At 69.1% G+C, this 230,686-nt stretch carries 201 protein-coding genes, 10 tRNA genes and 1 pseudogene (2 of these 212 running past the window's edge); 83 read left to right on the forward strand and 129 right to left on the reverse strand.

What is annotated here, in order from left to right:
* Positions 1–411, reverse strand: partial view of a ribonuclease D gene (rnd, locus tag COA07_RS02515; RefSeq protein ID WP_066707749.1) — the 5' portion only. It extends 768 nt beyond the left edge of the window; the window shows 411 of its 1,179 coding nt (coding positions 1–411); its start codon is at positions 409–411; its stop codon lies beyond the left edge, outside the window.
* 178 nt (positions 412–589) lie between these two features.
* On the opposite strand from rnd, the gene aspS reads away from it, so the two are divergent.
* Positions 590–2,389, forward strand: a complete 1,800-nt coding sequence (aspS, locus tag COA07_RS02520) for an aspartate--tRNA ligase (protein WP_066707738.1) — start codon at positions 590–592, stop codon at positions 2,387–2,389.
* A gap of 84 nt (positions 2,390–2,473) precedes the next feature.
* Here aspS and COA07_RS02525 read toward each other — a convergent pair whose 3' ends face one another.
* Positions 2,474–3,103, reverse strand: a complete 630-nt coding sequence (locus COA07_RS02525; RefSeq protein WP_066707735.1) for a carbonic anhydrase — start codon at positions 3,101–3,103, stop codon at positions 2,474–2,476.
* 53 nt (positions 3,104–3,156) lie between these two features.
* Between COA07_RS02525 and lipA the strand changes: the two genes are divergently transcribed.
* Together lipA and COA07_RS02535 are read left to right on the forward strand one after the other, a co-directional pair.
* Entirely contained in the window at positions 3,157–4,080 is a 924-nt protein-coding gene (gene lipA / locus COA07_RS02530) for a lipoyl synthase (RefSeq protein WP_066707733.1), read from the forward strand.
* Positions 4,064–4,507 carry a type II toxin-antitoxin system RatA family toxin gene (locus COA07_RS02535; RefSeq protein WP_066707731.1) on the forward strand — a complete coding sequence of 148 codons (444 nt, stop codon included), beginning with the start codon at positions 4,064–4,066 and terminating at the stop codon, positions 4,505–4,507. Before lipA ends, COA07_RS02535 begins: the two co-directional genes overlap by 17 nt.
* Positions 4,508–4,561: 54 nt before the next feature.
* On the opposite strand, the gene COA07_RS02540 is transcribed toward COA07_RS02535, so the two are convergent.
* From COA07_RS02540 to COA07_RS02555, 4 genes are all read right to left on the reverse strand, one after another.
* Positions 4,562–6,412 carry a methyl-accepting chemotaxis protein gene (locus COA07_RS02540; RefSeq protein ID WP_096640402.1) on the reverse strand — a complete coding sequence of 617 codons (1,851 nt, stop codon included), beginning with the start codon at positions 6,410–6,412 and terminating at the stop codon, positions 4,562–4,564.
* A 72-nt stretch (positions 6,413–6,484) separates the two neighbouring features.
* Positions 6,485–7,030, reverse strand: coding sequence for a CinA family protein (locus tag COA07_RS02545; protein WP_066707540.1), 546 nt, complete (start codon positions 7,028–7,030; stop codon positions 6,485–6,487).
* The gene (locus COA07_RS02550) at positions 7,006–7,533 is read right to left on the reverse strand and encodes a hypothetical protein (RefSeq protein WP_066707537.1); all 528 of its coding nucleotides are present in this window, start codon (positions 7,531–7,533) and stop codon (positions 7,006–7,008) included. Before COA07_RS02550 ends, COA07_RS02545 begins: the two co-directional genes overlap by 25 nt.
* The gene (locus tag COA07_RS02555) at positions 7,530–8,657 is read right to left on the reverse strand and encodes a bifunctional 2-C-methyl-D-erythritol 4-phosphate cytidylyltransferase/2-C-methyl-D-erythritol 2,4-cyclodiphosphate synthase (RefSeq protein WP_066707534.1); all 1,128 of its coding nucleotides are present in this window, start codon (positions 8,655–8,657) and stop codon (positions 7,530–7,532) included. The genes COA07_RS02550 and COA07_RS02555 overlap by 4 nt, the downstream gene beginning before the upstream one ends.
* Positions 8,658–8,742: 85 nt before the next feature.
* Between COA07_RS02555 and dusB the strand changes: the two genes are divergently transcribed.
* From dusB to hflX, 7 genes and pseudogenes are all read left to right on the forward strand, one after another.
* Entirely contained in the window at positions 8,743–9,741 is a 999-nt protein-coding gene (gene dusB, locus COA07_RS02560) for a tRNA dihydrouridine synthase DusB (protein ID WP_066707522.1), read from the forward strand.
* Complete coding sequence (locus COA07_RS02565) at positions 9,738–10,802, forward strand: two-component system sensor histidine kinase NtrB (protein ID WP_066707520.1); 1,065 nt, start codon at positions 9,738–9,740, stop codon at positions 10,800–10,802. The genes dusB and COA07_RS02565 overlap by 4 nt, the downstream gene beginning before the upstream one ends.
* Positions 10,799–12,244 carry a nitrogen regulation protein NR(I) gene (gene ntrC, locus COA07_RS02570; protein ID WP_066707518.1) on the forward strand — a complete coding sequence of 482 codons (1,446 nt, stop codon included), beginning with the start codon at positions 10,799–10,801 and terminating at the stop codon, positions 12,242–12,244. The genes COA07_RS02565 and ntrC overlap by 4 nt, the downstream gene beginning before the upstream one ends.
* Before the next feature lie 52 nt (positions 12,245–12,296).
* The gene (locus COA07_RS02575) at positions 12,297–14,546 is read left to right on the forward strand and encodes a sensor histidine kinase (RefSeq protein WP_083956711.1); all 2,250 of its coding nucleotides are present in this window, start codon (positions 12,297–12,299) and stop codon (positions 14,544–14,546) included.
* A gap of 4 nt (positions 14,547–14,550) precedes the next feature.
* Positions 14,551–15,921, forward strand: a complete 1,371-nt coding sequence (gene ntrX / locus COA07_RS02580; RefSeq protein ID WP_066707516.1) for a nitrogen assimilation response regulator NtrX — start codon at positions 14,551–14,553, stop codon at positions 15,919–15,921.
* A gap of 114 nt (positions 15,922–16,035) precedes the next feature.
* Positions 16,036–16,542, forward strand: a pseudogene (gene hfq, locus COA07_RS02585) (RNA chaperone Hfq); the annotation flags it as partial.
* A gap of 17 nt (positions 16,543–16,559) precedes the next feature.
* Positions 16,560–17,846: a GTPase HflX gene (gene hflX / locus COA07_RS02590; protein ID WP_066707549.1), complete on the forward strand. Its 1,287-nt coding sequence runs from the start codon at positions 16,560–16,562 to the stop codon at positions 17,844–17,846.
* 12 nt (positions 17,847–17,858) lie between these two features.
* Here hflX and mazG read toward each other — a convergent pair whose 3' ends face one another.
* The 10 genes from mazG to COA07_RS02635 form a co-directional block, all read right to left on the reverse strand.
* Entirely contained in the window at positions 17,859–18,602 is a 744-nt protein-coding gene (gene mazG / locus COA07_RS02595; protein WP_066707511.1) for a nucleoside triphosphate pyrophosphohydrolase, read from the reverse strand.
* 130 nt (positions 18,603–18,732) lie between these two features.
* Positions 18,733–18,897 carry a hypothetical protein gene (locus COA07_RS18165; RefSeq protein WP_157085168.1) on the reverse strand — a complete coding sequence of 55 codons (165 nt, stop codon included), beginning with the start codon at positions 18,895–18,897 and terminating at the stop codon, positions 18,733–18,735.
* Positions 18,894–19,658 (reverse strand): MBL fold metallo-hydrolase, encoded by a 765-nt coding sequence (locus COA07_RS02600; protein WP_066707509.1) that lies wholly within the window; start codon positions 19,656–19,658, stop codon positions 18,894–18,896. The genes COA07_RS18165 and COA07_RS02600 overlap by 4 nt, the downstream gene beginning before the upstream one ends.
* Positions 19,655–20,434, reverse strand: coding sequence for a TatD family hydrolase (locus COA07_RS02605; RefSeq protein WP_066707506.1), 780 nt, complete (start codon positions 20,432–20,434; stop codon positions 19,655–19,657). Before COA07_RS02605 ends, COA07_RS02600 begins: the two co-directional genes overlap by 4 nt.
* Positions 20,434–21,987, reverse strand: coding sequence for a methionine--tRNA ligase (gene metG, locus COA07_RS02610; RefSeq protein WP_066707503.1), 1,554 nt, complete (start codon positions 21,985–21,987; stop codon positions 20,434–20,436). The genes COA07_RS02605 and metG overlap by 1 nt, the downstream gene beginning before the upstream one ends.
* A 21-nt stretch (positions 21,988–22,008) precedes the next feature.
* Positions 22,009–23,004 carry a DNA polymerase III subunit delta' gene (locus COA07_RS02615; protein ID WP_066707500.1) on the reverse strand — a complete coding sequence of 332 codons (996 nt, stop codon included), beginning with the start codon at positions 23,002–23,004 and terminating at the stop codon, positions 22,009–22,011.
* Positions 23,001–23,630, reverse strand: coding sequence for a dTMP kinase (gene tmk / locus COA07_RS02620; protein WP_066707492.1), 630 nt, complete (start codon positions 23,628–23,630; stop codon positions 23,001–23,003). Before tmk ends, COA07_RS02615 begins: the two co-directional genes overlap by 4 nt.
* Positions 23,627–24,802 (reverse strand): D-alanyl-D-alanine carboxypeptidase family protein, encoded by a 1,176-nt coding sequence (locus COA07_RS02625; protein WP_066707489.1) that lies wholly within the window; start codon positions 24,800–24,802, stop codon positions 23,627–23,629. The genes tmk and COA07_RS02625 overlap by 4 nt, the downstream gene beginning before the upstream one ends.
* Before the next feature lie 35 nt (positions 24,803–24,837).
* The gene (locus COA07_RS02630; protein ID WP_083956710.1) at positions 24,838–25,722 is read right to left on the reverse strand and encodes a septal ring lytic transglycosylase RlpA family protein; all 885 of its coding nucleotides are present in this window, start codon (positions 25,720–25,722) and stop codon (positions 24,838–24,840) included.
* A complete protein-coding gene (locus COA07_RS02635; RefSeq protein WP_245841956.1) occupies positions 25,706–26,728 on the reverse strand; it encodes a lytic murein transglycosylase in 1,023 nt (340 codons plus the stop codon). The genes COA07_RS02630 and COA07_RS02635 overlap by 17 nt, the downstream gene beginning before the upstream one ends.
* Positions 26,729–26,901: 173 nt before the next feature.
* On the opposite strand from COA07_RS02635, the gene COA07_RS02640 reads away from it, so the two are divergent.
* Positions 26,902–26,991, forward strand: a tRNA-Ser gene (locus tag COA07_RS02640).
* Between the two features lie 30 nt (positions 26,992–27,021).
* Here the strand turns inward: COA07_RS02640 and COA07_RS02645 are convergent.
* The 3 genes from COA07_RS02645 to COA07_RS02655 are packed head-to-tail and all read right to left on the reverse strand — an operon-like array spanning position 27,022 to position 28,530.
* Complete coding sequence (locus COA07_RS02645; RefSeq protein ID WP_066707479.1) at positions 27,022–27,456, reverse strand: DUF1178 family protein; 435 nt, start codon at positions 27,454–27,456, stop codon at positions 27,022–27,024.
* A 3-nt stretch (positions 27,457–27,459) separates the two neighbouring features.
* Complete coding sequence (grxC, locus tag COA07_RS02650; protein ID WP_066707476.1) at positions 27,460–27,717, reverse strand: glutaredoxin 3; 258 nt, start codon at positions 27,715–27,717, stop codon at positions 27,460–27,462.
* Positions 27,718–27,759: 42 nt separating this feature from the next.
* Positions 27,760–28,530, reverse strand: coding sequence for a ComF family protein (locus tag COA07_RS02655; protein ID WP_066707473.1), 771 nt, complete (start codon positions 28,528–28,530; stop codon positions 27,760–27,762).
* On the opposite strand from COA07_RS02655, the gene COA07_RS02660 reads away from it, so the two are divergent.
* The gene (locus tag COA07_RS02660; RefSeq protein WP_066707471.1) at positions 28,529–29,368 is read left to right on the forward strand and encodes a class I SAM-dependent methyltransferase; all 840 of its coding nucleotides are present in this window, start codon (positions 28,529–28,531) and stop codon (positions 29,366–29,368) included. The genes COA07_RS02655 and COA07_RS02660 overlap by 2 nt on opposite strands.
* A 7-nt stretch (positions 29,369–29,375) precedes the next feature.
* On the opposite strand, the gene COA07_RS02665 is transcribed toward COA07_RS02660, so the two are convergent.
* From COA07_RS02665 to COA07_RS02690, 6 genes are all read right to left on the reverse strand, one after another.
* Positions 29,376–29,762 carry a response regulator gene (locus COA07_RS02665; protein WP_066707546.1) on the reverse strand — a complete coding sequence of 129 codons (387 nt, stop codon included), beginning with the start codon at positions 29,760–29,762 and terminating at the stop codon, positions 29,376–29,378.
* A gap of 66 nt (positions 29,763–29,828) precedes the next feature.
* Positions 29,829–32,102, reverse strand: coding sequence for an ATP-binding protein (locus tag COA07_RS02670; protein ID WP_169924218.1), 2,274 nt, complete (start codon positions 32,100–32,102; stop codon positions 29,829–29,831).
* Between the two features lie 113 nt (positions 32,103–32,215).
* On the reverse strand, positions 32,216–33,508 hold the full coding sequence (locus COA07_RS02675) for a GGDEF domain-containing phosphodiesterase (RefSeq protein WP_245841958.1): 1,293 nt from the start codon (positions 33,506–33,508) through the stop codon (positions 32,216–32,218).
* 301 nt (positions 33,509–33,809) lie between these two features.
* Positions 33,810–35,282, reverse strand: a complete 1,473-nt coding sequence (locus COA07_RS02680; RefSeq protein WP_083956883.1) for a flavin-containing monooxygenase — start codon at positions 35,280–35,282, stop codon at positions 33,810–33,812.
* A gap of 76 nt (positions 35,283–35,358) precedes the next feature.
* A complete protein-coding gene (locus tag COA07_RS02685; protein WP_066711319.1) occupies positions 35,359–39,579 on the reverse strand; it encodes a translocation/assembly module TamB domain-containing protein in 4,221 nt (1,406 codons plus the stop codon).
* Positions 39,579–41,735: an autotransporter assembly complex protein TamA gene (locus COA07_RS02690; protein WP_245841959.1), complete on the reverse strand. Its 2,157-nt coding sequence runs from the start codon at positions 41,733–41,735 to the stop codon at positions 39,579–39,581. The genes COA07_RS02685 and COA07_RS02690 overlap by 1 nt, the downstream gene beginning before the upstream one ends.
* Positions 41,736–41,963: 228 nt before the next feature.
* Between COA07_RS02690 and COA07_RS02695 the strand changes: the two genes are divergently transcribed.
* From COA07_RS02695 to COA07_RS02720, 6 genes are all read left to right on the forward strand, one after another.
* Positions 41,964–43,130 carry an acyl-CoA dehydrogenase family protein gene (locus COA07_RS02695; RefSeq protein WP_066709891.1) on the forward strand — a complete coding sequence of 389 codons (1,167 nt, stop codon included), beginning with the start codon at positions 41,964–41,966 and terminating at the stop codon, positions 43,128–43,130.
* Positions 43,127–43,909: an enoyl-CoA hydratase/isomerase family protein gene (locus COA07_RS02700; protein WP_245841960.1), complete on the forward strand. Its 783-nt coding sequence runs from the start codon at positions 43,127–43,129 to the stop codon at positions 43,907–43,909. The genes COA07_RS02695 and COA07_RS02700 overlap by 4 nt, the downstream gene beginning before the upstream one ends.
* 121 nt (positions 43,910–44,030) lie before the next feature.
* Positions 44,031–45,275, forward strand: a complete 1,245-nt coding sequence (locus COA07_RS02705; protein WP_083956813.1) for an efflux RND transporter periplasmic adaptor subunit — start codon at positions 44,031–44,033, stop codon at positions 45,273–45,275.
* 7 nt (positions 45,276–45,282) lie between these two features.
* Positions 45,283–48,603 (forward strand): multidrug efflux RND transporter permease subunit, encoded by a 3,321-nt coding sequence (locus tag COA07_RS02710; RefSeq protein ID WP_066709887.1) that lies wholly within the window; start codon positions 45,283–45,285, stop codon positions 48,601–48,603.
* Positions 48,600–50,156 carry an efflux transporter outer membrane subunit gene (locus COA07_RS02715; RefSeq protein ID WP_066709884.1) on the forward strand — a complete coding sequence of 519 codons (1,557 nt, stop codon included), beginning with the start codon at positions 48,600–48,602 and terminating at the stop codon, positions 50,154–50,156. Before COA07_RS02710 ends, COA07_RS02715 begins: the two co-directional genes overlap by 4 nt.
* 58 nt (positions 50,157–50,214) lie before the next feature.
* Positions 50,215–50,715 carry a GNAT family N-acetyltransferase gene (locus tag COA07_RS02720; RefSeq protein WP_245841961.1) on the forward strand — a complete coding sequence of 167 codons (501 nt, stop codon included), beginning with the start codon at positions 50,215–50,217 and terminating at the stop codon, positions 50,713–50,715.
* A gap of 7 nt (positions 50,716–50,722) precedes the next feature.
* Here the strand turns inward: COA07_RS02720 and COA07_RS02725 are convergent, their stop codons facing one another.
* Positions 50,723–51,031, reverse strand: coding sequence for a phasin family protein (locus COA07_RS02725; RefSeq protein WP_066709882.1), 309 nt, complete (start codon positions 51,029–51,031; stop codon positions 50,723–50,725).
* A gap of 125 nt (positions 51,032–51,156) precedes the next feature.
* Between COA07_RS02725 and COA07_RS02730 the strand changes: the two genes are divergently transcribed.
* The 3 genes from COA07_RS02730 to COA07_RS02740 all read left to right on the forward strand — a co-directional run bounded on the left by COA07_RS02730 (position 51,157) and on the right by COA07_RS02740 (position 53,586).
* Positions 51,157–51,690 (forward strand): hypothetical protein, encoded by a 534-nt coding sequence (locus tag COA07_RS02730; RefSeq protein ID WP_066709879.1) that lies wholly within the window; start codon positions 51,157–51,159, stop codon positions 51,688–51,690.
* On the forward strand, positions 51,687–52,286 hold the full coding sequence (locus COA07_RS02735; protein WP_066709877.1) for a peptidylprolyl isomerase: 600 nt from the start codon (positions 51,687–51,689) through the stop codon (positions 52,284–52,286). Before COA07_RS02730 ends, COA07_RS02735 begins: the two co-directional genes overlap by 4 nt.
* Positions 52,287–52,353: 67 nt before the next feature.
* Positions 52,354–53,586, forward strand: a complete 1,233-nt coding sequence (locus tag COA07_RS02740) for a M20 metallopeptidase family protein (RefSeq protein WP_066709875.1) — start codon at positions 52,354–52,356, stop codon at positions 53,584–53,586.
* A gap of 396 nt (positions 53,587–53,982) precedes the next feature.
* Here COA07_RS02740 and COA07_RS02745 read toward each other — a convergent pair.
* The 3 genes from COA07_RS02745 to dksA all read right to left on the reverse strand — a co-directional run bounded on the left by COA07_RS02745 (position 53,983) and on the right by dksA (position 55,000).
* A tRNA-Leu gene (locus COA07_RS02745) sits at positions 53,983–54,066 on the reverse strand.
* A gap of 71 nt (positions 54,067–54,137) precedes the next feature.
* On the reverse strand, positions 54,138–54,443 hold the full coding sequence (locus COA07_RS02750) for a PilZ domain-containing protein (RefSeq protein ID WP_245841962.1): 306 nt from the start codon (positions 54,441–54,443) through the stop codon (positions 54,138–54,140).
* 89 nt (positions 54,444–54,532) lie between these two features.
* Entirely contained in the window at positions 54,533–55,000 is a 468-nt protein-coding gene (gene dksA, locus COA07_RS02755) for an RNA polymerase-binding protein DksA (RefSeq protein ID WP_066709870.1), read from the reverse strand.
* A gap of 329 nt (positions 55,001–55,329) precedes the next feature.
* Between dksA and COA07_RS02760 the strand changes: the two genes are divergently transcribed.
* On the forward strand, positions 55,330–56,214 hold the full coding sequence (locus COA07_RS02760; RefSeq protein WP_245841963.1) for a hypothetical protein: 885 nt from the start codon (positions 55,330–55,332) through the stop codon (positions 56,212–56,214).
* Between the two features lie 71 nt (positions 56,215–56,285).
* Here the strand turns inward: COA07_RS02760 and COA07_RS02765 are convergent, their stop codons facing one another.
* Positions 56,286–56,717, reverse strand: a complete 432-nt coding sequence (locus tag COA07_RS02765) for a host attachment family protein (protein ID WP_066712855.1) — start codon at positions 56,715–56,717, stop codon at positions 56,286–56,288.
* A 96-nt stretch (positions 56,718–56,813) separates the two neighbouring features.
* Between COA07_RS02765 and serS the strand changes: the two genes are divergently transcribed.
* The 5 genes from serS (at position 56,814) to COA07_RS02790 (ending at position 61,649) form a co-directional block, all read left to right on the forward strand.
* Positions 56,814–58,091 carry a serine--tRNA ligase gene (serS, locus tag COA07_RS02770; protein ID WP_066712857.1) on the forward strand — a complete coding sequence of 426 codons (1,278 nt, stop codon included), beginning with the start codon at positions 56,814–56,816 and terminating at the stop codon, positions 58,089–58,091.
* Positions 58,091–58,861, forward strand: coding sequence for a 5'/3'-nucleotidase SurE (gene surE / locus COA07_RS02775; RefSeq protein WP_066712859.1), 771 nt, complete (start codon positions 58,091–58,093; stop codon positions 58,859–58,861). The genes serS and surE overlap by 1 nt, the downstream gene beginning before the upstream one ends.
* A 12-nt stretch (positions 58,862–58,873) precedes the next feature.
* Entirely contained in the window at positions 58,874–59,995 is a 1,122-nt protein-coding gene (locus tag COA07_RS02780; RefSeq protein WP_096640408.1) for a M23 family metallopeptidase, read from the forward strand.
* A gap of 25 nt (positions 59,996–60,020) precedes the next feature.
* Positions 60,021–61,247, forward strand: a complete 1,227-nt coding sequence (tyrS, locus tag COA07_RS02785) for a tyrosine--tRNA ligase (RefSeq protein ID WP_066708369.1) — start codon at positions 60,021–60,023, stop codon at positions 61,245–61,247.
* Between the two features lie 96 nt (positions 61,248–61,343).
* The gene (locus tag COA07_RS02790) at positions 61,344–61,649 is read left to right on the forward strand and encodes a PilZ domain-containing protein (RefSeq protein WP_083956758.1); all 306 of its coding nucleotides are present in this window, start codon (positions 61,344–61,346) and stop codon (positions 61,647–61,649) included.
* Positions 61,650–61,651: 2 nt separating this feature from the next.
* Here the strand turns inward: COA07_RS02790 and recG are convergent, their stop codons facing one another.
* The gene (recG, locus tag COA07_RS02795; protein ID WP_066708364.1) at positions 61,652–63,706 is read right to left on the reverse strand and encodes an ATP-dependent DNA helicase RecG; all 2,055 of its coding nucleotides are present in this window, start codon (positions 63,704–63,706) and stop codon (positions 61,652–61,654) included.
* A gap of 122 nt (positions 63,707–63,828) precedes the next feature.
* Here recG and COA07_RS02800 point away from each other — a divergent pair, with 122 nt between their 5' ends.
* Both COA07_RS02800 and mfd read left to right on the forward strand, forming a co-directional pair.
* A complete protein-coding gene (locus tag COA07_RS02800; RefSeq protein ID WP_066708361.1) occupies positions 63,829–64,104 on the forward strand; it encodes an FAD assembly factor SdhE in 276 nt (91 codons plus the stop codon).
* Between the two features lie 135 nt (positions 64,105–64,239).
* Positions 64,240–67,695 carry a transcription-repair coupling factor gene (mfd, locus tag COA07_RS02805; protein ID WP_066708357.1) on the forward strand — a complete coding sequence of 1,152 codons (3,456 nt, stop codon included), beginning with the start codon at positions 64,240–64,242 and terminating at the stop codon, positions 67,693–67,695.
* Positions 67,696–67,901: 206 nt separating this feature from the next.
* Here mfd and COA07_RS02810 read toward each other — a convergent pair whose 3' ends face one another.
* Both COA07_RS02810 and COA07_RS02815 read right to left on the reverse strand, forming a co-directional pair.
* On the reverse strand, positions 67,902–68,339 hold the full coding sequence (locus COA07_RS02810) for a YybH family protein (protein WP_245841965.1): 438 nt from the start codon (positions 68,337–68,339) through the stop codon (positions 67,902–67,904).
* Positions 68,336–69,631 (reverse strand): GGDEF domain-containing phosphodiesterase, encoded by a 1,296-nt coding sequence (locus COA07_RS02815; protein WP_141396459.1) that lies wholly within the window; start codon positions 69,629–69,631, stop codon positions 68,336–68,338. Before COA07_RS02815 ends, COA07_RS02810 begins: the two co-directional genes overlap by 4 nt.
* Before the next feature lie 87 nt (positions 69,632–69,718).
* Here COA07_RS02815 and moaA point away from each other — a divergent pair, with 87 nt between their 5' ends.
* Positions 69,719–70,726, forward strand: a complete 1,008-nt coding sequence (gene moaA / locus COA07_RS02820; RefSeq protein WP_066708351.1) for a GTP 3',8-cyclase MoaA — start codon at positions 69,719–69,721, stop codon at positions 70,724–70,726.
* A complete protein-coding gene (locus COA07_RS02825; RefSeq protein ID WP_066708348.1) occupies positions 70,723–71,502 on the forward strand; it encodes an NAD kinase in 780 nt (259 codons plus the stop codon). The genes moaA and COA07_RS02825 overlap by 4 nt, the downstream gene beginning before the upstream one ends.
* 21 nt (positions 71,503–71,523) lie before the next feature.
* Here the strand turns inward: COA07_RS02825 and COA07_RS02830 are convergent, their stop codons facing one another.
* Together COA07_RS02830 and COA07_RS02835 are read right to left on the reverse strand one after the other, a co-directional pair.
* Positions 71,524–72,306 (reverse strand): SDR family oxidoreductase, encoded by a 783-nt coding sequence (locus COA07_RS02830; protein ID WP_245841966.1) that lies wholly within the window; start codon positions 72,304–72,306, stop codon positions 71,524–71,526.
* A gap of 152 nt (positions 72,307–72,458) precedes the next feature.
* A tRNA-Asn gene (locus COA07_RS02835) sits at positions 72,459–72,533 on the reverse strand.
* 203 nt (positions 72,534–72,736) lie between these two features.
* Here COA07_RS02835 and COA07_RS02840 point away from each other — a divergent pair.
* Entirely contained in the window at positions 72,737–73,330 is a 594-nt protein-coding gene (locus COA07_RS02840; RefSeq protein WP_245841967.1) for a CC0125/CC1285 family lipoprotein, read from the forward strand.
* Positions 73,331–73,463: 133 nt separating this feature from the next.
* Here the strand turns inward: COA07_RS02840 and secA are convergent, their stop codons facing one another.
* The 4 genes from secA to COA07_RS02860 all read right to left on the reverse strand — a co-directional run bounded on the left by secA (position 73,464) and on the right by COA07_RS02860 (position 78,036).
* Positions 73,464–76,205, reverse strand: a complete 2,742-nt coding sequence (gene secA, locus COA07_RS02845; RefSeq protein WP_066708334.1) for a preprotein translocase subunit SecA — start codon at positions 76,203–76,205, stop codon at positions 73,464–73,466.
* A gap of 111 nt (positions 76,206–76,316) precedes the next feature.
* Positions 76,317–76,574 (reverse strand): hypothetical protein, encoded by a 258-nt coding sequence (locus COA07_RS02850; RefSeq protein WP_066708331.1) that lies wholly within the window; start codon positions 76,572–76,574, stop codon positions 76,317–76,319.
* A 53-nt stretch (positions 76,575–76,627) separates the two neighbouring features.
* Positions 76,628–77,191, reverse strand: a complete 564-nt coding sequence (locus COA07_RS02855; protein ID WP_083956757.1) for an energy transducer TonB — start codon at positions 77,189–77,191, stop codon at positions 76,628–76,630.
* Positions 77,143–78,036 (reverse strand): hypothetical protein, encoded by an 894-nt coding sequence (locus COA07_RS02860; RefSeq protein WP_141396460.1) that lies wholly within the window; start codon positions 78,034–78,036, stop codon positions 77,143–77,145. The genes COA07_RS02855 and COA07_RS02860 overlap by 49 nt, the downstream gene beginning before the upstream one ends.
* Before the next feature lie 143 nt (positions 78,037–78,179).
* On the opposite strand from COA07_RS02860, the gene argJ reads away from it, so the two are divergent.
* Entirely contained in the window at positions 78,180–79,406 is a 1,227-nt protein-coding gene (argJ, locus tag COA07_RS02865; protein ID WP_066708322.1) for a bifunctional glutamate N-acetyltransferase/amino-acid acetyltransferase ArgJ, read from the forward strand.
* On the opposite strand, the gene COA07_RS02870 is transcribed toward argJ, so the two are convergent.
* Entirely contained in the window at positions 79,403–80,509 is a 1,107-nt protein-coding gene (locus COA07_RS02870; protein ID WP_066708321.1) for a helix-turn-helix transcriptional regulator, read from the reverse strand. The two genes, argJ and COA07_RS02870, sit on opposite strands and share 4 nt — an antisense overlap.
* A gap of 128 nt (positions 80,510–80,637) precedes the next feature.
* On the reverse strand, positions 80,638–80,769 hold the full coding sequence (locus tag COA07_RS18675) for a hypothetical protein (RefSeq protein WP_255266743.1): 132 nt from the start codon (positions 80,767–80,769) through the stop codon (positions 80,638–80,640).
* 81 nt (positions 80,770–80,850) lie between these two features.
* Here COA07_RS18675 and COA07_RS02875 point away from each other — a divergent pair, with 81 nt between their 5' ends.
* Complete coding sequence (locus COA07_RS02875; RefSeq protein WP_066708319.1) at positions 80,851–81,114, forward strand: helix-turn-helix domain-containing protein; 264 nt, start codon at positions 80,851–80,853, stop codon at positions 81,112–81,114.
* A gap of 272 nt (positions 81,115–81,386) precedes the next feature.
* Here COA07_RS02875 and trxA read toward each other — a convergent pair whose 3' ends face one another.
* The 10 genes from trxA to COA07_RS02925 all read right to left on the reverse strand — a co-directional run bounded on the left by trxA (position 81,387) and on the right by COA07_RS02925 (position 98,180).
* Complete coding sequence (gene trxA / locus COA07_RS02880) at positions 81,387–81,707, reverse strand: thioredoxin (protein WP_066708317.1); 321 nt, start codon at positions 81,705–81,707, stop codon at positions 81,387–81,389.
* Positions 81,708–81,755: 48 nt separating this feature from the next.
* A complete protein-coding gene (addA, locus tag COA07_RS02885) occupies positions 81,756–85,211 on the reverse strand; it encodes a double-strand break repair helicase AddA (RefSeq protein ID WP_096640411.1) in 3,456 nt (1,151 codons plus the stop codon).
* Positions 85,208–88,174, reverse strand: a complete 2,967-nt coding sequence (addB, locus tag COA07_RS02890; RefSeq protein WP_096640412.1) for a double-strand break repair protein AddB — start codon at positions 88,172–88,174, stop codon at positions 85,208–85,210. Before addB ends, addA begins: the two co-directional genes overlap by 4 nt.
* Positions 88,175–88,196: 22 nt before the next feature.
* The gene (locus tag COA07_RS02895) at positions 88,197–88,952 is read right to left on the reverse strand and encodes a nucleotidyltransferase family protein (RefSeq protein ID WP_066712670.1); all 756 of its coding nucleotides are present in this window, start codon (positions 88,950–88,952) and stop codon (positions 88,197–88,199) included.
* The gene (locus COA07_RS02900; protein ID WP_174525851.1) at positions 88,949–89,932 is read right to left on the reverse strand and encodes an aminoglycoside phosphotransferase family protein; all 984 of its coding nucleotides are present in this window, start codon (positions 89,930–89,932) and stop codon (positions 88,949–88,951) included. Before COA07_RS02900 ends, COA07_RS02895 begins: the two co-directional genes overlap by 4 nt.
* On the reverse strand, positions 89,929–90,387 hold the full coding sequence (gene tsaE, locus COA07_RS02905; protein WP_066712673.1) for a tRNA (adenosine(37)-N6)-threonylcarbamoyltransferase complex ATPase subunit type 1 TsaE: 459 nt from the start codon (positions 90,385–90,387) through the stop codon (positions 89,929–89,931). Before tsaE ends, COA07_RS02900 begins: the two co-directional genes overlap by 4 nt.
* Positions 90,384–92,720 carry a sensor histidine kinase gene (locus tag COA07_RS02910; protein ID WP_096640413.1) on the reverse strand — a complete coding sequence of 779 codons (2,337 nt, stop codon included), beginning with the start codon at positions 92,718–92,720 and terminating at the stop codon, positions 90,384–90,386. Before COA07_RS02910 ends, tsaE begins: the two co-directional genes overlap by 4 nt.
* A gap of 164 nt (positions 92,721–92,884) precedes the next feature.
* On the reverse strand, positions 92,885–95,911 hold the full coding sequence (locus COA07_RS02915; protein WP_083956870.1) for a TonB-dependent receptor plug domain-containing protein: 3,027 nt from the start codon (positions 95,909–95,911) through the stop codon (positions 92,885–92,887).
* A 163-nt stretch (positions 95,912–96,074) separates the two neighbouring features.
* Complete coding sequence (gene ahcY, locus COA07_RS02920; RefSeq protein WP_066711109.1) at positions 96,075–97,496, reverse strand: adenosylhomocysteinase; 1,422 nt, start codon at positions 97,494–97,496, stop codon at positions 96,075–96,077.
* A 120-nt stretch (positions 97,497–97,616) separates the two neighbouring features.
* Positions 97,617–98,180, reverse strand: coding sequence for a YqgE/AlgH family protein (locus COA07_RS02925; RefSeq protein ID WP_066711107.1), 564 nt, complete (start codon positions 98,178–98,180; stop codon positions 97,617–97,619).
* A 108-nt stretch (positions 98,181–98,288) separates the two neighbouring features.
* Here COA07_RS02925 and COA07_RS02930 point away from each other — a divergent pair, with 108 nt between their 5' ends.
* From COA07_RS02930 to COA07_RS02940, 3 genes are all read left to right on the forward strand, one after another.
* Positions 98,289–98,768 (forward strand): peroxiredoxin, encoded by a 480-nt coding sequence (locus COA07_RS02930; protein WP_066711106.1) that lies wholly within the window; start codon positions 98,289–98,291, stop codon positions 98,766–98,768.
* A 112-nt stretch (positions 98,769–98,880) separates the two neighbouring features.
* Positions 98,881–100,311 (forward strand): AMP nucleosidase, encoded by a 1,431-nt coding sequence (locus tag COA07_RS02935; RefSeq protein ID WP_066484545.1) that lies wholly within the window; start codon positions 98,881–98,883, stop codon positions 100,309–100,311.
* An 86-nt stretch (positions 100,312–100,397) separates the two neighbouring features.
* Positions 100,398–100,952: a hypothetical protein gene (locus tag COA07_RS02940; protein WP_066711104.1), complete on the forward strand. Its 555-nt coding sequence runs from the start codon at positions 100,398–100,400 to the stop codon at positions 100,950–100,952.
* Between the two features lie 42 nt (positions 100,953–100,994).
* On the opposite strand, the gene COA07_RS02945 is transcribed toward COA07_RS02940, so the two are convergent.
* The gene (locus COA07_RS02945) at positions 100,995–101,756 is read right to left on the reverse strand and encodes an alpha/beta fold hydrolase (RefSeq protein ID WP_245841968.1); all 762 of its coding nucleotides are present in this window, start codon (positions 101,754–101,756) and stop codon (positions 100,995–100,997) included.
* A gap of 132 nt (positions 101,757–101,888) precedes the next feature.
* Here COA07_RS02945 and COA07_RS02950 point away from each other — a divergent pair, with 132 nt between their 5' ends.
* From COA07_RS02950 to COA07_RS02960, 3 genes are read left to right on the forward strand one after another with little or no spacing between them, the layout of a single operon-like run.
* A complete protein-coding gene (locus COA07_RS02950; protein ID WP_066711101.1) occupies positions 101,889–102,332 on the forward strand; it encodes a MarR family winged helix-turn-helix transcriptional regulator in 444 nt (147 codons plus the stop codon).
* On the forward strand, positions 102,325–103,422 hold the full coding sequence (locus COA07_RS02955) for an HlyD family secretion protein (protein WP_096640414.1): 1,098 nt from the start codon (positions 102,325–102,327) through the stop codon (positions 103,420–103,422). Before COA07_RS02950 ends, COA07_RS02955 begins: the two co-directional genes overlap by 8 nt.
* Positions 103,422–104,972 carry a DHA2 family efflux MFS transporter permease subunit gene (locus tag COA07_RS02960; RefSeq protein ID WP_066708875.1) on the forward strand — a complete coding sequence of 517 codons (1,551 nt, stop codon included), beginning with the start codon at positions 103,422–103,424 and terminating at the stop codon, positions 104,970–104,972. Before COA07_RS02955 ends, COA07_RS02960 begins: the two co-directional genes overlap by 1 nt.
* 46 nt (positions 104,973–105,018) lie before the next feature.
* On the opposite strand, the gene COA07_RS02965 is transcribed toward COA07_RS02960, so the two are convergent.
* The 6 genes from COA07_RS02965 to COA07_RS02990 all read right to left on the reverse strand — a co-directional run bounded on the left by COA07_RS02965 (position 105,019) and on the right by COA07_RS02990 (position 110,300).
* Entirely contained in the window at positions 105,019–106,047 is a 1,029-nt protein-coding gene (locus COA07_RS02965; RefSeq protein ID WP_066708872.1) for an aspartate-semialdehyde dehydrogenase, read from the reverse strand.
* An 89-nt stretch (positions 106,048–106,136) separates the two neighbouring features.
* Positions 106,137–108,377, reverse strand: coding sequence for a DPP IV N-terminal domain-containing protein (locus COA07_RS02970; RefSeq protein ID WP_066708869.1), 2,241 nt, complete (start codon positions 108,375–108,377; stop codon positions 106,137–106,139).
* A gap of 148 nt (positions 108,378–108,525) precedes the next feature.
* Positions 108,526–108,912, reverse strand: a complete 387-nt coding sequence (rplS, locus tag COA07_RS02975; protein ID WP_066708866.1) for a 50S ribosomal protein L19 — start codon at positions 108,910–108,912, stop codon at positions 108,526–108,528.
* Position 108,913: 1 nt separating this feature from the next.
* Positions 108,914–109,645, reverse strand: coding sequence for a tRNA (guanosine(37)-N1)-methyltransferase TrmD (gene trmD / locus COA07_RS02980; protein ID WP_066708864.1), 732 nt, complete (start codon positions 109,643–109,645; stop codon positions 108,914–108,916).
* The gene (locus tag COA07_RS02985) at positions 109,642–110,034 is read right to left on the reverse strand and encodes a type II toxin-antitoxin system VapC family toxin (RefSeq protein WP_066708862.1); all 393 of its coding nucleotides are present in this window, start codon (positions 110,032–110,034) and stop codon (positions 109,642–109,644) included. The genes trmD and COA07_RS02985 overlap by 4 nt, the downstream gene beginning before the upstream one ends.
* Positions 110,031–110,300, reverse strand: coding sequence for an antitoxin (locus COA07_RS02990; RefSeq protein ID WP_066708860.1), 270 nt, complete (start codon positions 110,298–110,300; stop codon positions 110,031–110,033). The genes COA07_RS02985 and COA07_RS02990 overlap by 4 nt, the downstream gene beginning before the upstream one ends.
* A gap of 55 nt (positions 110,301–110,355) precedes the next feature.
* Here COA07_RS02990 and COA07_RS02995 point away from each other — a divergent pair, with 55 nt between their 5' ends.
* Complete coding sequence (locus COA07_RS02995) at positions 110,356–111,264, forward strand: NAD(P)/FAD-dependent oxidoreductase (RefSeq protein WP_066708880.1); 909 nt, start codon at positions 110,356–110,358, stop codon at positions 111,262–111,264.
* An 11-nt stretch (positions 111,265–111,275) separates the two neighbouring features.
* On the opposite strand, the gene COA07_RS03000 is transcribed toward COA07_RS02995, so the two are convergent.
* The 4 genes from COA07_RS03000 to purU all read right to left on the reverse strand — a co-directional run bounded on the left by COA07_RS03000 (position 111,276) and on the right by purU (position 115,843).
* On the reverse strand, positions 111,276–111,629 hold the full coding sequence (locus COA07_RS03000; RefSeq protein ID WP_141396461.1) for a response regulator: 354 nt from the start codon (positions 111,627–111,629) through the stop codon (positions 111,276–111,278).
* 82 nt (positions 111,630–111,711) lie between these two features.
* Positions 111,712–113,145, reverse strand: a complete 1,434-nt coding sequence (locus COA07_RS03005; protein ID WP_245841969.1) for an HWE histidine kinase domain-containing protein — start codon at positions 113,143–113,145, stop codon at positions 111,712–111,714.
* A gap of 129 nt (positions 113,146–113,274) precedes the next feature.
* Positions 113,275–114,903 carry a histidine kinase famiy protein gene (locus COA07_RS03010; RefSeq protein ID WP_083956780.1) on the reverse strand — a complete coding sequence of 543 codons (1,629 nt, stop codon included), beginning with the start codon at positions 114,901–114,903 and terminating at the stop codon, positions 113,275–113,277.
* 82 nt (positions 114,904–114,985) lie between these two features.
* Positions 114,986–115,843, reverse strand: a complete 858-nt coding sequence (gene purU, locus COA07_RS03015; RefSeq protein WP_066708848.1) for a formyltetrahydrofolate deformylase — start codon at positions 115,841–115,843, stop codon at positions 114,986–114,988.
* Positions 115,844–116,486: 643 nt separating this feature from the next.
* Between purU and COA07_RS03020 the strand changes: the two genes are divergently transcribed.
* From COA07_RS03020 to COA07_RS03070, 11 genes are all read left to right on the forward strand, one after another.
* Entirely contained in the window at positions 116,487–116,801 is a 315-nt protein-coding gene (locus tag COA07_RS03020; protein WP_083956782.1) for an STAS domain-containing protein, read from the forward strand.
* Positions 116,798–117,166 (forward strand): response regulator, encoded by a 369-nt coding sequence (locus COA07_RS03025; protein WP_066708845.1) that lies wholly within the window; start codon positions 116,798–116,800, stop codon positions 117,164–117,166. Before COA07_RS03020 ends, COA07_RS03025 begins: the two co-directional genes overlap by 4 nt.
* A complete protein-coding gene (locus COA07_RS03030) occupies positions 117,163–119,133 on the forward strand; it encodes a chemotaxis protein CheA (protein ID WP_066708842.1) in 1,971 nt (656 codons plus the stop codon). Before COA07_RS03025 ends, COA07_RS03030 begins: the two co-directional genes overlap by 4 nt.
* A gap of 4 nt (positions 119,134–119,137) precedes the next feature.
* On the forward strand, positions 119,138–119,641 hold the full coding sequence (locus tag COA07_RS03035; RefSeq protein WP_066708839.1) for a chemotaxis protein CheW: 504 nt from the start codon (positions 119,138–119,140) through the stop codon (positions 119,639–119,641).
* 28 nt (positions 119,642–119,669) lie between these two features.
* On the forward strand, positions 119,670–121,598 hold the full coding sequence (locus tag COA07_RS03040; RefSeq protein ID WP_096640415.1) for a methyl-accepting chemotaxis protein: 1,929 nt from the start codon (positions 119,670–119,672) through the stop codon (positions 121,596–121,598).
* Positions 121,599–121,683: 85 nt separating this feature from the next.
* Positions 121,684–123,375, forward strand: coding sequence for a methyl-accepting chemotaxis protein (locus COA07_RS03045; protein ID WP_096640416.1), 1,692 nt, complete (start codon positions 121,684–121,686; stop codon positions 123,373–123,375).
* A gap of 79 nt (positions 123,376–123,454) precedes the next feature.
* Complete coding sequence (locus tag COA07_RS03050) at positions 123,455–125,254, forward strand: methyl-accepting chemotaxis protein (protein ID WP_096640417.1); 1,800 nt, start codon at positions 123,455–123,457, stop codon at positions 125,252–125,254.
* Positions 125,251–125,739 (forward strand): chemotaxis protein CheW, encoded by a 489-nt coding sequence (locus COA07_RS03055; RefSeq protein WP_066707416.1) that lies wholly within the window; start codon positions 125,251–125,253, stop codon positions 125,737–125,739. Before COA07_RS03050 ends, COA07_RS03055 begins: the two co-directional genes overlap by 4 nt.
* Positions 125,740–125,816: 77 nt before the next feature.
* Positions 125,817–126,668, forward strand: a complete 852-nt coding sequence (locus COA07_RS03060; RefSeq protein ID WP_245841970.1) for a CheR family methyltransferase — start codon at positions 125,817–125,819, stop codon at positions 126,666–126,668.
* Positions 126,665–127,744 carry a protein-glutamate methylesterase/protein-glutamine glutaminase gene (locus COA07_RS03065; protein WP_066707419.1) on the forward strand — a complete coding sequence of 360 codons (1,080 nt, stop codon included), beginning with the start codon at positions 126,665–126,667 and terminating at the stop codon, positions 127,742–127,744. The genes COA07_RS03060 and COA07_RS03065 overlap by 4 nt, the downstream gene beginning before the upstream one ends.
* A 13-nt stretch (positions 127,745–127,757) precedes the next feature.
* Positions 127,758–129,458, forward strand: a complete 1,701-nt coding sequence (locus COA07_RS03070) for a hypothetical protein (protein WP_141396462.1) — start codon at positions 127,758–127,760, stop codon at positions 129,456–129,458.
* Positions 129,459–129,481: 23 nt separating this feature from the next.
* Here COA07_RS03070 and COA07_RS03075 read toward each other — a convergent pair whose 3' ends face one another.
* The 5 genes from COA07_RS03075 to COA07_RS03095 all read right to left on the reverse strand — a co-directional run bounded on the left by COA07_RS03075 (position 129,482) and on the right by COA07_RS03095 (position 134,689).
* Positions 129,482–130,099: a response regulator transcription factor gene (locus tag COA07_RS03075; RefSeq protein WP_066707425.1), complete on the reverse strand. Its 618-nt coding sequence runs from the start codon at positions 130,097–130,099 to the stop codon at positions 129,482–129,484.
* A gap of 164 nt (positions 130,100–130,263) precedes the next feature.
* Entirely contained in the window at positions 130,264–131,172 is a 909-nt protein-coding gene (locus COA07_RS03080; RefSeq protein ID WP_066707436.1) for an MBL fold metallo-hydrolase, read from the reverse strand.
* Positions 131,173–131,194: 22 nt separating this feature from the next.
* The gene (locus COA07_RS03085) at positions 131,195–132,826 is read right to left on the reverse strand and encodes an AMP-binding protein (RefSeq protein ID WP_066707437.1); all 1,632 of its coding nucleotides are present in this window, start codon (positions 132,824–132,826) and stop codon (positions 131,195–131,197) included.
* A 4-nt stretch (positions 132,827–132,830) separates the two neighbouring features.
* Positions 132,831–133,451, reverse strand: coding sequence for a TetR/AcrR family transcriptional regulator (locus tag COA07_RS03090; RefSeq protein WP_245841971.1), 621 nt, complete (start codon positions 133,449–133,451; stop codon positions 132,831–132,833).
* 59 nt (positions 133,452–133,510) lie between these two features.
* Positions 133,511–134,689 (reverse strand): iron-containing alcohol dehydrogenase, encoded by a 1,179-nt coding sequence (locus COA07_RS03095; protein WP_083956708.1) that lies wholly within the window; start codon positions 134,687–134,689, stop codon positions 133,511–133,513.
* Positions 134,690–134,812: 123 nt separating this feature from the next.
* Between COA07_RS03095 and COA07_RS03100 the strand changes: the two genes are divergently transcribed.
* Together COA07_RS03100 and COA07_RS03105 are read left to right on the forward strand one after the other, a co-directional pair.
* Entirely contained in the window at positions 134,813–135,991 is a 1,179-nt protein-coding gene (locus COA07_RS03100; RefSeq protein WP_066707443.1) for a CaiB/BaiF CoA transferase family protein, read from the forward strand.
* Between the two features lie 23 nt (positions 135,992–136,014).
* Positions 136,015–137,952 carry a flavin-containing monooxygenase gene (locus tag COA07_RS03105; protein WP_066707445.1) on the forward strand — a complete coding sequence of 646 codons (1,938 nt, stop codon included), beginning with the start codon at positions 136,015–136,017 and terminating at the stop codon, positions 137,950–137,952.
* A gap of 92 nt (positions 137,953–138,044) precedes the next feature.
* On the opposite strand, the gene COA07_RS03110 is transcribed toward COA07_RS03105, so the two are convergent.
* The 10 genes from COA07_RS03110 to COA07_RS03155 form a co-directional block, all read right to left on the reverse strand.
* Positions 138,045–140,372, reverse strand: a complete 2,328-nt coding sequence (locus COA07_RS03110) for a TonB-dependent receptor (RefSeq protein ID WP_245841973.1) — start codon at positions 140,370–140,372, stop codon at positions 138,045–138,047.
* A 203-nt stretch (positions 140,373–140,575) separates the two neighbouring features.
* Positions 140,576–141,487, reverse strand: a complete 912-nt coding sequence (locus COA07_RS03115) for a glycosyltransferase family 2 protein (RefSeq protein WP_096640418.1) — start codon at positions 141,485–141,487, stop codon at positions 140,576–140,578.
* A complete protein-coding gene (locus COA07_RS03120) occupies positions 141,484–142,380 on the reverse strand; it encodes a polysaccharide pyruvyl transferase family protein (protein WP_066707447.1) in 897 nt (298 codons plus the stop codon). The genes COA07_RS03115 and COA07_RS03120 overlap by 4 nt, the downstream gene beginning before the upstream one ends.
* A complete protein-coding gene (locus COA07_RS03125; protein ID WP_066707449.1) occupies positions 142,377–143,453 on the reverse strand; it encodes a glycosyltransferase in 1,077 nt (358 codons plus the stop codon). The genes COA07_RS03120 and COA07_RS03125 overlap by 4 nt, the downstream gene beginning before the upstream one ends.
* Positions 143,450–144,391 carry a galactosyltransferase-related protein gene (locus COA07_RS03130; protein ID WP_066707451.1) on the reverse strand — a complete coding sequence of 314 codons (942 nt, stop codon included), beginning with the start codon at positions 144,389–144,391 and terminating at the stop codon, positions 143,450–143,452. The genes COA07_RS03125 and COA07_RS03130 overlap by 4 nt, the downstream gene beginning before the upstream one ends.
* A complete protein-coding gene (locus COA07_RS03135; RefSeq protein WP_066707453.1) occupies positions 144,388–145,533 on the reverse strand; it encodes a glycosyltransferase in 1,146 nt (381 codons plus the stop codon). The genes COA07_RS03130 and COA07_RS03135 overlap by 4 nt, the downstream gene beginning before the upstream one ends.
* Complete coding sequence (locus COA07_RS03140) at positions 145,530–147,542, reverse strand: HAD-IIB family hydrolase (RefSeq protein WP_245841974.1); 2,013 nt, start codon at positions 147,540–147,542, stop codon at positions 145,530–145,532. The genes COA07_RS03135 and COA07_RS03140 overlap by 4 nt, the downstream gene beginning before the upstream one ends.
* A gap of 224 nt (positions 147,543–147,766) precedes the next feature.
* Complete coding sequence (locus COA07_RS03145; RefSeq protein ID WP_066707458.1) at positions 147,767–149,827, reverse strand: putative bifunctional diguanylate cyclase/phosphodiesterase; 2,061 nt, start codon at positions 149,825–149,827, stop codon at positions 147,767–147,769.
* Entirely contained in the window at positions 149,824–150,321 is a 498-nt protein-coding gene (locus tag COA07_RS03150; protein WP_169803495.1) for a GAF domain-containing protein, read from the reverse strand. Before COA07_RS03150 ends, COA07_RS03145 begins: the two co-directional genes overlap by 4 nt.
* 751 nt (positions 150,322–151,072) lie before the next feature.
* Positions 151,073–151,162 (reverse strand) — tRNA-Ser (locus COA07_RS03155).
* 162 nt (positions 151,163–151,324) lie between these two features.
* Between COA07_RS03155 and COA07_RS03160 the strand changes: the two genes are divergently transcribed.
* The 6 genes from COA07_RS03160 (at position 151,325) to COA07_RS03180 (ending at position 156,563) form a co-directional block, all read left to right on the forward strand.
* Positions 151,325–152,149: a DUF1134 domain-containing protein gene (locus tag COA07_RS03160; RefSeq protein ID WP_096640419.1), complete on the forward strand. Its 825-nt coding sequence runs from the start codon at positions 151,325–151,327 to the stop codon at positions 152,147–152,149.
* A gap of 83 nt (positions 152,150–152,232) precedes the next feature.
* Positions 152,233–152,397 (forward strand): hypothetical protein, encoded by a 165-nt coding sequence (locus COA07_RS18170; RefSeq protein WP_157085295.1) that lies wholly within the window; start codon positions 152,233–152,235, stop codon positions 152,395–152,397.
* Positions 152,398–152,714: 317 nt separating this feature from the next.
* A complete protein-coding gene (locus tag COA07_RS03165) occupies positions 152,715–153,347 on the forward strand; it encodes an SIS domain-containing protein (RefSeq protein ID WP_083956939.1) in 633 nt (210 codons plus the stop codon).
* Positions 153,344–154,294 carry an SDR family NAD(P)-dependent oxidoreductase gene (locus tag COA07_RS03170; RefSeq protein WP_066711814.1) on the forward strand — a complete coding sequence of 317 codons (951 nt, stop codon included), beginning with the start codon at positions 153,344–153,346 and terminating at the stop codon, positions 154,292–154,294. The genes COA07_RS03165 and COA07_RS03170 overlap by 4 nt, the downstream gene beginning before the upstream one ends.
* A complete protein-coding gene (locus COA07_RS03175; protein ID WP_066711815.1) occupies positions 154,291–155,592 on the forward strand; it encodes an HAD-IIIA family hydrolase in 1,302 nt (433 codons plus the stop codon). The genes COA07_RS03170 and COA07_RS03175 overlap by 4 nt, the downstream gene beginning before the upstream one ends.
* Entirely contained in the window at positions 155,589–156,563 is a 975-nt protein-coding gene (locus COA07_RS03180; protein ID WP_066711816.1) for a GHMP family kinase ATP-binding protein, read from the forward strand. Before COA07_RS03175 ends, COA07_RS03180 begins: the two co-directional genes overlap by 4 nt.
* Here COA07_RS03180 and COA07_RS03185 read toward each other — a convergent pair.
* Together COA07_RS03185 and COA07_RS03190 are read right to left on the reverse strand one after the other, a co-directional pair.
* Positions 156,547–157,794 carry a hypothetical protein gene (locus COA07_RS03185; RefSeq protein ID WP_066711817.1) on the reverse strand — a complete coding sequence of 416 codons (1,248 nt, stop codon included), beginning with the start codon at positions 157,792–157,794 and terminating at the stop codon, positions 156,547–156,549. The two genes, COA07_RS03180 and COA07_RS03185, sit on opposite strands and share 17 nt — an antisense overlap.
* Before the next feature lie 155 nt (positions 157,795–157,949).
* Complete coding sequence (locus COA07_RS03190; RefSeq protein ID WP_096640420.1) at positions 157,950–158,768, reverse strand: transglutaminase-like cysteine peptidase; 819 nt, start codon at positions 158,766–158,768, stop codon at positions 157,950–157,952.
* Between the two features lie 183 nt (positions 158,769–158,951).
* Here COA07_RS03190 and COA07_RS03195 point away from each other — a divergent pair, with 183 nt between their 5' ends.
* Complete coding sequence (locus COA07_RS03195) at positions 158,952–160,301, forward strand: O-antigen ligase family protein (protein WP_066713712.1); 1,350 nt, start codon at positions 158,952–158,954, stop codon at positions 160,299–160,301.
* Here COA07_RS03195 and COA07_RS03200 read toward each other — a convergent pair.
* From COA07_RS03200 to COA07_RS03220, 5 genes are all read right to left on the reverse strand, one after another.
* The gene (locus COA07_RS03200) at positions 160,248–160,913 is read right to left on the reverse strand and encodes a hypothetical protein (RefSeq protein ID WP_096640421.1); all 666 of its coding nucleotides are present in this window, start codon (positions 160,911–160,913) and stop codon (positions 160,248–160,250) included. The genes COA07_RS03195 and COA07_RS03200 overlap by 54 nt on opposite strands.
* Before the next feature lie 16 nt (positions 160,914–160,929).
* Complete coding sequence (locus COA07_RS03205) at positions 160,930–163,065, reverse strand: GumC family protein (protein WP_066711560.1); 2,136 nt, start codon at positions 163,063–163,065, stop codon at positions 160,930–160,932.
* Positions 163,066–163,125: 60 nt separating this feature from the next.
* Positions 163,126–164,424: an outer membrane beta-barrel protein gene (locus COA07_RS03210; protein WP_066711559.1), complete on the reverse strand. Its 1,299-nt coding sequence runs from the start codon at positions 164,422–164,424 to the stop codon at positions 163,126–163,128.
* A gap of 92 nt (positions 164,425–164,516) precedes the next feature.
* Positions 164,517–165,008, reverse strand: coding sequence for a hypothetical protein (locus COA07_RS03215; protein ID WP_141396463.1), 492 nt, complete (start codon positions 165,006–165,008; stop codon positions 164,517–164,519).
* A gap of 68 nt (positions 165,009–165,076) precedes the next feature.
* On the reverse strand, positions 165,077–165,634 hold the full coding sequence (locus COA07_RS03220; RefSeq protein ID WP_245841975.1) for a polysaccharide biosynthesis/export family protein: 558 nt from the start codon (positions 165,632–165,634) through the stop codon (positions 165,077–165,079).
* Between the two features lie 244 nt (positions 165,635–165,878).
* Here COA07_RS03220 and COA07_RS03225 point away from each other — a divergent pair, with 244 nt between their 5' ends.
* Complete coding sequence (locus tag COA07_RS03225; RefSeq protein ID WP_066711556.1) at positions 165,879–166,628, forward strand: metallophosphoesterase family protein; 750 nt, start codon at positions 165,879–165,881, stop codon at positions 166,626–166,628.
* Positions 166,629–166,631: 3 nt separating this feature from the next.
* On the opposite strand, the gene COA07_RS03230 is transcribed toward COA07_RS03225, so the two are convergent.
* From COA07_RS03230 to COA07_RS03240, 3 genes are all read right to left on the reverse strand, one after another.
* Complete coding sequence (locus COA07_RS03230; RefSeq protein WP_066711555.1) at positions 166,632–168,698, reverse strand: S8 family serine peptidase; 2,067 nt, start codon at positions 168,696–168,698, stop codon at positions 166,632–166,634.
* A 31-nt stretch (positions 168,699–168,729) separates the two neighbouring features.
* On the reverse strand, positions 168,730–169,206 hold the full coding sequence (locus COA07_RS18395) for a hypothetical protein (RefSeq protein ID WP_211280937.1): 477 nt from the start codon (positions 169,204–169,206) through the stop codon (positions 168,730–168,732).
* A gap of 173 nt (positions 169,207–169,379) precedes the next feature.
* Entirely contained in the window at positions 169,380–169,787 is a 408-nt protein-coding gene (locus tag COA07_RS03240) for a hypothetical protein (protein WP_066713359.1), read from the reverse strand.
* A gap of 116 nt (positions 169,788–169,903) precedes the next feature.
* On the opposite strand from COA07_RS03240, the gene COA07_RS03245 reads away from it, so the two are divergent.
* Positions 169,904–170,743: a hypothetical protein gene (locus COA07_RS03245; protein WP_141396464.1), complete on the forward strand. Its 840-nt coding sequence runs from the start codon at positions 169,904–169,906 to the stop codon at positions 170,741–170,743.
* 25 nt (positions 170,744–170,768) lie between these two features.
* On the opposite strand, the gene COA07_RS18175 is transcribed toward COA07_RS03245, so the two are convergent.
* Positions 170,769–170,906 (reverse strand): hypothetical protein, encoded by a 138-nt coding sequence (locus tag COA07_RS18175; RefSeq protein WP_157085422.1) that lies wholly within the window; start codon positions 170,904–170,906, stop codon positions 170,769–170,771.
* Positions 170,907–171,147: 241 nt separating this feature from the next.
* Between COA07_RS18175 and COA07_RS03250 the strand changes: the two genes are divergently transcribed.
* A complete protein-coding gene (locus COA07_RS03250; protein WP_096640422.1) occupies positions 171,148–172,062 on the forward strand; it encodes a hypothetical protein in 915 nt (304 codons plus the stop codon).
* Here the strand turns inward: COA07_RS03250 and COA07_RS03255 are convergent.
* Positions 172,034–174,580 carry a TonB-dependent receptor gene (locus tag COA07_RS03255; RefSeq protein WP_096640423.1) on the reverse strand — a complete coding sequence of 849 codons (2,547 nt, stop codon included), beginning with the start codon at positions 174,578–174,580 and terminating at the stop codon, positions 172,034–172,036. The genes COA07_RS03250 and COA07_RS03255 overlap by 29 nt on opposite strands.
* A gap of 213 nt (positions 174,581–174,793) precedes the next feature.
* Between COA07_RS03255 and COA07_RS03260 the strand changes: the two genes are divergently transcribed.
* Together COA07_RS03260 and COA07_RS03265 are read left to right on the forward strand one after the other, a co-directional pair.
* A complete protein-coding gene (locus COA07_RS03260) occupies positions 174,794–175,315 on the forward strand; it encodes an RNA polymerase sigma factor (RefSeq protein WP_245841976.1) in 522 nt (173 codons plus the stop codon).
* A gap of 1 nt (position 175,316) precedes the next feature.
* Complete coding sequence (locus COA07_RS03265; RefSeq protein ID WP_066713399.1) at positions 175,317–176,282, forward strand: FecR family protein; 966 nt, start codon at positions 175,317–175,319, stop codon at positions 176,280–176,282.
* Positions 176,283–176,358: 76 nt separating this feature from the next.
* Here COA07_RS03265 and COA07_RS03270 read toward each other — a convergent pair whose 3' ends face one another.
* The gene (locus COA07_RS03270; protein WP_169924219.1) at positions 176,359–178,584 is read right to left on the reverse strand and encodes a FecR domain-containing protein; all 2,226 of its coding nucleotides are present in this window, start codon (positions 178,582–178,584) and stop codon (positions 176,359–176,361) included.
* A 188-nt stretch (positions 178,585–178,772) separates the two neighbouring features.
* Between COA07_RS03270 and COA07_RS03275 the strand changes: the two genes are divergently transcribed.
* Complete coding sequence (locus COA07_RS03275) at positions 178,773–180,413, forward strand: ShlB/FhaC/HecB family hemolysin secretion/activation protein (protein WP_096640513.1); 1,641 nt, start codon at positions 178,773–178,775, stop codon at positions 180,411–180,413.
* Positions 180,413–182,689 carry an EAL domain-containing protein gene (locus COA07_RS03280; protein ID WP_096640427.1) on the forward strand — a complete coding sequence of 759 codons (2,277 nt, stop codon included), beginning with the start codon at positions 180,413–180,415 and terminating at the stop codon, positions 182,687–182,689. Before COA07_RS03275 ends, COA07_RS03280 begins: the two co-directional genes overlap by 1 nt.
* 86 nt (positions 182,690–182,775) lie before the next feature.
* Here COA07_RS03280 and COA07_RS03285 read toward each other — a convergent pair.
* Positions 182,776–182,851, reverse strand: a tRNA-Ala gene (locus COA07_RS03285).
* 81 nt (positions 182,852–182,932) lie between these two features.
* Positions 182,933–183,253: a TIGR02300 family protein gene (locus COA07_RS03290; protein WP_066486680.1), complete on the reverse strand. Its 321-nt coding sequence runs from the start codon at positions 183,251–183,253 to the stop codon at positions 182,933–182,935.
* A gap of 132 nt (positions 183,254–183,385) precedes the next feature.
* Between COA07_RS03290 and aroA the strand changes: the two genes are divergently transcribed.
* The 7 genes from aroA to COA07_RS03325 all read left to right on the forward strand — a co-directional run bounded on the left by aroA (position 183,386) and on the right by COA07_RS03325 (position 189,877).
* A complete protein-coding gene (gene aroA / locus COA07_RS03295; RefSeq protein WP_066711661.1) occupies positions 183,386–184,741 on the forward strand; it encodes a 3-phosphoshikimate 1-carboxyvinyltransferase in 1,356 nt (451 codons plus the stop codon).
* Positions 184,738–185,361 carry a (d)CMP kinase gene (locus tag COA07_RS03300; RefSeq protein ID WP_066711663.1) on the forward strand — a complete coding sequence of 208 codons (624 nt, stop codon included), beginning with the start codon at positions 184,738–184,740 and terminating at the stop codon, positions 185,359–185,361. The genes aroA and COA07_RS03300 overlap by 4 nt, the downstream gene beginning before the upstream one ends.
* A 274-nt stretch (positions 185,362–185,635) precedes the next feature.
* On the forward strand, positions 185,636–187,342 hold the full coding sequence (rpsA, locus tag COA07_RS03305) for a 30S ribosomal protein S1 (protein ID WP_066711660.1): 1,707 nt from the start codon (positions 185,636–185,638) through the stop codon (positions 187,340–187,342).
* A gap of 192 nt (positions 187,343–187,534) precedes the next feature.
* Positions 187,535–187,813, forward strand: a complete 279-nt coding sequence (locus COA07_RS03310; RefSeq protein WP_066711659.1) for an integration host factor subunit beta — start codon at positions 187,535–187,537, stop codon at positions 187,811–187,813.
* Positions 187,814–187,881: 68 nt separating this feature from the next.
* Positions 187,882–187,965, forward strand: a tRNA-Leu gene (locus COA07_RS03315).
* 101 nt (positions 187,966–188,066) lie between these two features.
* On the forward strand, positions 188,067–189,443 hold the full coding sequence (locus COA07_RS03320) for an ABC transporter substrate-binding protein (RefSeq protein WP_245841977.1): 1,377 nt from the start codon (positions 188,067–188,069) through the stop codon (positions 189,441–189,443).
* A gap of 5 nt (positions 189,444–189,448) precedes the next feature.
* The gene (locus COA07_RS03325; protein WP_066710013.1) at positions 189,449–189,877 is read left to right on the forward strand and encodes a DUF4112 domain-containing protein; all 429 of its coding nucleotides are present in this window, start codon (positions 189,449–189,451) and stop codon (positions 189,875–189,877) included.
* Here COA07_RS03325 and COA07_RS03330 read toward each other — a convergent pair.
* Positions 189,861–190,952 (reverse strand): anhydro-N-acetylmuramic acid kinase, encoded by a 1,092-nt coding sequence (locus tag COA07_RS03330; protein WP_066710010.1) that lies wholly within the window; start codon positions 190,950–190,952, stop codon positions 189,861–189,863. The two genes, COA07_RS03325 and COA07_RS03330, sit on opposite strands and share 17 nt — an antisense overlap.
* A 94-nt stretch (positions 190,953–191,046) precedes the next feature.
* On the opposite strand from COA07_RS03330, the gene rimO reads away from it, so the two are divergent.
* Positions 191,047–192,378, forward strand: coding sequence for a 30S ribosomal protein S12 methylthiotransferase RimO (gene rimO, locus COA07_RS03335; RefSeq protein ID WP_066710007.1), 1,332 nt, complete (start codon positions 191,047–191,049; stop codon positions 192,376–192,378).
* A gap of 150 nt (positions 192,379–192,528) precedes the next feature.
* The gene (locus tag COA07_RS17685; RefSeq protein WP_141396465.1) at positions 192,529–193,428 is read left to right on the forward strand and encodes a hypothetical protein; all 900 of its coding nucleotides are present in this window, start codon (positions 192,529–192,531) and stop codon (positions 193,426–193,428) included.
* On the opposite strand, the gene COA07_RS03340 is transcribed toward COA07_RS17685, so the two are convergent.
* Positions 193,425–193,916, reverse strand: coding sequence for an HIT family protein (locus COA07_RS03340; protein ID WP_066710004.1), 492 nt, complete (start codon positions 193,914–193,916; stop codon positions 193,425–193,427). The genes COA07_RS17685 and COA07_RS03340 overlap by 4 nt on opposite strands.
* A gap of 61 nt (positions 193,917–193,977) precedes the next feature.
* Positions 193,978–194,054 (reverse strand) — tRNA-Met (locus COA07_RS03345).
* Between the two features lie 177 nt (positions 194,055–194,231).
* Here COA07_RS03345 and COA07_RS17690 point away from each other — a divergent pair.
* Entirely contained in the window at positions 194,232–194,435 is a 204-nt protein-coding gene (locus tag COA07_RS17690) for a hypothetical protein (protein ID WP_141396466.1), read from the forward strand.
* Here COA07_RS17690 and COA07_RS03350 read toward each other — a convergent pair.
* Positions 194,425–194,952: a 2'-5' RNA ligase family protein gene (locus COA07_RS03350; protein WP_245841978.1), complete on the reverse strand. Its 528-nt coding sequence runs from the start codon at positions 194,950–194,952 to the stop codon at positions 194,425–194,427. The genes COA07_RS17690 and COA07_RS03350 overlap by 11 nt on opposite strands.
* The gene (locus COA07_RS03355) at positions 194,949–196,880 is read right to left on the reverse strand and encodes a potassium transporter Kup (protein WP_066710001.1); all 1,932 of its coding nucleotides are present in this window, start codon (positions 196,878–196,880) and stop codon (positions 194,949–194,951) included. Before COA07_RS03355 ends, COA07_RS03350 begins: the two co-directional genes overlap by 4 nt.
* Before the next feature lie 156 nt (positions 196,881–197,036).
* Between COA07_RS03355 and COA07_RS03360 the strand changes: the two genes are divergently transcribed.
* Positions 197,037–197,255 carry a DUF3072 domain-containing protein gene (locus COA07_RS03360; protein WP_066486657.1) on the forward strand — a complete coding sequence of 73 codons (219 nt, stop codon included), beginning with the start codon at positions 197,037–197,039 and terminating at the stop codon, positions 197,253–197,255.
* Between the two features lie 10 nt (positions 197,256–197,265).
* Here the strand turns inward: COA07_RS03360 and COA07_RS03365 are convergent, their stop codons facing one another.
* The 17 genes from COA07_RS03365 to COA07_RS03445 form a co-directional block, all read right to left on the reverse strand.
* Positions 197,266–197,898: a tetratricopeptide repeat protein gene (locus COA07_RS03365; RefSeq protein ID WP_066709998.1), complete on the reverse strand. Its 633-nt coding sequence runs from the start codon at positions 197,896–197,898 to the stop codon at positions 197,266–197,268.
* Positions 197,898–198,338: a cytochrome c maturation protein CcmE gene (gene ccmE / locus COA07_RS03370; protein ID WP_066709996.1), complete on the reverse strand. Its 441-nt coding sequence runs from the start codon at positions 198,336–198,338 to the stop codon at positions 197,898–197,900. The genes COA07_RS03365 and ccmE overlap by 1 nt, the downstream gene beginning before the upstream one ends.
* A 97-nt stretch (positions 198,339–198,435) precedes the next feature.
* Entirely contained in the window at positions 198,436–199,161 is a 726-nt protein-coding gene (ccmC, locus tag COA07_RS03375) for a heme ABC transporter permease CcmC (RefSeq protein WP_066709994.1), read from the reverse strand.
* A gap of 58 nt (positions 199,162–199,219) precedes the next feature.
* Positions 199,220–200,269, reverse strand: a complete 1,050-nt coding sequence (locus COA07_RS03380; protein WP_066709991.1) for a Leu/Phe/Val dehydrogenase — start codon at positions 200,267–200,269, stop codon at positions 199,220–199,222.
* 104 nt (positions 200,270–200,373) lie between these two features.
* Positions 200,374–200,450: transfer RNA gene (locus COA07_RS03385), tRNA-His, on the reverse strand.
* Positions 200,451–200,580: 130 nt separating this feature from the next.
* Entirely contained in the window at positions 200,581–201,300 is a 720-nt protein-coding gene (gene gspN / locus COA07_RS03390) for a type II secretion system protein N (RefSeq protein ID WP_066709987.1), read from the reverse strand.
* Between the two features lie 4 nt (positions 201,301–201,304).
* The gene (gene gspM, locus COA07_RS03395) at positions 201,305–201,784 is read right to left on the reverse strand and encodes a type II secretion system protein GspM (protein ID WP_066709984.1); all 480 of its coding nucleotides are present in this window, start codon (positions 201,782–201,784) and stop codon (positions 201,305–201,307) included.
* Positions 201,781–202,890 carry a type II secretion system protein GspL gene (gene gspL, locus COA07_RS03400; protein WP_096640517.1) on the reverse strand — a complete coding sequence of 370 codons (1,110 nt, stop codon included), beginning with the start codon at positions 202,888–202,890 and terminating at the stop codon, positions 201,781–201,783. The genes gspM and gspL overlap by 4 nt, the downstream gene beginning before the upstream one ends.
* On the reverse strand, positions 202,887–203,861 hold the full coding sequence (gene gspK / locus COA07_RS03405; protein ID WP_169924220.1) for a type II secretion system minor pseudopilin GspK: 975 nt from the start codon (positions 203,859–203,861) through the stop codon (positions 202,887–202,889). The genes gspL and gspK overlap by 4 nt, the downstream gene beginning before the upstream one ends.
* Positions 203,848–204,540 (reverse strand): type II secretion system minor pseudopilin GspJ, encoded by a 693-nt coding sequence (gene gspJ, locus COA07_RS03410; protein ID WP_083956948.1) that lies wholly within the window; start codon positions 204,538–204,540, stop codon positions 203,848–203,850. The genes gspK and gspJ overlap by 14 nt, the downstream gene beginning before the upstream one ends.
* The gene (gspI, locus tag COA07_RS03415; RefSeq protein WP_066711872.1) at positions 204,537–204,950 is read right to left on the reverse strand and encodes a type II secretion system minor pseudopilin GspI; all 414 of its coding nucleotides are present in this window, start codon (positions 204,948–204,950) and stop codon (positions 204,537–204,539) included. Before gspI ends, gspJ begins: the two co-directional genes overlap by 4 nt.
* Entirely contained in the window at positions 204,937–205,440 is a 504-nt protein-coding gene (locus COA07_RS03420) for a GspH/FimT family pseudopilin (RefSeq protein WP_083956947.1), read from the reverse strand. Before COA07_RS03420 ends, gspI begins: the two co-directional genes overlap by 14 nt.
* Entirely contained in the window at positions 205,415–205,852 is a 438-nt protein-coding gene (gene gspG / locus COA07_RS03425; protein WP_066711868.1) for a type II secretion system major pseudopilin GspG, read from the reverse strand. Before gspG ends, COA07_RS03420 begins: the two co-directional genes overlap by 26 nt.
* A 22-nt stretch (positions 205,853–205,874) precedes the next feature.
* On the reverse strand, positions 205,875–207,098 hold the full coding sequence (gene gspF, locus COA07_RS03430) for a type II secretion system inner membrane protein GspF (RefSeq protein ID WP_066711867.1): 1,224 nt from the start codon (positions 207,096–207,098) through the stop codon (positions 205,875–205,877).
* A gap of 290 nt (positions 207,099–207,388) precedes the next feature.
* Entirely contained in the window at positions 207,389–208,945 is a 1,557-nt protein-coding gene (locus tag COA07_RS03435) for a GspE/PulE family protein (protein ID WP_083956946.1), read from the reverse strand.
* The gene (gene gspD / locus COA07_RS03440) at positions 208,942–211,146 is read right to left on the reverse strand and encodes a type II secretion system secretin GspD (RefSeq protein ID WP_096640429.1); all 2,205 of its coding nucleotides are present in this window, start codon (positions 211,144–211,146) and stop codon (positions 208,942–208,944) included. Before gspD ends, COA07_RS03435 begins: the two co-directional genes overlap by 4 nt.
* The gene (locus COA07_RS03445) at positions 211,146–211,961 is read right to left on the reverse strand and encodes a type II secretion system protein N (protein WP_096640431.1); all 816 of its coding nucleotides are present in this window, start codon (positions 211,959–211,961) and stop codon (positions 211,146–211,148) included. Before COA07_RS03445 ends, gspD begins: the two co-directional genes overlap by 1 nt.
* Before the next feature lie 118 nt (positions 211,962–212,079).
* Between COA07_RS03445 and COA07_RS03450 the strand changes: the two genes are divergently transcribed.
* Positions 212,080–212,709 carry a prolyl hydroxylase family protein gene (locus COA07_RS03450; RefSeq protein ID WP_066709829.1) on the forward strand — a complete coding sequence of 210 codons (630 nt, stop codon included), beginning with the start codon at positions 212,080–212,082 and terminating at the stop codon, positions 212,707–212,709.
* A gap of 61 nt (positions 212,710–212,770) precedes the next feature.
* Here the strand turns inward: COA07_RS03450 and COA07_RS03455 are convergent, their stop codons facing one another.
* From COA07_RS03455 to lon, 5 genes are all read right to left on the reverse strand, one after another.
* The gene (locus tag COA07_RS03455) at positions 212,771–215,566 is read right to left on the reverse strand and encodes a TonB-dependent receptor domain-containing protein (RefSeq protein ID WP_066709807.1); all 2,796 of its coding nucleotides are present in this window, start codon (positions 215,564–215,566) and stop codon (positions 212,771–212,773) included.
* Positions 215,567–215,657: 91 nt separating this feature from the next.
* Positions 215,658–217,307, reverse strand: coding sequence for a hypothetical protein (locus tag COA07_RS03460; protein WP_066709811.1), 1,650 nt, complete (start codon positions 217,305–217,307; stop codon positions 215,658–215,660).
* A gap of 249 nt (positions 217,308–217,556) precedes the next feature.
* Positions 217,557–217,631, reverse strand: a tRNA-Val gene (locus COA07_RS03465).
* A gap of 68 nt (positions 217,632–217,699) precedes the next feature.
* Positions 217,700–217,972, reverse strand: a complete 273-nt coding sequence (locus COA07_RS03470) for an HU family DNA-binding protein (RefSeq protein WP_066487866.1) — start codon at positions 217,970–217,972, stop codon at positions 217,700–217,702.
* A 165-nt stretch (positions 217,973–218,137) separates the two neighbouring features.
* Complete coding sequence (lon, locus tag COA07_RS03475; RefSeq protein WP_066709813.1) at positions 218,138–220,534, reverse strand: endopeptidase La; 2,397 nt, start codon at positions 220,532–220,534, stop codon at positions 218,138–218,140.
* A 147-nt stretch (positions 220,535–220,681) separates the two neighbouring features.
* On the opposite strand from lon, the gene COA07_RS03480 reads away from it, so the two are divergent.
* The gene (locus tag COA07_RS03480; RefSeq protein WP_066709816.1) at positions 220,682–220,939 is read left to right on the forward strand and encodes a hypothetical protein; all 258 of its coding nucleotides are present in this window, start codon (positions 220,682–220,684) and stop codon (positions 220,937–220,939) included.
* On the opposite strand, the gene COA07_RS03485 is transcribed toward COA07_RS03480, so the two are convergent.
* From COA07_RS03485 to COA07_RS03520, 8 genes are all read right to left on the reverse strand, one after another.
* Positions 220,912–222,036: a calcium:cation antiporter gene (locus tag COA07_RS03485; RefSeq protein ID WP_066709819.1), complete on the reverse strand. Its 1,125-nt coding sequence runs from the start codon at positions 222,034–222,036 to the stop codon at positions 220,912–220,914. The two genes, COA07_RS03480 and COA07_RS03485, sit on opposite strands and share 28 nt — an antisense overlap.
* Before the next feature lie 73 nt (positions 222,037–222,109).
* Complete coding sequence (locus COA07_RS03490) at positions 222,110–222,706, reverse strand: GNAT family N-acetyltransferase (protein ID WP_066709832.1); 597 nt, start codon at positions 222,704–222,706, stop codon at positions 222,110–222,112.
* Positions 222,707–222,791: 85 nt separating this feature from the next.
* Positions 222,792–224,057, reverse strand: a complete 1,266-nt coding sequence (gene clpX, locus COA07_RS03495; protein WP_066487877.1) for an ATP-dependent Clp protease ATP-binding subunit ClpX — start codon at positions 224,055–224,057, stop codon at positions 222,792–222,794.
* Positions 224,058–224,163: 106 nt separating this feature from the next.
* A complete protein-coding gene (locus tag COA07_RS03500; protein ID WP_066709822.1) occupies positions 224,164–224,853 on the reverse strand; it encodes an ATP-dependent Clp protease proteolytic subunit in 690 nt (229 codons plus the stop codon).
* 72 nt (positions 224,854–224,925) lie between these two features.
* Positions 224,926–225,870, reverse strand: a complete 945-nt coding sequence (locus COA07_RS03505; RefSeq protein WP_066709825.1) for a glycosyltransferase family 2 protein — start codon at positions 225,868–225,870, stop codon at positions 224,926–224,928.
* Between the two features lie 19 nt (positions 225,871–225,889).
* On the reverse strand, positions 225,890–227,413 hold the full coding sequence (locus COA07_RS03510) for a hypothetical protein (RefSeq protein ID WP_141396467.1): 1,524 nt from the start codon (positions 227,411–227,413) through the stop codon (positions 225,890–225,892).
* A gap of 113 nt (positions 227,414–227,526) precedes the next feature.
* Complete coding sequence (gene tig, locus COA07_RS03515) at positions 227,527–229,182, reverse strand: trigger factor (protein WP_066713071.1); 1,656 nt, start codon at positions 229,180–229,182, stop codon at positions 227,527–227,529.
* Between the two features lie 58 nt (positions 229,183–229,240).
* A tRNA-Leu gene (locus COA07_RS03520) sits at positions 229,241–229,325 on the reverse strand.
* Positions 229,326–229,432: 107 nt separating this feature from the next.
* Here COA07_RS03520 and COA07_RS18180 point away from each other — a divergent pair.
* Entirely contained in the window at positions 229,433–229,594 is a 162-nt protein-coding gene (locus COA07_RS18180) for a hypothetical protein (protein WP_169803590.1), read from the forward strand.
* A 13-nt stretch (positions 229,595–229,607) separates the two neighbouring features.
* Entirely contained in the window at positions 229,608–229,811 is a 204-nt protein-coding gene (locus COA07_RS03525) for a hypothetical protein (protein WP_066713063.1), read from the forward strand.
* Positions 229,812–229,843: 32 nt separating this feature from the next.
* On the opposite strand, the gene COA07_RS03530 is transcribed toward COA07_RS03525, so the two are convergent.
* Positions 229,844–230,476 (reverse strand): hypothetical protein, encoded by a 633-nt coding sequence (locus COA07_RS03530; protein ID WP_066710835.1) that lies wholly within the window; start codon positions 230,474–230,476, stop codon positions 229,844–229,846.
* Positions 230,473–230,686 carry the end of a M48 family metallopeptidase gene (locus COA07_RS03535; RefSeq protein WP_066710841.1) on the reverse strand. It continues 953 nt past the right edge of the window, so only the last 214 of its 1,167 coding nucleotides appear in the window; its start codon lies off the right edge, out of view; its stop codon occupies positions 230,473–230,475. Before COA07_RS03535 ends, COA07_RS03530 begins: the two co-directional genes overlap by 4 nt.

Raw genomic sequence — 230,686 nt, forward strand, 5'->3', positions numbered from 1 at the left:
CGCGCCCTTGTCCACCTGGATGCCCAGCCAGCTGTCGACAAGGTTGGAATAGCCGATCTGCTCGCCCTGACCCAGCGCCATCGCCGCTACCTGCGTATCGAACAGCGGGTGCGGGGTCTTGCCGGTCAGGTTGTAGATGATCTCGATGTCCTGCCCGCCGGCGTGGAACACCTTCAGCACGTCCTCATTGTCGGTCAGCAGCGCCAGCAGCGGCGACAGGTCCAGCCCCGGCGCCATCGGGTCGATCGCCGCCGCCTCCTCGGTATCTGCGATCTGGATCAGGCACAGCTCCGGATAATAGGTGCTCTCGCGCATGAACTCGGTGTCGACCGTCACGAACGGGGCGTCGGAAAGGCGGGCGCAAAGGTTGGCGAGCGTCGCGCTGTCGGTGATGAGGGGATGAACGTGCATAAGGACGACGCCCATATACCCGTGCGCGCGGGTTGACAAAGAGGGTTCGGACAGGGGAGGGGCGCGCAATTGCCCCCGGGGCCGTCACCCCAGCGAAAGCTGGGGTCTCTCGGCAGCGGGCGCACCCTTGCCGCACAAGGCTCCAGCCTGCGCTGGAGCGACGAGACAGAGAAAACCCATGCACGCCTACCGCACCCATCATTGCGCCGCGCTCACCGCCTCCGACGCGGGCGCCAGCGTCCGCCTGTCGGGCTGGGTCCATCGCAAGCGCGATCACGGCGGCGTGCTGTTCGTCGACCTGCGCGACCATTACGGGATTACCCAGATCGTCGCGGACAGCGATTCGCCCGCGCTGGCGCTGCTCGACGGGCTGCGCGTCGAATCGGTCGTGACGATCGACGGCACGGTGAAGCTGCGCTCGGAAGCGACCGTGAACCCCAACCTGCCGACCGGCGCGATCGAGGTCTATGCCCGCGCCGCGACGGTGCAGAGCGCCGCGGCGGAACTGCCGATGCCGGTGTTCGGCGATGCCGAATATCCCGAGGAGATCCGCCTGCGGAACCGCTTCCTCGACCTGCGCCGCGAAAAGCTGCACGCCAACATCATGCTGCGCTCCGCCGTCATCGCCTCGCTGCGTCGCCGGATGATCGACCAGGGCTTCACCGAATTCCAGACCCCGATCCTTACCGCGTCCTCGCCGGAGGGCGCGCGCGACTATCTGGTGCCCAGCCGCGTCCATCCGGGCAAGTTCTACGCGCTGCCGCAGGCGCCGCAGATGTTCAAGCAGCTGCTGATGGTCGCCGGCTTCGACCGCTATTTCCAGATCGCGCCCTGTTTCCGTGACGAGGACGCGCGCGCTGATCGCTCGCCGGGCGAATTCTACCAGCTCGATTTCGAGATGAGCTTCGTCACGCAGGACGACGTGTTCGCCGCGATCGAGCCGGTGCTGCATGGCGTGTTCGAGGAATTCGCCGACTGGCAGGGCAAGGGCCGCACCGTCTCTCCGCTGCCGTTCAAGCGTATCCCGTACCGCGAATCGATGCTGAAATACGGCAACGACAAGCCCGACCTGCGCAACCCGATCCTGATCAGCGACGTCAGCGAGCAGTTCGCCGGCTCCGGCTTCGGCCGCTTCGCCTCGATCGTGGAGGCCGGCGACGTCGTGCGCGCCATCCCCGCGCCGGGTACCGCGGACAAGAGCCGCAAGTTCTTCGACGACATGAACGCCTGGGCGCAGTCCGAAGGGTTCGCGGGGCTGGGCTACGCCACGCGCAAGCAGGGCGAATGGGGCGGCCCGATCGCCAAGAACCATGGCGAGGACAAGATGACCGCGATGGCCGACGCGCTCGGCCTCGGCCCCGATGACGGGCTGTTCTTCGCGGCTGGCCCCGTCGCACAAGCGACGAAACTCGCCGGCCTCGCACGCACCCGCGTCGCCGAACAGCTCGGGCTGATCGACCAGTCGCGCTTCGAATTCTGCTGGATCGTCGACTTCCCGATGTTCGAATATGACGAGGAAGCGAAGAAGGTCGACTTCAGCCACAATCCCTTCTCGATGCCGCAGGGCGAGCTGGAGGCGCTGGAGAGCAAGGACCCGCTCGATATTCTGGCGTATCAGTACGATATCGTCTGCAACGGCGTGGAGCTGTCGTCGGGCGCGATCCGGAACCACCGGCCCGAGATCATGTACAAGGCGTTCGAGATCGCCGGCTATTCGCAGGCCGATGTCGACACCAATTTCGCGGGCATGATCAACGCGTTCAAGTTCGGCGCGCCCCCGCACGGCGGCTCGGCACCGGGCGTCGACCGGATCGTCATGCTCCTCGCCGACCAGCCGAACATCCGCGAGGTGATCGTCTTCCCGATGACGCAGAAGGCGGAGGACCTGATGATGGGTGCACCCAGCTTCGTCAGCGCCAGGCAGCTGCGCGAACTGAACCTGCGCTCCACCGCGGAACTGCCGAAGGGGGACGCCTGAACCAATAAGGTCGCCCTGCGCAGGGCGACCTTATTGGTAACGGCGATGGGCGGACCGGTCATCGCACCGGCCCGCCAACGCGCCTTACGCCGGCTCGAACGCGCCGCTGTCCTGCAACACGCGCAGCTTGCCGTCGGCGATCGCGAAGACCGCGCCGTGCAGCTCCAGCGTGCCGGCCTCGACCCGCTCTTTCACGAACGGGAAGGTCATCAGGTTCTTAAGCGAGGTGCGCACGCCCTCCTGCTCCAGCGCGGTCTGGCCCTCGGGGGTCTTGCCGTGCTCCGCGATCACCTTCGCGCGCGCATCGTCCAGCAGCTTGATCCACGAGGCGACGAACCCGCCTTCGCCCGGCGCCGCATCCTTCAGGTCGCCCGACAGCGCCGCCTTCACGCCGCCGCACGCACCATGGCCCAGCACCAGGATCTCGTCGACCTTCAGCACGGTCACCGCAAATTCCAGCGCCGCCGACACGCCGTGCAGCCCGCCGCCGGTTTCGAACGGCGGAACCAGGTTGGCGACGTTGCGAACGACGAAGATTTCGCCCGGGCGGCTGCCGAAGATCGTCGCCGGTTCCACCCGGCTGTCGGAACAGGCGATCACCATCACGCGCGGCGACTGGCCCTCGGCCAGTTCCTTCCACCGCTCGCGCTCCTCCAGCCATTCGGTGCCGCGGAACTTGTAATAGCCGTCGATCAGATCGTGGAAGTTGCTCATCCGTCAAAAACCCTTTCGTTGTCTGTTGGCGTCGAAATCGCTATCTGCGCCGCATGAACGACCTGACACCGATCAAGGCTCCCCAGCGCACCCGCAAGCCCGACTGGATCCGCGTGAAGGCGCCGACCAGCGAGGGGTTCGCCGCGACCCGCGCGCTGATGCGCTCCAAAAGCCTGACGACGGTGTGCGAGGAAGCGGCCTGCCCGAACATCGGCGAATGCTGGACCAAGAAGCATGCCACGGTGATGATCCTGGGCGACACGTGCACGCGCGCCTGCGCCTTCTGCAACGTAAAGACCGGGATGCCGCGCGCCGTCGATCCGATGGAGCCGCAGAACGTCGCCGATGCGGCGGCGCAGATGGGGCTTGAGCATATCGTCGTGACCTCCGTTGACCGCGATGACCTGCCCGATGGCGGGGCGAAGCAGTTCGTGAAGGTGATCGAGGCGATCCGCCGGACCAATCCGACGACCACGATCGAAATCCTCACGCCCGATTTCCGGAATAAGCACGAAGCCGCGGTGGAGGCCATCGTCGCGGCCCGCCCGGACGTATATAATCACAATCTGGAAACGGTGCCGCGGCTGTACCCGACGATTCGACCCGGCGCGCGCTACTATGCGTCGATCCGCCTGCTGGAGAGCGTCAAGAAGCTCGACCCGTCGATCTTCACCAAGTCCGGCATCATGCTGGGCCTGGGGGAGGAACGGCTGGAGGTGCATCAGGTGATGGACGACATGCGGTCGGCCGACATCGATTTCCTGACGATGGGCCAGTATCTGCAGCCCACCCCGCGCCACGCGAAGGTCGCCGATTTCGTCACCCCGGCCGCGTTCGACGCCTATGCCGCGATCGCGCGCGCCAAGGGTTTCCTGCTGGTCGCCTCCTCGCCGCTGACGCGGTCGAGCTATCACGCCGGGGACGATTTCGCGAAGATGAAGGCCGCGCGCGAGGCGAAGCTTGCCCAAGCACGCTGAGACCCGCCGCCTGCCGTACACCCCGGAACAGATGTTCGATCTGGTCGCGGACGTGCGCCGCTACCCCGAATTCCTGCCGTGGGTCAGCGCGATGCGCGTGCGCCAGGATGACGATACCGCCACGGTCGCCGACATGATCGTCGGGTTCAAGGGGCTGCGCGAAACCTTCACGTCGAAGGTGGGCAAGCAGCGACCGGAGACGATCCACGTCGAATATGTCGACGGGCCACTGAAGTATCTGCACAACGACTGGCGTTTCCGTCCCGATGGGGAAGGGGGCTGCCTGGTCGACTTCTCGGTCGATTTCGCGTTCAAGAACCGCATGTTCGAAATGCTCGCCGGCCAGGTGTTCGGCGCCGCGCTGCGCCGCATGATCGGCGCGTTCGAGGAACGTGCCGCTGCCCTGTACGGCAACGACCGGCGGTAGCGTTCGCAACGCCGCCGCCGGTCGCCGGTCATCTCAAGGGAACCGGCCGCCCGGTCAGAAGGATTCCCAGTCGTCCTGCGCCGCGACGGCGGCCGCGGCGCCGCCACGCGGGCGTGCCGCCGCGGCGATCCGCGGGCCGGCCTGCGCCACGCGCGCCTGCAACTGGTGGACGGGCGCTGACGACACCGCCCCGCCGCGCTGATCCAGTCGGAACCGCGCGATCTGCTGCGCCATGTTCTGCGTTTCCGACGCCAGGCTGCGCGCGGCGGCGGTCGCTTCCTCGACCATCGCGGCGTTCTGCTGCGTCACGCCGTCCATCTCGGACACGGCGGTGTTGATCTGCTGCAACCCGACCGACTGCTGCTCCGCCGCAGCGGCGATGTCGGACACCAGCGTGTTGATCTCGACGATCCGCGCGTTGATGCTGGTCAGCGCCTCGCCCGCCTGACCGACCAGCGCCACCCCGGCATTGACCTGCTCGCCGGACGCGGTGATCTTCACCTTCACGTCCTTGGCCGCATCCGCCGACCGCTGCGCCAGCGCGCGCACCTCGCTGGCGACCACCGCGAAGCCCTTGCCCGCGTCGCCGGCGCGCGCGGCCTCGACCCCGGCATTGAGCGCCAACAGGTTGGTCTGGAACGCGATGCCGTCGATCACCGCGATGATCTCGCTGATCTCGGCCGAGGAACGCTCGATGCCGTTCATCGCCTCGACCGCGCGCTTGACGACCTCGCCGGAACGCTCGGCATCGTTGTGGGTCGTCGCCACCACGTCATTGGCGCGATGCGCGTTCTGGGCGGTTTCGCGCACGGTCGTCGAAATCTCGTGCATGGCCGCTGCGGTCTCTTCCAGGCTCGCAGCCTGCTGCTCGGTACGGCGCGACAGATCGTCGGATGCCTGGCGAATATCGCTGGCGCCGTTGGTGATCCCCTGCGCGCTTTCCGTCACCGCGCCGAGCGCGGACGACACCGCGTCCATCGCGGCGTTGAAATCGGACTTCAGCTTGGCGAACGGGCCGACCAGTTCGGCATCGATCCGCGCCGTCAGGTCGCCCTGCGCCAGCGCGGACAGGCCGGTGCCGACGCTGTCGACGATCAGCGTCGTCTGTTCCTCCTTGGAACGCTCGGCTGCGGCCAGCTGATCGCGGAACGCCGCGATCGACCCGGCCAGCTGCCCCACTTCGTCGCGACGCACGTCGACCGGCACCTGCGCGGTCAGGTCGCCCGCGGCCAGCCGCCCCATCGTATCGGTCATCGCGCGCAGCGGATGCGCGATCCCGCGCACCAGCGCCGTCAGGATTACGCCGGTCAGGATCAGGACGGCGATCGCGATCGCGATGCTGATGTTGCGCGACCAGTTGTAGGCGGTTGCCGCCTCATCCAGCGCCTCGTCGCTCAGCTTGACCTGCGTTTCCTGCATCTGCACCGCCAGTTCGGTGGCGCGATCGAACACCTTCTTGGTGGCCCGGAAACTGTCAAGCGCCGCTTGGTCGTTGTTCTGCTTGCCCAACGCCACCGTCCGTTGCGACAAGGCGAGGAATGTTTCCCAGGTATCGCGGAAGTTCCGCAGCAGTCCGATGGCCACCGGGTTACGCAGGCTGCGTTCCAGAAAGCGGCTGCTGCTCTCGACGCGCCCCCCAGCTGCCTTGGCGGCGCGCTCCGCCGCTGCGATATTGGCGGGAACGGTCGACAGAATGACGTTCGCCTCGGCGATTCGGTAGTCGGAGGTAGCGGTATTGATCGTCGCGATCGCCACCAGGTTGTCGCGGCGAAACCGGCCGAGCTCGTCTGCCGTCTCGTTCAGTTTGCGCAGCGTTGTCATGGACATCGCCATCATCGCGATCAACGCCAGCAACAGGATGCCGAACGACGCGATCAGCTTTCTCGATACCGTCAAATTCTTCATGATGTTCCCCACTCCCCCCGGGGCAACACCATCCGTAACGGCAATAAGTTTACCACCGATTAGTGATGTAAATTACAGTCCATCGGCCGAAGTCGCCGGCATCAACAGGTCCAGCGCGCACTGCGCGGCCTGCAACCGCACGCCGCCGCGGCCGAGATCGCCGAACAGCCGCTTGTCCGCGATCACGTCCGACGGATCGGCGTCGCGCTCCGCGCGCGCGAACACCACCGTCCCGACCGGCTTCTTCTCGCTGCCGCCGCCCGGACCTGCGACGCCGGTGATCGCGACGGCGACATCGGCGTCGCTTTTCGCCAGCGCGCCCTGTGCCATGCTCCACGCCACCGCGATGGATACCGCGCCGAACGTGTCCAGCACGTCGCCGCTGACCCCCAGCAGATGCCGCTTGGCATCGTTGGAATAGGTGACGAAACCGGCCTCGAACACGTCGGAGGAGCCGGGGATCTCGGTCAGCGCCGCCGATACCAGCCCGCCGGTGCAGCTTTCCGCCACCGCGATGCGGCGCCCCGCCGCACGGTTCGCCTCGATGACGCGGCGCGCGGCATCGACCAGTTCGGGGGGAAGGGTGGTGTCGGTCACTTCGCCTCCGGGGCCGGGCATACCGGCAGGTCGGGGATGCGGTTCTGCCGCCCCTTGGCCTTTTCGGCCTTCAGATACTGCAACGTCGCCACGACGATCCCCGCCGTATTGCGCGCCGGCAGCGGCTCCAGCAAGGTCACCAGCCGGTCCAGCGTCCCGCAATCGGACGGCTGGATGCGCCCGGTGATCTGCGGCGCGAAGATGGAGGTCAGCGTCGTGCGCGCATAATCGCTCATCAGCAGCAGCTCGACCGCCGGATCGCTCAGCTTCGCGATCGCGGCGCGCGCGGCGGGCCAGGCGCGGTCCGCCTCGGCATCGTATTTCGCCAGGAACGCGCCGCTGGACCGGCGCAACAGGCTCGATGCCGGCAGGGCGGAGCACACGCGACCGGCGTCGCGGATGATCTCCGGCAGCGCGACCAGCGCGATCGACTCGGCATCGGTGGCGCTCAGGCAGCGGGTCTGCGCGGCGGCGGGGCTGGCGACCAGCGACAGCGCGGCCGCGATGGCGAACAACGGCCTCATGCCGCCAGTCCCGTCGGCAGATTGATCGTCGCCACCGCCTGCGCGGCGATCCCCTCGCCACGGCCGGTGAACCCCAGTCGCTCGGTCGTCGTCGCCTTCACGCTGACCCGATCGGTCGACAGGCCCAGAAGTTCCGCGATCCGCGCCTGCATCGCCGCGCGGTGCGGTCCGATCTTGGGCGCCTCGCACATCAGCGTCAGGTCAACGAAGGTGATCCGCCCGCCCTTCGCCTCGACCAGCCCGCGCGCGTGGCGCAGGAACTGGCCGGATTCGGCGCCGCGCCATTGCGGATCGCTGGGCGGGAAATGCGTGCCGATGTCGCCCGCCGCGATCGTGCCCAGCACCGCATCGGTGATCGCATGCAGCGCGACGTCCGCGTCGCTGTGCCCCGACAGCCCCTGGTGGTGCGGAATGCGCACCCCGCCCAGCCACAACTCCTCGCCATCCTCCAGCCGGTGGACGTCGAAGCCGCTGGCGCTGCGCGTCTCGGAGCCAACACGTGCCGCCGCGATGGCGAAATCGGCGGGGTAGGTGATCTTCTCCAGCATCGCATCGCCCTCCACCAGCGTCACGTCATGGCCCAGCGCGCGGACCATCTGCGCATCATCGGTCGCCTCGCCCCCGGTCCACTCCGCATGGGCACGCGCCAGCGTCGCGAACCGGAACGCCTGCGGGGTCTGGACGCGGTGCAGGCCGTCGCGGGGCACCACTGCGCCGCGCGCGTCGACCAGCGTATCCGCGACCGGCAGCACCGGAACAGCCGCCTCGGCGGTATCCAGCGCCCCCAGAACCCGGTCGATGACCGCGTGCGACAGGAACGGGCGCGCCGCATCGTGGATCACGACTCGCTCCGCACCGTGTAGTTTTGCCAGTCCCGCGGCCACCGACTCGCGCCGCACCGCACCGCCTGCCACCCATTCGGCGCCCGGAACGGCGCTTTTCAGCAGCATTTCGTGCTCCGGCGCGATCACGACCAGCACCTTTTCGATCGCCGGATGCGTCGCCAGCGCCTCGTAACTCCACGCGATCATCGCGCGGCCCGCCACGTCGGCGAACTGTTTGGGCACGGAACTGCCGCTGCGCGTGCCCGTCCCGGCGGCGACGATAAGGGCGACTTGGGTCATCGTGGCGCCGCCTAGCGGTTCCGCACGCGCCTTGCCAGACCCGCTCGCTTCCCCTACCTGCCCGTTTTTAAGGCAGCTCCCCTCGATGACCGCGCTTTCTCCCATCCAGATCGGCCCCGTGACGATCGACCAGCCGGTCGTGCTGGCGCCCATGACCGGCGTCACCGACCAGCCGTTCCGCACCCTCGTGCGCCGCTACGGCTCCGGCCTCAACGTCACCGAAATGATCGCCAGCCAGGCCGCGATCCGCGAAACCCGCCAGTCTATTCAAAAGGCTGCGTGGCATCTTTCGGAAGAGCCGGTATCCATGCAGCTGGTCGGCTGCACCCCGCATGAGATGGGGGAGGCGGCGAAGCTTGCGCGCGACAAGGGCGCCGCGATCATCGACATCAACATGGGCTGCCCGGTGCGCAAGGTGACCAACGGCGACGCCGGCTCCGCGCTGATGCGCGACCTGACGCTTGCCACCCCGATCATCCGCGCCGTCGTCGCCGCCGTCGATGCCCCCGTGACGCTCAAGATGCGCATGGGCTGGTGCCACGACAGCCTGAACGCCCCCGAACTCGCCCGGATCGCGCAGGATCTAGGCGTGCAGATGGTCACCGTCCACGGCCGCACCCGCAACCAGATGTACAAGGGCTCGGCCGACTGGGGTTTCATCCGCCGGGTCAAGGATGCGGTGTCGATCCCGGTGATCGCCAATGGCGACATTTGCGGGATCGAGGATGCCGAGGCGGCGCTGGCGCAGTCGGGCGCGGACGGCATCATGATCGGGCGCGGCGCCTATGGCCGTCCGTGGCTGCTGGCGCAGGTGATGCACTGGCTGGCCACCGGGGAGCGTATGGCGGATCCGTCGTTCGACGAACAATATCGCCTGATCGCAGAGCATTACGACATGATGCTCAGCCATTATGGAACGTTTACCGGCGTCAACATGGCGCGCAAGCACATCGGCTGGTACACCAAGGGCATCCCCGGCTCCGCCGAGTTCCGCAACAAGGTCAACCAGGAACCCGATGCCGATCGCGTGAAGGCGATGCTCGCCGAATTCTACGCGCCCCACCGGATGCGGGACGCGGCATGATGCTGGCCGCGCGCGGCCCGGACGAGGCGGAGTTGCTCGCCGCGCTGCCCGTTGCCGTCCTCGTGGTCGACCCGGACGATCGGATCGCGCGCGCCAATGCCGAGTGCGAGACGCTGCTCAACCTGTCAGAGCGCGCGATGATGGGGCATCCGGTCGATACGATCCTAAAACTGCCCGAGGCCGCGACCCGGCGCGAAGGCCATGCCTTCGCCGCGTTCGATGCCGAGCTGGAGACGATGCGCGGCGTGCGCATGCGCGTGGACGTGATCGAAACCGCCGTCGTCGAGCATCCGGGCTGGAGAACGATCACGCTCCACAACGCCGCCGCGTCGCGCCGCCTGGGCATCTCCTCCGAACGTGCCGCGGCGGCGCGCTCGGCGGTCGGGGCGGCGGCGATGCTGGCGCATGAGATCAAGAATCCATTGTCCAGCATTCGCGGCGCGGCGCAGCTGATCGCCGACGGGGCGGCTGCGGACGACCTGACGCGGCTGATGATATCGGAGGTCGATCGCATCGCCGCGCTGATCGACCATATGGAGGATTTTACCGACACCCGCCCGCGCGAGACCGCGCCGCTTAACATCTACCCGCTGCTGGCGCATGCCCGCGACGTGGCGCTCGCCGGCTTCGCGCGGGGGATCACGATCGAGGAACGCTTCGACCCATCGCTGCCGCAGGTGCTGGGCAATCGCGACGCGCTGCTCCAGATCATCCTCAACCTGCTCAAGAATGCGGCAGCCGCGCTCGGCGATCGCGGCGAACGGCGGATCACGCTGGCCACCGCCTATCGCCACGGCATCACGGTTCCGACCGGGAAGGGCGGGGCGCGGGTGGCGCTGCCGATCGAGATCTGCATCATCGACACCGGACCGGGCGCCCCCGACGATATCGCCGAACATCTGTTCGACCCCTTCGTGTCGAGCCGGCCGGAGGGCAAGGGACTGGGCCTCGCACTGGTCGACAAGTTGATCCGCGACATGGGTGGAATCGTTCAATATTCCCGCGAAGGGCAGCCGCATCAGACGGTGTTCCGTTTGCTGCTGCGCCGGGCAAGCGCGTGACCGGCGGCCGCATCCTGCTGGTCGATGACGACGACGCCATCCGCACCGTCGTCGCCCATGCGCTGAAGCGCGCCGGGCATCAGGTGCGCACCGCCGCCAGCCTGGGCGAGCTGGCGCGCGAAATGCGCTCGCACCCGCCGGACGTCCTGCTGACCGATGTCGTCCTGCCGGATGGCGACGGCATCGAACAGGCGACGCGGATCGTCGCGGAACACCCGGAGATGCCGGTCATCGTCCTGTCGGCGCGCAACACGCTGACCACCGCGGTGCGCGCGAACGAGGCGGGCGCCTATGACTATCTGCCCAAGCCGTTCGACCTCGACACACTGACCCGTACCGTCGCGGCGGCGCTGGCGCGGCGCGCGGCCAACGCCGGCGAACAGGCACCGTCGGAGGACGCCTCGCTGCCGCTGATCGGCCGGTCGCCGGCGATGCAGGACGTCTATCGCGTGATCGCCCGCGTGGTGTCGAACGACCTGACCGTGCTGGTGTCAGGCGAATCGGGAACGGGCAAGGAACTGGTCGCACGCGCGATCCACGATCTGGGCGCGCGCCGTGCCGCACCGTTCGTGCCGATCAACATGGCCGCAATCCCCCGCGATCTGATTGAGGCCGAGTTGTTCGGGCATGAACGCGGCGCCTTCACCGGCGCGGCGCAGCGCAGCGCCGGCCGCTTCGAACAGGCAGCCGGCGGCACGCTGTTCCTCGACGAGATCGGCGACATGCCCGTGGAGGCGCAGACGCGGCTGCTGCGCGTGCTGCAATCGGGGGAGTTCACCACGGTCGGCGGTGCGCGGACGATCCGTGCCGATGTGCGCATCGTCGCGGCGACCAACCGCGATCTGCAACAGGCGGTCGTGACCGGGCAGTTCCGCGAAGACCTGTATTACCGCCTGAACGTCGTTCCTATCGCACTGCCGGCGCTGCGCGAGCGGCGCGGTGACATCGCCGAACTGGCGCGCCATTTCCTGGATCGCGCCGCGGAGGCCGGGCTGCCGCGCAAGACGCTGGACGGCGCGGCCGTGGCGGCGCTGGAGGCCCATGACTGGCCCGGCAACGTGCGGGAGCTGGAAAACCTCATGCGCCGGCTCGCCGCGCTGTCGCGGGACGACCATATGGGCGCGGCCGAAGTGCGCGCAACGATCGGTACCGCGGCGCCCGTGGCGGATGCGGTGCCCGACGCGGGGATCGACGCGGCGGTCCATGCGATGATCGAGCGGCTGGCCCGGCAGGAGCCGCGCGCGCTCGACGACGGCTCGCTCTACACCCGCGTCATCGCCGAGGTCGAACGCCCGCTGATCGAGGCGATGCTGGCACGCCATGGCGGCAACCAGCTGCGCGCAGCCCGCGCGATGGGACTGAACCGCAATACGCTGCGCAAGCGGTTGGACATGCTCGGGATCGAGGTCGCAACGGGATCATTTGCCGCTTCCGACGGGTGAAGTGCGCAAATATGTGTTCTCGATGCAACAGGGATGTTGTAGCGATGACATGATGACCGCGGGAGCCGCGCCCCCTTCCTCGTCGCGTCTGACGCTGCGCCCCGGCGGCTGGCCGGCCGTCACGCCTGTCGTGGAATGGGGTGTGGTCGGCGTCGCGATGGCGGTCGCCACCGGCAGCTATTTCGTGGTGAAGGGGGAAGGCGGGGCCGATGGCCTGCTCGCCCCGCCGGTCATCGCGCTGCTGCTGGTCGCCAATCTGGTCGCGGGGATCGCGCTGCTGATGCTGCTCGGCCGCCGGATCGCGCGCAGCCGCGCGGCACGATCGCCGGTCGGCGGGGAGGGGGTGCTCCACGTCCGCCTCGTCCTGCTGTTCTCGATCGTCGCGGCGGTGCCCGCGCTGCTGGTCACGATCTTCGCCTCGCTGCTGTTCCAATATGGCGTGCAATTCTGGTATTCCGACCGCTCGCGCGGGATGTTCGAAAACGCCGCCTCGCTGACGCGCGCGTCCTACGATCAAATCCTCCAGCGGTGGGAGGAGGCGACCATCACGATGGCGGACGATCTGTCCGCCTTCCTGCGCGAGGAGCCGATCGACGGCGCGGCTTTTCCCAATTTCTTCGGACGGCAGGTCTATTACCGCAGCCTGTCCGAAGGGGCGCTGTTCGCGCTGAACCCGCGCGGCGGGCTTCAGACGCTGGCGGTCGTCAACCCCTACGAAATCGACATCGCGCGGCAGATCACGCCGCAGGCGATCGCCCGGCTGCGCAAGGACCAGCGCCGCAGCGACGTTGTCATCACCGGGGATCGGATCCAGGTGTTCACGCGCCTGCCCGGCACGGCCGACGTCTATCTGTACGCCGCACGCGTCACCGATCCGAAGGAGATGACGACGCAGACGACCCGTGCGGAGGCGGCGTTGCGCAACTATCGCCAGCTTCTGGCAAAGGCGCGCTCGCTCCAGCTGCAGTTTAACGCCGCGCTGCTGATCGTCTCGCTGCTGATCGTCGCCTTTGCAGTATGGATCGCGCTGGCGGTGGCCGACCGGCTGGTGCGGCCGGTGGGCGAGCTGGTCGACGCGGCGCGGCGCGTGGAGGACGGCGACCTGTCGGCGCGTGCGCCCGACACGCTTGATCGCGACGAACTGGGCACGCTTACCACCGCGTTTAACAGTATGACCGCGCGGCTGGAAACGCAGAACAACGCGCTGGTCACCGCCTATGCGCAGCTCGACAACCGCCGCGCACTGATCGAGGCGGTGATGTCGGGGATTTCGGCGGGGGTCATTTCGGTCGACGGCAACGACCGGACCATCCGCCTCATCAACAGCTCGGCTCAGCTGCTGCTGGGTCTGGAGGCGTCGCCCGTCGGGCGTCCGCTGGTGGAGGTCGCGCCGGATCTCGCGCCGCTGCTCGACAAGGGTGCGCGCGAGGCGACCGTCCAGCTCAACGTGCAGGGCGAACCGCGCACCTTCGCGCTGCGCATCGCGCGCGACGGCGGCGGGCCGATCATCACTTTCGACGATATCACGCAGCAGCTGACCGACCAGCGCCGCGCCGCCTGGGCGGACGTGGCGCGCCGGATCGCGCATGAGATCAAGAACCCGCTGACCCCGATCCAGCTCGCCGCCGAGCGGCTGCAGCGCCGGTACGGCAGCAAGATCGAGGCGGGCGACACAACCTTCGCCCGACTGACCGACACGATCGTGCGGCAGGTCGGCGATCTCAGGCGGATGGTCGACGAATTCTCGTCCTTCGCGCGGATGCCCAAGCCGGTGTTCCGCGAGGAATCGCTGGTCGATGTCGCGCGCCAGACGATGTTCCTGCACGAGGTGGCGCACCCCGGCATCCGTTTCACGCTGGCCCACGACGATCCCGGTCCGACACTGGTGTGCGATCGCCGCCAGATCGGCCAGGCGCTGACCAATATCGTCAAGAATGCGGTAGAGGCGGTCGAGGCCGCCGACCGCGGCGAAAGCATCGTGACGATGACGCTGGCCGAAACCGGCGAGCGCACCGTCATCACCGTCGCCGACAGCGGCGTCGGCCTTCCGGTCGAGCGGGACCGGATCGTCGAACCCTATATGACCACCCGCGCCCGTGGCACCGGGCTGGGGCTGGCCATCGTCAAGAAAATCGTCGAGGAGCATTTCGGCACGATGACCTTCACCGACCGTCCGCAGGGCGGCACCATCGTCACGCTGTCGTTCGACACGGCGCAGCTTCACGCGCTGGCCACGAACGACGCATCGCCTTCCCAAGACGACGATCGCACGATCGCCGCCCTCACCAGAAACCGGATCTGACGCCATGCCGATCGACATCCTGGTCGTCGACGACGAACTCGACATTCGCGAACTGGTCGCGGGCGTGCTGGAAGACGAAGGGTACGATACGCGCACCGCGGGCGACAGCGATTCCGCGCTGGAGGCAATCGCCGCGCGCCGCCCCAGCCTGGTGCTGCTCGACGTCTGGTTGCAGGGATCGCGGCTCGACGGGCTGGATCTTCTGGAGGAGATCAAGCGCCGCGATCCGTCAATCCCGGTGCTGGTCATTTCCGGCCACGGGACGCTCGACACCGCGGTCGCCGCGATCCGCAAGGGCGCGGCCGACTTCATCGAAAAGCCGTTCCAGGCCGAACGGCTGCTGCTGATGGTCGAACGCGCGACCGAAACCGAGCGGCTGCGCGCCGAGGTGGCATCGCTGCGTGCGGCGGCCGGGCGGGGCACCGACCTGACCGGCAGTTCGACCGCGATCAACGCCGTCCGCGCCACGCTGAAGCGTGTGGCAGGCACAGGCAGCCGCGTGCTCATCATGGGGCCGGCGGGCGTGGGCAAGGAAGTGGCGGCGCGACTGCTCCATGGCTGGAGCCAGCGCGCGCACGCCAATTTCGTCATCGCCAGCACCGCCGGGATGAGCCCCGAGCGCGTCGAGGAAGACCTGTTCGGGATGGAAGAGGGCGGCGACCTCGTCCGCACCGGCCTGCTGGAACAGGCGCATGGCGGCACGCTGTTCCTGGACGAGATCGCCGACATGCCCGCCGCGACGCAGGCGCGCATCCTGCGCGTCCTGACCGACCAGAGCTTCACCCGCGTCGGCGGCACGCGCGTGGTAAAGGTCGACGTGCGCGTCGTCTCGGCGACCGCGCGCGACCTGTCGATCGAGATCGCCGAGGGGCGCTTTCGCGAAGACCTCTACTACCGGCTCAACGTCGTCCCCGTCTCGATCCCGCCGCTGGCGGAGCGGCGCGAGGACATTCCGCCACTGGTCGAGCATTTCGTGGCGCATTACGCCGCCGAACGCCGCGTGCCGGTACCGGAAATCGCCACCGACGCCCTGGTCGCGCTGCAATCCTACGACTGGCCAGGCAACGTGCGCGAACTACGCAACGTGGTGGAGCGGACGATCATCCTGGCGCCCGGCGACCGGATCGGGCGGATCGACTTGGACCTGCTCCCCGGCGAGGTGCTGGGCGGACAGGATGGCGGCGCCGGAACCAGTGCGATCATGGGCGCGCCGCTGCGCGAGGCGCGCGAAACGTTCGAGCGGGAGTATCTGCGCGTCCAGATCCGCCGCTTCTCCGGCAACATCAGCCGCACGGCTAGTTTCATCGGGATGGAACGCTCCGCCTTGCACCGCAAGCTGAAGCTGCTGGGCATCACCGATACGCGCGACGAATAACGCCTGCGCGACATCTGGACGCACGGGGCGGGCGCTCCTATTTTCGGCCCGTCGCAACGATGACGCAACCGACGCCGGCAACGGCGCGCCACGCGGGGAACCTCCCGCCAAAAACAAGGACAGCATTCCATGGCCGACAAGCAGACCTCGCTCCAGGATTTGTTCCTGAACGCCCTGCGCAAGTCCAAGACGCCGGTGACCATGTTCCTGGTCAAGGGGGTCAAGCTCCAGGGCATCGTCACCTGGTTCGACAATTTCTCGGTCTTGCTGCGGCGCGACGGCCAGTCGCAGCTGATCTACAAGCATGCGATCTCCACGATCATGCCGGCCGGCTCGGTCGACGTGGCCGGCATCGTCGGCCAGCTGACCGAGCAGCCGAGGAAGCAGCCGCAGCTGCAGGACATTTTCCTGTCGGCCGTGCGCAAGTCGGAAGATCCGGTGACGATGTTCCTGGTCAACGGCGTGATGCTGCAGGGCGCGATCGCCGGTTTCGACCTGTTCTGCATGCTGCTCCAGCGCGACGGCATGGCCCAGCTGGTCTACAAGCATGCGGTTTCCACCATCCAGCCGTCGCGTCCGTTGAACCTGGCCGAGGAAGCCGGCGTCGCGGACGAGGATTGAGCGGCGGGAATGACATCTTGAGCACTGGTTTCGAGCGAGACCGCGACGAATTCAGCCGCGGCGCGCGCGCGATCGTGGTTTATCCCGATCTGGGCGGATCGTCGCGCGACGCCGATGCCCGGCTGGAGGAAACCGCCGGCCTGGCCGAGGCGATCGGCGTCGTCGTGGTCGACCGCATGGCATTCCGCATCCGCACCCCGCGTGCGGCCACCCTGATGGGCTCAGGCCAGATCGAGGAACTGGCGGCACGCGCCCGGATGGAGGATGCCGGACTGATCGTCGTCGACGGCAGCCTGTCGCCGATCCAGCAGCGCAATCTCGAAACCGCGCTCGAGGCGAAGGTGATCGACCGCACCGGCCTGATCCTCGAAATCTTCGGCGAACGCGCGGCGACCGCCGAGGGCCGGTTGCAGGTCGAACTGGCGCACCTCGACTATCAATCGGGCCGGCTGGTGCGCAGCTGGACCCATCTGGAGCGCCAGCGCGGCGGCTTCGGCTTCCTTGGCGGTCCGGGCGAGACGCAGATCGAGGCCGACCGCCGGCTGATCCGCGACCGGATGGCGCGGCTGCGGCGTGAGCTGGAACAGGTGACGCGCACCCGCGGTCTGCATCGCGAGCGGCGGCAGCGCGCGCCTTGGCCGGTGATCGCGCTGGTCGGCTACACCAATGCCGGCAAGTCGACACTGTTCAACCGCCTGACCGGCAGCCATGTGATGGCGGAAGACCTGCTGTTCGCGACGCTCGACCCGACGTTGCGCCAGATCGCGCTGCCCGGCATCGACAAGGCGATCCTGTCCGACACGGTGGGGTTCGTTTCCGAACTGCCGACGCAGCTGGTCGCCGCCTTCAAGGCGACGCTGGAGGAGGTGGTGTCCGCGGATCTGCTGATCCACGTCCGTGACGTCGCGCATCCCGACACCGCCGCGCAGAAGGCGGATGTGGAGGGGGTGCTGACTGACGTGGGCGTCGCGGAGACCACCCCGAGGATCGAGGCGTGGAACAAGCTCGACCTGCTGAGCGGCGACGCGCGCGAGGAACTGCTGGTCGAGGCCGCGCGCCGCGACGATGTCATTCCGCTGTCCGCGCTGACGGGGGAGGGCGTCGATGCGCTGATCCGCCATATCGCCGAACGGCTGACCGCCGGACATCAGCGTTATTCGGTAACGCTCGATGCCGGCGACGGGGCGGGGGCGGCATGGCTTCACGCGCATGGCGAGGTGCTGGCGCAGGATGTCGACGGCGCCAGCATCACCTATGAAGTGCGGATGGCGCCCAGCGACTACGAACGGTTCGCCACCCGCTGAGCGCGCCGGCGGTCAGCCGCGTTCCGCGACCTTGACCGCGCGCCACAGCTGCTCCTTCGCGTCAAGATCCATGCCCGCGAACGCAGCGCCGCCCATGTCCTCCATCTGGCGAAAGCGGCGTTCGAACTTGCCGTTCGCCGCGCGCAATGCCGCCTCGGCGTCGACGCCCAGATGCCGTGCCCAGTTGACGACGGCGAACAGCAGGTCGCCGATCTCCTCCGCGCGCGCCGCGTCGTCCGGCGCGTCGGCGACCTCGGCCAGTTCCTCGTCGATCTTGGCGCGCGATCCTTCGGCGTCCGGCCAGTCGAACCCGACGCGGCCGGCCCGCTTCTGGAGCTTTTCCGCGCGCGCCAGTGCCGGCAAACCCAGCGCGACGCCGTCCAGTACGCGCTCGGCCCCGCGTGCCGATCGCTCGGCGGCCTTGACCTCTTCCCAGCGGTGGTGACCACCCTCGGCCTCGTCGCCGAAGATGTGTGGATGGCGCCGCTCCATCTTGTCGCTGATCGCGTCCACCACGTCGGGCAGGGCGAAGGCATCGGCTTCCTCGGCGATCCGGCTATGGAACACAACCTGAAGCAACAGATCGCCCAGTTCGTCCTTCAGGTCGTCTAGATCGCCGCGCTCGACCGCGTCGGTGACTTCGTACGCTTCCTCGATCGTATAGGGCGCGATCGTCGCGAACGTCTGCGCGCGGTCCCACTCGCATCCGTCCGGACCGCGCAGCCGCGCCATGATCGTCACCAGCCGCTCGATCATCGCATTCCCTCGCTTATCGTCTCACGTCACGCGCAGTATCGCGCGCCGAACGGCGGTATCAAAACGGTCGATGTCGGGCGAGGGTCACCTGGCCCACCCAAAGCGTGGCACAGTAAGTCGATAATAGATATTATGTAAAGATCGCGACCACGGCGTACCCGATTCCGAAGATTGCGATCCAGACCAGCGCCAGCAGCATCGTCCGCGTTACTGGCACCCGCCGCGCGACCAGCGCCGACAACGGTAGGACCAACATGAGCGCGAGGATCATCGCGTGCATCGCGGTGTCGCTCACGACGACCACTCCCAGCCATCGTATCCCGGCTCGACCGCGTCCGGCAGCTCCGCGGCCAGCGTCGCATAGTCCAACGACTGGTCCATGTGCACCAGCACCGCCGCCGCCGGCGTCAGTTCCTCGATCCAGCCCAGCGCCATCGCGAGGTCGGGATGGCTTGGGTGCGGCTTGCGGCGCAGCGCATCCAGCACCCACAGGTCCAACCCGGCATATAGCGCGCGCGACGCCTCGGTCAGCGCGTGCAGATCGGTCGCGTAGCCGATTGCGCACCCGTCCGCCTCGAATCGCAACCCGGCCGATGTGATGGAGCCATGCGGCTGGTCCGCAGCGCTGACCGTGATCCCGCCAATCGTCAGCCGATCGGGCAAACTCGCCAGTTCGACGGTCGGCGGATAGCCGTGCGCGCCGTGGAACACATATCCGAACTGCGCGCGTAACCGCGCCTCGGTCGTCGGCCTCGCATAGCCCGTCACCGGCCGCCCCATCGCGTGATAGACCTGTCGCAGGTCGTCGATGCCGAAAATATGATCGGCATGGGCATGCGTCCAGATCACCGCATCGACCCGGTCGACGCCGGCGGCCAGCAATTGCTCGCGCATATCCGGGCTGGTGTCGATCAGGATGCGCGTGCCGTCATGTTCGACGATCGCCGACGACCGCGTACGCCGGTTGCGGGGGTCCGCCGGATCGCACGCGCCCCAGTCGTTGCCGATCCGCGGCACGCCCGACGAGGTTCCCGATCCCAGCAGGCGGATCTTCACGCAGTTCGCGTCCTGTCGAACAGGCGGTGGAAGTTTTCGGCGGTATACGCCTGTAATTGCTCGACATCCTCACCGCGCAGCTTTGCCAGGAACGCCGCCGTGTCGGCCACGAACGCCGGCTCACCGGTCTTCCCGCGATGCGGCACCGGCGCCAGGAATGGCGCGTCGGTCTCGATCAGTAGCCGTTCGCGCGGCAAACGCGCCGCGGTCGCCTGTAGCGCCGTCGCATTCTTGAACGTCACGATCCCGGAGATTGAGATGTACAGCCCCAGATCAAGCGCGATATCGGCGAAGGCGTCGCTGGCGGTGAAGCAGTGGATGACGCCGGTATAGGCCCCCTGCTCCATCGCCTCGCGCATCAGCGCGGCGGTATCGTCCTCCGCGTCGCGGGTGTGGACGACGATCGGCAGCCCGCTTTCACGCGCCGCGTCGATATGCGCGCGGAAACTCGCCTGCTGGCGCGCGCGATCGGAATGGTCGTAGAAATAGTCCAGCCCGCTTTCGCCGATGCCGACGACCCGCGGGTGGCGCGCCCGCTCGACCAGCTTGGCGGTGTCGACGTGCGGATGCTGATCCGCCTCGTGCGGGTGGATGCCCACCGTCGCCCACACGTCCGGCTCGCGCTCGGCGGTGGCCAGCACCGCATCCCACTCACTCTCCCGCGTCGCGATGTTCAGCATCGCGGTCACGCCACGCGCCCGTGCCCGCGCCAGCACGTCGGCCTGCTCCTCGGCCAGCCCCTTGTAGTTCAGGTGGCAGTGGCTGTCGGCGAGCATCACGCCGGCTCCGGTTCGGCGGCCGGCAGCTCCAGCCTGGGAAAGGCCGCGGTCGGTGCGGCCAGCACGAAGCCAGCGTCGACATGCCGCTGGTACCAGCCGTCGTCATCGATCGCCGCATGATCGCGCGCTTCGACGCCCAGCAGGTCCAGGATCCGCCCCGCCCCCTCGGGCACGACCGGCAGGATCGCGATCGCCAGCATGCGGATCGCGCGTACCAGCGTGCGCAGAACGGCGTGCATCCGCTCCGGATCGGTCTTGCGCAGCGACCACGGCGCCTGCGCGTCGATATATTGGTTGCAGGCGTAGACCCCGCGCAGCCACGCCTCGATCCCCTGGCTCAGCATCAGATCGCCGAACGCGGTCTTCAGCCCGGCACAGGCGACGACGACCTCCTCGATCAACTGCCCGTCGGCGTCCTCCACACGGCCCGCCTCGGGCAGCGTGCCGCCCAGATTCTTGGCGATGAACGACAAGGTCCGCTGCGCCAGATTGCCGAACGCATTGGCCAGCTCGGCGTTGACGCGCGTGACGATCGCCTCCGCCGAATAGCTGCCGTCCTGCCCGAAGCTTACCTCACGCAACAGGAAATAGCGCAGGCCATCCACGCCGAACGCGCGGGCCAGGTCGCCCGGATCGACGACATTGCCCAGGCTCTTCGACATCTTCTCACCACGATGCAGCAGAAAGCCGTGCCCGAACACCGTCCCGGGCAACGCGATCTTCGCGGACATCAGGAACGCCGGCCAATAGACCGCGTGAAATCGCACGATATCCTTGCCGATCAGGTGCAGGTCGGCGGGCCAATAGGGCATATCGCCATCGGGATAGCCGGCGCCGGTCAGGTAATTGGTCAGCGCATCGACCCACACGTACATCACATGGCCCGGGCTGCCCGGTACGGGTACCCCCCAGTCGAAGCTGGTGCGCGACACCGACAGGTCGGACAGCCCGCCCTCTACGAAGCGCATTACTTCGTTGCGGCGCGATTCCGGGCGGATGAAATCGGGGTTGGCGGCATACAGGTCCAGCAACGGCTGCTGATATTTGGACAGGCGGAAGAACCACGTCTCCTCCGCCGTCCAGGTCACCGGCGTTCCCTGCGGCGAAAGCTTGACGCCCCCTTCCCCGTCGACCAGCTCCTTCTCGTCGTAAAAGGCTTCGTCGCGGACCGAATACCAGCCTTCGTAGCGGTCGAGGTACAGGTCGCCCGCGTCCGCCATCGCCTGCCAGATCGCCTGGCTGGCGCGGTGGTGATCGGCATCGGTGGTGCGGATGAAACGATCGTAGCTGATACGCAAATCGTCGCACATCGCCTGGAAATACGACGACATTTCATCCGCGAGCGCACGCACCTCCATGCCCTTGTCGCGCGCCGTCTGGACCATTTTCAGGCCGTGTTCGTCGGTACCGGTCTGGAACCGCACGTCGCGCCCGGCCTGCCGCTGGAAGCGCGCGATCGCATCGGCGGCGATCGCCTCGTACGCGTGGCCGATATGCGGACGGCCGTTGGGATAGCTGATCGCGGTGGTGATGTAGAAGGGTTCGCCCATAGCGACGCCCTCCTAGCGTCGTCAGGGTCGCGGCGCCAGCCGTGCGACTACCCCTGCCAGTTCATAGACCGTGCCCTGCGCATCCAGCGACAGCCCGCGCGCCGCGGCGGCGATGCCGCGCGCCTCGTCATAGGCGTCGAGCGCGCGACGCAGATCTTCGCCATGCCGCATCGCCGCCATCTGCGCGATGACGGTCGGCACACGGTCCAGAAACGCCTCGTACCGCGCCTGCGCCGCTTTGGGCGATAGCACCTTGGCTAGGCCCGCACGACGCGCATTCGCCGGATCGCCATCGCGCCCGATCGCGGTCAGCGCGGTGTCGATCCCCGCCAGGTCCAGCCCGGCATAGCCCATCGCCCGCCCCGGTGACCCGCCGCCCGCCCGCACCAGCGCGGCAATCTCAACCTCGTCGGCGTCGGGCATGACGTCGCGCAGCACCGCCGCCATATCGGCATCGCCCAGCGGGTCGAACCGCAGCACGCGGCATCGCGAGCGGATCGTCGGCAACAGGCGTCCCGGCGCGTGGCTGACCAGCAGGAACACCGTGCCCGCGGGCGGCTCTTCCAAATTCTTCAGCAGCGCATTTGAGGCTCCAGGACGCTCCAGGTCGTCGGCCGCGTCCATCACGATCACGCGGCGCGGCGACATCGACGGCGCGGTGCCCAGGAAGGGGCCGAGGCCGCGCACCTGGTCGATCGTGATGCTGCGCGCCAGTTCCTCGTCAGAACCGCCCTTCCCGCTGTCCTTCTTGGGCAGCCGGCGCAGCTCGCGATAATCGGGGTGCGTGCCCGCGGCGAACAGATGCGCGGCCTGATGCGTGTCCGGCACCGACAGCCCCGGCGGCAGCGCTCCCGGCGTCATCCCCTCCGCCAGCAGGCGCAGCGCGACCGTGCGCGCGAAACTGGCCTTGCCGATCCCCTGCGGCCCGGCCAGCAGCCAGGCATGGTGGATCGTTCCGCCCGCGCTGGCGGACAGGAACGCCTCGATCGCGGCATCCTGCCCGCGCAACCGCGTCACGGCAGCCAGTCCGCCAGTTCGGACAGGATCGCCGCCGTCACGTCCTCGGGCGGGCGGGTCGCATCGACGCGCCGGAATCGCGCCGGTTCGTGCGCCGCGAAACGATCGAAAGCGTTCGTCACCGCGACGTGGAAATCCTCCCCCCGCGCCGCAAACCGGTCCGCCGCCGCCCCGTCGCGCGTCGCGGCCCGCGCCGCGCCGACCTCGGGCGGCAGTGCCAGCAGGAAGGTCCGGTCGGGCAGCAGCCCGCGCGACCCGAAGGCGTGCAACGCCAGGATCGCCGCATCGTCCAGCCCGCCGGCCACGCCCTGATAGGCGCGCGTCGAATCGATGAACCGGTCGCAAATCACCCAATGCCCGGCGCCGATCGCGGGACGGATGACCTTTTCGACATGGTCGGCACGCGCGGCGGCGAACAGCAGCGCCTCGCTATGCGCGCTCCACCGCGTCGCCTCGCCTTCCATCAACAGCGTGCGGATCGCCTCGGCGCCCGCGCTGCCGCCCGGCTCGCGCGTGATGACCGCATGGACGCCGCGCGCCGCCAGCGCCTCGGCCAGGGCGCGCGCCTGGGTCGATTTGCCGGCCCCTTCCCCGCCCTCCAGGCTGAGGAAGCGTCCCTCGGTCATCCGAACAGACCCGTCAGCCCGGCCCAGGCGCGACCGAAGAAGCCCGCCTCGCCCACGTCCTCACCCGCGACCAGCGGCACCTTCTGCTCGGGCAGGCCCGGTGCCGACACCACCAGGTCTGCGACATGCGCGCCCTGCTTGATCGGCGCCTTGATCGGCCCGTCATAGACGATCTTGCCCGACAGTTGCGGGCGCGTGCCGCTCGGCACCGTGACATTCAGGTCTTTGGGCGCGACCAACTTCACTTCGCTGGCGCTGCCCATCTGGACGTCCGCGGTGCCGACGGTGCGCCCCGCCTTGACGACCGGGCGCGCCTGCCACGCGCGAAAGCCCCATTCCATGAACCGCACCGATTCGGCGGCGCGCTGGTTGAAGCTGGTCAGCCCCGCCACCACCATCACCAGCCGGCGGCCGTTCTGCTCGGCCGACCCGGTGAAGCCGTAACCGGCCTCCTCGGTATGCCCGGTCTTCAGCCCGTCGGCACCCGCCACGCGGCCCAGCAGCGGATCGCGATTGGCCTGGGTGATCGCCTGGCCGCCGCCCAGCGTCTTGCCCCAGGTGAAATCGCGCCGCGAATAGAATTGCTTGTACAGCTTGGGGTGCTGTTCGATCGTCCCCGCCGCCAGCTTCGCCAGATCGCGTGCGGTGACATAGGTGACGCCGCCGTCAGGCCAGCCGTTCGACGTGCCGAAATGGCTGTTGGTCAGCCCCAGCTTCTTGGCATTTTCGTTCATCCGCTCGACGAAGGCCTGTTCGGTGCCCGAAATCCCCTCGGCCAGCACGACGCAGGCGTCGTTACCGGACAGGGTGACGATGCCGTAGAGCAGGTTCGCGACCGAAACCCGCTCCCCCGACGACAGGAACATCGTCGATCCGGCGGACGGGCCATGCCACTTCTGCCACGTCTCCGGCCGGACCTCGAATTCGGTATCCAGCTTCAGGTCGCCGGCCTTGATCATCTCGAACGCGGTATACACCGTCATCATCTTTGCCATCGACGCCGGCGGCATCCGCCGGTCGGCATCCTTGGCGTACAGCACCGCCCCGGACGACAGGTCTTCCATGAACGCGACCGGCGCGGGCGTGTCGAACTGCGGCGCGGCAGCGGCCACGGGGTAGGCCACTGCCAGGACGGCGGCGGGAAGCGCGAGGGCGGTCAGCAACTTGGTCATGTATGGTTCCCTGTCGGGCGTCGTCGGAACGGATGTCATCGATCACGAAGGATCGAAGCGTCGCCATAGCCGCGCGAAACCGCCGCGTCACGCACGCGCTGCGCCTCCGCGGCCGTCGACAGTGGGCCGACGCGTACCCGCCACAGGCCATCGGCGCGTTCCACGCGCCCGCGGAAGCTGGCGGCGACCTGCGTCGCCCGCGCTTCGTTGGAAAAGGCAGCGATCTGCACGATCAACGGCACCCCCGGGGGAACGGCAACCGACGCGACCGGCGTCGGCCGCGGGCGGCCCAATGCCGGCAATTGCCGCCGCAGCGGCCGCAATACCGCCTCCGGCGTGTCTAGCCGCGGCGAGGCCGCCTGCCCCTGCGCGATCGCCGCCGCATCTGCGGGCGACGCGGCGACGCTGCGCACCCGCACCGGCGCCAGCGGCCTGGCCGCGGTACCCAGCAGTCGCGCGGCGGCGGTCGACAGATCGATCTCGCGATCGGGCGGGGTGGGGCCGCGGTCGGTGATCCGCACCAGGATCGTGCGCCCGGTGTCCAGCGCCGTCACCTCGGCATAGGAACCCAGCGGCAGCGTGCGATGCGCCGCGGTCATTCCGGCATTGGCGAAGGGCGCACCGGAGGCGGTCGTCGCCCCCTCCAGCCCGTCGCCATACCAGGAGGCATAGCCCACCGCGTCATATCCGGCCGCAGTGCCGCCGTTCCCCGCCGTGCCGACCGGTCCGGTCGCGGCGCCTACCTCGGGGGGCGGGGTGCCGGACAGCGTTGCCGATGGTGTCGCGGCGGGCGGACGCAGTGTCACTGCCGGTACGTCGTCGTTGCCGTTCTGCGCCGTCGGCAAGGGGGCCGCATCGCTGCTGCACCCCGCCACCATCACCGCCAGCGCGGCGAGCACCGTTTCAGCGCGCAATCGCATCGGCCAGCAGCCCCACCGACAGCGCGTAGAAATTGGAGCAATTGTAATCGAGGATGACGCGGTAATTGCTGGTCAGCAGATAGGCGGTGCGGCCCGGCCCGTCCGGCTCGATCAGCGTCGCCTGCACGCGATCGGCGGGCCAGCTGCCGCTTTCGGGCACCATGCCCAGCGCGCGCCATTCCGCCATCGTCCGCCACCCGCTGTGGCGTTCGAACACCCGCGGGCAGCGCGGCGAGACCAGCCGGTTACGCACCTCGGCACGGTCGAACGTCGCCGGTACGCCGACCGCCACGCCCCACGGCTCGCCCGCGCGCCACCCGGCCATCGCGAAATAATTGCCGATCGACGCCAGCGTATCGGCCGCGCTGTTCCAGATATCCGCGCGCCCGTCGCCATCGCCATCGCGCGCCAGCCGCAGATAAACCGACGGCAGGAATTGCGGATTGCCGGTCGCCCCCGCCCAACTGCCGAGCAACTGCGCCCGCGGCACCCCGCGATCGATCATCTTCATCGCGGCGATGAACTCGCCCTCGAACAACGGCCGGCGACGCCCTTCATAGGCAAGGCTCGCCAGGCTGCGCAGCAGGTCGAAATTGCCCGTATAGCTGCCGTAATTGGTTTCATGGCCCCAGATCGCCACCATGATCTGCTCGGGCACGCCGGTCTGCGCCTCGACGCTCGCCAGCCCGCTGCGCTGCGCGGCATAGGTGGTGCGCCCGCGCTCGATCCGCGCCGCATCGACATGCGCCGCGCGATAGGGCGCGAACATCGAGATCGGGGCATTGGGCGCCGTCTCCGGCTGCTGCCGGTCGAGCGCGACGACGCGCGGATTGAACGTCAGTGTCGGCAACACCGCATCGACCGTCGCCGGCTTCACCCCGGCGGCGATCGCACGGCCGCGCACCTGCTGCAGATAGGCCTGGAAACCGGCCTGCTCGTCGCCCACCGCATCCTGCGCCGCGACCGGCGCGGTCCCGGTCAGGGCGCCTCCCGTCAATACGGCCATGGCAAGCAACACAGCGCGCAGGCGCCGGGCGAACGGTGCAACCCCCTTCATTCGCGCCGTTCTGGCATAGTGGGGCGCCGCGCGGAACCGCAAATCACCGCCGCACTTGCACGACCGGGCGCACCCGTCCTAAGCGCGGCGCTCGCGATGGCACCATGCCGCCCGCGAACCGCGGAAGAGTGGCCGAGTGGTTTAAGGCACTGGTCTTGAAAACCAGCGACGGGGCAACCCGTCCGTGGGTTCGAATCCCACCTCTTCCGCCAACCGCCAAAGCAGTGAGAAAGCGATTCCCGTCAGTTGAGCTGCTTCGGCGGCGTCACGGGCAGCGGCAGCGGGGCGACCGGGACGCCGTCCTCGATCAGTGCGGTGACCTCCGCGGCGCTGGCCTGGCCGTGGATCGCGGCATGTTCGCTGTCGCCATCGTGCATCGCACGTGCCTCGCGCGCGAAATCGCTGCCGACCCAGCGCGATCGACTGAGCAACTGGGCCTGCGCCTCCGCAAGGCGGGCCAGCATCGCGCGACGATCTTCGTCGGTTGCGGCGGGCGACGTCGCGCGATTGCCCTTCGGCCCGACATGGGGCGCCATCACGGCCTTGCCGATCTGGACGTCCCCGCATAGCGGGCACGCCACCAGCTTCCGGTCACGTTGTTCGTCGAATGCGGCGCTGGAGGCGAACCACGCCTCGAACACATGCCCCCCGCCACAGCGAAGGTCGAAGACGATCACGTCTCAGCCTGCCAGCATCGCGTCCAGCTTGCCGTCGCGTTCCAGCGCGGCCAGATCGTCCGATCCGCCGACATGCGCGCCGTCGATGAAGATCTGCGGCACGGTGGTGCGACCATTGGCGCGCTGGATCATCTCCTCGCGCTTGCCGCGATCCATGGTGATGTCGGTCTCCTCCGGCGCGACGCCCTTGGAGGACAGGAGGTTCATCGCCCGTGCGCAATAGGGGCAGAACGCCTTGGTGTAGATTTCGACCTGTGCCATCCGCTGTAGGTGTGATCGCAGGCGCGCGCTGTCAATCCGCCGTCACGCGTCCTGGGCTTCGGCGATCACCCGCGCCCACGCCAGCACCGTGACACGCGCGGCGCCCGCGCGGCGCAGCACCGCGATGCAGGCATCGGTGGTGGCACCGCTGGTATAGACGTCGTCGACCAGGACGACATGCCGGCCACGCAACCGCTCCGCCGCGCCCGGCGCGACCGCGAACGCCCCGGCCACCGCCTGGCGGCGCTCACGCGGGTTGCGGCCGCGCAGGACGGGGGTGGCGCGCCGGCGTCGCAACAGGTCCATCGCGCTCCCCACCCCGCTGCCCCGCGACAAGGCCGCCGCGATCAGCCCCGCCTGGTTGTAGCCGCGCGTCCACAACCGCCAGCGATGCAGCGGCACGGGCAGCAACAGGTCGGCATCCGCGGGCAGGTGGCGCTGCATCAACCGCGCCATCGTCACCGCATAGGCGGTGCGCCGCTGGTATTTCAGCCGCAGTGCCACCGTGCGAGCGACCTCGCCATAGGCCACCGCGGCGCTGACCCCGGCGTGCTGCGGCGGGATGGAAAGGCAGGCACCACATTGCGCCCCCTCCCCCCGGTCGATGTCGAAAGGCGCGTGGCACGTCGCGCACCACGGCGGCCCCAGGAACCGCAACCCGCCCCAGCATCCGGCACAGAAGCGATCGGGCGCCTCCACGATGGCCCCGCATCCGGGGCAGCGCGGCGGCAGGGCCAGGTTCAGCAGACGGGCGAGCGGCACGTTTCCCTTGTGGCCGCCGGCCCGAACGCGCACAAGCCGCAGCCGGATCATGCAGCCCGTCGACATCTTCGATCGTTCCGCGCGCCGTCGCCACCGCGATCGCGCCGCCCCGCGCTATGCCGCGCACGATTTCCTGCGCGCCGCGATGCTGGACGGCATCGCCGACCGGCTGGCGGCGGTGACGCGCACCTTTGCCGATGTGCTGGATGTCGGCACGTTCGATGCCGCTTTCGCGCCGCCCCCCGGCGCGCGTATCGCGCGGCTGGACCCCGGCTTCGCCTTCGCACGCGCGGCCGGCGGGGTGCACGGGGATGAGGACCGACTGCCGTTTGCCGATCACAGCTTCGACCTGGTCGTCGCCGCCGGGACGCTCGACAGCGTCAGCGACCTGCCGGGCGCGTTGGCGCTGATCCGGCGGACCCTGCGCGCGGATGGACTGTTCCTGGGCGCGTTCGTCGGGAGCAACAGCCTGCCGCAGCTGCGCGGTGCGTTGCGAGCGGCAGAAAGCGAGCGCCCGGTCGCCCGCTGCCACCCGCTGGTCGATGTGCGCTCGGCCGGCGACCTGTTGCTGCGCGCCGGGTTCGCCCTGCCGGTCGCGGACGTGGAGACGCTGTCGGTCGGCTATCCGGGCATCGGGCGGCTGCTGGAGGATTTGCGCGGGATGGCCGCGGGCAACGTGCTGGTCGAGCGGCACCCGCTGCGGCGCGACGCACTGGCGCGGGCGGCGGCCGCTTTCGCGGCGGCGGCGGACGATGACGGACGGACGCGCGAGCGCTTCGACATCGTTTTCCTGACGGGCTGGTCCCCGGCCCCCGATCAACCGCGCCCCGCGCGCCGCGGCAGCGCCACCGCCTCGCTGGCGGATGCGCTGCGCGCCGCCCGCGACTGAGCGCCCGTCAGATCAGATCGTCTTCCTCATTCTCCGCCAGCAGGCGGCCCATCGCCTCGAACAGCTGATCCATTGCCACCGGCTTGAAGATCACGTCGTTCGCCCCTGCCGCGATGCACCGGTCGCGCAGGTCCGGGGCGGTATCGGCGGTCACGACGATCACCGGCAGCTGTGCCTTCGCATCGGTCCGCGCACGGATGTGCCCGATCGCGGTGATACCGTCCATGCCGGGCATCCGCAGGTCGACCAGGATCATATCGAAATCGTTGCCGTCGATCAGGTCCAGCCCGATCTCGGCGCTTTCGGCCTCGACCATCGTGGCGCCCGCGACGTCCAGCATGTCGCGAACGACCCGCCGGTTCATCCGATCGTCTTCGATGAACAGGACGTTCAGTGCCGACATGCGCGAACGTTCCTCCCGGGGCCGTTGGTCCATGGACCTGTCATCTGTCTTATGTCCCTAAGCCGCCTGCCGCGCAAGCGCGGTTTCCAGCGCGTTGACGGCCGCCACCAGTGCACGCTTTCCTGCCGCCCGTTCAATAACATGGGTGGCACCATGCGAATGCCATATAAGGTGTGCCGGACCCCCGCTGGCAGGGGCGATCACCGCGACCGGCGCGGCCGCGGCCGCCGCGGCGATCGGCGCCAGATCGCCCGCCGCGGTCAGCGCGCCGGCCTCCACCAGCACGCGATCGGGGCGCAGCCGGGCGATCTCGGCCGCCGCATATTCCGGGTCGGCAAAGGACACCTGGCCCATATCGCGGAACAGCGCGGCGTACATCGCGCGGGTGATCGGGCTGCGTTCCACCACCAGCAGCGCCGGCGGTACCGTAGGCAGGTCGGGGGGGGGCGCGACGACCAGCGGCAGGTCCAGCGTGAAGCGCGCGCCCTGCCCCGCACGACTTTCCACCGTCACATCGCCGCCCATCGCGCGCGCCAGGTTTCGACAGATCGCGAGCCCCAGCCCCGTGCCGCCGAACTGCCGCGTGGTGCCGGCATCGGCCTGGCGGAAGGATTCGAAGATCGCGTCCTGCACGTCGCTCGGGATGCCGATGCCGCTATCCTGCACCGTCAGGCGCAATCGCGCATCCTGCGTCGTCAGCGCCAGATGCACATGCCCGCTGGCGGTGAACTTGACCGCGTTCGACAAGAGGTTGAACACGATCTGGCGCAACCGCGTGACGTCGCCGACGATCCATTGCGGCACGTCTTCCCATGTCGCCTCGAACACCAGTCCCTTGGCCACCGCGGGCGCGCGCCACAGGCGAACGGCCTCCTCCAGCGCCGCATGGACGTCGAGCGGCGCGCTCTCGATCGTCATCCGCCCGGTTTCGATCTTCGCCACGTCCAGGATGTCGTCGACCAGCGCCCGCATCGTCGTGCCCGCGCCATGGATCACGCCCAGCCGTTCCCGGACCGCCGCCTCCAGCCGCGTGTCTGCGATCATCACCTGCGTCATCCCGAGAATGCCGTTCAAGGGCGTGCGGATCTCGTGGCTGGTCGTCGCCAGGAACTCGGTCTTCGCGCGCAACGCCTTGCCCAGTTCGGCATTGGTCGCCGCCAGCGCGTCGTTGGCGGCGCGGACGCGGTCGCGGCTGCGGCGGATCGCCAGCAACGCCATCGCCAGCGCGATGATGACCGCCGCGGTCGTGACGCCGGCCGCGGCGAAGATCCACCGCTGCGTCGCCGCCGAGGCCCGCTCGTAACGGATCGATCGCGCCAGATCGGCGGCGCGCAGCTTGGCGATGCGCAGTTCCTGATTGGCGTAATCGAACCGCGCGGTCGCCAGCGCCGCGCTGTTCGACCGCGCGATCTCGGTCGCCTGGTCGTCGATCCGCTTCAGCGCCGACAGATGGACCAGCGCCCGCGCCGCATCGCCGCGCGCGACGTAGACGCGATAGGCGATCTCATGCATCCCGCGATCGGCCAGCGTGGTGCTGGACAGGTCCGCGCCATGGAAGCCCCGTTCGACCAAGGCCGCGGCTTCGCTCAGGTCGCCCCTGCGCTGCGCCACCGCTGCGGCGAGCAGCAGAAGCTGCGGCCGCACCGGCGCGAGACGCACGTTGTCCGCCAGCGCCAGCGCCCGCTGGACGGCCCGGCTTGCCGCATCGACCTGCCCGAGACGGAGGCGCACATCGGCAAGGTTGCTCAGCGCCTGGGCCACCACCATGTCGTTGCCGGTGGCCTCCGCCATCGGCAGCGCACGATCGAAGTCCCGAAGCGCCTCGACGTAGCGATGCAGCGACGTCAGCGACACACCGCGGCCCAGATAGACCGGAAAGAAGATGCCCGGGTCCGGGCTGGTCGCATCCAGCGCCTGCTGGAAATACCGCAGTGCTGCATGATGATCGCGTGCGCCGTCATACAGCAGGGCAATGAGCGTCAGTGCCTTGGCCTGATCCCTTGCCCGTCCCAAGGCGGCAAAAAGCCCGTGCGCATGCTGCAAGGCCGGCAGGGCCTCCGCGATGCGTCCCGCATCCGTCAGCGTCGCACCGCGCGACAGGAGGATTTCGGCCAGAAGCGCGCGATCGATCCCCTGCTTACCGGCATTCGCCTCGGCCAGCGCAAGAATCCGCAGCGCCCGGCCCGTCTCTCCGACCCTGCCGAGCGCCTCCCCCGCCAGCCACAGCGCGATGGCGTTCTTGCGCGAGGCCTCGATCGGGTCACGCTCGGCCCGTGCCAACGCGAGCGCGCGATAGGCTTCCACGACCGCGGAGCGAGGATCGGAGGGCATGGCGGCTTTCGCCCGCTCGATCCGATGGTCGAACGACGGGTCCCGCGCAGGGGCTGCCGCCATCAACATAAACCCCATCGCCATCGCGGCGACGCAGGCACACAGGCGTCGGATCAGTGACGTTTCCATGAGTTCGCCAGCCGCATCACCGACACGCGCGACTCGCGGGTCGCGCGCTGCGTATCGTCGTGCCGCAGGAAGTCGATCAGCGCGTCGAGCGCGATCGGGCGACTGATGAAGAACCCCTGCACCGTGTCGCACCCCATGACCGTCAGCAACGCCAGCGTCGCCCCCGTCTCGACGCCTTCAGCCACAACCTCCATGTCGAGGGCATGGGCAAGGTCGATCGTCGAGCGCACGATCAGCGGATCGCGGTTGGAACTGGTGAGGTGGGTGATGAACAGCTTGTCGATCTTCAGCTCGCGCGCCGGCAGTTGCTTCAGATACGCCAGGCTCGACAGACCGGCGCCGTAATCGTCGATGGAGATGCGCACGCCGATCGCATCGAACCGATTGAGGTTGGTGATCGCGCACTCCGGGTCGCGGATGACCGAGGTCTCGGTCACCTCGAACCCCAGCTTGGCGTCGGGTGTGTCCTCGACGATCGCGCAGACCGTCTCAACGAAATGAACGTTGGACAGCAACTGGCCGGAAATGTTGATGAAGATGCGCAGATCCCATCCCGCGGCGCGCAGTGTCATCTGGTCACGCAACGCGCGCCGGATCGTCCACAGGGTTAGCCCGTCGATCCGCTGCGCTTCCTCCGCCGCGGCGATGAACTCGCCGGGCAGGACCATGCCACGCTCGGGATGCTGCCAGCGCACCAGCGCCTCGACACTTGAAATTTCGTGACGTCGCGCATGGACCTTGGGCTGGTACATCAGCAGCAATTCGTCGCGTTCCAGCGCCCGGTCCAGTTCCCGTGCCAGCGCCGCGACGGGAGTCGGCTCGGCATCGGCGCGGTCCTGTTCCGATCGGCGACGCTTCGCCTGCGCCAGCGATCGTTCGGCACGCTCGATCAGGGCCAGTTCGTCGTCATTGCCGTCCGCGACGACCGCCACGCCAAGCGACAGATCGACTCGGTGCCAGTCGCCGTCGATCAGGAACGGGATCGCCATCGCGCGCGTGATCGCCGCGGTCACGTCCGCGTCCGTCCCCTGGGCGTCGATCTCGATCATCGCCGGCCCGACCGCGCGAGCGATGGCGCCGGGCAGCAGCGCAGGAAACCGGTCGGCGATATCGGTCGGCAGCGACCGCGTCCGGTCGAGCCCGAGACGGCGGCGGAGCGCCGGAAAATTCGCGATCTCGGCCAGCACCTTGACGTGCGGCACCATCCCGGCGCCGGCGACGCCGACGGTCGTCCCGACCGGCGGCACGGGCGGGGTAGGGCTGTGAGGACTGGCCATGGCAAGTTCCGGCGTAACCGGCACTTTTGAAGATTGGCTTAATGTGTGACGAAGGAAGCCGCAGACAAGGTTAACGATGTTGAGCGAAGGTAAATTGCTTGTTAATGTTTGCCCGCCTCCTTCGCCGGGGGTGAGCATAACAGGGAGAAAGCCATGCTCGCGTTCATTATCTCCGTCGTGTACGGAATGACCGTTCGTCCCTGGTAAGACGAACCGGTTCGGTCCGGTGACGGCTTCGCGCTGTCACCGGACTGAATTGCCGTCCCTCACGGCACGGCGATGATGAACGGCGGATGCCCGGTCAGGCGGCGCGGCGCGCCGATGGTGCCGGGTTGCTGAATTCCATGCTGTCGTCGACCGATCCGAAGCGTAGCGCCAGCACGTCCAGCGCGTAATTCTGGTTGAGCCGCCACGGCTTGCGGTCACCCTGCCGGGGCAACCGATCGAGCGCGCGCTGGATGTAACCGGAGGTGAAATCCACGAACGGCTCGGGCGCGACGGGGTCGGCGCCGATCCGCGGCGTCGCCTGTCGCAGACCGCGCTTCTTCATCGTATTGAGCAGGCGGCACAGGTACATCGCGACCAGATCGGCCTTCAGCGTCCACGATGCATTGGTGTAGCCGAATACGAAGCTGATGTTCGGCACGTCCGAGAACATCATCCCCTTGTACTGCAACGACTGGGTCAGATCGATCGGCACGCCGTCGCGTTCGAACTGCGTGCCGCCCATCAGCGCCACTTCCAGCCCGGTCGCGGTCACGATGATGTCCGCGGTGATCTCGCGCCCGTCCGACAGCATGATGCCACCCGGCGTGAACCGGTCGATCGTGCCCGTTTCGACGCTGGCGTCGCCGGCGCTGATCGCATCGAACAGGTCCGAGTCAGGCACGAGGCACAGCCGCTGATCCCAGGGATTGTACCGCGGGGTGAAATGCGTGGCGACGTCGTAGTCGGGGCCGAGTTTCTCGCGCACCATCCCGATCAGCCGCTCCTTCGTCTGCTCCGGCCGGGTGCGCGTCATGCGATAGAAGAACATGCCCATCAGCACGTTCTTCCACCGCGTCACCCCATAAGCGGCCTTCGACGGCAGGTGGCGGCGCAGCCAGTTGGCGAACCCGTCCTCCGCCGGTCTCGATACGACATAGGTGGGGGAGCGTTGCAGCATCGTGACGTGCGCCGCCTGTCGCGCCATCGACGGCACCAGCGTCACCGCGGTCGCACCGCTGCCGATGACCACCACCTTCTTGCCCGCATAATCGAGGTCCTGCGGCCAGAATTGCGGGTGGACGATCCGCCCGGCGAAGCTCTCCTGCCCCTCGAACGCCGGGGCATGGCCGCGATCATAGTCGTAATAGCCAGAGCACATGTGCAGCCAGTTGCACGTGAAGGTCGCGGTCGTGCCGTCCGCGCGTCGCGCTTCCACGGTCCAGCGCGCCTCCTTGGTCGACCAGCTCGCGCGCGTCACCTTGTGGTGGAAACGGATATGCCGGTCGATCCCGCCGTCGCGTGCGGTCTCCTCGATATAGGCGCGGATTGACGGGCCGTCGGCGATGGATTTCGCCGCGGTCCACGGCCGGAAACTGTAGCCCAGCGTATGCATGTCGGAATCGGAACGGATGCCCGGATAGCGGAACAGGTCCCACGTCCCCCCCATCGCGGCGCGCGCCTCAAGGATCACGTAGCTGCGTCCCGGGCAGCGGTCCTGAAGGTGCCACGCCGCGCCGATCCCCGACAGGCCGGCGCCCACGATCATCACCTCGACATGCTCGCTCATAGCGTTTTCCTCTCCGCTCCGGCGTCGATGCTAACCCGGATGTCAGTAGCGGAAAAGAACGGATCGTGCCGCCGCGTCAGAAATCCCGCGAATAGCGCAGCTGGACGTTCGATCCGCCGAACGACCCGGCCTGCGACAGGATGCTGATCGACCGCGTCAAGGCGATGGTCAGCTGCGTCGCGGTGAAGCCGCGGGCGTCAGTGACGATCTCGATATAGATATCGTTCGTCAGATACTTGCCCGCCGCCAGCGCCGTCCCGCGCCCGCTCGCCTCATCCGCGCCAAGCACCCGCAGCCGGTCGAAGCCGGTCGCCGAACGCAGCTTGCCCAGCGGGTTCAGCCCGCCACCCGACCCGCGCAGCGAATTGAGCGCCGCTGCCAGCTGGATCGCCTCGGTCGCAGACAGATTCTCCGGGTTGGTCCCGAACAGCAGTCGGCTGACCACCTCGTCCTGCGGCAGCGCGGGGCTCGACGTGAAGGCGATCTGCGGACGCTGCCCGGTGCCGGTGATGGCGATGTTGAACGTCACCCCGTCGCTGCTGGTCGTCGCCAGGATGTTGATGTCCGGATCGGTCATCGCGCCGCCGCGGAACCGCACCTGCCCGCGCTGTACCTCGAACCTCTTGCCCGCGAACGAATACGTCCCGCGCACCAGGTCCAGCCCGCCAGTGATGACCGGCGCCGCCGAGGTGCCGCCGACGCGCAGGTCCATCTCCCATTCGCTCTCCAGCCCCATGCCGGACACGAACAGCTGGTTGTCCGCCCGCACACGCAGGTCGAGCTTGAACAGGCCGACTGGTGCCGCGGCGGGACGGTCGGTCGGCCGCGCGACGCGAATGTCGCTCTTGCGCCGGACGCCGGTCAGTTCGGGGACTTCCGCCGATCCCTGGCGGATGATCTGATAGCGGGCGTTGGGCACGCTGATCGTCCCGCTGATCAATCCGCCATCGGCGTTCTTCTGGATGCGCACGTCGCCGCTGGCGGTCGCGCCCAGCGCGTCGGATCGCGCCAGCTGCGCGTTGCGCATCGCCACGCGCACGTCCATCGGGAAGCCCTGCGCCGCGGCAAGCCCGACCACGCCCTGCGCCTGCACCGTTCCCTGCCCGGCACGCGCCTGCACCTGGGTCAGCTCCAGCCGGTCGTTGTTGAACCGCCCGGCGATGCGCATGTTCGACAGCCGCGTGCCATAGGTTTCATTGTCATATGTCAGGTTGTCGGCGCGGATCAGGCCGTTGATCCGCGGTGCCGATGCGGTGCCGCCCAGATCGGCGGCGATCGCGATCGGACCGGACAATTGCTGCTCCGCCAGCCCCGCGAAGCTGAACAGCACGCCCGACGGACCATTATAGCGCACGCCGCCCGACAAGGCGCCCTGCGCCAGCCGCGTCGTCCAGCTGCCGCTGCCCACCGGGGTCAGCGTCGCGACCATCCGCCCGACGGCGTTGCCGCCACGACGGATCAGCGCCCGCCCGTCGCCACCAGCATCTGAAAGCCGCCCCTGGAACAGGATATCGACCGGCTCGGAAACCGACGACAGGCTGGAACGGGTGAAGTTCGTCACCGACAATCGCGCATCCGCCTGCGGGAAGGCCGCGCCGCTGCGCTGGACGTAGTCGACGCTGCCGGTCGCTTGGCCACCGACGCCCAGATTCGGTACCAGCGCGCTGACCAGTGACAGGTCCATCCTGTCCAGCCGCATCTGCGCCTGCGTCATCCCGCCGCCGAAGCGGCCCGCCACCCGCATCGACCCGCGATCGAAATCGAGCCGCGTCGGGTCAAGCCGATAGCCGCCGTCCGCCGGAACGATCCGCGCCGCGCTGGGGGTTCGGAACGACACGCCGTTCGCCTGCCCCTGCAACGCGACCAGATACTGGCTGGGCGACAGCCGCGCATTGGCGGCGAGGCGGAACGGCACCCCGTTCGATCCGGTCAACAGCGCCTGCGCCGTGCCCGATCCGCCGGCATAGTTCACCTTGACGCGGCCCGCCTGGATCACCGTCGCCCCGTAACGAAGATCGGCGACCTGCGCGTCCGCCGTGATCTGCGGCTTGTTGTACAGGACCGCATCCGCCTTGATGAGCGCGCGGCCGATCGTGAAGTCGATCGCGCCCGGAATCGTCGCGGCATAGGCGCGGGCGTCGATCGCGGCGCGCTGATACCGGCCCTGCGCGCTCAACGCCGCGGTGCCGTTCAGCCCCGACCCGGCGAAACGCAGCTGGCCGGCGAACGGCCCTGCCGCGGTCTGCACCATCCGCCCGGCGAACTGTACCCCCGCGAACAGCACTCGGCGCACGTCGATCGCCAGTTGCGCGCCGGGGGTCACCAGCACGTCGGCAGTGAACGGGCCATAGGTCGTCCCGCCCGTCGCATTCACCTGATAGGCGCCACCGCGCCCGACGATCCGCGCATCCAGATCGGCCAGCCCCACGCCCACGCCCGGCCGTGGCGCGCGCAACCGCACGACCGGCGCGGTCGCGCTGCCCGTCACCCGCGCGAACAGCGGGCCATATTGCGTCGAAAAGGCATCGGCATCGACCAGCAGCCCGCCATTGCGCGGATCGAACCGCCCCTGCCCGCGCGTGATGCGGAACTGTGGCGCGTTCATCGTCAGGCTCTGGAAGGTAACGATCCCCTCGGGCGAATAGCCGAAGCGCGTGCTCAGCACCGCATTGCCGCCCAGGAAATTGCGCACGCCGGCATTGAACAGCTGCTTGGTCTGCACCGCGACGCGGCCCGTGATGCCGAAGCCGCCGCGCGCGCCGGGTACCAGATCGGCCTTGGTCTGGATGTTCAGAATGCCGACGCTGTCGACGCGGAAATTGTTGACACGCCCCTGCAGTGCGCCGGTGTAGCGCCCGGTCTGCACGTTGGCGGCGATGATCGCGGTCGCGTCGATCGTGTCGGAACGAATGCGCAGATTGTCCGACAGGATGTTCGGCATGGCGATCGCCAGATCGCCGTCGATCCGCGCGTTGGTGGTCAACCCGCCCAGTGCCGGGTTCAACCCCGCGACTCGTGCCGCCCGTGCATGGACCGGCACCAGGATGCGATCGGCATTCACGGTCGCGCGCCCCTCGGCATACAGCCGCTCGACGCTGGTATCGGCGAAGCCCAGCGCAGCGGCCCGCAGCTTGTAATCGACGGTCGGCGTCGCGAACGCGCCGTTCAGGACGACGCGCGCCAGCACGTCGCGTCCGCGCACGTTCGGTGCGATCGCCCCCGGCGTCTTCAGCATCGCATCGACCGCGAAATTGCCGAAGCGGCTGTTGGCGAGATCGACGATGCCGCCAGCGTCCACCGCCAGCGCGTCCGACGTCAGCTTGATCCGCGTATCCGCGCGCCGTTCCGCCAGCGTCGCGTCCAGCGCGACCTGCATCGCCGGCGCGGTCAGCCGTTCGACCGGCCCTTCCAGATACAGCCCCGGCCGGGTCGGCCCACGCACTTCGAAATGCCCGTTGCGCGCCAGCAGCGACAGATCCGCAAGCTGCCCGCCGCCCAGCGTCGCGACAGCGCGGCCGCGCCACGACGCCCAGCTGCCGGCACCGTCCACGGTCGCGGTCAGCGGCGCCTTCAGCCCCGCCATCTGCGCCACCAGGCCACCCGCTGGCGCGGCAAGGCGCAGGTTCAGGTCGAGCTTGTTGTCGTCGGGCACCGCATCCAGCCGCAACCGCGCGCGATCACCACCGGCGACGCCGGCACCGCGCAGCGCGTCGACGTTGGCCACCAGCTGCGCGCGCCGGTCGGCGATATGCGCCTGCCCGTCGATGCGCACGATATGACGCGCGCCCGATACCGGCGGCTTCATGACGAAGCGCGCGACCTGCAAGCGGCCGATATCGATGTCCAGATCGGGAAGGATCGGCGCATTGGGGTCGGTCGGCTCGGGCGACGGGCGCAGTTCGGGATTGCGCCGCATCGTGATGAGCTGGCTCGACGCGCTGCGCACGTCGACGTGATTGTTGACAAACGCGAACGGACGCCAGTCGACGTCGATCCGCGGTGACGTGAGGAACACGCCCTTGGGATCGCTGACGCGCACGTCGGACAAGCGCATCCGCCCGTAGAGCGAGCCATCGATCCGCCCGACCTTGATGTTCAGCCCCGACGCGGTCGAATAGCCGCCGATCTGGTCCGCAACGAAGCGGCGGCCCGGATCGGTGTTGATCCCGGCCACGATCGCCAGCACCAGCACGGCGAGCGCCAGCAGCGCGATGCCGAGCCATTTCAAGATACGCTGCCACAGCGGGCGGCGCGTCACGACGACGGTCTCAGCGGCGGGAGCGGTGTTCTCGGTCATCAGAACGCCTGCCCGATCGAAAGGTACAGCGCGATACGCGGGTCGCCGGGCCGCCGGTTCAGCGGCGTGGCGACGTCGACACGCATTGGGCCGAAATTGGTGTAAAAACGCCCGCCGATCCCGGCACCGAAGCGCAGGTCGCCGCCCTTGGGCAAAACGCTTTCATACGCATTGCCCGCGTCGATGAACGGCACAATCCCGAAATCGCCGAAGCGATAGCGCGCCTCCAGCGAGAATTCGTTGAGGCTTCGACCGCCGACCGGGCGCAGGTTGGCGAGGTCGATATTGCCCTTGTCGTCCGGCACCAGCGAGCTGACCGGCTCGAGCGGCCCCAGCCGCTGGAAGCCATAGCCGCGCACCGATCCGCCGCCGCCGCCGTAATAGCGCCGCGACGGCGCGATATCGTCGCGCGCCACGCCGAAGATGCTGCCGGCCCGCGCACGCCCGGCGATTACCAGGCTGTCGCTCACGGGATAATATCCGGTCGCCTCGATCAGCGCGCGGCCATAGGGGCGCACCGATCCCTGCACCGACGTCTCCGGGCTGAGGTTCAGCTTCAATCGATAGCCCTTGGTCGGGTTCAGCAGATCGTTCGACCGGTCGAACAGCGCCTGTCCCGGCAGCGCGAGTACGCCGTAGGTGCGCCGCACGCGCCTGTTCTCGCCGAAATCGAACACGCTTTCGTTGGTGCCGACCAGTTCGAAGCCATAGGCATAGGTGAATTTCTTCTGCCAGATCGGCGTCGAATCGTAGCTGATCCGGCCGGACAGCGTGCCCGTGAATGCCTCGAACGCATCGTAATTGGCGCGCAGCGCGCTGGCGATCACCGTAACCGTGCGGTCGCGCCGCCCGGCGTTCTGGCGCCGGAACGTCGCCGACAACCCCTGCTGCTGCGTCCCCGCGATCGCCCCCAGGATCAGCGCGCCTTCGGGCGGGAAGCGGTTGCGGTTGGTGAACGTGCCTTCCGCGGTCACGCCCTGACCGGTCTGGAACCCCACGCTGCCCGCCAGGCTGCGTGCCGGCCCCTTGTTCTGCCGGATCATCAGGTCGACCTGCTCGGTCCCGTCCGGCCCCGGCTGTCCGGTGCGCACCGGTTCGACGCCGACCGAGTTGAACAGCCCGGTGCCGACCACCGCCTGACGCAGGTCGTCGGTCAGCCGCGCATCGTACAACTGGCCCTGCTTGAACCGCGGGAAGACGTTGAGGTGCTCTAGCCCGAACACCGCATCGCCCTCGGTCCGCAGTGCGCCGAACGACGATCGCGGCCCGGTGTCGACCGGCAGCGTATAGTCGCCGCGATGAGTCTGTTCGTCGAGCAGAATGTCGCGTTCACCGACCTTGACGAACGGATAGCCCTGCTGCGGCAGCTTCAGGCTGACGTTCGCTTCCGCGCCCTGCACCCGCGCGGCCTGGATCGGATCGCCGGTCTTCAGCGGCAGTTCGCGGCGCACCAGCCCCTCCGGCACCGTCGGCCCGGCCTGCACCGTGATCGTGCCCAGTGTGTAGAGCACGCCCGGCGTCGCCGAAACGATCGCGCGGATCCGTGAGGCGGCCGCGGTGCCGTTCTCACCTGGGACGTTCTCGATCGTGGAGATCGCGGTGCCGTCGTAATAGCCCAGCGACTTCATCAGCCGCACCGCCAGCCCCTCGTCCTCGCGCGCGCGGGCGGCGATCTGGGTCGCGTTATCGGCCTTGCCCTTGCCCTCGCGCAACGCGGACAGCGAATTGAACTCGTCAGTCAGCCCCAGCGGGTCCAGCCCGCGCACCTCGGTGACATAGGCGATGTCGGGTGTCTCAGTCCCGCCGCTGTCGGCGACGGCATTGAGCGGCGTGCTGTCGAACGCCGCCAGCGGCTCCAGCGGCGCGGCCAGCGCAGCGTCCGGCGTGGCCGCCGCCGGCGGCTGCCCCGGTGTCAGCGGCGCAGCGGCGGCCTGCTCTGCGCTACCGGTGGGCGTCGCAGGCTGGACCGTGACCGGCTCCAGCGGCGCGTTGATGTCATTGGTGATCGGCGGCAGCGCGGCGTCGAACTCCGCATCGGGGACGATCGGTGCGTTCGCCTGCGGGTCGGATGCGGGCACCGGCGCCGGCGTGTCGGGGCCGCGGGCCGGCGCCGTGCCGGGCATCCCCATCTGCGCCGCCGCCGGCGGCGGCAGCATTACACTCGCGATGGCCCAGGCGATCGCACTGCGGGCGGTGGCGGCCAGAACGCGGGGACGACGAACAAGAAAAGACAAGAATAACGCCCCTTTAACCCCCGGGCGCCGGTATACCGTTTCACCCCCGTAGTCCTGCAACGCCCAAAGGCCGCTTCGGTTTCACCGGCACTGGCGCGACGCGGACATGCCGCCTAGTGTCCGCGCAAACATTAGTGCCGGGAGAGGGCCGTGAATTTCGATCTGGACGACGATCACCGCATGATCGCGGACCTCGTCCGCCGCTTTGTCGACGATGAACTGGTTCCGCTGGAAGGCGCGGTGCTGCAACGCGACGTGGCCGGCGACGGCCTCCACCTGTCGACTGCGGAGCGCGAGCGGATCGACCGTGTCTCGCGCGAAATGGGGCTGTGGGGACTGGATGCGCCCGCCGACGTCGGCGGACATGATCTGCCCGCCGTCGCGATGGTGGCGGTCAACGAGGCGCTGGGCCGCACGATCGTCCCCTACACCCTGCCCCCCGATTCCCCCAACCTGCGGATGCTCGCCGCGACCGTCGACGACCGCCAGCGCGAGGCGTATCTGGCGCCCTATGTGCGCGGCGAGACGATATCGGCGATCGGCATTTCGGAACCGGGCGCCGGCTCCGACCCTGCCGGGATGCGCACCACCGCGACGCGCGACGGCGACGACTGGCTGCTGAACGGGCGCAAGATCTGGATCACCCGCGCGGCCGAGGCCGATTTCACCATCGTCATGGCGGTGACTGACCGGGAAAAGGGCGCGCGCGGCGGCATGTCGGCGTTCCTGGTCGATCACGATGCGCCGGGCTTCAACGTCGTCCGCCCGATCCCGATGATCGGCGGCGAGACGACCTATGAGGTCGCGCTGGACGACTGCCGCGTGCCGGGATGGAAGCTGCTGGGCCAGGAGGGCCAGGGGTTCGCCCCGATGCAGCTGCGGCTGGGCACGCGCCGCGCGGAAATGGCCGCCAATGCAATCGGCATGGCGCAGCGCGCGCTCGACATGATGATCGACTATGCCCCGCAGCGCACCACCTTCGGCAAGCCGTTGAGCGAGCGGCAGACGGTGCAGAACTGGATCGCCGACGCCGCCATCCGTATCCACGCCGCGCGGCTGATGACCTACGACTGCGCGTGGAAGCTCGATCAGGGGCGCGACATCCGCACCGACATTTCGATGATCAAGAGCTTCGCGCTCGAAATGGCGTGGGACGTCCTCGACCATGCGATGCAGAGCTTCGGGGCGATTGGCGTGACGCGCGAGATGCCGCTGGCGCAGATGGCGGCGCGTATCCGCCTGATGCGTATCTACGACGGGCCGACCGAGATCCACAATTGGGTGGTCGCCCGCAACCTGCTGGGAACCCGTGCATGAACGACATGACCCGCCACATCGCCGTCTCCATCGCCGATCACGTCGCCACCGTGGTGATCGACCGCGCGCCCCACAATCACGTCAACGCGCGGCTGGTCGAGGCGCTGGCCGACACGTTCGAAGCGCTGGACCGCGACGACGCGGTGCGCGCGATCGTGCTGGCGACCGAGGGGAAGGTCTTCTGCGGCGGTGCCGACCTGACCGGGGACAAGCCGCTCGCCGACGACAGCGGGGAAAGCGAGACGCCTGCGCTCTACAGCGCCGCCGTCCGCCTGTTCGCGGCGAACAAGCCGGTCGTCGTCGCGGTGCAGGGCGCGGCGGTCGGCGCCGGCCTGGGCCTCGCGCTCGTCGGCGATTTCCGCGTCGCCGCGCCGGAGGCGCGCTTTTCGGCCAATTTCGTGACGCTGGGTTTCCATGCCGGCTTCGGCATCACCCACACGTTGCCGCGCGTCGTGGGGCAGCAACATGCCGCGATGATGCTGCTGACCGGACGGCGCGTGAAGGCCGAGGACGCGCTACGCTACGGCCTGGTCGACGAGGTCGCGCCGCTGGTCGAGGTGCGCGCCGCCGCCGTCCGGCTTGCCGCGGAGATCGCCGCCAACGCGCCGCTGGCGGTCGAGGCCACGCGCGCCACGCTGCGCGCCGATCTGGCGCAGGCGGTGCGTCAGCGCACCGATCACGAACGCGCCGAACAGGACCGGTTGATGCAGACCGCCGATTTCCGCGAGGGGATCAGCGCCGTCGGGGAACGCCGGCCGGGGCGCTTCGTTCGCGGCTAGACAGGATCGTCCGGCAAAATTTGTTGCCGCCTGCGACACATTTGCGACAAAGAGCCTGTAGGGCCGCGTCCCGGCGGGGCGGTACGTGGCTGGTTATGGAAGGGTGACAAGGCGGATGCGGATGCTGTCGAGCCGGGCGTCGTTGTGCGTCGCGGCTGCCTCCGGTTTGTTGGCGCTGTCCGCGTGCGGTGCCGGTGCCGGTGACGGCGCGCAGGGCAAGGGCAAGGGCGCGCAGGGCCAGGGCCAGGGTCGACCGACACAGGTCGGCTTCGTCGTCGTCCAGCCGACTGCTGTCGCGCAGACCACCGAACTTCCCGGCCGGACCGTGGCCTTCCAGAGTTCGGAAGTGCGACCGCAGGTGTCGGGCGTGATCCAGCGCCGCTTCTTCGAGGAAGGATCGATCGTCCGCCGCGGCCAGCCGCTGTACCAGATCGACCCCTCGCTCTACCGCGCCGCCGCCAATCAGGCGCGCGCCGGCGTCGCCAATGCGCAGGCGCAGTTCGAAGCCGCCCGGGTCCGCGCCGACCGCTACCGCCCGCTTGCCGAGATCGAGGCGGTCAGCAAGCAGGATTACACCGACGCCGTCGCCTCGCAGCGGCAGGCCGCGGCCAGCATCGCGCTTAACCGCGCGCAGCTGGAGACGGCGAGCGTCAACCTACGCTTCACCACCGTTCCTGCGCCGATCACCGGGCGGATTGGGCGCTCCCTGTTCACCGTCGGCGCGCTGGTCAGCGCGACGCAGGCCGATCCGCTGGCGACGATCCAGCAACTCGACCCGATGTTCGTCGACATCCAGCAATCCGCCGCCGACCTGCTCGCGCTGCGCCGCGCTCTGGCGTCGGGTGGAGTCACCCTGGCGCGGGCGACCGTCCGGCTCAAGCTGGAGGACGGCAGCGATTACGGCCGCACCGGCACGGTCGAATTCGCGGAGGTGGTCGTCGATCCGTCGACCGGCGCAGTGACGCTGCGCGCGCGCTTCCCCAATCCCGACGGACTGCTGCTGCCCGGCATGTTCGTGCGCGCCACCTTCTCGCAGGCGATCCAGCAGAACGTTTTCCTGGTCCCGCAACAGGCGATCACCCGCGATCCGCAGGGCCATGCGACGCTGTTCGTCGTCGGGGCGGACAACAAGGCGCAGCAGCGCACCGTCACCGCCCCGCGCACGCAGGGCGCCTATTGGGTGGTCACCGACGGGCTGAAGCCGGGCGACAGGATTATCACCCAGGGGCTGCGCGACCTGAAACCCGGCGCGGCGATCACCGCGGTTCCCGCGAACACGCCGCAGCGGATCGAGCCACCCTCGCCCGAACAGATGAAGAAGATGCAGCAGCAAAAGGGCGCGGCGGGCGCAGGCAAGGGCGGCTGACGCACCCATGTCGCGTATCTTCATCGATCGCCCCATCTTCGCATGGGTGCTGGCCATCATCGTGATGCTGGCGGGGGTCGGCGCGATCCTGTCGCTGCCGATCGCGCAATATCCCGACGTCGCGCCGCCGCAGGTGTCGGTGCGCGCCACCTTCCCCGGTGCCAATGCGCAGACGCTGCAGAACAGCGTGACCCAGGTGATCGAACAGCAGCTGTCGGGCCTCGACGGGCTGCTGTATTTCCAGTCGTCCTCCTCCAGCCGCGGCTCGGTGACGATCACCGCCACCTTCGCCAAGGGCACCGACCCCGATATCGCGCAGGTGCAGGTGCAGAACCAGGTGCAGCAGGCGGTCGCGCGCCTGCCGCAGCAGGTGCAGCAACAGGGGCTGGTGGTCCGCAAGTCGAACCCGGACTTCCTGCTGATCGTCGGCGTCTATGACGAAACCGACAAGCTGACCAACCGTGACGTGTCGGACTATCTGACGTCGAACCTGCAGGATCCGCTCAGCCGCATCCAGGGCGTCGGCGACACCAACGTGTTCGGTTCGCAATATGCGATGCGCATCTGGCTGGACCCGACGAAGCTCGCGTCGTTCCAGCTGATGCCCGGCGATGTCGTCACCGCGATCCAGAACCAGAATGCCGAGGTCGCGGCCGGCGAGGTCGGCGGGCAGCCGCAGCCCGATACGCAGATGCTCAACGCGGTCGTCACCGCGCAGTCGCGGCTGACCTCGCCGGAGGAATTCGCGAACATCATCCTCAAGACGCAGACCAGCGGCGCGACCGTTCGCATGCATGACGTCGCGCGGATCGAGCTGGGGTCGGAGAACTACAATGCGCGCAGCCGCGTCAATCGCCACCCCGGCGCGGGCCTCGCCGTGTTGCTGGCCCCCGGCGCCGACGCGCTCAAGACCGCCGAGCTGGTCAAGGCGCAGGTCGAGCAGGCATCGAAATCCTTCCCCGCCGGCCTGAAATACGCCTTCGCCAACGACACCACCGCCTTCATCAAGCTGTCGATCGAGGAAGTGGTCAAGACGCTGATCGAGGCGATCATCCTCGTCGTCATCGTCATGTTCGTGTTCCTGCAAAGCTGGCGCGCGACGCTGGTCCCCGCCATCGCGGTGCCGGTGGTGCTGCTGGGCACGTTCGCGGTCTTCTACGTCGCCGGCTTCTCGATCAACACGCTGACCTTGTTCGGGCTGGTGCTGGCGATCGGCCTGCTGGTCGACGACGCGATCGTCGTGGTGGAGAATGTCGAGCGGCTGCTGGAGGAGAACCCCGGCATGACCCCGCGCGAGGCGACGATCGAATCGATGAACGAGATCACCGTCGCGCTCGTCGCGATCGCGCTGGTCCTGTCGGCGGTGTTCCTGCCGATGGCATTCTTCGGCGGGTCGACCGGCGTGATCTACCGCCAGTTCTCGCTCACCATCGTCTCGGCAATGGTGCTGTCCGTGCTGGTCGCGCTGATCCTGTCGCCCGCGCTGACCGCGACCCTGCTGAAGCAGAAGCACGACGAACAGGGCGACCCGCTGGAACAGGGGTGGATCGCACGCAAGGCGCCGCGCGTCGCGCACCTGCTGGAACGCGCGCGCGACGGCTTCAACGACCGGTTCGATCGCGGCGTGCAGCGGTACGAAGCGGGCGTGCGCAGCGTCATCGACCACAAGGCGATCTGGCTGATCGTCTATGCGGCGACGGTCGCGCTGTTGGCCGTGCTGTTCCTTCGCCTGCCCACCGGCTTCCTGCCGACCGAGGATCAGGGCAGCGCCAGCATCCAGATCCAGCTGCCCGCCGGCGCCACGCAGGGCCGCACCTTCGATATCCAGAAGCAGGTCGAGCAATATTTCGCCCGGCACGAGGCGCAGAACGTGACGACCATGTTCACCGTCAGCGGCGGCGGTGGCGGCGGTGCGAGCGGCCAGAATACCGGTCAGGGCTTCCTCAACTTCGCCGACTGGGCCGACCGCCACGGCAAGGAGAATACCGCCGACGCGATCGTCGCGCGCGCCTCGGCGGCGTTCCGCGGCTTTCGCGACGCGCGCGTCTTCGCGCTGGTCCCGCCCGCGATCCGTGGCCTCGGCCAGTCGAACGGCTTCACGATGGAATTGCTCAACAGTGGCGGGCTGAGCGAACAGGCGTTCGCCGATGCCAAGGACCGCCTGCTGGCGGCCGCCAATGCCGATCCGGTGCTCGCCTCCGTTCGCCTGTCGGAGCTGCCCGACGTCGGCACGCTGAAGATCGATATCGACCAGCAGAAGATGTCCGCGCTCGGTCTCAACCAGTCGGACGTCAACGCCACGCTGTCGACCGCCTGGGGCGGGCGCTACGTCAACGACTTCATCGACCGCGGCCGCGTGAAGCGCGTGTTCGTGCAGGGCGATGCGCCCTATCGCGCCGAACCGGAGGACCTGAACAAATGGTTCGTCCGCGGATCGGCGGGGCAGATGGTGCCCTTCTCCGCCTTCGCGCGGATCGGCTGGACGCAGGCACCGGTGACGCTGTCGCGCTTCAACGGCATCTCCTCCTACGAATTGCAGGGACAGGGCGCGGCCGGCCGCAGTTCGGGCGACGCGATGGCGCGGATCGAGGAACTGGCCGCGCAGGTCCCCGGCACCAGCATCGCCTGGGCGGGTCTGTCCTATCAGGAACGGTTGTCGTCGGGTCAGGCACCGCTGCTCTACGCACTGTCGATCCTGGTCGTGTTCCTGTGCCTGGCGGCACTGTACGAAAGCTGGTCGATCCCGCTTGCCGTACTGCTCATCATCCCGCTGGGGCTGATCGGCGCGGTGCTGTTCACGACGCTGCGCGGGCTGGTCAACGACGTCTATCTGCAGATCGGCCTGCTGACCACGATGGGGCTGGCGGCGAAGAATGCGATCCTGATGATCGAGTTCGCCGAACAGGCCGAACGCCAGGGCAAGCGCGTGATCGACGCCGCACTGGAGGCCGCGCGGATCCGCCTGCGCCCGATCCTGATGACCAGCCTGGCGTTCATCTTCGGTGTGCTGCCGCTCGCCATCTCCACCGGCGCGGGCGCGAACAGCCGTATCGCGATCGGGACGTCGGTGATCGGCGGGATGCTGACCGCGACGGTGCTGGCGGTCTTCTACATCCCGCTGTTCTTCGTCCTGGTGCGTCGCGGCTTCCGCGATGGTCTGAAGGGCTTGCGCGGCGGCACCGGCCCGCGCGGACAGGACGGCGATGGCGGCAGCGACGGCGACAACGGTCCCGGCGGCGGTAGTGGCGGTGGCGATACGCCGCCGCAGCTGCCCGCGCCGCTCGAGCGCCCCGCGCTGCCCGCCCCGCAACCGGAGCCTTCGCGATGATCCGCCGCCTGTCCCCGCTACTCCTCGCGGTTGCGCTGCCCGCCTGCTCGATGGCGCCCACCTACGTCCGCCCCGCCGCGCCGGTGCCGCCGTCATGGCCGACCGGCGATGCCTATCTGCGGCAGAGCGAGGCGGCGCTGCCGACGGTCACCTATCGCGACATCTTCCGCGATGCGCGGCTGCAACGCCTGATCGACACTGCTTTGGCCAACAACCGCGACCTGCGCATCGCGGTCGCCAATATCGAGGCGGCGCGCGCGCAATATCGCATCCAGCGTGCCGATCTGCTGCCGCAGGTGAACGCCAATGCCGGCTACAGCTATCGCGACGGCGGCAGCGGGGGGGCGACCGTCGTGCCGGGTGTCGGCACCGGCACCGGCGGGACCGGTACCGGCGGCACAGGCACGGGTAACGGCACCGGCGGGACGACCGTTGTCGGCGGCGGGCGCAGCACGTTCCAGGCGCAGCTCGGCCTCACCGCGTTCGAGATCGACCTGTTCGGCCGGGTCCGCTCGCTGACGCAGGCGGCGCAGTCGCGCTATTTCGCGCAGGAAGCCGCCGCACGCGCAACCCGGCTGACGCTTGTCGGCGACATCGCCACCGCGTGGCTGAACTATGCCGCCGACCAGAGCCTGTTCGACGTGGCGCAGCAGACCGCGCAGAACGCGCGAGACAACGTCCGGCTGACCGACGCGCGCCGTCGCGGCGGTATCGCGCCGCGCACCGACCTGCGTCAGGCCGAACAGGTGCTTGCCACCGCGGAAGCCGATCTGGCACAGCAGCGCACCGCGCTGGCGCAGGACGTCAACGCGCTGCAACTGCTGACCGGCGCGCCGGTCGATCCCGCCCTGTTGCCGCGCGGGATCGAGGAAGCGGCCGCCACCGTCGGCGAACTGCCCGCCGGTCTCGATTCCGGCGTCCTGCTGCGCCGGCCGGACGTGGTGCAGGCCGAATATACGCTACGCGCCGCCAATGCGGAGATCGGTGCGGCGCGGGCCGCGCTGTTCCCCCGCATCTCGCTGACCGGGCTGCTGGGCTTCGCCAGCACCGCCCTCTCCAACCTGTTCACCGGCGGGGCGTTCACCTATTCGGTCGCGCCCAGCGCCAGCTATCCGATCTTCGCGGGCGGCGCCGCGCGCGCCAATGTCGCGCTCAGCCAGGCGCAGCGCGACGCCGCGCTCGCCAGCTACGAAGGAACGATCCAGACCGCGTTCCGCGAAGTCGCCGACGCCCTCGCCCGGCGCGGGACGATCGCGGACCAGCTGTCCGCCAACCAGCGCTTCTACCGCGCGGCGCAGGATACCGCGACGCTCAACACCGCGCGCTATCGCGGGGGGATCGACACCTTCCTGTCCGCGCTCGACGCGCAGCGTCAGCTGTACAGCGCGCAGCGCACGTTGGTGTCGACGCAACTGGTGCGCGCGACCAATCTGGTCACGCTGTATCGCGTGCTGGGCGGCGATTCGCTGCTCGACGCGTCAGCCGGCGGCCCGACCCTGCGCAATGCTGCACCACCGGGCGCAGCATCGCCGCAGCAAACCCAGCAGCCGTAGCGACTTGACGGCAGCGCCCGGGTCGCGGACGCTTCGGCCGCAACCGGGAGCGGCGCCAGTGGGACATTATCGGATTCGCCGTTTTCGCGCCGACGACCGGCTGGCGATGCAGACCTTCGCCAACGCACTGCCCGAACACGACCTGCTGTTCCTCGGCCGCGACCTGCGCCAGCCGCGCGTCATCGCGGCATGGCTGACCGCGATCGAGGACGGCTGGATCGACGGGCTGGTCGCGCTGGAGGATGACGTGCTGGTCGGTACCGCCGCGTTGGTCCGCGATCCGCTGGGGTGGAGCGCGCATGTCGGTGAGATTCGCCTGCTGGTCGCGGCCGACCGCCGCGGTGCGGGGCTGGGGCGCGATCTGCTGGAGGGCGTGATGCGCGTCGCCACCAACCGGGGCCTGGCGAAGCTTACTGCCGCGATGACGGCGGATCAGTCGGGGGCGATCGCGCTGTTCGCGGCACTCGGCTTCGAGACCGAAGCGCAATTGCGCGCGCACGTCCGCGACGGATCGGGACGTGCACACGATCTGGTCCTTTTGGCCCGCACGCTATCCTGAAGCGGCGTTACTCTCCGCGTTGCGGTGGCGTGACCGCCGCACGACCGAACGACATGATCAGCTCGCCGATCTGGCGCGCCTGGTCCATCGATCTCTTTCCCTGCGCGCGCAGGTAGTCGCCTTGGATCTGCATCACCTCCGACAGATCCTTGGCCTGCGCGGCGGCGCGCATCGCAGCGAACGCCTCCTGCGCATTGGCCTGTGCCTGGTCGATCATCGTCACGCCCAGTGCGGACGATTGCTCGGCGATCCGTTCGCCGCCCGCCTTCATCGCGGCCGCCGCGTCGGCGCCCATGCCCGTGGTCTGGTGATCCATTCGTCCTCTCCCCATGTCGTGCTGTCCTGCCCGATCAACCGGCAGCGCGATCCTTTGTTGCATCGCCCCGTCTTCGCCACAGATGGCTGGCAAGAGCCACGCTGCGCCCGTAGAAGGAGATCGTGATGCGCCCCATTTCGCTGCTGTGCCTGCCCGCGCTGCTCGCCGCCCTTCCCGCCGCCGCGCAGGATCCGGCCACCGATCCGCGCTGCGCCACGGTGCGCGTGGCGATGCCCGCGGAACTCGCGCGGTGGAGCAATCGCGCGCCGCTGGTCGCGGGCGCCACGACGCGCTCCGCCCCGGTGATGGTGATCGGCCAGGCGGCGGATGTGCGGCTGGGCACGATCGACGCGGCGACGCTGCCGGCAGCGCCCGGCCGCGCCGTGCCGGACAATGCCCCCTATGCGGGGCTGGCGCTGTTCCAGGTCGCACGCGCGGGCACCTATCGCGTCGCGCTGGGCGCGCCGGCCTGGATCGACGTCGTGCGCGCCGGCCGCGCACTCGCGTCCAGCGCGCATGGCCATGGCCCGATGTGCACCGGTATCCGCAAGATGGTCGACTTCCGCCTGACGCCGGGGCGCTACGTCCTGCAGATCAGCGGGCACGACGGCGCGAACATCCCGGTGATGATCGTGCGCGCACCGCGGACCGCGGCATGATCGCCGCGCTGCTCGCCGCCGCGCTGCAGGCAGCGGCTGCGACCCCCGCGCCGGTCGCGCCGGTGACGGCCCCCACCCCCGTCACCCTGACGCGCGTGCAATTGACCACCGCCGCCGGGCCGATCGTGATCGGCGTCGACACCAAGGCCGCCCCCGCGACCGCCGCGAATTTCCTGAAGTACGTCGATCAGAGGAAGCTCGACGGCGTCGCCTTCTATCGCGCGGTGAAGGTGGGTGACGGCTACGGCCTTGTCCAGTTCGGCACCCGCAACGATCCGAAGCGGACGCTGCCGCCGGTGCGCCACGAACCCACGACGCAGACCGGGCTGAGCCATGTCGACGGCGCGGTCTCGATGGCGATGGCCACGCCGGGAACCGCGGCGGGCGATTTCTTCGTCGTGGTCGGCGACATCACCTCAATGGACGCCAAGGGCACCGACCCCGGCTTCGCGGTGTTCGGCCGCGTGCTGGAGGGGATGGACGTGATCCGCCGCATCCTCGTCGCGCCGACGTCGCCGACGCTGGGCGATGGCGTGATGAAGGGGCAGATGCTCGCCCCGACGATCCGCATCGAAAGCGCCCGCCGCCTGCCCTGACGACGGGCGGGCGCTTGCGGGCGCCATGACGGAACGGTTACAACGGGCACCATAAGGAGCCTGTCCGATGACCACCACCCTCGCCACCCGCACCGACTGGACCGCGATCGGCGCCGATCTGCTCCCCGATGTCGTCGCGCTGCGCCGCGCGATCCATGCCGAGCCTGAGGTCGGGCTGCACTGCCCGCTGACGACGCAGAAGGCGAAGGCGGCGCTCGCCGGGCTGCCGCTGGAGATCCACGACAGCACCAGCACCACCGGCTTCGTCGCGATCCTGCGCGGCGGGCGCAGCGGCGCGGCGGGTTCGAACGGACGCACCGTGCTGCTGCGCGGCGACATGGACGCGCTGCCCATGACCGAGGAAACCGGGCTGCCGTTCGCCTCGATCATTCCCGGCGCGATGCACGCCTGCGGCCATGACGCGCATACCGCGATGCTGTTCGGCGCGGCCAAGGCGCTGTGCGCGCGGCGCGAGGAACTGGCGGGCACGATCGTCTTCATGTTCCAGCCGGGCGAGGAAGGCCATCACGGCGCGCGCCACATGATCGCCGACGGGCTGCTCGACATCGCACGGCCCGAAGCGGCGTTCGCGCTGCACATCTCCCCCAACGCCCCAGCCGGCGTGTTCGTCGGGCGAGAAGGCGCGCTGCTCGCCTCCACCGACACCGTGCTCGCGACGATCCGCGGCAAGGGCGGCCATGCCGCGATGCCGCACGAGGCGATCGACCCGATCCCGGTCGCCTGCGCGATCGTCACCGCGCTGCAACAGCATGTCGCCCGCCGCGTCCCCGTCGCCGACCCCGCGGTGCTGACGATCACGCAGATCCACGCCGGCTCCTCGCACAATATCATCCCGGGCGAGGTCAAGCTGATGGGCACGCTGCGCACGCTGTCCGAAACGACGCGAGAGGCGATGCGCGCCGCCTTCCACCAGATCGCGCAGGGGATTGCGGCCGCGCACGGCTGCACCGCGGACACGTCGATCGAGGAAGGCTATCCGGTCACGATGAACGATCCGCGCGCCACCGCGCTGATGCGCGATCTTGCCGGCACGATCAGCGGCGAGCGCGGCTGGTCCACGATGCCCGCCCCGATGATGGGCGGTGAGGATTTCAGCTACGTCCTGCGCGACGTGCCCGGCGCGATGGCCTTCATCGGCGTCGCCGCGGAGGGCAGCGACCCGCGCACCAACCCGCCGCTCCACAACACCCGCATGACCATCGACGAAGCGGTGATGGCCAAGGGCGTGGCCATGCACTGCGCGCTGGCGGAACGCTTCCTGGAACACGGCCTGGACTGAACGGCGCGGACGCTGCGCGACCCGCTTCCGTCATGCCGGACCTGTTCCGGCATCCACGTTTCCGCGAACGCACAAGCCCTTGCTCGTGCGGAAACATGGCCCAGGGTGCGCGCGAAACCTTTGAAAAGTCGGTGCTCCCGCCGCTCCCCTCCGTCACCCCGGACCCTTCGGCTTCGCTCAGGAGAGCCTTGTTCCGGGGTCCACTGTTCCGCGAAAGCAGATGCTTGCCAGTGTGCGGAAACATGGATGCCGGAACAAGTCCCGCATGACGGCGTGGGTTTTGCAAAGGTCCTGCGAGAGCCGGCATCCATGGTGCCGCAAAAGCAACGACCGTGAGGCGCGCCGACCACTTCCAGCGATCGCCTGGGAACATCTAAACGCTACGGCGCGCTCTGCTGGTACGGGCGGTCGGACTCGAACCGACAAGGATTGCTCCGGCGGATTTTGAGTCCGCTGCGTCTACCATTCCGCCACGCCCGCGTGCGAAGGTCGCGCGGCTTTGGCACGGTTGCCCGCGCCGGTCCAGTGGTGTCGGTCGATCCGTCGGTTCTTCAGTCGCGAAGCGACGGGCCGGACAGGGCCACCGCATCGGTATCGATCGCACTGTCGAAGGCGACGCCCGCGCGGCCCTCGGTTTGCCAGACGATATGGCCAGCGACCCAGCCGACGCCCGGCACGTCGATCTCCACCGCGCTGCCGGGGGACAAGGGATCGGGCAGTTCCGCCATCAGGCCGCCGGCGGACAGGTTGCGCACGCGCACCATCGCCGAGCCGGCCACCCCCGCCACACGCAGCGCGACCGTCGCGGATATCGCACGCCGGCCGCCGGTCGGCTCACCCTGGGGAATGTCGCTCACCATCTGCGTCCGCGCCGCCCTGCCCTGTCGTTGGCTACGGCATGGCCGTACCGCCGCGAACGTAAAGCGAAGGTTACCGCCCCGCGCGATCAGTCGTCGCGCGACACCTTTTCGTTACGCTCGTGCCGCTCCTGCGCCTCGACCGTCATCGTCGCGATCGGGCGCGCTTCCAGCCGGCCCAGGCTGATCGGCTCGCCGGTTACTTCGCAATAGCCGTACTCGCCCTCGTCGATGCGGCGCAGCGCGGCGTCAATCTTGGAGATCAGCTTGCGCTGGCGATCGCGCGTGCGCAGTTCCAGCGACCAGTCGGTCTCACTCGACGCGCGATCGGTCAGATCGGATTCGCGCAACGAATCGACCTGCAACTGCGACAGCGTCCCCTGCGATTCGCGGCGGATCGCATCCTTCCATTCCAGCAACTTGCGACGGAAATAAGCCTGCTGGCGCGGGTTCATGAACGGCTCGTCCGCGCTGGGGCGATAGCCGTCGTCGGCCACCACATCGGGCACCGCAATCTCGCCGGGTTCGTCCTTGATTCGATCCACTGCCGTCGCCATCGATCTGCTCCCGCCCGCGCCCCGGGGATGTTCGTCCTCCCCTCGGCGCCCCCGCTTGGCCGCGCCTATAGAGAGCCGCGACGCCGGGGACAAGCGAGCAGCCCGACTGTCGCACGAAGCCGCTGTCGGGGCGCTGAACGGGGCCGGCTGGACGACATGCCCGTTTCGAAGAAAATGCCCCGCCATGGGACAGTCGCGGGGGCGCCCAAGGTAAACGCCCTTGCCCTTAAGGGATTATTCCGCGTTTGTCGGCATGACGAAATCTCTTTGCATCGACCCAGCGGCGGGCAGCGCGCCGTCAACGAAAGAAGAAACCTATGTCCGTGCGGATGGCCCTGGCGAAACTTTGTGCCTGCACATGCGGTGGGGCGCTGATCGGCGGCGGGGCGGTGCATGTGGCGGAAACCAAGGGGCGGACGGTCTTCGCCAAGAAGGCGACGACGCGCGTCGTGCGCCGCTCGGTCGCCGGCCCGGCGACGAAGCTGCGCCGCGTCGTGCGCGCCGGGGCGGCCTGCCCCCCCGCCACCGTGACGATCGCGACGCAGGCCGCACCGGTCCCGTTGCCCCCCGCCCCGGCCTATTCCGGTGGCGGCGGCTATAGCGATCCGGGCGGGTTCGGCGGCGGCGGTTTCGGCGGCGGCGGGTTCTTCGCCGGTGGCTTCTTCGGCGGTTCGGGTGGCGGCAGCAGCGGGAGCATCGTCGTGTCCTCGACGTCCAGCACCAGCGGGTCGTCCTCGACGTCCTCCGGCGCGGTCGCCAGTTCGACGTCGTCGGGCAACGTGTCCTCCACGGGCAACGTCTCGTCGTCGGGCATCATCTCGTCGTCGGGGAACGTTTCCTCCTCGGGTAACGTGTCCAGCTCGTCCTCTGGCAACGTGTCCAGCTCGACCTCGTCGTCCTCCTCGGGCAACGTATCCAGCTCCACGTCGTCGTCGGGCAACGTGTCGTCCTCGACCTCGTCGTCCAGTTCGACCAGCGGATCGTCGTCGACCTCCTCCTCGACGTCCAGCTCGTCCTCGTCGTCCTCCTACGGCTCCAGTTCCAAGGGGTGGAGTTCCAGCCATGGCTGGCATCCGCATCCCAAGCCGCCCAGCAGCAGCGGGACGAGCAGCGGCGATCCCGCACCCGTTCCGGCTCCGCCGATGATCCTGCTGTTCGGCGCGGCCGCCGCCGCACTGGTCGCGCGCCGCCGCCTGTCGGCGAAGGCTTCCTGATCGCCCACCCTCGATAGGTCGGGCAGAAGGGCCGGCGCTTCCCAGCGAAACGCCGGCCCTTTTTCCTTGCGTCAGGCCGACAGCAGGGCCTTCTCGATGTCCGGGATCGGGTGCCCGGTCAGGTCTTTGGCCAGTTCGCCGGCCAGGCGGTCGCTGACCTCCTTGTGATAATGTTTGCGCAGCTCGCCCAGCGTTCGCGGCGCGGCGACGATGATGAGCGATTCGAACTCGTTCGCCAGCGCCCGCCGCTTCAACAGGTCGGCGGCGTCGGCGGCGAAGCGATCTTCCTCCTGCTGGTGGAAATCGGTTTCGCCCATCGTGCCGGACACCGTGGATGATGCCGCACCCGCGGCGTCGGTTTTCTGCTCGCGATCGGCGGGGTTCACGCGTTCCTCGGCATGTTCGACCTGCAGATTCGGATAGGCCTCGTCGCCTTCGTTGCGCAGGAACAGCAACTTGCGGCCATCGACCACCAGCACGACCGATTGATGGGGGACTTGCATGGCGCTTTCTCCTTGTTGTTCTTGTCTGTGCCGGAAGAACGCCGCCGCCGCGGGCCGGGTTGCCTCGCCCCCGTGACGCCGCCATAGCGCGTGGCCATGCATGACATCCGCCTGATCCGTGACGATCCCGCCGCTTTCGATGCCGCCATGGCGCGGCGCGGCGCCCCGGCCGTGGCCGATACGCTCGTCGCGCTCGACCGCCGCCGCCGCGAGGTGACGACCGAGGCGCAGACCGCGCAGGCGCGCCGCAATGAAGCGTCGAAGGCGATCGGCGCGGCCAAGGCGCAGAAGGACGAGGCGACCGCCGCCGCGCTGATGGCCGAGGTGGCGACGCTGAAGCAACGCCTGCCCGAACTGGAGGCGGAGGAGGCGCGGCTGGGCGCCGATCTCGACGCGCAGCTTGCCGCGCTGCCGAACGTCCCCGCCGCCGACGTACCCGATGGCGCGGACGAGGACGACAATCTGTTGGTCCACGAACGCGGCACCCGGCCCGATTTCGCCTTTACCCCCCGCGAGCATGACGCGATCGGCCCCGCGCTGGGCCTCGATTTCGAAACCGGCGTGGCGATCGCCGGCGCGCGCTTCACGCTGGTGCGCGGCCACGCCGCACGGCTCCAGCGCGCGCTGGGCCAGTTCATGCTCGATCGCCTGACGCGCGAACATGGCTATGAGGAAGTCGCCCCGCCGCTGCTGGTCCGTGACGAGGCGGTGTTCGGCACCGGGCAGCTGCCCAAGTTCGCCGAGGACCTGTTCCGCACCACCGATGGCCGCTGGCTGATCCCCACCGCGGAAGTATCGCTGACCAATATCGTGCGCGAACAGATCCTGTCGCATGACGTCCTGCCGCTGCGCTTCGCCGCGCTGACGCCGTGCTTCCGCTCGGAAGCCGGCGCGGCGGGCCGCGACACGCGCGGCTACATCCGCCAGCACCAGTTCGAAAAGGTCGAGATGGTGTCGATCGTCCCGCCCGAGGCGAGCGAGGAGGAGCATGAGCGGATGACCGCCTGTGCGGAGGGCGTGCTGGACGCGCTGGGCCTTGCCTATCGCCGCATGAAATTGTGCACCGGCGACATGGGCTTCACCGCCGCGCGCACCTACGATCTGGAGGTGTGGCTCCCCGGGCAGGCGCGCTATCGCGAGATTTCCAGCTGCTCGACCTGCACCGATTTCCAGGCGCGCCGCATGAACGCCCGCTACCGGCCGGAGGGGGAGAAGGCGACGCGCTTCGTCCATACCCTCAACGGCTCCGGGCTGGCGGTCGGGCGCACGCTGGTCGCGGTGCTGGAAAACTATCAGCAGGCCGAGGGTTCGGTCGCGGTGCCCGATGTGCTGCAACCCTATCTGGGCGGCCTGAACCGGCTGGAGCCGCGCTGATGCGAATCCTGCTGGCAAACGACGACGGCTATCACGCGCCCGGCCTTGCGGTGCTGGAGAAGATCGCGCGGCAATTGTCCGACGACGTGTGGATCGTCGCCCCCGCCGAGGAACAGTCCGGCACCGGCCGCTCGCTGACGCTCGGCCGTCCGCTGCGCGTTCACCGCTTCGCCGAAAAGCGCTTCGCGGTGACCGGCACGCCCACCGACGCGGTGATGTTCGCGCTGGCGCAGATCATGCGCGACACGCCCCCCGACCTGATCCTGTCGGGTGTCAACCGAGGCGCCAACCTGGGCGAGGACGTGATGTATTCCGGCACCGCCTCGGCGGCGATGGAGGGCGCGCTGGCGGGTATCCGCTCGGTCGCGCTCAGCCAGGTCTATGGCGCGGTGGAGCCGGGCGACGACGTGTCGTTCGCCGTCGCGGAGGAATGGGGCGCGCGCGTCCTGCGCCCGCTGATCGACGCCGAATGGGCACCACGCTCGATGGTCAACATCAACTTCCCCGTGGGTGATCCGGCCGACGTGAAGGGCGTGCGCGTCGTGCCGCAGGGGCTGCGCGACTATGGCCGCGTGCGCTTCGACGCGCGCAAGGATCCGCGCGGCTTCGACTATTTCTGGCTGGCGCTCGCCGGGGTCGCCACGCCCGCCGCGCGCGACACCGATCTGACCACCGTTTCTGACGGATGGGTAACCGTGACCCCGCTGCATCTGGACCTGACGCTGCATTCATCGTTAACGTCGTTGAGGGACGTGTACGCACGGTCGTAGCGGGGGCGACGAATGACAAGGTGGAGGACGCCGGGGCGGTTGCTGCCCGGCGGTCTGGCGGCTGTGCTGACGGGATGCATCCCGCCGGGCGTGCCGGATGGCGGAACCGTCCGCTACCCCGCCCCGACCGCCACCTATCCCGCTGCCGCGCGCCCGCGCACAACGTCTCAGGCCATGGCCGCCCCCGTGACCCAGCTTCCGGCGCCGCGCCCGGCATGGGAAGCGCGTCCGGTCACCCCCGACGCGGCGATCGTCACCGCCCAGACCTACACCGTGCGCAGCGGCGATACGCTGGCGGCGATCGCCGATCGCACCGGCGCCTCGGCCGACGCGATCGCGCGCGCCAACGCGCTGCTGCCGCCCTATGTCGTCGTCGCCGGACAGACGCTGTCGATCCCGGGCGGGCGCTATCACCGCGTCCATCCCGGCGAAACCGGGATCGCGATCGCGCGCGCCTATGGCGTGCCCTGGTCGCAGGTGGTCGCCGCGAACGATCTGGTCGAACCGTTCATCCTTCGCGCCGGTCAGCGCATCCTGATCCCCGGCGTGCCCGACCGGACGAGCAGCGCCGCCGAACGCGCCGCCGCCTTCCGCCTCGACGTCGATTCGATCCTGACCGGCGGCGAACCCGCGGTCGCGGCGAACCAGCCAGCCGTCACTCCGACGCCCGCTCCGCGCCCGACGCCGGGCGCGCCCAAGCCGCCGCCGCGCGCGTTGCCCGCCACCACCCCGGTGATCGCGCCCGCCGCCGCGCCCGGGCGCTTCATCTGGCCGGTGTCGGGCCAGGTCGTCCGTCGCTTCGGCGCGGGCGCCAGCGGGGAACGCAGCGACGGCATCAAGATCGCCGTCCCGCTCAACACCCCCGTCAAGTCGATCGCCGACGGCACCGTCGCCTATGCCGGCGACGGGATCGCCGCACTGGGCGGGCTGGTCATCATCCGCCACGGCGGCGGCTGGACCTCGGTCTATGGCCACGCCGCCAAGCTCCTGGTGCGGCGCGGCGATCCGGTCACCCGCGGCCAGACGATCGCGCTCAGCGGCGCGACCGGCTATGCCGACCGGCCGGAGCTGCATTTCGAGCTGCGGCGCGGGCGCACCCCCGTCGATCCCACCGCGCAATTGCCGCGACGCTGACGCGCGTGTAACGCCCCGTCCCGTCATGAGCGAATTTTCGTCCGATCTCCTCCGCCTCCTGTCGGAACGCGGCTACATCCACCAGACGACCGATGCGGCCGCGCTCGATGCGCTGGCCGCCAAACAGGTGGTGCCCGGCTATATCGGCTTCGATCCGACCGCGCCGTCGCTCCACGTCGGCAGCCTGGTGCAGATCATGCTGCTGCGCCGCCTGCAACAGGCGGGACACAAGCCGTACGTGCTGATGGGCGGCGGCACCGGCAAGATCGGCGACCCCAGCTTCAAGGACGAGGCGCGCAAGCTGTCGTCCGACGACGTGATCGCCGCCAACATCGCCGGCATCCAGCGCATTTTCGACCGGTTCCTGACCTTCGGCGATGGCCCCACCGATGCGGTGATGGTCAACAACGCCGACTGGCTCGACAAGCTGGAATACATCCCCTTCCTGCGCGAGGTCGGGCAGCATTTCAGCGTCAACCGCATGCTGTCGTTCGATTCGGTGAAGCTGCGGCTGGACCGCGAACAGTCGCTCAGCTTCCTCGAATTCAATTACATGATCCTGCAGGGCTACGACTTCCGCGAACTGGCGCGGCGCCACGGCGTGCGCGTCCAGATGGGCGGCAGCGACCAATGGGGCAATATCGTCAACGGCATCGAACTGGCGCGCCGGATGGACGGGGCCGAGGTGTTCGGCATCACCACCCCGCTCCTGACCACCGCCGACGGGCACAAGATGGGCAAGACCGTGTCGGGTGCGGTGTGGCTGCACGAGGATCAGCTGTCGCACTTCGATTACTGGCAGTTCTGGCGCAACACCGACGATCGCGACGTCGGCCGCTTCCTGCGACTGTTCACCGACGTGTCGCTGGACGAGATCGCCCGGCTGGAGGCGCTGGAGGGCGCCGAGATCAACGAGGCGAAGAAGGTGCTCGCCAACGAAGCGACCGCCATGTGCCGCGGCCGCGCGGCGGCGGACGGGGCCGCGGATACCGCGCGCCGCACCTTCGAGGAAGGCGCCAGCGGCGGATCGCTGCCGTCGATCACCGCCGACGGCACGATCACGCTGGTCGATGCGCTGGTCGAGCTCGGCTTCGCTGCGTCCAAGGGGGAGGCACGCCGCCTCATCAAGGGCGGCGGCGCGCGTATCGACGGGGAGAAGGTGTCGGACGAGGGCGCGGTGGTGACGCTCGCCGGCCAGCCGGTGCGCGTGTCGGCCGGAAAGAAGCATCACGGCATCGTCCACCCCGCCTGAGACAAACGGGGTAAAGACGATCGCCACCCGTAACGTTTCATCCTTCCTTAAACCGGATGTCGTGTTGTCGGCAGCGGGCTTGGGAAAGGTATCCGCGTGGGACGTCCGGCGATCGCCATCTTCGAGGAACGCGCCGAGGCGCGCGACGAAACCATGTTCCGCGCGCGCGGCCGCAGCGACGACACATCCTTTCCGATGACGATCGTCAACGTATCCCCGCACGGTTTCATGGCGCGCTGCGATACCGGCCTGCCGGTCGGGGCGCTGGTATCCGTGACCCTGCCGGTGGTCGGCGACTTCACCGGCGAGGTGCGCTGGACGCTCGGCGGGCGGATCGGCTGCCGGCTGACCCGCGAGATCCCGCCCGCGCTCTACCAGTTCGCGCTCGCGGCGATGCGCTGACGTCACCCCGATCGCAGCAACGCCACTCCCGCGTCACGTTCGAACAGATACAGCGCCACCCGCGCCGCCTGGCCGCGCTCGCCCTCCAGCCCGCCGTCGCGGTCGATCAGCAGCCGCGCATCGTCGGTCGCCGCGGGCAGCAGCTCGCCCAGCAGCTCCGGCGTCGCCAGCCGGAACATCGCCTCCCCCGACTGCCGCGTCCCCAGCAATTCGCCCGCCCCGCGCAGCCGCAGGTCTTCCTCCGCGATGCGGAACCCGTCGTTGGTCTCGCGCATCAGCGCCAGTCGTGCGCGCGCCGTCTCGCTCAGCGCGCTGCCGCGCAGCAATAGGCACACCGACCGCCCCCCGCCGCGTCCCACCCGCCCGCGCAGCTGGTGCAGCTGCGCCAGCCCGAAACGGTCGGCATGTTCGATGACGATCAGCGTCGCATTGGGCACGTCCACGCCGACCTCGATCACCGTCGTCGCCACCAGCACGCCGGTGTCGCCGGCGGAAAAGCGCGCCATCACGGCGTCCTTCTCCGCCCCGCGCATCCGCCCGTGGACCAGCCCGACACGGTCGCCGAACCGGCTCGCCAGCGCCGCCGCCCGCGCCTCCGCTGCCTGAAGGTCGCTGGTCTCGCTCTCCTCGACCAGCGGGCACACCCAATAGGCCTGCTTTCCCTCCGACAGGTGGCGGCCCAGCGCGTTCACCACCTCGTCGACGCGCTCCTCGGACACCACGCGCGTCTCGATCGGCTCGCGTCCCGGCGGCATCTCGTCCAGCCGGCTCTGGTCCATCTCGCCATGCAGCGCCAGCGTCAGCGTGCGCGGGATCGGCGTCGCGGTCATCGCCAGCACATGCGGCGGCTGACGGCCCTTGTCCTGCAACAGCATCCGCTCCGCCACGCCGAACCGGTGCTGCTCGTCCACCACCACCAGCCCCAGGTCGCGATAGCCGACCGCCTCCTGGAAGATGGCGTGCGTGCCGACCAGGATGTGGATCGAACCGTCCGCCAGCCCCATCAGCGTCGCCTCACGTGCGCGGCCCTTGTCGCGCCCGGTCAGCACCGCGATCTCCACCGGCAGTCCCGCCAGCGTCCGCCGCAGCGTCTCGAAATGCTGGCGCGCCAGGATCTCGGTCGGCGCCAGCATCGCGCCCTGCGCCCCCGCCTCCACCGCGATCAGCAGCGCCATCGCCGCCACCAGCGTCTTGCCCGACCCGACATCGCCCTGCAGCAGCCGCAGCATCGGGGAGGATTGCGCCATGTCCCCCTCGATCTCGCGCACGCTGCGCGCCTGTGCGCCCGTCAGCTGGTACGGCAGCCGCAGCATGTCGCGCAGCCGCCCATCGCCGGCCAACGCGCGCCCGCGCCGTCGCCGCGTGTCGGCGCGCACGATCGACAGCGCCAGCTGATTGGCGAACACCTCGTCATAGGCCAGCCGCGCACGCGCGGTCGCATCCGCCGGGTCGGCATGGATGCGCGCCGCCGCCTCGCGCCAGTCGGGCCAGCCATGCCGCGCCTTCAGGCTCGGCTCGATCCATTCGGCCAGAGCCGGGGCGCGCCCCAGCGCCTGCTCGACCAGCCCCGCCAGCCGGCGTGAGGTCATCCCCTCGCTCAGCGGATAGATCGCCTCGCGCTCGCGGAAGGCGTCGTCCTCGCCGACGATCTCCGGATGGATGATCTGCAATTCCTGGCCATATTGCTCCAGCTTGCCCGAAATGCGCTTCGCCTCGCCCAGCGGCAGCTGCTTCTTCGCCCAGCCCGACGATCCGCCGAAATAGACCAGGCTCACGTGATTGCCGTGCGCATCGACCGCCTGCACCCGCGTCGGCCCGCGCGGCGAGGAGGAGGTGCGGTATTCGCGCGGGGTCACGGTGATCGTGATCGTCCGGCCGACGTCGCCCTCCATCAGTTCGTCGCGCGCCACGCGGTCGACCCAGCCCGACGGCAGGTGGAACAGCAGGTCGACGACCCGCGCGATGCCCAGCCGGTCCAGCGGCTTGGCCAGCGTCGGGCCGACGCCCTTCAGCGCCTGTACCTCGGCGAACAACGGATTGAGGATATCGGGTCGCATGACTATGTCCGTCGGACTATTCCGCCCCTGCCCGTCATGCCAGCGAAAGCTGGCATCTTTTCGTGATCGGGCGCACCTGTCGCAGACGATGCCAGCCCGGCTGGCGTGACGAAAGAGAACGCTTGGACCACGACATCCGCCTGAAACGCCTGCGCTTCCGCGCCTGGCACCGCGGTACCCGCGAGGCCGATCTGATGATCGGCGGCTTCTTCGACGCGCACGGCGCCAGCTGGACGCCCGACCAGCTCGACTGGTTCGAGGCGCTGCTGGAGGAGCAGGACGTCGACATCATGGGCTGGGCGATCGGCTCCATCCCCTGCCCGCCCGAATGGGAGGGGGAGATGATGGACACGATGCGCCGCGTCGATTTCGTCACGGTACTTAATCCGGGGATGTAAGTTCTAACTCCCTCTCCCCGCCGGGGAGAGGGCCGGGGTGAGGGGCCGGGGTCTCGCAGAGGCGAGCCTCTCGGCGAGACACCCGCCCCTCCCCCAACCCTCTCCCCGGTGGGGAGAGGGCTATGAAGGTTTCTGATGCCCGACCTTTCCACGATCCTGAAGGCCGCCGCGCCGCTCACCCTGTCCGGCGTCCCCGCGGGCTTTCTGCCGGTGCTGCTCGCCGATCTGGCGCGCGCCGCGCCCACCCGCGCGGTGTTCGTCGCCCCCGACGAGGCGCAGATGCGCGCCATCGCCGCCGCCGCGACCTTCTTCGCGCCGGAGCTGGAGGTGGTGCAGCTGCCCGCCTGGGACTGTCTGCCGTTCGATCGCGCCAGCCCGACGCTCAGGATCATGGCCGAACGGATCGGCGCGCTCCACCGGCTCCAGCACAAGCCCGGCGCGGCGCAGCTGGTGCTGACCACCGTCAACGCGATGACGCAGCGAACGCTGACGCCGTTCCGCATCCGCCAGCTGGTCGCCGAGCTGAAACCGGGTGCGCGGCTGGGGATCGAGAAGCTGGGCGCGCTGCTCCAGGCGAACGGCTACGTCCGGACCGATACCGTCCACGATCAGGGCGAATATGCGGTGCGCGGCGGGCTGGTCGATCTGTTCCCCAGCGGCGAGGAACAAGCGCTGCGGCTCGACTTCTTCGGCGACGAGATTGAAAGCGTCCGCACCTTCGATCCCGCCGACCAGCGCACCACCGGGCGCATCGACCGCTTCGTGCTGCTCCCCGCGTCCGAGGCGCTGCTGGACGAGGATAGCGTGAAGCGCTTCCGCACCCGCTATCGCGAAACCTTTGGCGCCACTGCGACCGGCGACCCGCTGTACCAGGCGGTCAGCGAAGGGCGACGGCTGGCGGGGATGGAACATTGGCTGCCGCTGTTCGAGGACAAGCTGGCGACGCTGTGGGATCATCTGGGCGACGATGCGATCGTCGTGCGCGATGCCGGCACCCCCGCCGCGGTCGAGGCGCGGCTGGAATCAATCGCCGATTATTACGACAACCGGAAGCGCGCCGAGGCGGCCGAACCGGGCAGCTATCGCGCGCTGCCCGCAAAAACGCTGTATCTCGACCCCAAGGAATGGGCCGCGTGCGTCGCGGACGCACCCGCGCACCTCGTCACGCCGTTCCACGAACCAGAATCGGCAACGGTGCTCGACTTCAACGTCGACGGCCCGCGCGATTTCGCGCCGGAGCGCGCGAACCAGAGCAACGTCTACGAAGCGGTCGTCGCGCATGTCGCGCGGCTGCGCAAGGACGGGCGCAAGCCGGTGCTCGCCAGCTATTCGATCGGCGCGCGCGACCGGCTGCGCAACCTCCTTCAGGACCACGGGCTGACCGGCGCGGCGCTGGCCGATACCTGGCAGGAGGCGCTGGGCGTCGCCGATCGCGGCGTCGCGCTGACAGTGGTGCCGCTCGATCACGGCTTCACCGCGCCGGACGTCGCGGTGCTGACCGAGCAGGACATGCTGGGCGACCGGCTGGTCCGCCGCAACAAGCGCCGCAAGTCCGCCGACGCCTTCCTGGCGGAACTCGCCACGCTGTCGCCGGGCGATCTGGTGGTGCACACCGATCACGGCATCGGCCGCTATGTCGGGCTGACGCAGGTGCCGGTCGCCAAGGCGCCGCACGATTGCGTCGCGCTGGAATATGCCGGCGGCGACAAGCTCTACATCCCGGTCGAGAATCTCGAGGTCCTCTCGCGCTACGGCTCGTCGGAGGAAGGCGGCACGCTCGACCGGCTGGGCGGCGAGGCATGGCAGCGCCGCAAGTCGAAGATGAAGGAGCGCATCCGCGAGATCGCGGGTGAGCTGATCGCGGTCGCCGCCGAGCGCGCACTGCGCCCCGGCGAGGTCGCCGAGCCGGACGCCAGCGGCTACCCCAGCTTCGTCGATCGCTTCCCGTACGAGGAAACCGACGATCAGGATCGCGCGATCGCCGACGTGCTGGGCGATCTGTCGGCGGGCAAGCCGATGGACCGGCTGATCGTCGGCGACGTCGGCTTCGGCAAGACCGAGGTCGCGCTGCGCGCCGCCTTCGTCGCGGCGATGGCGGGAATGCAGGTGGCGGTCGTCTGCCCCACCACGCTGCTGGCGCGCCAGCACCACCAGAATTTCCTGCAACGCTTCGAAGGCTTCCCGCTGGAGATCGGCCGCCTGTCGCGCCTCGTCCCCGCGGCGGAGGCGAAGAGGGTCAAGGAAGGGCTGTCCGCGGGTACGATCGACATCGTCATCGGCACCCATGCGCTGCTCGCCAAGGGCGTCGATTTCAAGCGCCTCGGCCTCGTCATCGTCGATGAGGAACAGCGGTTCGGCGTCACGCACAAGGAACGGCTGAAGACGCTGCGTGCCGACGTCCACATGCTGACGCTGACGGCCACGCCGATCCCGCGCACGCTCCAGATGGCGATGTCGGGCCTGCGCGAACTGTCGGTGATCCAGACCCCGCCGGTCGATCGCCTGGCGGTGCGCACCTATGTCATGCCGTGGGATCCGGTCGTCCTGCGCGAGGCGCTGCTGCGCGAACATTATCGCGGCGGGCAAAGCTTCGTGGTGACCCCGCGCGTCGCCGACCTGCCCGACCTCGAGGACTATCTGCGCAAGGAAGTGCCCGAGATCCGCTACGTCGTCGCGCACGGCCAGATGGCCCCGACCGAGGTCGAGGAGCGGATGAGCGCCTTCTACGACAAGAAGTTCGAGGTGCTGGTGTCGACCACGATCATCGAAAGCGGCATCGACATTCCGTCCGCCAACACGATGATCGTCAATCGCGCCGACCGCTTCGGGCTGGCGCAGCTCTACCAGCTGCGCGGCCGCGTCGGCCGGTCGAAGACGCGCGCCTACGCCTATATGGTCGCCCCCCCCGAACGACAGATGACCGAGGCGGCGGAGAAGCGGCTGAAGGTGCTGTCCGACCTCGATTCGCTCGGTGCCGGGTTCCAACTGGCCAGCCACGATCTCGACATCCGCGGCGCGGGCAATTTGCTGGGCGACGAACAGTCCGGGCATATCAAGGAAGTCGGCTACGAACTCTACCAGTCGATGCTGGAAGAGGCGATCATGGAGGCCAAGGCCGGCGGCCTGCGCGAACGCCAGCGCGATTTCTCGCCGCAGATCACCGTCGATGCGCCGATCCTGATCCCGGAGGACTATGTCCCCGACCTCGACCTGCGGATGGGCCTCTACCGTCGCCTCAACGATGTCGACGACGTGCGCGGGCTGGAGGAATTCGCCGCGGAGATGATCGACCGCTTCGGCGCGCTGCCGGAGGCGACCGACAATCTGGTCAAGATCATGGAGATCAAGCTCAACGCGCGGACCGCGTGCGTCGCCAAGCTGGACGTCGGGCCGAAGGGCGCGCTCGTCACCTTCCACGACGATACGCCGCCCAACGTCCCGGCCCTGCTCGCCTATGTCGACAAGCTGGGCGGCATCGCGAAGCTGCGCCCGGATTCGAAACTGGCGCTGACCCGCGCGTGGAACGATCCGAAGGCGCGGCTGCACGGCGCGCTGCAATTGTCGAAGGGACTGGCTAAGGCGGCGGGGTGACGCGGCGACGGGGTGAACATCGGTGCCCCGCCCCCACCGTCATCCCAGCGAAGGCTGGGATCTCCGGATTGGCGCGCGCCGTTCCTCACCACCCCGAGACCCCAGCCTTCGCTGGGGTGACGCTATGATGCAAGGCGCCCCGCCCAACACGTCATCCCAGCGCAGGCTGGGACCGTTGGCCTGCTCGCGACGCCCTGCGCTTCGCCTCAGCTGCTGTGATCCGAGATGATCCGCCAGCCCGCCTTGCGCCGCTCGAACAGCAGCGTCGTCAGCCCGGTCTGCGGCTTTGCCTCGCCCTCCGGGGTCAGCGTCCAGCGCGCCACCAGCAGCACGTGGACGGCGCTCAGCGTGCGCCACGCCTGCGGCTGGAAGCGCAGCCGCCCGCGCGCATTGCCGCCGGCGGTAAAGCTCCTGGCGTAACGCGCCGCGATCGCCGCCTTGCCGCCGACCACCTTGTCGCCCGCGACATAGACCGCATCGTCGGCATAGATCGCCATGAACCGCGGCAGGTCGCCCGCGTCCCATCCCGCTGCGCTGTCGGCCATTGCCGCCTCGATCGCCGCCTGCGGGGTTGACGCGGCCTGCGCGCCCGCAGCCGCCGGCGCCATCATCGCCGCCGCGACGATCGCCACGCCATATCTCATCGCCGACCCTCCACCAGCCGCGCCAGCGCCGCATCGTCGACCGCCCCGGCACAGAGGAACCCCTGATAATAGGTACAGCCGCGCGCCGCCAGCAACGCGCGCTGTGCCTCGGTCTCGACGCCTTCGGCGATCGTCTCCAGCCCCAGCCCGGCGGCGATCGTGATGACCCCGTCGACCACCGTGCGCCCGCGCGCGTCGCCGTCGATCGCCTGCGTCAGCGCGCGGTCGATCTTGAGGTAGTCGAGCGGCAGCTGCGACAGATAGGCAAGGCTGGAATAGCCTGTGCCGAAATCGTCCAGCGCCACCCGGCACCCGCCCGTGCGCAGCGCCGCCAGCGCGCGGTTCGCCGCCGCCAGATCGTGGATCACCCCGCTTTCGGTCACTTCCGCGGTGACCTGCTCCGGCGCGATCCCCGCCGCCGCGACGCGATCGAGGAATTGCGCGGCGAAGCCGTCGCGCGAAATGTCCGCCGCGGTGACGTTCAACGACACGCGCAGCCCGCGCAGCGATGCGGGCCATTGCGCCATCCGCGCCATCGCCAGCGTCTGGACATGATCGGACAGCGCGACGCCCAGGTCGGCACGCTCCGCCGCGGCCAGCAGTCGTTCCGCGCCCAGCGGCCCAAGCCGCGGATGCGCCCAGCGCACCAGCGCCTCCGCACCGATGATGCGGCCGTCGGCCATCGCCACCTGCGGCTGGAACAGGACGTCGATCTCGCCACGCTCGATCGCGCGGTGCAGGTCCGCCGCCAGCGCCGCCAGCGCCGCGCCCTCGCCCTCGCTGGCCACGCGCGTCGTCGCCCCGTCGCTGGCACGCGCACGTTCCAGCGCCCCGGCCGCGCGGAACAGCAGGTCGCCGACCGACTCGCCGCCGCTCATCCGCGCCAGACCGATGCGCGCGCCGACGTGGATCGTCTCGCCATCCACCGCGAACGGCGCGCCCAGCGCGCGTTCGACTGCCGCCGCCGCCCGGTCGCCTTCGACCGGCGGCCCCGCGACCAGCATCGAAAAGGTCGCGCCCGCGCGCGTCGCGACGCTGCGGTAATCGGCCAGCACCTCGTCCAGCCGCGCCGCCATCGCCTGTACCAGCCGGTCGCCCAGCGCGCGGCCGAACGCGGCGTTGACGATCTCGAAACTAGTCGGCGCGGCGACGATCGCGGTCATCCCGGCCGCGCTTGCCTCCGCCTCGGCGACGAACCGGATCTGCTCGGCCGTCGCCGCCCGGCCCACGGCACGGCGATCGTCGCGCCGGTCGTCGTGGGGGGCGTCTGTCTGCTCTTGCTCGCTGCTCACCCCTGTCTCGTAAGGGGGTGGAACAGGCGGGGCAATCGACACTTGCTCCCGGATGAACACATGCCTAGCTCTTTCGTTGTGACGCAGATGACCGAAAACAGGACGCACGCACCGCTGGTCGACGGCTTTGGCCGGACGATCCGCTATCTGCGCATCTCCGTCACCGATCGCTGCGACCTGCGCTGCCGCTATTGCATGGCGGAGGAGATGACGTTTCTGCCGCGGGCGAAGATCGCCACGCTGGAGGAGCTGGCGGTGATCGCCGAACGCTTCATCGCGCGCGGCGTGCGCAAGGTGCGGCTGTCCGGCGGGGAACCCCTGGTGCGGCGCGACGTGCAGCAACTGGTGCAGCGGCTCGGCCGTCATGTCGGCACGGCGCTGGACGAACTGACGATGACCACCAACGGCACGCGGCTGCGCGAACATGCCGCGGCCCTGTACGACGCCGGCATCCGCCGCCTGAACGTCAGCGTCGATACGCTCGACGCCGATCGCTTCCGCTTCATCACCCGCCACGGCGATATCGCGCAGGTGCTGGACGGCATCGCCGCCGCGCGCGATGCGGGGCTGGCGGTGAAGATCAACATGGTCGCGCTGAAGGGCCTGAACGAGGACGACATCCCCGCGATGCTCGACTGGTGCATCGCGCAGGAGCACGACCTGACGCTGATCGAAACCATGCCGCTGGGCGCCATCGATGAAGATCGCACCGACCGCTTCCTACCGCTGACCGCGGTGAAGGATCGCCTAGACACCCTGTTCCCGCTGGTGCGCGACGCGGACGGCACCGGCGGCCCGGCGCGCTACTGGCGCGTTGACGGCACCGGCACCCGGCTCGGCCTCATCTCCCCGCTGACCGCCAATTTCTGCGATGGTTGCAACCGCGTGCGGCTGACGACCGAGGGGCGGCTCTACACCTGCCTCGGCCACGACGATCAGCGTGACCTTCGCGGCGCGCTACGCGACGGCGGCGTGGCCGCGCTCGACGCCGCGATCGAGGATGCGCTGACCACCAAGCCGCGCCGCCACGACTTCCGCATCGCGCGCGATGCCGCACCCGCGGTCGCCCGCCACATGAGCGTGACCGGGGGATGAGCCGTTATCCGCGGCGGGCGCTGGTCGCCTCGCCCACCCCGCCCGCGCAGGCGGCGCGCGCCGAGCTGGCCGATGCCTGGGACTGGTGCTCGCTGGACGATGCCGATCTGGTCGTCGCGCTGGGGGGCGACGGGTTCATGCTCCAGACGCTGCATATCCTGCTGGAACGGCGGCGGCCGATCGTGCCGGTGTTCGGGATGAACCTTGGCACCGTGGGCTTCATGATGAACGAATGGCGCCGCCATGATCTGGACGGCCGGATCGAGCGTGCGCGCGCGTTCCAGGTGACGCCGCTGACCGCGACCGCAGTCGGGGTGGACGGGCGCGTCCATACGCTGCCCGCGATCAACGAGGTGTCGCTGCTGCGCGAAACGCGCCAGACCGCGAAGATCGAGGTGAAGGTCAACGACCGTATCGTGCTGGACGAACTGTCGTGCGACGGCATCCTGGTCGCGACGCCCGCCGGGTCGACCGCCTACAACCTGTCAGCGCACGGCCCGATCCTGCCGCTGGGCTCGCAGATGCTGGCGCTCACCGCGATCAGCGCGTTTCGCCCGCGGCGCTGGCGCGGCGCGATCCTTCCGGACCGCGCACGCGTCTCGCTTCGAGTGATCGACGCCGGCAAGCGCCCGGTATCCGCCGTCGCCGATCAGCGCGAGATCCGCGACGTCGCGCAGGTCGATATCGCGATGGACCGCGCGCGCGAGCTGACGCTGCTGTTCGATCCCGAACATGCGCTCGACGATCGCATCACGATGGAACAGTTCATCGCCTGACGACGCCGAGCGACATGGGCCTTACCCCCCGAGTCCGAGCGCATCGGCGCTGGCATCGCCCAGGTCGTTGCCGCCATCGACGTTCAGGATCGTGCCGGTGATGTATTTGGCCGCCGGGCTGGACAGGAACATCGCCGCCTCCGCGATATCCGCCTTGGTCCCGTAATCGCGCAGCGCCAGCGATTTCTTGATCTTCGCCTCGCGCACCGGATCGGCCAGCCGGCGCATCCCCTCGGTATCGGCGATCGGGCCGGGGGAGATGGCGTTGACCCGCACCCCCGCTGGCCCCCATTCCAGCGCCAGGCACTTGGTGACCATGTTGACCCCGGCCTTCGCCGCGCAGGCGTGGATCTGGAACGCCATCGGGTGAACCGCCTGCCCCGCGGTGATCGCGATCAGCGACGCGCCCGGCTTGGTCAGATGGTCCCAGCTAGCGCGGAACACGTTGTAGGTGCCCAGCAGGTCGATATCGATCACGGTCTTGAAGGCATTGGCGCTGGTCTTCAGCGCGGGCGCCAGGAAATTGCCCGCCGCGCCCGATACCAGCACGTCGACCGGCCCATGCGCCGCCACAGCATTGGCGAACGCCGCTTCCAGCCCGGCATAGTCGCGCACGTCGCATGCGATCCCCAGCGCGGTCGCCCCCGCATCGCGCAGCCCCTGCGCCGCTGCCGCGATCTTCTCCTCGCTCCGGCTCAGCACCGTCACCTTCGCGCCGGCCGCGCCAAAGGCGTGCGCGATCTCCAGGTTGATACCGCTCGACGCCCCGGCGACGAACACATGCTTGCCCGCGAACTCACCCATCATCCTCTCCCTTGTCCTCGGTAACGGCATGGCCGTCGGAGCGGAGCGATGCAAGTCGATCGTTTTAGACGCCGGACATGAGAAACGCGCCGCATGACCTGCAAGGCAGGCCGCGCCGCGCGCGTTTTACCGACAATGTCGAGAAAAAGAGGTGGCTCCCTGAGTAGGATTCGAACCTACGGCCGCTCGATTAACAGTCGAGAGCTCTACCGCTGAGCTATCAGGGAACAGCGTGAGGCAGCGTCTATATACGCGGATTCCGGCGGCGCAACCCCCTTGTTCGGTTCTTTTTGCGGTGATGCCGGCGGGACGCGGCGGGGTCGCGGCTGGTCGTCGGAGCGAAACCGTTCATCGCACGTTCCACTCCCATCGGCTATGCGATATCCATCGCACTGCCCGGATCAAGGCCCGTGCGTTGGAGGGTTAGTAGATGCTGAAGAACTGGGGCCGAAGGGCCATGGTGGTGGCGCTGGCGGCCAGTACGACGCTGGTCGCCGCGTGCGCGACCGAAACGACCTATCGTCCGGCGACCGGATCGGGTTTCTATCGCACCGGCTACAGCGATACGCAGATCGAGCCGAACCGTTTCCGCGTCACCTTCGCTGGCAATACCGTCACCGACCGAGATGTGGTGGAACGCTATCTGCTGTTCCGCGCAGCGGAACTGACGCTGCAGAACGGCTATGATTATTTCGTCATGGCCGATCGCGACACCGATCGTCAGGCGCGCACCTATTCGACGCCGGGCGCCTGGGGTCCGGGCTTCGGCGGCTGGGGCGGCGGCCTGTGGGGTCCGCGCTGGGGCTTCTACGGCCGTGGCTGGGGCTATCGTGCGTGGGATCCGTTCTGGGGCGATCCCTGGGCCTGGGGCGGCGGTGCGGACATCCGCACGATCGACCGGTACGAGGCATCGGCCGAGATCGTGATGTTCAAGGGCACGCCGGAACGCGGCAACGTCCGCGCCTTCAATGCCCGCGCGGTGGTCGATTCGATTGGCCCGACGGTAAAGCTGCCTCGCTCCTGAGCCGGAAAGGCACGACGAAAAACGGGGCTGGCGTCTCAACGACGCCAGCCCCTTTTTCATGCGCGAGGCAAAGGCTCGCGGCCCACCGCCGACCCCGGCCTCTGCCGGGGCGACGACAGGGGCGACGCCCCGCTTACGCCGCCCCGTGGCAGTGCTTGTACTTGCGACCCGACCCGCACGGGCACGGCGCGTTGCGGCTGACCACCCCGTCCCAGCTCGCCGGATCGTCGCCCAGCTCCGCGGGTGCGGCCGGCTGGATGATCTGCAACGGCGGCAGTTGCGTGGTGATGAGGCCCAGCGTGCCCGCGTCGATATCGTTCGAATTGTCCTCGCCGGTGAACGGGTCAAAGTGCGTCGTGATGAAATCGGGCAGGTCGGGCAGCGGCGGCGGCTCCTGCATCCGGAACTGCGCATGCGCGATCGTCTTCGTCACATCCTCGCGGATCGCGTCGAGCATCCGCTGGAACAGGTTGAAGGCTTCCTGCTTGTATTCGTTGATCGGCGTCTTCTGCGCATAGGCCCGCAGGTGGACGACCTGCCGCAGCGCGTCGAGCGTCGACAGATGCTCCTTCCAGTGATGGTCCAGGTTTTGGAGCAGGATCGACTTTTCCACCTGCGTCCAAGTGTCCGGTTCCAGCTCGCCCGATTTGGCGGCGACCGCGGCATCGGCCTCGGCCTGGATACGCTCGGTCACCAGCTCGACGTCGATCGCGTCCTCCTGCAGCCAGTCGTCGACCGGCGGCTCGATGTTCAGGATCTCCGCCAGCCGCGCCTTCATCCCCGGCACGTCCCATTGCTCGGGATAGGAATTGGGCGGGCAGGCATCGCCGACGATCGCATTCACCGTCTCGGCGCGCATGTCGCTGACGACCTCGCCGACCGTATCGGCGTCCATGATGTCGGCGCGCTGTTCGTAGATGACCTTGCGCTGGTCGTTCATCACGTCGTCATATTCGACCACTTGCTTGCGAATGTCGTAGTTGCGCGCCTCGACCTTCTTCTGCGCGGTCTCGATGGCCTTGGTCATCCACTTCGACGGCGGCATCGCCTCGCCATCCTCGATCGAGGACCGCATCATCTTGGCGAACAGCGTGTCCGGGCCGAAGATGCGCAGCAGATCGTCGTCCAGCGACAGATAGAAGCGCGACAGCCCCGGATCGCCCTGGCGCCCCGAACGCCCGCGCAGCTGGTTGTCGATACGGCGGCTTTCGTGACGCTCGGTCGCCAGCACGAACAGGCCGCCGGCCTCCAGCACCTTCTGCTTCTCGACCGCGATCTCGGCGCGGATCTGCTCGATCGCGGCGTCGCGTTCCGGCCCTTCGGGCATCCCGGCCAGCTCGTCCTCGACGCGCATCTCCAGGTTGCCGCCCAGCTGGATGTCGGTGCCGCGGCCCGCCATGTTGGTGGCGATCGTCACCGCGCCCAGCCGCCCGGCCTGCGCCACGATATGCGCCTCGCGCTCGTGATAGCGCGCGTTCAGCACCGAATGGTCGACGCCTTCCTGGCGCAGGAATTCGCTGAGCAGCTCGGATTTCTCGATCGACACGGTGCCGACCAGCACCGGCTGACCCTTTTGCGCATGTTCGCGGATCGTGCGCGCGATGCCGCGGAACTTGTCCTCGGTCGACTTGTAGAACGTGTCCTCCTCATCGACGCGGTGCACCGGCCGGTTGGTCGGGATGGTGACGACGTTCATCTTGTAGATGTCGTAGAACTCCGCCGCCTCGGTCGCCGCGGTGCCGGTCATGCCCGCCAGCTTGGGGTACATGCGGAAATAGTTCTGGAAGGTGATCGACGCCATCGTCTGGTTTTCCGGCTCGATCGTCACGCCTTCCTTGGCCTCCACCGCCTGGTGCAGGCCGTCGGACCAGCGGCGCCCGTCCATCATGCGCCCGGTGAATTCGTCGATGATGACGACCTTGCCGTCCTTCACGATGTAATCGGTGTCGCGCTTGAACATCACGTTCGCGCGCAGCGCCTGGTTCAGGTGGTGGACCACCTGCGTATTCTCGAAATCGTACAGGTTCGCGCCCTGCAGCAGCCCGGCGGCCTCCAGCATCCGCTCGGCCTTCTCGGTACCGTCCTCGGTCAGGACGATCGTCTTCTGCTTCTCGTCCTTCTCGTAATCCTCTTCGGACAACTGCTTCACGATCGCATCGACGCCGATATACAGCTCGCTCTTGTCGTCGGTCGGGCCGGAGATGATCAGCGGCGTGCGCGCCTCGTCGATCAGCACCGAATCGACCTCGTCGACGATCGCCATCGCGAACGGGCGCTGCACCATCTGCTGGCGCTCGTACTTCATGTTGTCGCGCAGGTAATCGAAGCCGAACTCGTTGTTCGTGCCATAGGTGATGTCCGCGGCATAGGCGGCGCGGCGTTCCTCGTCGGTCAGGTTGGGGACGATCACGCCCGTGGTCAGCCCCAGGAAGCGATAGACGCGCCCCATCCAGTCGGCATCGCGGCTGGCCAGGTAATCGTTGACGGTGATGACGTGCACGCCATCGCCCGGCAATGCGTTCAGGTACGTCGCCAGCGTCGCCACCAGCGTCTTGCCCTCACCCGTGCGCATCTCGGCGATCTCGCCGCGGTGCAGGACGATGCCGCCGATCATCTGCACGTCGTAATGCCGCTGCCCCAGCACGCGCCGCGCCGCCTCGCGCACGGTCGCGAACGCCTCTGGCAGCAGGTCGTCCAACGTCTCGCCGGCGGCCAGCCGCTCGCGGAAGCGTACCGTCTGCTGCGCCAGCGTGTCGTCGTCCATCGCCTGCAACCCGTCCTCGAACGAGGCGATCTTGGCGAGAATGGGGTTGAGCGACTTGACGTATCGGTCGTTGGACGAACCGAACAAAGACTTGGCGATGCCGCCGAACATGGGCCTGATCCTGTATCTGAAGACGGCGCGGCGCCGGATCGGTCCGGCCCGCGCGCGAAAAGGGAAAACGTCGCAAACGCCGGTCGGTGCCGCCGGCGCGTGGGCGCGATGCTATTCGCGCCGACGCCGCGCGAAGATCGGCTCGACCGCCACCAGGCGAAGCACGGTGAACACCGGCGCCGAAACGAAACCTACTGGCGCGAACGCCGGCTGCGCGGGGCGCAACGCCACCCGTGCCGCCGCGGTCGACACGGCGACCGCGCGCACCTGCTGCGCCACCGCCTGCTGCGCCACCGGCGCCTGCCGCACGCCGCCACCCAGCCCCGACAGGGCGGACAGCAGCGCGGAAAGAAGCAGCAGCAGGTTCATTGCGGGGACGGACATAGGACGCGCACGAGGCGCCGTCCACCTTTGCGGCAGCGTCATCCTTCTGGAAGGCGCCAGGTGATGCGCCGCTCCCTGGTGCTCACCATGGGCCGCCCCTGCGCGTCGCGCGCGGGATAATAGCGTGCGCGCTTCACCAGCACCCCGCAGGACACCGCATCCAAACGCGGAAAACCGCTCGATTGCGCGGCGTGGCATTCGCTGACCCTGCCGTCCACGCCGATCGTCCAGCGAACGGTCACCGTGCCCTGCTCGTCACGCCGCATAGATTCCTTCGGATAATCGTCGGCACTGAACCAGCTCAGTTCGTCCCCCGCCTTGCTGATGGAGGGCGACGGGCCACGGGGCGCACGTCCGGTGGCAGCGACGTCCTGCGCTGCGCGCAGATCACGGCGCCGTTCGATCCAGTCGTGCGTGGCGATGGCGGCCAGAACCATGATCGCCCCGAGCAGCGCGACGGCCGCGGTCAGCAACGCTGCCGGTACGGCGGTCTGCCCCAGCCGCGACGTCGGTCCTTCGAGCACCGTCGCCCGACGATCCGGGCCGCCCGCCTTTACTGCGGCGACATCATCTCCAGGCTGGTCCGGTTCTGCGTCACCCATTGCTGATCCCCTCCCCTCACCGACGACACCACCCGTCGATGAAGGTTACACGGATTCTTGCCACGCGACATTCCCGGCTCGCCGACCGGATAGTCGTTGCGACACGCACGCGCGACACCGGCTTCATCCACCCGCATCCGCATCCCTTCCTCGTAGAGAATCCGGACGGTCCCCGCCGCTGTCGGCAGCTCCGGTGCGGCTGCACCGAAACGAACCGCGGTGTGCTGTCGATCGGTGATGCGGAAATTGCCCGATACGCCGGTTTCAGAACGGATCGACGCCACGCGATCGGCCTCCCGCGCGCAGCGCTGAGCCGACACCGTGGCCGGCTCTCCGTCGAAACGTTCGGCACACCGCAGCGCGTTCCCCTGCGCAGGCACGTCGATGGTGAAGCTCCAGTCATGCGGCTCGATGCGGTACGGACGCTGCGCCCAGTCGATCCTCTGGCGGATTTCTGTCGCCGCGGCCCGACCGCTCGCATCATAGGCCGGAACGAATCGCCCGCGCTTCACGATGAGTTCGCACGCCCGGTCGTTCAGTTCGACATTGCCGCTCGTTCGCTCCGTCCAGCAATCCGTCACTTGTCCCGCGGCGGATATCTGCAGACCGACAACGCTGGGCCTGATCTCCTCCCACCATGGACCCTCATCGGCATAGTCGGCGAACGTCAGCCACGTCGCCCGATCAAGCGGAACGGGCGCGCGCGGGCCGGGAAACATCCAGCGATCGACCACCGGCGGCAACGGCTGGCGCAGGCTCCACGCCCAGCCGGCGTCCAGCAGCCAGACGACCGTCACCAGCCGCGCCACCGTCAGGATCGCGACGAGCGCCAGCACGCCCAGCATCACGCCGCGCCCGTTGCCGACGAAACGGCTGCGGCGCGACGCCGCCGCACCCACGGTGCCCGATCCGCTGCGCCGGCTCAGATCCTCCAGCGCATCCATCGCAGCACTCTTGCCCCCACCGTTGCCGAGACTATGGCGGGGACATGTCGCTGTCCATCTCCCCGCTCGCCACGCCCTTCCCCGCCATGCCGCCGGTCGCGGGGGTCACGCTGCGCGTCGCGCGGGCGCGGTACAAGGAATGGGATCGCTGCGACCTGACCTTCGTCGAGCTGGCGCCGGGCACTACCGTCGCGGGCGTGACGACGCAGTCCCGATGCCCCTCGCCCGAGGTGGAATGGTGCCGCCAGGCGCTGGTGCTGGGCGAGGCGCGCGCGCTGGTGGTCAATGCCGGCAACTCGAACGCCTTCACCGGGCATCGCGGGCGTGCCGCAGTGGAGGCGATCGCAGCGCAGACGGCGGCGCATCTCGGCTGCCGGCCGTCGGACGTGTTCGTCGCCTCCACCGGGGTCATCGGCGTGCCGCTGCCGATCGACAAGGCGCAGGCCGGGCTGACCGCCGCCTATGCTGCGCCCGCCGCCGACTGGCGTGCCGCGGCCGAGACGATCGGCACGACCGACACCTATGCCAAGGGCGCGACCGCCACCGCGATCGTCGACGGGCGCTCCGTCACGATCGCGGCGATCATCAAGGGATCGGGCATGATCGCGCCGGACATGGCGACGATGCTCGGCTTCATCTTCACCGACGCCGCCGTCGAGGCGCCGTTCCTGCAGGCCGCGCTGTCGGCCGCCAACACGCGCACCTTCTCGTGCATCACCGTCGACAGCGACACCTCCACCAGCGACACCGTGCTGGCCTTCGCGACCGGCGCGGCGGGCAATGTGCCGCTGTCGGGCGACGACAGCGACGGCGCCGACGCCTTCCGCGCCGCGCTGGCCGATGTCTGCCGCCAGCTTGCGCTGCTGGTGGTCCGCGACGGCGAAGGCGCGTCCAAGCTGATTGAGATCGCGGTGGAGGGCGCCGAAAGCGATGCGTCCGCGCACCGCATCGCCATGTCGATCGCCAATTCCCCGCTGGTGAAGACCGCGATCGCGGGCGAGGACGCCAATTGGGGCCGCATCGTCATGGCGGTGGGCAAGGCGGGCGAGCCGGCCGAGCGCGACCGGCTGTCGATCCGCTTCGGCGCGACGCAGGTGGCCAGGGGCGGGCTGGCGGTGGAAGATTACGACGAGGCACCCGTCGCCGCGCACCTGAAGGGGCAGGAAATCGCGATCGGCGTTGACCTGGGGCTGGGCGAGGGGCGCGCAACCGTGTGGACGTGCGACCTGACGCACGGCTACATCTCGATCAACGCCGACTATCGCAGCTAGCGGAACAGCGCGGAAACCAGCGCGACCAGTTCCGACTGGCGGCTGGTCGCGGTCTTCGCCATCGCCGCGCGCAGCTGGGCGCGGATCGTCTCGTACGACACGCCGCGGTCGCGCGCGATCGTCTGCAGGTCCAGCCCCGCCGCCAGTCCCATCACCACCGCGGTTTCGGCGCGCGTCATGTCGAAACCGTCGCGCAGCGCCGCGGCATGATCGTCCCCCAGCGGCCGCCCCTGGATCGTCATCAGCACGCTTGCGGCGGACAGCACGCCGCCGCCGCGCGCCGGCACGGGCGACAACACCGCCACCAGCGGCGGCCCGTCCTCATCCGCCGGGCGCAGCACCACGCGGCGCACCCCGCGATGCAGCGCGCAGCCGGTCAGCACGTCGTCCAGCGCGCGCGCTAGCACCATGTCGCTGTGGCGGGACGCGGCATGGATGCGGTGGTGGCGGCGGACCAGATGGCGGCCGCGCGCCAGCATCTCCTCCGCCGCCGCGGACAGTGCGACCGGCCGACGGCTCAGCCCCAGAGCAAGGGTGGCGGTATCGTCGCGCGCCATCGCGGCCACCAGCGCATCGGTTTCCATCGTCCCGAACCGCGCCGCCATTTCGACCGCGCCGCCGATCCCCGGCAGGAGCGCCGCCAGTGCCGCGCGCTCGTCCCGGCTGGCCGCCCCGCGCGATTGCGGGCGCGACACCGTAAAGACTGCGAAGCCCGATGGTAACCGCGCCGGCAGCTTGGCGATCATCACCTCCGACGCGCCGGTCGGGATCAGGAATTTCCGGTACAGCTCGATGGTCGCCGGGTCGCGGCCCATCAGGAAATCGGCGTCGGCCACGACGCCGCCGACCGGGGCGGTCACCGCGGCACCGATCCGCGGGTTCGTCACCGGCGAATAGACGCCGTGGCTCAGCACGTCGGCCAGACCGATCTGCGAGACGTTATGAATCCGGATATGGTCGATCTCGCCACGCGGCCCGGCGACGGCGACTTCGCCGAACCTCCCGTCGAAACGCCGCGACAGGTCGCGCACCGCATCGTCCCAGGATTGCTGGCCATGCAGCGCCCGCCAGAACCCTTCCGCCAGCGGCGCCTCATCCAGCATCGCCGCGCCCCCGCCGATCCGCCCCTGCCCGCACCATCCCGCCCCCCGACGTCTGATCTCCGGGGAAACGATGAAGGCAGAATGACATACGTGCAACAGGCGGTGGACCCCGCCTGTCTCGCGCCGGATCAGATCAGCCGGAAAATCAGCTCGAACGCCTCCCGCCACATCACGCCGCCGAGCCATCCGATCATCATCCACGCCACGACGTGCAGCACGCGCGCCGGCCGGTGGGTCGATTCCTCGTCTAAGTCATTCATATCCCGGCGCCCACCGCATTATACGAAAATCGTATATCCGATCGGCGACCGTAAGGGAATAGGAGGATCGGATGCACGCCATTGGCAAAGTCGCTTTTCACGCCCGACGCGCGCCAGCTTGCCCGGCTGCTTGCGCAGGCGCGTCGGGATGCCGGCATCACCCAGGTGGAACTGGCGCGGACGCTGGGAAAGCCGCAGCCGTTCGTGTCGCTGATCGAACGCGGCGAACGGCGCGTCGACGTGGTGGAATTCTGTGAAATAGCGCGCGCGATCGGATGGCGGCCGCTCGACCTGTTCGATCGCTTCCTGGAATGTCGGGAACAGCCGGAGCCGGCGGAGGGCTAACCTTCGCCTTACGCCCTGCTGACCGCGCTAACGCGCCATGGCCACCGCCCCCCGCCGACCCGCTTCGCATCGGGTCATACGGTATCGCTGCCATCGAAAGGGGCGCGTCACCTCCACAAACAGGTTAGATTATCCGATATGGGTAATCCATTTTGCCGTCGACAGCATCGGACGCCGTCAGCCCGCCTCCGCCAGACCTTCATCGGCCGGTCGATAAAACGGGCGGTGGCATCGCCTGCCGCCGCCCGTCATGACGTTTGTCTGGTGTGCGCTTACAGCTCGCCTTCAAGCCAGGCCTTGATCCGCCCCTTCGGTTCCGCGCCCACCTTGGTCGCTGCAGGCGCGCCGCCCTTGAACAGGATCATCGTCGGAATGCCGCGCACGCCGTAACGGCCGGGCGCATCGGGATTCTCGTCGATGTTCAGCTTGGCGATCGTCACCTGCTCGCCCAGTTCGTCGCTGATCTCCTCCAGCGACGGGCCGATCATCTTGCACGGGCCGCACCATTCCGCCCAGAAATCGACCAGCACCGGCTTGTCGGCGCTGATGACATCGTCGTGGAAGCTGGCGTCGGTGATCGTCTTGGTGCCCATGTCTGTCTCCTTCGATTGTTCGCAAGCTAGGGTGCGCGTGCCGCCCGCTCAACCACCATGAACCAAGCTTTGCTCCGGCCCCGCAAAGCGCGCCTTCGCCGCCGCCAGCATATCGGGGGGCAACGTCACCAGCCGCGGCCCGGCGGTGTAGAGCAACGCCGCCTCGATCACATGCCCCGGAAAGATCACCTCCAGCGCCGCGTGATAGGCCGCCATCTGCCGCACGTGAAAATCCGGCACGCCCGCCGCATCGGCGGGGACGCGCCGCCCGGTCTTGTAGTCGATCACGCGCACCCGCCCGTCCGCCACCAGCAGCCGGTCGATCGTCCCCGCGATCACCCGGCCGGACGGCAGCATCGCGCTGATCGGTGCCTCCACCAGCACGTCGGGCGCGAACAGGTCGGCGAAAGCGGCATCCTCCATCACCGCCAGCACGGGCGCGACGATCGCCGCACGGTCCACGACCCCGCGCGCCGCCAGCCACGCGTCCGCCGCCGCCGCGCGCTGCCCCGCCGGCAAGGCGGGAAGCCGTTCGAACAGTGCGTGCATCAACCGCCCGCGTTCGGCGGCGGCGCGCATCGCCGGGGTGGGCGGCGGATCGGCCACCTCGTCATCGCCCACCGCGGACGGCGACAGCGGGCGCGGCGGCAGTTGCTCGCGCGGGGCCATGCGGCGCGTCCATTCGGGCAGGTCACCACCGGCCGGCACCGCCGCCTCTCGCGCCGCGCGCACCGGCACGGCCGCCGCCGGCACCGCGCCGCGGAACACCCGTGGCGGCGCATCCGCCCCTTCCTCTGCCGGAGCGACGCCCAGCGCATCCAGCGTCCGCGCCGCGGCGGCATACCAGCTCGCCTCCGGCGGCGTCCCGTTCCACTTCGCGCTCAGCGACCCGGCGATCGCCAGTTTCTCCTCCGCGCGCGTCGCCGCGACATAGAACAGGCGCCAATGCTCCTCGCGTTCGCGACGCTCCACGTCGGACAGCGCGGCGTCGATCGCGCCCGCCCGCTCGGCCTTGCGCGGGCGGAACACCGGCAGCGCGCGGTTCATGCCGTCGGGCGTCCATGACAGCGTAGATCGCGGTGCCGCATCCGGATCGGACGTCGCATCCGCCAGGATCACCACCGGTGCCTGCAACCCCTTCGATCCGTGCGCGGTCATCACCCGCACCGCGTCCAGCGGCGCGGCGGCATCGCGCACGATCTCCACCTCGTCACGCTCGAACCAGTCGAGGAACCGCTGGAGCGACGGCGTCGCATTGGTCTCGAAATCCAGCGCGGCGTTCAGCAATTCCTCGATGGGGTCGCGCGCCTCCTCGCCCAGCCGCGCCAGCAGCCGGCGGCGCCCGTCCATCGGGCCGGACAGGATCATCTCCAGGAACCGGTACGGCGTGTCGAAATCCGCCTGCGCCAGCAATGCCTCGATCGGCGCCAGCAGCTCCGCCGCGCAGGTCCGTCGCAGGTGCGGCCACAGCGCGCTCTTGCGCGGCGCGGCGCGCGTCATCAACTCTTCCTGCGTCCACCCGATCAGCGGCGATACCAGCAGGCTGGCCAGCGACAGGTCGTCCTCGGGCTGCAACACGAACCGTACCGCCGCCAGCAGATCCTGCACCGCCAGCGGCGCCGACAGCCGCAGCCGGTCGACACCCGCCACCGGCACGCCCTCGGCATACAGCCGCGCGACCAGCAGCTGCGCCAGCTCGCCGCGCCGCTTGACCAGGATCATCACGTCCTCGGGACGCAGCGCGCGGCCCTTGCTTTCCAGCATCAGCCCGTCGTCCAGCCAGCGGCGGACGGTCTTGGCGATCCGCGCAGCATTGTCGCGCACGGCATCGTCGATCCAGCCTTCCTCGCCGGCGTCCTCCGCCTCGCTCGCGCCCGCCGCGATCACCGGCCACAGCGCCACCTCGCCCGGCCCCGCGACGCGGCTGGCGTGCGGCGGGATCGCGTCGGCCGCGCCCAGCCCTGCCGCGCCGACCGTCTCGATCGCGGCATCGACGAATTCCAGCACCGGCGCGGTGGACCGGAACGAATCGGTCAGCGACAGGCGGTCGAACGGCAGCCCGCGCTCGTCCTCGGGCATCAGGTCGTCGCCCGCGACTTCCTCCGCCTTTTCCGCGAAATAGCGTTCGGCCGCCTGGAAGAACAACGGGTCGGTGCCCTGGAAGCCGAAGATCGCCTGTTTCAGGTCGCCGACCGTGAACAGCGTGCGCACCGACGGGGCATAGACGCCGCGCCCGACGAAATATTCGTCCACCAGTGCGCGGATGATCGTCCATTGCGCGACATTGGTGTCCTGCGCCTCATCGACCAGCACGTGCTCGGTGATCTGGTCCAGCTTGTAGCGGATCCATTCGCCGATCCCCTCCTGCTGCAACAGCGCCACCGCCGCGCCGATCAGATCGTCGAAATCGACCGCCCCGGCGCGCCGCTTCGCCGCTTCGTAGCCGCGCGCATAATCGCGCCCCACCTCCAGCGCCGCACCCAGCAGATCGGCATAGGCAGCCCGCACGCGCAGCGACAGCAGCTCGGCGCAGTCCTCGCCCAGCTGCGCGGCCATCGCCTCGTAATCCGGGTCGGCGGCGATCAGCTTGGCGGATGCCTTGCGCGGATCGCCCTTGCCGGTGCGCACCACGTTCATCAGGTCCGCCAGCATCGCGACGCGCCCCGCGCCGTCCGCCGCCACCCAGCGCGCGATCGTGTCGGCAAAGCCGCTGCCGGTCGCGGTACCCCATGCGCGGTTCGCGGCGCCGATCCGCTTGATCGCGTCATGGTCCAGTGCCGCGCACCCCGCCGCGACCGCTTCCTCGATATCCCCCGCCGGCACGTCGAGCGCGCGGCGGATGAACGGTGCGATCCCGGCCGGCAGTGCCTCCAGCGCAGCGCCCGCGCGCGAACATTCCGCCAGGAACTGCTCGGCGCCCTGCTCCCCCAGCCGCAGGCTCAGCCGCCCGATCGTCTCGACCGGCGCGCGGCGCCCCTCGCGCTCCGCGTCGACCAGCAGGTCGGACAGCGCCTGCCGCCGCAGCAATGCCTCCTCGCGCGGTTCGATCGGGCGGAAACCGGGGACCAGCCCTGCCTCGATCGGAAAGGCCGCCAGCAGGCTCTGGCAGAAACCGTGGATCGTCTGGATGCGCAGGCCGCCGCCCGGCGCGTCCAGCACCTTGGCGAACAGCGTGCGCGCCCGTGCCACCAGCGCCGGGGTCGGCCGCTCGCCCAACGCGATCAGGTCTGCGCCCAGATCGGTGTCGGCCATCCGCACCCACGCCGCCAGCTGGCGGTTGACGCGCGCCGCCATCTCCGCCGCGCCCGCCTTGGTGAAGGTCAGGCACAGGATCGCCGCCGGCTCCACCCCGCGCAGCAGCAGGCGGAAGACGCGCGCCGCCAGCACCTGCGTCTTGCCCGTGCCGGCGGATGCGGACAGCCATACATGCGCCTCCGGCCGGCTGGCGCGCAGCTGCTCGCCCTTCAGCACCGGCAGCGGGCGGATCGTGTTGCCCGCGCTCATCGGTCGCGCCCGTACCATTCGTCGCGGCGCATCAGCTGGTCGTATTCGGCATAAGGCGCGAATTCCGGGTGCAGCTTGGCGACGAACGGCTCCTCGCCGGTCAGCCAGCGTGCAGCCGCCTCGGCGAAGCTGTCGCGTGCGGCGCGGACGAAATCGTCGGTGACGATCCGCCCGCCCTTGCCCGACGGATCGGCGGGGCTGGATACCGACCCGAAGGTATCGCCCTTCTTCGCCAGCGACCAATATTCGAACGCCGTCGCGGTCCCCTTCACCCCCTCGAACCCGCCCGCCTCGGCGATCGCGCCCAGCAGCCCCAGTTGCAGATTGAACCCGCCCCTGACCGCCGCGACCGACGGCGCCTTGCCGGTCTTGTAGTCGACGATGCCCAGTCCGCCGTCGGGCATCCGGTCGATCCGGTCGAACCGCCCGTTCAGCCGGATGCCGGCCACCACCGCCTCGCCGCGCCCCTCGACCGCCAGGACCTGCCGCCCGCCTGCGCGATCCTCCAGCGTGCGCGCGGCGATCCATTCGAACGCCGCGATCAGCCGCGGCTGCCACAGCGCGCGCAGCAGCGGGTGCGCCGCCGGATCGTCGAGCAGCGCGACCGCGCGCGGCAGCAGCCGGTCGGGATCGCACGCATCGTCGCGCGCCCATGCCTCCAGCACCGCATGCACGGCGGTGCCGCGCCACGCCGCGCTGGGATCGGCATCCACCGCATCGAGCGGCATCAGCTTCAGGATGCGCCGCGCATAGAAAGCGAACGGATCGGCCTTCAGCCGGTCCACTTCGGTCACGGAGATGACGTTGGGGCGCAGCGCCACAGGCGGCAGCGGCGCCGGGCGCGCCGCCGGCACCGGCGTCCCCGCCCGATCGAGCGCGCGCGTCCAGCCCTCCAGCGCGGTCGCGCGCGGGAACCGGTCGCCCGCCATCGCCTCCAGCCGCAACCAGAAGCGCGAGGCGAGCGCTGGCGAGCGAGCATCGCGGCGGCTGCGCGTCAGCACGACGCGCGGCGCGCCCAGCCCCTGCGCAAAATCATGCGCGGCGATGCCGATCCCGCGTTCCAGCCCCGGCAGCCCCAGTTCGGCGCGGATGCGCGGCGCCAACCACGGATCGGGCGCGGGGTGGCCCGGCCACACGCCCTCGTTCAGACCCGCCAGCACCATCACGTCCGCCGATTGCAGCCGCGCCTCGATCAGGCCGTAGATAGCGAGCCGCGGATGCCCCTCGTGCGCGCGGGCGCGGATCGCCACCTCATCCATCAACAATCGCAGCAGCGGGACGAACCCGGCGGCGGTCACCCGGCGCGGCCCGTGCTCCGCCTGTTCCTCCAGCGCGGCCAGCAGGTCGGCGGCCGCGCGCCCGGCCGGGCCGCTCCACGCCGCCTCCCCCGCCAGCCGGTCCGCCGCCTCGCGCAGGCACGCGACCAGCCGCGGCAGCGTCGCCGCCCCGTCGCCGAAGGTCGCGCCGATCGGCTCCAGCAGCGCGCGCATCGCCTCCCACCCCGGCAGCGCGGCGGCGCGGATCGCGCGCTCGCGTTCCGGCGCGTCGCGCAGGTGGCGGTCGATGCCGTCCAGCCCCGGCGCCGGGCGCGGCCCGCGCAGCGCGCGATCCAGCCGCCGCACCGCGTCCAGCCACGCACCCCGATCCGCCCCGCTGCGCACCAGCGGATGCTTCAGCAGCGTCAGCAGCGCCATCGGCGCGAAATCCTGCGCCGCGGCCTCGACGATCGCGGTCAGCAACGTGCCCGGCGGCAGGATCGCCAGCGGTCGCCCCGCGCTGTCGTCCACATTGATGTCCCACCGCCGGCAATGCGCCGCCACGCGCCGCGCCAGCGCGCGATCGGGGGTGACCAGCGCCGCGGTCCGCCCCGGCTGCTCCAGCGCCTCGCGCAGGATCAGCGCCACCGCCTGCGCCTCTTCCGCCGGATTGGCCAGCTCCGCCGCCTCCACCCCGGTCAGGCGGCGCCCCGCCGCATCCAGCCGCGTCCATTTCGCGGTGAAGGCGGCCGGGGTCAGCGCATTGGCGATCGCCCGCCCGCGCGCCGCCGTCGCGTCATGCTCGCTCGCATCGCTCCAGCGCGCCACCTCGCCGCGCGCCACGCCCATCCGTTCCAGCAGCAGTTTCAGGTGGAATTGCGGATGCACCTCGATCGAGCGGCGGCGCAGCCCCGTCGCGGGATCGGGTGCGTGCGGCCCCAGCGCCTCCCATTCCTCCTCGGGCAATGACAGGTCCAGGTCGGCGAACACCACCATCCCCTGCGGCAGGTCGGCGACCGTGCGCAGCAGCCGCGCCACCGCGGGTGCCGGATCGGTCACCCCCGCCGCGCACACGAAGCCCGCGGGCGGCGCCTGCCGCCAGCGATCCGCCTGCCGGTCCAGCAGCGTCACCCGCCGCTCCGCCGCGTCGATCCGCCCCAGCGCCGCGCGCTCGGCGGGCCAGCGGTCCAGCACGATGCGGAACAGCCGCAGCGCGGTCTCCCAATGCGCCGACAGCCCCTCGCCCGGGTCGATCTCCGCCAGCCGCCGCGGGTCGATGCCCTCGACGATCAGCTGGTCCATCGTGCGCGCCAGTTCGCCCGCCAGCCGCACCGCCTCCGCTGCATCGACCGGGCGGCCCGCGCCGGCACGCTCCTCCTCCACCAGCCGCGCCAGGATCATGCGACGTTGCAGCGGGTCGATCGCGGGGGGCAGCGGCGGCACCGCATCGGCGGGGTCCAGCGCCGCGCCGACCGCCGCCTCCAGATCGTCGCCGCCCACCGCGACGATCCGCGGCAGCAGCAGCGCGCCGCCGCTCGCGCGCACGAACGCCTCGTTCACCGCCAGCGCGCCGCGATTGTTGGGGACCAGCACGATGCCGCGCGCCAGCGCCATGCGGTCGCCGCCGAACCGGCGGCTCAGCCCGGCGGCCAGCGCGTCGGCAAAGGCGCGGTGCGCCGGTATGGTGTAGAGGCGCGGGCCGCTCATTCAGCGCCGCCCGCCCCGCGCGTCAGCCATCGGCCAGCATCGCCTCGGTCCGCGCGATCGCGCCCGGCACGTTGACCTCCGACCACAATCCCTGATGCACCAGTCCATAGGCGCGCCCCGCCGCGATCGCGCGGTCCCAGAACAGGTTGGTGGAAAACGGCCCCTCCGGCCAGTCGCGGATCAGCCGCGGCGACACGATCTGCACCCCGGTATAGACGAACGGCGCGACCCGCCCCGGCTTGCGCCGCCCGGTGATCCGCCCGGCGGCATCCAGGTGGAAATCACCCTGCCCGCCATGATTGTGCGCGCGGGCATAGGGCACCAGCAACAACAGTGCGTCCATCGCCTCGTCGTTCCACCGCGCCGCCAGTTGGCGGATCGCGTCGGTCGGGCCGTCCAGCCAGAAATTGTCGCTGTTGACGACCAGGAACGGCTCGTCCCCCAGCAGGCCGCGTGCCTGGACCAGCCCGCCGCCGGTTTCCATCAACGCCGCGCGCTCGTCGGATACGATCACCTCGATATCCTTGACGCGGTGGCGCAGGTGAGCCTCCAGCGCATCCGCCAGATAATGGACGTTGACCACCGCGCGCGCGACGCCCGCGGCGCGCAGCCGGTCGAACACATGGTCCAGCAACGTGCGCCCCGCCACCTCGACCAGTGGCTTGGGCCGCGTCGCGGTCAGCGGGCGCATCCTTTTGCCGATGCCCGCCGCCATCACCATCGCGGTCGTCGGCACGCGCGCGCCCGGATCGGGGCGGATGTAGCGCGGGCGGCTCATGCTAGCCCCCGCGCGGTCGCGATCGCCATCGGGTCGCCGCGCCATTCGGGCGGCAGGTTGTCGTCGAACCAGCGCGCCACCGGCGCCAGCACCGGATGCGTCAGGTCGCGTTCCAGATAGCCCCACACGCGCGGGCACAATGTGGGATAACGCGGCTTGCCGTCGCGCTTCCACAGCCGGGTGAAGATGCCGATGATCTTCGCGTTCCGCTGTGCGCCCAGCACGTGATACGCATCCATGAACGAATCCCCTTCGCCGGTCGCGGCGCGATACCGCGCCAGCATCCGATCCTCCAGCGCGGGATCGACGTCGCGCCGCGCATCCTGCAACAGGCTGACCAGATCATAGGCCGGGTGCCCGGCCAGCGCGTCCTGGAAATCCAGCAGCCCCATGCGCCGTTCCGGCCCGACCAGCATCAGATTCTCGGCATGGTAGTCGCGCAGCACCGCCACCGGCACCAGCGGCTCGGCCCGGTCCAGCACCGCATCCCATGCCGCGCGATATCCCGCGACATCGGCCGCCGCGCCCACCGCCGGGCAATACCATTCGGTCAGCAGCCCCGCCTCGCGCTGTAACTCGGCGCGGTCGTACGGGCGCAGCTCGCCCGCCGGATGCGCGCGCAGCGCCACCAGCAGGTCGACCGCCGCCTCGTACAGCGGCACGGTGGCGACCGCGTCGGCATCCGCCGCCTCGCGCAGGCGATCGTCGCCGAAATCCTCCAGCAGCACCAGTCCGCGTTCCAGGTCCAGCGCCAGGATCGCGGGCGCCGCGAACGATCGCTCCGCCAGCCAGCGCGCCATGGTGACGAACGGGCGCGGGTCTTCGTGCGGCGGGGGCGCATCCATCAGGATCGCACGCCGCGCGCCGTCATGGACGCGGAAATAGCGCCGGAACGAGGCATCGCCGGCCAGCGGGTCGATCCGCGCGCCGGTCCAGCCGTGAAGGGTCAGAAATTCCGCCGCGCCGCCGGGCGGGGTCATCGGGATGGCCATCGCGCTTCCCATGCCGCCGGCGCCGTCCAAGTCAAGCGACGCGCGCCATCCGGCGTCGCATGAAAGGTCAGCGCCAGCGCGTCGGGCCAGTGGCCCGCGCCGGCCCGTTCGGGCCATTCGACCAGCAGCGCGGAATCGGCCAGCGCCTCGTCGATGCCCAGTTCGTCCATCTCGCGCGGGTCGTCGATCCGGTACAGGTCGATGTGCAGCACCGGCAGGCGCACCTCGGGCGGGGCATAGGGCTGGACGATCGCGAAGGTCGGGCTGGGCGCTTCCTCCTCCAGCCCCAGCGCCGCCAGCACGCCGCGCGCGAAGCTGGTCTTGCCCGCGCCCAGCCCGCCCGACAGCGTCACGACGTCACCCGCGCGCAGCATCGGGGCAAGCCGCGCGCCCAGCGCCTCGGTCGCCGCGACGTCCGCCAGCGCCAGTTCGCCGGTGGTCATCGCCGCGGCAGCTCCACCGTCACCAGCGATCCCTGCCCCGGCTCGCTGACCAGCTGGATGGTGCCGCCATGCGCCTCGACGAACTGCTTGGCCAGCGGCAGGCCAAGGCCCAGCGCGCGTTCGCCCGCCGCGGCGACGCCTTCCTGCGCAAAACGGTCGAATGCGCGTGCGACGGCTTCCGGGGACATGCCCGCACCGTCGTCGGAAACGACGATCCGGGCCGCTTTGGCGTTTCCGTCCACGTGCAACAGCACGCGTCCCCGCGCCCGCGACGCGCTCAATGCATGGCGCAACAGGTGCTCCACCACCTCGCGAATCCGCCGCGCATCGCCGGTAAGCCGTCCCGCAGAGCGTTGAATCTCCACCGCCAGTTCGACGTGATGGCGCTTGGCCGAGCCGCGCACCGCGTCCGCGGCGGCGCGTGCCACTGCCCCGACGTCGATATCGCCCTTCTCCAGCGGCCGTGCGCCCGTCCCCGTCGACGTCAGATCCAGCACATCGTCGATCAGCAGGCCCAGCCGCTCGACCGAATCGAGGATCGCGTCGAGGTAACCGATCGCATCGGTGGACATCTCCCCGGCGTAGCCACCGTGCAGCATTTCCGCAAAACCGCTGATCGACGTCAGCGGGGTGCGCAATTCGTAGCTCATGTTGGCGACGAACTGCGTCTTCACCCGGTCCGCCGCCTCCAGCGCGTCGTTGCGATCGCGCAGCGCCTGCTCCATCGCGCGGCTGTCGGTGATGTCCAGCATCGTGAACAGCGCGTTGCCATCGGGCAGCGGCACCGCCGCAAACTCGAAATGCCGCCCGTCGGACAGGGAGATATGCCCCGCCCGCTGCTGCCGCTCGGCGGTGGCGACGCGCACCAGCTCGGCGATCTGCCGCGCGCGGCGCGGGTTGGCGAGCTTGGGCGCGACCTTCTCGGCGATCGCATCGACGCGCGGGTGCGCGCTCAGGAACTCCTCCTCGACATCCCACAGCGCGCGGAACCGGTTGTTCCACAACTGCAATCTGCCGTCGGCGGAAAACACGCCCAGCGCCTCGAACAGATTGTCGAACGTCGCCGTGCGCACCCGCAGCAACGTGTCGCGCGCGCTCGCCAATTGGACCTGTTCGGTGCGATCCTCGAAGATCAGCATCAGCCCGCCGTCGGGCAATTGCTGCGCCACGACGCGCAGATGCGTGCCGCCCGGCAGGTGCCAATTCTCCTCGATCGCGCCTTCCGCCTGGACGAACCAGCCGCGCCGCTCCGCCTTCCACCCCGGAAAGTCGCGCACCTCGGGCACGCGATTGGCCTCGCGCATCCGCTCCATCACGCGGTCGAATTCCGGCCGGTCGGCCAGCCACTCGCGCCGCATCGCGAACATCCGCCGGAACGGCTGGTTGCAGAACACCAGGCTGCGATCGCGCGCGAACTGCGCCACGCCCGCCGACAACCGGTCCAGCATCGCGCGCTGCGCATCCGCAAACCGCCGCTCGCGCGCATGCGACTGCTCCAGTTCCTCGATGTCGATCGCATAGCCCGCCACGCCGCCGATCGGCAGCGGCACGTCGTGGATCATCAGCGACCGGCGCGCGCCGCCGATCGTCGCGGGCAGCACCCGGCTTTGCGGCCGCCCCGCACCCTGCGCCGCCGCCGCGCCGGCCGCCGGCCCGCCCTGTCCGGACCCCTCGACCAGCTCCACGCCGCGCCCGACCACATCGGCGGCATCGCCGCCCTCCACCGCGGTCACATAGGCGCTGTTGACCATCGCCAGCCGCAGGTCGGGGTCGCGATACCACATCGGCAGCGGCGCGGCCTCGACCAGCCCGGTCAGCGCCTCGAACGCATCCGACAGCCCGTTGAACTCACCGCGGAGCCGCCGCATCTCGCCCTCGGTCGCGGTCGAATCATAGAACCAGATGATCACCGCATCGCCGCGCCGCTCACCCTGCGCGGTCAGCGTGCGTCCGCCGCCGCGCGCATGGACCGTCCGCACGAAGCCGCGCGCCGACCGCTGGCAAGCGGTCAGATCATGGACCAGCCCCTGCGCCTCCGCGCTTTCGATCCCCCAGCCGGCCGCGTCCAGTTCCTGAAGATAGGTCGGCGTCGCCGACAGCCCCAGCCAGTCCGCGACGCGCGGCGCCATCTCCACCGCGCCATCGGGCCGCACCACCACGGGCTGCATCGGCGCCGCCGACAGCAGCCCCTCCAGCGCGTCGCGCCCCGCCACCGCCGCGCCCGCCTCCGTCCGCGCACGCCACCCGGCCACCAGCAACGCAACCCCGCCGACGATCAGCGCCAGAATGACGGCACCGGCAAGGACGGCCACGGTCGGATGGAGGACGATCATCGGGGAAAGTGTCGGATTCTAGGCGCGGGCATCGAACATCCCTACGCTACGGAACGCGCATCGCAAACACGCGACGCCACTCATCATGCGCCATGACGACGACAACGGGCGCCCGTCATGCCGACGGACGCCCGATGCGTCATTTCTCATTGCGCTTCGGACGCTTAGATCCGCGGCAGTTTCACGCGGGCGCCGGCATAGATGTAACGTCCGACGGACGACACCGGATAGGTATCCGTCGCAAGTTCGGGCTTCTGGCCGAACACGTTATTGACGCCGCCAAAGAACTGGAAGCGATCCGTCACGTCGACGCTGGCGAAGATATCGTGCTGCCACAGTTCCTTGACGTAAAGGTACTCGGGCGCGACGATATCGGGGTTGTTGTCCGTCACCTGGTTCGAGAAGCGACGGGTCTTGTCGAACCACGACAGGCCGTAGTTCAGCGTCACCGCGCCCAACTGCCAGGTGAGATCGGCGTTGACCGTATATTTCGGCGACCGGAAGCCAGACTCACCACGGCGATTGGTGACATCGGCCCCGGGCGTCCCGATGAACTCCAGCCGATGCAGGTAGTTGCCGATGACGCGCAGGTTGAACCGCCCCACCGACGCCGTTTCGACCTGATAGTTGAGATTCAGGTCGAGGCCCGCGGTGGAGAAGCGCGCGACGTTCTGTGGCGCCACCGTGAAGCTCACGATATTGCCAACCGCCGCCGTCGCGCTGGGCGTGCGAGTGCGGGTCAGCTGCGGGCAGAACTGGTTGTTCAGCGTAGGCTGATCGACGCAGAGTTGCGCCAGTTGGGTCGCCGTCACCGTGTTTATCGCGTTGCTTAGTTCGATGTCGTACCAGTCGGCACGCACCGTCAAACCGGGGACGAACCGCGGCTGGAAGACCACGCCGGCCGTCCACGTCCGGGCCTCCTCCTCGCGAAGGTTGCGGTTGCCGCCCGAGAAGCCGGGGATGTTGGTTGAACGACCATCCTCATAGGCGGCCGGATTGGCGACGCCCAGCTGCGAGAGCAGCGCCTGGCAGTTGGCGACGCGATACTGCGTTCCGTTCTGCAATTCGGCCCGATCGCATGGATCGGTGATGAATGCGAAGGTCTGCGAGAGAGCGCCGAACAGCTCGCCGATGTTGGGCGCCCGGACCGCCTTGGAATAGGTACCGTTGAACGTGATGTCGCGCACCGGGGACCAGGTACCGTCAACCTTCCACGTGGTGGTGTTACCGATCGTGGAATAATCGGAAAGGCGCGCCGCCGCACCGAATTCCAGGCGATGGAAGAACGGCACGTCGCGCAACAGGGGGACGTTCAATTCGCCGAACGCCTCCTTGACGTCGAAAGACCCTTCGTCGCGGCCCAACGCATTGGTAAAGGTCAGGCCCTGCGCTGCGATAGCGTCGGGAATGAATCGGCTTTCCTCCTTGCGATATTCGGCACCGACAGCGAACCCGACTGGGCCGCCGGGCAGCTTGAAGAGCTGACCGAAGTCGCCGGACAGCGCCGCGGTGGCAACATGCTGACGCAGGCGCGAGCGATCCAGCGTATTCGCGCGCACGAAATTGAATGCCGCCGGGCTAGCGACATTCTCGCCGAAGAGGTTGAGCGGTACGCACTCGCCGGGTTTAAACGTCACCGGCGCGCCCGTGTACCGGCCAGAAGCGTAAGGCTGATCCGGGGTCCAGTTCGGCACCAGATTGGCGCGGCAGGTGATCTGCCCGGTCGCCGGATCGCGCACCGCGTCAAGCGCCGCCAGAAAACGATCGTCATAGACGTCGTTGATGTACTGGCTCCGGATATTGGACTGACCGAACGTGTACGAGATTTCGTACGTCGCGTTCGACGACACGTTACCGCGCGCACCCACCACTGACCGGAACGTCTCACGCTCGATCGACTCGCCCCGCTGGCCGATATCGAAATTGTCGCGCGTCAGAAGGACACCACCGTTGCCGCGAAGCGCGGCGGGGAGGTAAGGGTTGTCGTCCTGGATCAGGAGATAGTAATCGAAGGACGGCTGCCCAAGGCTAAACGCCTTGTTGTTCGCGTACTTGACGTCGGCGAACAGCGTCAGCGCCGGCGACACGTCGAAATGGCCGATGAAATTGACGACGTGGCGCTTGATCTCCGGCAGCAGATCGTTGGCGTAATCCGAAACACGCGTCGCGTTTCCGCCCGTCGAGTAACCGGGCTGAACGACGGTGCCGATGTCAAACGGCACCAATTGACCGGCGGAATTGACGATATAGTCGGGAGCCCCGTCGAAATCGACGTCGATCCCGCCCTCGCGCGCCGTGTCGTTATAGCGGACGTCGCGGGTCGGAATCCGATCCGGGATGCCGTTGCTGGCCCCGCCGGTATAGCCCGGCTTGAACTCCGGATCGTTCGGGTTGCGATAGAAACCGACCGCGTTCGAACCCGTCAGCCACGGGCGGTCCCGCGATTCCAGGCGGCTTTCCTCGCCATATTCATAAGCGATCGCCACGTTGCCGCGGCCGTCGGCAAAGTTCTTGCCGACCGTCACGCCGAACAGGCGCTTCCCCGCGTCGCCATATTCGGAAATGCCGGCCTGCGCCCGCGCCGTGACGCCCTCGAAGTTCTTCTTGAGCACGAAATTGACCACGCCGGTCACCGCGTCGGCGCCATAAACCGCCGACGCGCCGCCGGTCAGGACGTCCACACGCTCCACCAGATCGACGGGGATGCTGTTGATGTCGATCGCCTGCGATCCGGGAACCGACGCGACGTGGCGACGCCCGTCGATCAGCACCAGCGTCCGCTCGGTACCGAGATTGCGCAGATCGAGCAGGTTCAAACCGGTCCCGCCGATGCCGGCGCCGCTGCCCGAATTGTCCGCCGAGGTCTGCGATCCTTGCAGCGCGGGAAAGCCGCTGAGGAAATCGGTGAGGTTCGTTGTGCCCGACTGTTGAATCGTCGCGGCGCCCAGCGAGATGATCGGACTGGGGGAATCAAAATCGGGACGGCGGATACGCGAACCGGTAACGACGATTTCTTCGCCAGCCTCTACGGAGGGCGCCTGCGCCTGCGCAGACGGCTCCGACGGAACCGGAAGATTATCGGTGTTCTGGCCTGGCGCAGCGTTCTGCGCCTGGCTTGCCCCCGCGCAGGTCAGGCCAAGGACGATCGCGCCATATGCCACACCGCGCCGAAAACGGCTCTGCGAACCCATAGATTGCCCCTCTTATGAAAAGTCTTTCACGATTAAGACTTCGGGGCGGGTGGCGATGCAAGCAGACGCAGCCGATTACGACACTTTTGTGGCGTTATGTTGCCGGTTGGCAACAACCGGGACCGGAAGGTCGCTTCTCCCGGTCCCGTCATCTATCGAACCATCAATAGCGATAGTGATCCGGCTTGAACGGCCCTTCGACCGGCACGCCGATGTAGCTGGCCTGCTTCTCGCTCAGCTTCGACAGCTGGACGCCCAGCTTTTCGAGGTGCAGCGCCGCGACCTTTTCGTCGAGGTGCTTGGGCAGGACGTACACTTCGTTCTTGTAGCTGTCGGACTTGGTCCACAGCTCGATCTGCGCCAGCGTCTGGTTGGTGAACGACGCCGACATCACGAACGACGGGTGGCCGGTCGCGCAGCCCAGGTTCACCAGCCGGCCCTTGGCCAGGATGATGATCTGCTTGCCGTCCGGGAACTTCACCAGGTCGGTTCCCGGCTTCACTTCGCTCCACTCGTAGTTGCTGAGCGCCGCGATCTGGATCTCGCTGTCGAAGTGGCCGATGTTGCACACGATCGACATCGGCTTCATCGCCTTCATGTGATCGGCGGTGATGACGTCGGCGTTGCCGGTCGCGGTGACGAAGATGTCGGCGCGCTTGACCGCCTCGTCCATCGTCACGACCTCGAAGCCTTCCATCGCCGCCTGCAGCGCGCAGATCGGGTCGATCTCGGTCACCAGCACGCGCGCACCGCCGTTGCGCAGCGACTGTGCCGAACCCTTGCCCACGTCACCGAAGCCCGCGACGCACGCGACCTTGCCGGCCAGCATCACGTCGGTGGCGCGACGGATCGCGTCGACCAGCGATTCCTTGCAGCCGTACAGATTGTCGAACTTCGACTTGGTCACCGAGTCGTTGACGTTGATCGCCGGGAACGGCAGCTCGCCCTTCTTCGCGATCTCGTACAGGCGGTGGACGCCGGTGGTCGTCTCTTCCGACACGCCCTTCAGGTTCTTGACCGTCTGCGTCAGATAGCCGGGATACTTGGCGACGAACGCCTTGACCGAACGCTGGAACTCGACCTCTTCCTCGTTCTCCGGCTCGCCGAAGGTCGCCCCCGCTTCCAGCTTCGCGCCCCATAGCGCGAACATGGTGGCATCGCCGCCGTCGTCCAGGATGATGTTGGCGGTCGTCCCGTCAGTGTCGGCACCCCAGTTGAAGATGTCGCCGACATAGTCCCAATATTCGGCCAGCGTCTCGCCCTTCACCGCGAACACCGGGATACCGGCGGCGGCGATCGCGGCGGCGGCATGGTCCTGCGTCGAGAAGATGTTGCAGGTCGCCCAGCGGACGTCGGCGCCCAGCGCGACCAGCGTCTCGATCAGCACCGCGGTCTGGATCGTCATGTGCAGCGATCCGGTGATGCGCGCGCCCTTCAGCGGCTGCGACGCACCGAATTCCTCACGCAGCGCCATCAGGCCGGGCATTTCCGTTTCGGCGATCGCGATCTCGGCGCGGCCGAAATCGGCCAGGCCGATGTCCTTGATGACGTAGTCCTTGGTGTCGAGCACGGGGGCGGTTGCCACGGCGTTGTCTCCAGTCAGATGAGGCCGACCAAGGCATGCGGGCACACCGATCGACGTGCCCGCGCCTTAGCCGCCTTGGGCTTGCGGATCAAATATAAAGATATCTTTATATCGCGACCGTCAGGAGTGCCCCGCCTCCACGGACAGTAAGCGCGGATCGACCCCGGCGGCGGCGAAACCGCGCGACCAGCGGTCGGCGGCGGGCACGCCGAACAGCATCTCCTCCGCGTCGCCCTCGACATTCAGCCAGCCGTGGCGCGTCATTTCGGCGTCCAGCTGCCCCGCGCCCCAGCCGGCATAGCCCAGCGCCACCAGCCAGCGCGACGGCCCCGTTCCCACCGCGATCGCGCGCAGCACGTCGAGCGTCCCCGACAGGCACCATTGGCCCGCGACATTCAGCGTATCCTGCCCGCCCCAGTCGGCCGAATGAAGCACGAACCCGCGTCGCGTCTCCACCGGTCCGCCGAAATGCACCGGCGCATCGGGCACGACGCCCGGCGCGATCTCCAGCTGTTGCAGCACGTCGTGCAGCCCCAGGCCGTTGATCGTCGCCCCGATCCCGATGCCCAGCGCGCCGCGTTCGTCATGGCTGCACATCGCGATGACCGACCGGTCGAAGCGCGGGTCGCCGATCCCGGGCATCGCCAGCAGGAACTGGCCGGTCAGATAGATGCTCTGCGTCATGACAGGACGAACGTAGTCGGCACCGCCCGGGTTTCCAAAGCTTGAAATCGTCCCACCGCGCTGCGACACGGACGCAACGCATCTTCCTTCGCGAACAGGAGACGGACCATGACGATCAACGTCGGCGACACGCTGCCTTCCACCACGCTGACCAAGCTGACGCCCGACGGGTTCGAGCCGGTCGATACCGCCAGCTATTTCAAGGGGCGCAAGGTCGCGCTGTTCGCGGTGCCGGGCGCCTTCACTCCGACCTGCTCCGCCAAGCACCTGCCCGGCTATGTCGAAAAGGCGGCAGAGCTGAAGGCGAAGGGCGTCGACGAAATCGTCTGCACCTCCGTCAACGACCCGTTCGTGCTCGGCGCCTGGGCGAAGCAGGGCGATGCGTCGGGCGTCACCATGCTGGCCGATGGCAACGGCGATTTCGCGACCGCGCTGGGCCTCGACATGGACGGATCGAAGTTCGGCATGGGCAAGCGCAGCCAGCGCTACGCGATGGTCGTCAACGACGGCGTCGTGGAGCAGTTGCATGTCGAAGCGCCGGGCGAATTCAAGGTCAGCTCCGCCGACCATCTGCTCGGCACGCTCTGAACCCGCGGCGGGAAGGGCGCGGCGACGCGCCCTTCCGTCCACCTTCCCCTCCGCCATCGACCGGCGGTGTGCGCGTCTTGCCACCGTCACATGGCGCATGTAGCCCCTTGCGATGACCGCACACGAAATCGTCGCCGAACTCGACCGGCTCTATTCCGCATCCGTCGACCGGCTGAAGGCGGCCATCTCCGCCTATATCGCCGACGGCACCACCCCGCCGGCCGACGCGCGGCGCGACGGATCGTTCGCCTATCCCGAAATCCGCGTGCGCTTCGCCGGTGGTGACGGGCGCCCCACCCCGCTGCGCTCGTTCGGCCGTTTGGTGACGCCGGGCGACTATCGCATCAGCGTGACGAAGCCGGCGTTCTTCGCCGACTATCTGGTCGAACAGCTGACGCTGCTGATCGAGGATTACGACGTCACGGTGGAGGCGGTGCCGGGGAAGCAGGAAATCCCCTACCCCTATGTCATCGATCCGGGCCACGCGCTCAGCCTGGACAGCGTCTCCGTCGCCGAACTGGCGCGCTGGTTCCCGACAACGGAACTGGCGCATATCGGTGACGAGATCGCCGACGGCCTGTGGATGTCGATCGACGGCACCCGTCCGCTGGCGCTGTTCGACGGGCTGCGCACCGATTTCAGCCTCGCGCGGCTGCGCCACTATACCGGCACGCCGCCCGAACATGTGCAGCGCTACGTGCTGTTCACGAACTACCATCGCTACGTCGACGAATTCGTCCGCTGGGCGACGACGCAGGTCGGCAACGGCAGCCGCTTCGTCGCGCTGTCGGGGCCGGGCGGAGTCATGTTCCGCGAAGGCGACGATCCCGCGATCCTCGACGACAGTTCGTGGCGCCGGCTGCAGATGCCGGCCTATCATCTGATCGCCGAGGACAATACCGGGATCACGCTGGTCAACATCGGCGTCGGCCCGTCGAACGCGAAGACGATCTGCGACCACCTGGCGGTGATGCGCCCCGAAGCGTGGTTGATGATCGGCCACTGCGGCGGCCTGCGCCCGTCGCAGCGGATCGGCGACTATGTCCTCGCGCACGCCTATCTGCGCGACGACCATGTGCTGGACGACATGCTGCCCCCCGAAATCCCGGTTCCCGCGATCGCCGAGGTGCAGCAGGCGCTGGCGCGCGCGGCCGAAACCGTGTCGGGCCAGTCGGGCGAGGAACTGAAGCGGCGGCTGCGCACCGGGACGATCGTCACCACCGACGATCGCAACTGGGAATTGCGCTATTCGCGCTCGGCGCTGCGCTTCTCGCTCAGCCGCGCAGTCGGGATCGACATGGAATCGGCGACGATCGCGGCGCAGGGTTATCGCTTCCGCGTTCCCTACGGCACGTTGCTGTGCGTGTCGGACAAGCCGCTGCACGGCGAGCTGAAGCTGCCCGGCCAGGCCAACCGCTTCTACGAACGCGCGATCAGCGAGCATATGCGGATCGGCATCGAGACGTGCGAGGAATTGCGGCGCGAGGGCGAGAAGCTGCACAGCCGCAAGCTGCGCGCCTTCAACGAGCCGCCGTTCCGCTGATCCACATCAGCGCGGCGGCACGTGTCGGAAACCTGACGGGAGCCGTGCGTTACGGGGGCGATCCATTCATCAGGGAGTATGTCCTCATGGCCGACGACACGAACGACACCAACGGCGCGGCCCCCGCTACCCCCAAGCCCGCGCCGCGCCGCCGCACCACGCGCAAGACTGCCACGTCGGCCCCCACCAAGGGCGCGGCCACCGATGGTCGCCGGGCCAAGACGGCCGCCGCCCCCAAGCGCGCCACGCCCCAGCGCGCCGCCGCGGCCGCTACGGCCGATAGCGGTGCGAAGGATGCGGCCCGCCCGGCCAAGGCGTCGACCACCCGTTCGACCGGCGCGACCCGCAAGAAGGCGACCCGCACCACGCCCGCGAAGCGCACGACCAAGCGGGGCGCGAAGCGTGCCGGCGGCGCGACAAGCGCGGTGGGCGGCAAGTGGGGCGTCGCCGCGATCGCCGGCGGTGTCGCCGCGATCGGTGCGGCGGCGACCGCCGCCCTGCTGTCGTTGCGCAGTTCGACGCCCAAGGCGCCCGCCCTGCCCGCGCCCGACGGTGGCGCGCATCAACCGGACGGCACCGACTCATCCAAGTCGTTCGCGGCCGGCATCGCCGACGAGAACACGGTGCCCGACGCCGACTGATCCGCGAGGACGCTGCGCCGCCCGATCGACGGGCGGCGCGGTTCAGTGCGCCAGGAACGCCGCGATCGCCGCGCCCAGTTCCGGCTTGGTCACCGCGCTCATATGGTTGCCCGGCACCTCGACATAGGTCGCGTCGGGCAACAGCGCCGCCAGCTCCGCAGCCGATCCGTTGTCGTCATCGTCCACGCCGTTGACCACCAGCGTCGGCGGGTCGAACCCGGCGACCCGTTCGCGCGGCGTGCTGACGAACGTGTCGATCACGCCCAGCAGCGCGACGGGATCGCCCCCCGTGGTCTTCAGGAACGCCTCCGCCATCCATTCCGGCGAACCGCGCGGATGGTCGCCAAGGTGCGTCAGGATGTTGCGGAAATGGCCGGCACGGCGCTCCGCATTGATCAGGCCGTCCAGCCCCATGCCGGAAAACACCACGCGGCGCGGCGTCGCGCCGCTGGCCAGCATCCGCGACGTCGTGCGCGCACCCAGCGAATAGCCGCCAAGATCGTAGTCGGTCAGCCCCAGATGCGCGATCAGCGCCAGATTGTCGCGCGCCAGCGCGTCGGGCGGATAGGCCGACCGATCGTGCGGCCGCGCGCTGTCGCCGTGCGCGCGCAGGTCCGGCATGATGACCCGGAACCCCTCCGCCGCGATCGCCGCCGCATGGCCGTAACGGATCCAGTTGGTCTGCGCGTCGGAGAAATAGCCGTGGATCAGCACCACCGGGCGCCCCTCCCCCAGCTCGCGCCACGCGATACGTTCGCCGTCAAAACTGTTGAAGAAACGCGGTTCTATCGCAGCCTTGGTCACGATCATCCTTCCTGCCGCGACCATCGCGACCACATGACGCCAGACCTATCGCGCAGCGGCGCCGCTGTCATCCTCACCCGATCGTTACGGTAGCCCTTCCATTCTATAAGTGTGCTTATTATATGCGCCGCCATGAGTGATCCCATCGGCTTCCTGATCGGCGATGTCGCGCGCCTCGTGCGGCGGCGATTCGACGAAAGCGCGCGCGCGATCGGCGTGACGCGCCCGCAATGGCGCGTGCTGACCGCGCTCAACCGGGTGGAGGGCATCCATCAGGGCGCGCTCGCCGACCGGCTGGAGGTGGAACCGATCACCCTGTGCCGTATGATCGACCGGCTGGAGGAGGCCGAACTGGTCGAGCGCCGCCGCGCGCCGTCCGACCGGCGTGCCTGGCACCTGTATCTGACCCCCAAGTCGCGTCAGGTGATCGACCAGTTGATGGTGCTGGGTGACGAACTGTCGCTGCGCCTGCTCGAGGGGATTCCCTCCGCCGACCAGGAACGGGCCACCGCCGTGCTCGAACGGATGCGCCTCAACATGCAACAAGGCCCGACGCAGGAAACCGCCCATGGCTGATGCCGATCCGCGCCGCGACACGTCCGATGGCGTGACCGCGTCCCCCACCGCCACGCCCGCCGACGTGGCCGCCGCGCTGCCGCCGGAAGCTGGCCCGCGCCGCCGCTGGGGCCGTTTGGCGCTGATGCTCAGCGTGCCGTTGCTGCTGGTATTGGTCGGCGGATGGATGTGGATGACGTCGGGCCGCTACGTCAGCACCGACAACGCCTATGTACAGCAGGACATGACCTCGATCAGCCCGGACGTCAGCGGGCGGATCGTGGCGGTGAACGTGCGCGAGAACCAGCGCGTGCGCGCAGGCGACGTGCTGTTCCGCATCGACCCCGAACCCTATCGCATCGCGCTGCTCCAGGCGGATGCCGCGCTGGCGGAGGCGCGCGTTGACGTGTCGACCAAGGCGACCGACAGCGGCGGCGCCGCCGCATCGCTGGCCGGCGCGCGCGCCGACCTGACGCTGGCGCAGGCGACCTATCAGCGCCAGCGCGCGCTGATGGACCGCGGCTTCACCACCCGCGCGTCGGTCGACGCCGCGACGCAGCAGGTCGCCGCCGCACAGGCGCGCATCGCCGCGGCGCAGGCCGATGCCGCCCGCGCGCGTCAGCAGGTGTCGAGCGGGATGGACGGCAGCAGCCTGCCCGCCGCGATCCAGGCGGCGCGCGCCCGGCGCGAAAAGGCGGCGCTGGATCTGGCACGCACGGTCGTGCGCGCGCCGCATGACGGCATCGTCAGCCAGACCTCGCGGCTGCAGGTCGGCAACATCACCCCCACCGGGGTCCCCGCGCTCACGCTGGTCGCGGCGGCGCAACCCTATGTCGAGGCGAACTTCAAGGAAACCGACCTCGATCACCTGCGCGTCGGCCAGCCGGCGACGATCGGCTTCGATGCCTATCGCGGGTTGGAGGTGAAGGGGCATGTCCAGTCGATCGGCGCGGGCACCGGTTCCGAATTCTCGGTCCTGCCGGCGCAGAACGCGAACGGCAACTGGGTCAAGGTGACGCAGCGCGTGCCGGTGCGGATCGCGATCGACGGCACGCCCCCGCGCGCGATGATCGCGGGCCTGTCCGCCGACGTGCGCGTCGACGTGCGCTGATGGCCACCGCCGCGGCGTCCGCTGCTGCCCCGGCCCCCGGCAAGCCGCTGCTGCCGACCGCCAACCGCGGACTGCTGACCATGGGCGTGATGGGCGCGATGGTCATGCAGATCCTCGACACCACGATCGCCAACGTCGCGCTGCCGCATATGCAGACGTCGCTGGGCGCGACGGTCGACACCGTCACATGGGTGCTGACCAGTTACATCGTCGCCACCGCGATCGCGCTGCCGGCGACCGGCTGGCTGTCCGACCGGCTTGGCAGCCGCAACCTGTTCCTGATCGCGGTCGGCGGGTTCGTCATCGCCTCGATGCTGTGCGGCATCGCCACCAGCCTGCCGGAAATGGTGCTGTTCCGCGTGATCCAGGGGATCGCGGCGGCGTTCATCAACCCGCTGTCGCAGACCGCGATGCTCGACATCAACCCGCGCGAAAGCGCCGCCAAGGCGATGAGCGTGTGGGGCATGGGGGTGATGATCGGGCCGATCATGGGGCCGGTGATCGGTGGCTTCCTGACCGAAAACTACAATTGGCGCTGGGTCTTCTACGTCAACGTGCCGGTCGGCGCGCTGACCTTCGCGATCCTGTGGTTCCTGCTGCCGTCGCGGCCGAAGGCGCGGCGATCGTTCGATTTCATGGGCTTCGCCTATGTCGGCATCGCGGTCGCCGCCTTCCAGCTGATGCTCGACCGCGGCCAGACGGAGGATTGGTTCGACAGCTGGGAAATCATCGCCGAGGCGTTGATCGCGGCGGCGTTCGCTTGGCTGGCAATAATTCATCTGGCGACCGCGAAGAAGCCGCTGTTCGACCGCGAGCTGTTCCGCAACCGCAATCTGGTGATGGGGATGCTGTTCATGGTCGTGATCGGCATCTCCACCATGGCGCCGATGGCGCTGCTGCCCCCGATGCTTCAGCAGCTGTTCGGCTATCCGGTGGTCGATACCGGCATGATGATGGCCCCGCGCGGCGTCGGCGTGCTGGTGACGATGTGGCTGGGCGCGCAGGTGATGGCGCGCATCGACGCGCGCATCCTCATCATCACCGGCCTCATCATCTTCGCTGCGTCGCTGCGGATGATGGCGGGCTATTCTCTGGAGATGGATTACTGGCCGGTGGTCGTCTCCGGCTTCGTCCAGGGGCTGGGCATGGGGCTGGTGTTCATGCCGCTAAACGCGCTCGCCTTCGCGACGCTCGACGGGCGCTATCGCACCGACGGGGCCAGCATCCTCAACCTGACGCGCTCGATCGGCCAGTCCGCCGGTATCTCGATGGTGACGGTGCTGCTCGCGCGCAACATCCAGACCAGCCATGCCGATCTCGCCGCGCACATCACCGACGCGACCCTGCCCGCCGCCTCGCTGATCGGCCGGTTCCAGCCGCTGGGCACCGCCGCCATGTCGTTCGCGGATGCGATGGTGAACCAGCAGGCGGCAATGATCGCCTATATCGACGATTTCTATCTGATGGCGTGGATATCGATCGCGGTCGTGCCGCTGGTCTTCCTGCTCACCCGGCCCAAGGGCAAGATGGAAGTCATCCACGCCGAGTAGGCGTTCGTCGCCGGCCACCCCGGCCGGCGACGAACCTCGACGCGCCTCAGCCGTCCTTCTTGAGGTGCCGGCGACCCAGCAGCTCGGCGATCTGCACCGCGTTCAGCGCCGCGCCCTTGCGCAGATTGTCGCTGACGCACCACAGCGACAGGCCATTGTCGACGGTGGGGTCGTCGCGCACGCGGCTGACATAGGTCGCATCGTCGCCCGCGCTTTCGATCGGGGTGACGTATCCGCCGTCCTCATGCTTGTCGATCAGCATCACGCCGGGCGCCTCGCGCAGGATTTTCTTGGCGGTCTCGGCGTCGATCTCGTTCTCGAACTCGATGTTCAGCGCCTCGGAATGGCCGACGAATACGGGCACGCGCACGCACGTCGCGGTCACCTTGATCTTCGGATCGAGAATCTTCTTGGTTTCGACCACCATCTTCCATTCTTCCTTGGTGGACCCGTCCTCCAGGAAGCTGTCGATGTGCGGGATCACGTTGAACGCGATCTGCTTGGTGAATTTCTTCGGCTCGGCAGGATCGCCGACGAAGATGTTGCGGCTCTGCTCGAACAGCTCGTCCATGCCGGCCTTGCCCGCGCCCGACACCGACTGATACGTCGCCACCACCACGCGCTTGATCGTCGCCGCATCGTGCAGCGGCTTCAGCGCGACGACCATCTGGGCGGTCGAGCAATTGGGGTTCGCGATTATGTTCTTCGCAGTGTAGCCGTCGATCGCATCGGCGTTCACCTCCGGCACGATCAGCGGCACGTCCGGGTCCATCCGGTACAGCGACGAATTGTCGATCACAGTGCAGCCGGCTGCCGCGAACTTGGGCGCATAGACCTTGGTCGCCTCGCTGCCGATCGCGAACAGCGCAATGTCCCAGCCGGCGGGATCGAAATGCTCGATGTTCTTCACCGTCAGCATCCGGCCGGTATCGCCATATTCGATCTGGTCACCGGTCGAGCGGGAGGAGGCCAGCACCGCGATATCGTCCGCCGGGAACTGCCGTTCCGCGAGGATATTGACCATCTCGCGGCCGACATTGCCCGTGGCCCCTGCCACCACCACCCTGTAACCCATGATACGTCCTTCCACGCGCCGCCCGCGGCGCCATTCACATGTTTCGCGCGGGCGCCCTAACCCCGCAATTTCCGAAAAGCCAGCGCGGTCTACTTCGGTCCGGCGCCGACATGGCGATCAAGGAACTTCTCGATCGTCGTCCACACATGGATGTCGCGCGACGCGCCATGCGTCTTGCCGGGATAGAACATCATCTCGAACGGCACGTTCGCGGCCTGCAACCGCGCCGCCACCTCGGTCGAATTCTGCAGGAAGACGTTGTCGTCGGCCATGCCGTGCATCAGCAGCAGCGGCGTGGTGATGCGCAGCGGGTCGATCACCGCGCGCGATGCGTCATAGGCGGCGGCATCGGTGCGCGGATCGCCCATGTAGCGTTCGGTGTAATGCGTATCGTACAGCCGCCAGTCGGTGACCGGCGCGCCAGCGATCGCCGCTGCATAGGCGCCGGGATCCGCCTCGATCATCTTCAGCGACATATAGCCGCCATAGGACCAGCCATAGGTGGCGATCCGCGCCGGATCGACGAACGGCAGCGTCTTTAGATAGGTCGCGCCGGCCAGCTGGTCGCGCACCTCCACGCCGCCCATCGCGTGCCAGATCGCCCGCTCGAACGCGACGCCGCGATGGTCGCTGCCGCGATTGTCGAGCCGGAAGAAGACATAGCCCTGATCGACGATGTGGCGGATCAGCGGCGCGTGCCAGTCGCGCTTCACTTCCTGCGTATGCGGGCCGCCATAATGCTGGAAGAACACCGGATAGCGTTTGCCGGGCACCAGTTCCGGCGTGATCATCTCCCAGTGCAGCACGGTCCCGTCATCGGCCTTGACGGTGCCGAACTGCACCGGACGCTGACCGGCGATATAGGGGGCGTAGGGGTGATCCCCCTCGACGCGGTTCTCGCTGATCCAGCGCAGCCGCTTGCCGCCGGCATCCGCCAGATAGAATTGCGCTGGCTGATCGGGGTTCGACCGCTTGATGATGAAACGCGTGCCCGCCGGATCGGCGGTCGCCTCGTTCCACCATCCGCGCTCGGTCAGCCGCGTGATCGCCTTCGTCTTCAGGTCGATCGCGTACAGCTGCTGCTCCAGCAGATCGTCCTTGTTCGCGGTGAAGAACGCGCGCCCCGCCTTCTCGTCAACGCCGACCAGGTCGGACACGACCCACGCCCCGCTGGTCAGCTGCGTCCAGCGTCCGTCCTTGAACCGCCACAGATGACCGAACCCGTCCCGTTCCGATCGCCACAACAGGCTGCCGTCGGGCAGCGCGCGATAGGCGTTGGTCAGGTTGATCCAGCTCTTCTCGCCCGCCGCCTCGGTGAACAGCACGCTCGACCGGCCGGTCGCCGGATCGACGCGCAGCATGTCGAGCCGCGTCTGCGACCGGTTCTGCCGCTGCACCAGCAAGGCCGAGCCATCGGGCAACCAGTCGACCCGTGCGACATAGATGTCGGGATCGCTGCCCAGATCGACCTTCACCCCGCCCGATCCGTCGCTGCGCAGCACATGCAGTTCGACCGCGACGTTCGGCGTGCCCGCGGCGGGGTAACGCTGCTGATAGATGCTGGTCCCGCTCGCGCCGATCGCGGCGCGGGTGAACACCTTCACCGGCGCCTCGTCGAACCGCTCCACCGCCAGATAGCGTTCGTCGGGCGACCACCAGTAACCGGTGCGCCGGTCCATTTCCTCCTGCGCGACGAACTCCGCCTCGCCCCAGTGGACGGTGCCCCCGCCCCCTTGCGTCAACTGCCGCGCCGCACCGCCGGTGCCCAGCGGCTGGACGAACAGGTTCTGCCCGCTGACGAAGCCGATATGATGCCCCTTCGGGCTGACCGTCGGGTTCAGCGCGCCGTTGGTCCCCGGCAGCTTCGCGACCGAGCCGTCCAGCGCGGCCAGATACAATTCGCCGTCGATCGGGACCAGGATGGTGCGCCCGTCCGGCGACCAGTCGTATTGCAGGATGCCGGTCTTGCCGGTCAGCGACCGGTCGCGCTCGCGCTGCATCTTGGCGGCCTCGGACAGTTCGGCACCGCTGCCGGCCTTGCGCGAGTCCACCAGCATCCGTTCGGTGCCGGTGCGCGTGTCGAGCGCCCACAGGTCGAACCGCTGCCGCTCGTCCGGCCGGTTGCGCACCGACGTCAGCAGCGTGCCGTCGGGCGACAGCTTCAGCGACTGCGGCTGGGTGCCCGCCAGGTCGGGGCTGGCGAACACGCGCTCCAGCGACAGCGGCGTCCGCGCAGCGGCGGTGGTCGTCGTCCTTGCGGGCACCTGGGCCTCAGCGGACATCGCGCCCACCATCGCCACCGCCGTCATCGCCACGCCGAACCGCCACATGCACGTCTCCCGTCCGCGCCGCAGACCCCGGCGCGCCTTGCCTAGTCCGTAGGCGCAACGCCCCCCGCTTCGCAACACGCGCGCATGCGGAAAGGGGCGCGGCGGTTGCCCGCCACGCCCCTTCGCGAAACCGGTGATGCCGTGCCGATTACTCGGCGGCGACCGCCGCCGGGCGGTTGTCGCGGCGCTCGGCGATACGCGCCGACTTGCCGGTGCGCCCGCGCAGGTAATACAGCTTGGCGCGACGCACCGCACCCTTGCGCACGACCTCGATCGACTCGATGTTCGGCGAATACAGCGGGAAGACGCGCTCCACGCCCTCACCGAAGCTGATCTTGCGCACGGTGAACGACGAACCCATGCCCTTGTTCGCGCGCGCGATGCACACGCCTTCGTAGTTCTGGACGCGGGTACGGTCGCCTTCGACCACCTTCACGCCGACCTTCAGGGTGTCGCCCGGGCGGAATTCCGGGATCTTCTTCGTCTCGTTGAACTTGGCGATCTGCTCGGCTTCGAGCGTCTGGATCAGGTTCATGTCAATCGTCCTCAGTCCGTCGCCGCGCGCCAGAGGGCGAGCCGACCCGAGCGCCCTCATGACGCTCCCAAAGGTCCGGCCGCCGTAGCCGTGTGTCGATCTCGGCCTGCGCCTGGCGCCAGCCTGCGATCTTCGCATGATCCCCCGATCGCAGCACTTCGGGGATCGTGCGCCCTTCCCATTCGACAGGTCGGGTATAGTGCGGATATTCCAGGATGCCGCTTTCGAAGCTTTCCTCGACTCCGCTCGAAGCCGCGCCCATTACGCCGGGAAGCAACCGAACGCAAGCGTCCAGCAGCACCAGCGCCGCCATCTCCCCGCCCGACAGGATATAGTCGCCGATCGACAGCTGCTCGATCGGTCGCGCATCGAACAATCGCTCGTCGAACCCCTCGAACCGGCCGCACAACACAACCGCGCCCCGCCCCGCCGCCAGTTCGCGCACCCGCGCCTGGGTTAGCGGCGCACCGCGCGGCGTCATCGCCACGATCGGCCGTCCGTCGGCATGCGCATCGACCGCGCGCGACACGATATCCGCGCGCAGCACCATCCCCGCCCCGCCCCCCGCGGGGGTATCGTCGACCGTACGATGCCGGTCGGTCGTGAAATCGCGGATGTTGACCGCGTCGAGCGACCACCGCCCCTCACGCAGCGCCCGCCCCGCCAGCGAGGTGCCAAGCGGGCCGGGAAACATCTCCGGGTACAGCGTCAATACGGTCGAGCGGAAAGTCATAGGGTCCAGTTTTCGATGGCAAGGCCAGGAATGCCGGCGAAGTCGCGCTCGTTGTTGGTGACCAGTGTCAGGCGTGCGGCAATCGCCTGCGCGGCGATCAGCCGATCGAAGCTGCCCCGCCGCATTCCGATCGCCCGCACCATCTCGGCATAGGCGCTCGCCGCATCGGCGTCGAACGGAACGACGCCGATCGCCGCCAGGAAGGTGTCTACGCGCTTAGCATCACGAACCGGGTCGGGGGACTTGCGGTTACCGACACGCAGTTCGGCGGCGGTGACGGCGGACACGTTCAGTCGCCCGAACGCCTGCCCCATCCGCCGCGCCAGCGGATCGCTGCGCCCAACCAGGAAATCGATGCAGGCGTTGGTGTCCAGCAGGTAATCGCTCATGCCGCCGCCGCGTCATCACCTGACGCCCAGTCCCGCGCCGACTGATCGACGTCGCCGCGCCCCTCCGCCATGAACCCCTCCGACACGCTGCCGTAGAGGCTCAGCAATATCGCGGCGCCATCCTCGCTGCGCCAGAAACTGAACGATCCGTCGTCATGCGCCGCGACGATGACGTCATCGCCATCGCCCAGCCCCAGCGCCTTGGGCAGCCGAAGCGCGACGGAATTGCCGGATTTGAACACCTTGGCACGATATTCGTTACCCATCTCGGGCCTCCTGTATACACGGGATGTATATACAATCAGGTGGATGCGCAAGCATATGGACGATTGCATCATCATCGGCGCGGGGCCGGCGGGGCTGACCTCGGCCATCTACCTTGCCCGCTACCACCTCTCGATCCGGCTGTTCGATGGCGGCTCCAGCCGCGCCGCGATGATCCCCTGCACGCGCAACCATGCCGGCTTTCCGGAGGGGATCGCGGGCACTGACCTGCTCGCCCGGATGCGCGAACAGGCGGAGCGGTACGGCGCGCGGCGTGAGGACGTGCGCGTGACCGCGCTGGCCCCGTCCGGCGACGGCTTCGTCGTGACGACCGACCACGGCCGCCACGCCGCACGCACCGTCCTGCTGGCGACCGGCGTGGTCAATCACCGCCCCCGCGGGCTGGCGCCGGACGTGCACGACGCGGCACTGGCACGCGGCCTGCTGCGCTATTGCCCGGTGTGCGACGGCTATGAGGTCACCGACCGCCGTGTCGCGGTGATCGGCACGGGCGACCATGGCATGCGCGAGGCGCTGTTCCTGCGCGGCTTCACCCGCGACGTGACGCTGATCGCACCGGACGCCGAACACCTGCTGGACGACGCCTGCGCCGCGGCGCTCGACGATGCCGGGATCGCACGGATCGACGGGCCGTGCGGCGGCTATGCGATCGAAGGCGACACGTTCGCGCTGGACACCGCCCGCGGGCGCATGGCCTTCGACAGCGTCTATCCCGCGCTGGGCAGCCGCATCCGATCGCGCTTGGCCATCGAAGCAGGCGCGCGGGCGACGCAGGACGGTTGCCTGGAGGTGGACGACCACCAGCGCACCAGCGTGCCCGGCCTCTTCGCCGCCGGCGACGTGGTGAAGGGGCTGGACCAGATCAGCCACGCGATGGGAGAGGCCGGCGTCGCGGCCACCACCATCCGCAACCTGCTGGCCGAACGCCGCCCGCTCCGCCGATAGCTGCAGTCACGCTAAGCGATCGGCGCGATGCTGCGGAATGTCGCTACGAACACGTCGTCGGCCACCGGCTTGGCCAGCACCGGCCAGCGGGAATCGTGCGGCCGCCCCGCCGCCGGCTCGCCGGTCACGAACATGACCCGCACGTCGGTCGCCTCGCCGACGATCCGGACCACCGCGGCGGGGCCATATCCCTGACGCAGCGTCACGTCGGACACGATCACCGCCGGTCGCCGCGCCGCTGCTGCGCGCACCGCGGCCTCCTCGCCGTCGGCCAGCACGACCGACGTCGCGCCGGCGGCCCCCAGCAGCTGCATCATGTGATCGGCCAGCAGCCAATCGTCTTCGATCAGAAGGACATGGCACATGGTGGCGAGCTTATGCCCGATTCGGCGCGCCAATTCGCGCCGTTCCGGTTCGATCGCCCGCTTTCCGCGACGGGGCGTTAGATCAGATCACCGCCTCGATCGCGAAGCGGACGCCATCCGGCTCGTAACGGATCGCGGTATCGCCGCGGACGTGGCGCCCCAGCACCCGCTCGATCATGCGCGTGCCGAAACCGGTGCGCGACGGCGGAGTCACGAGGGGGCCACCCCGCTCCGTCCAGGCGAAGAACAAGCGCCGATCCGCCCCGTCCCCCTCGATCGACCATTCCACGGACACGGTCCCTGCCGGCACCGACAGCGCACCATATTTGATCGCATTGGTGGCCAGCTCGTGCAGCGCCATCGACAGCGCCAGCGTGATGTCGGGTGACAGCCGCACCGCCGGCCCCGTGACCTGGAACCGGTGGCCGCCGCGGTCCTTGAACGGGGCCAAAGCCCGATCGACGATGTCGCCGATCGCCGCCCCTTCGACCTCGTCGCGGATTAGCAGCTCGTGCGCCTCGCCCAGGCTGGCGATCCGGCCGGAGATGGTGGCGGTCGCATCACCCAGCGACGCGGCATCGCGCAGCGTCTGCATCACCACCGCATTGACGGTGGCCAGCGTATTCTTGACGCGATGGGTCAGTTCGCGCGCCAGCACGGCGCGATGCTCCTCCGCGAACTTGCGATCGCTGATGTCGATCGAAAATCCGGTCAGCGCCAGCGGGCTGCCGTCGGCGCGCCGCTGCACCTCGCCCCTTACCGTGATCCATCGCTGTTCCCCGGCGGGCGTCAGGATCCGATAGTCGATCTGATAGGGCGCGTCGTTGTCCAGCGTATCCTGGATCGCCGCCGCCACGCGCTCGGCATCCTCGGGATGCAGCGACCGCCCGAACTCCTCATAGTCGAACGGCGCGTCGGGGGATCGCCCGAAATTGCGCTTGCAGCTGGCCGATGCGGTCAGCCGCCGCTCGGGCAGCGCCAGCGACCAGGTGCCCAGCCCGCCCGCCTCCATCGCCAGGCGCAGCTTGCTGTCCTGTTCCGCCAGATCGGCCTCGCGCTGCGCGATTTCCGCTGCCAGCGTCTCGCGATCCTGCTCCAGCTGCTGCAACCGGTGCCGCTCGATCGTCACATCCATCTGCGACGCGACGAAATAGCGTACCGTGCCGTCCTCGCCCGGCACGGGCGCGATCGCCAGACGATTCCAGAACGGCGTGCCGTCGCGCCGGTGATTGAGCAGGTCGATCTCGATCCGCTTGCGCCGCGCGATCGCGTCGCGCAACGCACCGACATCCGCCGCATCGGTCAACGGCCCCTGCATGAACCGGCAGTTGCGCCCCAGGACCTCCACCGCCGCAAACCCGGTCAGGCGCTCGAACGCGCTGTTGACGTAGATGAGCGGGGTGTCGGGAAAACCCGGATCCGCGACGACCATCGCGACCGGCGACACCTCCATCGCCACCGCCAGCGGGTCGCGCCCGTTCAGGCGCCGACGAAAGTCCTCAATCGCCGCCTGCACCTCTGGCGCCGGAGCCAACGGGCAAATCGGAAAGGGATCAAGCGGCTTACGGTCCAAAGCGTGTCACATCTAGGCGACCGATCCGCCCCCCGCAATCTAGATTGGCAACCCAAATGGAACGATTGCGGCTCACGCTACCCCCGTCGGGCCATCGATCACCTGCCGCACCTTCGTTGCCAACTCGGCGCGCTTGTACGGTTTCTGGATCAGGTCGAACTCGGCACCGCGCGCATCGACACGCTCGATCGAGGATTCGGCATAGCCGGTGGTCAGCAGCACGCGCATCCGCGGGCGCCGCCGCCGCACCTCGCGCGCCAGCATGACGCCATTGACCCCGCCCGGCATGATCAGATCGCTGAACAGCAGGTCGACATGCGGCGTGCCATCCAGCAGCGCGAGCGCATCGTCGGCGTTGCCGGCGCGCAGCACGGAATAGCCGAATTCGCTCAGCACCGTCTCGGCGTAATCGGCGACGTCGGGCTGATCCTCCACCACCAGGATCGTCTCGTTGCCGCGCTTGTCGGCCAGCCCGCGCGCAGACTGCGAGCCGCGCGGCTCGACCTTCGCATCCTCGCACGGGAACAGCATGCGGACGCTCGTCCCCTCGCCTTCCACCGATTCGATGCGCAGCGCCCCGCCGGACTGTTTCATGAAGCCATAGACCATCGACAGCCCCAATCCGGTGCCCTTGCCCTGGTCCTTGGTGGTGAAGAACGGCTCGGTCACGCGCCGCAGCACCTCCGGCGACATGCCGACGCCCCGATCGGTCACGGTGACCATGACGTATTCGCCGGGCGCCATCTCCCCGAACCCTTCGTCGCCGGCGCGTACCGTCACCCCGTCGACGCCGATCGAGACGACGCCGCCGTCGGGCATCGCATCGCGCGCATTCAGCAGGATGTTGATGATCGCCAGTTCGGCCTGCGTCGGGTCGATCCGCGCGTTGCAGGTGGCCGCGCGATGTTCGATCTCCACGCGCACGGTGCCGCCGGCGGTCCGTTCGATCAGCGGGCGCAGCTCGTCAATCATGTCGACCAGATTGACGATCCGCCCCTGCAGCTTCTGCTTGCGCGAAAACGCCAGCAGCTGCTGCGTCAGGGTCGCGCCGCGCTCCGCGGCCTGCAACACCGCGCGCATCGCCCGCGCCGCCTTCTTCCGGTCGAACGCCTCGCCATGTTCCAGGTTGTTGAGCACGACATCGCTGAACCCCTGGATCACGGTCAGCAGATTGTTGAAATCATGCGCCACCCCCCCGGTCAGCTGGCCGACCGCCTCCATCTTCTGCGCCTGGCGCAACGCATCCTCGGCATCGCGGCGGCGCGTGACGTCCAGCTGCGAGGCGAAGAAGTAGATCAGCTTGTCGTCACCGTCATAGACCGGCGAGATGAACAGCGCGTTCCAGAACGCCGCGCCGTTCTTCTTGTAGTTCAGGATCTCGACCGACGTCTCGCGCCGCTCGGCCACGGCCTGCCGCACCTCGTCGATGGTTTCCGGGTCGGTGTCCGGCCCCTGCAACATGCGGCAATTGCGGCCGATCAGCTCGTCCCAGCCGTACCCCGTCAGCGTCATGAAGGCGGGATTGGCGAATACGATCGGATTGTCCGCCAGATTGGGATCGGTGACGATCATCGGCATCCGCGTCGTCTTGACCGCGGCGAAGAAGATCGCGTTGCTGTCATCCGCCATGTCGTGGTTGGCGCCGCGCTTCAAGTGGGGTGGAGGGCCGCCCTGCGGCTTTTCCGGCGTCTGGCTGCTCATCGTACCCCATGTTGCGGCGGCGCGAGGCGTAGACGAGCCTTCTCCCCCGCCGCTAAAACGTCAGCGCGCTGCCATCGTTCCGTCAGTCGGTGAACACCACCGTCTTTGCGCCGTTCAGCAACACCCGGTCGGCCAGATGGTATCGGACGGCGCGCGCCAGCACCCGCCGTTCGATGTCGCGCCCCTTGCGCACCAGCGTTTCGGGGGAATCGGCATGGGTCACCGGCTCCACGTCCTGCGCGATGATCGGCCCCTCATCCAGGTCGGCGGTGACGTAGTGGGCGGTCGCGCCGATCATCTTCACGCCGCGCGCATGCGCCTGGTGATAGGGCTTGGCGCCCTTGAACCCGGGCAGGAAGCTGTGGTGGATGTTGATGCACCGCCCCGACAGGAACGCCGCCAGATCGTCCGACAGGATCTGCATGTAGCGCGCCAGCACGACCAGTTCGGCGCCGCTGTCGGTCACGATCTCCTTGATCCGCGCTTCCTGCGCCCCCTTCGTATCGGGCGTCACCGGCAGGTGATGGAACGGGATATCGCCCAGCTCCAGCCCTTCCAGCGCGGCACGCGGATGGTTGGAGATGACGCCCGCCACCTCCATCGGCAGCTCTCCGATGCGGTGTCGATACAGAAGGTCGGCCAGGCAATGGTCGAACTTCGACACCAGGATCAGCACCCGTCGCGGCACGTCGGCGCGGCGGATCGCCAAGAGCATCGCGCCACGGTCCGCCACCGCGCCGAACCGCTCGATCAGCGGCGCCAGCGCGTCGCCGGGCAGCATGAAGCGCACGCGCATGAAGAAGCGCCCGGTCTCGGCATCCTCGAACTGCGCGGCCTCAAGGATGTTGCCCCCCGCCTCGAACAGCATGCCGGTCACGCGCGCGACGATCCCCGGCTGGTCCGGGCAGGACAGGGTCAGGATGTGGGGGATGCCGCTCACTCGCTCGATCCGCTTGCTGACGATGGCCGGCGCCCCGGCCCGCCGCCCGACATGGGCGCGCGGCGACGCCTATGCGCGAAGACGGGGGAACGCAACCGACACACCGCCCGCCCCGCCCCGCTCGCCAGCCGGCAGCGTATGTTGCCGATCATGATGAACGCGGGTGGTGAACGCGCTTCTTGCGCAATCGATCGACATCGCGGAACCCGCGCGCGTGTCGGAGTCGCCGTCCCGGCTGCCCGCCCTACCCGAAGAACGCCGGTTTTCCGTTGGGTTTGGCACCCTTAGCCTAAAGTCTAATGATCGACGTCAGGACTTGCAGGGGCTGCGCAAGGCGTAAACCGAAGGTCGCCACACGTATTAATACCTACGCGCCGACAACTGCTCTGTTACCACATTTCCCTATCCCGGGGTGCACGGGCCGAATGGAGGAGCCAGGGTTTCCCGACCCCCTGCATCTCCACCGGACATCGGATGGTCAGCAGGGCGCAGGACGTCGCCGCTTGATGGGCCATTGGAACGCGAATGCCGGCTGAGCCGGCGCAACTCGATCGACCGTCGTGCGGGGGGCGCGGCGGATGGAACGGGCTTCGACGTCGCGGGGATCACCGCGGGGTCAAGTCGCATCGAAGGATTGTCGAACATGTCGATCACTACGGTGACCGCGGCGGAGGACCTGTGTCTTCCGACGATCGGTACGCTGGCCGCCGAACTGACGGACGCGCTGAACAACGGCGATCCGGTCCGGCTGGACCTGTCCGCCGCTGCCGCGCCGGACCTCAGCGTGCTGCAACTGGTGGAATCGGCGCGCAGCACCGCCGCCGCTGAGCAGCGCGATTTCGCCTTGGCCGCGCCGGCGAACGCCACGGTGGCCGCGCTGCTGGACCGCGCCGGCTTCCTCACCGCCCTTTCCGACGATGACCGTCGCTTCTGGTTCCACGGAGATACCGAGCAATGACCGCTTCCATCCTTACCGTCGATGACAGCGCCAGCCTGCGCATGGCGATCCGCATCGCCCTGTCGGGCGCGGGCTATGCCGTGACGGAGGCATCCGATGGCGCCGAGGGCCTGGCGAAGGCGACGGCGCAGCGGTTCGACCTGATCGTCACCGACCTGAACATGCCGAACATGGACGGGCTGGAGATGATCCGCGCGCTGCGCCAGCAGCCCGCACAGGCCGGCATCCCGATCATCTTCCTGACCACCGAGTCGGACGATGCGATGAAGGCGCAGGCCAAGGCCGCGGGCGCCACCGGCTGGCTGGTGAAGCCGTTCCAGGCCGAACAGCTGATCCGCGTCGCGCAGAAGGTGCTGGCACGGTGAGCGAGGATCCCACAGCAGCCTTCCGCATCGAGGCGGGCGAGCTTCTCGAACAGGTCGAACAGGGCCTGCTCGACCTGCGCGACAACCTCAGCGACATGGGCCTCGTCAACGCGGTGTTCCGCGGGCTTCACACGCTGAAGGGTTCGGGCGCGATGTTCGGGTTCGATGCCCTGGCGGGCTTCACCCATCATTGCGAAACCGCGTTCGACCGCGTCCGCAAGGGCGACGTGCGCGCAACGCCCGATCTGGTCGACGTCATCCTGTCGGCGGGCGATCACATGCGCGCGCTGGTCGAAGGCGACGCGCCCGAAGCGACCGGCCAGGCGATCCTGTCCCGGCTTGCCGCCGCGGTCGATGCCGCCGCGGGCGGCGGCAGCGCCCCCGCCCCTGCCCCGGCCGCCCCGGCGAAGAAGGGCTGGAAACTGTCGTTCCGCCTGCCGGCCGATGCGATGGCGAACGGCACCAACCCGCTGGCGCTCCTCGACGAACTGCGCGCGCTGGGCGAAACGACCATCGTCGCGCGCACCGACGCGGTGCCGCCGCTGGCCGACCTGGTGCCCAACCACTGCCTGATCGGCTGGGACTGCACGCTGATCGGCGACATCTCGCACGACGCGATCGAGGACGTGTTTCTGTTCGTCATGGACGACATGGAGATCACAATCGAGCCGCTGGCGGTCGAGGATGCGGGCGCGGATGCCGATCCGGTCGCACAGGTCGCGGTCGAGGCTGCCGTCGCCGCCCCCGTGGCCGCAAACGATCAGCAGGACCGCCGCGCCGCCACCCGCACCCAGGGCGAGCATGTCCGCGTCCCCGCCGAGCGCCTCGACGAACTGATGGATCGCGTCGGCGAACTCGTCATTGCGCAGAGCCGGCTGTCGCAGCTCGCGCACCACGGCAACGACCTGTCGCTGCGGTCGGTGTCGGAGGAGATCGAGCGGCTGGCGGGCGAGATGCGCGATACCATGATGGTGCTGCGCATGGTCCCGGTTTCGACGCTGTTCGGCCGCTTCCGCCGCCTGATCCTCGATCTGGCCAACGAAACCGGCAAGGCGATCGAGCTGGTGACCGAGGGCGAGACGACCGAGGTCGACAAGACCGTGATCGAACGGTTGTTCGACCCGCTGGTCCACATCATCCGCAACTCGTGCGACCACGGCCTGGAAAAGGCCGAGGACCGGATCGCCGCGGGCAAGCCCGCCAGCGGCCTCATCCGCCTCAGCGCGCACCAGGCCGGCGGCGAGGTGCTCATCACCATCACCGACGACGGCCGCGGCATCGACCGCGAGCGTGTGCGGGCGAAGGCGGAGGCCAACGGCCTGATCCAGCCCGGGCAGGTGGTGAGCGAAGACGAACTGCTCGGCATGATCTTCCATCCCGGCTTCTCGACCGCGGCGCAGGTGACCAACCTGTCCGGGCGCGGTGTCGGCATGGACGTGGTGAAGCGCACCATCGAAAGCCTGCGCGGCTCGATCGACGTCAAGAGCGTGGCGGGCCAGGGTTCCACCATCACGCTGCGCATTCCGCTGACGCTGGCGATCATCGAAGGGCTGCTCGTGCGTGTCGGCGAGGGGCGCTACGTCATTCCGCTCGCCGCGGTCGAGGAATGCCTGGAGCTGTCGCTCGAGGAGGATCTGCGTTCGCGCGGGCGCAGCATCATCACGCTGCGCGAACGGCTGATCCCGTTCCTTCGCCTTCGCGACCTGTTCGTCACCGGGACCAAGCCGGACACCTACCAGAAGATCGTCGTCGTCGGCACCGGCGCGGAGCGCGTCGGACTGGTCGTCGACCAGATCATCGGCAACCACCAGACCGTCATCAAGGCGATGTCGCCGCTGCACCGCAACGTCGCGTCCTTCGCCGGGGCGACCATCCTGGGCGACGGCTCGGTTGCCCTGATCCTCGACATCGCCCAGCTCGTTGCGCTCGGCCAGCCCAGGGAGGAGCGGCGCATCGCCGCTGCGTAAGCCTATGCCGTATCACAAGATTCCCAACTGGACGCCGGAACAGGGGCTGGAGGTGCTGACCTTCGGCCTGGGCGGCGAAACCTTCGCCCTCGAGGCGGGCATCGTGCGCGAGATCCTCGACGTCATGCCGCTGACCCAGGTGCCCGGCGCCGACGAGATGGCTGCGGCGGTCATCAACTTCCGCGGCCGCATCGTGCCGCACGCCGACCTGCGGGTGTCGTTCGGGATGGACCGGCACAGCACCACTGCCGACAGCCGCATCATCGTCATCGAGCTGGAGCTGGACGGCAATCCCACGCTGATCGGGCTGGCCGCGGACCGGGTCAACGAGGTCACCGTCCTCCACGCGCTGGATGCGGAAGAGCCGCCGGTGATCGGCATCCGCTGGCCGCGCGAACACATCCGCTGCCTGGTCCGGCGCGAGGGCGACGTCGTCGTTCTGCCGGACCTGCCCCACCTGTTCGCGCGCCTCACCGGCAACAGCGCCGAACCCGCCACGCTGCATTGAACCGATAATTCCCGGAGAGGATGCTTCCATGCGCTTCCACGTTTCCCTGAAAGGCTCGTCCCACGTCGACGTCGCGACCAGCGAGATCCGCCGGCTCCAGCGTGCTCACGCGGGCGGCGACACCAGCCAGCGCGCCGACCTGTCCTTCGCGACCGGGCCGATCCGCGACCTGCTGATGTCGGTGAACGAGCTGCTTGACGGCACGGCGGTGCCGGCGGCCGACTTCACCAAGGGGCTGGTGCGCATGACGGCCGAGCACGACCGGGGCGACATCGACGCCGTATTGCCGGTCGAGGCCTTCCACGGCGACCTCGCGGTGGCGGCCCGTGCCGTCAACGACCTGGTCGGCAGCCACATTGCGGTGAAGAAGCAGGCAATGGCCTGCATCAGGCAGTTCGGCGAGGGCGACTTCGACGCCCCGATGGAGCAGCTGCCGGGCAAGAAGGCGTTCATTAACGACACGATCGAACAGCTGCGCAGCAACCTGAAGGGGTTGATCGCGGAGATGAACCTCATGTCGGCCGAGCATGACAAGGGCGACATCGACGTGTTCGTGCCGGTCGACCGCTTCCGCGGCGACTTCGCCGTGATGGCGAAGGGGCTGAACCTCATGGTCGCCAACCACATCGCCGCGAAGAAGAAGGCGATGGCCTGCATCAAGCAGTTCGGCGAGGGCGACTTCGACGCCCCGATGGAACAGCTGCCGGGCAAGAAGGCGTTCATCAACGACACGATCGAGCTGCTGCGCGCGAACTTCAAATCGATCATCGGCGAAATCCAGCGCCTGATCGACGCCTCCACCGCCGGGCGCCTCAGCGAGCGCGGCGACGCCGCCCGCTTCCAGGGCGACTTCGGCCATGTGATCGGGGGCATCAACGGGATGCTCGATGCGATCCTGCTGCCGATCGGCGAGGGCAATCGCGTCCTCGACCTCGTCAGCACCGGATCGCTGCTGGAGCGCGTCGAGATCGACTGCGAGGGCGATCACCGCCGGATGAAGGATGCGATCAACAACCTAGTCGACAATCTGACCGGCTTCGCCGCCAACGTCGCCGCTGCCGCAGAGCAAGTCGCCGACGGCAGCCAGCAGCTGTCGAGCGCCTCCGAACAGGTGTCGGGCGGCGCGACCGAGCAGGCCGCGGCGGCAGAGGAAGCGTCCGCCTCGATGGAAGAGATGGCCGCCAACATCAAGCAGAACGCCGACAACGCCAGTCAGACCGAAAAAATCGCCCGCCAGTCGTCGCAGGACGCCGAACAGAGCGGCGTCGCCGTGCAGAAAGCGGTCGTCGCGATGCGCACCATCGCCGAGAAGATCGGCATCGTGCAGGAAATCGCGCGGCAGACCGATCTGCTGGCGCTCAATGCGGCGGTCGAGGCGGCGCGTGCCGGTGAGCATGGCCGCGGTTTCGCGGTCGTCGCCGCCGAGGTCCGCAAGCTGGCCGAACGCAGCCAGAGCGCCGCATCGGAGATCAGCGGCATGTCGTCCGACACCGTCGCCGCCGCGACCGAGGCCGGTGAAATGCTGTCCCGGCTGGTCCCCGACATCCGCCGCACCGCCGAGCTGGTGTCCGAGATCAGCGCCGCCTGCCGCGAACAGGATATCGGCGCCAGCCAGATCAACGAGGCGATCCAGCAGCTGGACCAGGTGACGCAGCAGAACGCATCCGCCTCCGAGCAGATTTCGTCGACGTCCAGCGAACTGGCCGGCCGCGCCGAAGAGCTTCAGGAAAGCATCGCCTTCTTCCGCGTCGCGCAGGACGTCCGCCCGGCCGCCGCGAAGCCGGCGGTGCGCAAGCCCGCCGCCAAGCCGGCCGCCGCGCCCAAGGCCGCGCCGAAGAAGCGCCCGGTTCGTCCGAACTCGGTCATCGACCAGCAGAACCGCGCCCGCGGCTTCGCGCTCGATCTCGATAGCGGCGGGCCGGACGGCGAGGACGCCGATTTCGGCCGCGCTGCCTGACCATATCCATCCCGCGGCACCATCACCGCCGCGATCATCCACACCCGGTCGACATATCGACCCATCCCCGGGGGGGGAACTGACAATGCGAGCAACGATCAAAGCGAAACTGGCCGGCACCTTCACCCTGGTGATCGCCCTGCTGTGTCTTGTCGTCGGCGTCGGAATGACGCGCGCCGGTGCGCTCAACGACATGATCCTTCAGGTCATCGACGGACCGGCGCGCCGCATCCAGCTGTCGCTGACCGCCGATGCGGATGTAGGCCGGGCGATCCGCGCCGAAAAGAACATGATGCTGACCACCGACGCCGCCGAGATGCGCGAGCTGGAGGCAAAGTTCGACGGGCTGGACGGCAAGATCAGGTCGAGCCTGAACGAGGGGCTGAAGATCGCGACCGAGCAGGGCCGGCCGGTGTGGACCAAGAGCCTGGAGGAATGGCAGGCCTATAAGACGGTCAGCGACCGCGCGCGAGACCTGGCGATGCAGAATCACAATGAGGAAGCCGGCCGCCTGTCGATGACCGAGGGGCGCCAGATCGCCACCCGTCTCAGCGATACGCTCGGCAAGCTGACCGACATCACGCAGGCGCAGCTGGTCAAGGCGAAGGTCGATTCCGCCGCGCTCTATGCCTCGGCACGTACCACGTTGCTGACCACCGCGATCATCGCGGTGCTGATCGCGATCGCGGGCGCCGTCTGGATCGCGCAACTGGTGTCGACCGGCCTTGCCAAGGTCAGCGAGGCGGTGTCCGCAGTCGCCGACGGCGACCTCAGCACCGAAGTGTCGGTCAAGAGCGACGACGAGATCAAGGACCTGGTCGACGTCGTCAACCAGATGACCGAGCGCCTGCGCGACACGATCGGGCAGACCGCGCTGGCGGCGCAGAATGTCGCAGCCGGCAGCCAGCAGCTCGCCTCCTCGTCCGAGCAGGTCTCGCAGGGCGCGACCGAGCAGGCCGCCGCCGCCGAGGAAGCCTCCGCGTCGATGGAGCAGATGGCGGCGAACGTGAAGCAGAACGCCGACAACGCCAGCCAGACCGAGAAGATTGCGCGCCAGTCCTCGCAGGACGCCGAGCAGAGCGGCGTGGCCGTGCAGAAGGCCGTCGTCGCGATGCGCACCATCGCCGAGAAGATCGGCATTGTGCAGGAAATCGCGCGCCAGACCGACCTGCTGGCGCTCAACGCCGCGGTCGAGGCGGCCCGTGCCGGTGAGCATGGCCGCGGCTTCGCGGTCGTCGCCGCCGAGGTCCGCAAGCTTGCCGAGCGCAGCCAGTCCGCCGCCGCCGAGATCAGCGGCATGTCGTCCGACACCGTCGCCGCCGCGACCGAGGCGGGCGAGATGCTGACCAAGCTGGTCCCCGACATCCGTCGTACCGCCGAGCTGGTGTCCGAGATCAGCGCCGCCTGCCGCGAACAGGATATCGGCGCGGTGCAGATCAACGAGGCGATCCAGCAGCTCGACAAGGTGACCCAGCAGAACGCCTCCGCGTCCGAGCAGATTTCCTCCACCTCCGAGGAACTGTCGAGCCAGGCCGAGGAGTTGCAGGAGAACATCGCCTACTTCCGCATCGAGGGCGCCGCCGACAAGGCCGCCCGCAAGCCCGCCGCCCGCAAGCCCGCCGCGCGAAAGGCAACGCCGACGAAGGCGGCGACCCGCCAACCGGCCGCAAAGCTGAACTCGGTCGCGCACCAGCAGGCCCGCGCACGCGGTTTCGCGCTCGATCTCAACACCGGCGGACCGGACGGCGAGGACGCCGAATTCGGACGCGCGGCATGATCCGCGCCGACGTCCGCCGGCCATTATCCACAGCCGTTCCGGCACCTGAATGCACGATCCACGGGGGGAATTGTTGACCATGCGAGCCACGATCAAAATGAAGCTGGGGGCGACCTTCGCCGTCCTCGTCATCCTGCTGTCCGTCGTCATCGGCGTCGGTGTCATCAAGATGGGCGTCCTGAACAGCGCCATCTCCGACGTCATCGCCGGCCCGGCGCGCCGCCTCTCGATCGCACAGGCGATCGACACCACGCAGAGCCAGATGCTCGCCGACCAGCAGTCGCTGGCGCTGAACACCGATCAGGCCACGATGAAGCTGTATTACGACCAGGTCGTCGCCGGTGAGAGCGACATGACCCGCAAGGTCAACGAGGGCCTGTCAGTGGCGACGGGAGAAGACAAGCCGCTGTGGGAAGCGGTCCGCAACGACTGGACCGAACTGAAGCCGACGTTCGATCGCGTCCGCGACCTGGGCTATGCCAACCGGAACGAGGAAGCGGCCAAGCTCAGCAACGAGACGCAGGCGCCGGTCATGAAGCGGCTGGCGGCCGACATCGCCAAGCTCAGCGATCTTCAGCGCGCGTCGATGAAGCAGGCCGATGAGGACACCAACGCGCTGTACAACAGCAGCCGGAACCTGATGGTGACCGTCGGCGTGATCGCCCTGCTGGTCGCGATCGCCGGAGCGGTGTGGATCTCGTTCATCGTGTCGCGCGGGCTGAAGACCGCGTCGGTCGCCATCGAGGCGGTGGCGATCGGCGACCTGGAACAGGACGTGAAGGTCACCACCAACGACGAGATCAAGGACCTGGTCGATGCGGTCAACCGCATGACCACCAACCTGCGCCAGACCGCGCAGCTGGCCGATACGATCGCGTCGGGTGACCTGACCGTCGATCACCAGCCGCTGTCAGACAAGGACATGCTGGGCCATGCGCTGGTGACGATGGTCGAGCGGCTGCGCGGCGTCGTTGGCGACACCACCATCGCGGCGCAGAACGTCGCGGCGGGCAGCCAGCAGCTGTCGTCCTCGTCCGAGCAGGTCTCGCAGGGCGCGACCGAGCAGGCCGCGGCCGCCGAGGAAGCATCGGCGTCGATGGAGCAGATGGCCGCCAACATCAAGCAGAACGCCGACAACGCAACCCAGACCGAGAAGATCGCCCGCCAGTCGTCGCAGGACGCCGAGCAGAGCGGCGTGGCCGTGCAGAAGGCGGTCGTCGCGATGCGCACCATCGCCGAGAAAATCGGCATCGTGCAGGAAATCGCGCGCCAGACCGACCTGCTGGCGCTCAACGCCGCGGTCGAGGCGGCGCGTGCCGGTGAGCATGGCCGCGGTTTCGCGGTCGTCGCCGCCGAGGTCCGCAAGCTGGCCGAACGCAGCCAGAGCGCCGCATCGGAGATCAGCGGCATGTCGTCCGACACCGTCGCTGCCGCGACCGAGGCGGGCGAGATGCTGACCAAGCTGGTGCCCGACATCCGCCGTACCGCCGAGCTGGTTTCGGAAATCAGCGCCGCCTGCCGCGAACAGGATATCGGCGCGGTGCAGATCAACGAGGCGATCCAGCAGCTCGACAAGGTGACCCAGCAGAACGCCTCCGCATCCGAGCAGATCTCGGCCACATCGGAGGAACTGTCGAGCCAGGCCGAGGAACTGCAGGAAGGCATCGCCTACTTCCGCGTCGACGGCGTGGGCGGCGGCAAGAAGCCTGCCGCACGCAAGCCGGCCGCGCGGGCCGCTGCGCCGAAGGCAGCGGCGAAGAAGCCGGCGCCCAAGGCGAACTCGGTCGCCGATCAGCAGGCCCGTGCGCGCGGTTTCGCGCTGGACCTGAACACCGGCGGCCCGGACGGCGAGGACGCCGAATTCGGACGCGCGGCATGACCGCGGGCGGCCAGGACATCCAGGTCGTGGTCTTCGGCCTCGGGGAGGAGGAATTCGGCCTCCCCGTCGCCTCGGTCCGCGAAATCCTGGACCATCGCACCGCGTATCGGGTGCCCAACGCACCCGCGTGGTTCCTGGGGCTGACCGACGTGCGCGGCCTGTCGGTGCCGATGGTGGACCTTCGCGTCCGCCTCGGCATGGCGCCCGCCGACGCCACGCTGGCGACCCGCATCCTGGTGGTCGACGTGCCGGTGGGCAGGGAAACGCCGCTGGCGCTGGGCCTGGTCGTCGACCGGGTGCTGGACGTCAGCACCTTCGCCCCCGGGTCGGTCGAGGCATCGCCCGACATCGGCGGGCGCTGGCGGTCCGAACAGATCGAGGCGATCCTGCGTCGCGACGCCGGTTTCGTCGCGCTGCTCGATGCCGCGCGCCTGTTCGGCTCCGACGGCCATGACACGCTCGCCTCGCTGGCGATCGCCGCCTGACGGCCCCGTCCCCGGCCGCCGCACCAGCGCGGCGGCCGGCCCCTTCCATCGGCGCTGAGACGCGCAGGAGCCTTGCCTTGAGCCACCCCGCCCGCGCGGCCCTCCCCGACGATACGCTGCAGAAGCGCGATTTCGATCGGCTGGCCACCTACATCTACGACAAGGCGGGCATCCGCCTGGTTCCGGCCAAGATCACCATGATCGAGGGCCGCCTGCGCCGCCGGGTCCGGGCCAACGGCCTGTCGAGCCTGCGCGACTATTGCAGCTGGCTGTTCGACGGCGGGCATCTGGAGGCGGAAAGCGAGCATCTGCTCAACGCGGTCACCACCAACAAGACCGATTTCTTCCGCGAGCCGAAGCATTTCGACTATCTGATGGGCCACGCCCTGCCGGCGATGCAGAAGGCCGGTATCCGGCGGCTGCGGGTGTGGAGCGCGGCATGTTCGACCGGCGCCGAACCCTATACGCTGGCGATGCTGCTCGACAGTTTCGCCACCGATCACCGCGGGCCGGAATATGGCATCTTGGCGACCGATCTCGACAGCGAGGTGCTGAAGATCGCGCGGCGCGGCGTGTTCCCCGCCGCGATGCTGGATCCCGTGCCGGTCCAGCTGCGCAACCGCTATGCGCTCAAGGCCAGCGACCCGAAGCGCAGCGAGATGCGGATCGTGCCCGAACTGCGCTCGGCGATCGGCTTCGCGCAGATGAACCTCATGGATGCCCGCTATCCGGTGGGCGATCCCATGGACATCATCTTCTGCCGCAACGTGCTCATCTATTTTGACAAGCCGACGCAGGAAAAGGTCGTGCGCCGGCTTACCGACTGCCTGCGGCCCGGCGGGCTGCTGTTCCTGGGCCATTCGGAATCGATCGCCGGCTTCGACCTCCCGCTCACCACGGTCGCCAACACCGTCTTCCAGAGGAAATGACCATGCCCAAGCCCATTCGCGTGCTGGTCATCGACGACAGCGCCAGCGTCCGCCAGGCGATGACCGCGATCCTGTCCGCCGATCCGGAGATCGAGGTGATCGCCGCCGCGGCCGACCCGTTCGCCGCCGCGCGCCACATCCAGGAAGAAATCCCGGACGTCATCACCCTGGACGTCGAAATGCCGCGGATGGACGGCATCACCTTCCTGCGCAAGCTGATGTCGCAGCGCCCAATCCCGGTGGTCATGTGCTCCTCGCTGGTCGAGGAAGGCTCGGACACGCTGCTCCAGGCGCTCGACGCGGGCGCGGTGGACGTCATCCTCAAGCCGCGCGTCGGCGTCGCCGACCATCTGGCCGAGGCGCATCTGATGATTCGCGAGACGGTGAAGGGCGCGGCGCGCGCGCGCCTCGGCGCCCGCCGCCAGCGCACCACCGCGCCGGCGCAGAAACTGACCGCCGACGCCGTCCTGCCGCCGCCCACGGGCCGCGCGATGAGCCGCACGACCGAGATGGTGGTGGCGATCGGCGCCTCCACCGGCGGGACCGAGGCGCTGCGCGAGGTGCTGGAGGCGCTGCCCGCCAATTCGCCGGGGATCGTCATCGTCCAGCACATGCCCGAAAGCTTCACCCGCGCCTTCGCAAGGCGGCTCGACGGCCTGTGCCAGATCGACGTCAAGGAGGCTGAGGACGGCGACACCGTCATGCGCGGCCGCGCGCTGATCGCGCCCGGCGGGCTGCGCCACACGATGCTGGAACGGCAGGGCGCGCGCTATGTCGTGTCGGTGCGCGAAGGGCCGCTCGTCTCGCGCCATCGCCCGTCGGTCGACGTACTGTTCCGCTCCGCCGCGCGCAACGCCGGTGCCAATGCGGTCGGCATCATCCTGACCGGGATGGGCGACGACGGCGCGCGCGGGCTGCTGGAGATGAAGCAGGCCGGCGCCCGCACCTTCGCGCAGGACGAAGCCACCTCGATCGTCTTCGGCATGCCGAAGGAAGCCATCGCCCGCGGTGCGGCCGATAAAGTGATCCCGCTGGGAAGCGTCGCACGCGAGCTTCTTCACGCTACCGCCCGCTGAAGGGGGACCGACGATGGACATGACGAAGCTGGCCGCAATCGGGGACGCGACCGCGCTGCCGCCCGCGACCGATGGCGCCTACCGCCTCCAGACCGGGATGACCGGGCTGGAAACCTGTTTCCGCGACGTGGGCGAGGCGCTGGCCGCCGCGATCGGTACGATCGACCGCATGGCCGGCGGGCTGGAGGACATCCGCCAGTCGCTGTCGCCCGAAACCGCCGGCGTGGCGGTCGAGCGGCTGCACGGCGTCGCGCACCGGCTCAACACCCTGCCCAGCCAGCAGCGCCGGCGCGCGGTGGAGGTCGAGACGCTGACCGGGCGCACCCGCGAGCTGCGGCGGCTGCTGGAGGAGATCGGCACGATCCTCGACCTGCTCGGCATCTATGGCGTGAACATCAAGATCGCCTCCTCGGGCGAACAGGCGTTCTTCGATTTCGTGACCGGCATGGACGAAAAGCTCGACACCGGGCGGCGCGAGGTGAAGCACATCACCCGCGAGCTGGATCAGTTCGGCCGCGTCGTCAACGACGTGCGCGCCGCCGACCGTCTGCTGTCGGAGGAAAGCGCGCGTACCGGCACCGGCATACCGGCCGAACTGACCGAGAATGCCAACGCGCTCCAGAACCACGTCGGCGCGGTGATGCGGACCACCGAACAGGTGGCGGGCATCGTGCGCACGGTGCAGGGGGAAGTGGCGCGCATCCTGGGCGCGATCCAGATCGGCGACAGCGTGCGCCAGCGCGCCGAACATTGCGTCACCATCCTGCACCGGATCCACGACCGCGAAAACACCGTCCCGCCGGGCGCGGTGGCGCATGTCGAGCGGCTGGTCGCGGCGCAACTGCGCGCGATGAGCGAGGATTTCCGGCGCGAGGTCGACGCCATCGTGGTGTCGCTCGAACGGCTGGTCCCGCTCGCCGACGAACTGCGCATGCTGCTGGCGGCGCAGGGCGATGGCGACGACGGCCAGATCCTCATCCGCCTCGAACAGGGCATTGCGCAGCTCGATTCGGTCACCCGCCAGCTATGCAACGCCGACAGCCGCCTTGCCTCGCTCACCACCTTCGTCAGCCAGACGCTAGGCGAGCTGGCCGAAGGGCTGGTGCGTATCCAGCATATCGCGGTCGACGTGCAGCACATCTCCGCCAACACGCGCCTGCTCTCGCGTCGCCACGGCGACAAGGGCCGCGCGGTGGCGGTGATCGCGCGCGAGATCGCGCCGTGCGCCACGCGGCTCGACCAGCTGGGTACCGCGATCAGCACGCTGATCACGGCGCTGACGACGATCGACCTGGTCCAGGAAGGCGGCACGATGGGCACGGACGCCTCGCTCGGGGAACCGCTGGCGGTCATCCGCTCCGCCTGCGCCAGTTCCAGCAGCGCGATGGCGCGCGGCGGCGACGAGGCGGACCGGATCATCGCCTCGCTACAGTCGAGCGCCACCGACCTCGGCAGCCAGCTGTCGTTCGTGGAAACCTCGCTCGCGGTCGCCGACGCCCTGTCGCTGCGCGCCGATGGGGTCGCGCCGGTGGACGGGGAACCGGGTGCCGAGACCGACGCGCTGACGGAACTGCTGCCGTGGATCTACCGCCTCTACACGATGGCGTGCGAGCGGGAGATACATGCGCCCTTCTTCCTGCCCGGCATGGCGCCCGCGACGCCAGCGATCGCCCCGGTGGTGACCTTCGACGACGACGACGACGGGCTGTTCTGACGGGGCCGGCCAGTCGGTCGTCCCTAGGCCGGCGGGATCAGCCCCGCCGCATAGGCCAGTCGCATCGCCTCGGGCAGGCTGGCGATCTCCAGCTTCGCCATCATGCTGGCGCGGTGCCCCTCCACCGTGCGCGGGCTGACGCCCAGCTCGCGGGCCACCGCCTTGTTGGGATGGCCCGCCACCAGCAGCAGCAGCACCTCGCGCTCGCGGTCGGACAGCTTGTCGATCCGCTCGCGGGCTGCGCGCGCACTGTCGTGAAGGTGGCTGTCCCACTCCAGCTTCGCCATCGCCTGTTCCAGCGAGCGGAGTAGCGCGGCGATCTCGAACGGCTTCTCGATGACGTCGAACGCACCCAGCCGCATCGCGCTGACCGTCGTCGCGACATCGCCGTGGCCGGTGACGATCAGCGGCATGAAATCGGGACGCAGCGCGCGCAGCGTCGCCAGAACATCGACCCCCGACATCCCCGGCATGTCCAGGTCGAGCAGGACGATGCCCCGCTCCAGATCGGGCAGCGCGTTGAGGAACTCGTCGCCGGAACGAAAGGTGCGGACCAGCATGTGCGTGCGGGTCGTCACCAGCTGATACAGCGAGGTGCGCATCGACAGGTCGTCATCGACGATATGGACAACGCCCTTCATGCCCGATCCGGTTCCGATTGCGCCATTGGTGAGAGGGACGACAGGAGGACGACGCCCCACCCTTATCACCCCCGCCCCGCCGAAATCCACCGCTCTCGCAAACCGCGCGGCATACGTGCGGGCGACGCCGCGAAACGATTGCGGGCAAGGCTCGTCGGCTTACCTCAGGAAGGGGCGCGATCAACGGACGGCATGATGCAGGCGAAGCCGTCGCCAGCCCGCTCGACGAAGGTGCTATGCGCTCCACCGAAATGCGCCGGGACCACCCGCGCCCGCGTGTCAGCCGCATCCGTCAGCACGCGCCGCCGCGTGGCGATCGCCAGCGCGGCATCCTCGCAGAAGCAGCTGTTCCAATCCGGCCGAAGCACCTGGACCGGGTGATGGATCACATCGCCCGTGAACAGCGCCCGTTCGCCGCCGTCCGCGATGTCGACGATCATGTGCCCTGGCGTATGGCCCGGCGCATGATGCATCCGCATGCCCGGCGCGATCTCCTCTCCGTCCGCCGCCAGCGTGGCGATCCCGGCGTCGAGGATCGGCTGAACGCTGTCCTCGAACACACCTTGAGCGACCCCGGCTCCCCGCATCGTCGCGAAATGCGGTCCGGCAGGATCCCAGACATCTCGATCGATCGCGGGGAACACATAACGTGCGTTGGGGAAGGTCGGCACCCAGCGTCCGTCGATCCGCATGGTATTCCAGCCCACATGATCGACGTGGAGATGCGTGCAAACGACCAGGTCGACATCCTCGCGCGCAACGCCCGCCTCATCCAACCGGGCAAGAAACGGTGTGGTCATTCCGCCCACGCTCGGCAAGCCGGGCCGCTCCTTGTCGTTGCCGGCACCGGTGTCAATCAGGACGGTCAGGCCGTTGCGACGCGCCACCCAGACCTGGAACACCGCTTCGATGATCCCGTCGTGCGTCAGGTGATCGGGCCGCAAGACGTCGCGGACGGTCGCGAAATAGGCTGCGTCATATTCCGGAAAAAGCTGCTCGGGGGTCGTGAATCCGCCCGACCACTCCTCCACCCGGCTCACCTGCCAGCTTCCGACGTCGAATTTCACGTCCACGTGTCGTCCCCCTCTCGCTACCTCATGCCAGCACTTCGCGCCGCACGCGCATCCCGGCCTTTTCGCGGTCGAAGGTGTCGGCGGTGATGCCCTCGCGTCGCAGATCGGTCTTCAACACCTTGGCGGTCGGCGTCTTGGGCAGTTCGTCGAGCACGCGGATGTACCGGGGCACCATGAAATAGGGCATCCGCTCGATCAGGAAGCTCGCCAGCGCGACGACGTCGATGGTGTGACCGGGTACCGCGGCGACGACGACCATCACCTCGTCCTCGGAAAACTCGCTCGCCACCGCGATCGCCGCCGCCTCGCGTACGTCGGGATGCGCGCACACCTCGACCTCGACCTCGAAGGACGAAATGTTCTCGCCCCGGCGGCGGATCGCGTCCTTGACACGGTCCACGAAGTAGAAATAGCCGTCGGCGTCGCGGCGAAACGCGTCGCCGGTGTGGAACCAGCCGTTGGCCCAGGCCTTCGCCGTTGCCACGGGATCGTTGTTGTAACCGCTGTTCAGCCCCCACGGCCGGTCCGAGCGGACGATCATCTCACCGATCTCGCCGACCGGCACCTCGCAATCATGGGCGTCGACCAGCCGCACCTCGACACCGGGCCGAACCTTGCCGCACGTGCCGCGCTTGGCCGGGTTGGCTTCCGAGACGATCGGCGAGGCGATCTCCGTCATGTTGAAGATGGTGTAGATGTCGATCCCGAACCGCTCCGTGATCGCCGGCGCGTCGTCGGTCAGCGGCACCATGAAGGCAACGCGGACGCTGTGATCGCGATCGGATGGCGACGGCGGCCGCTTCAGCAGGAACGTGGCCATGACGCCGAGCAGGAAGATCACCGTCGATTTCGTATCGCGCACCACGTCCCAGAACGTGTCGGTCGCGAACTTCTCGACGATCGCGACCGACGCGCCGCGCGCGAGCATCACGAACGGCGGCCCCATGCCGCCGATGTGGAATATCGGCGCGACGGTCAGGTAGCGGTCGTCCTCGGTCACCATCGGCCAGCTTTCCGGCCCCGCGTTCGAGAACATGTGGAGATAGGACGACAGGACCCCCTTCGACGGCCCCGTCGTGCCCGACGTGTAGATGATCGATTGCAGGTCCCACGGCTCGATCGGCCGCTCCAGCGGAGCGAGATCGGCCTCGACACCGTCCAGGGCGTCGAACGCCGTCGCGGGAAGCGGCGTCGCGCCTGAATGGGCACCGGTCAGCACCAGCTTCTCCAGGCGAGAGAGATCGACCTCGCCAAGCCGGTCGACCAGCGATGGATGAGCGATCATCAGCCGGGCTTCCGAATTGGCGATGACGTGCGCCAAGAGGTTGCCGCGATAGGCGGTGTTGAACGGCACGAAGACGGCGCCGAGATAGTTGATCGCGTAAAAGGCCAGTATCGCGTCGCGCCCGTTGGGCAGCCACACCGCGACGCGGTCGCCCTGCCCTACGCCCAGCTTCTGCAGTCCCGCCGCCTTGGCGATCACGCGGGCGCGCAGGTCGGCGAAGCTCCACTCCTTCCCGTCCTCGAAGATGATGTGGGTCCGGTCGGCGCGCTCCACCGCCCAGCGATCCAAGAGGTAGCGCAGCACGCAGGCATCCCGGTTCGGGATGCGGTGATCGGCGAAATCGCGCGTGGCGACGGACGAGAGGGTCATCGGTCTAGTCCCGTTGTTGAGGTACCAGGAGGCGCCCATCCGCATCGAGCCCGAGCATCCTCAGGCTGGCGCCGACGACTTCCTGGATCACGGCTTCGCGGTTACGGCGACCGCCCGGCCGGTAGATGTAGGTGATCCAGCTCAGCAGCCCGCCGATCCACACCGACATCGATGCGGCGTCCGGCAGGGCGATCAGCCCTTCCTCCACGCACGCCTCGATCAGCTTTCCGATGCGCAGATCGAATTCGTGTCGCAGCCGGATCAGCCGCTGGGCGTTGGCGCGGTCGAGGTTCATCATCTCGCGCTGGTAGACGACGACATATTCGTGGCGGTGCACGATGATGTCCGCCACCTCGACCAATGCCGCGCGCAGGCGGTCGAACGACGTGCCCGGCACCTGCGCGACGCGGTCCAGCGCGCTGAGCGATTCCGTCACGCCGACTTCGCAAATGGCGGCGAGGATGTCGCCCTTGTTGCGGAAGTAGGTGTAAAGGAACGGCTTCGTGACGTGAAGCTGCTCCGCGACCATGTCCAGCGTCGCCGCCTCATAGCCCTTGGCATGGATGAGGGCGCTCGCCGCGGCGAGGATGCGCTCGCGCTTGTAGGCGACGACGCTGGGCTTCATGCCCCGTCGCCCCCCGCCGGGGGACGACTTGATCGCTGGGATGGCGGCGGTGGCTCTGGTCATGCAGCCCTTCTGAGGATGTCGAGGACGTCTTCTGCCGTCCGTACCGGGCGGGGATTGGTCCGGCCCCATATATCAAGCAGCGTGTATTCCGCGACCTGCTGGAACCTGTCCGGCCCCACGCCGACCTCGGACAGCGTGCGCGGCATGTCGAGCCCCCGGATGAACCGATCGAGCAGATCGGCCGCGGGCGCATCCGCATCGCCGAGGCAGGCGCTGATGCGGCGCTGGCGGCTGTCGTCGTATTCGGCGTTCCAGGCAAGGACGTACGGCGACATGACGCAGGAACAATGGCCGTGCGGCACGTTGCAGGTGCCGCCTAGGATGTGCCCGATGGCGTGGCTCGCCCCCATCGGCACGCCGCCGATGATCGAGATCATCGACTGCCACGCGCCCACCTGGCACTTCAATCGTCCCTCCAGGTCGTTCGGATCGGCCTTCACGCGCGACAGGCCCTCCACCAGCAGGCGCAGCGCGCTGTCGGCAAGACCGTCTGCGAAGTCGTTCGACTTGTCCGACGACAGGGTTTCGACGGCATGATCGACCGACCGCACGCCGGTCGACAGGAACAGCCATGCCGGGGTGTGCACCGTCAGCGCCGGGTCGAGAACGACCATCACCGGCGCCATGTTGCGGTGCTCGTAGCCCTGCTTGTGCATCGTCACTTCGTCGGTCGACCCCGACAGCGCGTTGAACTCGCCTCCGGACAGCGTCGTGGGCACGCAGATGACACGAATGTCGTTGCCCACGCGCACCGGATTGATGACGTTGCCGACCGCGTCGACGTAGGTCCGAAGCGGCTCGAACGCCTCCACGCTGCGGACGTCGTGCTTGATCAGCAGCGCGATGATCTTGCCCGCGTCGGTGACCGAACCGCCGCCGACCGTGACGATAAGGTCGGCGTCGGCGGCACGGGCCGCGTCCGCCGCCTTGAGGACGTCGCTGCGCGGCGCGTGGGGGGCGATGCCCGAATGGGTCGCCGCGTGCCGCTCGCCCAGCGCCTGCTCGATCTTCGCGATCTCGTCGGTCTGTTCGCGCAACGTGGTGCTGGCGAGGATGAAGACGCGACGCGCGTCCATCCGCTCCGCTTGCTCGGTGATCACGCGCGCGGCGGGCTTCCCGATGGTGACGCGTTCGGTCGACGTGAACCCCATCTCGCCCTGATGTATCTCGGACATTCTGACCTCCGCATCTCTCCTGGCGCAAAGCTGCCATCCCCACCGGCTACTGTCCAGTAGATATTTTTAGAGCAAGCGTCACATCGCTTGACGTGATAGGCTACTCTTGAGTAGTTTTTATCGATGGAAGCCCCCCGCCCCGCTCAGGAAAATGCGACAGCGCGGCCGCTCGCCGGTGTTCGTGTCGTGGAGTTCGCCGGACTGGGGCCGACGCCCTTCGCCGCGATGATGCTTGCCGACATGGGCGCGCAGGTGCTGCGGATCGAGCGTGCGTGGCCACCCGCGGCAGAGCCTGGCCCGTGGAGCCGCGATTACCTGCGCCGTGGCCGCCCGGCGATCGTTCTCGACCTCAAGAGCGTGGATGGCGCGGAGGTGGCAAGGGAACTGATCGCCGCGGCCGATGTGCTGATCGAGGGGTTTCGGCCGGGCGTCATGGAGCGGCTCGGGCTTGGCCCCGATGCGGTCGCCGCCATCAACCCGCGCCTCGTCTACACCCGCATGACCGGGTGGGGGCAAAGCGGGCCGCTGTCCCACGCGGCGGGGCACGACATCAACTATCTCGCGTTGACCGGGGCGCTTCACCTCATCGGTCCGGCCGACCGCCCGCCGGTGCCGCCGGTGAACCTCGTCGGCGATTACGGCGGAGGCGGCATGTTCGCGGTCGTCGGGATCCTCGCCGCCCTGCTCGCGCGTGCGAGCGGCGGGCGCGGCCAGACGATCGACGCCGCGATGGTCGACGGCTGTTCGATGCTGATGACGCAAATCTTCTCCTGGACCGCGATGGGCGCATGGCGGCCGCAACGTGAGGCCAATCTGCTCGACGGCGGCGCCTATTTCTACCGCTGCTATGCCACCTCGGACGATCGCTACATGGCGGTCGGCGCGCTAGAACCGGCGTTCCACGATGCGATGCTTCGCGGCCTCGGCCTGGATCCGGCCGATTATGCCGACCGGCTCGACCCGGCGCATTGGCCGGCGCGTGCAGAGCGCATCGCCGCCGCATTCGCCACGCGGACCCGCGACGAATGGGCGGCCCGGTTCGCCGACCTGGACGCCTGCGTCACGCCGGTTCTGACGATGGAGGAAGCGGTCGCGCATCCCGCCAACCTGGCACGCCACGTCCATTGCCCCGCCCCCGGCGGCACCCAACCCGCGTTCGCGCCCCGGCTCGACCTGACGCCCGGGGTTGTCGGCGAGATGCCCGGTCCGCCGGGCGCCGACGCCGCGGTTCACCTGGCGAGGTGGGGCATCCCTCAACACCGCATCGACCAGATCATGGGCGCGATGCGCCCTCCCGCATGACCCGAACAGGAGCTCGACCCGAGATGGACATCGCACAAGGGACCACGCACGCGCCGTCCGAGATCGACTGGGCGCTACTGGACGCCGGCATCGACGAGGGCAACATTCCCTCGTTGCTGATGGTGCTGACGCAGTTGACCGGCAATCTCGCCTGGCTGGAGCCGCCCTACGCCCCGCTGCGCGGGCGCGGCCTCGACGACAATGACGATGCCCGCCTTCCGCCCGAGGTACAGGCCGACATCCGCACCGCCGCGAAGGCCGCGATCCGCGACTGGCTGGGCGGCGCGCCGATGGGCCTGCCCCGCCCCGACGATGCCACGCTGGCACGGATGCTCGGCGTGTCGATGGCGGAACCGGTGCCGTCCGGCTATGGCGAGATCATCGCCGACGATCTGGGCTTCAGCGAGCGGCCGGAACGCCGGCCTGCCCCGGATGGATTTCGTGCCATCATCATCGGTGCGGGCGTGTCCGGTATCTCCGCGGCGGTGAACCTGCGCCAGCGCGGCATCGCCGTCAGCATCTTCGAGAAGAACGAGGATTTCGGCGGCACCTGGTTCGAAAACCGCTACCCCGGCGCCGGCGTCGATACGCCCAACCTGACGTACACCTTCTCCTTCGCCAAGCAGGACTGGTCGCGCAACTTCCCGCTGCGCGACGAACTGTTCGCCTATTTCCGCGACACGGCCGATCGGTTCGGCCTGCGCGACTGCACGACCTTCGGGGCCACCGTGACGCGGGCGACGTGGGATGCCGCGGCGCATCGCTGGAACGTGACGGTGCGTATGGCGGACGGTAGCGAGCACGTCGACACCGCCGATGTCGTGATGAGCGCGGTCGGCGTGCTCAACGTGCCGCAAATCCCGGACATTCCCGGTTCGCAGACCTTCCCAGGCGAAATCATCCATACCGCGCGCTGGAACGATTCCATCGACGTGAAGGGAAAGCGCGTCGCCGTCGTCGGCAACGGCGCGTCGGCGATGCAGATCGTCCCTGCGATCGCCCCGGACGTCGCGCATATGACGATCTTCGCCCGCTCGAAACAATGGGCCGCCCCCTTCCCGCAATTCGGGCGCCGCATTCCGGAGGGCGTCCGCTACCTCATGCGGCTCGTTCCGCTGTACCGCGACTGGTATCAGCAGCGGCTGACCTGGACCTTCAACGATCGCATCCACTCCTCGCTCTTCAAGGATGCGGACTGGTCGGATCAGGCGCGGTCGCTGAACCAGGTGAATGACGGGCATCGCGCCTTCTTCACCCGCTATGTCGAGGAGCAGCTCGCCGACCGGCCCGATCTGGTGCCGCACGTCCTGCCTGACTTTCCGCCGTTCGCGAAGCGGATGCTGCTCGACAACGGCTGGTATCGCACCATCCGGCGGGACAATGTGACGCTGATCCCGGAACATCTCGCCAGCATCGACGGCACCATGGTCCGCGCCGCCGACGGACAGGAGGCGGAGGTTGACACGATCATCCTCGCCACCGGCTTCCGCGCTGCGGAGTTCCTCGGCTCCTACGACGTGGTGGGGCGCGATGGACAGCGGCTCCACGACGTATGGGACCACGACGACGCGCGCGCCTATCTCGGCACCGTCATTCCCGGCTTTCCCAACTTCTTCCTGCTGCTCGGCCCCAATGTCGGGTCGGGCCATGGAGGCAGCATGATCCGCTCGATCGAGTGCCAGACGAACTATCTGATGGGCGTGCTCGACGAACTCTTCGCCCGTCACGCCGAGGCGGTGGAAGTCCGGCAGGAGGTCTATGACGACTATGCCCGCCGGATCGACGAAGCCCATGAGAAGATGGTCTGGACCCATGGCGGGGCGCGCAACTGGTATCGCAATTCGCGCGGCCGGGTGACCGCCATCACCCCCTGGCGCAACGATGACTTCTGGCGGATGACCCGCGCACCGAACCCGGCGGAATATGTGTTCGAACGCGGTCAGGAAAGCGACGCCGCCTGATACGACAAGAGGCACCGCGGTCGAGCCGCGGTGCCTCGCTTCTTCCGTCTTCAGAGGCCGCCGCGAGGAGATCGCGGCGGCCCTTTTCCGTGTCAGAACTTAAGGCTCAGGGTCAGCCCATAGGTGCGCGGCGGCAGCAACGAGCCGACCCGGACATAGGCGAAGGTACCCGCCGACACGATGTTGTTCGCGATGACGAACTCGTTGGTCAGGTTCTTCACCCAGCCCCCGATCGTGTAGCGATCGTCCGGCCCGTGATAGGTCACGGCCGCATTCAGCATCGTGAAGGCGCCCTGCTCCGCATCACGGTTGTTGAATTCGGAGAAGAACACCTTCGTCTGGTACTTGGCATCCCCGCTGAAGGTGAGGCGCGTATCGTTCGGCAGCGGCACGTCGAAGTCGAACCCGCCGCCAACCGAGAAGCGCGGCGCATTGGGAAGGCGCTTGCCGCTGAGATCGACGAGGGCCGGATCGGTCGGACACGCCGCGTAGGAGATGCCGGGCCGCGCCGGGAAGGCGGCGCCGTAATAGGCGTTGCAGAACTGCTTGAATTCGGCGTTGAGATACGAGGCGTTGAGGTTCAGCGACAGGTTGCGGCTGACCTTGCCCTCGAACTCCAGCTCGCCGCCGAAATTGCGTGCCGACGCTGCGTTGATCGTCTGCACGATATTTTGCGCGTTGACGAAGCTGACCTGCAGATCGGTATAGTCGTAGTAGAAGGCCGCGCCGCTCAGCAGCATGCGCCCCCCGGCCAGCTTTTGCTTGAAGCCGCCTTCGTAACTCCACACCGTCTCGGGATTGATCGCGGGGTCGGCACTGCCGACGTTGATGACGCCCGATTTGAACCCCTTCGTCACGCTGGCGTAGAACAGGGTCTGCCCGCTCGGCTTGTATTCCAGCAGCACGCGCGGGGTGATCGAGGACCAGCCCTTGGCTTCGTCGGTCGGGATCACGACGCCGATCGCGTCGAAGCGGAACTCGCCGTTGCCGCGGCGATGCTCGTAATTGTATCGCGCGCCGACCGTCAGGCTCAATTCGTCGGTGAGGTCGTAACGACCCTGCAGATAGCCGCCGAAGGCGTCGATCTTGACCGTACCGATCTGTGAATAGGCGCCACCGTCGAACGTGTTGGCGGGCAGGCCGAAAAGCACGCCCAGATTGATCGTCGGCACCAGCACCGTGCCGTCGAGCTTCTCATGGAAATACATTGCCCCGCCGAGCAGCGAGAAGCGGTCGCCCTGATAATTGACCGTGACTTCCTGGCTGAAGCTCTTGCTTTCCTCGTGATAGTCGTTGCGGCCGGCCAGCCACACGTCCGAGACGTCGAGATCGTCGCGCTGGAAGCGTCGGAAAGCGCGATAGGCGGTAATCGACTTGACGCTGAGCGCGCCACCGTCGGTCCAGTCGATGATGCCGGTCAGGCCCGTGCCCTTCCGGTAATTGATCGCCTCCTGATCGGAATAGATGTTGCGAAGGTTCGGCTGCTCGCCGCGCGCGGCATAATAGTCGAAGATCGACTTGCCGCCGAGCAGCTTGTGCGGAAGCGCCGAATCCGGAACCACCGACGGTCCGAAATAGTGGAAGGCGTAATTGTTGTCGTTCTCACGAACGTGATCGACGATCAGGGTGCCGGTCAGCGTGTCCCCGACCTTGCCGACAAGGGTACCGCGCAGCGCGTAGGAATCGCGATTGTCGACCGGCGCGCCGGTGAACAGGTTCACACCATAGCCGTCACGTCGCTCGTATTTGCCGGCGATCCGCGCCATCAACCGGTCGCCGACGATACCGCCGCCGATCGCGCCCTCCAGGATCTGGCTGTCGTAATTGCCGTAGGTCGCGCGCACGTAGCCGCTCAACTCGTCCGTTGGACGGGTCGTGACCATGTTGATCGCGCCCGCGGTCGCACCACGGCCGTAGAGGATGCCCTGCGGCCCGCGCAGCACCTCGATTTGCTCCAGGTCGAAGAAGCCGCTGAGCTGCTGCGCTGGACGCGCCAGGATCGCGCCATTCTGAAGGAACGCGACCGCGCCCTCACCGCCGATGTCGAAGTTGTTGAGGCCGATACCGCGGATGAAGGTGCGGTTCACGCCGAATTGGTCGCCGATCGACACATTGGGCACTACCGTCTGAAGGTCGGCGATATTCTGGACACCGCCGGGTGCCAGCTGCGCCGCAGTGATCGCGCTGATCGCCGCCGGCGTGCGGCTGAGCGGCGAGGCCTCTTTCGTCGCTGTGACGATGATGTCGCTGATGCCGTCACCCTGGGCGCTTTGCGCGTCGGTCGCGGCAGCAGAAGGCGGGTGCGGCACGTCGGCGGTCGTGGCACTCCCCGGCGATCCGCTCTGTGCAAGCGCAGGAGTCGCCGCCAGCATGACCCCGGCCAGCGGAAGACACAGGAACTTCATCGACTTAGCGCGCATCGACACCCTCCCATCACCAAACTTTTATTTATTCTACCAGCGAGTATATTGGATATGTCATAGGTAGGCAAGCCCGTCCGTGTGGTCTATCTACTCATGAGTATGGCTAAGCGGCTCGGTGCTGCATTGGGTGCGACGCTGCCCCGGAAGCGATGGCCGACGTGATCGAGCAGGCGTTCCGCAGCGCCGGCTGTGCGTCGACCTCAGGCCGCCACGGAACGCAGCGCGGCGCGGGCGTAGGCGGCCATGCCGCGCATCTTGTGTCGGAGCCGAAAGCGGTAGAAGCGCGGGATATCGCGATGGGTCGTGACCGGCGCCCACCGGTCGCGGGTCAGGTCCGCGACATCGCGCAGCAGGAAGCGCAGGATGCGCGGATCGCGGAACAGGTGCTTGGCATAGAGCGCGCCGTCGCCATAGCTGTAACCGGCGAGCAGATCGGTTTCCTCGCTCGTCTCGCGCCGCCCGTGGAAATGATCGACCACGATGCGCGGATCGTAACGGACGGGAATGCCCAGCCCCATCGCGCGAAACAGATAATCGGTGTCCTCCGCCGCGGCGAAGAGGGCGCCGGCCCCGAAACGCTCGTCAAACGCACCGGTTCGCGCCGCGACGCTGGCGGTGAAGGCGAGGTTCGCCCCCATGACGAAGCCGCCCGGAAAGGAGCGGGGCGGCGCGATCATCGGATGGTCTTCCGTCTTGATCGTGATTGGCAGGTCCGCGGGATCCCCGCGCCGGATCCGCCCCCCGATGACGACGGGGCCGCCATGTTCCGCGAAGCACGCCTTCAGCGCGCGGAAGAAGTCGCGGTCGACCGTGCAATCGTCGTCGGTCATCGCGATGACGGCCCCGCGCGCGGCGGACAATGCCGTGTTGCGGGCGACCGCCAGTCCCGGCCGCGGTTCGTGCAGCAGACGTACCGGCGCCTCCTCGGTCCCTCGCCAGCTCTCGATCAGGGCGGCCGTGGCATCGACGGAGCCGTTGTCGACGATCACGATCTCGACCGTGACACCGTCTGCTGCACGCAACGCATGGGACAGCGACGCCAGCAGGCGCCGCAACGATGGCGCACGATTGCGCGTACAGACCAGCAGGCTGACGTCGATCGACGGGGTCACGCCGCCAGTTCTCCGTCGCCCCTCGGCAGCAGAAGCGGCGAGCCGCGCGTCCACGCATCCATATAGGCGCCGATCTTGCCGTAACGATTGTCCAGCACCGCGTGCGGGATGCCGAGCAGCAGCGCCAGGATATGCGCGTGCAAGCGATCGGTCACGATCGTCCGGCCGGTCGACAACAGGTCCAGCCCGCGCTTGAGCCGGTCGGTCGCCTGCCGTTCCCGTGCGGCGATGTCGGCCCCTGCTGCGGGCGGCGTGTCCTCGTCCAACCAATCGACCACCATCGTCGCTGGTGGGATATTCGTTGCATGGTCGCGGCGCTCCGCATCGCTGCGCATCAGGGCCAGGACATCGACCGTCGCCGCCCGGCGCGGCTGGAGACCGAGCGCAAACGCGGAATCGGGTGCCAGGATCGCGCGATCGCCCAGCCAGTCGCGCGCTGCGGTCAGGCTGATGCGGTCGCGGACGCAAAGGGTCAGATCGGGGTGGCGCGCAGCCACGTCGCCGAACCGCCCTGCGGCATCGGCGGCGTCGAAATGGATCGACTGGGGCAGCTGCACGATGCGATAATCGTGCAGCATTGCAATGACGTGTTCGCGAAAGCGTTGGTGGTGCGGCCAGATATCGCCCAGGTTGCCGCCGCCGTGCAGGAGGACGAGCCCGTCGGAGCATTCGTCGCGGAAGCGGCGTTCGTCGAAGTCGTGCCATGTTGAGGTGAAGCAGGGATCGCGACCCGTGACCTGCCGCAGCATCCTCGTCTCGCCGAGCCAGATCGCGCTGTCGCCGACGTTGGGATGGTCGGGAAAGTCGAGCAGGGCGTAGCGATCACCCGGCCCCAGAAACGACCGGTAGAGGCTGCCCAACGCGCCTTGCTGCGCCGTGACGACGTCGCTCATGCGGCGACGGCGGCATCGGGGTCGCGGGCCACTTCGCGATACAGCGACTCGCACCGGTCGAGCCAACGGTCGCGCGTGAACAGTCGCATCACCCGGTCGCGAGGCACGTCCCGCGGGATCTCGATCGCGGCACGCATGGCGTCCGCCAGGGCGGGCACATCGCCTGCGGGCGCGAAGACACCGGCCTCCCCGATCACCTCGCGCGCTGCGCCCATGTCGAAGGCCGCGACCGGCAGGCCGCACGCCATCGCTTCCGCGGCAACGAGACCGAACGGCTCGTCCCAGCAGGGGGTGAAGACGAACAGCGATGCGCGCCCGAGTTCGGCCGCCAGCGCCTCGCCGTCGAGATGGCCGCCATAGGCGATGCCGCCGCCCAGCAGCGGCTCGACCTCCGCCCGCCAGTAATCGGGATCCTCGATCGCGCCGAACAGCGTCAGCGCCATTCCCGCCCGGCGTGCCGCCGCCGCGGCGAAATGCGGCCCCTTGTTCGGGGTGATCCGCCCGCACCACATGGCGGAGCCGTAGCCGCGCGACGTGAAGGGCCAGCGCGCCACGTCGATCCCGTTGTGAAGTACGCTGATCTCGGGCGGCGCACCCTGTGGCCACCATGCCGCCAGCTGCCGGGACGACGTCACGGTCAGGCGATGGCGCGGGGCCGGGCTGGCGGCGACGAACCAGTACAGTGCGTCATAGGGAGGGACATGCAGCGACGTGACCGTGGGCGCCATGGCGGTGCGGCGCTGCTCCAGCGGAAAGCGATGAAGGCTGTTGTTGTGGACGACGTCGAACCCGCCCGCGGCGATCCGATCGCATGCCGCCGCGTAACCGGCGTCCAGATGCGCGATCAGCGGCGCCGATCCGCGATGCTCGGCCCACGGGAACGTCCGCTCGTAATGCTCCGCCAGGACCGGGTCGATGAGGAAGCGGGGGTCGCTGTCGCCCGAGGCGAAGAGAACCACATCATGGCCGCGATCCTGCAATCCGGCGGCGAGATACCAGCAGTGCGATTCCATCCCGCCCGCGAACGGCTGGGCGATCCGCTGGCGCACGTGGGCGAGGATGGCGATCCTCATGCCGCCAGCGTGGCGTCCGCGCGACCGGCATCGTCGGACGCCATGCGCGCTTCCAGTTGGCGGATGACGCTGGCAGTATTGGCGTAAGGCTGGTGGCTCTGCTGCCCGGTCAGCGCCAGATCCTCGTCGCGCGGGCGGCGCAGGATCCGGATCGGCCGGCCGGCGGTGTCGTCGATCAACCCCATGAGCCGGAAGGCGTGGAGCCAATGCCCCATGGTCCGATAGCCCCATTTCGCCTCGAACAGCTCGGCGTTGCGCACGACGCTGTCGAGGTGGTGGACCGGCGGCATGTGGTGCGGATGGTACTGGTGATAGGCCAGGCCACCCTTGATCCAGGCGATCGCGATCCCGGCCTGATCCAGCGTCTTGCCGAAGTCGGTATCCTCGCCGCCATAGCCGCGATAGCGTTCGTCGAAGCCGCCGATGCGCAGGAAGGTGTCGCGGCGCATCGCGAAGTTGAGCGACCAGAAGCAGCGATAGTCGGCGCAGACCTCGATCCCCCGCGGCGGCGGACCGCGGCGGTCCGAATGCCTGACCGCCACCTCAGCGAAGCGATCGTAATCGCATCCCCCCGCGGTCGCGCCACCGGGCAGGTACATGACCTCGCCCATCAGCAGCCCGTCGAATTCGGCCGCAAAGCCGGCGTAATCCGAAATGAGGCCGGGTGCCGGGATACAGTCCATGTCGAGGAAGACCAGGACGTCGCCGATCGCCTGCCGCGCGGCGGCATTGCGCGCCCTGGCGAGTGGCAGGGCGTCGCCGACGATGCGGAGCTGCCGGATCGGGAACGGCGCATCCGGAAGGGTATAGAGCTCGTCCTGCATCACCGCCACGATCAGCTCGTCGGGCTGCCGATCCTGCACGGCAAGCCCGCGTACGACATTGACGAGATGATCCGGCCGCCCCTTGGCGAGCGTTACGACGGAAACGATGGTCATTGCGGGCGAGGCTCCAGAACGATCGGGGTGACGGCGGGGGTGAGCGGCGCGCCGAGGCGCGCGGCGAGCATTTCGAGCCACAGGGCGACGCGGTCCGCCGGGGCATCGTCGATCATCGCGCGCTGGCGGCCGGGGCTGTGCGTCGCCCATGCCTCGTTCAACGCCTCCGTCCACCCGTTCGCCGAGGAGGGAAGATGGGGGCGCACGCACGCCACGCCGGCGGCGGCGAGCGCCTCCGCCTTACGATGCTGTTCGTCGAAATAGCGCCACTCGGGCACGGCAAGCCAAGGGCGGCCAGCGGCCAGGATCTGCTGGCACGTGGTGTTTCCGGTCGACGCGATGACGAGATCGGCGGCGGCGATATGGTCCGCCGCATCATCGACCCAGCCGCGATGCTCGATGTTGGCCGGCTCGGTCGCATGCCAGTCACGCTGGATCTTGCCGATCGTGATCCATCGCGCGGAGGGACGCGACCGGGCGCCGACCCCCAATGGCGCCTGCGCGAAGCCCTCGCCCCCGCCGCCCGACAGGACGAGGATCATTTCCTCGTCGGGCAGCACGCCGATCCGCTGTCGCGCGACCTCGCGCTCGGGCATGCGCAGGTCGATGCCCAGCCCGCCGGCAAAACAGGTCTTGGCGCGGAACGTCGCATCCCATTCGGGCTGCGCGAGATCGGCGTGAAACGGTGCAAGCAGCCCCGCGGCGCCGTCATACGCCGCCTGATGCCCGGCATCCCCGCGATCGCCGTGCTGGACCACCTTCACATGCGGCACCGAGCAGATGCGGGCGAGCTGCGCGATCTCCGCCGACACGTCGCAGATCATCAGCGCGGGGTCCGCATGATCGAACCAGTGCGTCAGCGTCGCCATGGCATGCCGGATACCGGGCCATCCCAACGGCGCGCAGTGCAAGGTCGCGGGGGTCGACACCCAGTCGAGACCCGGCGTCTCGTCTCCGTTGGCTTCGAACAGCGAGGGCAGACGGACGATCTCGACCTGCCCGGACATGGCGGGGAAGATGTCGTCGCGCGCGCAGAAGACGGTCAGCGGACGCCCTGCCGGAAGGGCATTGGCGATCGCGGCACAGCGTTCCGCATGGCCGCGGCCCTGGTGGTGGACGAAATAGCCGAACGGTCGCGTCATGCCGCGACGGCCACGGGCGCCACGTCGGCAAAGGTGATGGCGCCCCGCTCGATCGCCTCCAGACCCTCCACGACGCCCCCCGCATGGTGGCGCCGCGCGCGGTACAATCCGCGACGCGTCGGAAGCGCGGCAAGCTCGTCCCCGGCATTGCCGACCACGATCGCGTGGCCGCACGCGGTGAGCATATCGACATCGTTGCCGCTGTCGCCCGCCGCGACCGCGTTCGCCAGCGTCCATCCGTGCCGTGCCGCGTACGCGGCGATCGCCGCCGCCTTGCCGCCGCGCGGGGCGAGGACGTCGATCAGGCGACCGTGCGAAAACACGACGCGCGCGGCAAGCTCGGCCCGGTCGAGTGCGCGACGGATGCGCGTCGCATCCGAGGCGTCGCCGAAGAAGCTGATCTTGTGGCGGCCGGCGGTGTCGGCCGGCTGCGGATCGAGGTCGAGACGGTCGAGCGTGGCGCAAACCGCATCGCGGTCCCACCCGGTGTCGAGGAGACGCGCGAAGTCCGCGCACGCGCGCCACTGTCCGTTACCGTCGGCCAGCATCAGCCTTGTGCCCACGTCGGTAATGAACGCGTCGGGCATGGGAAGGCGCCAGCGGTTCAGGATCAGTCGCGCGGCGTCCATCTCGCGTCCCGTCGCGACCACGAACGGCAGTGCGGATCGCCGCCGCCACTCGGCGAACGCCTCGGCACCGGCGCGACAGCCGGTCAGCGTGTTGTCGATGTCGCTGGCCAGAAAGCGCGGCGTCGCGGCGGCGGCGTAGATTGCCGCGGAGTCCGCGGCATAGCGGTGCCAGCAATAGGCGCGCGCGCCCTTTCGGGCAGCATCGGCAAGCGCCGCATGCCGCACCGGGTCCGAGACGATGGCATGAATGGCCTCACCGATCGCCCTGTCGTCGCGTGGATCGACCAGGATACCGTGCCCGATCGCGCCGAGGATGTCCGCAGGGCCGCCGTACCGCGTCGAGACGACCGGCACCCCGGCGGCGGCGGCCTCGATCACGGTGAGGCCGAACGGTTCGTGCAAGGCGGGATTGACGAACACGCCGCCGCGTGCCGCCAAGGCATAGAGCGCCGCGACATCCTCGACGTCGTGAACCGGCGGCAGGGCGATCCGGCCATGCAGCCCGTGCTCGGCCGCGAGCGCGTCGATCTCTGAGAGCACGCCCACCTCCTCCGCGGAAGCATTCGCATGCTGCCCGGCGAGGATGACGAGATTGGCACGCTCGCGAAGGATGGGGTGGTTCGCATAGGCGCGGACCAGCGCCGCCAGGTTCTTCTTCCTGACCGGCCGCGCCACCGCCAGGACGATCGGCAACGCCGGTTCGGTCAGCCACGTCGACAGGCGGTCCACCACCGTCGGCGCCGTCGCGATCAGGTCCCTCCGCGGCACGCCCGGCGGGAGGATATGGACACGATCGCCGACACGTACGGCATAGCCGCCGATCTGTCGCTCCGCCTCGTCGCGGGTGGAAACGACGATCGCCGCAGCGTCGGTGATCGCGGCGCGTTCGGCCTCGATGCGTGCCTCGATACCCGCGCCGTCGAGGGCTTGCGCACGCTTGTCGATGCCGAGCGCATGGGGGGTGTAGACGAAAGGGATGCCGAACCGCCGCTCGGCTGCGCGGGCGAGGTCCGCGGCATCGGCGAAATGGGCGTGGACGATGTCAGGGCGCTGCGGAAGGCCTGCGAGATGATCGCAGAAGGCCTTCACGAGGTTGGGCATCTCGGCCGAAAGCGCCTCCTTCTCGAGATAGGCGCTCGTCGCGGTTTCTAGCCGGTGGATTTCCACGCCGGGGACGACCGTCTCGTAACGCTCTCGATGCGCCGCCCCGAGGGCCGCGTCATCGAAAAGGCGGGTGACGATGATGACCTTGTCGACGTCGGGCATCTGGACCTGATGCATCGCCGCTTCGAGGACGTAGGAAATGTGACCGCCGGTGTCGGTCGTCACGCCGAGCGAGACCGGGGGCGACTTCAGGCAGCCGCCCAGCGCTACGTGCATGATAATCAATCGCTTCCCCTTCGGGGAGGAAAACGTGGATCTACGAGGAACGCTCCGAGACAGGCCGCCCTGGAAACATATTGTTTTTTTCAATGGTATAGCTTGGCGCGGGCGGCGAAATCGTGATGATCTGGATCAATCACCGCTGCAAAGCTCGCCAAGCCGACGTCGCGTGATCGGCACGTGACGGCGTAGGGGAGCCCTCATCCCCAACAGAGTAGCACCTAAGCGACGAGGCTTGTGGCCTCCGTCGCCGCTTGCGCGCGCGCGATGATCGAACGCGTCCTGCCGGCATCGACCAGTTCGCGCGACGGCTTGCCGACGAGATATCCCTGGATAGCAGAACAGCCCTCGCGCGCGACGATCCGGTACTGCCCCTCCGTCTCAATACCCTCCGCGAGAACCTGTATCTGGAGCGAGGCGCCCAGGCCCACGATCGAGCGCAGGATCGCGACGGCTTGCCCATCGCCCTCGATCGCGTCGACGAAGGACTTGTCGAGCTTGATCCGGTCGAACGAGAATGATCGCAGCACGTCGAGTGACGAATATCCCACGCCGAAATCGTCCAGCGCGAGACCGACGCCCAGGCCTTTCAGCGCGCGCATCTGTTCGAGCGCATAGTGCCGGTCGCGAATGATCGCGCTCTCCGTCAGCTCCAGCGTGAGCCGCGCCGGTGCAAGCCCGCTATCGGCCAGCGCCCGCCGGACGGTGTCAGTAAGGCCCGGATCGGCAAGGTGGTGCGGCGAGAGGTTGACCGCGACGGGGTGGCGACCGGGCCAGAGCGCCGCCTCGAAGCAGGCCTGTGCGATGATCCAGTTGCTCAGCGGCACGATCTCGCCGATCTCCTCGGCAAGCGGGATAAAGTCGAGCGGCGATACCAGTCCTCGCGTCGGATGCCGCCAGCGGACGAGCGCCTCGTAGCCGCTGATCTCTCCGCTGCCGACCGACACCTGCACCTGGTAATGCAGCTCGAAACTGCCCCTGGCGACGGCATCACGGAGCTCGCAGGCCAGGTCGCGGCGATCGCGAGCGGCATCGTCCATTGCCGGATCGTAAAAGCACGGCGCTTGGGAATGCTCGCCCTTGGCCCGGTACATCGCCAGATCGGCGCGGGCGAGCAGCGTGTCGGCATCTCTCCCGTCCTGGGGGGCGAGCGCGATGCCGATATTCGCGACGATCGATGCCGAAAAGCGCTCGAAGACGAACGGCGCCGCGTAGACGTCGCCAAGCCGCTCGAGGAAGCGATCGAGTTCGGTCCGGTCGTCATAGGAGACCAACGCCGCAAATTCGTCACCGCCCAGGCGCGCGATGAATTCGCCGGGGGCGAGCGCGTCGGTCATCCGGGCCGCGAGCGCAACGAGCAGCTGGTCGCCGGCCTGATGCCCATAAGTGTCGTTGACGCCCTTGAAGCGCGACAGGTCGAGCATGACGACGGCCATGTGCGCCGTACCGGTTTGGCGCTCGCGCCTGAGCGCGATCTCCTCGTTGAAACAGAGGCGGTTCGGCAGGTCGGTGAGCCCATCGTGCAGCGCCATGCGCCGCATCCGCCGATAGGCGTCGCTCTGGGTTTGGCCGTCGATCAGCGCACTCATGGCCGCGCAACCGATGAACAGCATGCCCGCACAGGCCGTTCCCATCGCGAGCTGCATCATGGCCAGTTCGGACAGGCCACTTTCCGTATGAAGCGCCAGGACGTGTATCTTCATCGCGGCCATGCCGATGAAGTGCAGCGCCGCGACGGCCAGGCCGAGGAGCAGTCCACCGGCCACGCGCCGGCGTGGACGCTCGCTGCGGAACGTGACGAAGGCGGCCGCAGACAGCGCCGAGGAGAGGAGAACCGACAGCGCGACATAGCTCCAGCGCCACTCGACGATTCCATCCAGCCTGTACGCCAGCATCCCGGTATAGTGCATCGCGGATATCGCGAATCCCACGATCACTCCGCCATAGGCGGTCAGGGCGCGATCACGGCCGGCGGCGACCGCAAGACCCGGCGCCGCCAGCACGATCGCCACGCCGAGCGAGCCCAGCGTCAGTTCGGGATCGAGCGTGACCGGTACCCCTGCCTCGAACCCCATCATCGCGACGAAATGCGTACACCAGACCATGGTGCCGGTGCCCACGGAGGAAAGGATGATCCAGCCGGCCCTGCTCTTGCGGCTGGACGCCAGGATGCGCCCGAAAAGCTGCACGGTGGCGGCGGACCCGACCAGCGCGACGAGGATCGCAAGGCCGACAAGCCGAAGATCGTGCTCACGGGCGATGCAGGTCACGACATCGATCATGCTGCCGCTTCGTTCCTGACATGCGCCCGGCGCTCCAGCGCGCGGGCGGCTTGCCGCGCCAGGGCGACCAGATAGGCCCGCTGGTCGCGTGACGCGGGCTCGCGCGCTGTCGTGTCGATGACACAGAGGGCGCCAACGTCCGTCCCGTCCATCAACGTCAGTGGCGCGCCGATATAATAGCGGGCGAGCGGATCGCCCATCACGCCGGGCAGGTTCCGGAATTGCGGATTGATGCTCGCATCGCACACCTCCAGCGGCTCACCCCGATCGATCGCGTGGGTGCAAAAGCTGTCTTTCCGGGCAGCGCACTCCACCTCGAAGCCGGTAGCGGCCTTGATCCACAGCGTATCGCTCTCGATAAGCGTCAAGAGCGCGATGGGGGCCGCGAAGGCATCGGCGGCCTGTTGGACGAAGCGGTCGAAATCAGGCTCGGCGACGCCGGTCTCGGCCCCGATGCGCTTCACCGCCCTGACGCGTGACCATTCCTTGATCAATGACCACCGCATCCAGACGCACCATCCTATCCGCACCACCCCCTTGCCGCTGGAATCGTTAAAAAAGGCTGCTTGCGACGGGTATCACATGCCATGGGTCGCGTGCCTCGGACAGCAGTACGGCTTACAGCCTTCTGTCGGACTGCGTCGATCGCCGCCAAGGTTTCCGCCCTCTCGACTTCGGTGAATGCGAACTCGGGAGGCGGCTTACTGTGACCGATCCCGATCGCGCCATCGCCGCCGATGTTCTCTCCCGCAAGCATAGTCAGCAGTGCGCGCTCGGCCTCGGCCGCGGCGGTGAGGAGTTGATCGGCTAGGACTTACCTGTCATTGAAGGTTGAGGAAGTCGGCGGACCCATCGCCCGCCCGATAGTTCCGACGCCTTCCGCGATTGCTACGCCTTCGATACCGGCTGCGTCGCTGTAGCGGTGAACTGTCCCTTGGCAGGCGCTGCTCCAGCGAGTGTCGAATGCCCACGACTCCGCACCGATGACGAAGCGACCGCCCCGGCTTGCAAAGTTGAAGGTGCCCTCACCGAACAAACGCTCTGGCTTCGACGGCTCTACGCTATTCCGCTTCCGGAACTGCATCCGCGCGATTTGCGTCCCGACGCTCGCGACCCCACCCTCGCGACGCTGCCTCATCGTAGCCGGCTCGGCGGCGTGCTCTAGCCCCGCTAAAGTAGGACTGTAGGGCTGTTTGTGGGGCTTTGCGGAGCAGCAGAGCATCCACGCGCTTTTCATAAAGCCACTGGCGGAGACGGAGGGATTCGAACCCTCGGTACGGTTTCCCGTACGACGCTTTAGCAAAGCGTTGGTTTCAGCCACTCACCCACGTCTCCGGGTCACGGCGTGAGGCGGGGCTATAGCGAGGGCTTTCGGTGCGATCAATGCCTTGGTTTCGACTTCCGTCGGTCGCGTTCGTGACTCGGATCGTCGTGCGTTCATTGTGGGGACAGGCGGCGGCAGGCTACAGTCGTCCGATCGGGTGGCGGGATGACGACATGACGGCAAAGCACTACAGGGCGGGCGGCAAGGGCGTGGCGGCGGTGACGCGCGCGCGGGTCGGGCGGGCCGCGGCGCGCGGGTTCTTGGCGCTCGTCGCCGCGGCGGCGCTGACCGGCAGCGCGGTGGCGCAGGTGCGCACGATCGATCCCAATGCCGGGATCGACGCCGACGTGACCGGCACCGCGCCGCGCAACACGACGCCCGCGCCCGGCCCGTCCTATCCGCCGCCGACCGAACCGGCCTATCCCGATGCGCCCGCCGCCGCGCCCGCGCCGCGCACGGCGCCCGTGCCGCCCGCGAACGCCGAAACCCGCGCGGAAGCGACGACGCAGGCCGCCTCCACCTATCGCCGTGACGATCTGATCGCGGCGGGCGAAGGAGTGTTCGGCCGCGGCGCCGAAGGCTTCGCGCAGATCATCGAGAAGATCCTGAAGGACCAGGGCGAACCCAACGCCTATATCGCCGGGCGCGAGGCGTCGGGCGCGTTTGTGCTGGGGCTGCGCTACGGCTCGGGCGTGATGACGCACAAGGTGGAGGGGCAGCGCCCCGTCTACTGGACCGGGCCGTCGGTCGGCTTCGACGTCGGCGGCGATGCCAACAAGGTGTTCGTGCTGGTCTATAACCTGTACGACACGCAGGATCTGTTCACGCGCTTCCCCGGTGCGGAGGGGCGGCTGTACTTCGTCGGCGGCTTTGCGGCGACCTATCTGCGCAAGGGCAATGTCGTGCTGATCCCGGTGCGGCTGGGGGTCGGCTGGCGCGCGGGCGTCAACGTCGGCTACATGAAGTTCACCGAACAGTCGAAGTGGCTGCCCTTCTGACCTTTCGCAACCGAGCGCCCCGCTCGTCGTTGAAACGCCACGGTCCGACGCGACCGGGCACGAAGCGATTGGGGAGTCAAAGGATGCGCGCTCACGATGACGGCATGACGCTGTCGCCGCGGCTATCCGATCTGCCGCGGGACGAGCGGATGGCGGCGCTGTACCAGCGTGCCCAACAGCGCAAGGCCGCGTGGCAGGCGATGCGCGCCCCGGCCGATGGCCTGTGGAGGCGCTGGTTCCGCGGCTGAATTGCCTGCACCTGTCCCCACCCGGGCGCGGGGGCCGCGCAGCCTGATGTCGGCTTGGCGAACAAGCTGCTCACGCGGCTGCCGTGCATCGCCATCATCGTGCCGGTCGTCAGCAGGGCGGCGATGTGGCGGAAACCGCGCCGCCCCCTGATGTGCGCGGCGCCAAGGCGTTCAACATCCAGACGTTGATCCCCAACCGGCGCGCGCCTATCGGCAGGGGTGCGCGCCGGTGCGGTTCGGGGAGCCAATCCCGGCGAAACGCTTTATTGGTGGCTGTGCGGGCATGGCCGTCACGACGACATCAAGGGGACGCATGGATGGCTGACGAACTGCACGATCCGCGGCGACACAATCGCCTGTTCGATACCGGCAGCGCGGCCTCCTACCTGCGCGATTATGCCGATGGCCTGCGCGATGCGCTGCACGGCATCGACGGCGCGGCGCTGGAACGGGCGCGCGCGCTGATCGCCGGGGCGGCGGATGCCGGGCGGCGCGTCTTCGCGATCGGCAACGGCGGGTCCGCCGCGATCGCCGACCATCTGTGCTGCGATCTGACCAAGGGCACGCACACCCATCACCATCCCACGGTCGACACCACCTCGCTCAGCGCCAACACCGCGCTCTACTCCGCGATCGCCAACGATTTCGGCTTCGACACCGTCTTTTCGCGGCAGGTGGAGATGATCGGGCGCGAGGGCGACGTGCTGATCGCGATCTCCTCTTCGGGCAACAGCGCCAACATCCTCAACGCCGTCGCCGCCGCGCAGGCGAAGGGCATGACCGTGATCGGCCTCAGCGGCTTTTCCGGCGGCGGGCTGCGCACGGCGGCGGACGTCGCGCTGCACGTCGACGTCGCCAATTACGGCGTGGTGGAGGATGCGCACCAGGCGCTGATGCACATCATCGCGCAGCTGATCGCCGCCGCCCGCGACGGGACCGCCACCGCGTGACCGTTCTCGTCACCGGCGGTGCCGGCTTCATCGGGTGCCATTTGTGCGAAGTGCTGGTCGCGCGCGGCGAGCGCGTGGTCGTGCTCGACAACCTGCTGCTCGGCCGGCGTGCGCACCTGGCGGCGCTGGACGGCAACGCGGCCTTTACCTTCGTGGAGGGCGACGTGAACGATGCGCCCACGCTCGACGCGCTGTTCGCCGAGCATCGCTTCGACGCGGTGTTCCACCTCGCCGCCAATTCCGACATCGCGGTCAGCCATGCCGATCCGGCGGTGGATTTCGACGCCACCTTCCGCACCAGCTGGTCGGTGCTCGACGCGATGCGCCGGCACGGCACGTCGCGTATCCTGTTCGCCTCCACCTCGGCGGTCTATGGCGAGGCGACCGGCGCGATCCGTGAGGATCACGGCCCGCTCCTGCCCATCTCGCATTACGGCGCGGCGAAGCTGGCGTCGGAGGCGTTCATTTCCTCCTTCGTCGGCAATTACGGCATCCGCGCGTGGATCGCGCGCTTCCCCAATGTCGTCGGCGATCGTTCCACCCATGGCGCGATCCACGATTTCGCGCGCAAGCTGGCGGCGACGCCCGACCGGCTTCAGGTGCTGGGCGACGGCAGCCAGATCAAGCCGTACCTGCACGTCGACGATCTGGTCGATGCGCTGTTGCTGGCGTGGGAAACGATGGATGCGCCGGTAAACCTGTTCAACGTTGGTGGCACCACGCGGTGCAGCGTGCGGCGCATGGCCGAAATCGTCGTGGAGGAAGCCGGCGGCACGGCCGAGATCGCTTATGCCGGCGGCGACCGCGGCTGGATCGGCGACGTGCCCAGCGTCGACTATGACACCACGCTGATCCGCTCGCTCGGCTGGTCGCCGCGGCTCGATTCGGAGGGCGCGGTGCGCGCCGCCGCGCGCTGGGCGCTCCACGCCGCCGGGGTAACCGCATGAAGGCGGTCGTCCTGTGCGGCGGCAAGGGCACGCGCCTGGGGCTGACCGACCGGCCCAAGGCAATGGTGCCGGTCGCCGGCCGGCCGCTGCTGGAACGGCTGGTGGAGGACGTGCGCGACGCCGGCTTCACCGACATCGTCCTGCTCACCGGCCATCTGGCCGAGGTGATCGAGGCGCATTTCGGTGACGGCAGCGCGTTCGGCGTGCGGATCGAGCATGTGCGCGAGGCCGAGCCGCTCGGCACCGCCGGCGCGGTGCGCGATGCGCGGCACCTGCTGACCGGACCGTTCCTGGTGCTGTACGGCGACACGCTGCTCGACGTCGATCTGGCGCGGATGGCGGCTTTCCATGCCGAGCATGGCGGGCTGGGCACGTTGTTCGTCCACCCTAACGATCATCCGCACGACAGCGACCTGCTGGTCGCCGATACCGACCACCGCATCCGCCGCTTCCTGCCCAAGCCGCATCCCGATGGCGCGATGCTGCCCAATCTGGTCAGCGCCGCGCTTTACGTGCTCGATCCCGCGGCGATCGACGCCGTTCCCGCGGACGGTGCCAGCGACTGGGGGCGCGATATCTTCCCCGCGATCGTCGCGGCGGGGGAGCGGCTCAACGCCTATCGCAGCGTCGAATATGTGAAGGACATCGGCACCCCCGCCCGGCTGGCCAAGGGCGAGGCTGACCTTGCCTCCGGCCGCGTCGCGCGGCTCAGCCACCGTCATGCCAAGCCGGCGCTGTTCCTCGACCGCGACGGCGTGCTGAACGTCGAGATCAACGGCGTCCACCGCGCGCAGGACCTGCATCTGATGCCCGATGCGGGCGATGCGGTGCGGATGGCGAACGCCGCGGGCGTGCCGGTGATCTGCGTCACCAACCAGCCCGATATCGCCAAGGGTTTCCTGACCGAGGAGACGCTGGGCGAGGTGATGGCCGCGCTCGACACCGGGCTGGCGGCCTCGGGCGCTTACCTCGACGACACGTTCGTCTGCCCGCACCATCCCGAACGCGGCTGGCCGGGCGAGGTCGCCGCGCTCAAGATCGACTGCGACTGCCGCAAACCGAAGCCGGGCCTGCTGCTCGCCGCGGCGGATCGCCACCACCTCGACCTGTCGCGCTCCTGGCTGATCGGGGATCGCCACGCCGATATCGCCGCCGCCCATGCCGCCGGCGCGCGCGCGGTGCTGCTGGAAACCGGGCACGCCGGCAACGACGCGGGCAACCGCCGTGCCGATCCCGATCACGTCGCCGCCACGCTGACCGATGCGGTCGCCTTCGTTCTGAAAGCCCTTGCCGAATGATCATCTCCCGCACGCCGCTCCGCATCAGCTTCTGCGGCGGGGGCAGCGACCTGCCCAGCTTCTACCGCGACCATGGCGGCGCGGTGCTCAGCATGTCGATCGCGCGCTACGTCTATCTGTCGATGCACGATTATTTCGGCGGTGAAGGCTTCATCCTGAAATATTCGCGACTGGAAACCCCGCGCGACGTCGGCGAGATCCAGCATCGCATCATCCGTGAAGTGTTCGATTCCTATGGCCTGAACGGCGTCGACTTCAATTCCAGCGCCGACGTGCCCGCCGGCACCGGGCTGGGATCGTCAAGCGCCTTCACGGTCGGGCTGCTCAACCTGTGCAACGCATATCGCGGCCGCTACGAAGGGCGCGCTGCCCTGGCCGCGCGCGCGTGCGAGATCGAGATCGAGAAGCTGGGCGAACCGATCGGCAAGCAGGACCAATATGGCTGCGCGCTGGGCGGGCTGAACTTCATCGAATTCCACCCCGACGAAAGCGTCGATTGCGAAGCGGTGCCGATCACGCTGGCGATGCGCCAGAAGATGGAGCGCAACCTCGTGATGTTCTATCTGGGCGGCACCCGCTCGGCCAGCGCGATCCTGAAGCAGCAGAACGCCGCCGCCGCGACCGACCGGCGCGTCACCGACAATCTGCGCGCGATGGTGGAGATGGCGCGCGGGCTGCGCCGCGACATCGTCGGCGATGTCGACGTGCTGGGTGGCTATCTCCACGAAGGCTGGATGCGCAAGCGTGAGCTGGCGGCCGGGATCACCAACCCGCGCGTCGACGACGCCTATGACCGCGCGCGCGCGGCGGGCGCCAGCGGGGGCAAGCTGCTGGGCGCGGGCGAGGCGGGCTTCCTGCTCGCTTACTGCCCCGACGGCACGCGCGACGCGGTCGTCGCCGCGCTGCCCGATTGCCAAGCCTATGACGTGCGGTTCGACGCGATCGGCACGACGATCATCTACTCGGACTGATCGTCGCTCGGGGGCGGTGCGCGCCGTCGCGCGCGCGCAACCATACCGCCGCGCGCCGCCAGATCGCCACCGCGAACAACAGCTCGCCCGCCAATACGCCCAGCACCGACCATAGCGGCCCGCCCGCGACGATCAGCAGCAGCACCGCCACGACCGACGCGACCGACGACCATCCGCTTGCCAGCGCCAGCGTGCGGAACGCGCCACCCGCCTGCAACAGCGCGCTTTCAGGCATCCGCGCCAGCCGCACCGCCGCCACCGCCATCCACGCCGCCGCCGCGCTGCCCACCACCGCCAGCGGGTAATGCGGAAACAGCACATGCGGCGCGACGGTCAGCACGCCGGCCAGCAGCACCGCCGTCGCCACCCAGATCGCAATCAGCACCCATCGGAAGAATCGCACCGCCGACCGCGCGGTGTCGATCCGCCCCTGTGCGATCGCGCCGGCCATCCGCGCGCGCTCGTAATCGGTCAGCGCGTTCATCGCGACCATCACCGGCCGGATCGCCAATGCCCCCGCCGCGATCGGCGCGAAGGCATCCGGCCCCATCAGCGCGGTCACGCAATAGGCATGGGCATTGGCGGTCGCCTCGGTCGTCGCCACCCCGAACAGCGCCCAGCGCGCATGGTCGCGCCAGATCGCCAGATAGCCCCGCCATGCGTCGAGCCGCGGCAGTACGAACTGCACCCGCGCGAAACCCGCGCCGAACGGCATCAGCGACGCCGCGCTCGCCCAGCCCAGGATCGCGCCGGCGGCCACCAGCCCACGCGCCCAGCCGATCGCCATCGCCGCCACCCCGGCGACCAGGATCACGGTATAGATGCCGTCGCTGGTCGCGGTCAGCGCCTGTCGCCCGCGCGCATAGGCCTCCGCGCGCGCATACCAGCGCACCAGCGATGCGGCGGCGAAGGCGGCGAACACCGCCGTGGCCGGCCCGTCCATCCCGACGCCCCAGCCCAGCAACGCCACCAGTCCGGTCGCCAGCACCAGCGCGGGCAGATGCGCCGCGGCGATCTGCGTGCGCACCCTCGCGATGCCGGCGCGGTCCAGCCCGGCGAACAGCGTCGGCAGCGGCGCACAGAACAGCGCGCCCCACACGCCCCACGCCAGCTGGATCGCGACCATCAGGAACGAAAAACGGCCGAACCCCGCCGGATCCAGCTGCCGCACCAGCAACAGCGACAGCAGGAACTGGCCCGCCGCGCCGCCGACCGGCCCGGCCAGCGCCATCGCATAGCGGCCCGCGCTATGGACGGCGAACTCACGCGGTTGGGACAGGCGGTTTCTCCGATCGTCGGGACATGGCGCGGATTCGCCGGACGCGCGCGCTTATCGCCCGAACCGGGCGGTCACGTCGATAGCTGTTGATCCGTCGCCTGTCCCGCTCAGGAACGCGCGTCGTCGCCGACCGCCGGCTGCGAGACCAGCGTCGTGGCGGGCAGTCCGCCGATGCGATGCCATTCCATCGGCGTGTCCGCCCGCTGCTGGCGCAGCCAGACGTAGCGGGTTTCGTTCCAGCGGCGCAGATGCCCCGACAGGCTGTCGAGCACGCGGTCGCCATCCGGCAATCGCGCGACCAGCACCGTGTGCAGGCCGAACCCCTGTTTGAACACCACCGCCAGGAACAGCAGTTCCGGCGGGAAGCCGCCCTCCACCAGCGTCATGCGCTTCTCGATCGCGATATCCTCGCAATCGCCGATCGGGTGCTTGCCCGGTGCCGGGCGTTCCCAATATTCGTCGACGCCGCGCGCGTCGCGGTCGCTGACCTGGATGACGCGGCGGTTGACCTGGCTGTTGACGCGCTTGACGGTGGCCAGCAGGTCGGCGGTCGCAACCGTCGTCGGCACCGTGGCGGCGGGCTGCCGCACGACGGCGGGACGCAGCAGCGCCGCGGCTGGCGGCGTCGCGCCCGGTTCGATCGCACCGGTCACCATCGCCCCCGCGGACCAGATCGGCGGGCACGCAGCGCCGGCGGCGCAGGTCGCCGCCAGCGTCAGCGCCGGCAGGCGATCGGGGGACAGGCCCGCAGCGCACGACACCGTGTCGCGCGCGCAGAAATCGACGAAGCCCGCGGGCGGATCGGCCACTGCGCCGCCGGGCAGGAAGGCCGGCGCGCGTGCGCGCGCGTCCGCCCCGCCGGGCGCCAGGCCACAGGCCAGCGCCGTCGCAGCGGCCATCAGCAGGGACAGGTTCGGTCGGGCCATCGCACTCACTCCAGGCTCTCAGCCCGTCCGCAATGCGCCCTCGCTTCAAAAGATCGCGTGTATTGAGGTGGTTACGACGGCGTGCACCATTTACTTGACGCGGCTTCATACAATCCCGACACCGCCGTCACCGTCGGGCCGCGCACGCTGCTGGCGCCGGGCGGACAAGGAGCCTGACGCCCCATGCCATCCCCCTCCCCGGCCCCCGGCCCGCAGCTCCGATCCGCCATCGCGGATCCGCGCATCGCCGGCTCGGTCGGCGTCTGGTCGCCGAAGGCGGCGGAGCGGCTGCGCGCGATCGCGATGCTGGCTGCCGTGGCGCTGGCCAGCGGATTGTTCTTTCGCGGGTTCAACGACATCGCCGGCCAGGCGGTGTTCACGCTGCTGATGGCCGCGCTGCTGGGCACGGCCTTGTGGTACGATGCGCCATCGGAGCGAGCGTGGCGCGCGACGCTGCCGGTGCTGCTGCCCGCGCTGGCGGCATTCGGCTGGCTGGTGCTGGGCAGCATCGCGGGCACGCCGGCTGCGACGGATCTGGTGCCGGCGGGGCTGCTGTCATGGCTGGGCGGGCTTGCCGCGCTGCTGGCGGGGTGGTGGTCGGCGCGTCACCCGCCGCTGCTGGCGCGTGCGATCGACCTGTGGCTGGCGATCGCGGTCGCGCATCTCGTCCTCGGGCTGGTACTGGTGGCCAGCGGCGCGACCGACGCCTTCGCCTTCTGGCCGGTGGCGCGCGGCAGGCGGTTCCTGGGGCTGATCGGTAATGCCAATGTCACCGCGGGGATCGCGGGGGTCACCGCGTTACTCGCGGCGGCACGGGTGCGCCACGCGATCGCCGCACCGCGCCGCGGTCGCCGCGATACGCTGGTGGTGGCGATGTGGAGCGTGGCGGTCGCGGTCGCGCTGCTGGGGTTGCTGGCCACCGCGTCGCGCTTCACGCTGGCGGTCACGCTGGTGCTGCTCGGCATGCTGGTCGCGCCGGCGCGGCATCGGATCGACTGGCGGCTGGTCGCCGCGGGCGTCGCGCTGACCGCGCTGGCGGCGCTGCCGTTCGCGCGGCTGATCCGGTCGCGTTTCGGGCTGCTGAGCGACGGCATCGACACGCGCTGGCTGATGTGGCGGCGCTATGCCGCGATGATCGGCGACGCCCCGTGGTTCGGGCATGGCGCGAACGGCTTTCCCGCCGCCGCCGCGCATTCGCTGACCGACGTCACCGCCGCGCGCTTCACCTGGATGGTGAATTCCGCGCACGACCTGCCGCTGCAGCTGATCCTGTCGGGCGGACTGCCCTATGCCGCGCTGCTGGCGGCCGCCGGCGTGGTCGCCGTGTGGCGGGTGGCACGGTGGATGATGCGCCGGCCGGTGGCGGCGCAGGATGCCGGGATGCTTTGCGCCTGCCTGCTGCTGCTGGCGCTGTCGCTGATCGACATCGTGCTGGACGTGCCGACCACGATCGGCGTCGCGCTGTTCCTGGCGGGGGCGTTATGGGGCCGCGCGATCGCGCCGCCACTCCAGCAGGACGGGGCGATAGGCTGACGATCCGCGCGCCGATGCCATCACCGGCGCGACCAGATCGGGGTCGATCCGCATCAGCCACACCGCTTCGCGCACCGCCCGCGCGCGCACCTGCGCGTTGAGCAGGTCGAACGTCGCGAACGCCCGCTCCACCCGCCAGGCCCCGGCATGGCGCAGGAACGGCGTCGCGCGGTAACTGGCCGACAGCGCGTCGCGCGCCGCGGCACTGTCGCTCCCGTCGCGAAGGCCGCGGACCCACGCCGCCAGCGCCCATGCCTCGCCCCAGGCGGGGCGTGCCGACGCCGCCATCGTCGCGCGCCGGTCGGCATCGTCGAGCAGGTCGCGGTGCTCCTGCGCATCGCGTTCACGCTGGGCCGCGCGCGCGGTGGCCAGCGCCTCCGCGAAAATTGCCCGTGGCGGATGGAGAAGCGACGGACCCGACGCGGCACCCGCCGGCGACAGCCCGCGCTGCGCGCGCGCATCGGCGGTGTCGACGCGCGCCTCGGCCACCAGCACCATCGCGGCGCCAGCGCTCATCGTCACCAGAACGCAACCGACCGCGCGCGCGATCGGCCGCTCACGGTCGAGCCGCCCCATCGCGCCCCGCGCCGGATCGGCCCTGCCGCGTGCCATGCCGGCGCGCCCGTTATCAGCCCGCCTGATAGTAGCTCGAATATTTCTTCGAGTAATACAGCCCGCCGATCGCCTCGGCATCCGGGTCGACCATCGTGAAGATCACGCCGACCACGTTGGCCCCGTCGCCCTGCAAGGATTGCAGCGCGGAGCTCGCCGCCGCCGGCGGGGTCGCGTCCCACCGCACGCATAGCGCGGTGGCATCCGCCAGCACCGCCAGGAACCGGCCATCGGCCAGCCCGACGATCGGCGGCAGATCGAGTACGATATGGTCGTAGCGATCACGCAGCGCGCCCAGCAGGTCTTCCATCGCGCCATCGCCAAACAGGTCGCCGGAGCTGAAATAGGGCGTGCGCACCAGCAACTGGTCCAGGCGCTCGGTCCCGCTCGGGGTAATCGCCTGGTCCAGCGTCACTTCCTCGCGCAGCAGCTCGACCAGCCCCGCGCCCTTCGAACGTTCGCCCAGCACCTCGCTCATCGCCGCGCGGCGGACGTCGCATTCCAGCACCAGCGTGCGCGCGTTGTTGATCGCCAGCGTCCGCGCGAAGGCGAGCGCGGTGGTCGTCTTGCCCTCGGCCGGCAGCGCGGAGGTGATCGCGATCACCTTGTGCGGCAATTGCCCGCGCACGCCGACGATCGACGCGCGCGCGTTGCGCAGCGATTCGGCGAACAGCGACGTCGGCTTTTCCAGCAGCAGGTCGGCCGGGTTGGCGAAGCCCGCCACCTTGGGCACCGCCGCGATCATCGGCAAGCCCAGGCGCGTCTGCACCTCCTCCGACGTGCGCATCCCGGCGACCAGCATCTCCTGGATGAAGATGACGCCCGCGCCCGCGCCCAGCCCCAGGATCAGCGACAGCGCGAACAGCAGCGGCTTGTTCGGCCAGCTCGGGCGCGTCGGCACCTGCGCGGCGTCGACGATCTCGGCCTGCGCGATCTGGTTCTGCGCGGACTGGGTGCTTTCCAGCGACAGCTGCGACATGCGCTCGTACTGCGCGCGCTTGGCCGCGGCCTCGCGCTCCAGGCTGTCGGCCAGCACCGCGTTGCGGGTGTTGCTGGCCTGCTGTGATTCCAGCCGGCCCATCGCCCCGCGCAGGCTGTCGGACCGCGCCTGCGCCGCCGCGGCGGTGGCGCGCAGCGAATTGACGACGCGGCTCGATTCCTCGCGCAGCTGCGCGTCGAGCGCGGCCAGCTGGTCGCGAACGCGGATGCTTTCCGGATGGCGCTCGCCATAGCGGGCCTGCACCTCGCCCATGCTGCGCAGCACCTCGGCGCGCTGGCGGCGCAGGTCGGTGATGACCGGCGAATCGAGCACCTGGCTCACCTCGTCCGCACCGCCGCGCCGCACCTGCGATTGCGCCGCCGACAGGTTGGCACGCGCCGCCGCCGCATCGGATTCCGCGGTCGCCAGCTGGTTGGACAGCGGGGCGATCTGCTGATCGGTGATCGTCCCCTGGGTCAGCCCGCCGCCCTGCACAATGCCGGCCTGCGCGCGATATTGCGCGACGCGCGCATCCGCCGCGGCGACCTCGCGGCCCAGCGCGTCGAGGCGCTGGCGGAACCATTCCGCCTGCCGCTCGGCCGTGCCCTGGCGCGATCCGGTCTTCGATTCGATGTAGGATTTGGCGAAGGCATTGGCGATCCGCGCCGACATCAGCGCATCGGGCGCGCTGTAGCGCACGCTCAGGATGTAGGTCAGCTTCTCGCGCCCGACCGCCAGCTTCTGCAGCAGCGCATTGGCGACCGCATCCTCACGCTCGTTCGCGCTCAGCGCCGGGCCTTCGGTACGCTCCAGCACCTTGGCGAACAGCGGATTGTGCGTCAGGTCCAGCTTGCGCACCACCTGCCGCGCCATGTCGAGCGAACTGAGCACCGTCACCTCGGTGTCGATCGCCTCGGGGTTCAGTGCTTCCTGCTGGTTGCGGTCGGCCGCGGCCAGCGGGTTGCGCGCCGGGTCGATGCGCAGGCGCGCCGTCGCCGAATATTGCGGCGTCATCATCAGCACGAGCGTCACGCCCAGCGCGAAGATCGCCGCCGTGACGATCGCCAGCGTCAGCCAGCGCCGCCGCAGCGTGTCGCGCACCTGGGTGACGAGCCCGGGCAGGCCGCTGGCGTCAGAGCCGCCCCGCGGGGCCGCTTCGTGCAGGATTTCCATACCGGTGACGGTCTCCGAGATAAACGTACGGTGGGTATGGCGGGGAAAGCCCGCCTCCCCTTAACGCTGGATAGTAAGGGTCAGCAGGCCACGCAACTCGTTGGTGTCGCTGCCCAGCGCGATGTCGCCCGACGACCGCTTCACATAGGTGATGCCGCCGCGCAGGTTCACGCGGCGCGACGACAGGTAGCGCCCCTGGATGCCGAGGCGGTAGATGTCGGCGCTGACCGGGGAATCGATGAAATCCTGCCGCGCATATTGTCCCAGCCCGGTCAGGATGAAGTTCGTCAGCACCTCGTAATCGACCTGCGCCGACACCTGGTTGTTGAAGAACGCGCTGTTCGCGCCGATGCTCGAGTCCTCGATCAGGCGGCTGACCTGCAGGGTGATGGTCGCCAGCTCGGTCGGGAAATATTCCACCCGTCCTTCCACCGACAGGCCGGAAACGTTGCGATAGATCGGGCTGTCGAAGTTGCGCCAGACATAGCCGATGCCCAGCTGCCCGCGGATCAGCGAGGTCAGGTCGAACGTCGCGCCGCCGATCAGCCGCCACGCATCCGAATCGCGGTTCGGCTGGCCGTTCAACAGGTTGCGCGAATAATCGATCTGGCCGTAGCTCAGCTGCCCGTACAGCGCCATCGCGGGGGAAAAGGCATATTCGGCCTGCCCGACGATGCGGTCGATGGTCCGATCGCGGTCCTCCTGGCTCAGCTTCGCGCCCGATGCGAGCGTGATTCCGCTGAAGTCGAAGCCGGTATGATCCACCGCCAGCGTCAGCCGGCTCTGCCCCGCCTGATACTGGCCGCGCAGCGACAGATAGTTGCGCAGGTAATTGGACAGCACCGCAATGTCGGAGGAGATCGCACCCGAGAACGGCGTTTCGTACAGCCGCGCCAGCTGCGCCTCGGCCGTCACCGCCATCGACGAGCCGAGTTCGTACCGGCCCAGCGCGCCCAGGTCCCAGGCGTTCTGGTTGCGCCGCGTCTCGTTGAAATAGCGTTCCAGGTTCGCGCCGCCGCGGAACTGCAGGGTATTGCGGTTCCAGTCGGAATTGAGCTGCACCCGCGGCGCGATCGTGGTGAAGCCGTCAGTCATCTTCTCCGCGGGGTTGAAGAAGACGTTGTCGGTCACGCCGACGCCGACGTCGAGCCGCGGGAACAGGTTGAACCCGCCCACCGGGATGCCGACCGGATCGTAATCGGGGCGCGCGCGGTCGGTGACGCTGGTGTTGCGGCCGCGGTCGAACCCGGCGGGGATCGCCGGTTCGAGCAGCGTCGATTCGGCCTGTGCGAAGACCGGCGTGGCCGACAGGCTGGAGCCAAGCGCGGCAGCGGCCAAGGCGAAGCGGGACAGGTTCATGCTATTCTTCCGCACTGGAGCGAGACAGTGGCGAGGGGGTCCGCCGTGGTCGACGACGGCCGGCTCCGCCTGTGCGCGCCGGCCGTGGGGGATCAGGACGAATAGTCGCTGCCGCCGCCGCCGCCACCGCCCGGGCCGAAGACTGGGCTGAACACCGCGCCGCCGGTGATCGAGCCGCCGCCAGTCATGAAGTTGCTGTTGATCGCGCCGGTACCGCGCGCCTTGTTCCGCAGCAGCGCCAGGCGAACATTGGTGATCGCCTGCGTCAGGTTCACCGGCAGGTCCTTGGCCCCGCGCAGCTGCTCCAGCGCCATCGACACGACCGGCACCTGATAGTCGCGCTGGCTGATCACGAAGACCAGCGATGCCTCGACATCCTCGACCGAGGCGTCGCGCGCCACGTTCGCCAGTTCGGCGCGCATCTGGCCGGCCAGCAGCATCGCCGGATCTTCCGCCGGCGCCTCGCCCTGGATCTGCGGCGGCACCAGCTTCGGCGCGGCCAGCGCCGGGGCGATGACCGCCGCGGCCATGGCGATCGCCGCGACCGGGCGCCCTGCAATCAACGTCCTCAAACCCTTGGCCATACTCGTCACTCCCTTGATACGAAGGCGTTCTCGCGCGCCCTTTGCCTGATTTGTCCGGCGGTGCCGGATCAGAAGAAACGCTCGCTGATGCGGATCGTGTCGCCCGGCAGCACCCGCAACTCGGGGGTCAGGCGATAGGCCTGCTCCTCGGTCGCGCCGGCGCGGCGGATCATCGCCACCGATCGGTTCGAACGCGGCGTGAAGCCCTGTGCGGTGGCGACGGCGTTCAGCACGGTCAGCCCGCTGGAATAGGGGTATTGGCCCGGCGCCTTGACCTCGCCCAGGATGAAGAACGGGCGATAAGCGATCACTTCGGCGCTGACCTTCGGGTCGCGCAGGTAACCGTCGGCCAGCTTCGCCTGGATCGCGTTGGCGATCTCACCCACGTCCTTGTTGCCGGCCGGGATCGTGCCGGCCAGCGGGACCGAGATCGTCCCGTCGGAAGCGACCGCGAACTCGCCCGACAGCGTCGGCTCGTTGAACACGGTCACGCGCAGCTTGTCGCCGAAGCCCAGCTTGTAATTCTCGTTGTCCAGCGCGTTGACGGCGTAACGATCGCCGGTCTCGATCATCGGACCGGCGGGACGCCCGATACCGGACGCGCACGCACTGACCAGCAATGCCACGCAACACACAAAGAGTGATCGCCACGTCAGCGCCACCGAGAATCCCCTTTTTGTCGCTTTGAGCCGATACCACTACCCGAAATGGCCGATTTTACCAGCAGCATTTCCTTACCTGTCCCACCTATGGACTCGCGGAACAATCGGAACGCTTAACGGTTCCAACAGGTTAAGCTTTGCATTGACGCACTGCGGCAACGCGCCGAAAACCGGCCCCGTCATTGCTCAGGATCGTGGTCTTCGCGACATGCTGTTTCCGCTCAGGCGCCGCTCCGCCAACGGCCCGTCGACCGAACCGGGCGAGCGTATCTATGTCGTGGGCGACGTCCACGGCCGACTCGATCTGCTGACCGAGATCGTCGACCGCATCGGCGAACATGCCGGTCGCCTGCCCCCGGCGCGCGCGATCCACGTCGTCCTGCTCGGCGACCTTGTCGATCGCGGGCCGGACAGTGCCGGGGTGCTGGATCATGTCCACTCGCTCCAGCGGCGGCACGACGCCTTCGTCGTGCTGAAGGGCAATCACGAGGATATGATGATCCGCGCACTGGCCGGGGAACGCGGCGTCCTGTCCGCGTGGCTGGGCGGCGGCGGTGCGGAAACGCTCGCCAGCTACGGCATTCCCCTGCCTGCGGAACCCTATGACGAGGAGGAGGTCGCCGCGGCGCTGCGCGCGGCGGTGCCGCGCCCGATCCGCCAATGGCTGGCGGCGCTGCCGCTGACCGCGCGGTCGGGCGACTATTTCTTCTGCCATGCCGGGGTGCGCCCCGGCGTCCCGCTGAAGCGGCAGAGCGCGCAGGATCTGCTGTGGATCCGCCGCGAATTCCTGTCCGACGACAGCGATCACGGCGCGGTCGTCGTCCACGGGCACAGTATCGCCAGCGACGTCGAATGGCGCGACAACCGCATCGGCATCGACACCGGCGCCTATCGCACCGGGCGGCTGACCGCGCTCTACCTGGAGGGGACGGAGCGCGAGATCATCGCCACCGGCTAAGCGTCAGAACGGCCGGCTGAAGCGGATCGCCACGCCGTAATCGTCGCGCGCATCGGCGATATTCCCCGGGTTCTGCCGCCAGTACGCGTTGGTGTTGACCCACGCCGCGCCCCAGCGGAACGCATAGCGCCCCTCCCAGTCGGTCTCGCGCCCGGTCGGCGCCAGCGCGATCCGCTGCGGCGTCCAGGCCGACACGCTTTCGCTGGCATAATCCCATTGCGTCGGCAGCAGCAGCCCCACGCTCCCGCTCGACACCCGCAGCGGCCGCACGATGCGCAGGCCCAGGCTGTCCCCGCCCAGCACCCCGTCCTTGCCGATGTCGGCGGCGAAGGCGCGGCTGGCGAGGTTCCCGCCCCCGCCCTGCGCGCCCGTGAAGCCGATCCGCGTCCACCCCTGCCGCCACGTGCCGCCCAGCGACCAGCCGCCGCCGGCATCCAGTCGCAGGTTGCCGTCGACGAACCAGCTGGTCGCGCGCGTCGTGCCCAGGTTCGTCGGGAAGCGCGCGCCCAGCGCGCTGTCCGCTTCGTCCAGCCGCGTCGCCGCGACCCGCGCGAACAGCCCGCCCCAGCGCCGGTCGAGCGCGATCGTGCCGCTGGAATAGCCCGAACGGCTCCACTGCCGCAGCGCCGCGGGCGCATCGGCGCGGCGGTACAGCGCATCGCCCTGCTCCACCGCGGCGGTCACGCCGAACCCGGCCCATTCCTGGCGCAGCCCGCTGCTGACGATCCGGTCCGCCTCGAACCCGAAGCGGGTCAGCCCGTCGCCGACCAGGAAGGCGGGCATCGCCTGCCCCGCCAGCCGCAGCGACAGCGTGCCGGCATCCTCCGCGAAGCCGAGCGCGAACTGCGTCGTGCGCCCCAGCCGCTGCGCGACGCTGCCGGCGATCGCCTGCGCGCGGCGCGCCTCGCTCAATCCCAGCCGGAAGGCGTTAAGCCCGACAATGCCGTTCGGCCGCGCCGCGATTGTCAGCGCCACCGCCATGTCGCCCGCCTGCATCGCCACCTGCCGCGACGGCGCGGCGGTCAGCCCGTTCAGCGGGCGCGACACCGCCTGGCGCGCGATCCCGCTCGCCAGCGTCATCGCATAGGCGCGATCGAACCCGTCAAGCACCACCGCGCCCAATGTGCCCCCGCGCGCATCGCCCATCGCGGAGGACAGCACGACCGCCCCATCGACCGCCGCCACCGTACGCGTCGTGCCCGCCACGGTCAGCGTGCCGACCGGCTGGAACGCGCGCGTCAGGTCCAGGATGCCGCGGCCATATTGCGCATCGGTGCCGGTCGCCCCGGCATCGCGCGCGGTGGTCAGCAGCAGGTCGACGATCTGCGCGCCGGTCAGGTTGGGGAACGCCTGCGCCAGCAACGCCGCCGCCGCGGCGACCTGCGGCGCGGCGAAGGACGTGCCCGACCACAGATAGGCGGTGCCGTTGTTGTTGGGTGCACGCACCTGTTCGCCCACCGCCGCCAGGTAATGCGCGGCGGTATTGCCCGCGCGGTTGCTGCTGGTGGCAAGCGTGCCGTTGGCGTCGATCGATCCGGCGACGATCACCTGCCCGCGCGCCGCGGCGTCATTGGCCACCTGTGCGAAGGCATCGGGATCGGCGGCGCCGTCGTTGCCCGCCGCGACCACCACGACCATCCCGGCGGCGGTCGCGCGCCCGATCGCATCGACGACGGTGGAGGGCAGCGACGTGCCCCCCAGCGAGATGTTCACCACCTTCGCCCCCGCCACCCGCGCGGCGTCCAGCGCAGTCGCGATCGCGTCGGTGCTGAACATGCAACCGTCGGCCGTCCCGCAGGTACCCGGCGCATCGGCGCGATAGATCATCAGCGTCGCGGCGAAGGCGACGCCCTGCGTCCCCACGCCGTTGCGGCGCCCGGCGGCGGTGAAGGCCACCGCGGTACCGTGCCCGTCGACGTCCTGGATGCTGGCATTGCCCGCCACGTCCTGCGACGCGGCGGAGACGCGATTCTCGAACTCCGCGCTGTTGAGGTCGATCCCGCTGTCGATGATCGCGATGCCGACATTCCGCCCGGTCGCCCCGGCGTTATAGGCCGCCAGTGCATTCATCGACACCGCACCGATCGTCGCGCGATATTCGCTAGTATCGTAATTCGTCGGCGTCGGGGCGGGGGTGGGCGCGGGTGTCGGGGCCGGAGTGGGGGCCGGTGTCGGCGCAGGCGTCGGGGCCGGAGTGGGCGCCGGTGTCGGGGCCGGCGTCGGTGCCGGTGTCGGGGCCGGCGTAGGCGCAGGTGTCGGGGCCGGCGTCGGGGCCGGCGTAGGCGCAGGTGTCGGGGCCGGCGTGGGCGCCGGGGTCGGAGCTGGCGTAGGCGCAGGTGTCGGCGCCGGGGTAGGCGCCGGGGTCGGTGCTGGCGTGGGAGCAGGCGTGGGCGCCGGAGACGGAGCGGGCGTCGGGGCCGGTGCCGGCGCAGGCGTCGGCGCCGGAGACGGAGCGGGCGTCGGGGCCGGCGTAGAAGCCGAAGGCGACGGGGTCGGCGACGATGGCGCAGGTGCCGGCGCGGGGGCGGGCACCGGTGCCGGCGTGCTGTTCACGCCGCCGCCCCCGCCGCCGCCGCAACCGGACAGCGCCATGACGGTCGCAGCCGCGGTGGTGTGAAGAAACAGGGCCTTCAGCGTCATCGAACCATTCCCGATAGGATGTGCCGACCCTGCCCGCCGAACCGCTAAGAGCCGGTTAACCAAGCGGGATTTTTGCCCTAACGCCCGCAGATTGTCGTTACACCGGCGAACCTAACGCCCGCGAACCCGCGCCACCGCCGCCGCCGCCGCCGGCACCGGCACGGGACGCCGCATCGCAGCCAGCACCTGTGCCTGCCGCATGTAGCGCCGCTCCCATGCCGCGCGGCGGATCTGGCTGACCAAAGTGATTGCGACCGGCCACATCAGCGTCAGCACCACGTCCGACAGCGTGTCGGACCAGTTCCACGACCCGGAATAGGCGCGGTCCATACATTCGTTGATCAGTTCCGCCGCCGCCACGACGTGCAGCGCGGTCATCGAACCGCGCCGCGTGCGCACCATCAGCTGCACCGCCAGATACAATGCCAGCCCGACATGCACGTGCATCGTCGCGTGGCTGGCGCCGAACAGCGCGACGATCGAATCGATGACGGCGTGATAGCTGGCGGGAATGTCCATGCGCACCGCGCTACACCGCGCGGGTTAAGTCGCTCCTACCGCCCGGCCGCACCGGCGTCGGTGCGGCGCCCTTGCCTCTCCGGGGCGGATCGAGAATGTTTGGCACCATGTGCGCCATGCCGATCCGCCTCCTGTCCCTCGCCGTCGTTTTAGGCGCGGCAGCGTCGGCAGCCTTCCCCGCGGGCGGTCCAGCGGTGGTGCGCGGCAGCGACCAGAACTACATCCCTGCCGGATCGTCCTATTCGCACTATAACGGCATGTGGGCGCGCCATTTCGATCCGTCGCTGCGCGAAACGGACGACCCGCGACGCGCAGGTGGCGCCGGCAACCGTTACTGGTCGCGCGCCACGTTCGATCCCGCGCGCTTCCCGTCGGCCACGCGGATCGACTGGATCGTCCCGGCGATCGAATCGTGGCGCCGTCGCGGTAACCCCGGCGTTTACGGCTATCTGGCCACCAGCTACGGGAATTACGACAGCGGCCAGCCCGATCGCCGCGTGGCGCCGGTACAGGTCGCGCGGCTTGGGCGGTTCGTATCGTCGGTGCGCTGGACGCTGGCGGGCGGGCGCGCCGGCGACGTGACCGTCCTTCAGGAATTCTATCTCACCCGCACGCCGGGCGACGCCGCGGCAAAGGCGCTGGAGGTCGGACTGTTGCTGCACCCCGGCGACACGGCGCGCGACTTCCACCGCACGGGCAAGCAACTGGGTCGCTGGACCGACGATGCCGGCATCGAGTGGGCGATCGCGCGTCAAGGGAATTACGTGATGCTGATGCGCGCCGACGGAAAGGATTTGGCCGCCGGTACGATCGACTGGCGCAGCCTGCTGGCGAGGCTGCGGCGTATCGGGCAGGTCAGCGGTAACGAATGGATCAACGGCATTGCCGTTGGGGTGGAGCCGATTCGCGGTAACGGCTCGTTTCGGCTCGACGACTGGACTGTCGCTCTGCGCTAATGGTCAGGTGTTGGCGCGACGTTCGTTAACCGAAAAGAAGCGCGGCGACCGACCCCCAGAAAATGACCGACAAGATCAGGCCGTAGACGATGCCCAACATCGGCGGCGGCGTAACCTCTTGCAAACGCGCCGGTATCGGCGCCATGGCGGACTTGGTCGTCATCGCCTTCTCCTCTCTCCTCGATCATATTTCTTCCTGATGTGAAAACGGTTCACGGGGGGTTCAGTTCCGCGGTGGCGCTCTCGAGGCGGGTTGCGCAAACAGGTGCTGTTACAATCACTTGGGTTAGAGTAAGCGGTTACATTCCTGATCCCATTCGCCCGTCGACAACGCTGCGAGGTTACCGGTGCCACGGTTCGGCCAAGCTTCCCCACTGCCGGAAGATCGCGCCGCCCTCACCGCCATGCCGCTGCCGTCGGTCACGTGCCTCGTCGCCGATTTCTACGTTCGCGTCGCCTCCCTCGCGGCGCGGCGGTTCGGCGGCGATATCGATCGCGGCGTGATCTACGGGATGTTGTGGGGGGTGGCGCTGTCGCGGTCGGGGGGTGACGCTGCGATCTCGATCCACTCGGCCGCCTTCGCGCTGGGGCGTCCGTTCGAAACCGTGCGACGTCATATCGCCGCGCTGGTCGCGGACGGACTGTGCCAGCGCACGCGGCACGGCATCGCGATCCCGCCCGCTTTATGGTCCGATCCGATCGTCGATCGCAGCCTGTCGCAGCTCAACAACGCGCTGGTCGCCTTCATGGCCGGGGGGCTGGCGGCAGGTGCCTTCCCGGCGCCAGCGGCAGCGAGCGCCGGCCCGTTCCGGCGCGACGACGGCGCGCGCCTCGCGATCGACCTGACGCTGGCGATCATCGACTGCCATCGCGCGTTCGTGCCTGACGTGGTCGATCTGGCGATCGTCGCGGCGGTGATGGATGCCAATGCGCGCCGCTGGGCCGTGTCGGCTGACGGCGCCGGCCCCCGCGCGGCGGATGCCGGGCCGGCGACGTTCGACGGCACGCACGCCGTCCGCGTCGCCACCGTGGCCCGCGCGCTCGGCATCGGTCACGCCACCGCCCGCCGTCGCGCGGCCGGTCTGGCCGGCTCCGGCGGGCCGCTGCTGCGGATGCGTCAGGGGATGGTGGTGTCCCCCGCGTGGCTGGCGCTGCTCTCATCCGCGGCGGCCGGTGACGGGCGCCATGCCACGCTGACGCTGCTGCTGACCCGCGTCGCCGCGGCGGGCTTTCCCTTCGACGCGCCGCTGTCCGCCTGTGCCGCGCTGTCCGCACGCCATCGCGCGCCGGTCAATATTCCCGCGCCAGCGTCAGCGTGACCGTGCGCGGTCGCGCGGAATAGACCTGCCGCACGCCGAACGCGCTCGACACGATCCGCGCCGGGGCGACCGCGTCCGCGACATTGTCTATCCCCAGCCGCGCGCTCCACCCCCCGCGCCGGTACAGCGCATAGACATCCGCCAGCGTCCGCGCCGGCGTATATTCGCGATAGGCGGCCTGCGCGGAAAAGGTGGTCGCGAAACCGCCGTTGCCCGATGCGACCGCCCCCACCGTCAACGTCCCGCCGCCCGCGCGCCGGCGCAGGTCCGCGCTGACGACCCAGGTCAGCGTCGGCACGTTGGGCAACGGATCGCCGCGCAGCCCGGCGCCGTCGCCACTGGCCGCGGGCGTATCGCGCGACAGCCGGGCGTCCAGCACCGTCGCCCCCGCCGCCAGCCGCAGCGCCCCGTGCGTGGCCGTCACGCGCGCCTCGGCCCCGTCGATGTGCGCGCCGCCCAGGTTGGTATTGTACAGGAACGCGCCATTGGCGCTCGCCGCGACGAAGATCGTGTCCCGCCAGTCGATGTGGAACAGCGCCGACTCGATCCCCACCGTCGGTCCTGCCACCGGTACCCGCATCCCCAGCTCGTAATTCCACAGCCGGTCGGCGCGATAGACCCGCTCCGCATCGCTCAGTTCCGGGGTGATATTGACCCCGCCGGGGCGGAAACCCTCCGCCGCACTCAGCTGGACGACCGCACCGCCCTTGCCGCGCCACGCCAATGCGGCCTTCAGGTTGCTGCCCGTCGCCACCGTCCTGTAGCGCGCGCTGGCGCCATTGCCCGTACCGGTGGCGATATTGGGCAGCGGAACCGATCCCCCCGCCGCGCGCACGTAGCGGTATCCGCGCATCCCCACCGTCGCCGACAATCCCGCCGGCAGCTCCCGCGTCACCTCGCCGTACAGCGCCTGCTGGTCCAGCCGCGTGTCGATCAGCCGCAATCCGGTCACGTCCAGCGGCCATATCACCCGCCCCGACCCCGCATCCGCCCGCACCGCATAGCTGGACACCCCGTCGACGCGATGTTCGGCAAAGGCGCCCAGCGTCCAGCGCCACGCCCCGTTGCCGTCGTCCGACACCCGCGCCTCCGCACTGGTGCTGCGCATCGTCATCGGCTGGAACAACACCGCCGGCAACCGCGTGGCCAGCCAGCCGCGATACGCCGCCAGGTCGCAAGCCCCGCCGCCGACCGACGCCGCATAGCGCCCGCACGCGGCGATACTGTCGCGCTGCGCCGCCATCACGCTCGTGAAATCGATCTGCCGCATCGTGCGCCACGCATAATGCGATGCCGTCGCGGTGACCCGCACCGCCCCCGGCGCCCAGCGCACCGTCGCACTCGCCAGCCGCAGCCGGTCGCTGTTCGGCAGGCGGACGGGCACGTCGGTTCGCTGCGGCCCCGCTTCCCACCGCCACGTACCGGCATCGTCGATGCGATTGCGCTGCTCCAGCACGATCGCGTCCACCCGCCATCGCGGGTCGGGCGTCCACGACACGCCGATCCGCCCGCTGTCGCGCGTCACCACGTCGCCGTCGCGATAGCCCAGCCGGACATTGTCGGTCACCCCGCCGGTGCGGCGCCGCCCCGCCACCACGCGCACCGCCAGCCGGTCCGCGACGACCGGCACGTTGACCATCGCCGACAGCGCCGCGCTCGGCCCGCCACCGCGCGTCGTGCCCAGTTCGACCGCGCCATCGGCCGCGAACCCGCCGGCGTCGGCCTGGCGGAACAGCGTGCGCAGCGTACCGCCCAGCGACGACGCGCCGTACAGCGTGCCCTGCGGCCCCTTCAGCAACTCGATCCGCTCGACGTCGATAAGGTCGACGTCCGGGGTCATCGCACCGGGATCGAACCCGGTCCCCGACGGCGCGGTCACCGGTACCTCCCCATAATAGACGCCGACCGTCCCCTCCCCCGTGCCGATCACGCCGCGCACCGACAGGCGTTGCTGCAGCGGCCCGGTGTTGGTCGCCGTCAGCGCCGGCAGCAGCCGCGCCAGCGCACGCCGTTCGACCGTGCGCGTCTCCTCCAGCGTCGCGGCGGATATCACCGCCAGCGACGGTGCGGCCGCGCTCAGCAGCGTCGGGCGCCGCTCGGCGGTGACGACGATGTCGGCGGGGGTCGCCGCCCAGTCTCCGGCGTCGGGCGCCGCGACGCGCTCGATCACCAGCACCCCCGGACCGACGCGCCGCGCCACCAGCGGATGGCCGGCCAAGGCCGTGTCCAGCGCCGCGCCGACCGGCAATCCCCGCGCCAGCGGCGGCGCGCGCCGCCCCACGACCAGCGCGGGATCGACCAGGATCTGCTCGTCGGTCTCCACCGCCAGCCGGCGCAGCACGACATCCAGCGGCCCGGCGGGGATATCATGCGCGACGCGACGCGGCGACGCGCGCTGCGCCGCGATCGGCGCCGACCAGAGGCCAGCGACACCGATCGCCGCGGTCAACGCGACGCCGCGCGCTGCCACCGCGCCGATCGTCGCTGTCGTCCTGCCGCGCGTCATCAGCCCCGTCACCCCGTCACCGTGTCTGCGTCATCCCCTCCGGCTCGTACGACGTCCGGGCGACCGGCCGCGCGGCGCTGGCCATCGCCTTCTTGACGGACGTGTTACAACATGATCGTCTGTATCCCACAAGCAGGACGTCGGGAGGGGACGTCGGCGGGGCAAACCGCAACGATGTTCGGGGCATAGCGCGGGTTCGTGACCTGCGCCCAAGGGGGGAAGACGATGGTGCTGATCGCGCAGGCGCCGGTGGCGGCCGCGACGGAGGGTAGCGAGATGTTCGCCCCCCTCCTTCCCGCCGTGCGCCGTTTCCTGATGAAGCGGGCACCCGCCGACGACGTCGACGACCTGCTCCAGGATGTGGCGCTGCGGATGCACACGCGCCGGCCGCAGGGCGATATCCTCAATCCCGAAGGCTATGTCTTCCAGGTCGCGCAAAGCGTGCTCGCCGATCGCGCGCGCCGCGATGCGGTGCGGCAGCGGTCGCGCCACGTCACGATGGAGGAAAGCGACCATCCGGTTGAGGTTCGCTCGCCCGAGCGCGTCATGCTGGGCAGGGAACAATGGTCGCGGCTCGTCGCGGCGGTGGGCGACCTGCCGGAACGGACCCGGCAGGCATTCGTACTTCATCGCTTCGAAGAGATGAACTACGCGGCAATCGCCCGGCATATGGGAATATCGGTCAGTGCGGTGGAAAAACATATCATGAAGGCGATACGCCTCCTTGCGGCGACGCTGGAGCGATAGGGTGACGACGAACGATCCGGCCGCGCATGCCGCGGCCTGGTATGCGCGCCTGCATGCCGACGATGCCCGATCCGAGGATGCCGCCGCGCTCGATCGCTGGATGCGCGACGATGCCGCCCATGCGTTGGCGTGGCGCGACGTGCGCGACACGGACATGGCGCTCGATTTGATCCGCGACGACCCCGCGATCGCGGCGCTGCGTGCGGAGGCGGTCGGCAACGCCGCACCCGCCCGTGACTGGCGCCGCGCGGCGATCGCCGCCGCGCTGTTCGTCACCGTGGGCGTCGGTACCGTCGCAATCGTCGGTCGGAACGGCGACGCCCCCACCCCCGCAGCCCCGGCGGCGCTTCGCTATGCCGCCACCGACGCGATCCGCCGCGTCGCGCTGACCGACGGCAGCGTCGTCACGCTCGATGCCGGATCGGCGATCGACGTCGCGGCGATGGGCGCGCAGCGGCGCATCGTCCTGCGATCGGGGCGCGCCGGTTTCGCGGTGGCGAAGGATCCCGCGCATCCGTTCGTCGTGGCGGCGGGCACCGCGTCGGTCACCGCGCTGGGCACGCATTTCACGGTCGAGCGGCGCGGTGCCGACGTCGCCGTCGCGCTGACCGAAGGGCGCGTGCGCGTGGACACGCCGGCCGGGTCGCGCACGATGAGCCCCGGCCAGGTCCTGTCCACCGCCGGCGGGCGACAGCGGCTGGACGATCGCGGCGCGGAAGGCGCCGCCGAATGGCAGGACGGGCGACTGACCTTCGCCGCCACGCCGCTGCGCGATGTCGTCGCGCAATTGCAACGCTACGACCGGCGCCGCATCGTCATCGCCGATCCCGGCCTCGCGGCGCATCCCTATAGCGGCTCGCTCAAGACGCAGGGCGGAACCGACGCACTCGTCGCCGCGCTGGAAGCCTATCGCATCGCCCGCGTCACGCGCCGGGATGCGGATCGGATCGAACTCGCGCCGCGCTGATCGGCCGCAATTGTAGCTGGAAAAGCGCCCCCCCCCCGCCGGCCGACGACGCCCGGCGGGGGGGGGGGATCCGGGATCAGGGCTTCTTCGGTTTCAGCAGGTCTTCCAGCAGCTTGAACACATCATCCAGCGGCTTGGGCTGATTCTTGGACGGCTTGTCGGGCCCCTTCTGCGCTTCCTTCAGCGCCTGTTCCGCGGCCTTCTGCGCTTCCTTCGCGGCCTTTTCCTGCTCGCGGGCCTGTTCCTCGGCCGCCTTCGCCGCCGCCTCGCTCGCCTCCCTGGCGGCCTTTTCCGCGTCGCGCGCGGCCTTGTCCTGCGCGGCCTTCTCGGCTTCCTTGGCGGCACGCTCGGCCTCGGCCGCCGCCGCCGCGGCGGCCGCGTCGCGCGCCGCCTTTTCGGCATCGCGTGCCGCTTGCGCCGCCTGCGCCTCGGCTGTGGCCTGCGCGGCCTGCTGCGCCTTTTCGGCCGCGGCCGCCGCCTCGCGTGCGATGCGATCGGCCTCGGCGGCGGCGGCGCGGGTCGCCTGCTCCGCCGCCTCGCGCGCTGCCTGTTCGGCCGCCTTCGCCTCGGCAGCGGCCTGTTGCGCGGCGGCCTGCGCCGCGTCGCGCGCGGCCTTTTCGGCCGCCGCCTGCGCCGCGGCGCGGTTCGCGTTCTCGGTATCCTGCGCCGCGCGCGCGGCATCGCGCGCCGCCTGGTCGGCCGCCGCCTGCGCCGCGACCCGCGCGGCCTCCGCCGCCTCCTGCGCGGCGCGCGCGGCATCGCGCGCCGCCTGATCGGCGGCGGCCTGCGCGGCGGCATCGGCCTGTGCCTGCGCCGCCTGTGCCTGCGCGATCTGCTGTGCGGCGCGTTCCGCCGCCTGCGCGGCCTGGCGCGCCGATTCCTGCGCGGCGGCCTGCGCCGCTTCCTGGCGCGCCCGCTCCGCCTCGGCGGCGGCGGCCTCCGCGGTCGCACGCTGCATCGCGGCCTCCCGCTCCGCCGCGGCGGCGCTGGCTGCCTGCGCACGCGCCGCCTCGTCCGCCGCGGCCTTGGCCGCGGCGGCGGCAGCTTCCTCGGACGCGCGCTTCGCCGCGGCGGCGTCGGCGTCGGCCTGCGCCTGGGCCTGCGCCTTGGCCAGCCGCTCGGCCTCGGCGCGGGCGCGATCCTCGGCCGCCTGCGCCGCCGCCTTGGCCGCTGCCTCCGCGGCGGCGGTCGCTGCGGCCTTCTCAGCGCTGCGCTGCTCGTCCTCGGCCTTCGCCCTGGCGGCTTCCTCCGCCGCCTTCGCCGTGGCCGCTGCGGCGTCGGCCGCCTGGCGCTCCGCCTCGACCTTGGCCAGCGTCGCGCTGACCGTCTCGGTTTCCGATTTCTGGACGGTGGCGGCAGCCTGCGCCGCCGCGGCGCGCGCCTCGCCCATCTGGCTGGCGGTCTCGACCATGCGCGTCGTCGATACCGCCGCCTCGGCCGCGATCTTCGTCGCGGCGGCGACGCCGGCGATGTCACCGCCCCCGCCGATCGTGCCCGATACCAGCCCGCCGGTCGTGCTCGCCAGCGACGCCGCCGGGGCATAGACCGCCGCGGTCAGCGCGGGCGCCTCCACCGGCGTTTCGGACGCCGCCTGCTCGGTCGCGGCCACCGCCTCGGTCTGGACCGCTGCCGATGTCGCACCCTCCGGCGCCGCGGCCGCGTCCTCGCCGGCGGTCTGTTCCACCGCCACCGGGGCCGCGGGCGCCGCCGGCTCGCCCTCGCCGGCGCCCGGCGATTCGATCACGCGGGTCCGGCCGCTCTCCTCGATCGTCATGCGCATGCGGTTGCCCGCCGCGACCATCGCCACCGCGCCCGGCGTCACCAGATCGTGCGCCCCGCCGTCCAGCGTCGCGACGTCCACCGCGCCTTCCAGCACCTGCACCGACGTGCCCGCGCCGGATACGCCGACGGAGAAGGTCGTCCCCTTAACGACCGCGGCCAGATACGGCGTCTTCACCTCGAAATGCGGGGTCATCTTCTTCTTGATCATGAAGACGACGTTACCCAACTCCTCGATCACGCGGGTGACGCCCGCGGGCTGCGCCTCCGCCGGCAGCCGCAGGCGCGACCCGGGGGCGACCATCATGAATTCGGTGCCGCGCACCAGAACGGCGCGCCCGCCGCGCCCGGTGGACACGACATCGCCCGCGCCCACCGCACCGCCGCGCGTCGCCACCGTCGACACGCCGCCACGCGCGATCGTGACCGGGCCGGACGCCTCGCTGATCGTCCAGCCGGCCGGACCAGCCAGGGCCTGCGTGGAACAGGAAGCCGCCAGAACGGCGGCAAGGGCGCGACGCATCGAAAATCTCCCGCGGGCCCTGCCGATTCGGCGGACCCTGGCCTGTCCCATCGCCCGGGAAGACTTGCGGCGCCCTTTCGCGCCGTGGTGAAGCGCGCGTTTACGCGGTGGGTGAGCGCGCCCTAACCAAATCCCAAGGTTTCGCCGGCTACGGCTGGCCGCGATATGACATCCGGGGATCCGACATGATGCGTGCACTGGCCGTGGCCGGCTGGATGGTGCTCGTCGCACCGTCCGCACTGGCGCAGACCGCACTCGACCGTGCCGACCCGACGTTGATCGAGCGCACCCTTCCGCCGCCGGTCATCGCGCCGCAGGACGATATTGCGCGCCCCTCCGTGCCCGCCGCCCCTGCGGTCACCGCCGCGCCGGTCACCGGGATCGTCCGCGCGATCACCGTCGACGGGCAGGACCGGCTGCCGCCCCCGACCTTTGCCGACGTGATCGCCCCGCGGCTGGGGATTGCGCTGTCCCAGCCCGATCTGGCGGCGCTGGCGGGCGCGGTCGCGCAGATCGCGCGGGATCGCGGCTACCCCTTCGCCACGGCGCAAGTACCGGCGCAATCGATGGCAGGCGGCATCCTGCATGTCACGCTAGACCTTGGTCGAATCGATGCGGTGCGGATCGTGGGCGCGCGCAGCGCGGCCGCCGATCGCGTGCTGGCCGCCGCGCTGGTCACCGGCGGGCCGCTGCGCCGCGCCGAACTGGAACGCGCGCTGCTGCTGGTGGGCGACATGCCCGGCCTGCGCGTCACCGGCAGCCGGCTGGTGCGGCAGGACGGCTTCGGCATCCTGCTGGTCACGGTCGAGGCGGACCGCCGCTCGGCCTATGTCCAGATCGACAATCGCGGCAGCGACGAGGTCGGCCCGGTGCGCTCGACGCTGATCGCCACCGCGCGGGAGGTCGCCCAGTCGGGGGACGAGGTGACGGTGATCGCCTCGCAGACCCCGCTGCAACCGTCCGAATTCGTCTTCGTCCGTGCCCGCTACACCGCGCCGCTCGACGCCCATGGCACGGTCGCGACGGTGTCCGGCTCGATCGCCCGCTCGCATCCCGGCGGCGCGCTGGCGCCGCTGAAGGTCGAGGGGCACAGCGCCGACGCCGCGGTCGGCGTGCAACATCCGTTGCTGCGCAGCCGCGCGCACAGCCTGTGGCTGGGCGGCGAACTGCGCGCGATCGGCACCGACCAGTTCCTGCTGGGGCGCACCCTGCGCCGCGACCGGCTGGTGACGCTGGCGGGCACGCTGACCGGCGCCGCGACGCTCGCCGGCGGTGCGGCCCGCGCGGAATTGGCCACCAATGTCGGCTTGCCGGTCGGCGGTGTCACCCGCGCCGGCTCGCCGCTCGCCTCGCGCGGTGACGGCGATGCGCGCTTCGCCACCTTGTCCTATGCGGTCGACTGGACCGCCTCGCTCGGCAAGCCCTTCAGCGTCGTCGTCGCCAGCGCCGGGCAGCTGGCATCGCGCCCGCTGCTGGCGGTCGCGGAAATCGGCCTGGGCGGCCCCGCCTTCGGCCGCGGCTACGATTATGCCGAGCGGACCGGCGACCAGGGCATCATGGGTGCGATCGAAGTGCGCGCCGACACCGGCCGGCTGCCGGGCGGCATCGTCGATCGCACGCAGCTGTACGGCTTCGTCGACGGTGGCACGGTCGGCAACCTGCGCGGCGGGGACGGCGGCGGCAGCCTGATGTCCGCCGGGGTCGGCGCGCGGATCGGCACCGGGCGCTTCGATTGGCTGGTGGAGGCGGCGCTGCCGGTCACCGACCCGCGGTTCGACACCGGCGATCACAGCCCGCGCATCTCGTTGCGGCTGGCGCGCGCGTTCTGATGCGCCTGCGCAGTTCGCCCCTGATCCTCCTCATCGCCGCGATCGCGGGGGTGACGACCATGCTGCCGGCAGTGGGCATGCCGCTGAAGCGCCTGATCGAACCGCTGCGGATCGCGGTCATGTCGCACCCGGCGTCGGGCGACGTCGTCGTGGTCGAAATGGACGCGCGCAGCGTCGACGCGATCCGCCGCTGGCCGTGGCCACGCCGCCATTATGCCGCCGCGGTCGATCGTCTGCGGTCGGCGGGCGCGGCGACGATCGTGTTCGACGTCGATTTCTCCACCGCGTCCGATCCGGTCGACGATCGCCTGTTCGCCGACGCCATCGCGCGCGCCGACGGCCGCGTCGCCCTTCCCACCTTCGCGCAACAGGCCGGGACGACCGACCGGCGCAACCTCGACGCGCTGCCCGTGCCGGCGCTGCGCGCCCATGCCAGCCTCGCCTCGGTCAGCATCCAGCCCGACCTTGACGGCATCGTCCGCGACATGCCGCTGGCCACCGTGACGGCCGACACGCCGCGCCCGTCGCTGTCGGCCTATATCGCCGCGCGGGCGGGGCGCGCGGGCCAATCCTATCCGATCGACTTCGCGACCAACCCCACCACCATCCCGCGGCTAAGCTTCATCGACGTGGAGCGCGGCCGCTTCGATCCGCATGCGGTGCGCGGGCGCCACGTCCTGATCGGCGCCACCGCGATCGAGATGGGCGATCGCTACCTCGTCCCCGCGCACGGCGTGCTGCCCGGCGTGGTGATCCAGGCGCTCGCCACCGAAACACTGCTCGCCGGGACGCCCGCGCACGGCACGCGGCCGTTGATCCTGGCACTGGCGCTGCTGCTGGCCGTTCCCGGGGTCGCCGCCCGCCGCACCAGCGTGGCGGCGGTACGGCTGGCGATCGCGCTGGTGGTCTTCACCGCCGTGGTGCTCGCCGCGGAACGCTGGGGCGGGGTGCGCTATCCGCTTGCCATCGGGCTTGCCGCGCTGCTGGTCACCGGCGCGCTGATCGCCGCGCGCGATGTGGCGCGCCGGTTCCGCGACAACCGGCTGACCGACGAGGCGACGGGCCTTCCCAACCAGCGCGCCTTTGCCGGACGCGGGGATCATCCGCCGGTGCTGGCGCTGGTCCAGATCACCAATCTGGAACCGTTGTCGGCGGTGCTGGGGGCCGATGAGGTGGCGCAGGCGATCGTGCGTACCGCGGAGCGGCTTCGCCTCGCCAGCGCCGACGGCCACGTCTATCGCGTGCGCAGCCATCAGCTGGCGATGGCGCTGCCGACCGATGCCGACGTCGCCGATATCCTGGCCGGCGCCCGCGGGTTGCTGATCGAACCGGTCGAGGTCGCCGGGCGCAAGGTCGACGTGGCACTGTCGGTCGGCGTGACGCTCGACGGGCAGCTGGCCACTGCCGCGCTCGCGGCGGCGCAGGCGGAGGCGGAAGGCGTGTTCTGGCGCGCGGCGTCGATCAACCGCGACCAGCTGGAACGATCGGTGTCGCTGATGGGCGAACTGGATGCGGCGATCGCCGCCGGCCAGATCGAGGTGCATTACCAACCCAAGCTGGCACTGTCGTCGAACCGCATCGCCAGCGTGGAGGCGCTGGTCCGCTGGCGTCATCCGCAGCGCGGCATGGTACCGCCCGACGCGTTCATCCCGCTGGCCGAACAGTCGGACCGGATCGGGACGCTGACGCTGCATGTGCTCGGCATCGTGCTGCGCGATGCGGCGCGCTGGCGCGACGCCGGCCACCGCCTGACCGCCGCTGTCAACATCTCCGCCAAGCTGCTGACCAGCCCGGCGTTCACCAGCGCCGCCGACGCGCTGCTCGACGACGCGCCGGTCGCGCTCGACGCGCTGATCTTCGAGGTGACCGAATCCGCGGCGATGGCGGACGCGGATGCGGCGGTGGCGACGCTGCACCATTTCCGCGCGCGCGGGATCGCGATCTCGATGGACGATTACGGCACCGGCCAGTCGACGCTCAGCTATCTCCAGCGCCTGCCGCTCAGCGAACTGAAGATCGACCGCCGCTTCGTCCAGTTCGCGCACGAACGCGACGCGGACGCCGCGCTGGTCCGCTCGACCATCGAACTGGCGCACGCGCTGCGCCTGACGGTGGTGGCCGAAGGGATCGAGGAGGCCGAAACGCTCGCGCTGCTGACGACGCTGCGATGCGATTATGCGCAGGGCTATTTCATCAGCCGCCCGCTCGCCTACGACCAGCTGATCGTGCGGCTGGCGGACGCGGACGAACCCACGGGAACCAGGATGTCAGGGTAATCGGGCGGTGTCCCCACGGCCACCGCGGCGGATCATCGCGTCGCGAAGGGCAAAGCAGAAATTCGGGACAACCCGGGGACGAGGAATGGTGGAGCCGAGGGGGATCGAACCCCTGACCTTCGCAATGCCATTGCGACGCTCTCCCAGCTGAGCTACGGCCCCATTCCGTCCGGGAGGCAGCCCACTAGCGGGCTGCTCGAACGTTGGCAAGCGGCGCGATCGCCGCCTGCCAACATTTTTTCGTCAGATGTTCTCGTCGTCGTCGTTGGACGTTTCCACGCCCAGGTCGTCGTCGCCGCCCAGATCGACCTCGTCGTCCGCCGACACTTCCTCGTCGTCCGCGGGCGCCAGATCCTCGTCGTCACCGGCCAGATCGGAATCGGCCTCCTGCTTGTCGGCCTTCACCTGCTCGAACGGCAGCGGCTGCTTGGACTTCAGGATCGGTTCCGGTTCCCACGCGTAACCGCATTCGATGCAGGTCACCGGATCGTTCTTTTCGAGATCGTAGAAACGCGTCGCGCATTTCGGGCACGTACGCTTCGTGCCCCATTCCGGCTTGATCATGCCGTTTTCAGCCTTTCGGATGGGTGGATCGACAGTGTTGCCCGCCGAAGTGGGGCGCGCCTTGCCATAGCGCAAGGCGGCTGGCAAGGCTGCGCGGCTTTCCCATCCTGCCGATCCGGTGTCCCTGCCCTGATGTCCCATTCCGCGCCTGCCCGCCCTCTTTCGATCGCCGCCTCCGGGCCGCTGGTCGGCACGCTGACCGTGCCGGGGGATAAGTCGATCAGCCACCGCTCGCTGATGTTCGCCGGGCTGGCGGTGGGCGAAAGCCGCATTTCCGGCCTGCTGGAGGGGGAGGACGTGCTGGCCACCGCCGGCGCGATGCGCGCGATGGGCGCGCAGGTCGAACGTACGGCGGACGGCGTGTGGCAGGTCCACGGCGTCGGCGTCGGCGGGCTGCTCCAGCCGCAGGTCGCGCTCGACATGGGCAATTCGGGCACGTCGACGCGGCTGCTGATGGGGCTGGTCGCCAGCCATGCGATCACCGCCACCTTCATCGGCGACGCCAGCCTGTCGAAGCGGCCGATGGCGCGCGTGACGGAGCCGCTGTCGCGGATGGGCGCCAGCTTCACCACCGCGCCGGGCGAACGCCTGCCGCTGACGATGCGCGGCCTGTGCCCCGCGGTGCCGATCGACTACACCCTGCCCGTCGCCTCGGCGCAGGTGAAGTCGGCGGTGCTGCTGGCGGGCCTCAACACCCCCGGCATCACCCGCGTGATCGAACCCGTGCCGACGCGCGACCATAGCGAGCGGATGCTGCGCGGCTTCGGCGCGCAGCTGACGGTCGAGGAAACGCCGCAGGGCCGCATGATCGCGATCACCGGCGAGGCGGAATTGCGCGCGCAGAATATCGAGGTGCCGGGCGATCCCTCCTCCGCTGGCTTCTGGATGGTCGCCGCGTCGGTGGTGCCGGGGTCGGACGTGACGATCCGCAACGTGCTGATGAACCCCACCCGCATCGGGCTGGTCACCGCGCTCAGGATGATGGGCGCCTCGATCGACGAACTGGCGCAGCGCGACGTCGGCGGGGAGCCGGTCGCCGACCTGCGCGTGCGCCACGCCGCCCTGACCGCGATCGAAGTGCCGCCCGATCTCGCCCCCAGCATGATCGACGAATATCCGATCCTGTTCGTCGCCGCCGCCTTCGCGCGCGGCACGACGGTGGCGCGCGGTGCGCACGAACTGCGCGTCAAGGAATCGGATCGCATCGCCGCGATGGCCGCCGCGCTGGGCCTCGCCGGGGTGCGCGTGTCGGAGCATGAGGACGGCCTGTCGATCGAGGGACGCGATGGCGATCCCCTGCCCGGCACGCGCGACGCGCGCGTCGCCTCGCTGCTCGACCATCGCATCGCGATGAGCATGGCGGTCGCCGGGATGCACGCCCGCGCCGCGGTGACGATCGACGACGCCGCGCCGATCGCCACCAGCTACCCCGCCTTCGTCGATACCGCCCGTGCGCTGGGCGCCCTGCCGCAATGGATGAACCGATGATCATCGCCGTCGACGGTCCCGCCGCCTCGGGCAAGGGCACGATCGCCAAGGCTCTGGCGAAACATTACCACCTGCCGCACCTCGACACCGGGCTACTGTACCGCGCGGTCGCCGCGACGGTGATGCGGCTGGAACTGGATCCGACGCAGGAGGCCGATAGCGTCGCGGCATGCGATTTCGACGAGCTGACGCTTGCCGACCCGGTACTGCGCGATGACGAGGTCGGGCAGGTCGCCTCGATCGTGTCCGCGCATCCGCTGGTGCGCGCCGCGCTGATGCAGCGGCAGAAGCGCTTCGCCCACCAGGATGGCGGCGCGGTACTCGACGGGCGCGACATCGGCACCGTCATCGCGCCGGACGCCACCGCCAAGCTGTTCGTCCGCGCCACCCCGACGATCCGCGCGCAGCGCCGCTTCGCGGAACTGAAATCGCGCGGCAAGTCGACCAGTTACGATCAGGTGCTGGCCGATATCCGCTCGCGCGACGAACGCGACAGCGGCCGCTCCACCGCCCCGCTGGTCCCCGCCGCCGATGCGGTGCTGCTCGACACCAGCTTCCTGTCGATCGAGGCCGCCGTGGCCAAGGCGGTGGCACTGGTGGAGGCGCGTCGCACCGCCTGACGCACCCCTCGTGGGGCGATCGGCGCACGCGCCCGCAAAACCTTGCCTTTCCCGCCCGCCTGCGCTAGGGCGCGCGGGTCCGGCGGACTGGGGTTCGCGGAGGCACGGCGCGGCGGGCACGGCCCCTCGCGCCTTTTCGCTTATCGGCGGCCCGCTTCCTCACACCCCTGCTCGCATGGATGCCGCGTGTCGCATGGGGCGGACGCGGCGTTTTGGCCAAGACCAGCGGAACCAACCGCTTGGCCGGAAACGAACGAACAGGACGAACGAATTTATGGCCTCTGCGGCAACTCCCTCGCGCGATGAATTCGCGGCGATGCTCGATGACATGTTCGGCGGTGCCGACAGCTTCGAGGGTCGCGTGGTGCTCGGCACCGTCACCGGCATCGAGAATGATCTGGCCGTCATCGACGTCGGCCTCAAGAGCGAGGGCCGCGTGCCGCTGCGCGAATTCGCGCCGGCGCCGGGCCAGAAGGCCGAGCTGAAGGTCGGCGACGAAGTCGAAGTCTATGTCGACCGCGTCGAGAACATGCACGGCGAAGCGATGCTCAGCCGCGACCGCGCCCGCCGCGAAGCCGCCTGGGACAAGCTGGAGCTGGAATTCAGCAAGACCGCGCGCGTCGAAGGCGTCATCTTCGGCCGCGTGAAGGGCGGCTTCACCGTCGACCTGAACGGCGCGGTGGCGTTCCTTCCGGGTTCGCAGGTCGATATCCGTCCGGTGCGCGACGTCACGCCGCTGATGGACATCCCGCAGCCGTTCCAGATCCTGAAGATGGACCGCAAGCGTGGCAACATCGTCGTGTCGCGCCGCGCCGTGCTGGAAGAGACCCGCGCCGAGCAGCGTTCGGGCCTGATCCAGTCGCTGCATGAAGGCCAGATCATCGACGGCGTGGTGAAGAACATCACCGATTACGGCGCCTTCGTCGACCTGGGCGGCATCGACGGCCTGCTGCACGTCACCGACCTCAGCTACAAGCGCGTCGCGCACCCGAGCGAGATGATCAACATCGGCGACACCGTGAAGGTGCAGATCATCCGCATCAACAAGGACACGCAGCGCATCTCGCTGGGCATGAAGCAGCTCGAGAGCGATCCGTGGGACGGCGCCGCCGCCAAGTATCCGGTCGGTGCGAAGCTGTCGGGCCGCGTCACCAACATCACCGAATATGGTGCGTTCGTGGAGCTGGAAGCGGGCATCGAGGGCCTGGTCCACGTCAGCGAAATGTCCTGGACCAAGAAGAACGTCCACCCGGGCAAGATCGTGTCGACCAGCCAGGAAGTCGACGTGATGGTGCTGGAGGTCGACGAGGACAAGCGTCGCATCTCGCTGGGCCTCAAGCAGGCGCAGGCCAATCCGTGGGAGGCGTTCGCCGCCGCGCATCCGATCGGCTCGACCGTCGAGGGCGAAGTCAAGAACGCGACCGAGTTCGGCCTGTTCATCGGCCTGGACAACGACGTCGACGGCATGGTCCACATGTCCGACATCGCCTGGGGCGTGTCGGGTGAGGACGCGCTGAACCTGCACCGCAAGGGTGAGACGGTTCAGGCCGTGGTGCTCGACATCGATCCGGAGAAGGAGCGCATCTCGCTCGGCATGAAGCAGTTGGAGCGTGGTGGTCCGGTCGTCGCCGGCGCTGGCGATCGCCTGGGCAAGAACCAGGTCGTCACCGTCACCGTGCTGGAAGTCCGCGACGCGGGCCTCGAGGTGCAGGCGGGCGACGATGGCGCGACCGGCTTCATCAAGCGCACCGATCTCGGCCGCGACCGCGACGAGCAGCGTCCGGAGCGGTTCCAGGTCGGCCAGAAGTTCGACGCGATGGTCACCGGCTTCGATCGTTCGAAGAAGCCGACCTTCTCGGTCAAGGCGATGCAGATCGCCGAGGAGAAGCAGGCCGTGGCGCAATACGGTTCGTCCGATTCGGGTGCATCGCTGGGCGACATCCTTGGCGAGGCGCTGAAGGCGCGCGACACCAAGAAGTAAGCGACGCACGACACTCGCTGTCGAAACGGGGGGACCGGCCGATGCCGGTCCCCCTTTTGCGTTATCGGTCAACAGCGTAGCGAAGTGACCCGTTTTGCGCGTTTCGTGTCGTTCCGGCGCTACCACCGCGGGAAACTTACCTGTATCAGCATTATACGATACACACGTCACGTACTGGGGACGAAGCGGAAGATGATTCGATCGGAATTGGTGCAATCGCTGGCGACGGAGAATCCCGAACTGTCGGTTCGCGATGTCGAGGCGATCGTTGCCGCCTTCTTTGACGAAATCGTGCTGCGACTGGCTGCGAACGGGCGTGTCGAGCTGCGCGGCTTCGGCGCCTTCTCCACCCGCGCGCGCGATGCGCGGACCGGGCGCAACCCGCGCACCGGCGAAACCGTCGACGTCGATGCCAAGCGCGTGCCCTTCTTCAAGCCGGGCAAGGAAATGCGCACCCGCCTGAACGTCTGAGGCGCGCCGCCTCCGGCACGCCGGCGCTTGACGCCGCGCGCGCCAACCGCTTCGAGGGAGCGCGATGCGCGGACGTGGCGGAATCGGTAGACGCTGGAGACTTAAAATCTTCTGCCCATGGCGTGCGGGTTCGAGTCCCGCCGTCCGCACCATCGACGCGCGTCGCCGCCGCCGCGCACCGGCCCGCACCGCGCTGGCGCTGCTCGCGCTGGCGGCCACCGTCTCCTGCGGCCGCCGCCCCGATGTCGGCGCGGTGATCGTCAGCGTCATCGGCGGCACCCCGGAACTGGCGGCACGCGACCGCGCGGCGCTGTCCGCCCCCGACCGGCTGCTGACCGATTCGCTGGCCGAAGGCCTGGTCCGCTTCGACGCCGCCGGTCAGATCGAACCGGGGATCGCCGAACGCTGGATCGTCACCGACAACGGCATGAGCTACATCTTCCGCCTGCGCCGCGCGCAATGGGCGGACGGCGCGCCGGTGCGCGCGGCGGAGGTCGTCGCCCTGCTGCGGCGGCAGACGTCTGCCACTTCCGGCAACCCGCTTGCGCCCTACCTCAGCGCGATCACCGGCATCGTGGAAATGACGCCCGAGGTGATCGAGGTCGAACTGTCGCGCCCGCGCCCCGATCTGCTCAAACTGTTCGCCCAGCCGGAAATGGCGCTGGTCCGCGCTCGCCCGCGCGCCGGGGCAGGCCCGTTCCGCTCCCGCACACTTGGTGACGACGCCATCCTGCTGACGCCCGCGCCCGATCCGGATCGCGACCCGGACGACGACGGCCCCGCGCCGGAGGACAATGTGCGGCTGCGCGGCGAGCGTGCCGCCACCGCGATCCTGCGCTTCGTCGAACGATCGTCGGACATGGTGACCGGCGGCACGCTGTCCGACTGGCCGCTGGTCCAGGCCGCCGGCGCCGGCCCCGCCAACGTCCGCATCGATCCCGCCGCCGGGCTGGCCGGGCTGGCGGTGGCGCGGCGCACCGGCTTCCTCGCCGATCCCGCGCATCGCGCCGCGCTGGCGCAGGCGTTCGACCGCGCCGACATCGGCACCGGCGTATCGCCCGACTGGACGATGCGCGAGACGATCCTGCCCGAACAGCTCGATTCGGCGACCGCCCCCGCGCTCCCCGCCTGGTCGCTGGTTGCGCCGGACCAGCGCGTCGCCGCGGCGCAGGCGCAGGTCGCGGCGTGGCGCGCCGCCAATGGCGTCCCGAGCGTCACCGTCGCGCTGCCCGGCGGACCCGGCGGAACCTTGCTATGGGGTCGCATCGCGCGCGACCTGTTCGCGATCGGCATCCGCCCGGTGCGCGTGCCGCTCGATGCGCCGGACGCCGACCTGATCTGGATCGACCGCGTCGCCCCCTATGACAGCGCGCGCTGGTACCTCGCGGAGGCGTGCGTCGCCTGTTCGGACGCGGCACGCGCCGCGATCGAGGCCGCGCGCGTGGCCCCGACGCTGGACGATCGCGCCCGCGCCATCGCCGCCGCCGATACCGCGATGGCCGCCGACGTCGCCTTCATCCCCTTCGCGCGGCCGTTCCGCTGGTCGCTGGTCGCGCTGCGGCTGCGCCAGTGGCAGGGCAATGCCCGCGCCTGGCACCCGTTGAACCGGCTGCGCGCCGATACCAATTAACGGGAATGAACGCGCGTCCCACGCCGCTTGGCGGCTCGATCCTCTCCACGCTGCCCACCGGCCGCGATCCTGCGTCGGTGCGCCGCCGCGTGGAGGCGATGGAGCAATTGCTGGAGGGGATGTTCGTCGTCCCGGGCCTCAACCGCCGCGTCGGGCTGGATGCGATCATCGGCCTCGTTCCCGTCGTCGGCGATCTGGCCGCCGCCGCGATGGGGATGTGGATCGTGTGGGAGGCGCGCAACCTGGGCATGGGGCGCGCGGCGGTGATGGCGATGACCGCGCGCGTCGGCTTCGACGCGATGCTGGGCGCGGTGCCGCTGATCGGCGACGCCGCCGACCTGTTCTACCGCTCGAACACCCGCAACGTGAAGCGCATCCGCAAGTATCTGGACAAGCATCACCCCGCGACGGTGACGATCACCCCTTCGGCCTGAACACCGTGCCGCCCGCCATCGCCTGCGGCGCGCCGGTGGTACCGGGGAAGCTGATCGGCAGTCCCTTCAGCGTGCGCACCGCCATATAGGCGAAACCCTCCGCCTCCAGCCCGTCACCGTTCCACCCCAGCGCATCGACGGGCTCCGGCGTCAGCCCGGTATGCTGCGCCAGCATCGCCATCAGCGTCGGGTTGAGCCGCCCGCCTCCCGCCACCAGCAACCGGCGCGGCGCCTGCGGCAGCAGCCGCAACCCCTCCGCGACGGTCGCCGCGGTGAAGGCGGTCAACGTCGCCGCGCCGTCCGCCGCGGACAGGCCGCGCACCGGCTGAATCGTGAAATCGTTGCGGTCGAGCGACTTGGGATACGGCGCGGCGAAGAACGGATGGTCCAGCATCGCGGTCAGGATGCCCTGGTCGACCTGCCCCTGCGCCGCCAGCGCGCCATCGCGGTCGAACCGCTCGCCCGTCTCCTGCTCCATCCAGCTGTCGATCAGCCCGTTGGCCGGGCCGGTATCGAACGCCGCCAGCTCGCCATCCGCGCCGATCATCGTGACGTTCGCCACCCCGCCCAGGTTCAGGACCGCCACCGGCTTGTGCAGCCCCGCTGCCAGCGCGGCATGATAGACCGGCAGCAACGGCGCCCCCTGCCCGCCCGCGGCCACATCGGCGCTGCGGAAATCGGCGACGGTGGTGATGCCGGTCACGTTGGCCATCGCCTGCCCGTCGCCGATCTGCCAGGTCCAACGCCGGTCGGGGCGATGCGCCACCGTCTGCCCGTGGAAACCGATCACGCCGACGTCCGTCGCCGCCACCCCGGCATCGCGCAGCAGCTTTTGCACCGCCAGCACATGCGTGCGCGTGATGAGCTCCTCCGCCGCCACCAGGGGCGGGCTGGCGCGCGGACGCTCGAACGCCAGCGCCAGCGCGGTCGCCTCCGCCAGTTGCGCGCGCGCCGCGTCGGAAAACGGCTCCCCGCGAAACGCCACCGCGCGCACCTGCGCCTCGCCATCCGTTTCGATCAGCGCCGCGTCGATCCCGTCCAGCGACGTCCCCGACATCAAACCCACTGCCAGCATCGTCGCCCCATCATCGCCGTTTCACCCCCGCTCCTATCGCCCGACACGCGATGCTGGCAAATCGGCCCGTCCCGCATTATGTCCGCGCGATCTCATGGCAACGCAACTTCCCTCTCCGCCCCGCGTGGGCATGGTCTCGCTCGGCTGTCCCAAGAACCTGGTCGACAGCGAACGGATCCTGACCCAGCTGCGCGCCGACGGCTATCAGATGTCGGCCGATTATGCCGGCGCGGACGTGGTGCTGGTCAACACCTGCGGCTTCCTCGATTCCGCCAAGGAGGAATCGCTGGAGGCGATCGGTGAGGCGATCGCGGAGAATGGCCGCGTCATCGTCACCGGCTGCATGGGCAAGGAAGCCGAGGCGATCCGCGCGCGCTTCCCGGATGTGCTCGCCATCACCGGCGCACACGAATACGAACAGGTGGTGGAGGCCGTCCACGCCGCCGCCCCCGTCGCGATCAGTCCCTATGTCGATCTGATCCCCGATGCCGGGCTGAAGCTGACGCCGCGGCACTACAGCTATCTGAAGATTTCGGAGGGCTGCAACCACCGCTGCTCCTTCTGCATCATCCCGTCCTTGCGCGGCGATCTGGTCAGCCGCCGCCCCGACGCGATCCTGCGCGAGGCGGAGAAGCTGGTCGCCGCCGGCACCAAGGAATTGCTGGTCATCAGCCAGGACACGTCCGCCTACGGCATCGACATCCGCGATCAGCCGCGGATGTGGAAGGGCGCGGAAGTCCGCCCGCACATGACCGATCTGGCGCGCGAGTTGGGGCGGATCGCGCCGTGGGTGCGGCTCCACTACGTCTATCCCTATCCGCACGTCGACCAGGTGATCCCGCTGATGGCGGAGGGGCTGGTGCTGCCGTACCTCGACATTCCATTCCAGCATGCCGCGCCCGCGGTGCTGCGCCGGATGAAGCGCCCCGCCAACGACGCCAAGGTGCTCGGCCGGATCAAGGCGTGGCGAGAGGTCTGCCCGGATATCGCCATCCGCTCCACCTTCGTCGTCGGCTTCCCCGGCGAGACGGAGGAGGATTTCCAGTACCTTCTCGACTGGCTGGACGAGGCGCAGCTCGACCGCGTTGGCGCCTTCCGCTTCGAACCCGTAGAAGGCGCCGCCGCCAACGCGCTGCCCGATCCGGTGCCCGAGGAGGTGAAGGAGGAACGCTACGCCCGCATCATGGAGCGCACCGCCGCCATCTCCACGGCGAAGCTGGCCGCCAAGGTCGGCCGCACGCTCGACGTCATCATCGACGCGGTCGACGCCGACACCGGCGGCGCCACCGGCCGCAGCAAGGCCGACGCGCCCGAGATCGACGGCGAGGTCCACCTGCGCGACGCGGGCCATCTGGCGCCCGGCGATATCGTGTCGGTGACGATCGAGGACGCCGACGAACATGATTTGTTCGGGGTGGCGGCTTAGCTACAAAATCGCTTGCGACGCGCTTGACCTGTATCAGCCAGCAACGATGATCTGTCGACGGGCGGCGCGGCGGCTGCCCCGATCGGGGGATCATCGTTGCCAACACTACGCGCGCCGTCGGCTCCTGCTCACCGCCCCGCCCCCGTCAGCGTGGACGTGCGACAGGGCCGATTGTCTATCACTGGCGCCAGCGGCGGAAAGCTTGACGCAAACGTTTACGTCAAAAGCGATCCCCCCTCGCTTTCCGACGCGGCAGTCGTGATCCCCGCGGCATCGGCCGTCGTGGCCGGTCTGGCGCTGGTCTTTGCAGCCATCCAAGCATGGATGGCGCGGGACCAATATGCACGCGATCTGCAATGGCGGCGATCCTCACTTATTGGCGACGAACTACGCCGGATGATCGCGACCGAGGAAATCGATCTGGTCTGCCGCATGTTGGACTGGCGCGGCGGTTGGGGTTGCGTACCGGCGCGTTACGCATATCTCCTCGGCTCCCGTGAGATCAGGATGAACTGGACAGACTTCGTAGCAAGCGTCGCGGTCGAACGCCCCCCGGACTGGATGAGCAATCGAAAACGATATCTCTATCGTTCGTGCTTCGACGATTTCTGCAACGCATTGAACCTGATCTACAGCGACCCGCGCCTAAGCGATCTCAAGACCGAACCCGACCGTTATTCTTCTCGGTTCCGCGCACGGTCTCGCAAACAAACCAAGGCCGGTGAAAAAAAGCCTTCCGATGATCTGAGCGACGCTCGTTTCGGTGAACACCTGGTCAGTATTGCTCTATACTGCAAACTCGTCATCGATCCTCTCAAGCCGGATTGCGACCTAAAGAAGCGCGATGGGGCGATCGATGAGACAGCGCGGAGCAATATGAAAGCTTTTATTGAAAAATTTTACTCGCCAGGCTTGTACGAATTTATTGGCAAGGTCGCGGAGCTGCATCGAGGAACACCGGACGCCACTACTGATACGGGCAATCATCTACCCCTCAATCCGGCGCGATCCCGCATCTGGCGCGCACGGAGAGAGCTCGATGCAACCTAATGCTCCGGCAGTGCCGCATCTGCCTTCAACGCACCGACGATCCGCTGCGCGATCGCCTGCATCTGCGCCGGCGTGGCGTGCTCCACCTTCTCCACCGGGGTGTTCGGGATCACGTGGAAATGGACGTGGCAGACATGTTGCGCGCCGCCCCCGTTGTTCTGCTGGATGATATAGCCGCTATTGCCGAACGCGCGCCGCTGGGCCGCTGCGATGCGCCGGGCGAGCAGCAGCGCGTCGGCCATCTCGGTCGCGGTCATGTCGTCCAGATTGCGCACCGCCCGCCGCGGGATGACCAGCACGTGCCCGGGGCGCTCCCACGCGATCGGGATCAGCGCGATCATGTCCGGGGTTTCCGCCACGATGCTGGCCGGCGCCTTGCCCGCCAGGATCTGCGCGAACGGATTGTCCGGATCGTAGCGCGCATCCAGCGGACAATGCGGCGGCGCGACCGTCGCCGCCTGCAACGCCAGCGCCATCATCCACATCATCGCATTCCCCCCAGTGACGGCGGCATCATATCGTCGATGGCGATGGAATGTCACGAGCGGTTGGTAGCGGAGGAGGGACTTGAACCCCCGACCCCAGGATTATGATTCCCGTGCTCTAACCAGCTGAGCTACTCCGCCTCACCGCATCTGCGGGAGCGCCGAACCGCTCGTGAGGCGCGGGCTATAGCAGCCGGAACGGCGCGGTCAAGCGGTGAACGTCGTTCTCGACCAAGCTGTGGATGGCCAGAAACATCCGCCGTAATCCCACCTCTCAATGCACTGTAGGCGCGGCTCACTTAAAGAAGGAGCCCACCCATGAATATCGCTGGAATGATCGTCGCCGTGGTGAAGCTCGCACCTCGGTCGCAGAGATCCTGGCTATCCTGTATATTGATCCTCGGCTTGCCTTTCGCCGTTGGCTTCGCCTTTCATGGGTGCGGACATCCCCATGATTGGCTTGATCGCTTTGAAGGATCTGGCGCAGCGACAGAAAGCAAAAGCGGCGCGGTCAAGCGGTGAACGGATAACGACGGATCAACTCCCACGGCCCGCCGCGGTACCAATATGCCGCCAGCCCGGCGATCTCCACGGCACGCGCCGCGAACCGCGCCTGCACCTGTGCCAGCAGCGCCCTGGCCACCGCCGAATCGACCTTGTTCTGGATCGTCACGTGCGCGCGCCACCCCGCCTGGTCCTGCGGCGTCAGCAGGCCGTGGAACGCATCGGCCAGCCGCGCGCGGATGTCCGCCAGTTCCGGGCTGTCGATGCGATAGGCCACCCCGCGCCCCAGCGAGAACGCGCCCGCCAGCCGCGCCGCCGGGGCCGGCACGCCGCGCGTTGCGTCGGTCAGCCGCCGGTGCAGCTCGTCCAGCACGCCAGGCGGGATATGGTGGAACATCGTCAGGTGCGCGGCCAGGTGGTTGCGCTCCGGTGGGAAATGCGCGCGCCGCTCGGCATCGAAGAACGCCTGGTCCTTCGCCCCGAACAGCGCGGTGACGATGATCGGGGCGGGGATCGGAGCCGGAACGCCGCTCAAATCTCGATCTGGCTGCCCAGCTCCACCACCCGATTGGTCGGCAGGCGGAAGAATTCCATCGCGCTTTCGGCGTTGCGCAGCATCCAGGCGAACAGCTTCTCGCGCCAGATCGCCATCCCCGGCCGCTCCGACGCCAGCAGCGTCTGGCGGCTGAGGAAGAAGCTGGTGTCCATCATCCGGAACGCCGCCCCGCATCCGTCGAACGACTTCAGGTTCGCGGGCACGTCCGGCTCCTCCATGAAGCCGTAGCGCAGGATCACGCGATGGAACCCCTGCCCCAGGTCCTCGTGCAGGAAGCGGTCGTCGCTGGGGAAGTACGGCATGTCGGTGACCCGCACGGTCAGCAGGATGACGCGCTCGTGCAGCACGCGATTGTGCTTCAGGTTGTGGAGCAGCGCGTGCGGCACGCCTTCGGGCGTCGACGTCATGAACACCGCCGTCCCCGACACGCGCGTCGCGCTGCTGGCGGCCGAATCGATGAAGATGCGGATCGGCATCGCCGCCTCGCGCATCCGCTCCAGCATCAGCTTGCGCCCCTGCGACCAGGTGGTCAGCAGCACGAACACGATCACCGCCACCAACAGCGGGAACCAGCCGCCGTCGGGCACCTTGGTCAGGTTCGATGCGAAATACAGCCCGTCGATGGTCAGGAACACCAGCTCGAACAGCGCCACCGCCCAGATCGGCCAGTGCCACACGCGCCGGATCAGCACGCCGACCATACAGGTGGAGATGAACATCGTCCCCGTCACCGCGATGCCATAGGCGGCGGCCAGGTTGGACGATTCGCCGAAGCCGAACACCAGCAGCAGCACCATCACCATCAGCGCCCAATTGGCGGCGGGGATATAGATCTGCCCCGCTTCGGACGCGCTGGTGTGGGTAATGCGGATGCGCGGCATCAGCCCCAGCTGCACCGCCTGCTGCACCACCGAATAGGCGCCGGTGATGACCGCCTGGCTGGCGATGACTGTCGCCATCGTCGCCAGGATGACCAGCGGCAGGCGCCAGTCCTCCGGCGCCATCAGGAAGAAGGGGTTCTGCGCCGCCGCCGGCGTTTCCAGCAGCAGCGCACCCTGCCCCAGGTAATTGAGCATCAGCGCGGGTAGGACGAAGCCGAGCCAGGCGTAGGAGATCGGCTTGCGCCCGAAATGCCCCATGTCGGCGTACAGCGCCTCCGCCCCGGTCACCGCCAGCACGACCGAGCCCAGCGCCAGGAACGCCAGCTTTCCGTCGGTCACGGCGAAGCGCACCGCCCAGGCCGGGTTCAGCGCCCACAGCACGTCGGGCCGCTCGGCGATGTGCATCACGCCCATCACCGCCAGCACGATGAAATACAGGATCATGATCGGGCCGAACAACCGCCCGACCTTCGCGGTGCCGATAGACTGGAGATAGAAGAGGGCGATCAGGATCGTCACTGCGATCGGCAGCACGAACGAATCGAACCCCTGCTCGACCGTGGCCAGCCCCTCCACCGCGGACAGCACGGAAATCGCCGGGGTGATCATGCAGTCGCCGAAGAACAGCGCGGTCGCCACCACGCCCAGCATCACCAGGCTCGGCCCCCATCGTTTGCCGCCGGCCGCACCCGACCGCCGCTGGATCAGCGCCAGCAGCGCCAGGCTGCCGCCCTCGCCGTTATTGTCGGCGCGCAGGATGATAAGGACGTATTTCAGCGTCACGATCAGCATCAGCGACCAGAACATCAGGCTGACGACGCCGAAGATGTGCAGCTGGTCGACCGCCAGCGGATGGTGGCCGACGAACACTTCCTTCATCGCATACAGCGGGCTGGTGCCGATATCGCCATAGACGACGCCGATCGCGCCGATCGCCAGCCCGGCCAGTCCCTGGCGCTGGCCGTGATGATGCGGGGCGGACGGCTGGGCCGGATCCGCCGTGCCCGCGGGGGCGACGTCGCTCACGCCCCGTTCCGACAGGAACCGGAGTTGCCGACCGTGCCCACGGCGTTCTCGCCCGCTGAGGTCCCCATCATAAAGGCGCGCCTAGCACCATGGCCGGGCGGCTGCAACGCGGAACATATGGTAAACACCGGGGTTGTGTCACCGAAAGGATACAGGATGACCGACACGCACAATCCGAAGGCGGAACCCTTCTCCAATGCCGAGAAGGATCCGGCCGACTGGACCACCGGGGACGAGCCGATGACCGGCGCGCAGGCCAGCTATCTCAAGACGTTGAGCGAGGAAGCGGGCGAGCCGTTCGATGACGGGCTGACCAAGGCGGACGCATCGAAACGGATCGACGCGCTGCAGGAACAGACCGGGCGGGGGCGCTGATTCCGCCGCCTCAGCGCGCGTCGCGCTGCAGCGCGATCAGCCGGTCGAGCACCGCCAGCCGGATCGCGATCTCGCGGCGATAGTCCGCACCCTCCGGCGACAGCGCCAGCGCGCGCGTCCATGCCGCCCGCGCCGGCGCGAGTTGCCCGGCGCGGATGTAGGTCAGCCCCAGGTAATATGGCGGCGCGGGATGGTCAGGTGCCAGGCGCGCCGCCTGCCGGAACGCCAGCAGCGCCGGCGGCGTCATCTGGTCGTCGGCATCGGCGGACAGCGTCACGCCGGCCCAGGTCCACAGCATGAAGCTGCGCGGCAGTCGCGACAGCCCGCCCAGCACGGCGCGCGCGGCCGCGCTGCTGTCGCCGCTGCGCGTCATCGCATCCGCGGCCATGATATAGGCGCTGTCCTGCGTATAGCGGCCGAACAGCATGTCGCGCATCGCGATCTCGTCGGGGACGATCGCGGTGGTGGTCGCGCGATGCTGCACCGGCGCCGCCGCCAGCAACGGCCGCCCCTGCCACGCATAGCCGATCGCGCCGAGGAACAGCGCCGCGCCGACCGTCGACCACAAGGCGCGATCCAGCTTCAGCCACCACATCGCGCCGAACGCGGCAAGGCCCAGCACCGCCAGCGCCACGAACCCCATCAGCGCGTGTCCTTCAGCGTGGTCGTCTCGTGCATCTTGCCCGCCATCTGCGGCGGCATGTATTTCTCGTCATGCTTGGCCAGCAGGTTGGTCGCCGCGAACGAGGCATCGGGGCGGAAATGCCCCTCCGCCACCACGCCCGATCCCTCCCGGAACAGGTCCGGGGCGATCCCGCTGAACGTCACCGGCGTCGTGGCGCGCCCGTCGGTGACGACGAACGCAATCGACACGCCGTCGGCCGCGCGGCGGATCGACCCCTTCTGCACCATCCCGCCCAGCCGCACCGCCTTGTCGGGCGCGGGCAGCCCGCCGGCCACGTCGGAGGGGGCGTAGAAGAACGCCGCCTGATCCTTCAGCCCCGACAGTGCCAGCACCGCCGCCGCGCCCAGCGCCGCCAGCGCCAGCACGACCAGCATCAGCCGCTGGTTCTTGGCGGTCACTTCTCGGCCTGCCGCATCGCGCGATAGGCGAGCGCGCCGACGATGCCGGTCCCCGCCAGCGTCACGGCATAGGCCGCGATGACGAACGCCCACTGGTTCATGCGCGCGCGCGCCGCTGCATCCGCGCCTCCGCCTTGGCGATCGCCAGCATCGCGCGCATCCGCATCAGCACGATCGCGCCGAACAGCGCGCTGAACCCCAGCAGCATGAACGGCAGCGGCCACAGCAGCGCGCGGTCGATCGACGATCCGGTCAGCCCGATGCTCGCCCCCTGGTGCAGCGTGTTCCACCACACCACCGAATAACGGATGATCGGCAGCAGCACGGTGCCCGCGATCCCGTACAGCGCCGGGATCCGCCCGTCGCCGCCGCGCTCGCGGTCCGCCTTGGCCAGCGCGATGAAGCCCAGATAGACGAAGAACAGCAGCAGCATCGACGTCAGCCGCCCGTCCCACTGCCACCACGTCCCCCAGGTCGGCCGTCCCCAGATCGACCCGGTGACCAGGCAGATCGCGGCGAACACCGCACCCGGCAGCGCGATCGCGCGCGCCGCCACCGCCGCCAGCGGGTGCCGCCAGACGAGGAAGACGATGCTGCTGATCGCGATGCCGCTCCATCCGCCCATCCCCAGCCACGCGGCGGGAACGTGGATGTACAGGATGCGCACCGTCTCGCCCTGCAGATAGTCGGGCGGCGTCTGCGTCAGCCCCGCCCAGCATCCGAACGCGATCAGCGCCGCCCCCATCCACCACAGGATCGGGGTCAGCGGTCGCGCGATCCGCAGGAAGCGCGCGGGATTGGCCAAGGCATGAAGGGTCGCCACGAACCGGATCGATAAGCCAAGCCGGCGCGCGCGTCACCCCGTCTGTTGCAGCTGCGTTCTATCGCCCGATCAGCCGCCGTGCGATCCGGTCGGCGACGTCCGCCGTGGGATCGCCCGTCGTCGCCGCTTCGTCCCACACCTGGTCCAGGCGTCCGGGGATGGTCGCGATCCGCGCCATCACCTCGGCCTCGTCGCCATGGCCCAGATATTCCAGCCCGACGTTGATGATCCCGCCCGCGTTGATGACGTAATCGGGGGCATAGACCACGCCCGCCTCGTGCAGGCGCCGCCCGTCCTCGCGCGTGGCCAGCTGGTTGTTGGCGCCGCCCGCGACGATCCGTGCCTTCAGCTGCGCGATGCTCGTCTCGGTCAGGATCGCGCCCAGCGCGTTGGGGCTGACGATATCGGCGTCGGTCGACAGGATCGCCTCCGGCGCGGCGACGCTCGCGCCGATCTGCGCCGCCAGCGCCTCGGCCCGTGCGCGATCGACGTCGGCGATGGTCAGCACCGCGCCGTCCTTCGCCAGCAACCGCGCCAGCCCGCCGCCGACCGATCCGGTGCCCTGGATGGCGACGCGCACGCCCTTCATGTCGTCGGTGCCCAGCCCGCGCTTCGCCGCCGCCTTCACGCCCAGATAGACGCCGTGCGCGGTGTACGGCCCGGGATCGCCGCCCGCCGCGCCCTGCGCCACCGGCAGGCCGGAGACGTAGCGCGTATGCTGCGCGATCACCTTCATCCGCGCCTCGGACATGCCGACGTCCTCGGCGGTGACATAGCGCCCGCCCAGCGATTCGACCGCGCGGCCGAACGCCTGCAACTGCGCCTCGGTGATGACCGCGCCCGGCGCCGGGGCCAGCACGACGCCCTTGCCGCCGCCCAGCTCCAGCCCCGCCATCGCGTTCTTGTAACTCATGCCGCGCGACAGCCGCAGCGCGTCGGTCACCGCGCGCGAATCATCGGCGTAATGCCAGAAGCGCACGCCCCCCGCCGCCGGCCCGAGCGCGGTCGAATGGACCGCGATCACCGCCTTCAGCCCGGATGCCGGGTCGGTGAACAGGTGCAGCCCTTCATGGGCGTCGAAATCGGGATAGTCCCACACGGAGGTCATGGTCGCTCCATCACGCACAGCCGAAAATTACCGGCCCGCGCAATATTGTTATTGACGGCCGATGGCCAGTCAAAAGCGATTGCCGTGGATTGGATGGGATGAAATGGGGCGATCGACGGGACTTGAACCCGCGACCCTCGGTACCACAAACCGATGCTCTAACCAACTGAGCTACGATCGCCGCGAAGGCCGTGCCCCTAGCGGCGACCGGGGTCCGCCGTCAAGCGGCTTGCGCGCTATCCCGCCCACGACATCCCGGCTGGGATCTCCCGAAAACGCGCGCATCCAGCCGCCCGACGCGCCGGCTCGGCCTAGAACCGCCCCTCCACCGCCAGCGTCCGCGCCGCGCCGTTCGCGACGAAGCCCGCGCCGTCCAGCCGCGCCGCCACCGCCGGATCGCCGGGCACCAGCGTCAGTTCCGCGCGATAGCGCCCGTCCGGCCACAGGCGCAGCGCCACGCCCTCGCCCGCGCCGCTGGTCAGCGGCAGGAACAGCGCCCCCGCATCGCAGCGTGCGGTGCCGCTCACCGCGCCGGGCAGCGGCTGTCCCAGGAACGCGCCGGACAGTGCCGCGCGCACGCGCCCGTCGGCCTGTTCGCACGCGCCGTCGACGAACCGCACCGACACGTCGTCCAGGTTCAGCGCGGTCACCGGCAACGGGGCGAAGGCATTGCCCGGCACCAGCGGGCCGGTCGCGCCCAGCACCGCGGCGCGCCCGCGCGCGATCTCCACCACGCCCGCCAGCCGCTGCGCCGGATCAGGGGTGCGCGTCGCCAGCGCGATCCGCGCGCGCCCGATCACCAGCGCCAGCGGCGACAACCCGGCGTCCATGTCGCCCAGCCCGACGTCGCCGAACCGCGCCTCCACCAATCGCCCGGACCACAGGCTGCCGCGCACCTCGCGCGCGGTGAAGCCCTGCGCGTCCAGCCCGGCCCAGCCCAGCGCCAGCCGCATCGGGACGAAGACGACGATCGCCACCGCGAACATCGCCAGGAACAGGGTGCGGCGCCGCGTCGCCAACCGGATGCGCATCGCCTCAGTTCCCCCGCACCATCAGCACCAGCTGCGCCGACACCGCCCCCGGCCCGGCGGCGGCGACATTGATCGAATCGACCAGGATGCCCTCGCTCTCCAGCCGCGCGATCCACGTCATCAGCGCGCCGGCCCGCGCCGCGGGCACCGACACGCGCACGCGGTCCGCGCCGTCATTGTCGACGCCCGCCAGGACGATCCCGGCGGCCTCCGCGCGCGTGCGCACCGCATCGGCCAGCGGCCCGCCCAGCGACAGCGGCGTCTGGCGGCGCTGGATCGCCTTGACCTGCGCCAGCCGCGCCTGCGCCTCGCCCAGCGTCACCACCGCCTCGGTATAGCGCGCGCGCGACGACGACAGGCCGTCGCGCACCGGGCGGATCACCCCGGCCCACACGATCGTCACCACCGCCAGCGCCAGCATCACCAGGATCAGCCGCCGCTCGCGCAGCGAACGGCCGACGAACCATTGCGACAGCGCGCTCACGGCCGCACCGTCATGTCGCCGGTCAGCCGGCCGTTCGCCTGCTGGAACACCCCCGATTCCACGGTGAAGCCCGCTCCCTCCAACTGCGATTTGACGCTGTTGGCCTGCGCCTCGCCCGCCACCGACAGCGACAGTTTCAACGTGCCGTCGGCGGCAAAATCGATCGCGGTCACCTCGCTGTCGGGCACCGCCTGGACGATCTGGAACGCCGCCGCCGCGGTGCGGGTGAAGCCCTGTCCCGGCCCGCGCAGCCGCGCCAGCCGGTCGGCCAGCGCCTGTGCGCCCTGCGCCCCGTCGTCGCCGGGGTTGGCGCCGCGCGGCAATCCCTGTCGCGCGATCGTCGCGGTACGCGCCTCGACCGCGTCGGCGCCCAGCGAATAGCGCATGATCCGCACCACATCGATCGCCAGCGTCGCCAGCAGGATCAACCCGCCCAGCACCGCCAGCCGCCGCATCAGCGCCCAGTCGATCGCGCGCCGCTGCCGCCGCGCGAACGCGCCCTGCCTGAGGTTCAGCGCCGGCGCCGCCGCCACCGCCGCGACCGCGGCCTGCACCGCGCCACGGTCCAGCGTCACCGGCGGCTGCCCGGCGGTGACCAGTTCGGTCAGCCGCGCCTCGTCCGCCCAGCCGCTGGTCCGCCCGCGCACCACGCCCTGCCCCGCCAGATCGGCGCGTACATAGCCGTCGTCGGGCAGCGGCAGCAGCAGCGGGGCTGGCACGACCGTCGCCGGGTCCAGCCCGCGCTGCGCCAGCGCCGCCAGCCACGCGCGCATCCGCGCCGGTGCGACCACCGCGATCGCGCGCTCGCCGTCCTGCTCCGCGCCCACCGCGACGTGCAGGTCGTGCGCCGGCTCGGCGGTGGCATCGCTCACCACCACGCGCGCCGCCGCCACCGCCTGCGCGGTCGATCGCGCGGGCAGCGCGGCCCAGTGGAGCGTCACCGCATCGGCGGGTGCCACCGCGATCACCTCGCCGGGCGCGGCGGCGGGATCGGCGGGGGCATCGGGCACGCCCTCCCCCTCGGTGATCGCATCGCCCTCGACCCGCCACCACCGCCACGGCAGCGACTCGTCGGGGGGCAGGAAAAGAAGCGTGGCGGCGGTCATGTCGCGTCCCCCCATTGCCGCGCGACGAGCCGGACGGGAAGGGCCCGCGCGTCGATCAGCGCCTGTTCGTGCAATTCGCTGGCGCCGTTCGCCACATCCACCGCCAGCGCGAACCAGCGGGTGGTCACCGCGGTCTGCTGCTTGGCCGACAGATCGGGCGTCGCGCCCCCGCCGCCGCTCAGCGACAGCTGGTTCCACAGCGGGTCGACGCCGGCCCAGCCATCGGGCGGGCGGCGCGACAGCACCGCCCCGGCCTGCTGCGGCGACAGCGTGTCGGGCAACAGCATCGCCAGCAACGCACCCTGTTCGGGCAGCAGCGTGTTGATGTTGATCGTCGCCCGCTCCGCCACCGGCAACGCGCACAGATACGGGCGCACCGCGCGATACACCTGCGGCGTCACCCCCGCGACCGCACGCCATTCGCTGACGTCCGCCATCAGCGTGCCGGCGGTGCGATAGCCGCGATAGCCGGGGTCCTCGGTGCCGCCGGGCAGCGGCACATCGTCGCTGTCGATCCAGTCGGCGGTGGCGGGCGCGATCGTCTCCCCACCAGGCACGCGCAGCAACCGCATCAGCCGCGCGAACTGCGCCACCGTCGCGCCGTCCGCCACCCAGCGCCCGTCGATCGCGCGCGTCACCAGGCTGTTGAGATTGAAACAATTGCCCCCGTCGGTGATCCGCGCCGTCGCGGTCCCGCCGGGGATCGGCAGGCCGAACGGCCGCCCGCTCCACCCGCCGGTCAGCGCGACCCGGTCGCCCGCGCGGCGCAGCAGCGCCGTGGTCCGCATCGTCGCCAGCGCCTCCGCGGCATAGGCATAGCCGCGCGCCTGATCCATCGCGACCGCATTGGCCGCCAGCCGCGTCGCCAGCCGCACCTTCTCCAGCGCGGTCGCGGCCATCACCGCGATCACCGCCACCAGCAGCAGCACGGTCAGCAGGGCCGCGCCCCGCTCCCCGTTACGACGTCGCACCGGTCGGTCCCGGCGTGGGGGCGATTCGCGGCGGCGGCGTTCCGGCGCGCGGCGCCCCGGTGCCGACCAGGAACAACATCCGGTATGTCGCCCCGCCCTCGCGCTCCAGCGTCATCTCGGCGGCCTGCGGCAGGGCGGCGCGGTCGTTGCCCTGCCAGCTGTCGGTCCACGCGCCCTGATAGCGGAACCGCCAGCGCACCCATGTGACGCGATCCAGCAGCAGCGCGGCGGGCAGCGGCGCGGCGCCGTCCAGCTCGGGATAGGCCACCCGCTCCAGCCCGCCGGCGTTCAGGCGATATTCCACCTTCTGCAACGTCGGGCGCGCGACCTCGTCGGGGTTGCTCCACCCGGCGCGCACCAGCCGCAGCGCGGGGTCGAAGCCGCTGCCGCCGGTCATCGCGGGCAGCAGCGTTCCCGCCACGTCGCGCGTCGGCCGGTCCTGCGCCTGCGCCAGGTCGGCGGTCAGGATCGACGCGGTGCGATTGAGCGCGCCGGCATCGTCCAGCGCGACCGCCCCGGCCCCTTGCGCCTTCACGCTGAACGACAGCAACGCCACCCCCGCCGCCGCGATCATGCCGAAGATCATCAGCGCGATCATCACTTCGACCAACGTGAAGCCGTGTTCGGCGGAACGCTCGCAAGAGTTGAAGCCGTGTTCGGCGGAACGCGCGCCCCTCACCGCGCCACCGCCGCATTCGCCGTCGCGGCGCGCACCATCGTCATCCGTCCCAGCACCGCGCCGCCGCGATCGGCGACGCTCACGTCGATGCGCATCACCCCGGCATCGCCCACCGGCTGCACCTCGCGCGTCCAGGTCCAGTCGCGCCCGCCGTTGCTCTCCACCCCGGTCGCGCGTCCGCGCGTCGGCGGCTGCGCGTCGGTCACCGCCTCGATCGCCACGTTGCGCGCGACGGTCTGCGCCAGCAGCGTCGCCGCCACCGCCCCGGTCGACCGGATCACCTGCCCCTCCAGCCGGATCAGCGCCAGCGCGGCAAGGCTGAACACCGCCAGCGCCACCATGATCTCGATCAGCGTGAAGCCCGCCGCCCCGGCGCGCACGCCGCCGCGGCGCGCGTCATCCCGCGACATGCACGCTTCCGTCCGCGCCGATCTCCACGTCGGCGCGCGCGCCTTCGCGGCGCAGCGTCACCGTCAGCGGGCGGTCCGCCAGCCCGGTCGCGTCGAACATCACCCGCTCGCGCGTGCCGAAGCCCGCCGCCGTGCCGCTGTTCCACCGTTCGACCGACAGGCCGCCGTCCTCGATCGGCGTCCAGTGCCCGCCGCGCCATGCGTCGAAGCCATAGCCGGTCGGCGTCACCCACAGGCTGACGGGCCGCGCCTCAAGGATCGCCGCGTCATGCGCCGCGCGCGTGCGCACCGCGAAGCGCGACGCCTCGTCCAGCAACCGCCCGCGCGAATCAGGCATCGCCAGCACCGCCGCCGCGGAGGCGAGGCCGATGACGGTGATGACCACCATCAGCTCGACCAGCGTGAAGCCGTGTTCGGCGGAACGCCCGCGAAGGACGAACCCGCCCGCGTGCGTGCGTGCCCGCTTACTGCCAGGAACCGATATCGGCATCGATCCCCTCGCCGCCGTCCTTGCCGTCGGCGCCCAGCGTCCACACGTCCGCCTGACCGTGCTTCCCCGGCGCGGCATACAGGTAGTCGCGGCCCCACGGATCCTTGGGCAGCTTCTTCACGTACCCGCCCGCCTGATAGCGCGCGGCATCGGCGCCCGGCGGCGCCGACACCAGCGCCTGCAACCCCTGCTGCGTCGTGGGATAGCTGCCCATCTGAAGGCGATAGAGTTCCAGCCCCTGTTCGATCGTGGCGATGTCGGCCTTCGCCTTCTGGATGCGCGCGGTGTCGCCCGACGGCAGCACGTTGAGCGCGACGATCGTCGCCAGCAGGCCGATGATGACGATCACCACCATCAGTTCGACCAGGGTGAAGCCGTTCTTCTTCCGGCGCTTCTTCGTCTCGGTACGCATGGTTTCTCTCACTGTCCGGCCGCTATTGCCCCGCCAGCGTGTTGAGCTGGAGGATGGGAAGCAGGATGGATAGCACGATCGTCGCCACGATCGCGCCCATCACCACGATGATGAGCGGTTCCAGCAACGACAGCGCGGTGGCGGTGAAGCGGTCGAATTCCCGCTCCAGGTAATCGGCGGCGCGCTCCAGCATCTCGTCCAGCCGCCCCGCCGCCTCGCCGCTGGCCGCCAGATAGACCAGCAGCGGCGGGAACACGCCCGCGCGCCGCATCGCGGCGGACAGGCTGCCGCCACCGCGGATCGCCTCGGTGATTTCGTCCGACGCCGCCTTCAGCCGGCGGTTGTGGATCGTCCCCGCAGTCAGGCTCAGGCCTTCCAGCAGCGGCAGCCGGCTGGCGACCATCGTCGACAGCGTGCGCGCCATCCGCGCCGCGTGCAGGTCGCGCAGCAGCCGCCCCAGCAACGGCACGCGCAGCAGCCAGGTATCGAACGCCAGCCGCACCGGGGGCTGGCGCAGCGCCGCCCAGGCGCCGACGCCCGCCGCGACGATCATTGCCACCAGCAGCCACCACCAATGGACCAGCAGGTCCGACAGCCCGATCACCAGCCGCGTCAGCAGCGGCAGTTCCTGCCCCACGGTATCGAACTGTTCGACCACCTGCGGCACCACGAACGCCATCAGCGCGATCACCACGCCCATCGCCACCGTGGCGAGGACGGACGGATAGGCCATCGCGGTCAGCAGCTTGCCGCGGATCTCCGCCTGCCGTTCCAGCAGCGTCGACAGCCGCTCCATGATCTGCGGCAGCGTGCCGGAACTTTCGCCCGCCGCCACCATCGCGCGGTACAGCGGCGGGAAGCTCTTCGGCTCGCGCGCCATCGCATCGGCCAGCCGCCGCCCCTCGACCACGCCGGCATGCACGGTGGCGACGATCGCGCGCACCCCCTCCTGCTCGGTCTGCCGCGTGATCGTGCGCAGCGATTCCTCTAGCGGCGATACGCGGTTCAGCGTCGCCAGCTGGCGCGTGAACAGCGTCAGCTGTTTGCCCGACATCTTCGCGCGGCCGAGGTCCAGCCCGAACAGCGGGCGCCCCTTCGCGGCGGGCGCGCTGCCCGGGTCCAGCCGCACCACGAACAGACGCCGCCGGTCCAGCGCCGCCCGCGCCGCCGCCGCGTCGGCGGCCGCGACATGCCCGCGCGTCTCGTTTCCGCGCGTGTCGATCGCGACATAGTCGAAATCAGCCATCGACCGTCACCGCGGCGGGGGGCCGAACGATGGCGAACCTTGCCGTCGTCATGCCGGACGTGTTCCGGCATCCATGTTTCCGCGAACGCACAAGCCGTTGCTCTTGCGGCACCATGGACTCCGGCTTTCGCCGGAGTGACGAATGGAACGCGGCAGGGAAGCCGACAATCACGTCGTCCTCGACCTGTTCAGGGGTCCATGACGCCGCGATTGAGGACACTTGCGATCCGCGGCACGATGAATGCCGCACCCGTCCGCCCCGACCAGCCCTGCGCGACGGGCAGCGCGCCTCACGCATCCCCGGTCGCCTCCGGCACCGCCTCGGCACCCTCGCTGCGGCTCACCCGCACCGCTTCCTCCGCGGTGGTCACGCCGCTTTCCACCAGCCGCCGCGCCGCGGTCGCCAGCGTTTCGCCGGTGGCGAAGGCGTGGCGCGCGATCGCGTCCTCGTCGCCGCCCTCGTTGATGAGCCGCCGGACGGTCGCATCGACGCGCACCGCCTCGTACACGCCGATCCGCCCCTTGAACCCGGTGCGGTTGCACTGGTCGCACCCCACCGCCTCGTACACCGTCGCGCGCGGGTCGACGCCCAGCAGCGGGGCGACCGTGTCCGCCGCCGCCACCGGGCGCCGGCACGCCGGGCACAGCCGCCGCACCAGCCGCTGCGCGATCACCGCGCGCAGCGTGCTGGCGATCAGGAACGGCTCCACCTTCATGTCGCGCATCCGCGTGATCGCGCCGACCGCGTCGTTGGTGTGGACGGTCGACAGCACTAGATGCCCGGTCAGCGACGCCTGGACCGCGATCTCGGCGGTCTCGCGGTCGCGGATCTCGCCGATCATCACCGTGTCGGGGTCCTGGCGCAGGATCGCGCGAAGGCCCGCGGCGAAGGTCAGCCCGACCTTGGCATTGACCTGCGTCTGCCCGACGCCCTCGACCGCATATTCCACCGGATCCTCGACGGTCAGGATGTTGCGCGTCCCGTCGTTCAGCAGCCGCAGCGCGGCGTACAGCGTCGTCGTCTTGCCGCTGCCGGTCGGCCCGGTGACCAGCACGATGCCGTTCGGCTCCGCGATCGCCTCGCGCAGCAGTGCATACATCGGCGGCGCCATCCCCAGCGCGTCCAGGTCGATGCCCGCATTCTCCTTGTCCAGGATACGCAGCACCACCCGCTCGCCCGCGCGGCTGGGCAGCGTCGACACGCGCACGTCGAGCAGCTTGCCGCCCAGCGTCAGGCCCATGCGCCCGTCCTGCGGCACGCGCCGCTCGGCAATGTCCAGCCGCGCCATCACCTTGATGCGGCTGACCACCACCGGCGCGACATGCGGCGGCATGCGCAGCGTCTCGCGCAGCACGCCGTCGATGCGCATTCGCACCACCAGCCCGGTTTCGTACGGCTCGATATGGATATCCGACACGCCGTTGCGCGCGGCATCGGCGATGACGCCGTTGATCAGGCGGATCGCCGGTGCATCGTCGGCGGTGTCCAGCAGATCCTCGGCGGTCGGCAGTCCTTCGGCCAGCAGGTCCAGCTCGTCGCCCATCCCCACCGCCGCCGCCGCGGTCGCCTGCCCGTCCATCGCGTAGCGATCCGACAGCAGCCGGTCGAACTCGGCCGGCGCCACCACCGCGATATCGAACGCGTGCCCGACGACGCGCCGCACCTCGATCAGCGCACGCGGATCACTGCCTTCGCGCAACGCCACCCGCTCGCCGTCCAGCACCACGCCGAACTTGCGCGCAAAGCCATAAGGCAGGACGACCGGCGGCACGACGATCGCATCGGCCACGACCGGCGCCACCGGTGCCTCCGCCGCATCGATCTGCGCGCCGGTGCGCACGATCATTTCTTCCGCCCCGGAATGGTGACGACCGAGTTGCGATAGACCGGCACGCCCACGCGCATATCCTCGATGCTCCCCGGCTGCCCGGCCGGGGGCAGCGGCGGCGTGGTGCCCATATACTCGCGCACCAGCGTGTCGATCGACGGTTCGGACGATGGGTCCTGCTGCCCCTGTTGCAACCGCAGGTATCCGTACCGCTGCTCGGTGACGCGGCGGTTGTCCTGCGCGGTGCGGATCACCGTGGGGCGGATGAAGATCATCAGGTTGGTCTTGGCGCGCGTCTTCGCCTTCGACTTGAACAGATTGCCCAGCAGCGGGATGTCGCCCAGCAGCGGGATGCGCTCGATCGTGCGGCGTTCCTCGTCGCTCAGCAACCCGCCTATCACCCCGATCGCGCCGTCGTCGACGGTCAGCACCGTCTCAACCTCGCGCTTGTTGAGGATCAGGTCGGAATTGTCGTTCGACACCGGCCCCGCGATCGAGCTGACCTCCAGATGCAGGTTCAGCTTGATCGTGCCCGACGAATTGACCTGCGGCCGGACGTCCAGCCCGATGCCGACATTCTGCCGCTGCGTCGTGCGGAACGCATTGTCGAAATTGCCCGACAGCGCCTCGCCGGTGGTGATCGGGATTTCCTGCCCGACCAGCGTATGCGCCTCCTGGTTGTCGATCGTCATGATCTGCGGCACCTGCAGCAGGTTCGACTGGTTGTCGGCCTTCACCGCATTGATGATCGCGCCGAACACCGTCTGGCCGATCTGCCCGCCGAAGCCGCCGAACCCGCCCGACGATCCCAGGATCGAACTGATCGCCGATTGCGTCAGCTGGTCGGTACCGGGGCTGTTGGTGACCGTCTCGGTCTTGGTCCCGTCAGGCGCGGTGACGATCGTGCGCGTGCCGCCCAGGTTGCGCCCGCCGATCGCGCCGGCGATCTGCAGGATGTTGGGCGCCGAATTGCTGAACGTCGACGCGGCGAAGGCGCCGCCGTCCAGATTGCCCAGGATGAACTGCGCGCCCAGCCGGTTGACCGTGCTGTCGGACACTTCGGCGACGATCGCCTCCACCAGCACCTGTTGCCGGCGCTGGTCCAGCCGCGCGATCACGTCGCTCAGCTGGCGCTGCACGTCGGCGGGCGCGGCGATCACGATCGCATTGGCACCGGCATAGCGGGTGACGACCGCGGCGGTGCGCCGCCCCTCGCCGGTGATCGCGGCCTGTTGCGGCTGCCCGCCCGACGATTGCGCCGCGGCCGACGACGGCTGCGTGCGGGTGGCGGGCTGCGGCGTCGCGCCGGTCCCGGTCGCGCCGGTGCTCGACGTGCTCAGCCCGGTCCGCGACAGCCCCTGTTCCTGGATCGCATCGGGCGCCTGCCCGACCAGCTGCTGGAGCACCGGTACCAGCTGCGCCGCATCGGCATTCTCCAGGAACACGACCTTGATCTCGGTCGCGTTGCGCGCGCTCTGGTCCAGGTCGCGCGCCAGCGCCGCCAGCCGCGCCACCGTCTGCGGATCGCCGCGCAGCGCCACCGCGTTGGAGCTTTCGATCGCCACCGCCGCCGCGCCGCCGCCCGGCCCGGTCGCCGCCCCCGCGCCGCCGCCGCCCGCCAGCCCCTGCAACGCGGTCGCCACGTCGCTGGCGCGTGCGTTGCGCAGCGCGATGACCCGGGTGGACGACGTGTCGGTGTCGATCCGGCGCACCACCTCGCGCACGCGGCGGACGTTGTCGGCGAAATCGACCACCACCAGGCTGTTGCCGCTGCGGTTGGCGGTGACCGATCCTTGCGCGCTCACCAGCGGGCGCACCGTATCGACCGCCTGCGCCGCATCGCCGGACCGCAGCCGGATGATCTCGGTCACCAGCTGGTTGCGCGCCGCGCCCGCCACGCCGACGCGGCCCGGCTGACTGGCGGCATTGTCGACCGGCTGGACGCGGAACGCGCCATTGGCGGTCGGCACCGCGACCAGCCCGTTGGCGCGCAGGGTCGAGAGGAACACCTCCAGATATTCGGACCGCGACAGCGGCCGGTCGGTGACGACGGTCACCTTCCCCTGCACGCGATTGTCGATGATGAAGGTGCGCCCGGTCACCTTCGCGGCATCAGCGATGAACGCGCGGATATCGGCATCGCGTACGTTCAGCGTCGTCTGGGCAAGCGCCGGCGCGGCGAGCGCGAACAGCGCGACGGGGGCAAGATAAGGCTTCATCAGGATACCGGAATGGAGAGCGGAAGCGCTTGTCCGTCGCGTTCCACCGTCAGGGAAAGGGTGCCGCCGGACGCGCTGTCGCGCACCAGCCGTTCGAGATCGGCGGCGCCCGCCACCGGCTTGCCGCCGACCTGCGTCACGACGTCGCCGTCGCGCAGGCCCGCCGCGGCGAAGCTGCCGCCGCCCTGCCCGCGCACGGTCAGCCCGGTGACGCGCCCGCCCTCGATCCGCGGGATCGCGCCGATGTCCGCGCGCAGCCGCTCGGCCGGCAACGTCAGGCCCGCCGCCGCCGGTGCGGCCGGACCGGCAGGCGGCGCACCGGCGACGGGTGCGGCGCCGGTGCTGCTGGCCGGGTCGAGGAACAGTTCCTGCGTCGCGCCGCCGCGATCCAGCGTGACATGGTCGAACGCCACCGCCTTTAGCGTGACGCCGGGGGCGACCTCCTCACCCACGCTGACGCTTTTCTGGATGCCGTCCGGCCCCGCCATGATCGCCGATCCGCGCCCGCCCGCCGCGTCCATGCGCGTGCCGAACAACGTCAGTTGGAGCGATGCGGCCGCGGCCGGCGCCTGCGCGCCGCTGACGCGGTAGAACGGGTCGAACCCGGCCAGCACGCCAGCGGGATCGGCGGGAATCGTCGGTGCGGCGGGCATCCATGCGCCCAGCGGCGCGACCGGGGTGACGACCACCCATAGCAGCCGCGCGCATTGCACCGCCAGCCCCGCCAGCAGCAGCAGTTCGGCCGCCGAATAGATGCTGACGACGGGCAGACGCCTCAGGATCGCCCGCGCGCGGGCGTCGAACTTCAATCGCATGCGCTTGGCCAACTCCCCGCGAGCGCCCGGCTAGGCCGCCCATGTTACAGCGCCGTTGCACACTTGTGTAATATTTCTCCGCTTGGGGGCACGCGCGCTGCTGTGGCAAGGGGTGACGATGGCCAGCGATCCGATCGTCTCGCATCTTTCCGCCCAGCCCGGCATCCAGAAGGTGCCCAGTCCCAAGCTGACGCTGTTCCTGCGGCGCGGCTTCCTGGATGCCGCCACCTGCGCCGCGCTCGTCGAGCGGATCGACGCGCACCGCCGCCCCTCGACCATCTCCGATCCCAATGGCGACGACGCCTTCCGTACCAGCGAGACGTGCGACCTGTCGGCCGCCGATCCGCTGGTCGCCGCGGTCGATGCGATGCTCGCCGCCTTCACCGGCCTCGACCCCGCCTATGGCGAGCCGCTCCAGGGCCAGCGCTATGCCGTGGGGCAGGAGTTCAAGGCACACACCGACTATTTCGAACCCGACGGCGTCGACTTCGAACGCTATTGCAGCGTCGCGGGCAACCGTACCTGGACCGCGATGGTCTATCTCAACGAACCCGACGCGGGCGGCGCGACGCGGTTCAAGGCGATCGACAAGACGATCCAGCCCGAAACCGGCAAACTGGTATGCTGGAGCAACCGGCGCCCCGACGGCAGCCTCAATCCCTCGACGCTCCACCACGGGATGAAGGTGCGCGCGGGCACCAAATACGTCATCACCAAATGGTATCGCGAACGCCCCTGGGGGTGGTGACGGCACCGGATACGGCAAACCCCGCGCCGTCCGTCGACGACGCGGGGCGTGGGTTACCGGATCAGAAGGTGACGCTGGCGCCCAGCGTGAACATCCGGCCCAGGCGGTAACGGTTGACGTCGACGACATTGCCGCCCTCGAACGTCTGCCGTTCCTGATAGCGGGTGCCCGTCAGGTTGCGCCCCTCGGCCTTGATCTCGATCTGCCGGCCCAGGAACTCGGTCTTCTGCCGCGCGACCAGGTCCAGGCGGATGCCCGGCCGCTCGACGATGTCCGGCTGGAAGCCGACACCGCCCAGCAGCGACGGGCCGCGGTTGGTGACGCGGTCGCTGGCATAGTTGAACAGCGCGGTCACCTGCGTGCCGTTGTCGGTGTCCTCATAGCCCAGTTGCAGATTGACCAGGTGATCCGACTGCCCCGTCAACGGCGCACCGTCGCGGAACAGCAGCCGGGCCGGCGCGAAATTGGGCTGGCACCCGCCCAGCGTCGTACCTTCCAGCACGCCGGGGACGCAGGTGTCGTCCGCGGTGATCTTCGACTGGGTATAGGTGTAGTTGGCGATGATGACCGCGCGCTTGCCCGCCATCCCGTCGGAGATGAAATCGAGCGGCACGTACTTCTGCACCTCGACCTCGGCACCCCACAGGGTCGCCTTGGGCAGATAGGTGAAGCCGGTCTGCAACCGCGCGTCGGGCGTCGGATAGAAGCCGACCTGCTCGATCGGGCGGTCGATCCGCTTGTAGAAGCCCGCCGCCGTGATCCGCTGGTCACGCGCGAAGAACCATTCGTAGCGCGCCTCCAGATTGTACAGCTCGCTGTCGCGCAGCCGCGGGTTACCGAAGAACAGGCGATCCGATTCGAAATCGCGGAACGCCTGCGGCGCCAGCTCGCGGAACTGCGGGCGCGCGATCGTCTTCGACGCGGCGACGCGCAGCTGCATGTTCTCCGCGAAATTCCATGTCAGCGTCGCCGCCGGCAGGAAATAGTCGTTGTTCAGCAGCGTGCCGGTCGAATTGACCGGGGTCACCTGCTGCTTCGCGGTTTCGTAGCGCACGCCGATGATCGCACGCAGCCCGTCGAACGCCTCCGCCTCGGCCTGGACATAGCCGGCGTGGATACGCAGCCTGGCGTCATACGCGTAGGAGCCGTTCTGCCCCGCGTCGAAGCGCATCTGCACCGCATTCTGCGCGGGCGTGCCGGTGGGCGACACCGCGCAGCCGTTCAGGACGTCCGGCGACAGCAGGAAGTCGGGGCGGAACAGGTTGCACGGGAACGGGATCTGCGCACCCGTCGTCGTCTGATAGACGAACGGCAGGCGGGTCGACGTGCGGTCGTTGTCGGAGAAGTAATAGCCGCCCGACAGCGTCATCGGCCGCTCGCCCGACAGCTTGTAGGCGACGTCCGCCTGACCCGAATACAGGTTCTCGTTCAGCTCGCTGAACACCACCGTCGCGAACCGGTCGAACGCGTTGGTCGCCTGCCACACGCCCGGGCAGTTGAGCGCGGTGCCGCCGACCGGCACGTCCACCGTGATGTTCAGCGCGGTGTTGCACAGATAGATGAACTGCCGCTCGTACGGCGACTTGCGCTTCGAATTGGCATAGGCGCCGCGCAGGTCCACCGACAGGCCGTCGACCGGCTTGAACTCGCCGACCAGCTGCGTCTCGATCAGCTGGCGTTCGAAGAAGCTGGTGTTCTGCTGGAACAGCGGCGCGCCGCTGGAATTGTTATAGATCGTCGCCGCCGACGCGCGGCCCTGCTTCAGCGAATCGTGGATGTACACGTTCGTCCAGCGGATGCGGTTCGCGTCGAATTCCGCACCGAAGCCCAGCAGGCCGTTCACCACCGCGCGATTGTCGGTGATGACGGTGTGGAAGTCGTTGCGCAGCGATCCCGTCTCCTGAACGGTATCCTGCTGCGTCACGTCGCGCGTGCGCCACGTGTTCGAGATGCTGCCGGTGGCGACCACGCCCAGCCGGGTCGCGCCCAGATCGCCGGTCAGCCCCGCGCTCAGCTCGCCCGACCAGTTGGGCGGGATGTCGCCGTTGCGCTGGAGCAGCGTGGTCGGCGCGTTCGACAGCTGCGCGACCTGTTCGGTCGGGATCACCCCGGTGCCGGTCGGTGCCGCCTTGATGAAGCCGGGGACGCGGCGCTCGCCGTTGTCGTAGCCCAGCCAGTCGGTCTTCGAACCGAAATAGGTATAGCCCAGCCGCCCGGTGGTCTCGGTATCGATCGTGACCGATGCGCCGCCGGTGATGAAGCTTTCGTCCGGGATCGCCTTGGTCGTCAGGTTGATGACGCCGCCGCCGAACTCGCCCGGGTAATTGGCCGAATAGGTCTTCTGCACCAGCGCCGATCCGACGATCGACGTCGGGAAGATGTCGAGCGGGACCGTGCGGCGCAGCGGTTCGGGGCTGGGCAAAGGCGAGCCGTTGAGCAGCGCCGACGAATAGCGATCGCCCAGGCCGCGCACGAAGACATAGCCGTTGCCGACCACCGACAGGCCGGTGACGCGGGTCAGCGCGCCCGCGATATCGCCTTCGCCGGTGCGCGCGATATCGGCCGCCGACAGCACGCTGACGACCTGCGCGGTGGCGCGGACGGTATTGGGGATGTTCCGCCCGACGACGACGATATCCTCGCTGGCGGAGGTATCGACGCCCGGCGCCGACACTTCCGCCTGATCCTGCTGCGGATCGGCGGCGGTGTCGGCGGGCGTGACCGGCGAGGCCGTGGCGGGAGCCGGAGCCGGCGCGGCGGGCGCGCCGGTGGAGGGGGCGACCTGCGCCAGTGCCGCGGGGGCGACCAGCGTGGTGGTCAGCAGGAGAAGCGATGCGTAGGCGGTGCGCTGGCGCATGGATCGGGCCTTCGGATGAGGGGCAAAGAGCGGGGCCGGGGCGGCAGGTGCGCGCCCCGGCCGGCCGCCGGTCAGTGAAGCGCGATGCGCCTCACCGGCCCTGGCACTGGAAGTAGACCGAGTTGAACGTCGGCGGCCCCACGTCCTGCAGCGCGCTGTTGGCCGGACGGATCGTCGAACGATCGTTGCCGGTCGCGGCCGCGCCGTTCACCTGGTTGCTGGCGATCATGTTGACGCAGGTCTGACCCGCCGGGGTCTTCACCACGCCGTTGACGAACGCGAAGTCCGCACCGCCGCGCAGGCGGATCGCCGACGGCGCCGACGTCGTCTGGATGAAGGTGAAGTTGGCGTAGCGGCCGTAGGTGCGCGGCAGCAGGTCTTCCGAACCGTTCGAGTCGATTTCGGTCGCGAACGAATCGGCGGTCGAACCGCCGGCCTTCTGCGCCGCGATGATGAACTGCATGAACCCGCGCCAGCCGTTGTCGACGTCGAAGCCGTCGTCGTCGGCGCCGGTCACCACGAAATACTTGAGGTTGACGGTGCCGCCGAAGATCTCGACGCCGTCATCCGACGAATTGTGGCTCTGCACATGGTCGATCGTGGTGCCCGAACCGACGCCGCCCAGCGTCAGCCCCTGCAGCTCGTTGCCTTCGCTGATCGCGATGCCGGTGTAGCGGATCTGGACGTACTGGAGCGTGCCCGAGCTGTCGGTCTGGTTGGTGCCGCCGTAGAAGCGCCCGGTCACGCCCTCGATCGCCTGCTGGCAGGTGGTCGACGTGCCGCCGGCATCGTTCGGGCCGGTGCCGGTGGCGCACACCGCGGTCGGCGCGCGGCCCAGCAGGATGACGCCGCCCCACAGGCCCTGCGTCGCGTCGGACACGCCGTTGTTCACCAGGTTCTGCTGCGCGGTGAAGACGATCGGCGCGTCGGCGGTGCCGACCGCGTTCAGCTTGCTGCCGCGGTTGACCAGCAGGAGGTCGTTCGACGATTCGCTGGCATCGGCGGCCAGCACCACGCCCGGCGCGATCGTCAGCGTGACGTTGCTGGTCCCGTCGACACCCACTTCGGTCTGGCCGCGGAAGCGGTAGACGACGCCCGCGATCTTCGGCAGCGACAGGTCGGCGCTGATGACGCCCGGCAGGCGGCAATAGCGATAGGACGGGTTGGCCGCGCCGCTCGGCGTGAACGTGCCGTCGTCGATCAGTCCGGTCGGGCAGACCGAGGTCGCCGCGGCATAGCTGCCGATCGACGGGACCGCGCCGCACTGCGCGCTGTTCAGGAACGCCGCTGTGGTCGACGAACAGGTCCAGCCCGAAAAGGCGTTGTCGTTCGGGCCGCTCAGCGCACCGACGAAGCTGGTGTTCTGGATGAAGCTGGTGTTGCCCAGCACCGTCTGCGGGTTGCTGGCGGTGGTCAGCGACGTGCCGCTGACCGGATAGACGCCGTTCAGCGTGCTGCCGAAACCGTTCAGGTTGTTGTTCGCGCCCGCGTTCACGATCGCCAGCTGCTCGTCCGCCGTGATCGTCACGCCGCCCTGCGTCGTGGCGGTGGCGAACTGCGCCGCGGTCAGCGCGGTCGGGGTCGGCGTGCCGGTCGGCGTCGGGGTCGGCGCCGGCTGGTTGATGACGACACCGATCGACCCGGCGCCCGGCGAGGCGACGTCGTCCGCGCCGCACGAGGCGAGGAACAGACAGGCGGTGGTCGCCAGCAGGCTGCTGTGACGACGGCTGAAGCTGAGCATGAAACACTCCCTTTGATGGCGGGTCCATCCCTCGGACCCCCGGAAACGGCAGGGCGGCTGCCCCGTCCGTTCGTCCCATCGGCGGCGCTAGGCGCGGGAGGTGACAATAGAATGCAGGTTTCAAGTCATATGCATGACGCATGAATGACGGTTTGATGACGTCGCCCGGATGCCACGCCCGATCCCCGATCCAGTGTCGCGCAGACGCGAAAAACCCCGCCGGCGCGGGCCGGCGGGGTCTGTCGGACATGGTGGGCGCGACAGGGATTGAACCTGTGACCCCACCCGTGTGAAGGGTGTGCTCTACCGCTGAGCTACGCGCCCGATCCGTATCGGAGCGGCGCGTCTAGGCAAAGCCGACGCGCCTGTCCAGCGCTTAAATGCCCCGGCGGTTAATTCAGCGAATCCTTCAGCACCTTGCCCGCCTTGAACTTGGGCTGGTTGGACGCCTTGATCGTCATCGGCTCGCGGGTGCGCGGATTGCGCCCGATCGAGGCCTTGCGCTTGCTGACCGCGAAGGTGCCGAACCCGACCAGGCGCACTTCGTCGCCCTTCTTCAGGCTGGCCGAAATCGTGTCGAACACCGCCTCGACCGCGCGGCTCGCCTCGTTCTTGCCAAGCCCCGCCGACGTCGCCACCGCCGCGATCAGTTCCTGCTTGTTCATCCGAAATTGCCCCGTTTCTTTACTGTTTACGCGTTTTGAAATGGATTCGCGGCTTGCGGCCACATCCGCCCAGTAATGCGCGGGCATGAACGCGAGTCAAACGAAACCGCCGCGCGGCCTTGCCGTGCGACGGTGACGTTCCGCTGACAATCGTGTGCGGGCCGATCAGTGATGCAGTTCGCCCCCCGCCGGCGCGATCGGCGCGGGCGGCAGCGCCGCCAGCTCGTCCGCCTCGGTCCACACGATCGATTCGAGCGGCCGGGTCAGCGCCAGTTTCAGCACCTCGTCGACATGCGCCACCGGCACGATGGTCAGCCCGTCGCGGATGTTCTGCGGGATCTCCACCAGATCCTTCTCATTCTCCTTCGGGATCAGCACCGTCTCGATCCCGCCGCGCAGCGCCGCGAGCAGCTTCTCCTTCAGTCCGCCGATCGGCAGCACCCGTCCGCGCAGCGTCACCTCGCCGGTCATCGCCACTTCCTTGCGCACCGGAATGCCCGTCAGCGTCGACACGATCGACGTCACCAGCCCGATGCCCGCCGACGGCCCGTCCTTCGGCACCGCGCCCTCGGGAAGGTGGATGTGGATGTCCTTGCGGTGGAACAGGCTGGGCTTGATCCCGAACGACGGCGCGCGCGCCTGAACGAAGCTGAAGGCGGCCTGCACCGATTCCTTCATCACGTCGCCCAGCTTGCCGGTCACCTTCGCCGCGCCCTTGCCCGGCACGGTGACGCTCTCGATGGTCAGCAATTCGCCGCCCACTTCGGTCCACGCCAGCCCGGTCACCGCGCCGATCTGGTCCTCGGTCTCCGACAGGCCGTGGCGGAACTTCTGAACGCCCGCGAAATCGGCCAGATTGTCGGGCGTGATCGTCACGCTTTCCACCTTGCCTTCCAGGATCTGGCGCAGCGCCTTGCGTGCCAGCTTCGCGATCTCCCGCTCCAGCGTGCGCACGCCCGCCTCGCGCGTGTACCGCTGGATCAGCGCGCGCAGACCCTCCTGCGTCAGCGTGAACTCGCCCGCCTTCAGCCCGTGCGCCTCGATCTGCTTGGCGATCAGGTGCCGCTCGGCGATCTCGACCTTCTCGTCCTCGGTATAGCCCTCCAGCCGGATGATCTCCATCCGGTCCAGCAGCGGCTGCGGCAGGTTCAGCGTGTTGGCGGTGCACACGAACATCACGTCCGACAGATCGATGTCGATCTCCAGGTAATGGTCGTTGAACTTCGCATTCTGCTCGGGGTCCAGCACCTCCAGCAGCGCCGATGCCGGGTCACCGCGGAAATCCTGCCCCAGCTTGTCGATCTCGTCGAGCAGGAACAGCGGGTTGGACGCCCCTGCCTTCTTCAGGTTGGTGACGATCTTGCCCGGCAGCGATCCGATATAGGTGCGCCGGTGCCCGCGGATTTCCGCCTCGTCGCGCACCCCGCCCAGCGACTGGCGGATGAACTCGCGCCCCGTCGCCTTGGCGATCGACTTGCCGAGCGACGTCTTGCCGACGCCCGGCGGCCCGACCAGGCACAGGATCGGCCCCTTCAGCTTGTTGGTGCGCGCCTGTACCGCCAGATATTCGACGATCCGGTCCTTGACCTTGTCGAGCGCATAGTGATCCTCGTTCAGGATCGCCTCGGCGGCGGGGATGTCCTTCTTGATCTTGCTGCGCTTGCCCCACGGCAGGCCCAGCAGCACGTCGAGATAGTTGCGCACCACCGTCGCCTCGGCGCTCATCGGCGCCATGGTCTTCAGCTTCTTCAGCTCGGCGGTCGCCTTGCTGCGCGCCTCCTTGGACAGCTTCAGCGTGGCGATCTTCTGGGTCAGCTCGGCGATCTCGTCGCCCTCGCCTTCCTCGCCCTCGTTGCCCAGCTCGCGCTGGATCGCCTTTAGTTGTTCGTTGAGGTAATATTCGCGCTGCGTCTTCTCCATCTGGCGCTTGACGCGGCTCTTGATCTTCTTCTCGACCTGCAGGACGCCCAGCTCGCCTTCCATCAGCGCATAGGCCATCTCCAGCCGCTTGAGCGGATCGGCCTCCATCAACAGCGCCTGCTTCTCGGCGACCTTGACCTGGATGTTGCCCGCGACCGTATCGGCGAGCCGCGCGGCGACGTCGATCTCGGCCAGCTGCGCGGTCAGCTCGGCGGGCAGCTTGCGGTTGAGCTTGGCGTAATTCTCGAACTGGCTGACGACGGAGCGCATCAGCGCCGCCGCCTCGGTGCCCGACACCTCGGCGTCCTCCAGCGGCGCGACCTCGGCGACCAGGTGGTCGCCTGCCTCCTCCAGCGTCTCCAGCGTGGCGCGCACCTTGCCCTCCACCAGCACGCGCACGGTGCCGTCGGGCAGCTTCAGCAGCTGAAGCACGGTGGCGGTGACGCCCATCGTGTACAGGTCGTCACGCGCCGGATCGTCCTCGGCGGGGTCCAGCTGCGCGACGAGGAAGATTTCCTTGTCCGCGCCCATCGCCGCTTCCAGCGCGGCGACCGATTTGTCGCGTCCGACGAACAGCGGCACGATCATGTGCGGGAAGACGACGATATCGCGAAGCGGAAGAACGGGAAGAGTGGTCGTCATGAATACTCCGGTGCCGCACGAACGACGCGGCGATCCTCCACTATATGGTGCGTTTCGCCCCCGCATCAATCGCGCGCGCGCATCGCATCGTGCCACTTGTGCGCTGGCGATGCGTTCGTGCCACGCTCATGTGGCAAGGATGACGTCATGACCCCTATCGCACTGGCCCGCGCCGCCGAGATGGCGGCGATGTTCATGATCGGCGACGGCGTGGCCGGGCTGGTCCAGCCGCGCCGCCACGTCGCGCTGTGGCAGGATCGCGCGCTGGGCGCGGAACGCACCGTCCGCCCGTTCGTCGGCCGGCCCGCGCGGCGCCGCGCCTATGCGCTGGTGCAGATCGCGGCGGGGCTGCTGCTCGCCTCCCGGCTCCACGCCGGTCAGGGCACGACCGTGGTGAACAGATAGACCGCAAAGATCACCAGATGCACCGCGCCCTGCATCACCGTCGTGCGCCCGTTGCCCAGCGAAATCGTCGCGACGAACAGCGACAGCGCCAGCAGGATCAGCTTCATCGGCCCGATCCCCAGCGCCAGCGGCAGTTCCAGCACCAGGCTGACGATCGCGACCGCCGGGATGGTCAGCCCGATCGTCGCCAGCGCCGATCCCAGCGCCAGGTTCAGGCTGGTCTGGATGCGGTTGCGCTTCGCCGCGCGATAGGCGGCCAGGCTCTCCGGCGCCAGCACCAGCGCCGCGATCACCACGCCGACGATCGCCAGCGGCAGCCCGGCGTCCAGCACCGCCCGCTCGACCGTCGCCGACAGCGCCTTGGCCAGCATCACCACCGCGACCAGCGCCACCAGCAGCACGCCGAACGCGGCCATCGTCGTCTGCCGCGACGGCATCGGCGCGTGATCCTCGACATCGTCGGTCTGCGGCAGGAAGTAATCGCGGTGGCGCACCGTCTGCACCATCACGAACATGCCGTACAGGAACAGGCTGACCACCGCGACCAGCCCCAGCTGCGACGTGGAGTAGAAGGGGCCGGGCGTGGTGGAGGTATAGCTGGGCAGCACCAGCGTCAGCACCGCCATCGCCGCCAGCGTGCACAGCGCCGCGCTGACCCCGCGCAGCGAGAAACGCTGCTCGCGGTGCCGCAGCCCGCCCGCCATCAGACAGATGCCGATGATCCCGTTCAGGATGATCATGATCGCCGCGAACACCGTGTCGCGCGCCAGCGCGGAGGCGTCGCCCGCGTCGCTCAGCATCAGCGACACGATCAGCGACACCTCGATCACCGTCACCGCGATCGCCAGCACCAGCGTGCCGAACGGCTCGCCGACGCGATGCGCGACCACCTCCGCATGGTGGACCGCCGCCAGCACGCACCCGATCAGGATCAGCGACGCCGCCACCGTCCCGACCGTCCCAAGTTTGTAGAGCGAGGTCAGCACCGCCAGCATCCCCGCCGCGGGCAGCGCCAGCGTCCACAGCGGCAGCGGCAGCCGCCCCAGCAGCGCACGGCGGGTGGAAGGCGGCGGCAGGGATTCTTCGCTGATCGTCATGCTGTGGCGCGGGCTCCTTTCCCCACCAATGCACGACGCGCCGCGACGATCCGCGCGCGTAACGAAACCTGTATCAGCGCCCCGCCGCGACCGGGCGGCGCATCGACCAGAATCGCGGCCCGCCGCCCGGCACGCGCCAGTCGCCGATCAGCTCGAACCCCAGCGCGCCGTACAGCCCCAGGTTCTTCTCGGTCGCGGTCTCCAGATAGCAGGGCACGCCCGACGCATCGGCACGTGCCAGCCCGGCGCGGATCGACGCGCCGCCCAGCCCCTTGCCCTGCTGCGCCGGGTCGACGCCCGCGACGTGCAGGTACCAGAACGGCTCGACCGGAAAGTGATCCGCGATCGCCCCGCTCAGCCGCAATGCGCGGCCCACCGCCGGCCCCAATGCGGCGAGCAGCGGCACCGCGCGCGCCGCGGTCGACCAGATCGGCGCCTCGGGCCGCCCCGGTCGCCGCCACAATGTCGCGGCGTCGGCATCCGCGCTGACCAGCCGCATCCCGTCGCTGTCCTGCGCGAACAATTGCGCGAACAGCCCCGGCAATCCCTTCGCGCGCCGCGCGGGATCGGGGAAGATGTAGCTCATCGCCGGATCGGTGGCGAAGGCGCGCGCCAGCGTCCGCGCCACCGCGGGCGCGTCATCGGCGGTCGCATCGCGGATCGTCGTCATGCCCATCCCCTCCCCCACGAAGAACGGGCGCCGCCGCATGATGCGACGACGCCCGATCCCGTTCTACATCACCGTCGCGGTCGCGTCAGGCGACCTCGCCGGCCTTCTTCTTGTCGGCATAGACGCGCACCGGCTCCTTGCGGCCGTCGACCACGTCCTTGTCAATCATCACCTCGTCGACGCCGTCCATCCCCGGCAGGTCGAACATCGTGTCGAGCAGGATGCCCTCCAGGATCGAGCGAAGCCCGCGCGCACCGGTCTTGCGCTCGATCGCCTTCTTGGCGACCGTAGTCAACGCGTCGTCGGTGAACCCCAGCTTCACTTCCTCCATCTCGAACAGCTTCTGGTACTGCTTGACCAGCGCGTTCTTCGGCTCGGCCAGGATCTTGACGAGCGCGGGCACGTCCAGGTCCTCCAGCGTCGCGATCACCGGCAGACGGCCGACGAATTCAGGGATCAGCCCGAACTTCAGCAGATCCTCCGGCTCGGTCTGGCGCAGCACCTCGCCGGTGCGCTTCTCCTCGGGGCTGGCGACATAGGCGCCGAAGCCGATCGACTTGCCCTGCAACCGGTCGCCGATGATCTTTTCCAGGCCGCTGAACGCACCGCCGCAGATGAACAGGATGTTCGTCGTGTCGACCTGCAGGAATTCCTGCTGCGGATGCTTGCGCCCGCCCTGCGGCGGCACGCTGGCGGTGGTGCCCTCCATCAGCTTCAGCAGCGCCTGCTGCACGCCCTCGCCCGATACGTCGCGGGTGATCGACGGATTCTCCGCCTTGCGGCTGATCTTGTCGATCTCGTCGATGTACACGATGCCGCGCTGCGCCCGCTCGACGTTATAGTCGGATGCCTGCAACAGCTTGAGGATGATGTTCTCCACATCCTCGCCGACGTAACCCGCCTCGGTCAGCGTCGTCGCGTCCGCCATCGTGAACGGCACGTCCAGGATACGGGCGAGCGTCTGCGCCAGCAGCGTCTTGCCGCAGCCCGTCGGGCCGACCAGCAGGATGTTGCTCTTGGCCAGTTCGACGTCGGCGCCCTTGGCGCCGTGGTTCAGCCGCTTGTAGTGGTTGTGCACCGCCACCGACAGGACGCGCTTGGCCTGCTTCTGGCCGATGACGTAATCGTCCAGCACGTCGCAGATCTCCTGCGGCGTGGGCACGCCGCCGTCCTTCTTCGCGACCAGCGCCGACTTCGTCTCCTCGCGGATGATGTCGTTGCACAGCTCCACGCACTCGTCGCAGATGAAGACCGTCGGACCGGCGATCAGCTTGCGCACCTCGTGCTGCGACTTGCCGCAGAACGAGCAGTAGAGGGTGCTCTTGGAGTCGCCGCCGGAGAGCTTCGTCATTCAATCATCCTTCCCGCGATGCCGCGGTATGTCTGGCCCGGTGTGGCGGGGCCGGACATGCTAACCCGGCCCCGATGCTTCCGGCAATGCCCGAAAGCGATTAAGATTATGCCGACGGCTGCGTTTCGTCGGCGGGGACGGGCCGCTTGTCGAACACCTCGTCGATCAGGCCGAACGCCTTGGCCTCGTCCGATGACATGAACTTGTCGCGATCCATCGCCTTTTCGATCTCCTCCAGCGGCTGGCCAGTATACTTGGCGTACAGCTGGTTCAGCGAATGGCGGATGCGCAGGATCTCGCGCGCCTGGATCTCGATGTCGCTGGCCATGCCCTGCGCCCCGCCCGACGGCTGGTGGATCATGATCCGCGCATTGGTCAGCGCCACGCGCATCCCCGGCTCGCCCGATGCCAGCAGGAAGCTACCCATCGACGCGGCCTGCCCGATGCACACCGTGCCGACGCGCGGGCGGATGTACTGCATCGTGTCATGGATCGCCATGCCCGCCGTGACGACCCCGCCCGGCGAGTTGATGTACATGAAGATGTCCTTCTTCGGGTTCTCCGATTCCAGGAACAACAACTGCGCGGTAATGAGGCTGGCCATGCCGTCCTCCACCCCGCCGGTCACGAACACGATCCGCTCGCGCAGCAGGCGGCTGAAGATGTCGAAGCTGCGCTCGCCGCGATTCGACTGTTCGATGACGATCGGCACCAGCCCGGCCTGGGTCTGCTGCATACCGACGCCGGCACGCGCCAGCGCCCCTGCGAAATCGCCGGTCTCGAACGGATTGTGCATGTAAAAAGCTCTCTTATGCCCTGAGGAAAATCGTGGCCCGCGCCGCCAACATCGGCGCTCGCCGTCGGCAGTTCAAGCCCCGCCGCGCGTCGGCGCGGGATGCGACAGATACGCCAGCCGCCGCACCTCCCGCCGCCCGCGCACCACCGTATCCAGGATGAGTCCTGCAAAACCGTTGAGCGCGGCCAGGATCATCAGCCCCGTCACCAGGATCGCGGTCGGCACGCGCGGCACCAGCCCGGTGTTCATGTAGGTGATCGCCAGCGGCACCGCCAGCACCACCGCCAGCAGCGCCAGCACGGTGCCGATCGCGCCGAAGAACCACAGCGGCCGCTCGATCCGGTACAGCATCGCGATCGTGCGCAGGATGCGCCAGCCGTCGCGATACGTGCTCAGCTTCGATTCGGACCCGTCGGGCCGCGCGAAATACGGCGTCTCCACCTCGCCCAGCGGCATCTTCAGCTCCAGCGCGTGGACGCTGATCTCGGTCTCGATCTCGAACCCGACCGACAGCACCGGGAAACTCTTCACGAACCGTCGCGAGAATACGCGATAACCGCTCAGGATATCGGTGAAACTGCGCCCGAACAGCTGCGCCAGCATCCCCGTCAGCATCGCATTGCCGAACCGGTGCCCGCGGCGGTACGCGGCCGCCGCCTCGCCGATGCGCGTGCCGACGATCATGTCCAGCTGCTCGTCGACCAGCCGCGCGACCATCGCCGGCGCGCTGGCCGCGTCATAGGTGGCATCGCCGTCGGCCATGACATAGACGTCGGCGTCGACATCGGCGAACATCCGGCGCACCACCGCGCCCTTGCCCTGGATCCGCTCGGTCCGCACGATCGCGCCCGCCGCGCGCGCCACCCCGACCGTGTCGTCGCGGCTGTTGTTGTCATAGACGTAGATCGCCGCATCGGGCAGCGCGGCGCGAAAGCTCGCCACCGTCTGCGCGATCGCCGCCGCCTCGTTATAGCACGGCAGGATCACCGCCACGCGCAGTCCGCTCTGCGGTTCCATCAATCGTTTCCCATGTTCGTCACGATGCCGGCTGCACCGGCAGCGGTTGCGGGACCGTTACCGTCAGTCGCCCCGCCTCCGCCACCATCATCACCGCCGCCGGCAACAACAGCGTCAACGCCGCCAGGTCGCGCCGCACCCGCCACAGCCGCCGCACGCCCGGATCGGCCAGCAGCAGCACCACCGCCAGCAGCGCGGTCGCCGCCGGATAGGCGAAATAGCGCGGCGCGGTCGCCACGCCCACCACCACGAACGACGCGGCATAGCCGAGCCCGGACGCCGCCAGCGCCGCCGCGACGCGCACCGGCCACCGCTCGCCCCGGCCGCCCCCGCCGCTGCCCCATTCGCCATTGCCCCGGCGCAGCGCCGCCAGCGCGACGATCCACGCGACGACGCCGATCGCGACGAACATCGCCGGGATCAGCACCACCCCCGCGGTATAGCGCACCAGCGCCTTGGCCGCCGATTCGCGCGGCGGCGCCGGGTCCGGCATCGCCGGGCCGATGCCGTTGCGCGGCTTGATCGACACGAACAGCAGCAGCTCGGCATTGGCATGCTCGGCACGGTGCGCCAGATAGCCGCCCGGATAGGCCAGCAGCGCGCGCCGCCATGCCGCGTCCAGCGACGCGGGCGACGGCGGCGTGCCGCGCGCCAGCTCCAGCTGGTCGTGGATCGGCACGCCCGCCTTGGCCGAAAACCACGGGCAGCGCCCCCATGGCGCCATCGTATCCCACATCACCGGGGTGTAGCAGCGCGCGACATCGCGCATCGTCACCCGCGTGCCGGGGCCGAACGGTGCGGTCGTCCCTTCCTGCGCGGCGATCCCCGCCAGGTCGAACAGCCGCAGCGATTCGATCGCACCGGCGGGCGCGGCATCCAGCACGCGCCGGTTGACCAGGCCCGCCACCGGGATCGCCAGCGCCGCGATCAGCACGCTGACGACGATCGTCACGCCCGCACGCTCGATCCACCGCGGCCGCCATGCCAGGATCAGCAGCGGCCCCAGCGCGAACGCGCCGTTGTGCCGCATCAGCACGCCCGCCACGAACGCCGCCGTCGCCAGCACCGCCGCGCCGCGCCGCATCCGCGTGTCGCCGCCCGCCAGCAACAGCCCCGCGCCCAGCAGCAGCGCCGCCGCCAGCAACGCATCCTTCGTCACCAGGCTGTCGACCAGCACCGCCAGCACCAGCGCCCCGATCGCCGGCACCGCCAGCGCCGCGATCACCGCCCCGCGCCGCACCAGCGCCCACGCGATCAGCGCGAACGCCCCCCAATAGGTCAGCGCCGCCAGCACGAACAACGCGCCCTCGCCCAGCCCGGTCGCGATCAGCGCCTGCCACGCACGGGTCATCAGCGGCGAATGCCAGTCGTTGACGCGGTCGGCGGCGATCTGCGCCAGCTGCCCGCGTTCGTCGTTGCCGATCGCGCCGCGCGCGCCGCTCACGATCGTCGCCGCCGCCAGCAGGGGGGATATCGCCACCGCCAGCGGCGCCAGCGCGCGCATCGGGGGGAAGGTCGCGCGTCGCGACGGCTCAGGCGTCATCTGTCCGCATCCCCCTTACACGGACGGCGGGACCGGGCCGATGCCCGATCCCGCCGCCGTCGTCTTCGGCCCGGCGCCCGTCATATGCCGGGCGCCGCGTGCCGCCTAGCCTGTTACTCGGCGTCGCCGCCCGCCGCCTTCTTGGCGCGCGGCTTCTTCGCCGGGGCAGCCTCCGCCGCCGGGGCAGCCTCGCCCTCGGCCGGGGCCGCGGCCTTCTTGGCGCGCGGCTTCTTGGCCGGGGCGGCGTCCGCCTCGGTCGGCTCGACCGCGGCGTCCTCACCCTTGGCCGCCGGCTTCTTCGCCGCCGCCTTCTTGGCGGGCTTGGCCGGGGCGTCGCCCTCGGCCGCGTCGGCCTTGTCGCTCGCCGCCGCCTTCTTGGCCTTGGTCTGCTTGGGCTTGTGGTTGTCGTGGTCGTGGTGGTGCGTGCCGGTCGCGAAGCCGTCCTCGCTCTCGATCGCGGCTTCCAGCTCCTCGCGGGTGGTCTCGCGGTCGGTCACCTCGGCCTTGTCGAACAGGAAGTCGACGACCTTGTCCTCATACAGCGGCGCGCGCAGCTGGGCGGCGGCCATCGGGTCCTGCTGGACGTACTGGATGAACCGCTGGCGGTCCTCCGGGCCGTACTGCTGCGCCGCCTGCATCAGCAGCCGCTGCATTTCCTGCTGGCTAACCTCGACGCCGTTCGCCTGGCCGATCTCGGACAAAAGCAGGCCCAGGCGCACGCGGCGCTCGGCGATCTTGCGATAATCCTCGCGCTCGGCTTCCATTTCCTTCAGCGCCGCTTCCGGATCCGGCTCGTGCGTGGCTTCGTGCTGAAGCTGCTGCCAGATCTGGCTGAACTCGGCCTCGACCATCGACGGCGGCACGTCGAAGTCATGCCCCTCGGCCAGCTGGTCCAACAGCTTGCGCTTCATGTAGGTGCGCGTCAGCCCGTTGTGCTCCTGCTCGATCTGCCCCTTCAGCAGGCCCTTGAGCTGGTCCAGGCTCTCCAGCCCCAGCGACGTCGCCAGTTCCTCGTCGATCACGCTCTCGCCGGCGGTCTTCACCGACTTGATCGTCAGGTCGAACGTGGCGTCCTTGCCGGCCAGTTCCTTCGCGCCGTAATCGGCCGGGAAGGTCACCTTGATCTGGCGCTCCTCGCCCGCCTTGGCGCCGACCACCTGGTCCTCGAAGCCCGGGATCAGCCGGCCCGCGCCGATCTCCACGGCCATGTCGGTGCCGGTGCCGCCGTCGAACGCGACGCCATCCATCGTCTTGCCGACGAAATCGACCGTCACCAGGTCGCCCGTCTCGGCCGCCTTGTCGCCGGCATCGTCCCAGCGCTTCTGCTGGTCGGCGAACTTCTGCAGCTGCGCATCGACCGCCGCGTCATCGACCGGCACGGTCAGCCGCTCCAGCTTCAGGTTGTCGATCGCCGGCGCCGGCACCTGCGGCAGCACCTCCAGCTCGACCTTCAGCTCGGCGTCCTTGCCGGGGGCATAGCCCTCGACCAGCTCGACCGACGGCTGCACCGCGGGACGCAGCTGCTTGTCGGCGATCAGCGACTGGATACCGTCCTGGATCGAGGTGTTCAGCGCCTCCTGCAGCATGGCGTCGCCGTGCATCTTGCGCACCAGGTTGGCGGGCACCTTGCCGGGGCGGAAACCGGGCATCCGCATCTGCGGCGCGACGCGCTTGATCTCGGCATCCACCCGCGCCTCGATCGCGCTGGCGGGGATGGTGAGGGTGTAGGCGCGCTTCAGCCCCTCGTTCAACGTCTCGACAGTCTGCATCTAGGCCGCTTTCGTCTTGAATTTCGTGAGTGGTGGCCACCCCGCAAGGCGCGGGGACTGGTGCGGGCGAAGGGACTCGAACCCCCACATCTTGCGATACTGGAACCTAAATCCAGCGCGTCTACCAGTTCCGCCACGCCCGCTTGATCGGACACCGCCGGTCGGCGGCCTCTATACTGCGGCGGGCCGCTGGGCAAGCGGGCAACCCGGCGCGGGGCGAAGCGTTGATCCGCGACGAAGGAGAACCCCCATGGCGACCAATCCCGGCATCCCCGCCGACGTGCCCCAGCCGACCCCGCCGGCGCAGCCCGACGCCCCCCCGCCGGAGATCAATCCGCCGGCGCCCGACGTCGACGTGCCCTCCCCCGGCACCCCGGCGGGCGATCCCGCCCCGGCCAATCCCAGCATCTGACAGGAGCGCCAGCATGGCCGACACGAAGACGATCGACGTCACCCCCAACCGCGACGATCCGCGCCCCGATATCCAGCAGGCGGTCGAGGCACGCAGCGACGCGGTCGCCCGCGGCGAGGGCGGTGAGGAATCGGCACGCTTCACCAGGACCGGCGAGTTCGACGGCAACGGCGGCACCGGCGGCGAGGTGAAGAACCAGGACCTGACCCAGCAATGACGCATGCGGGGCGGTCCCGCGCCGCCCCGCCGCTACCGCCCGCCGCCCTGGCCGGGCGCGGGCGCCGCCGCCAGCCGCGTTGCGGCCACCAGCGCACGGTAATCCGCCACGCCCCTGCCGAAATAATGCAGCCGCGGCGCGTCGAACGTCACCATATACAACCGCTTGTCGACGATCGTTGCCACCGCTTCTCCACGCCGCGGCAGCTGGTCGGCGTCGAGATAGTCATAGGCGAACGTCACCGCGTCATGGTCGAGGAACCGGCCGGGCTGCGACGACGTCACCGCAAACGTCCCGATCCCCTTGAACGCCCGATACGTCCCCTCCAGCAGCTCCGGTATCTCCGCCAGCAGCGTCGCGGTCGTGAACTTCGGCAGCGGTGCGCGCTTGCGGTTGCGCTCGCGCAGCAGCGGCTCGCCCGGCACGACCCCGGCATAGAAGGTGACGTCGTTCAGCTGCTCGCCATCCAGCGTCCAGGTTTCGGCGACCTTGCCCGGCTTGCCCGACAGCCGGTTCCAGTCGCGCGCCGGGGTGACGGTCAACGCCGTGTCCGCGATCGGCGCGGCGACGCCTTTCTCGCGGTAACTGTGCGCCCACGCCGCGGGTGAAGCGACCGTCAGCGCCGCCGCCAGCGTCGCGGCGATCATGCGGTTCACCATCGTCATTTCGTCTCTCCGGTCGTGGACAGGATCATGCCGATCATCGCGGCGTCGGCGGCGCCCGGTGTCAGGTCGAGATAGCGGCGCAGGGCGGCGGCACCTTCGGCGGTGCGCCCGGTCTTCACCAGCGACAGCCCCAACCCGCGCTGCGCCTCCGCCAGTTGCGGGTCGAGCGCGACCGCCTTGGCGTAGAAATCGGCCGCGTTCATCAGGTCG

The sequence above is a fragment of the Sphingomonas adhaesiva genome, assembly GCF_002374855.1.
In the GTDB taxonomy this organism is placed as follows: Bacteria; Pseudomonadota; Alphaproteobacteria; order Sphingomonadales; family Sphingomonadaceae; genus Sphingomonas; species Sphingomonas adhaesiva.

Bases quoted from the DNA above. Each gene is read 5' to 3' on its own strand.
- COA07_RS03000 (WP_141396461.1), bottom strand. From the start codon at position 111,629: ATGTGCCATGTCCTTCTGATCGAAGACGATTGGCTGCTGGCCGATCAC.
- COA07_RS03485 (WP_066709819.1), bottom strand. From the start codon at position 222,036: ATGACGATCAGCGAAGAATCCCTGCCGCCGCCTTCCACCCGCCGTGCG.
- COA07_RS02730 (WP_066709879.1), top strand. From the start codon at position 51,157: ATGCGCCCCATTTCGCTGCTGTGCCTGCCCGCGCTGCTCGCCGCCCTT.
- COA07_RS03090 (WP_245841971.1), bottom strand. From the start codon at position 133,451: ATGAAGCCCAGCGTCGTCGCCTACAAGCGCGAGCGCATCCTCGCCGCG.
- tsaE (WP_066712673.1), bottom strand. From the start codon at position 90,387: ATGACCACCGGCGAACTGGCGCTGGCGGACGTCGCGGCGACCGAGGCG.
- COA07_RS18170 (WP_157085295.1), top strand. From the start codon at position 152,233: ATGCGCGCTCACGATGACGGCATGACGCTGTCGCCGCGGCTATCCGAT.
- COA07_RS02780 (WP_096640408.1), top strand. From the start codon at position 58,874: ATGACAAGGTGGAGGACGCCGGGGCGGTTGCTGCCCGGCGGTCTGGCG.
- moaA (WP_066708351.1), top strand. From the start codon at position 69,719: ATGACCGAAAACAGGACGCACGCACCGCTGGTCGACGGCTTTGGCCGG.
- COA07_RS02915 (WP_083956870.1), bottom strand. From the start codon at position 95,911: ATGGGTTCGCAGAGCCGTTTTCGGCGCGGTGTGGCATATGGCGCGATC.
- COA07_RS03070 (WP_141396462.1), top strand. From the start codon at position 127,758: ATGGACATGACGAAGCTGGCCGCAATCGGGGACGCGACCGCGCTGCCG.
- gspD (WP_096640429.1), bottom strand. From the start codon at position 211,146: ATGAAGCCTTATCTTGCCCCCGTCGCGCTGTTCGCGCTCGCCGCGCCG.
- COA07_RS03010 (WP_083956780.1), bottom strand. From the start codon at position 114,903: ATGAGCAGCCAGACGCCGGAAAAGCCGCAGGGCGGCCCTCCACCCCAC.
- COA07_RS03245 (WP_141396464.1), top strand. From the start codon at position 169,904: ATGCCGATCCGCCTCCTGTCCCTCGCCGTCGTTTTAGGCGCGGCAGCG.
- COA07_RS02930 (WP_066711106.1), top strand. From the start codon at position 98,289: ATGACGATCAACGTCGGCGACACGCTGCCTTCCACCACGCTGACCAAG.
- COA07_RS03290 (WP_066486680.1), bottom strand. From the start codon at position 183,253: ATGATCAAGCCGGAATGGGGCACGAAGCGTACGTGCCCGAAATGCGCG.
- COA07_RS02625 (WP_066707489.1), bottom strand. From the start codon at position 24,802: ATGACCAAGTTGCTGACCGCCCTCGCGCTTCCCGCCGCCGTCCTGGCA.
- COA07_RS02675 (WP_245841958.1), bottom strand. From the start codon at position 33,508: ATGGCCAGTCCTCACAGCCCTACCCCGCCCGTGCCGCCGGTCGGGACG.
- surE (WP_066712859.1), top strand. From the start codon at position 58,091: ATGCGAATCCTGCTGGCAAACGACGACGGCTATCACGCGCCCGGCCTT.
- lipA (WP_066707733.1), top strand. From the start codon at position 3,157: ATGAACGACCTGACACCGATCAAGGCTCCCCAGCGCACCCGCAAGCCC.
- COA07_RS03165 (WP_083956939.1), top strand. From the start codon at position 152,715: ATGGCTGACGAACTGCACGATCCGCGGCGACACAATCGCCTGTTCGAT.
- rimO (WP_066710007.1), top strand. From the start codon at position 191,047: ATGGCAACGCAACTTCCCTCTCCGCCCCGCGTGGGCATGGTCTCGCTC.
- COA07_RS03340 (WP_066710004.1), bottom strand. From the start codon at position 193,916: ATGATGTGGATGATGGCGCTGGCGTTGCAGGCGGCGACGGTCGCGCCG.
- COA07_RS02925 (WP_066711107.1), bottom strand. From the start codon at position 98,180: ATGACGCAGAGCATCTATCTGACCGGCCAGTTCCTGCTGGCGATGCCC.
- COA07_RS02735 (WP_066709877.1), top strand. From the start codon at position 51,687: ATGATCGCCGCGCTGCTCGCCGCCGCGCTGCAGGCAGCGGCTGCGACC.
- COA07_RS03420 (WP_083956947.1), bottom strand. From the start codon at position 205,440: ATGCCGATATCGGTTCCTGGCAGTAAGCGGGCACGCACGCACGCGGGC.
- COA07_RS02970 (WP_066708869.1), bottom strand. From the start codon at position 108,377: ATGTGGCGGTTCGGCGTGGCGATGACGGCGGTGGCGATGGTGGGCGCG.
- COA07_RS03380 (WP_066709991.1), bottom strand. From the start codon at position 200,269: ATGACCTCCGTGTGGGACTATCCCGATTTCGACGCCCATGAAGGGCTG.
- COA07_RS02995 (WP_066708880.1), top strand. From the start codon at position 110,356: ATGGACGATTGCATCATCATCGGCGCGGGGCCGGCGGGGCTGACCTCG.
- COA07_RS17690 (WP_141396466.1), top strand. From the start codon at position 194,232: ATGAATATCGCTGGAATGATCGTCGCCGTGGTGAAGCTCGCACCTCGG.
- COA07_RS03050 (WP_096640417.1), top strand. From the start codon at position 123,455: ATGCGAGCCACGATCAAAATGAAGCTGGGGGCGACCTTCGCCGTCCTC.
- COA07_RS18180 (WP_169803590.1), top strand. From the start codon at position 229,433: ATGGCGACCAATCCCGGCATCCCCGCCGACGTGCCCCAGCCGACCCCG.
- COA07_RS03525 (WP_066713063.1), top strand. From the start codon at position 229,608: ATGGCCGACACGAAGACGATCGACGTCACCCCCAACCGCGACGATCCG.
- COA07_RS02760 (WP_245841963.1), top strand. From the start codon at position 55,330: ATGGCCCTGGCGAAACTTTGTGCCTGCACATGCGGTGGGGCGCTGATC.
- COA07_RS02965 (WP_066708872.1), bottom strand. From the start codon at position 106,047: ATGGGTTACAGGGTGGTGGTGGCAGGGGCCACGGGCAATGTCGGCCGC.
- COA07_RS03330 (WP_066710010.1), bottom strand. From the start codon at position 190,952: ATGCTGGCAGTGGGTTTGATGTCGGGGACGTCGCTGGACGGGATCGAC.
- COA07_RS03480 (WP_066709816.1), top strand. From the start codon at position 220,682: ATGACCCCTATCGCACTGGCCCGCGCCGCCGAGATGGCGGCGATGTTC.
- trxA (WP_066708317.1), bottom strand. From the start codon at position 81,707: ATGGGCACCAAGACGATCACCGACGCCAGCTTCCACGACGATGTCATC.
- COA07_RS02860 (WP_141396460.1), bottom strand. From the start codon at position 78,036: ATGCTGGGCGTGCTGGCGCTCGTCGCGATCCTGACGGTGGCGCGGCTG.
- dusB (WP_066707522.1), top strand. From the start codon at position 8,743: ATGACCGCGCTTTCTCCCATCCAGATCGGCCCCGTGACGATCGACCAG.
- COA07_RS03190 (WP_096640420.1), bottom strand. From the start codon at position 158,768: ATGGCCCGACCGAACCTGTCCCTGCTGATGGCCGCTGCGACGGCGCTG.
- COA07_RS02660 (WP_066707471.1), top strand. From the start codon at position 28,529: ATGCAGCCCGTCGACATCTTCGATCGTTCCGCGCGCCGTCGCCACCGC.
- COA07_RS03470 (WP_066487866.1), bottom strand. From the start codon at position 217,972: ATGAACAAGCAGGAACTGATCGCGGCGGTGGCGACGTCGGCGGGGCTT.
- gspI (WP_066711872.1), bottom strand. From the start codon at position 204,950: ATGTCGCGGGATGACGCGCGCCGCGGCGGCGTGCGCGCCGGGGCGGCG.
- COA07_RS02850 (WP_066708331.1), bottom strand. From the start codon at position 76,574: ATGAACCTGCTGCTGCTTCTTTCCGCGCTGCTGTCCGCCCTGTCGGGG.
- gspG (WP_066711868.1), bottom strand. From the start codon at position 205,852: ATGCGTACCGAGACGAAGAAGCGCCGGAAGAAGAACGGCTTCACCCTG.
- COA07_RS02685 (WP_066711319.1), bottom strand. From the start codon at position 39,579: ATGACCGAGAACACCGCTCCCGCCGCTGAGACCGTCGTCGTGACGCGC.
- COA07_RS03450 (WP_066709829.1), top strand. From the start codon at position 212,080: ATGGCCAGCGATCCGATCGTCTCGCATCTTTCCGCCCAGCCCGGCATC.
- COA07_RS03020 (WP_083956782.1), top strand. From the start codon at position 116,487: ATGTCGATCACTACGGTGACCGCGGCGGAGGACCTGTGTCTTCCGACG.
- tmk (WP_066707492.1), bottom strand. From the start codon at position 23,630: ATGACCGAGGGACGCTTCCTCAGCCTGGAGGGCGGGGAAGGGGCCGGC.
- COA07_RS03095 (WP_083956708.1), bottom strand. From the start codon at position 134,689: ATGTCCGAGATACATCAGGGCGAGATGGGGTTCACGTCGACCGAACGC.
- COA07_RS02525 (WP_066707735.1), bottom strand. From the start codon at position 3,103: ATGAGCAACTTCCACGATCTGATCGACGGCTATTACAAGTTCCGCGGC.
- COA07_RS03130 (WP_066707451.1), bottom strand. From the start codon at position 144,391: ATGACCATCGTTTCCGTCGTAACGCTCGCCAAGGGGCGGCCGGATCAT.
- secA (WP_066708334.1), bottom strand. From the start codon at position 76,205: ATGTTCGGCGGCATCGCCAAGTCTTTGTTCGGTTCGTCCAACGACCGA.
- COA07_RS02705 (WP_083956813.1), top strand. From the start codon at position 44,031: ATGCTGTCGAGCCGGGCGTCGTTGTGCGTCGCGGCTGCCTCCGGTTTG.
- COA07_RS02940 (WP_066711104.1), top strand. From the start codon at position 100,398: ATGGCCGACGACACGAACGACACCAACGGCGCGGCCCCCGCTACCCCC.
- COA07_RS03075 (WP_066707425.1), bottom strand. From the start codon at position 130,099: ATGAAGGGCGTTGTCCATATCGTCGATGACGACCTGTCGATGCGCACC.
- rplS (WP_066708866.1), bottom strand. From the start codon at position 108,912: ATGAACCTGATCCAGACGCTCGAAGCCGAGCAGATCGCCAAGTTCAAC.
- COA07_RS03240 (WP_066713359.1), bottom strand. From the start codon at position 169,787: ATGGACATTCCCGCCAGCTATCACGCCGTCATCGATTCGATCGTCGCG.
- COA07_RS03310 (WP_066711659.1), top strand. From the start codon at position 187,535: ATGATTCGATCGGAATTGGTGCAATCGCTGGCGACGGAGAATCCCGAA.
- lon (WP_066709813.1), bottom strand. From the start codon at position 220,534: ATGACGACCACTCTTCCCGTTCTTCCGCTTCGCGATATCGTCGTCTTC.
- COA07_RS02810 (WP_245841965.1), bottom strand. From the start codon at position 68,339: ATGAGATATGGCGTGGCGATCGTCGCGGCGGCGATGATGGCGCCGGCG.
- COA07_RS02550 (WP_066707537.1), bottom strand. From the start codon at position 7,533: ATGAGGCCGTTGTTCGCCATCGCGGCCGCGCTGTCGCTGGTCGCCAGC.
- COA07_RS02740 (WP_066709875.1), top strand. From the start codon at position 52,354: ATGACCACCACCCTCGCCACCCGCACCGACTGGACCGCGATCGGCGCC.
- grxC (WP_066707476.1), bottom strand. From the start codon at position 27,717: ATGGCACAGGTCGAAATCTACACCAAGGCGTTCTGCCCCTATTGCGCA.
- trmD (WP_066708864.1), bottom strand. From the start codon at position 109,645: ATGACTTTCCGCTCGACCGTATTGACGCTGTACCCGGAGATGTTTCCC.
- COA07_RS03360 (WP_066486657.1), top strand. From the start codon at position 197,037: ATGACCGACACGCACAATCCGAAGGCGGAACCCTTCTCCAATGCCGAG.
- addB (WP_096640412.1), bottom strand. From the start codon at position 88,174: ATGAGCGGCCCGCGCCTCTACACCATACCGGCGCACCGCGCCTTTGCC.
- COA07_RS03105 (WP_066707445.1), top strand. From the start codon at position 136,015: ATGGACATCGCACAAGGGACCACGCACGCGCCGTCCGAGATCGACTGG.
- COA07_RS03505 (WP_066709825.1), bottom strand. From the start codon at position 225,870: ATGGAACCGCAGAGCGGACTGCGCGTGGCGGTGATCCTGCCGTGCTAT.
- COA07_RS02840 (WP_245841967.1), top strand. From the start codon at position 72,737: ATGCTGAAGAACTGGGGCCGAAGGGCCATGGTGGTGGCGCTGGCGGCC.
- COA07_RS03270 (WP_169924219.1), bottom strand. From the start codon at position 178,584: ATGCGTCGCGCCCTTGCCGCCGTTCTGGCGGCTTCCTGTTCCACGCAG.
- COA07_RS02565 (WP_066707520.1), top strand. From the start codon at position 9,738: ATGATGCTGGCCGCGCGCGGCCCGGACGAGGCGGAGTTGCTCGCCGCG.
- COA07_RS02910 (WP_096640413.1), bottom strand. From the start codon at position 92,720: ATGATCGTCCTCCATCCGACCGTGGCCGTCCTTGCCGGTGCCGTCATT.
- COA07_RS02710 (WP_066709887.1), top strand. From the start codon at position 45,283: ATGTCGCGTATCTTCATCGATCGCCCCATCTTCGCATGGGTGCTGGCC.
- COA07_RS02895 (WP_066712670.1), bottom strand. From the start codon at position 88,952: ATGAGCCGCCCGCGCTACATCCGCCCCGATCCGGGCGCGCGCGTGCCG.
- COA07_RS02950 (WP_066711101.1), top strand. From the start codon at position 101,889: ATGAGTGATCCCATCGGCTTCCTGATCGGCGATGTCGCGCGCCTCGTG.
- COA07_RS03045 (WP_096640416.1), top strand. From the start codon at position 121,684: ATGCGAGCAACGATCAAAGCGAAACTGGCCGGCACCTTCACCCTGGTG.
- COA07_RS02825 (WP_066708348.1), top strand. From the start codon at position 70,723: ATGAGCCGTTATCCGCGGCGGGCGCTGGTCGCCTCGCCCACCCCGCCC.
- COA07_RS03025 (WP_066708845.1), top strand. From the start codon at position 116,798: ATGACCGCTTCCATCCTTACCGTCGATGACAGCGCCAGCCTGCGCATG.
- COA07_RS03135 (WP_066707453.1), bottom strand. From the start codon at position 145,533: ATGACGCGACCGTTCGGCTATTTCGTCCACCACCAGGGCCGCGGCCAT.
- COA07_RS02725 (WP_066709882.1), bottom strand. From the start codon at position 51,031: ATGGATCACCAGACCACGGGCATGGGCGCCGACGCGGCGGCCGCGATG.
- COA07_RS02830 (WP_245841966.1), bottom strand. From the start codon at position 72,306: ATGGGTGAGTTCGCGGGCAAGCATGTGTTCGTCGCCGGGGCGTCGAGC.
- COA07_RS03500 (WP_066709822.1), bottom strand. From the start codon at position 224,853: ATGCACAATCCGTTCGAGACCGGCGATTTCGCAGGGGCGCTGGCGCGT.
- COA07_RS03230 (WP_066711555.1), bottom strand. From the start codon at position 168,698: ATGAATGCACTGGCGGCCTATAACGCCGGGGCGACCGGGCGGAATGTC.
- COA07_RS03085 (WP_066707437.1), bottom strand. From the start codon at position 132,826: ATGACCCTCTCGTCCGTCGCCACGCGCGATTTCGCCGATCACCGCATC.
- COA07_RS03120 (WP_066707447.1), bottom strand. From the start codon at position 142,380: ATGAGCGACGTCGTCACGGCGCAGCAAGGCGCGTTGGGCAGCCTCTAC.
- COA07_RS18675 (WP_255266743.1), bottom strand. From the start codon at position 80,769: ATGAATGACTTAGACGAGGAATCGACCCACCGGCCGGCGCGCGTGCTG.
- gspF (WP_066711867.1), bottom strand. From the start codon at position 207,098: ATGGCTGATTTCGACTATGTCGCGATCGACACGCGCGGAAACGAGACG.
- COA07_RS03325 (WP_066710013.1), top strand. From the start codon at position 189,449: ATGAACGCGCGTCCCACGCCGCTTGGCGGCTCGATCCTCTCCACGCTG.
- COA07_RS02690 (WP_245841959.1), bottom strand. From the start codon at position 41,735: ATGCTGCCGCCGCCGGCGGCGGCGCAGATGGGGATGCCCGGCACGGCG.
- COA07_RS02555 (WP_066707534.1), bottom strand. From the start codon at position 8,657: ATGACCCAAGTCGCCCTTATCGTCGCCGCCGGGACGGGCACGCGCAGC.
- recG (WP_066708364.1), bottom strand. From the start codon at position 63,706: ATGCGACCCGATATCCTCAATCCGTTGTTCGCCGAGGTACAGGCGCTG.
- COA07_RS03185 (WP_066711817.1), bottom strand. From the start codon at position 157,794: ATGGCGCTGGCCGGGCCGGTCGGCGGCGCGGCGGGCCAGTTCCTGCTG.
- dksA (WP_066709870.1), bottom strand. From the start codon at position 55,000: ATGGCGACGGCAGTGGATCGAATCAAGGACGAACCCGGCGAGATTGCG.
- COA07_RS02985 (WP_066708862.1), bottom strand. From the start codon at position 110,034: ATGAGCGATTACCTGCTGGACACCAACGCCTGCATCGATTTCCTGGTT.
- COA07_RS03175 (WP_066711815.1), top strand. From the start codon at position 154,291: ATGAAGGCGGTCGTCCTGTGCGGCGGCAAGGGCACGCGCCTGGGGCTG.
- COA07_RS03160 (WP_096640419.1), top strand. From the start codon at position 151,325: ATGACGGCAAAGCACTACAGGGCGGGCGGCAAGGGCGTGGCGGCGGTG.
- clpX (WP_066487877.1), bottom strand. From the start codon at position 224,057: ATGACGAAGCTCTCCGGCGGCGACTCCAAGAGCACCCTCTACTGCTCG.
- COA07_RS02680 (WP_083956883.1), bottom strand. From the start codon at position 35,282: ATGAGCGAGCATGTCGAGGTGATGATCGTGGGCGCCGGCCTGTCGGGG.
- COA07_RS03125 (WP_066707449.1), bottom strand. From the start codon at position 143,453: ATGAGGATCGCCATCCTCGCCCACGTGCGCCAGCGGATCGCCCAGCCG.
- COA07_RS02670 (WP_169924218.1), bottom strand. From the start codon at position 32,102: ATGCCCTCCGATCCTCGCTCCGCGGTCGTGGAAGCCTATCGCGCGCTC.
- COA07_RS03490 (WP_066709832.1), bottom strand. From the start codon at position 222,706: ATGACGACGATCCGCGATGCGACCGCCGATGACGCGCCCGCGGTGGCG.
- COA07_RS03210 (WP_066711559.1), bottom strand. From the start codon at position 164,424: ATGAACCTGTCCCGCTTCGCCTTGGCCGCTGCCGCGCTTGGCTCCAGC.
- addA (WP_096640411.1), bottom strand. From the start codon at position 85,211: ATGAGCGCGGGCAACACGATCCGCCCGCTGCCGGTGCTGAAGGGCGAG.
- COA07_RS03035 (WP_066708839.1), top strand. From the start codon at position 119,138: ATGCCGTATCACAAGATTCCCAACTGGACGCCGGAACAGGGGCTGGAG.
- COA07_RS03055 (WP_066707416.1), top strand. From the start codon at position 125,251: ATGACCGCGGGCGGCCAGGACATCCAGGTCGTGGTCTTCGGCCTCGGG.
- COA07_RS03280 (WP_096640427.1), top strand. From the start codon at position 180,413: ATGCGCCTGCGCAGTTCGCCCCTGATCCTCCTCATCGCCGCGATCGCG.
- aroA (WP_066711661.1), top strand. From the start codon at position 183,386: ATGTCCCATTCCGCGCCTGCCCGCCCTCTTTCGATCGCCGCCTCCGGG.
- COA07_RS02715 (WP_066709884.1), top strand. From the start codon at position 48,600: ATGATCCGCCGCCTGTCCCCGCTACTCCTCGCGGTTGCGCTGCCCGCC.
- COA07_RS03180 (WP_066711816.1), top strand. From the start codon at position 155,589: ATGATCATCTCCCGCACGCCGCTCCGCATCAGCTTCTGCGGCGGGGGC.
- COA07_RS03205 (WP_066711560.1), bottom strand. From the start codon at position 163,065: ATGGAAATCCTGCACGAAGCGGCCCCGCGGGGCGGCTCTGACGCCAGC.
- COA07_RS02855 (WP_083956757.1), bottom strand. From the start codon at position 77,191: ATGGGTGACGCAGAACCGGACCAGCCTGGAGATGATGTCGCCGCAGTA.
- gspN (WP_066709987.1), bottom strand. From the start codon at position 201,300: ATGCGCATCCGGTTGGCGACGCGGCGCCGCACCCTGTTCCTGGCGATG.
- COA07_RS03215 (WP_141396463.1), bottom strand. From the start codon at position 165,008: ATGGCCAAGGGTTTGAGGACGTTGATTGCAGGGCGCCCGGTCGCGGCG.
- metG (WP_066707503.1), bottom strand. From the start codon at position 21,987: ATGGGCGAACCCTTCTACATCACCACCGCGATCAGCTATCCCAACGGC.
- COA07_RS03435 (WP_083956946.1), bottom strand. From the start codon at position 208,945: ATGATCGTGCGCACCGGCGCGCAGATCGATGCGGCGGAGGCACCGGTG.
- COA07_RS18175 (WP_157085422.1), bottom strand. From the start codon at position 170,906: ATGACGACCAAGTCCGCCATGGCGCCGATACCGGCGCGTTTGCAAGAG.
- mfd (WP_066708357.1), top strand. From the start codon at position 64,240: ATGCCCGACCTTTCCACGATCCTGAAGGCCGCCGCGCCGCTCACCCTG.
- COA07_RS03110 (WP_245841973.1), bottom strand. From the start codon at position 140,372: ATGCGCGCTAAGTCGATGAAGTTCCTGTGTCTTCCGCTGGCCGGGGTC.
- COA07_RS03140 (WP_245841974.1), bottom strand. From the start codon at position 147,542: ATGCACGTAGCGCTGGGCGGCTGCCTGAAGTCGCCCCCGGTCTCGCTC.
- COA07_RS03195 (WP_066713712.1), top strand. From the start codon at position 158,952: ATGCCATCCCCCTCCCCGGCCCCCGGCCCGCAGCTCCGATCCGCCATC.
- COA07_RS02605 (WP_066707506.1), bottom strand. From the start codon at position 20,434: ATGCTCGCCGACAGCCACTGCCACCTGAACTACAAGGGGCTGGCCGAG.
- COA07_RS02870 (WP_066708321.1), bottom strand. From the start codon at position 80,509: ATGCTGGATGAGGCGCCGCTGGCGGAAGGGTTCTGGCGGGCGCTGCAT.
- COA07_RS02630 (WP_083956710.1), bottom strand. From the start codon at position 25,722: ATGCGATTGCGCGCTGAAACGGTGCTCGCCGCGCTGGCGGTGATGGTG.
- COA07_RS03225 (WP_066711556.1), top strand. From the start codon at position 165,879: ATGCTGTTTCCGCTCAGGCGCCGCTCCGCCAACGGCCCGTCGACCGAA.
- ntrX (WP_066707516.1), top strand. From the start codon at position 14,551: ATGCCGATCGACATCCTGGTCGTCGACGACGAACTCGACATTCGCGAA.
- COA07_RS02990 (WP_066708860.1), bottom strand. From the start codon at position 110,300: ATGGGTAACGAATATCGTGCCAAGGTGTTCAAATCCGGCAATTCCGTC.
- serS (WP_066712857.1), top strand. From the start codon at position 56,814: ATGCATGACATCCGCCTGATCCGTGACGATCCCGCCGCTTTCGATGCC.
- COA07_RS03445 (WP_096640431.1), bottom strand. From the start codon at position 211,961: ATGCGATTGAAGTTCGACGCCCGCGCGCGGGCGATCCTGAGGCGTCTG.
- argJ (WP_066708322.1), top strand. From the start codon at position 78,180: ATGTCGCTGTCCATCTCCCCGCTCGCCACGCCCTTCCCCGCCATGCCG.
- aspS (WP_066707738.1), top strand. From the start codon at position 590: ATGCACGCCTACCGCACCCATCATTGCGCCGCGCTCACCGCCTCCGAC.
- COA07_RS02575 (WP_083956711.1), top strand. From the start codon at position 12,297: ATGACCGCGGGAGCCGCGCCCCCTTCCTCGTCGCGTCTGACGCTGCGC.
- COA07_RS03300 (WP_066711663.1), top strand. From the start codon at position 184,738: ATGATCATCGCCGTCGACGGTCCCGCCGCCTCGGGCAAGGGCACGATC.
- COA07_RS03145 (WP_066707458.1), bottom strand. From the start codon at position 149,827: ATGATCGATGTCGTGACCTGCATCGCCCGTGAGCACGATCTTCGGCTT.
- COA07_RS03040 (WP_096640415.1), top strand. From the start codon at position 119,670: ATGCGCTTCCACGTTTCCCTGAAAGGCTCGTCCCACGTCGACGTCGCG.
- COA07_RS02960 (WP_066708875.1), top strand. From the start codon at position 103,422: ATGGCCACCGCCGCGGCGTCCGCTGCTGCCCCGGCCCCCGGCAAGCCG.
- mazG (WP_066707511.1), bottom strand. From the start codon at position 18,602: ATGATCGAGCGGCTGGTGACGATCATGGCGCGGCTGCGCGGTCCGGAC.
- COA07_RS03260 (WP_245841976.1), top strand. From the start codon at position 174,794: ATGGTGCTGATCGCGCAGGCGCCGGTGGCGGCCGCGACGGAGGGTAGC.
- COA07_RS03200 (WP_096640421.1), bottom strand. From the start codon at position 160,913: ATGGCACGCGGCAGGGCCGATCCGGCGCGGGGCGCGATGGGGCGGCTC.
- COA07_RS03365 (WP_066709998.1), bottom strand. From the start codon at position 197,898: ATGGGGTTCGTGGCGCTGGCGGTGCTGGGCCTTGCCGCGTTCGGCGCG.
- COA07_RS03275 (WP_096640513.1), top strand. From the start codon at position 178,773: ATGCGTGCACTGGCCGTGGCCGGCTGGATGGTGCTCGTCGCACCGTCC.
- gspL (WP_096640517.1), bottom strand. From the start codon at position 202,890: ATGACCGCCGCCACGCTTCTTTTCCTGCCCCCCGACGAGTCGCTGCCG.
- COA07_RS03100 (WP_066707443.1), top strand. From the start codon at position 134,813: ATGGAAGCCCCCCGCCCCGCTCAGGAAAATGCGACAGCGCGGCCGCTC.
- COA07_RS03460 (WP_066709811.1), bottom strand. From the start codon at position 217,307: ATGCTCAGCTTCAGCCGTCGTCACAGCAGCCTGCTGGCGACCACCGCC.
- COA07_RS03455 (WP_066709807.1), bottom strand. From the start codon at position 215,566: ATGCGCCAGCGCACCGCCTACGCATCGCTTCTCCTGCTGACCACCACG.
- tig (WP_066713071.1), bottom strand. From the start codon at position 229,182: ATGCAGACTGTCGAGACGTTGAACGAGGGGCTGAAGCGCGCCTACACC.
- rpsA (WP_066711660.1), top strand. From the start codon at position 185,636: ATGGCCTCTGCGGCAACTCCCTCGCGCGATGAATTCGCGGCGATGCTC.
- COA07_RS02700 (WP_245841960.1), top strand. From the start codon at position 43,127: ATGAACGACATGACCCGCCACATCGCCGTCTCCATCGCCGATCACGTC.
- COA07_RS03530 (WP_066710835.1), bottom strand. From the start codon at position 230,476: ATGACGATGGTGAACCGCATGATCGCCGCGACGCTGGCGGCGGCGCTG.
- tyrS (WP_066708369.1), top strand. From the start codon at position 60,021: ATGAGCGAATTTTCGTCCGATCTCCTCCGCCTCCTGTCGGAACGCGGC.
- COA07_RS03510 (WP_141396467.1), bottom strand. From the start codon at position 227,413: ATGACGCCTGAGCCGTCGCGACGCGCGACCTTCCCCCCGATGCGCGCG.
- COA07_RS02765 (WP_066712855.1), bottom strand. From the start codon at position 56,717: ATGCAAGTCCCCCATCAATCGGTCGTGCTGGTGGTCGATGGCCGCAAG.
- COA07_RS02545 (WP_066707540.1), bottom strand. From the start codon at position 7,030: ATGCCCGGCCCCGGAGGCGAAGTGACCGACACCACCCTTCCCCCCGAA.
- COA07_RS03065 (WP_066707419.1), top strand. From the start codon at position 126,665: ATGACCATGCCCAAGCCCATTCGCGTGCTGGTCATCGACGACAGCGCC.
- COA07_RS03250 (WP_096640422.1), top strand. From the start codon at position 171,148: ATGCCGCTGCCGTCGGTCACGTGCCTCGTCGCCGATTTCTACGTTCGC.
- COA07_RS02540 (WP_096640402.1), bottom strand. From the start codon at position 6,412: ATGAAGAATTTGACGGTATCGAGAAAGCTGATCGCGTCGTTCGGCATC.
- COA07_RS02935 (WP_066484545.1), top strand. From the start codon at position 98,881: ATGACCGCACACGAAATCGTCGCCGAACTCGACCGGCTCTATTCCGCA.
- COA07_RS02655 (WP_066707473.1), bottom strand. From the start codon at position 28,530: ATGATCCGGCTGCGGCTTGTGCGCGTTCGGGCCGGCGGCCACAAGGGA.
- COA07_RS02955 (WP_096640414.1), top strand. From the start codon at position 102,325: ATGGCTGATGCCGATCCGCGCCGCGACACGTCCGATGGCGTGACCGCG.
- COA07_RS02900 (WP_174525851.1), bottom strand. From the start codon at position 89,932: ATGACCCCGCCCGGCGGCGCGGCGGAATTTCTGACCCTTCACGGCTGG.
- COA07_RS02635 (WP_245841956.1), bottom strand. From the start codon at position 26,728: ATGGCCGTATTGACGGGAGGCGCCCTGACCGGGACCGCGCCGGTCGCG.